A 229,950-nucleotide genomic window follows, 5' to 3' on the forward strand; every position below is an offset into this window, starting at 1 on the left:
CATCGGCTCGAACAAGTACCACGGGGTGCCCGCCAAGGGCTCCGCCGCCGACCTCATGCTCGCCAAGCTCGACGGACTCGGCCTCAACTACAACACCGCCAAGTCGGTCGACGCCCTGCACGCCGCCTATCCTGGCCTGTTCCTCTTCGAGTCCGAGTCCTCCTCGGAGACCTCGACACGCGGTGCCTACCAGGAGCCGGAGTACCTGAACACCGGCGAGAACTACGCCCCCGGCAGGCGCGACACCTCCTCGTACGACAACAACCTCGCCTCCTGGACGATGAGCGGCGAGTACGGCCACAAGAAGGACCGGGACCGGAAGTGGTTCGCGGGCCAGTTCCTGTGGTCGGGCATCGACTACATCGGGGAGCCGACGCCGTACGACGTCTTCCCGGTCAAGGCGTCCTTCTTCGGAGCGGTCGACACGGCCGGCTTCCCGAAGGACATGTACTACCTCTTCCGCAGCCAGTGGGTCGGTGAGCCCATGGTCCATCTGGTGCCGATGAGCTGGAACCACGAACCGGGCGACACGGTCGAGGTGTGGGCGTACGCCAACGTCGACACCGTCGAGCTGTTCCTCAACGGAAAGTCCCTGGGGGCAAGGGAGTTCGACACCAAGAAGACCACCGACGGCCGCACCTACCTGGAGACCACCGAGCCCACCGGAGACGACAAGACCTTCACCACCGGCCCCTACCCGGGCAGTTACACCAGCCCGAACGGCAGCGCGGGAAAACTCCACCTCACCTGGAAAGTCCCGTACGAGCCAGGTGAGTTGAAGGCAGTGGCGAGCAACGGCGGAAAGGTGGTCGCATCGGACGTGCTGCGTACAGCCGGGTCCGCACACGCCGTCCGCCTCACGGCCGACCGCAAGTCCCTTGCCGCCGACGGTCGTTCGCTGGTCTTCGTGACCGCGGAGATCATCGACGCCCGCGGTGTTGTCCTGCCCGACGCGGAGGATCTGATCGCCTTCGAGGTGAGGGGTGGGTCCCTTGCCGGTCTCGACAATGGACGCGAGGAGAGCGCCGAGCGCTACCAGGCGAGCACCCGAACCGCCTTCCACGGCAAGGCACTTGCCATCGTGCGGTCCGGTACGGCGGTGGGCTCGCTGAAGGTGACGGCGCGGGCGGAGGGGCTGCGGACCGGCACGGTGACCGTACGGACGACGCCCGTCCGGGACGGTGCCCTGACTCCGGCGCCGCGCTTCGAGACCGATTACCCTGCGCCGCTCAACTACCCGTACGCCGACGCGAGTTACTCGGGTCGACCTGACACACTCCCCGCCGCCATGCTCGACGGTGACCCGGCGACCGGCTGGTCCAACGCCTTCGCCAAGTCGGCCACGGCCCTGCTGCCGTCCTTCAGCGGAGCACGTGAGAAGGACTGGGTGTCGGTGGACTGGGGGAGGACGCGGTCCTTCGACCGGGTGGAGGTGTCGTTCACGGTGGACGGGACGCACAGTCTGCCCGCTGCGGTGACGGTCGCCGTGTGGGACGGTCGGGCGTGGGTGCCGGTGGAGGGCGCTGCCGTCGACTGGGCCATGGGCTCCGACAGCCCGACCGTCGTCACCTTCCATGCCGTGCGCGGCTCCCGGCTGCGGCTCGCGCTGACGAGCGCTCATCCCGGCGTGGCCCAAGGAGCGGTGCGCATCAGCAAGTTGGAGGCAGCGGCCGGGTAGTACGGCGTCCGCTGCGGTCCGGACGGGAATCTGGCCTGTCCGGACCGTTGACGGAGTGTCATGTCTAGAACAGCATGGCCTGCGTCCGCAGTGAATGGGAGCGCTCCCGCGTCCGTGAGGGGCTCAGACGTGAAACGACGCAGAACGACCCTGCTCGCCGCCACGGCCCTCCTCGCGGCGGCGCTCACCACGCTCCCGGCCGGCCCGGCCGGGGCCGACGAGGTCGAGCAGGTCAGGAACGGCACCTTCGACACCACCACCGAACCCTGGTGGACGACGAGCAACGTCACCGCCGGCCTGTCCGACGGACAGCTCTGCGCGGACGTGCCGGGCGGCACGACGAACCGCTGGGACGCCGCCGTCGGCCAGAACGACATCACGCTGGTGAAGGGCGAGTCGTACAAGTTCGCCTTCACGGCGTCCGGTTCGCCCGAGGGACAGGTGGCGCGGGCGATCGTCGGGTTGTCGGTGGCGCCGTACGACACCTACTACGAGGTCAGTCCCGAGCTGAGCGGGTCGGGCAACTCCTATGCGTACACGTTCACTTCGCCCGTCGACACCACGCAGGGGCAGGTCGCCTTCCAGCTCGGCGGCGGTGCCGATGCCTGGCACTTCTGCATGGACGACGTGTCATTGCTGGGTGGCGTGCCGCCGGAGGTGTACCAGCCGGACACCGGGCCGCGCGTGCGGGTGAACCAGGTCGCCTATCTGCCCGGTGGGCCGAAGAACGCGACCCTGGTGACCGCGTCCACGTCCGTGCTGCCCTGGCAGTTGAGGAACGCGGCGGGTGCGGTGGTCGCGCACGGGCGGACCGTGCCGCGCGGCACCGACGTGGCCTCCGGGCAGAACGTCCAGTCGATCGACTTCGGCTCGTACCGGGGGCGCGGTGAGGGCTTCACGCTGGTGGCGGACGGGGAGACGAGCCGCCCGTTCGACATCGGGACGGCCGCCTATGAGCAGTTGCGGCTCGACTCGCTGAAGTACTACTACACGCAGCGCAGCGGCATCGAGATACGCGACGAACTGCGCCCCGGGTACGCCCGCCCGGCCGGTCACCTGAACGTCGCCCCCAACCAGGGCGACGCGAACGTGCCGTGCCAACCCGGCCTGTGCGACTACACACTTGACGTGACCGGCGGTTGGTACGACGCGGGGGACCACGGCAAGTACGTCATCAACGGCGGTATCTCCACATGGGAGTTGCTCAGCACCTACGAGCGCTCACTGCTGGCCCGTACCGGGGAACCGGCCAAGCTGCGTGACGGGACGCTCGCCATCCCGGAGAGCGGCAACAAGGTGCCGGACGTGCTCGACGAGGCCCGCTGGGAACTGGAGTTCCTGCTGAAGATGCAGGTACCGGACGGACAACCACTGGCCGGTATGGCGCACGACAAGGTCCACGACGAACAGTGGACCGGGCTGCCCCTGCTGCCGAGCCAGGACCCCCAGAAGCGTGAACTGCACGCCCCGACCACCCAGGCGACGCTCAACCTCGCGGCGACGGCGGCCCAGGCGGCGCGCCTGTACCGGCCCTACGACCGGGAGTTCGCGGCGAAGGCGCTGAAAGCGGCGCGGAAGGCATGGGCGGCGGCGCTCGCCCACCCCACGGTCTACCCGGACCCGAACGACGGCACCGGCGGCGGGGCGTACCCCGACGACAACGCGACCGACGAGTTCTACTGGGCGGCGGCCGAGCTGTATCTGACCACGGGGGAGCGGCAGTTCGCCGACCACGTCGTCAACTCACCGCTCAACACGGCCGACATCTTCGGCAGCCTCGGCTTCGACTGGGCGCGGACGGCCGCCCTGGGCCGACTCGACCTCGCGACCGTCCCCAGCCGGCTGCCCGGCCGGGACGGGATCCGCCGCTCGGTCATCGAGGGCGCGAACACCTACCTGACCACGCTGCGCACCCAGCCCTACGGCATGCCGTACGCGCCGCCCGGCAACCTCTACGACTGGGGCTCCAACAGCCAGATCCTCAACAACGCCCATGTGATCGCCACGGCGTACGACCTCACCGGCGCCTCGAAATACCGCGACGGCGCACTCCAGAGCATGGACTACATCCTCGGCCGCAACGCCCTCAACATGTCGTACGTCACCGGCTACGGCGAGGCCAACTCCCACAACGAGCACAGCCGTTGGTACGCCCACGAACTCGACCCGAACCTGCCGAGCCCGCCGCGGGGAACCCTGGCGGGTGGCCCCAACTCGTCCATCCAGGACCCTTACGCACAGAGCAAACTCACGGGCTGCGTCGGTCAGTTCTGCTACATCGACGACATTCAGTCGTGGTCGACGAACGAGACGGCGGTGAACTGGAACGCGGCGTTGGCGTGGATGGCTTCGTTCGCGGCGGATCAGGGATGATCTCCGGATGAGCAGATTCGCCGAAGTCGTCGTGCTGGCCCTTCACGCGCACGAAGTGATGGAGCCGCTGACCCGGGATGATCCGGAGCGCACCTGGCGTGGCCGGTTCGTTCCGATCGAGAGCCAATGGGGAACGTCGTTCGGCGCGGGATGGGCCACCGAGTTCGAGCGCATGCGCCCACGGGAGGGGCTCCTGAAACATCTGGAGTCGCTCCCGTGGCCCTGGCCGGAGAGCGTCCAGGTGCTGATCCACGACGAGGACGACGAGTGCTTCGGATTGTGGATGCTGCATGACGGAAAGCTCGTGGAGATACCGCTCCCGCGCACCCGCCGCTTCCACCAACCGGCCCCGCCGACCGAGGAGTTTCCGCCCGATCCGGGCTACCTCATGCGGACGGACCAGGAGCGCGAACTGCCCGAGCAGACCCCGGAGCACCTCCGGGATCCACGGCCGGCCTGGTAGCGGGTGCTAGGGCTCACGCTCCACGAGTTCCCTCGGGCGCCTGTGCGCGGTCAGGGTGTGGAGTTCGGCCTGGTCGAGTGGCCGGTGCACCTCCACGTACTCGCCGTGCGGCAGCCGCTTGATGACACCCGTCTCGCGGCCGTGCAACACCAGTTCCGCGTCCCGGAGTTGGAGGCCCAGGCAGATGCGCCGGGTCACGACGAAGGCGAGTGCCGGTACGGCGAACACCGCCACCCGTACCGCCCACGTCACCGTGTTGATCGACAGGTGGAGGCGGGTCGCCACGATGTCGTTGCCGCCACCGGCCAGGAGGGCCAGGTAGAGGCTGATCCAGGCCACGCCGATGGCTGTGCGGGTGGGGCGGTTGCGGGGGCGGTCCAGGAGGTGGTGTTCGCGTCTGTCGCCGCCCGTCAACCGGGCCTCCAGGAACGGGTATACGCCGATGAACACCAGCAGGAGCGGGAAGACCACGATCGGGATCAGTACGCCCAGCACCAACGTGTGGCCCCACAACGTGACTTCCCAACCCGGCATGACCCGGACCAGGCCCTCCGCGAAGCCCAGGTACCAGTCCGGCTGGGCGCCCGTCGAGACCTGGTCGGCGCGGTAAGGGCCGTAGGACCAGACCGGGTTGATCGACGCCACCGCCGCGAGGAGGGTGAGGGCGCCGAAGACCAGGAAGAAGAAGCCGCCCGCCTTCGCCAGGTAGACCGGCATGAACGGGGTGCCCACCACGTTGCGTTCGGTGCGGCCGGGGCCCGCGAACTGGGTGTGCTTGTGGTGGACGACCAGGATGAGGTGCACGACCACAAGTGCCGCCATGATGCCGGGGATCAGCAGCACGTGGAGTGAGTAGAAGCGGGACACGATGTCGTGGCCGGGGTACTCGCCGCCGAACAGGAACATCGAGAGGTACGTCCCGACGATCGGGACCGACAGCAGCGCGCCGTCCACGAAGCGCATGCCCGTGCCCGACAGCAGGTCGTCCGGGAGCGAGTAGCCGAAGAGGCCCTCGAACAGGCCGAGGAACAACAGGGTCCAGCCGAACAGCCAGTTGAGCTCGCGGGGCTTGCGGAACGAACCCGTGAAGAAGTGCCGCATCATGTGCGTCAGCATCGCGGCGATGAACACCAGCGCCGCCCAGTGGTGCAACTGCCGCACCAGCAGCCCGCCCCGCACGTCGAAGCTGAGGTGCAGCGTCGAGGCGTAGGCGTCGGACATGCGGATGCCGTTCAGGGGGACGTAACTGCCGTGGTACGTCACCTCGTTCATCGACGGGTGGAAGAAGAGGGTGAGGTAGACGCCCGTCAGGATCAGCACGACGAAGCTGTACAGGCAGATCTCGCCGAGCAGGAACGACCAGTGGTCCGGGAACACCTTCCGCAGATACTGCCTGCCGAGCGAGTAGATGCCGAGGCGGCCGTCGAACCAGTCGGCGACGCGTTCGCCCCGCGAGGGGTCGGGGGTGCCGGTCACCGGTCGTCCTCCTCGTCGTCCTTGTGCACGTGCGTGAGCTTCTCGGGGTTGGTCACGATGTAGACGCCGGACACCTGGTCGCCCTCGGGCGTGAGGTCCATGACCATCACCGCGTACGGCGAGTCGCCCTCGAACAGCACGGCCGCGTCGTCGCCGTTGACGCGCCGGTAGCGCAGCTCCAGGTCCTGGGGGCCGCGGTGCCGGGTCGCGAACGAGTTGATGAGACGGACGGCCTTGTCCCGCCCGTGCACCGGGCGCAGTCCGGCCGGTTTCCGGTTGCCCCCGCTGTCGGTCCACACCGTGACGTCCGGCGCGAGGATCTCCATCAGCGCGGCGATGTCCCCGCCGATCGCGGCCCGCACGAACCGCTCGGTCGCCTCCCGCCGCACCCGGGGATGCGCTTCGTACAGCGGCCGCCGCGCGTGCACATGGGCCCGCGCCCGGTGCGCGAGCTGTCGTACGGCGGCCGGGGTGCGGTCGATGATGTCGGCGATCTCGGTGTGGGCGTACCCGAACACCTCGTTGAGGACGAAGACCGCGCGCTCCAGCGGGGTCAGCGACTCCAGGACGACCAGCATGGCCAGCGACACGGACTCGGCGCGCAGGGCGGGGTCCACGGGGTCGTCGTCTGCGGGCTGGTCGACCAACGGCTCCGGCAGCCACGGGCCTACGTACGTCTCGCGGCGGCGGGTGATCGTGGCACGGCGCTGGAGCGCGTGGTTGACGGCGATGCGGACGAGATAGGCGCGCTGGTTGGTGATGGTGTCGAGCGGGGAGCGCCGGGAGCGCGCCGTCCAGGACAACCAGGTCTCCTGGAGGACGTCGTCGGTGTCCGCGACGCTGCCCAGCATGTTGTAGACGAGACCGAACAGCAGCTCCCGATGGTCCATGAAGACAGTGGTCGCCTCAGTGGTCGCCTCATCGGTGACGGCGGACTCGGAGAACTCGGACATGTATGCGCCTCCCCAGTGGCGTGTTCACCACTGCGAGGGGTGGCGGGGGTCGGAATGTGACAGCCGACGGCCTGAATGTGACGTACGTCTCGGGAAATTCGCGCCGTGTCACATCCGTCGGCCGTGCGGCCCTCTTGAACGCGAGTCCGACGCAAGCCCTCTGCAAGGAGTCGACATCGTGTTCAAGAAGTGGCACGGCAACCCCTGGGCGATCCTCATCACGCTCTCGCTCGGGTTCTTCATGACCCTCCTCGACCTGACGATCGTGAACATCGCGATCCCCCAACTCGGCGAGGATCTCGGCGCGTCCCTGGACGAGATCCTGTGGATCGTCAACGCCTACACCCTGGCGCTGGCCGTCCTGTTGATCACCGGCGGGCGCCTCGGCGACCTGCGCGGCAAACGCAATCTGTTCGCCGCCGGAGTCGCCCTGTTCACCCTGGCCAGCCTCGCCTGCGGGCTCGCCCAGGATCCCGCCCAGCTCATCGGGTTCCGCGCGGTGCAGGGGCTGGGCGCGGCGCTGCTCATGCCGCAGACCCTGTCGATCATCGCCGAGGTGTTCCCGGCCGACCGGCGCGGGGTCGCGATGGGCATCTGGGGTGCGGTGGCGGGGGTGTCCGGCGCGCTCGGGCCGATCCTCGGCGGCGTGCTGATCACCCATCTGTCCTGGCGCTGGATCTTCTTCGTCAACCTGCCGATCGGTGCACTGGTGCTCGTGCTCACCATGGCGATCATCCCGGGCGCCCGGCGGACGGTACGGCGCCGCTTCGACACCCTGGGCGTCACCCTTGCCTCAACTGCCCTGTTCTGTCTGGCGTTTGGGCTGACCGAGGGGCAGCGGTACGACTGGAACGCCGGGATCTGGAGCCTGTTCGGTGCGGCCGTCGTGCTCTTCGCCGGCTTCCTGCTGCACGAGCGCGGGCAGCAGAGCGGTGAACCCCTGGTCCCCTTCTCGTTGTTCAAGGACCGCGACTTCAGCCTCATCAACTTCGTGGGCGTCACCGTGTCGTTCGGTGTCGTCGGGATGTTCCTGACGCTGACGATCTATCTGCAGTCCGTGCTCGGCTTCAGCGCGCAGAAGGCGGGGCTCGTGCTGCTGCCCGTCGCGCTCGGTTCGTTCGTCATGGCCGGGCCCGCGGGTGCGCTCGCGGACAAGATCGGCGGCAAGTTCATTCTGATGGGCGGGTTGCTCGCCTGGGCGGGCGGGCTTGTGTGGGTCGTGGGTGTGGCGGGCGTCGGCACGGGGTGGTCGACCGTTGCGTTCCCGCTGTTCCTCACGGGGCTGGGGGTCGGCTGCACCTTCGCGCCCATGGCCACGGAGGTCATGCGCAACGTCCCGCCCCGGCTCGCGGGTGCCGCGTCCGGTGTCACCAACGCGCTTCGGCAGGTCGGTTCGGTGCTTGCCGGTGCGGTGATCGGGGCGGTGCTCCAGGGGCAGCTCGCCTCTTCCCTGACCGAGCAGGCGCGGGCTCGGGCCGGTCAACTCCCCGCCGCCTACCGGGAGTCGTTCGTCGCCGCGTTCTCGAAGGCGGAGTCCGATGTCGGTGCGGGGCAGCAGGGGGGCGCGCCGGGTGGGGTTCCGCGTGGGGTTGCGGAGCGGATGCGGGTGCTTGGGGGTGAGGTGTTCGGGCACGGGTTTGTCCATGCGATGGGGTCCGCCGTGTATGTCGCCGTCGCTGTTCTGCTGGCCGGTGCGGTCGCGTGTCTGGCCGTACGGCGACACGGTGGGCCGTCCGCGAATCCGCATGTCTTGCCCATGTCCGAGCCGGAGTTGGAGGAAGCGGCGCGATGAACATCGGCTTGCCGCCGCCGGTGCGGGTGCTCAACCGGGTGGTTTGGTAGGGGAGTTGTCGCGGCGGAGTCTTTGGGTCGTTCGACAGGCCACGGCCGGTGGGGGCTGGTCGCGCAGTTCCCCGCGCCCCTGAAGGCGGACCCGGCTTCGCCGGTCCGCCTTCAGGGGCGCGGTCCTGCAACGGAGTTCATCAGTCGCCCTCAAGTCGCGTCGTGGAACACCAGCCCCAACGCGTGACGCCTGCCGGAGCGTACGGTGCTCACCCCGTGTCGCATCGCCCCGGTCGACCAGCCGCGCTTGGTGCGCACCGGGCGGTCGCGGGTCGTGAAGACCAGGCCGTGGCCCTGCCGTAGCGGGGTCGCCGTGGCCCGGGACTGGGCGCGGGGGCGCTGTTCGACCATCAGGAACTCGCCGCCCGTGTAGTCGGTGCCGTACTCGTCGAGGCCGACCACCACCTGGAGCGGGAAGACCAACTCGCCGAACACGTCCCGGTGCAGGGCGTTCCAGTCGCCCTCGCCGTAGCGCAGCAGGATCTGTGCCGAACGGTCCTGGCCGGCGTCATGGCAGCGAGCCAGCCACTCGTCCAGGTCGTCCGGCCAGGGGGACGGGCGGTTGAGGCGGGCCGCCCAGTCCCGGGCGATCGGCAGCAGGTGCGGGTAGAGCGCGGCGCGCAGGGCGGTGACCGGTGCGGGCAGGTCGTGGGTGAAGTAGCGGTACTCGCCGGAGCCGAAGCGGTGCCGGGACATGTCGACGGTGGTGCGGAACAGCTCCGGCTTCTCGTACAGCGCGGCCAGGTCGCGGCACTCAGCGGGTGTCAGCAGTTGTGCGGTCGGGGCGCTGCCGTACAGGTCCAACTCCTCGGCCAGAGCTGACCAGTTGGTGCCATCCATGACGAACTTCCTCCGGGTCAGCCGAGCATCGGTTGCAGTGCGCCCTCGTGGGTCAGCAGGCGCACTTTGCGGTCGACGCCGGCGGCGTAACCGCGCATCGAGCCGTCCGCGCCGATCACCCGGTGGCACGCGCGCACCAGCAGGAGTGGGTTGGCGCCGAGTGCCGCGCCCAGGGCTCGGACCTCGGCGCGCGGTACGCCCAGGCGTTCCGCGAGGGCGCCGTAGGTCGTCGTCGTGCCGTAGGGGATCTCGTCCAGGGCTCGCCATACCCGCTGCTGGAACTCCGTTCCCTCGGCGGCCAGGGGGAGTTCGAAGCGGGTGAGGTGCCCGGCGAAGTACGCGGACAGTTGGCGGGTGGCTTCGGTGAAGGCCTGGTCGTCGCGTTCCCAGTCGGCGGGGACGGTCGGCTGGTCCGGCATGGTCAGGGAGGTGAGGGTGGTGCCGGTGGGCGACTTCTCGCCGGTCAGGAGCAGCTCGCCCACGGGGCTCTCGGTGAGGGTGTAGATCGTGGTCATGGGGATGAGTCTGCTCCGGAATCGTGGTCGGGACCGGCGGGATTCGGACATGGAGCTGAGGCCTGCTCGGTACCGTCGGACGTAGCTCTTGACCTGGGGGTATTTACGGGTAAGTACCCGAGCGGTACCGTGTCGGCATGCCAGCTCTCAACGTGGAGTTCAGCGACCGCGAGCTAGAGGACCTGCGGCAGATCGCCAAGGAGCGCGGTACGTCGATGAAGGCGCTGGTGCGTGAGGCGGCCGCGGCCGACATAGCTCGCCACCGGGCGCTGCAGGAGGGCGCCGAGGCCTTCCGCCGGTTCTTCGCCACGCACGCCGACGAGTTCGCCGCCGCGTTCCCCGACGACGAACCCTCGGCCAAGGGCGAGGGGCGGGTCGCCTGAGGCATGCCCGTCACTCCGGTCATCCATATCGACGTGCCCTGGCTGCTCCAGCGTCATGAGGAAGTCCTGCCGGACCAGCCCACCATCAACGACTTCTCGGCGCTGGTCGCGGCCGTCGCCCGGCACCGCGTGGATCCGCCCCGCCTCGGCATCGACTCCGACCCGGCCTGGCGGGCCACCGCCCTGCTGCACACCCTCGCCCTGCTCAAGCCGCTGCCCTCGGCCAACGCCCGTTTCGCCTGCGCCACGGCCGTCGCCTACATGTTCGTCAGCGGCGTCGGCATCGATCCGCCCTACGGCGCCCTCGTCGACCTCGCCCGCGATCTGATCTCCGGCAAGACGGATGTGTACGGGGCGGCGGATCGGCTGCGGTCCTGGCAGATCTGACGGGCAAGTCTGATGGGTCAGCCTGATGGGCAGGTCGGACAGGCAGGTCTGTCTGTCTAGCGGTCCTCGTCGAGGCGGGCGATCTCGTCGCGCTCCAGCGGGGTTCCCCGCGACGGCGCTTCACCGGCCGTGGCCCGGGCGTCGTCCTGGTGGGAGGTTTCGTCGGACGAGGTTCGCCCGTCGCTTCGGTGGGAGGGCTCGGCGGCTGCCGCCCGCAGGCTTTCCGCTGTGGGCGCCTCGTTGGACGCGGTGCGCAGGTCGTCCTGGTGGGAGGTTTCGTCGGACGAGGTTCGCCCGTCGCCCCGATGGGAGGGCTCGGCGCCAGCCGCCCGCAGGCTTTCCGCCGAGGGCGTCTCGTCGGACGCGGCCCGTGAATCCTCCCGCCAGGGTGTCGCGCCGGACGCCGTCAAGCTGCCCAGCAGCCCCAGCAGTTCCGCGCTGCGGCTGCCCGGCTCGGCGTGGAAGACGACCACGCTCAGACCGTTCGTACCGGGGATCTCGAACTTGTTCGACCGCAGCTCGAAGTCGCCGACCAGCGGATGGGTGAGGAGACTGGTCCGGCCGAGCATGGGCCGTACCTCGTGGCGGCTCCACAGCAACCGGAAGCGGTCACTGCGCACCGACAGCTCACCCACCAGCTCCACCAGCCGGGGATCGTCGACGTCGGGCCCGATGTGACCGCGCAGGGTCGCCACGCCCTCGGCGGTCAACTCCTCCCAGTCGCGGCGGAGTTCGCGCTCGGCGGGGTCGAGGAAGACGGCCCGCAGCAGGTTCACACCCGGCGTGTAGTTCGGGGACAGCGCCCGGCACAGCGCGTTGGCGGCGAGGCAGTCCGTGAACCGGTTCTGGACGTATGCCGGGTGACCGGACCACGTGTCGAGCAGCTCGCGGACGCTCGTCGGTACCGCCTCAGGCCGCCTGGCTCGTCTGCGGGACACGGCCGGCCGCTCCGGCTGCGCGAGGCTCAGCAGATGGGCGGTCGCGGAAGCGTCCAGGCGCAGCACCCGGGCCAGCGCCTCCAGCACCTGCACGGACGGGTTGCGATCGCGGCCCTGCTCCAGCCGCAGGTAGTAGTCGGAGCTGATACCGGCCAGTAGGGCGACCTCCTCCCGGCGCAACCCCGGCACCCGGCGCAGCCCGCCACCGCTCAGGCCCACGTCCTCGGGCCGGACCCGCTCCCGGCGGGCCCGCAGAAACTCACCGAGCGCGTTCTTGCTGTCCACACCCACCACCGTAGGTCCGAATCCCGGCAGGTGAGTGTCCCTGCCACTACCAGGAACATCCGGGTACTGCCTGCCCGGCCGGTACAGGCGCAGAGTCGATGGCAGGACGCACCCCGCATCACCCACCGAAAGGCGCGCCACCATGGCAGACACCGTCTCCGGCGGCACCCTCACCCCCGCCGAGGGCCTCACCCTCACCCGCATGGGATACGGCGCCATGCAGCTGGCCGGCCCCGGTGTCTTCGGCCCGCCGAAGGACCGCACCGAAGCGGTGGCCGTCCTCCGGGAGGCCGTCGAGCGGGGCATCACCCACATCGACACCAGTGATTTCTACGGCCCCGTCGTCGTCAACGAGATCATCCGGGAGGCACTCCACCCCTACCCGGACGACCTGCACCTCGTGACCAAGGTCGGCGCCCGGCGCGGCCCCGACGGCAGCTGGATCATGTCCCGGCACCCCGAGGACCTCAAGGCCCAGGTCTACGACAACCTCCGCAACCTCGGGCTCGACGCGCTGGACGTGGTGAACCTGCGGGTCGGCTCCGATCACGGCGCCGACGAGGAGCCGATCGGGGAGGAGTTCGGTGCCCTCGCCGAACTGCAGAAGGCCGGGCTGATCCGGCACCTCGGGGTGAGCACGGTCTCCGCCGACCAGCTGACCGAGGCCCAGGCCATCGCGCCGGTCGTCACCGTGCAGAACCTGTACAACCTGGCCAACCGGGAGGACGACGCCCTCGTCGAGCGGTGCGCGGCGGAGCACATCGCGTTCGCCCCGTACTTCCCGCTCGGCGGCTTCACCCCGCTGCAGTCGCGGACCCTCACCGATGTCGCCGCCCGACTGGACGCCTCGGCCCAACAGGTCGCCCTGGCCTGGCTGTTGCAGCGCTCGGCCACCATCGCTCTGATCCCCGGCACCTCGTCCCGCGCGCATCTGCGGGACAACATCGCCGCCGCGGACCTGGTGCTGCCCGCCGACGCGATCGCCGAACTCGACACCATCGGTGGGGCCGCGGCCTGATCAGCCGTGGCTTGATGCGGGGAGGGCGGGGGTGGGCCGCCCCCGCCCTCGGGGCCGCCGACCGAGGGCGGGAGGAGCAAGGTCGGCGGCCGTTTGGCGCGGGAGAGCCGCCGTCCAGCGCGTGGCCTCCGAGAAGGGCCGAACCCAGTGGACCGCGGTGAGCCGTGCGCCGGGAGCGTGCGTGAGGCACCGGCGTGTGCGCATGGTTCACACGGGGCGCATGGCAAATCGAAAGCCGGTGCAAGTGAACCGAGTTGTCACCGCATCTGACTTTCTTTCAATGAGATGGAAGTTACCCAAGTGCCTTGTTGGGTTGGGTGGGTTGTGCAAGGGTGAAACACCCGCGCGGGGGTAATGCCCGGGGCTCATTGACCTGTTGATGAACCGAATCCGAGGAATCCACTCCGTGTCCATCCCGCCTCCTCCTCGTCCTCCTTACCCGCCGCCGGACGGCGGAGCCCCCGAGGAATCCGACGAGACCCTGGCCGCCCGGCTGCGGGGCCGTCCGGAGGGCGAGGCCGCTCATTCCGTCGCGCTGCTCATGGCGCGGCACTGGCGGCCGGTCCAGGATTACGCGGGGATCTGTCTCGCCGCGGAGGGAACCGTGCCCGCCATGGCCGCCGCGGCCGCCTTCCATCGGGTGTTCGACCGTCTGACGTTCGGCGAAGACGGTGTGGCACTGCGGCCCCGGCTGCTGCTGACCGTGCGCGACACCCTCCGCGAGTGGACCGTGGAAGAGCGAATATCCAGTGTTCTGCCGGACCTGGAGAAACCCTCCGGGGGCCGCGCCATGCGGGCCGCGAAGTCCATGACCTCCGAAAATCGCAAGCTCGCCGAGCGGTCTTTCCAGACCCTTCCGCCGTTCGCCCAGTGTCTGCTGTGGCACACCGAGGTCGAGGCCGAGTCGATAACCGTCCCCGCGGCACTGCTCGGCATGGATACCGACAACGCGTCGGCCGCTCTCCAACAGGCGCACGAAAAATTCCGCGAAGGCTGTGTACGCGCCCACCGGGAACTCGCGCCGACCCCGGACTGCCGCTTCTACAACCGTCTCCTCGACGTCCCGATTCGGCGCGGCGGCGCACTGCTGCCGGATGTCCAGCAGCATCTCGACCAGTGCCGCTACTGCCGTTTCGCCGCCGAACAACTCAGCTATTTCGAAGGCGGGTTGGGAGTCCTTCTCGCCGAGGCGGTACTCGGCTGGGGAGCCCGCCCCTACCTCGCGTCACGACCCGGCCGCGGCCGACCCGACACCCGGACCAGGGCCGCCTCCCGGCACGGCGGACACACCGGTGGCGGCACGGGGCGGCACCGGCTGCTGTCCCGGATCCCCGCACCCGGCCGCCGTGTCGTCGACGCGGCCCGGTCGCCCAGGTCGCTGTTCGTCGGCGTCGGACTGGTCGGCGCGGGCGTCGTCGCGATCGCGCTCGCCGTCGGCCTGTGGCCGGACCACGACGGCAGCGCCGGTCCGGTCGCCTCCAGCACCGCCCGCACCGGCTCCGGACCCGTGTCATCATCGGCACCCGGCACGGCCCGGCTCCCCGCCGCACCCCAGCGCACGAGACTGCGCAACGCCGCAGCCGACCTGTGCCTCGACATCCAGGGCACCGCGAAGGCCGGCGCCGGCACCAGCCTGGCCGCCTGCTCCTCGGCACAGACCCAGGAGTGGTCGTACGACACCGACGGGCTGCTGCGCAGTGTGGCGAGCCCCGGGCTGTGCCTCGACTCGCACGCGGACGCCGGTGTCGTCGTCCTCGGCACGTGTGCCGACGCGAAGGCCAAGCGCGGCAACGATGTTCGCTACGACCTCACCGTGCAGGGCGAGTTACTGCCCCGCTGGAACTCGCAGCTCGCGCTCACCTCCACCAGCGAGGACCCGGGCGCCGACATCGTCCTCAAGGTCCGCGACGGCTCCACCGCGCAGCGCTGGCTGACCGACTCGGTGACGGCCAGCCCCGGTTCGCTGTCGATCACCGGCACGGGAGCCCCGTCACCGCGCCCCGCGAAGATCGCGGACCGGCTCAACTGAACACATCGCCGGGCGACTTGCCGGTCAGGTAACCGGCGGCGTTCTGTACGGCGGCCAGCGCGATCCGGAGCACCGTCTCCCGGGTCACGCCGCCGACATGCGGCGAGAGCACCACGTTCGGGGCCTTGAGCAACCGCAGTGCCGGGGTGGGCGGTTCGGGGTCGAAGACGTCCAGTCCGGCACCCGCGAGGGCTCCGGCTTCGAGCGCGTCCGCGAGGGCGTCCTGGTCGATCAGGGCGCCCTGCGCGGTGTTGATCACGAACGCGGTCGGCTTGAGCAGCGCGAACCGCTCCGCGTCCAGGAGATGCCGGGTCTCGGCGGTGAGCGGCGCGTGCAGGGTGACGTAGTCGGAGAGGGGGAGGCAGGCGGGGGTCCGCGCGTGCGTCAGGACCGGGTGATCGACTCGGCGAGTATCCGGGCCAGTTCGCGGGGCTGGGAGAACATCGGCCAGTGGCCCGTGTCCATCCGGACCAGCTCCCAGTGCCCGCTCGCGACCAGTTCGTCCGCCGGGGTCGGCAACTCGTCACCGTCGAGCAGGCACTTGACGTAGGTGGCCGGGAGGTCGGCCAACGGATGCTCCAGGACTGCCGGTTCGGTGAGCGTTGCACCCGGGTGCGGGGTCCCTTCGGTGACCATGCGGGCGATCTGCTCGTCCGTGAGGTCCTGGTCGGCGTAGTCGGCCGGTCCTGACATCGGCCAGTAGCCGCCGTTCTCGGCGAGCGCCTTCCTGATGTGGTCGCTCGGGAAGCTGTCGAGGAACGACTCCCCGTCGACCGGCACGTTCGAGTCGACGAAAACCACCCGGGACAGCCGGTCACCTATCCGCTGAGCCGCCTGACCGATGGGGATACCGGAGTAGCTGTGCCCGACGAGGACGACCTCCCGCAGATCGAGGCGCTCGACCTCGTCGACGATGTCCCGCACATGAGTCTGCTGCCCGGCCGGAATCCCCTGCTTCTCCGCGAGCCCCGACAGGGAAAGTGCATACGCCTCGTGCCCACCCTGGCGCAGCTCGGCCACCACTTCGTCCCACGCCCACGCACCGAGCCGCGCCCCTGCCACCATCACGTATCGAGTCATGATCCCAACTTAACCGCCGGGTCTGACAACGACCTTCCCGGAACGATCAGAACGCCCGCGCCACGGCTCGTACCGGCGCCCCGTCCGCCCCTGGCAGCCGCAGTGGGAACAGGAACAACTCCACGTTCGGGAGCCCCACCACCTGATCGAGCCCCGTGAGGTTCTCGGCGATCACCCCGCCCGCGCCGCACAGCACCCGGTGCGCGGGCAGCCCCAAGTCGGCTGTCACATCGCCGGGTTCGGGCGTCGGATCGACACTCAGCGCGTCGACCGCGACCGTACGGACGCCCGCCGCGACGAGGGCCTCCGCAGCCTCCGGGGTGAGCCATGGGTGGGCGAGGTAGTGGTGGGTGCCCCAGTACGCCGACCAGCCCGTGGCGAGCAGAACGAGGGAGCCCGGCCTCAACTGCCGCAGCGCGGGCGCCAGTAGGTCCGGCGTGATCGGCGCCCGGTCCGGCAGCCCCCGTACGTCCGCCACCACCGCGTGCCCGGCGAAGCGCTCCAGGGGCAGTTCGTCGAGGCGGGGCCACGCGTCGTCCACGTGGTACGGCGCGTCGACATGCGTGCCCGACTGTGAACCCATGTGCAGCTGAAGGACGTTGACACCGTCCCGGGGTGCGCGCAACGCGGGGGAGACCTCGACGGCCGGGTCACCGGGATACACGGGCATCCCGGTGACGATGGGCACCGACAGGTCGATCCAGGTCGGCATCAGCTGCTCGCGACGGCCGGCGCGGGTGCCGCGGCCTCCGCTCCGGGGCCGGTGATCGGCGGCACCGGGACCTCGACCGTACGGGCCAGCCGCGCGCCCTCCGGCCCGTACGCGTCCCGGGGTTCGGGGAACAGCCGGAGCAGGCTCAGGAAGAGCACGGCGGCCACGGCCAGCGACAGCGGCAGGCTGATGTCGACGCCGTTGGCCAGGTCGCCGAGCGGGCCGACGAACTGCCCCGGGATGTTCGTGAACAGCACACCGACCACGGCGGCCACCCACCAGGCGGTCATGCCGCGCCAGTTCCAGCCGTGCGCGAACCAGTAACGCCCGCCGCGCTGACGGCGGTTGAAGACCTGGAGCGCGTCCGGGTCGTACCAGCCGCGCCGGGTGTAGAAGCCCAGCATCATCACGACCATCCACGGTGTCGTACAGGTGATGATCATCGTGGCGAAGGTGGAGATCGACTGGACGAGGTCGAAGCCGAACCGACCGATGAAGATGAACGAGATCGACAGCACACCGACCAGGAACGTCGCCTGCACCCGCGACAGCCGCGGGAACACCGACGAGAAGTCGAGCCCGGTGCCGTAGAGCGAGGTCGTGCCTGTCGACATGCCGCCGATCAGGGCCAGCAGACAGACCGGCAGGAAGAACCAGCTCGGTGAGATCGCGAGGAGTCCGCCCACGAAGTTCGGGGCGGCCGGGTCGACGTACTTGGGGGCCTTCGTGGCGATGATGCTCGCGGTCGCCAGGCCGAAGACGAACGGCAGGAGGGTCGCGATCTGGGAGAGGAACGCGGCGCCGATCACCTTGCGTCGCGGGGTGTTCGCCGGGATGTAGCGGGACCAGTCGCCGAGGAACGCGCCGAAGGAGACCGGGTTCGAGAGCACGATCAGGGCCGCGCCGATGAACGACGGCCAGAACAGCGACTGGGTCGCCGCGTCCGCCGAGGACGTGAAGACACCGGCGTACGACGGGTCGAAGTCACCGGCGAAGGCGATCGCGCCGAGCAGGAACAGGACCGTCGCGGACAGCACGGCGATCTTGTTGACGAACAGCATGAACCGGAAGCCGTAGACGCAGACCGCGAGGACCAGGACCGCGAACAGCGCGTACGCGACGACGTAGGAGAGCGTGCTCTGCTCCAGGCCGAACAGGCGGTGCGCGCCGCCGACCAGGGCGTCGCCGGAGCTCCACACCGAGATGGAGAAGAACGCGACCGCCGTGAGGAGGGACAGGAACGAGCCGACGACCCGGCCGTGCACGCCCAGGTGCGCGGAGGAGGCGACCGCGTTGTTCGTGCCGTTGACCGGGCCGAACACCGCCATCGGGCACAGGATCAGCGCGCCGACGACGACGCCCAGGAGCGTGGCCGCGAGGCCCTGCCAGAAGGAGAGGCCGAACAGGATCGGGAAGGCGCCCAGCACGCAGGTGGAGAAGGTGTTGGCGCCGCCGAACGCGACCCGGAACAGGTCGAGCGGCGTGGCGGTGCGGTCCGCGTCGGGGATGCGCTCGACGCCGTAGGCCTCGACCTCGGTCAGGGACTGGCTCGGCGTGGCGGGGGAGGGGGCGGCAGCGGGCTGCGAGGACAAGGGGGCTCCAGCGGGGGACGGCGGTGGAGCGCGTTGTGGCGCGGTGGCGGAGTGGACGGCCGTTCACGCGCGCGGGGTGGGCGGGGTGAGCGGATGCCGTCCTCAGGGGGTCTGCCGACGTTATGGCCGGCCGCGACACCCGCACCAGAGGACGGTTCATCCATCTTCCGTGCCGTGGGTGGAGGAATCATCCACCGCTGTTCCTATGCGCTGTCGCCCGGGGCGTCCTCCGGTTCGGCGTCGGGGCCCTGGGCGCGGACCCGCTGGACGTGTTCCAGGGAGTCGCGCAGTTCGCTGAGCCAGTCGTCGGTGTGGCGCTGGACGAGGCGGACGCACCAGGCGAGCGCGTCGCTGCGGCTGCGGGCCACGCCGGCGGCGATCAGGGTGTCGAGGACCTGGCGCTCGGGCTGGCGCAGCCGGGTCATGACGGGTGCGGAGATGTGTGTGAACAGGGACCGCTCCCCGGCGCACTCCACACCCCACGAGACCTTCCTGCGGAACCGGTGCTCGGCCTCGCGGGCGAGGGCGATCCGGGTCTCCCGGGTGCGCTCGCGGAACTCCTGGACCCGGCCCTGGACGGCCGCCTCCCGCTCGGCGTCCGAGACGCCCTCGGCGAGCTTGGGCGCGGGGATGCGGCCGATCACGGTGACCTCCTCGCGGTCGACAGTGACCTCGACCAGCTCCTCGAACAGGTCGTCGGGCAGGCGGCCGGTGAACCAGCCGCGAAGCTTCTCCTGCTGCTCTGTCGTAATCATGTAATGACGATTACTCGCGAGCAGGGCGAACGCAAGGGGCTGCGGCGGAGTGCGCCGAGAGCTGAAGCGGAATGTTTCGGGACTGTTTCAGGACGATCGGCGAGCACGGGTAAACCGGCCATCCGGCCCGATTCGACGATCAAGAACCCCATGGTTACGGGGTTCGCGCGTTCGAATTCTGTGACTTCACGCCACTGATTCAATACGCAAGGTTACTGAAACCTGTGGGTGGGATGTGAGTTTCCGTGACGGACTCGGCAGAGTGGCGCCCGCCGGTCCAGCACCGACCGAGCGGGGCCGGCACCTCCTCGAACCGATCGTCTCGTGATCGGTTCGTACCGAGCGGAAGGATGCACACAATGCGGAACACCGCGCGCTGGGCAGCGACCCTGGGTCTGACGGCCACCGCCGTCTGCGGACCCCTGACCGGGTCGGCCCTCGCCGCCCACGGAGCCGGCCCGGCCGCGCTCTACGCCCCCTCGGCCCTGGTGCTCACCATGGGCCACGGCGACGACGCCGCCCTCGCCACACCGGAACGCGCGGTGACCCTCACCTGCGCGCCCACCTCCTCCGGCACCCACCCGGCCGCCGCCGAGGCCTGCGCCGAACTGCGCGGCGTCGGGGGCGACTTCGACGCCCTCACGGCGCGGGACGACGTGCTCTGCAACAAGCTCTACCGCCCCGTCGTCGTCACCATCGACGGTGTCTGGCAGGGCAGACGCGTCTCCTACGAGCGCGTCTTCTCCAACGAGTGCGTGAAGGACTCCTACGGATACGGAGGCGTCTTCACGTTCTGAGAGACCGGGACCGCACGGTCTCCGTGAGCACCAGGGAGGGTCCGTAGCTGGGGAGTGCGTGCCCCTGTCGCGGAGTACTGCGGTCCCGCATCCAGGGGCCGGCCGGGCGATGTGGGGTCGCCCGTGCCGGCCCCTGTCATCGTTCCGGCTGCTCGTTCTGCGAAGGCAGCACACGCAGCGGCGGAAAACGGCCGAGCAACCCCGAGGCGCGCAACAGCCGGTCGATGCGCGGCCCGTCGGAGACGATCCGCAGCCGCCCGCCGCGTTCCCTGGCCCGCCGCTCGGCCCGGCACAGCACCCGCAGCCCCGAGCAGTCGAAGAACTCGACGGGCCGCAGATCCACCAGCACGTCCGGCTCCGCGACCGCCGTCGCGGCGTCCAGGTGTTCTACGACGAGGCCGGCCGTCGCCATGTCGATCTCGCCCGAGACCTCGACCACCGTGAAGGGGCCCCTGGACCGCGTACGGGCACAGGAGTTCGCCGCGGGACTGTCGCGTTCGTCCGCTTCCGCTGTCATGGCCGCTCCACCTCGGCACGGGGCGCATTCGGTCTCGGTAGTTACCCCGGAGGAGCCCCGAGCATCCCCGACACGCCGTCCGCAAGATCTGGTTCACTCGACATGGTGAACTTCGGTCGGAAAGGTTGACTTTCTGTCAGTAGGGCAGCGAAGAGGGGCCGCCGTCTCCCTGCGGACGGCGGCCCCTCGGTCTGTGCGGCTCAGGCTCGGGCGGAGCCGATCACATGTGGACGACCGGTGCGGCGTCCGCCTCCTGCTGCGGAACCCCGCGACGGTAGAGCGCCAGCGCGATCAGCGTGCCCGCGGCGAAGAAGCCCGCCGACCACCAGAACGCGGTGGTGTAGCTCTCGATCGTCGCCTGCGCCTGGACCAGCTTGCTGGACGCGTCCTTCCCGGCCAGGTAGTCGGTCGCGGCGCTCGCGGCCAGCGTGTTGAGCAGCGCCGTACCGATCGAACCGCCCACCTGCTGCATGGCGTTGACCGTCGCCGAGGCGACACCCGCGTCCTCGGCGGCCACTCCACCCGTGGCGAGCTGCATCGCGGGCGGCATCACCATGCCGAGGCCGGCGCCGATCACGATCAGCTGCGGCAGGACATGGGTCGCGTAGGACGAGCTGGTCCCGATGTCGGTCAGCCAGGCCATGCCGACCATGGCGATGGCGAAGCCCAGCGGAATGACGACCTTCGGGCCGAGCCGCGGCACGAGCATCGTGGTGCCGATCTGCGCCATGACCATCAGGGCGCCGATCATCGGCAGGAACGCGACACCGGTCTTGGTGGGGCTGAAGCCGAGGTTCAGCTGGAGGTAGTAGGTGAGGAAGAGGAACACACCGAACATGCCCGCACCGGTGATGAGCACGGCGAGGAACGAGGCGCCCCGGTTGCGGTCGAGCAGGATGCGCAGCGGCAGCAGCGGGTGCGCGGCGCGGTTCTGCCACCAGGCGAAGGCGGCGAGCAGCAGGCCGCCCGCGATCAGGAAGCCCCAGGTCTGCGGTGAACTCCAGTCGTGCGTCTCGGCGTTGGAGAAGCCGTAGACGACGGAGAACAGACCACCGGCGACCAGCACCGTGCCCGGCACGTCCAGCTTGGAGCCGGCGGCGTCGCGGTGGTTGCTGAGCAGGACCCAGCCGCCCGCGAAGGCGACGAAGGCGATGGCCACGTTCACGTAGAGCGTCCAGCGCCAGTCGAAGGCGTCGGTCAGCACACCGCCGAGCAACAGGCCCACCGCGCCACCGGCACCGGCGATGGCCCCGTAGACACTGAAGGCCCGGGCGCGCTCGCGGGCGTCGGTGAACGTCGTGTTGAGCAGGGAGAGCGCGGCCGGCGCGAGCAGCGCGCCCGCGACACCCTGGAGGGCGCGTGCGGTGACCAGCATGTCGAAGCTGGTGGCGGCGCCGCCGAGTGCGGAAGCGGCGGCGAATCCGACGACACCGGCGAGGAAGGCGGTCTTACGGCCGAACAGGTCGGCGATGCGGCCGCCGAGCAGCAGCAGGGAGGCGAACGCCAGGGCGTACGCGGTGACGATCCACTGCCGGTTGCCGTCGGAGAAGCCGAGGTCCTTCTGGGCCGACGGCAGGGCGATGTTCACGATGGTGGCGTCGAGGACCACCATCAACTGCGCGACGGCGACGATCGCGAGGATCCACCACCGCTTGGAGGAGGCCGCGGACTGCGCCTCCCCGGCACCCGACCGGGTGTCTTCGGTCAATGTCTTCTGGGACATCGGGAACCACTCCAGGGAAGTCGTTCGGGGTTTACCAAAACGTAAACGAAACGGTTTCGTACACATGGAGACTAGAGCACTTTCAGCGAAACGGCAACGTTTCGCTGAGGGCGGGGAGCAGGTATGCGCAGTGGCGTCTTCGAGGTCGATGGAGCCGGGCTGTACTACGAGGTGCGCGGCACCGGCCCGGCACTGTTGATGATCAGCGGGGCCGGGGGAGACGCCGGCTACTACGACGGCGTCGCCGAGACCCTTTCCTACGCATTCATGGTGATCTCGTACGACCGACGCGGCAACTCGCGGAGTTCCGGCAGGTCACGGGCGCCGATGGAACTCGCCGTGCAGGCCGCCGACGCCCGCGCGCTCATCGACGGCCTGGCGGGCGGCCGGGCGCTGGTCTTCGGCAACAGTGGCGGAGCGATCATCGGCCTCACGCTGGTCGCACTGCACCCGGAGGCGATGGCGGGCCTCATCGCCCATGAGCCGCCCGCCGTGCATGTCCTGCCCGACGGTGACCCCGGGCGCGGCTTCTTCGCCGAACTGGCCGCACTCTACGAGCAGGGAGGGGCACCCGCGGCCGGCCGCCGGTTCGCGGAGACGACCCGCGGCGAGGGGACGTACCGCTGGCCCGCCGACCTCTGGAAGCGGTTCCTCGGCAACCAGGACCACCTCTTCGGCACGGAGTGGCCCGGCTTCGCCGGCTTCCGGCCCGACGAGACCGCGCTCAAGTCGGCCCCGTTTCCCGTGGTGTTGGGCGCGGGCGCGGAGGACCGCGGCACGTACTACGCCCGGCCGTCGATCGAGATCGCCCGGCGGATCGGCGTACCGTGGCTCGAATTCCCCGGCATCCACATGGAGTTCCTGCGCGACCCGGACCGATTCGCGGCTGCGGTACGGGTGTTGGCGACCCAGATGCACAGCCGCGACGGTGACGTCCCAGCGCTCTGGCAGGGCACCGCTCAGTGAGAACCGAGCAGCTCCGCGACCAACACGCGCCGCAGCCACACCCGATAGGCGTCCCGCGTCCAGCCCCGGTGCCTGCGCAGGAGTTGATGCATGTGCGGTGAGGCGAGGGCGAAGAGCATGTCGGCGGCGGTGCGCGCGTCGAGACCCGGGCGAAGGGCTCCGCGCTCCTCAAGTGCCGTGGTCAGGGCCAGATGCACGCCGTACGTCGCCTCGGCACCGGCGTCCGCCGACGCCCGCATGTCCGGGTCGGCGCCCGCCGCCTCGACGGTCACCATGATCAGGTCACCGGCGCGCTCCAGCAGGTCGGTCATCTGGTCGACGGCACGGCCGATCGCGCGCTCGGGGTCGGGCTCGTCCCGGATCGCCAGGGTCTCGGGGCGCTCCGGGACGGCGACCGGCTCCTCGTCGCCGGCGATCGTGACGCCCAGGGTGTGCCCGAACAGCGCGGCCTTGGTGGGGAACGCGTCGTACAGCGTGCGCTCGCCGACACCGGCCAGCGCCGCCACCTCCTTCATCCGCGTGCCCGTGTATCCGTTCTCCGTGAAGAGGCGGGCGGCTGCTTCCCGGATGCGGGCGCGGGTCGTCGCCGCCGCCTCGGCGCGCTTGGCCGAGCGATAGGACCTCTTCTGGTTGACGGGTTCGGGCATGGGGAGGAGTCTAGAAGAAAATCGGCGCAGTCGTACTGCGGCGAAATGAGCGAGGAGCGTGAGAGCCATGCCGGAGCTCGCCGGAATCCACCACGTGAAGATGCCCGTCACCGACCTCGACCGCTCGCGCGACTGGTACGGCCGCGTGCTCGGCTTCAAGGTCACGTACGAGTTCCAGGACGCGGACGGAGTCGTGCGCGGGGTGGCGGGAGAGGTCCCGGGGCTCGGCGACTCGATGCTCTGCCTGCGCGTCAACTCCCAGGCCGCGCAAGGCTGTCAGGGCTTCGACCCGGTCAGCTTCGCGGTCCGGGACCGGACCGACGTGGAGGCGTGGGCCGCCCACCTCGACACCCTCGGCATCCCGCACTCGCCGGTGATCGAGGCCTCGATCGGCTGGCTGCTGGTGTTCAACGACCCGGACGGCCTCGATCTGCATCTGTACAGCTGGGCGGCGCACGGGGTGGATCACGGGGATGTCGCGGGGTACGGCCGCCCGGTCGCCTGAGGGAGCGTGCGCTCCGGGTCCCGGGTGCTGCATTCCTTGACGGGAATATAACTGGCGCGGCATATTGAGGTCATGCCCGACGCCTCGCTCTGGACCGCCCTCGCCGATCCCCACCGGCGGGCCATCGTCGGCCTGCTCCTGGAGCGGCCCCGGCCCGTCGGCGAGATCGTGGAGGCATGCGGTCTGAGCCAGCCCAGCACGTCGAAGCATCTACGGGTGCTGCGGGACGCGGGCCTGGTCCGGGTACGGCAGGACGCGCAGCGCCGTGTCTACGCCCTCGACCCGGCCCCGCTCGCCGAGCTCGACGCCTGGCTCGCCCCCTACCGCGAGCTGTGGAATCGCAGTCTCGATGCGCTGGGCCGCCGCCTCGACGAGACGTCGGAGGACGACACCCCGCACCCCACCCCGAAGGACTGGTCCGCCATGTCCGTCGATCTCACCGGCACGTATCTGACGCTGGACGACGGCCGCCCCGCCGTCCGTTTCAGCCGCACCTACGACCAACCCCTCGACCGCGTATGGCAGTTCGTGACCGACCCCGACGAACTCGCCCGATGGTTCCCGTCACGCGCCGAGTTCGACCTGCGCCCCGGCGGCACGGTCACCTTCAGCGGCGATCCCAACATGCCCGAGTCGACCGGCCGGGTCATTGCCGTCGACGCGCCCCGGCACCTGTCCTTCGCATGGGGCGGCGACGAACTGCACTTCGACCTGGAGGAGATCGAGGAGAAGCGCACCCGCTTCACGCTCACGAACGTTCTCGGCGCAGAGAACACCGCGTCCCGCAACGGCGCCGGCTGGGAGGTCTGCCTGGCCGCGCTGGACGCGAAGGCTCGCGGTGAGGCCGTCGAGGGACCGCACACCGGTGCGGGTGTGCCCTGGAAGGCGTTCTACGACGGCTACTTGGCGGCCGGGGTGCCCTCCGGCGCGGTCGTGCCGGGCCTGGACTGACGTACCCGGCCCAGTCGACCCGTCACGCCATCTGTCGCCGTACCAGTTCGTGCAGCCGCCCGCCCGTGTCCGCCAACAGCTGTGCGGGCGGCCCCTGTTGGGCGACCTTGCCGTCCTCCATGACGATGACACGGTCCGCATCGAGCACGGTCGACAAGCGGTGCGCGATGACGATCCGGGTGGCGTTGAGCGCCTTGGTGCTCTCGATCACCGTGCGCTGGGTCTCGTTGTCCAGGGCGCTGGTCGCCTCGTCGAAGAAGAGGATGCGCGGTCGGCGGATCAACGCCTGCGCGATCATGAGGCGTTGACGCTGGCCGCCGGACACCGCGCCGCTGCCGGAGACAATGGTGTGCAGGCCCATCGGCATCCGCTTGATGTCCTCGGCGAGCCCAGCCATCTCGGCCGCCGCCATCGCCTCCTCCGGCGTGAACGGCTCGGTGCCGCAGATGACGTCCAGGATGGAACCGGTGAACGGCTGCGCGTGCTGGAGCACCACCCCGCACTGCCGTCGTACCGCCGACTGGTCGAGGGCGCCGAGGTCCTGGCCGTCGTAGAGGACGCTGCCGGAGACCGGTTTGTCGAAGCCGATGAGGAGGCGCAGCAGGGTGGACTTGCCGCAGCCGCTGGGGCCGACGATCGCCACGAACTCGCCCGCGCGGACACCGAACGACACGTCGTCGAGGACGAGGGGGCCGTCGTCGGCGTAGCGGAAGGAGACCCGGCGGGCCTCGATCGCGCCGGACAGCCGGCCGGGGCGGGTGCTCGCGGTGCGGACCTCCGGGGCCGCGTCCAGGACCGGCCTGATCTCCTCGAAGAGGGGGAGTGCGGACACGGCGGAGACGAAGGCGCCGGTCAGGCTGGTCACGGAGGTCAGCAGCATCGTCACCGAGGTGTTGAAGCTGAGGAAGGAGGCCGCCGACATCGAGCCGCGCGCCGGGCCCGCGAGGATCATGAACATCAACAGGGTGCAGACCGGCAGATACACCGCGCCCATCACCGTGGTGAGGTTCTTGATCCGGCCGACCTTCTGCTGCAACTCACGGCTGTGCGCGAACTCGGCCGCCCAGGCCGCGTAGGCGTAGTTCTCGGCCGCCGCCACTCTCAACTTCGGTAGCCCGCGCAGAGTTTGGAACGCCTGGTTGTTCAGCTTGTTGCTGAGCACGACCAGCTTGCGCTGCCAGCGCACCTGCCACAGGCCGAGGCTCAGGAACACGGCCGCGATCACCACGAGCATGCCGATCGCCGCGAGCGCCATCGAGGGGCTGTACCAGAACAGCAGCCCCAGGTTCATCGCGCCGACCGTCACCGACTGGGCGACGACCGGGCCAACTCCCGCCAGCAGACGGCGGATCGAGCTGATGCCCATCGCCGCGCTCGCCAACTCGCCCGTCGAGCGTTCGGTGAAGAACTTCGTCGGCAGCCTCAACAGCCGGTCCCAGACCGCTGGTTGGAGGGTGGCCTCGATCCGGCCCTCCAGGCGGAGGATGGTGAGGTTCTCCAGCAGCATGAAGGCCGCGGCCACCACGCTGGTGATCATCACGGCCAGACAGACCTGGACGATCAGGTTCGTCTGCGCCTTCGGCACGAACTCGCCCAGCACCTTGCCCGTCGCGATCGGCACCAACGCCCCGATGGCGACCGTCACCAGCCCGCTGATGAGGAGGTTCGTCAGGTCGCTGCCCGTGCCCTGCATGCTGAAGCGCAACAGCCTGAACGGACTCAGACGTCGCTCGGGCAGCGGGCGGTAGAACATCACCGCGCGCGGCTCGAACTCCTCCGCGTTCGCCTTCTCGATCGGTGTCTCGCGGCCGGTCGCCGGATGGACGGCGACGTAGCCGCCGCGCCGCCAGAGCAGTGCGACCGGCGCCCCGGACAGCGCCCGATGGCCCACCAACGGGCCGACATTGTCACGCCACCAGCGCCCGTAGAGCCGTACGGCACGCACCCGGACCCGTGAAGCGAGGGCTATTCGCTCGACCGGGTCGAGGCGGTCGCTCTCGCTGCCGCTCTGGGAGGGTTCGGCGAGGGTGATCCCCGCCGCCTCGGCGACCACCTTGCAGGCCGCGTACGACGCGTCGGCGTCGGCGGCCGTCGACCGCCGGGCCGAGGACTTGCCGATCGACGCCAGCAGCGTCCGGTCGGCCTGCGCGCGCACGGCCTCACCGGCCTTGATCCCGGCGGCTGTTCGGGTCTCGTGGGTGCGCTCCAGCTGCTCGATCCACTTGTCCAGCGTGGACAGCAGCCGGTACTGCTGGTCGACCATGCCCTGCCAGACACCCGGGTCCATCAGCAGATCGGCCGCCGCCTCCGCGCCGTACATCGAGCCGTACTGCACGCTGCCCGGCGGGACTTGCATCCAGAAGACGTCGTCGTCGGTGAGCACGGCGGCCCGTTCGGAGGCCATCGGCGCCTGGAAGAGGATGGAGAGTCCGCGGCCGACGCCGAGGGCGAGGGCGTATTCGAGCGGACTCGAAGTCGGCGGCACGTACTGGGGGTTGCCGTACTCGTCGTACGACCAGGTCTGGGTGTCCGCGGCCTGGTACAGCTCGCGCAGGTTGATGCGGTGCACCACGCAGTCCCGCAACGGACGTGCCACCAGCGTGTGTTGGGGCCCGGTGACCGGGCCGAGCAGCAGCGAGCCCGCCTCCAGCCGGCCGAGGTGGTGCCAGTGGCCCTGCTGCACGGCGTCCACCGCGAACAGGTCGATGGCGCCCGACGCGACCAGCCACAGCACCTGCGGGCCTTCGAGGTCGAGGCGGTTGGATCCGGCGCAGTCGATCGGCGTGCCCAGGTTTCCCAGCGCGCCGAGCACCAGGTCGCCCTCGTGGACGGACGTCATCTCACCGCTCCTTGACCAGCGTGGCGTACGCGCCGCCGGCCGCCACCAGGGCGTCGTGCCGCCCGCGTTCCACGATCGTGCCGTGTTCGAGGACGACGATCTCGTCGCTGTCCCGCACCGTGCTGAGCCGGTGCGCGATCACCACGCAGGCGCAGCCGCGCTTGCGCAGGTTGTCCATCACGACCAGCTCGGTCTCCGCGTCCAGGGCGCTCGTCACCTCGTCCAGCACCAGGATGCTGGGGCGGCGCACCAACGCCCTTGCGATCTCCAGACGTTGACGCTGACCACCGGAGAAGTTACGGCCGTCCTGCTCGACCCGGCTGTGGATGCCGCCGGGCCGCCGCATGACCACGTCGTACAGGGCCGCGTCGCGCAGCGCGTCCGTCACGGCCTCGTCCGGGATCGACGGGTCCCACAGCGCCACGTTGTCGCGGACCGAGCCCTCGAAGAGGAACACGTCCTGGTCGACGAAGGAGACGGAGGCGGCGAGCGCGCCGCGCGGGATGTCCTCCAGCCGGTGGTTGTCGATGCGGATCACGCCCTCCCAGGGCGTGTAGAGACCCGAAATCAGCCTGGAGACCGTGGACTTGCCGCTGCCGGAGCCCCCGACCAGCGCCACCTGCTGACCCGGGCCGACCGTCAGGTCGAAACCGGTGAGCAGCGGCTTGTCGAGCGGGCTGTAGCCGAAGGTGATGTTCTCCAGCTCGACATGTCCTTGCAGTCGGCGGGTCGAATCGGCACCGCCCGCACGGGAGTAGAGGGGATCGGCCTGGAAGTTCTCGACGTCCTTGAGGCGGGCCACGTCGGCCGCGAAGTCCTGGATGCGGCCCGCGACACCGTTGAGCCGGGTGATCGGCGCGGTGAAGCGGGTGACGAGTGCCTGGAAGGCGACCAGCAGACCGACCGAGATGCCGCCCTCCACGGCTCGCATGCCGCCGATCCACAGGATCAGCGCGCTGTTGAGCGAGGCGAGCGTCGGCGCGACCACACCCAGCCAGGCGCTCGGCACACCGAGCCGCTGCTGTTCCTCCAGGGTGGTGGCGTGCTGTCCGGCCCACTTGCGGAAGTAGCCGTCCTCACCGCCGGTCGCCTTCATCGTCTCGATCAACTGGAGCCCGGTGTATGCCGTGTTGGTGAGCCGGGCGCTGTCGGCGCGCAGCTTCGCGGTACGGGTCGCCCGCAGCCGGATGACGACCCGCATCGCCACCACGTTCAGCAGGGCAACGCCTATGCCCAGGTAGGTGAGTTGGGGGTCGTACGTATAGAGGAGGAACGCGTAGAGCACCACGACCACCGCGTCCACGCCCGCCGCCGAGAGGTCGCGGGCCAGGGTCTCGGCGACGGCGTCGTTCGACTGGAGGCGCTGCACCAGGTCGGCCGGGCTGCGCTGGGAGAAGAACGTCACCGGCAGCCGCAGCAGATGGCGCAGGAAGCGGGCGCTGGAGAGTGTGGAGGAGATGATGCGGCCGTGCAGCAGGTTCGCCTGTTGCAGCCAGGTCAGCGCCAGGGTGAGCAGCACGCAGGCGCCCATCGACGTGAACAGGACGCCCAGCAGGGACGTCTGACCGCCTATCAGGAACATGTCGATGTAGGTCCGGCTGAGCGCGGGCATCGCCGCACCGACGAGCACCAACAGCAGACTCGCGAGCACGGCGGCGGGCATCGTGCCCGCGGTGCCGCGCAACCGGGCCGGCATCGCGCCGAGGACGCCCGGCTTGCGCCCGCCCTTCTCGAACCCGTCGCCCGGCTCCATGACCAGGACGACACCGGTGAAACTGGCGTCGAAGTCCTCCATGGGCACGAACCGGCGGCCTTTACCGGGGTCGTTGATGAACACCCCGCGCCGGCCGAAGCGGCGCCCCATGCCGTCGTAGACGACGTAGTGGTTGAACTCCCAGAACAGGACCGCGGGGGACCGCACTTCGGCGAGGGCGGCCGTGTCCATCTGCATGCCCTTGGCTGTCAGGCCGTAACTGCGCGCCGCTTTGAGGAGGTTGCTGGCGCGGGAGCCGTCGCGGGAGACACCGCAGGCGATGCGCAGTTCCTCCAGCGGGATGTGGCGGCCGTAGAAGCCGAGGACCATCGCGAGGGAGGCGGCGCCGCACTCGACGGCCTCCATCTGGAGGACGGTGGGTGAACGGACCGTCTTCACGCGGCCTTTGGGGACCGGGCGTTTCGGTGGCGCGGAGCGGCGTCGTGAACGGGTGTCCTGTGCGGGGCTCATGGCAGCAGCCAATCGAGGGGGCGCTGATCGGCCAGCCGGATCGAGGCCGAGGCCATGGTCATGGAGGTGAGGGCGAAGGGGGGTCCGTCCTGGGACGACCACTTGAGGCCGCTCTTCGTCCCCTTCGACTTGTCGAGCTTCACCAGCACGGCCACCGGCCTGCCCTTCTTGGTGAACTGCTCGCCCAGTTGGCTGTCCCCGAGGAACGCGGAGATCTGCTGCGCCGACTCGGCGGACCGGTCCACCGCCTTCACATGGCCGCGCAGCACGCCGTACGTCTGCGTCGGTACCGAGGAGACGGTCAGGTCGACGGCGGCGTTCGCGGGAATGGAAGCCGCGTTCTCGGCGGGCACGTACACCGTCGCGTACAGCGGGTCGGTGGCGTGCGCGACCTTCTCCACGGCGGCGACGTTCGCGCCGGTCTGGATGATCTGGCCGATGGTGGCGGCGAGCGCGGTGATGCGGCCCGCGGCGACCGTACGCACGACGGAGTCGCCGGAGCTCGAACGGACCTTGAGGACGGGCGAGTTGGCGGGGAGCCGTTCGCCTTCCTCCGCGAGGACGGCGGTGACCTGCCCGGCCACAGGGCTCTGCAGGATGTAACTGCCCTCCCCGTGCGTGAGGATGGCGGACGCGCTGACGGTCGACGCCACCGATCCGGTCACCGCCCACACGGACGCGGCGGCCACGACGAGCACCGTCACGGAGAGCACGAGCCAGCCCTGCGGACGCGCGAAGCGCACCGGAAGATCGAGCTCTTCGGGCGACTGGAGCTTGGCGAGGGCCTGTTGGCGGAACTGCACGGGACTTCCCTCACCTGTGGGAGAGATCTTTTACGGCACCCGAAATCCCGGAGCCGGGAAACGGCTCCGGGATTCGGTTAAGCAAGGTGCGGTCAGAGACCGGCGACCAGGCCCGTGACCGGGGCCACGTTCAGGCCGGTGGTGCCCTCGACCGTGCCGATGACCGAGTCGACCAGGCCGGAGACCGGGACAACGCCGTCGACCAGGTTGGTGACGGTGCCAAGGGCGTTCACGGACAGACCACCGGAGACGTTGTCGAGCTCGGCGTCGGAGATCTCGACGGTCTCAACCTGGGGGGTGGAGTTCATGGGGGAACTTCCCTTCATATGGATATTCACAAGGGGGGAGCGGCCCCCTCTGGGGACAGACGACGGCCGCGACCGCAGGCGCCGGGCGCCGTTTCCGGAGCCCGTTCGGCTCCTGCGGTGCGATGGATCAAAGCACGCTGCGGGCGGACGCAGCCAATCAAACTCCGGTCCCACCAGGGCACTTGAGCCCCAGGAGCCACGAACCGTGCAGGCGTGGGCACGAGGTGTCGGCGACTTCTTCACACACCGCGCGGCATCACTCCGCGGGAGGGCTTGCGGCGCCGAAGCGGAATCGGGCACTCCCCACCAAAGACGTTCCCGGGGGCGTGTGCATGTGCAGATCCGTGGAGACCGGTGACTTCGTTGGGTGCGCGCTGTGCAGATTCCCTGAAGCGAGGATTCCGTCGACTGTTCTCGACGGACCGTTGTCGACCGGTCGCGGTCCGTGTCGATCCGGGTGTGGATCGAGAGGGGACCGGGAGTGTGTGAACTGCCCATCCGCACGGGCAGGTTTGAGCGGCACCGATTCGATCAAGACATCCGCCCCTTCGCCGCGCGCCGGACGGACCCGGGCCAGAACGCCGTCGGCACTGGCCCGCAGCCCCTTCGTACCCCTGCCAGGTCAGGGCTTGCACATGGCCGATTCCCGGTTTCGCAAAGGAAGTTGGGAAACGGAATTGAACGCCCCACGTGACACGTGCGTATCAACGGGCATCCAGGCGCCCCCCATAAGCCGCCGCCCCGGCGGCACAGACCCCGGTCCCCAGGAGGTCGAGCAGTTTGAGTCACAAGCGAATTCCGAAGCGCAAGGCAGCGATAGCGGTTGGCGGTGTCGCGGCCCTCGGAGCGGCGGCGATCCTGCTCCCGAACGCCAACGCGTCCCAGGACAATTCGGCAGGCGCCGCCACCCCCAAGACCCTCAAGGCGACGGGCGCCTCCGACCTCTCCTCGCAGCTCGCCGGACTGCTGGGTGACGCCTTCGCCGGGTCCTACTACGACAGCGCCACCCAGCAGCTCGTCGTCAACGTGATCTCGGGCGACAACAACAACGTGGTCGTGCAGGCGGAGAAGGCCGGCGCCAAGGTGCGCGAGGTGCAGAACAGCACCGCCGAACTCACCGCCGCCGCCCAGGTGTTGAAGACCAAGGCGACCGTCCCCGGTACCGCCTGGTCGGTCGACCCGAAGACCAACAAGATCCAGGTCCTCGCCGACAGCACCGTCACGGGCACCAAGTGGGACACCGTGCTCTCGACGGTCAAGAGCCTCGGCACCGACATGGCCACCGTCAAGAAGACCGGCGGCTCCTTCAAGACGCTGGTCTCGGGCGGCGACGCCATCTTCGCCCAGACCGACCAGGGCGGCGTGCGCTGCTCGCTGGGCTTCAACGTCACCGCGAGCGACGGCACCCCCGCCTTCCTGACCGCCGGACACTGCGGCGTCGCGGCGAAGCAGTGGTCCGACTCGCAGGACGGCGCTCCGATCGCCACGGTCGACCAGGCCACGTTCCCCGTCAGCGACTTCTCCCTCGTGAAGTACGACGACCCGGCGACGCAGACCACGAGCGACGTCAACGTCGGCAACGGCCAGACCGTCCAGATCACCCAGGCCGAGGACGCCACGGTCGGCACCCAGGTCTTCCGGATGGGCTCCACCACCGGCCTGCACGACGGCACGGTCACCGGCCTCGACGCGACGGTCAACTTCCAGAGCGAGACCGACCCCAACGGTGTCGACACCGTCAACGGCCTCATCCAGACGGACGTCTGCGCCGAGGCGGGTGACAGCGGCGGTTCGCTCTTCACCCAGGACGGTGGCGCGGTCGGCCTCACCTCCGGCGGCAGCGGCGACTGCACCGCCGGCGGCGAGACCTTCTTCCAGCCGGTCACCGCCGCGCTGACGGCGACCGGGGCCACCCTCGGTGACGCCGGCGCAGGCGCGGGTGCGGGCGACGACACCGCCACGGCGGACCCGTCGGCGACCGCCGCCGACCCGTCGGCCACCGATGGCACGGGCGACGAGTCCGGCGTCGTGGACCCGAACGCGACCGACGGCACCGGTGACCAGTCCGGCGCTGTCGACCCGTCCGCGACCGACGGCACCGGCACCGGTACCGGTGAGGACCAGAGCGGCAACGGGGCCGACGACGGCTCCTCGCTGACCTCGAACCACTGATCCGACCCCTTCCACAAGGTCGGCGGTGGATCGGTCCGGCCCTCCGGCGGGAGGGCCGGACCGCCCTGCTTTCACGGCAGTTGATCCGGTCCCGGCTCCCGGGCCCGCAGCAGAAGCAGCGCCACGTCGTCGATCCGCTCCTGGGCCGCGGCACTGTGCCGCACCAGTTCGTCGGCGATCTCCTCCAGCGGCAAGTCCCCTGCCGCTGCGAGGCGTTGGCCCAGTTCCGCCAGGGCGTCCTCGATGTCCACGCCGGGTGATTCGATGAGCCCGTCGGTATAGAGGGCGAGGACGGAACCGGGCGCGAGATCGACCTCGGTCGTCGGGTACACGGCGTCGGCGTCGATGCCCAGCAGCGGTCCGCCCGCCAGGTCCAGCACCCGTACCCGCCCGTCCGGCCGGCGCAGCAACGGCGGCGGATGCCCGGCCCGCGCCATCACGGCCGTACCGCGCGCGGGATCGAGCCGTAGATACAGACAGCTCGCGAAGAGTTCGGAACCGAGGTCGATCAGCAGCCGGTTGGTGCTGCGCATGACCTCCTCCGGCGCCTGACCGACGGTCGTGTACGCGCGGACGGCGGTCCGGATCTGCCCCATCAGCCCGGCCGCGGTCACGTTGTGCCCCTGTACGTCACCGATCACCGCCGCCAGGCCCTCGGACGTCACCAGGTCGTAGAAGTCGCCGCCGATCTCCATGCCCTGGGTGGCGGGCAGATAGCGGGCGGCGGCCTCGATGCCCGGCAGCGGCGGCAGCGAGTGCGGCAGCAGCGCCTCCTGCAAGCCGTGCGCGAGCTGGTTCTTCGCGTCGTAGAGCAGCGCACGCTCCAGGGCCTGCGCGATCAGCCCGCCCAGGCTCGTCAGCACGGCCCGCTCGTCCGCGGGGAAGACATGCGGCTCGCCGTAGGCCAGCACACAGGTGCCGACCGGGCGTCCGGACGCGATCAGCGGGAGATACGCCCAGGCCGCGAAGCCGTCGGGCGTCGCGTGCCGGCTCGGATACAGCCGTTCCAGGTCCCGCCGGGAGTCGAAGAACGCGGGCACACCGCTGTTCAGGGCGGCCGTCCCCGGCGTCGACCCGTCCAGCGCCATCCCGTCGAAGCGCTCCACGACCCGCGGGTCCGGATAGCCGCGGTGTCCCAGCACATGCAGCCGCCCGCCCTGCGAACCGAGGAGCACCAGCGCCTGACTGCCCACCGCCGGGGCGACCTCGTCCGCGATCAGCTGCACCACGTCCTCCACCCCGACCGCCTCGGTGAGCGCCCCGGCCAGACTCAGCACCTGCGAGATGGTCACCAGGCGCGACGGCCCCTCGCCCGGCTCCGGTGCCGCCCGGCTCAGCTCCGTCACCGCCCGCGCGCGGCTGATCCGTACGCTCAGCCCGGTCGTGTTCGGATACAGCCGGAACGACAGCCACTCGCCCGGCGGCCGCAGCGCCACGAACGACGTGACCTGCTGACTGAGCAGCGCGGCCCGGTAACGGTCCTCGTACACCGGGTCGTTGAGCCAGGGCACCGCCGCCCACAACTGGGTGCCCAGCAGGCTGCTCACCGACCTGCCGAGCAGCTCCCCGGCCGCCGCGTTCGCGAAGCCGACCCGCCCGTGCAGATCCAGCGAACACAGCCCGTACGGCAGCCGGGCCACCATCCGCGCCGCCTCCACCGTGCCCAGCGTCCCGGCCACGCTCGACGCGGGCCCGGTGGCGAGCAGATCGTGCTCCGCGCGCAACGGCTGCCGCTCCTCGACGGCCCGTTCCAGCCGCAGGGCGAGCCGGTCGCAGGCGGTGGTCAGCTGCTCGCGGTCCCGGTCCGAGAGGACCGGCGGATGCGAACCGGGCCAGGTCACGAAGACCGAGCCGTACACCGTGGAAGCCGTGGCCACGGGCACGGCCGCCAGCGCGAAGGGGTACGGCAGCACGACCGCGATGCGCGGATAGCGGCGCGCCATGTCCTCCTCGCCGCCGACCCAGATCAGCCGCCGCTCGCGCACCGCCTCGGCCACCGGGATCGGCGCGCTCAGCCCGACCCGCTCCCAGGGCGCCGCGAAGGCGCGGGGCAGCCCGGCCATGACCGCCATCTCCAGCACCGGTTCGTCGGGCGTCAGCAGATACACCGCACCCGAGTGCGCGTGGACGCCGTCCATCATCGCGGCCAGCGCGAGAGACAGCGTCGGCCGCCCGACCGGTGTCCGCCGGGACGCCTGCGCTTCGGACACGCCGACCACCTCCTCGCCCGGCCGTACGGTCCTGGTCCCAGTGATCAGGCTCCACCCTGGGAGCCCGACGCGCACGGCGAGCGACGGCCCCGGCGGAGGGGACCATCCGGACCCCTCATCTCCACGGAACGGTCACAGGGGCTGCGCAGCCGGCGCATAAGCGCTGTAATTGCGGACGTGGTCAGTGAGGGCACTGAGGGACGCGGAGCGCGAACGCTGCGTGCCGAACTTGCCCTCAAGACGCTCACGATCGATCTCGGCTCCCGCGAACGGCTGCGCCGCGTCCTCGAACAGGCCCTCGTCTTCGCCGGTACGAGCTTCGCCGGGGTGTACACACCCGGCGACGACACCGACTTCCTGTGCCTGGTCGAGTCGGTCGGGGTGCCGCGCACGCTGTACGGGCTGCGGGACGGCTATCCGGCGTCCGGCGGATCACCGGTCGCCGAGGTACGCAGGACCGGGCACGCGGTGTGGTTCGGCCCCGCGGAACTGGCCGCGGGCTGCGACGCGCGTCGGCTTCCGTCGGGGGAGTTCCATCTGGCGGCGCTGCCCGTGCGCGGCGACCGGGGCGGCGGCTGTCTGCTCGCGGTGAGCGAACGCCCGGACGGCTTCGGCGCCGAGGACCGCGCGTGCCTCGTGCTGATCGCCGAGGCGGTCGCGATCCCGGTACCGGCCGAGTCGGTGGCGGGCGAGGATGTGGCCGCGGGCGCGTTCGACCTGGCCATGGACACCGGGCGGGTCGAGGTCGGCGGCGATGTCCTGGATCTGTTCGGGCTCGGCCCCGGCGACTTCGACGGCAAGGTGGAGACCCTGCTGGGGCTGACCGTGCCGGAGGACCTGCCCTCACTGATGTCCGTCGTCGAGGCCGACCACATGGCCATCGGCGACCGGGAGTTGGAGTTCCGGGTGTTGCAGCCCTCGGGGACACCGAAGTGGCTGCGGCTGCGCGGCCGACTCCTGCCCGGGGGCGACGGCCGCCCCGCCCGCCTCGTCGGCACTGTCGGTGCCGCCTCCCAGCTGCGCTCCGGCGTCAACGACGTGGCCCGCGTCCAGCGCCTCGCCGCCGCGCTCGCCATGGCCGGCACGGTCCGTGACGTCAGCCAGGCCGTGGTCGCCGCCCTGCGCAAACCGCTGCGCGCCGACCGGATCGCCCTCGCCGAACTGGAGGGCGACCGGCTCGTCGTCACCGTCCTCGACCCGCCCGAACCGGAGGCCTGGCCCGAGCTGTGGCGCCTGGAGTGGCGCAGCGAATGGCCCGACGCACCCGTCCGCACGATGCCCACCCTCGCCGCCGCCCTGCGCGAGGGCCGCGCCGCGATCTGGCCCGCGGGCACCGACCTGGAACCGGCCCTCGCCGAGGTCGGACCGGGCGGCCTCGCCGTCCTGCCGCTGTCCGCCGGTGGCCGGGTGTCCGGTGCCTGCCTCATCGGCTGGGACGCCCCGCACGTCTTCGGCCCCGACGAACGCGCCCTGCTCACCGCCTCCGCCGGTCTCGCGGGACAGGCCCTGATGCGCGCCCACGCCTTCGACGCCGAGCACGAACTCGTCGGCATGCTCCAGCGCCAGCTGCTGCCGCGCCGCCTGCCCGACCTGCCCGGCGCGATCGCCGTCGCCCGCTATCTGCCGACCACCGCCGGGCTTGAGGTCGGCGGCGACTGGTACGACGTGATCCCGCTGCCCGACAACCACGTCGCCCTCGTCATCGGCGACGTCCAGGGCCACAACGCGGGCGCCGCCACCCTCATGAGCCAGATGCGCACCGCGCTGCGCGCCTACGCCGTCGAGGGACACCCGCCCGACGTGGTCGTCTCGCACGCCAACCGCCTCCTCATCGACCTGGAGACCGACCTCTTCGCCACCTGCTGCTACGTCGACGTCGACCTGGAGGAGGGCTTCGCCTGGTACGTGCGGGCCGGTCACCTCCCGCCTGTCCTGCGGCACCCGGACGGCAGTACCGAGATCCCGTCCGCGGACGGCGGACCACCGCTCGGTGTCGTCACGCAGGCCGACTTCCCGATGAGCCCGCTGCGGCTCCAGCCCGGCACGGTCATCGCCCTCACCACCGACGGCCTCGTGGAGTCCAAGGAGGCCGACATCGACGAGGGCCTCGACCGGCTCGCCCACGGCCTCGCCGTCTCCGACCCCGCCCACCTCGGCCTCGTCGCCGACGCCCTGCTGGGCAACGCCCGCCGCGAGGACGACGTAGCCCTGCTCCTCATGCGCTACGACGGCCTGGCCACCCGTCCTCGCCGGGAGAACTGGACGGTGTGGCGCGTCCCCGAGGCGGCCCGGCACGCCCGCCGCTTCACCAAGCGCACCCTGCGCACCTGGGGCGTCACCGAGGAGACCGACACCATCCTGCTCGTCGTCTCCGAGCTGGTCACCAACGCCCTGGTGCACACCGACGGACCGGTCCGTCTCGACCTCACCCTCGTCAACCGGCGGTTCCGCGTCGCCGTCGCGGACTCCTCGCCGCGCACGCCCGTCAAACCGACCAGCATCGGCTGGGAGGCCACCGGCGGCCGCGGCATCCTCCTCGTCGAGGCCATGTCGGCGGCCTGGGGCACGGTGCCGGTGAGCGGCGGCAAACAGGTGTGGGCCGAGGTCGCACTCGACCGGTAGGCGACCTGATCAACCGCCGCACGGGTGCCTGCGCGGACGTATGCGGATGTATATCGGCAGGTCGGTATGGTCGCGCGCTTTTGCCGTGATGGGGTGCCTGCTTGTGGCACACACCTTTGAAGAACTGGTCGAGAAGCACCGCGCGGCCCAAGCGGCACGCGCCCGGGTCCAGGAGATGCGGGACTCGCTGGGAGCCCCCGCCCACGAATCCTGGACCGAGACCGAGACCGACATCTACGAGACCGCCTGGCGGGCCTGGCGCGACCTCGCCCGTGACATGCAGGCCGCCGCCGACGAGTACGCGAGGGACGAGGGCCTCGACCGGGCCGAGGTCGAGGCGGACGTGGCACGGGCCGCGGCTGATTTGTCCGGTCCGTCGGCAGGCTAGACACCTCATAGCCTCTTCATTGTTGGCCGGTCGTAATAAACGAACATAGGGAGGAACGATGCACGTCCGAAGATGACGCTAAGGTGAAGCGATGAAGGCTCTCGTTCTCTCCGGCGGCACTGGATCCCGCCTGAGGCCGATCACACACACATCGGCAAAACAGCTCGTCCCGGTGGCCAACAAGGCCGTCCTTTTCTACGGGATCGAATCGCTCGCCGACGCGGGAATCACCGAGGTCGGCATCATCGTCGGTGACACCGCGGCGGAGATCGAGGAGGCGGTGGGTGACGGGTCGAAGTTCGGCCTCAAGATCACCTACATCCCGCAGGACCGTCCCCTCGGACTGGCCCACGCCGTACTGATCGCGCGCGAGTACCTCGGCGACGACGACTTCGTGATGTACCTCGGTGACAACTTCATCGTCGGCGGTATCACCGGTCTCGTCGAGGGCTTCCAGGCCAACAAGCCCGACGCGCAGATCCTCCTCACCCACGTGCCCGACCCGCGCTCCTTCGGCGTCGCCGAACTCAGCGAATCCGGCCAGGTCATCGGCCTGGAGGAGAAGCCCGAGCACCCCAAAAGCGACCTGGCTCTGGTCGGTGTCTACCTCTTCACGCCCGCGATCCACGACGCCGTACGCGCCATCAAGCCGTCCTGGCGCGGCGAGTTGGAGATCACCCACGCCATCCAGCAGCTGATCGACGACGGCGCCGATGTGCGCTCCTCGGTCATCCACGGCTACTGGAAGGACACGGGCAACGTCGTCGACATGCTCGAGGTCAACCGGACCGTCCTGGAGAGCATGGACCGCCGCATCGACGGCGAGGTGGACGACGTGTCCGAGACCATCGGCCGCGTGGTGATCGAAGAGGGCGCGCGCATCGAGCGCTCGCGCATCGTCGGACCCGTCATCATCGGGGCCGGAACCGTGGTGAGCGACTCCTACGTCGGTCCCTTCACCTCGGTCGCGGAGAACTGCCGGATCACGGACAGTGAGCTGGAGTTCTCCATAGTGCTGCAGGACTCGTCCATCGCCGGGGTGGGCCGGATCGAGTCCTCGCTCATCGGCAAGCACGTCGAAGTGACCCCCGCTCCGGGGGTACCCAGCGCCCACCGCCTCGTTCTCGGAGACCACAGCAAGGTGCAGATCCGTTCATGAATCTCCTCGTCACCGGCGCCGCCGGCTTCATCGGTTCCACGTACGTCCGCACGCTCCTCGCCTCGGACGCGCCTGACGCGCCCCGCATCACGGTGCTGGACAAGCTCACGTACGCCGGCACGCTCGACAACCTCGAAATAGGCCACCCGCGCCTCGAGTTCGTCCAGGGCGACATCTGCGACGCCGAACTGGTCGACAAGCTGATGGCCGAGGCGGACCAGGTCGTCCACTTCGCGGCCGAGTCCCACGTGGACCGCTCGATCAACGGCGCCGCCGACTTCGTCCGCACCAACGTGGTGGGCACCCAGGTGCTGCTGGACGCGGCCCTGCGCTACCGCACCCCGTTCGTGCACATCTCCACCGACGAGGTCTACGGCTCCATCGAGACCGGCTCCTGGCCCGAGACCCACCCGCTGGCGCCCAACTCGCCGTACTCCGCGTCGAAGGCGTCCTCGGACCTGCTCGCCCTGGCCTACCACCGCACCCACGGCCTGGACGTGCGCGTCACCCGCTGCTCGAACAACTACGGGCCGCACCAGTTCCCCGAGAAGGTCATCCCGCTGTTCGTCAGCAACCTCCTCGACGGCAAGAACGTCCCGCTCTACGGCGAGGGCCTCAACGTCCGCGACTGGCTGCACGTCGAGGACCACTGCCAGGGCATCGAGCTCGTGCGCACCAAGGGCCGCGCCGGCGAGGTCTACAACATCGGCGGCGGCACCGAGCTCAGCAACAAGGAGCTCACCGGCCTGCTGCTCGAAGCCTGTGGCGCCGACTGGGACCGGGTCGAGCGCGTCGAGGACCGCAAGGGCCACGACCTGCGCTACTCCGTCGACTGGTCCAAGATCCACGACGAGCTCGGCTACCAGCCGCAGCACGACTTCGCGAGCGGCCTCGCCGACACCGTCGCCTGGTACCGCGACAACCGCGCTTGGTGGGAGCCCCTCAAGGCACGGGTGGAGCGCGGCTGATGAAGTGGCTGGTCACCGGTGCCGGCGGGATGCTCGGCCACGATGTGCTGGAGGAACTCGCCCGCCGCGGTGAGCAGTTCGTCGGTCTCGACCGCGCCGCCCTGGACATCACCGACCCCGCGTCGGTGGACCGGGCGTTCGCGGAACACCACCCCGACGTGGTGGTGAACTGCGCGGCGTACACCGCCGTCGACGACGCCGAGACCGACGAGGAGCGGGCCCTTCGCATCAACGGCGAGGGGCCCCGGCTCCTCGCCCGCGCCTGCGCCGCCTCGGGCGCGCGCCTGGTGCACGTCTCCACCGACTACGTCTTCGACGGCGAGGCCCGCAGCACGCCGTACCCGGAGAATCACTCCACCGCCCCGCGCACCGCGTACGGCCGGACCAAACTCGCCGGGGAGCAGGCCGTGTTGGCCGAACTGCCCGGTGCGAGCGCGGTCGTACGCACGGCTTGGCTGTACGGAGCCTGTGGGGGTAACTTCGTCCGCACAATGATCGAGCTGGAGGCACGTCGCGACACTCTCGACGTCGTCGACGACCAGCACGGTCAACCGACCTGGACCGCCGACGTCGCCGTGCGGATCGCCGATCTCGGCGAGCGCATCGGCCAAGTCGAAGGCGCGCACGGGGTGTTCCACGCGACCAGCTCCGGCGAGACCAGCTGGCACGGTCTCGCACAGGAGGTGTTCCGGCTCATCGACGCAGACCCGGAGCGTGTCCGCCCCACCACGAGCGCGGCCTTCGTCCGTCCCGCGCCCCGCCCCGCCTACAGCGCCCTCGGGCACGAGCGGTGGCGGGAGATCGGTCTGGAACCGCCGAGGGACTGGCGGTCCGCCCTGCACGAAGCACTTCCTCACATCCGCAAGGAGATTTCTTCGTGAAACGCCATGAGTTCCTGCGGGGGCTCCACAAGTCAACCGCGAACCGCAACTACCTGGAGATCGGCGTCAACGACGGCCGCAGCCTGACGCTCTCCCGGGTGCCCAGCGTTGCGATCGATCCCGCGTTCAAGGTGGTCACGGAGATCCGCTGTGACGTCCACCTGGCCAAGGCGACCAGTGACGACTTCTTCGCCCGGGACAACCCGCTGGTGCACCTGCGCGGCGGTCGTCACCCGCTGCGTCAACTGGCCCGCAACCGGAGCCCGTTGGGCTGGTGGAAGACCACCACGCTGGACCTGTCGTTCATCGACGGCATGCACCTGTTCGAGTACGCGCTGCGCGACTTCATCAACGTGGAGAAGCACTCGGACTGGGCCAGCGTCATCGTCTTCGACGACATGCTGCCGCGCAGCATCGACGAGGCGGCCCGGGACCGGCACACCGACGCCTGGACCGGTGACGTCTACAAGCTGGTCGAGATCCTCGCCCGCTACCGTCCCGACCTGGTGACGGTCCTGGTCGACACGCAGCCCACCGGGCAGCTCGTCGTCTTCGGCGCGGACCCGAGCAGCACGGTCCTCCAGGACAAGTACGACGAGATCGTCGCCGAGTTCGAGGTCCCGGACCCGCAGAAGGTGCCCGAGGCGATCCTGGAGCGCACCACCGCGGTCAAGCCCGAGGCGCTGCTCGGCGCCGGTTTCTGGGGCCCCCTCGCCAAAGCGCGGGACCGCGGGACCAAGCGGTCCCGCGGTTGGGAGCCCCTGCGCCGCTCGGTGGAGCAGCTCAGCGTCAGTCGCTGAGCCGGCCACTCCGCAGTCGCTCGTAGTAGGCGGAGCAGTCCGCGTAGGACGGAAGAAGTCCTGACTGCTCCGCCTCTGCCAGTGTCGGAGCCTCCGCGTCCTTCTCCGACAGCACCGGCTCGAAGCCCTCGGGCCAGGCGATGCCCAGCGCCGGGTCGAGCGGGTTGATCCCGTGCTCACGGCCGGGGGAGTACCCCGTCGAGCACAGGTACACCACCGTCGCGTCGTCGGTCAGAGCCATGAACGCGTGACCGAGACCCTCCGCGAGGAACACGGCGTGCTTGGTCTCGTCGTCCAGCCGGACCGCCTCCCACTGACCGAACGTGGGAGAGCCGACGCGGATGTCCACGATCACGTCGAGGACCGCGCCGCGCACGCACTTGACGTACTTGGCCTGGCTCGGCGGCACGTCGGAGAAGTGCACTCCGCGCAGCACACCGCGCCGCGAGACCGAGCAGTTGGCCTGGGACAGAGCCAGGTCGTACCCGGTGGCCTCGCGGAACTCCTCGCCCCGGTACCACTCGTGGAAACTGCCCCGGTCGTCAGGGAAGACCTTGGGTTCCAGGACCCAGGCGCCTTCAATCCCCAGTGATCGCACGTTCTTCCGTCCTCCGACTTGCTCGGGTACTACTGCTTGCTCGGGTACCGCAACTCGCGCTCGGGTACCGCTACTTGCTCAGCGCGCGCTTCAGCTTGCGCGCCACCCGGCGGGCCAGCCCGGGCTTGGGCTTGGCGGCCACCGGCTTCGGCGCCGGCTTCGGCTGGGCGGGCTTGGGGGCGGCCTTCGGGACCGCCTCGACCCGGATGCCCCCGGCGTCACCGGTCAGCTGGACCGGCAGCGCCAGGAAACGCTGTCCGGTCGCGGCCGGGGTCAGGCACACCGAGGCGTTCCACGCCGCGTCCTTCAGCTCCGCGGCCGGCACCTCGGCGGCGAGCCGTGCGCCGGAGGACTCGGGGGAGACCACACCGGGCACGTCCAGCGTCGTACCGGACGACTTGTGCGTCAGTCGCAGCAGTACGTCGGTGGTGGCCGGGACGTAGAAGGGGAGCAGGACGCCGACGCGGGCGCCGGTGACCGTGAAGTCGTCGGGCTTGAGGTCGGCGAGGCCGAGGCGCTTGCTCGCCTTGTCGATGTCCAGCGAGAAGTTGCCGTGCGGCTCCGTGTAGTACGGGAGCATGACCTGGCCGGAGACGACACCGGCGTGCCCGGCGTTCTCGCCGTGCTGCGGGACCGGGCCGAGGCGGCACTCCTTGTTCCAGGAGCCGATCACGACGCGGACGTAGGTGTCCCAGAGGCCGCTGCCCAGCGGGGCGCCGACCGCGGCGGTGGCCGGGTCGATGGTGGCCGTGGCGTGCAGCACCAGGCGGACGCCGGCGCCGTCGGCGATCGTCTCGTGCGAGATCTCCACGGGCTGGAAGTGCGAGGCGGCGCTGGTGCGTTCGCGGACGACGAGGTCGGCCGTCGCCTTCTTGAAGTTGGCGGTGGCGTCGGCCGTGAGCATGGCCGTCGCCTCGGCGAGGGTCTTCGGCTCCGGGTGCTTGGGAGCGGGGGCGCCCTTGGCCTCGAAGACGGCCGGGTTGCCGTCGATGACGAACTCGGCCTGGTAGTGGACGAGCAGCTTGCCGTCGCGCCACTCGATCTCGCCGGGGACCGCGGTCGGCTTGAGGGAGGCCTCCCACTCGGCGAGCTCGACGAGGTCGTCGTAGCGGTCGGCGGCGGCGAGGGCGGCGACGACCCGCAGCCGCGGGCCGAGACCGGCCGCGACGCCGGGGCCGAAGCGCTCGATCATGACACCGCGGATCTCCTTGAGGAGTTCACGGCGGTAGTCGTCCGGGACCTTGAGCAGCCGGCCGCCGCCGAGGCGCTCCATCATCTCCACGCGCAGCCAGCGGCGGAAGATCTTGTCGCGGGCGGCACCCGGCTCGGTGTACTTCTCGACGACGTCGAGGGCCTCGCGCAGGTTCTTGAAGTAGCCGACGGGGTCGAAGCGTTGGAAGCCGGCGTTCGCGGCGTCCTCGCGCTTGATGTGGTAGTAGCAGACGTAGTCGCTGAGCACGGCGACGTTGTCCGCGGCGAGGTAGGCCTCCGTCACGAAGACGTGGTCCTCCAGGCGCCGACGCCCTTCCGGGAACCGCAGGTTGATGCGGTCGAGGAACGCGCGGCGGAGCATCTTGTGCGGGGTGAGGCTGTCCATCAGCGGCGCGGTCTCGACCGACGCGTGCGGATAGTTCTTGCGGAACAGCTCCACGGGTACGGCGCGGCCCTTGCCGGCCATCTTGCCGACGATGACGTCGGCGCCGTTGGCCACGCCGTACTCGTACATCCGCTCCAGGGCCTCGTCACCGAGGTAGTCGTCGTTGTCGACGAACATGACGAACTCGCCCTTGGCGGCGGCGATTCCGACATTGCGGGGCTTGCCCGACCAGCCCGACGCCTCCTGGTGGATCACGTGCATGTGGGGGTGCTCGGCGGCGATCTCGTCGAGCCGCGCGGGGGTGCCGTCCGTCGAGCCGTCGTCGACGAAGATCGTCTCGTACTCGTCGTTAGGCAGCGACTGCCTGAGGAGAGAGGAGATGCAATCCTCGATATAAGGCCCTGGGTTGTACACAGGGACGACGACACTGACCTTGACCGACATCCGGCTTCTAGCCCCCTTGTTTGCGCCGCCCGTCCCCTGTTGTGGAACGGCGCGGTGGGCTGATGCTAACCCGGTCCGTCTCGATGCCGCCCATTGGGCTGGTGTTGGGCAATGGTTTACCTGACGTGGTCGGAGGTCACCTCGCGTCGCGGGTCTTGGCCAAAAGTTCCAGGATGTCGGCGGTGGTGCCCGTTTCGCCCAGCCGCGGGAAGATCCGCTCGATGCTGTGGGTGTGCGAGACGGCGTCCAGGTCGCTCATCGCGTCCGTGGCCAGGGTCACGTGATAGCCGTGCTCGTGGGCGGCGCGCGCGGTGGACTCGACGCCGATGCTGGTGGCGATGCCGGTCAGCACGATCTGCGTGATCCCGCGACGGCGCAGCTGTACGTCGAGGTCGGTGCCGTGGAAGGCACCCCAGTTCCGCTTGGTCACCTGGATGTCTCCGGGGTGCCCGGCCAGCTCGTCGACGATGACGTCCCAGCCCTCGGGGCGGGCCCCGACACCGGGCCGCTGCTGCTCGTTGCGGCCGGGCACCGCGTCCGCGCCGTCGGCGGCGAAGCTGACCCGGACCAGCACCACGGGAAGGTCGGCGGCCCGGAAGGCGTCGGCGAGTTCGACGGTACGGGCGACGACCTCGGGCCCGCTGTACGGCTGGGTCGGGGCGCCGACGATGCCGCCCTGGAGGTCGATCACGACGAGAGCGGTGCGGGGGTCGAGGGTGGTGAGTGCCATGGGAGAAGGCCTTTCAGGCGATCAGGAGACAGGAGATACGGGGGTCAGACGGTCTTGGGGGTGAGGGTGCGCAGGGAACGGTCGGGCAGGGTGATCGCCAGGAGCAGCGCCGACCCGATGCCCATGAACAGGGCGAGGCCGTGCAGTCCCGGGGTGTCGGCGCGGTGCGGGAAGAAGGCCGCGGTGGCCGCCGACGCGGCCAGCGCGCCGAGGTACATGAAGGTGCGCAGCAGTCCGGCGGCCGACGCGATGCGCGCGGGCTCGGCCTGCCGGTACAGGGCGTTCTGCCCGGCGAGACCGAGTAGGCCCTGCGGGATGCCCAGCACGGCACCGACGGCGAGCAGCGCCCAGACCGGACTGTCGGAGTTGACGAGGAACAACCCCGCACAGCCCGCGATCTGGACGACACTGCCGACGAGCAGCTTGGCGCGGACCGCCTCACGGCGCCCGGTGAGGGTGGAGACACCGAGGGCGGTGACCGACAGGGGCAGCAGCACGAGCCCGGCGGCGGAGGCGTGCAGCCCGCGCCCCTCCTCCAGCCACTGCGTAAAGCCGTAGAGGAAGGCGTACGAAGTGGTGTAGCCGAGGAACTGGCGTATGTACGTGGTCACCAGAGGCACATTGCCGCCGAGGACGCGCAGGTCCACGAAGGGTTCCGGGACGCGGAGTTCGCGTTTCGCGAAGGCGACGGCCGCTGCGGCGCTGAGGAGCGGGAGGTACCACTCGGAGAGCTTGGGGGCGGTCAGGAACATCATCAGCGAGACCAGCATGACGGCGAACAGCAGCATGCCGGCCGGGTCGACATCGCGCCGGGTGCCGGCCGTGTCCTTGTCCTTGCTCGTCCTCGGCAGTCGCAGTGCGCCGAGGACGAGACAGGCCACGGACAGCGGCACGTTGACGGTGAAGATCGCGCGCCAGCCGCCGACGCCGATGAGGAAGCCGCCGAGCGTGGGACCGATCACCGACACCGTCTGGGCGGAGACGGCCAGTGCGGTGAGGACACCGGCCGGGCTGTCCTCGCCGGTGCGTTCGGCCTCGCTGCGGGTCAGCTGCATGGCGGCCGGATACGCGGCCGAGGTGCCGAACCCGAGCAGGACCCGGGCGGCGATCAGCACGCCGAGCGACGGCGCGAGGGCGCCCATGACTCCGGCGATGCCGACCAGGGCCGTACCGATGAGATAGAGACGCCGGGGCCCGTACATGTCGACGAGCCGTCCGATGACCGGCTGCCCCACGGCCGTGGCGAGATACAGCGCCGAGACCAGCCAGACCGTCTCCGAGGGCGGGGCCCCGAAAGCGATGCCGATCGGCACCAGGGCCACGGCGATCATCGAGGAGTTGATCGGGTTGAGAACGGAGCCGAGGACCATCGGCGCGATCAGGCGCCGGTCGAAGCCCGTGGGGGCGGGGCGCGTGGCCCGTAGCGCCTGGGTGGGCTTCGCTATCACTGCTCGGACAGCCGTTCCAGCAACGTCAGCGCGTCGAGGATCGTCCGCCGTTCCGTCTCGGTGTACCGGTCCTCGAAGGCGCGCGCGAGCCACTCCTCGCGGACCTGCCGGTTGTCCTCGATCCGCGCGCGTCCGGCCTCGGTGAGCGTGACGAGTTGTCTACGGCCGTCCTCGGGATCGGGGCTGCGCCGGATCAGCCCGTGCTGGTCGAGGGCGGCGAGGGTGGCGGCCATCGACTGCGGCCTGACCCCTTCGGCGGACGCCAGGGCGCTGGCCGTGGCCGCGCCGTGCTTGCCGACTAGCGTGAGCGCCGACTCCTGCGACGGGGTCAGGTCCTCGTCCGCCGCGACCTCACGCAGTCTGCGCCGCAGCCGGCTGAACACCACCCGCAGGTCGCGCGCGGAACGGGCCGCCGAGTCGGAGATGCCCGCGGGCGCGCCGGTGAGCTGGTGATCCATACCGCCACCGTAGGACTCTCAGGTTCACCTGTCCAGTTGAAACTGAACAGGTGAACCTGAAGATCTGCGCCCCCTAGGCTGAGGCCGTGCGACTGCTGCTGATGTCCGACACCCACCTCCCCAAGCGCGCCAAGGAACTCCCCGCGCCGCTCCTCGCCGAACTCCCGCGCGCCGACGTCGTGTTCCACGCCGGCGACTGGGTCGACGCCGCCACCCTCGACCTGTTGGAGAGCCGCAGCCGTCGGCTCGTCGGCGTCCACGGCAACAACGACGGGCCCGAACTGCGCGCCAGGCTCCCCGAGTCGGCGTACGCCGAACTGGGCGGCCTGCGCTTCGGTGCCGTCCACGAGACGGGCCCCGCCCAGGGCCGCGAGGCGCGCTGCGCGGCCCGTTACCCGGACCTGGACGTGCTGGTCTTCGGGCACAGCCACATCCCCTGGGATACGACGGCTGCCGGCGGCCTGCGCCTGCTGAACCCGGGCTCCCCGACCGACCGGCGCCGCCAGCCGCACTGCACGTACATGACGGCGACGGTCATGGACGGCACGCTGACGGACCTCGTACTGCACCAACTGCCGCCGAGGTGACGGAACTTGTGCCGCACCGGCTGCCGCCGAGGTGACGGATTTCGAGCCGGACGCGCTGTCGCCACGGTGACGCGCCGATCATCCCGACGGCGCCCGATGGATCGCCCCCGCCGCCCCCGTGAGCGGAGCCCCCGTGCCGCCCCACCGCAGCGCCACGATCTCGGCTGCCACGGACACGGCCACCTCCTCCGGCGTACGCGCCCCGAGGTCGAGGCCGACCGGCGAACGCAGGCGGGCCAACTCGCCCTCCTCCAGGCCTGATTCGAGCAGGTGCCGCGTACGCTCGTCGTGCGTACGGCGGCTGCCCATCGCCCCGATGTACGCGGCCGGGCGGCGCAGCGCCTCCTCCAGGAGCGGTACGTCGAACTTCGGGTCGTGGGTCAGGACGCAGATCACCGTGCGCTCGTCGGTGTGCGTGCCGTGCAGATAGCGGTGCGGCCAGTCCACGACCACCTCCACGCCCGCCGGAAAGCGCTTCGGCGTCGCGAACACCGGGCGGGCGTCGCACACGGTGACCCGGTAGCCGAGGAAGTCGCCGATGCGGGCGACCGCTGCCGCGTAGTCGATCGCGCCGAAGACCAGCATCCGGGGCGGCGGTGCGAAGGAGTGCAGGAACACGCTGACGGAGTCCTCGCGCCGCTCACCGCGCGGGCCGTAGTGCCGCAACCCCGTTGCCCCGAGGGCGAGTTCACCGCGGGCGTCGGCGGTGACCGCGACGTCGAGGCCGGTCGAGCCGAGGGTGCCGTCCACCCTGTCGGGCCACACGGCGAGCGTGGATCCGCGCGGTGCCGGACCGTCGATCACCGTCGCCACCGTCACCGGCTCACCCGTGGCGACCGATCGCGCGACCGCCCCGAACGTGGGATCGGCCTCGGGTGTGACGGGTCGTACCAGCACGGTGATCTCGCCGCCGCAGGTGAGGCCGACCGCGAAGGCGTCCTCGTCGCTGTACCCGAAGGTCGCAAGACGCGCCTCACCGCCCGCCACAACCTCCCGCGCCAGCTCGAAGACCGCCCCCTCCACACAGCCGCCGGACACACTGCCCACGACCTCGTCGCCTGGGCCCACGGCCATCGCCGCGCCGGGATCGCGCGGCGCGCTGCGGCTGACCGCGACCACCGTGGCCAGGCCGAACGGGGCGCGCGCGGCGTACCAACCGCTCAGCACCGGGAGAAGGTCACGCATGATCGGCTCCTGTCACCACCGCCCACCGCCGGACGCCGCAAGCCTTGCATCCAGGCCCTGGCCTGCATCGGAGCGCCACGCGCCCATCTCCCGAACCCGCGGCCGGGGCGTAAATCCGTTGCCGCAGCCCCGCCGAGCCTGCTGCACTACCGGAGACGAGTCAACGACGACCGAGGAGTACTGAGATGCGCGCACCGTTCATGTCCACCCAGGAAGGAACGCCCCCCTCACCAAAGGACATGACACCAGGTGCACTTGCTCAACCTCGGGATTCTCGCGCACGTAGACGCAGGTAAGACCAGCCTGACCGAGCGCCTCCTGCACTCGGCCGGCGTGATCGACGAGATCGGCAGCGTCGACGACGGGAACACCCGCACCGACACCCTCGCGCTGGAGCGGCAGCGCGGCATCACCATCAAGTCCGCCGTCGTCTCGTTCCCGGTCGACGACGTCATCGTCAACCTCATCGACACCCCCGGCCACCCGGACTTCATCGCCGAGGTGGAGCGCGTGCTCGGCGTGCTAGACGGCGCGGTACTTGTCGTCTCCGCCGTCGAGGGTGTCCAGCCGCAGACCCGCATCCTGATGCGCACACTCCAGCGGCTGCGCATCCCGACGCTCCTCTTCGTCAACAAGATCGACCGCCGCGGAGCCCGCTACGACGACCTCCTGACGGCGCTCTCCGAACGGCTCAGAGCGGCCGTAGTGCCCATGGGCTCGGTCGAAGGAATCGGGACCCGCGCGGCCGGTTTCCGGCCGGGACTCGGCCCGGGCACACCCGCCGTCCTCGCCGAACACGACGACGAACTCCTCACCGCGTACGTCGAGAACACCGTGTCCTACGACCTCCTGCGCACCGCCCTCGCCGACCAGACCCGGCAAGCCCTCGTGCACCCGGTCTACTTCGGCTCCGCCATCACGGGCGCCGGTGTCGATGCGCTGATCACCGGCATCAAGGAACTGCTCCCCGCCGCCGAGGGCGACGCCCAAGGCCCGCTCTCCGGCACGGTGTTCAAGGTCGAGCGCGGCCTCGCGGGGGAGAAGGTCGCCTACGCGCGGATGTTCTCCGGCACCCTCCGCACCCGCGACCGGATCACCTTCGGCGACGCGGGGGAGGAGGGCAAGGTCACCTCGGTCAGCGTCTTCGACCACGGCACGGACATCGGCTCCGACTCCGTGCCGGCGGGCCGGATCGGCAGGCTGTGGGGACTCGGCGAGATCAGGATCGGAGACTCAATTGGCGTACCCAGGAAGGCGGTTGAACACTTCTTCGCGCCGCCGACCCTCGAAACCGTCGTCGTCCCTGGCCCGGACGCCGACCGGCGCGCGCTGCACCTCGCACTCACCCAACTCGCCGAACAGGACCCGTTGATCGGCCTGCGCCACGACGAGGTGCGCCAGGAAACGGCCGTCTCCCTCTACGGGGAGGTCCAGAAGGAGGTCATCCAGGCCACGCTCGCCGACGAGTTCGGGGTGCGTGTCACCTTCCGTGAGACGACCCCGCTCTGCATCGAGCGACCGGTCGGCACGGGTGCGGCGGCCGAGTTCAACAAGAAGGACGCGAACCCGTTCCTCGCCACGGTCGGCCTGCGCGTCGAACCGGGCCCGGTCGGGTCGGGAGTGAGTTTCGGTCTGGAGGTGGAGCTGGGCGCGATGCCGTACGCCTTCTTCAAGGCCGTCGAGGACACGGTGCGCGAGACGCTCGGCCAAGGGCTGCACGGCTGGCGGCTCACCGACTGCGTGGTCACGATGACGCACTCCGGCTACTCACCCCGGCAGAGCCACGCCCACCAGGGCTTCGACAAGAGCATGTCGAGCACCGGCGCCGACTTCCGCGGGCTGACCCCGCTCGTCCTCGTCGAGGCGCTGCGGCGGGCGGGGAGCCAGGTGTACGAGCCGATGCACCGGTTCCGTGTCGAGGCGCCGACCGACACGCTCGGCGCCCTGCTGCCGGTGCTGGCCGCGCTGCGTGCCGTACCGCGGACCACTGAGACGCAGGGGTCGCTCTGTGTGTTGGAAGGGGCGGTGCCGGCGGCTCAAGTACACGGGTTGGAGCGGCAGTTGCCGGGGCTGACGCGTGGGGAGGGGGAGTGGGAGAGCGCCTTCGACCACTACGCGCCCGTCGCGCACGGGATCGTTCCGGAACGGGCACGCACCGACCACAACCCGTTGACCAGGAAGGAGTATCTGTTGAACGTGACCCGTCGGGTGGCCTGAAATGTGTCAACAGGGCTTGTGGCACGCAGACTTACTCGTGAGTCAGAAGTGTTGACAGTGTCCGGAAATCACCGGACTGTAGTGGACATGACGAATATCCGGGCGCGTTTGATCGTTGTCCTGGTTGTCCTCTGCGGATTCCTGTCGGTGCTGGGCGCTGGGCCAGCAACCGCCGCCACCCCAACCGACTCCCTCTGGTTCGACGGCTCGGCGCTGACTGTCCAGAACGGCAGCTTCGTGGACAGCTACGGCCGCCAGGTCGTGCTGCGCGGCTACAACGTCTCCGGTGAGACCAAACTGGCGGAGAACGACGGTCTTCCCTTCGCCTCGGTCGCCGACGCGAAGAAGTCCGCCACCGCGCTGCGCGCCCTCGGCGGCGGCAACGCGGTCCGCTTCCTGCTCTCCTGGGCCTACGCCGAGCCCGTCCGAGGTCAGGTCGACACCACGTACCTGGCCGCCGCCACCGCGCAGATGCAGGCGTTCCTCGACGCCGGCATCCGCGTCTACCCCGACTTCCACCAGGACCTCTACTCCAAGTACCTCTTCAACAGCGGCAGTTGGTACACCGGCGACGGCGCCCCCAAGTGGGCGGTGGCGCTGGGGAGTTACCCGCAGGAGTCCTGCGGCATCTGCCTCTTCTGGGGTCAGAACATCACCCAGAACTCGGCCGTGACCAAGGCGCAGTACGACTTCTGGCACAACAACTACGGCGTCCAGGATTCGTTCCTCGTCACCGCGCAGTCGACGATGACGTACATCCAACAGCACCTCACCACCGAGGAGTTCGCGGGCGTCGTCGGCTTCGACCCGTACAACGAGCCCTTCGCGGGGACCTACGACTCGGGCCAGACCAGCCGCACTTGGGAGCAGAACCTGCTCTGGCCGTTCTACGTGAAGTTCCGGGCCCGGATGGACGCGGCCGGTTGGAGCGCCAAGCCCGCCCTCGTCGAGCCGAACCTCTTCTGGAACTCCAACATCTCCAGCCAGGTGCAGGTGGGCGGACTCCTCGACGCGGGCACACTCGGGTCGCGCTATGTCTTCAACACCCACTTCTACGACCAGAAGGCGATCTCCGGCATCCTGATGTGGGGCAACGCGGCCGACGGTCAGTACTCGACCGACTTCGGCACGGTCCGGGACCGGGCCACCGCGGCCGGCACCGCCGCCATCGTCAGCGAGTTCGGGCATCCGCTGTCCGGATCGGTCTCCGGCAAGGCGCCGACCGTGCTCAAGGCGATGTACCAGGCCCTCGACTCCCGCCTGCCGGGGGCGAGTTGGTGGTCCAACCCGGCCGGCTCCGGCCCGGTCCTGTCCGGTACGCAGTGGCAGTGGGACATCTACAACGGCCGCCACAGCGAGCTGATGAACGACAACCCCGACAAGGTGCTCACCTCCGGCGACGCCTGGAACGACGAGGACCTCTCGGCCGTCAACATGACCGACTCCGGCACGGTGACACTCCGTCAGGACGCCCGGCTGCTCGACCGGATCTACCCGAGCGCGACCGCCGGCACCACGGTCGCCTTCACCTACGAGGACCGCTCCCGCGACGGCTCCACGACCCTGACCTGGAACCCGGTCCCCAGCACCCTCCCGAACGTGTCCTCGCTCGTCGGCTCCGGCCAGTACGGCCTGCTGATGTGGCGCTCCAACAGCTCCACCGCACCGACCGAACTCCACCTCCCGGCGTCCTTCCCGGCCGCGTCCACGACCGTGGTCTCCGACCTGGGAGCGATCTCGGGCGTACCGGCCTACACGTCGTCGACCGCGATCGGCTACGCCAACGAGCCCGGCGGCACCGGCAGCCACCGCCTCCTGCTCTCGGCCACCGGCTCGGGAACCCTGCACTACGCCCTGATCACCAACGGCGCGTCGAGCCCCTCCTCGACGCTGCTGAGCGCGGCCAAGTCCGAACTGGCCACGTGGGCGGCAGCGCACAGCTGAGCATCACAGGGGCGCCGGTCTTCCTGAAGACCGGCGCCCTTCGTGTTTATGTGAAGACATTCGTACACATGCAAATTCGGAGTGAACTTGAAGGAAAGTGTGGGAGGAGTGCCCTTTTCCGGAAGACCACGGACACGACAAGATTGCCAGGTGGTCAACGAGACAGAGGTGTGACAGTGGTGGGCAGGCTCAAGACGCCGACCGGTCGTTACGGCGGCAAGTCCGCCGAACAGCGACAGGCCGAGCGGCGCGGACGCTTCCTGGACGCCGCGCTCCAGTTGTTCGGCGACACCCCCGGCTACCGCGCCACCACCGTCGCCGCGCTCAGCGAGGCCGCGGGACTGTCCACCCGGCAGTTCTACGAGGAGTTCCGCAGCCTGGAGGACGTCCTGGCCGCCCTCCACCTCCAGGTCAACGACTGGGCCGAGGAAGCCGTGCTGGTGGCGCTGAAATCGGCGGAGGGCCTGTCGCTCGCAGACCGGTCCACCGCGATCTTCCAGGCCTACGCCGCGAACGTCACCGTCGATCCGCGCCGCATCCGCATCACCTTCGTCGAGATCATCGGCGTCAGCGCCCGGCTGGAGGAACAGCGGCTGGCCCGCCGCGCCCGCTGGATCAACCTCATCTGCGCCGAGGCCAGGGCCGCCGCCCAGCGCGGGGAGGCGGCGCGCCGCGACTACCGGATCGCCGCGGCGGCCTTCATAGGCAGCGTCAACGGTCTGCTCCACGACTGGAGCGCGGGCTGGGTGGACGCGACGCTGGACGAGGTCGTGGAGGAACTGGTCCGACAGCTCCTCGGGATCATGCAGCCGCCTGGCTGGAAGCGCTAGAGCGAGTCGTCCGTGGCATGCTCGTCCAGGCGGCGAGCGAGCGCACGTACGAGATCGCGCAGGGCGGCGGGGCGTTCGATGACGAACGGGCGGTCGAGGGCGGCGAGCACCGGCGGGAGCCACTCCAGCCGCTCGGCCCGGATCCGGACGCGGACCCATCCGGCGCCTTCGCCGTCAGTTCCTGAATCGTCGGTCGGGACCGTGGACAGCGTCGCGATCTCGGCCGGGAGCTGCGTGCGGATGTGCCGCACACTGCCCTGGACGCGCAGCGACACATCGTGGGTCCAGGGTGTGCGCGCGAGGCTGTCCAGCACCGTGGCCGCCGGGTCGAACTCGGCCGGGACGGCGAACGAGCCCGGCCGCACGTCCATGGTGGTGATCCGGTCGAGTCGGAAGGTGCGCACCTCGCCGTCGGCGGGGTCCGCGCCGGTCAGATACCAGCGTCCGGCATGCGCCACGAGGCCGTACGGCAGGACGGTGCGGTCGCTGACGCGGCCCTTCCGGTCGGTGTAGCCGATCGCCACGGGCCGTCGGTGCAGCGCGGCCTCGGCGAGTTCGAGCAGCACCCCCGTCTCCGGGGCGGTGGAGGCGGCGGTATGGGGTCGCGCGGTGAAGTCGGCCGTGTCCAACAGGGCGTCCAGGCGTCGGCGCAGGGCGGCGGGCAGGACCCGCAGCAGTTTCGCCGTGGCGCTCTCACCGGCCGCGGCGGACGTGGTGACCAGCCCGGCCCTTCGCCCGGCCAGCAACCCGAGCAGCACGGCCAGGGCCTCCTCGTCCGTGAGCATCAGCGGGGGCATCCGATAGCCGGGGGCGAGCCGGTAGCCGCCGTAGCGACCACGGACCGAGTCGACCGGTACGCCCAGTTCCAGCAGGTGGCCGACGTAACGGCGGACCGTGCGTTCGTCGACGTCCAGTCGGGCGGCCAGGTCGGGGACGGTACGGAGGCCGCCGCCCTGGAGGATCTCCAGCAGGGCGAGCACGCGGGCGGTCGATGTGGTCACGCCGAAAGTCTGCCTCGGATACCGGGCGGAAGCTGTCCGGTATCGGTCCTAGCGTGGGAGACGCCTCTGCATCCGGCACCCCTTACGACCTCTGACAGGAAGCCGCCATGAACTTCGTCTCGATCCGAGTCATCACCGACGACGTCGCCCGTCTCGTCGGCTTCTACGAACAGGTCACCGGCGTGACGGCCACCTGGTCGACCCCCGACTTCGCCGAACTCGCCACGCCTGCTTGCACGTTGGCGATCGCGAGCACTCGTACGGTGGCCCTGTTCGGTACCGACTCGGCGCGACCTGCCGCCAACCGATCGGTGATCACCGAGTTCCGTGTCGCCGACGTCGATGCCGAGTTCGAGCGCCTGGCACCCCTCGACTGCGAGATCGTCCAGAAGCCGACGACGATGCCCTGGGGCAACCGCTCCCTCCTCTTCCGGGACCCCGACGGCAACCTGATCAACTTCTTCACGCCGGTCACTCCTGAGGCTGTGCGACGGCAGGACCACTGATGCGTGGATTCCAACTGCCCCTCGTGTCACAGCCGTTGACTTCGTCCTCCAGTGGCTCTACTTTCAGCGCGCCGTTTCGTTCGGCTAATCGATCCTGGTTCGAAATATCGGCAAAGGAGCCGCATGTTCCGCACCCCCTTCCTGCGCGCCCTCGCGATGGCCGCAGCGGCAGTCACCCTGCTTCTCTTCACCAGACCAGCGCCCGCGGACCCACTTCAGTCGGCCCCGGTCGCCTCGACGACCCGTCAGATGGCCGTGCCCACCGCCCCGATGGGCTGGGCCTCCTGGAACAGCTTCGCCGCGAAGATCGACTACAGCGTCATCAAGGCGCAGGTCGACGCGTTCGTCGCCGCGGGCCTCCCGGCGGCCGGCTACAAGTACATCAACATCGACGAGGGCTGGTGGCAGGGCACCCGCGACAGCGCGGGCAACATCACCGTCGACACCAGCGAGTGGCCCGGCGGGATGAGCGCCATCGCCGACTACATCCACAGCAAGGGCCTCAAGGCCGGCATCTACACGGACGCCGGTGCGAACGGCTGCGGCTACTACTACCCGACGGGCCGCCCCGCCGCCGCGAACACCGGCAGCGAGGGCCACTACGACCAGGACATGCTGCAGTTCTCCCAGTGGGGCTTCGACTTCGTGAAGGTCGACTGGTGCGGTGGTGACGCCGAGGGCCTCGACGCGGCGACGGCGTACAAGGCGCTCAGCGCCTCGGTCACCAAGGCCACCGCCAGTACGGGACGCGCGCTGGCTCTCTCGATCTGCAACTGGGGCTACCAGAACCCCTGGAACTGGGCGCCGGGCCTGGCCCCCATGTACCGCACGAGCACGGACATCATCTACTACGGCAACTCGCCGTCGACGACGAACATGCTGTCCAACTTCGACCAGGGCCTGCACCCGGCCGCCCAGCACACGGGCTACTACAACGACCCCGACATGCTGATGGTCGGCATGACCGGCCTCACCGCCGCCCAGAACCGCACCCACATGGCCCTCTGGGCGATCTCCGGCGCACCCCTCCTCGCCGGGAACGACCTGACGACCCTCACCACCGAGACCACCGGCATCCTCACCAACCCCGAGGTCGTCGCGGTCGACCAGGACGCACGCGGCCTCCAGGGCGTGAAGGTGGCCGAGGACACGACCGGACTCCAGGTCTACGGCAAGGTCCTCTCGGGCCTCGGCAACCGCGCGGTCACCCTCCTCAACCGCACCTCCGCCGCGCAGAACATCACCGTCCGCTGGTCGGACCTCGGCCTGACCACCGCGTCCGCGACCGTCCGCGACCTGTGGTCCCGCGCCAACATCGGTTCCTACGGCACGAGTTACACGGCCAGCGTCCCGGCCGGCGGCTCGGTGTTCCTGAAGATCAGCGGCGGTACCGAGGCGGCGAGCACCAACTACACGGCCACCTCCACCGGCAAGTACACCGCCGTCAGCGCGGCCGGCACCGGCCTGAACGTCGTCGACGTCACCTACACCAACACCGGCTCCAGCGCCGTCACCGGCATCCTCTCGGTCAACGGCCAGACCGCGACGACGGTGTCCTTCCCGCCGACGGGCTCCAGCGCGGGGACGATCTCGGTGCAGGCCAACCTGTCCAAGGGGTCAGCCAACTCCCTCACGCTGACCGGCAGTTCACTGCCGACCCTGGGCACGATCAACGTCCAGCCGATCCCGGGCACGAACGGTTCCCTGGTCGTCGGCACCGGGTCCGGCCGCTGCGCCGACGTCTACAACAACACCATCACCAACGGCACACAGGCCGAGATCTGGGACTGCAACGGCGGCCAGAACCAGGCCTGGACGTACACCTCACGCAAGGAACTCGTGGTCTACGGCAACAAGTGCCTGGACGCCTACAACAACGGCACCACCAACGGCACGAAGGTCGTCATCTGGGACTGCAACGGCCAGAACAACCAGAAGTGGACCGCCAACTCCAACGGCACCCTCACCAACGTCAACGCGGGCCTGTGCCTGGACGCGTCCGGCGCCGCCACGGCCAACGGGACCCTGCTGATCCTGTACACCTGCGGCACGGCGAACAACCAGAAGTGGACGCTGACGTAGCCGTACCGGCCGCTGCGCAGCACATCGTCCCGCCGGTCGTCAGGGCCGGCGGGACACGCGTCCCTAGGCGAGCGCGAGGGCGACCAGCCCCGTCGCCGCGAGCAGCGCACACCCCAACAGGCAGGCGGCGAGGAGGCGTTGGCGCAGGCGCCGGTACGTCTCCTCGTACTCGTCCCGCAACTGCCTGCCCCGCTCAGCCGTGCGCTCCCAGGAGGCACGGGTGAGGGTGAGGTACTCCGCCTCGAAGTGCCGTTCCACTTCGGCTTGTTGACCGTCGGTGAGCCAGTCGAGCCGGGCGGTGAAGCGGACGGCGGCCGTACGACCCTCCGTGCGGGCGGCCGCGATCAGCAGGTGCCCCTCGATCTCGTTGAGGAACGTCCGCCGGTCCAGGGGGAGTTCGTCCATGGCGGTCACCGGGGCGTCAACTCCCGTTCCAGGGCCGGGATCTCGGAGTGGTGGAGGTCGAACGCCGGGGATTCGCTGCGGATGCGGGGCAGAGTGAGGAAGTTGTGCCGTGGGGGCGGGCACGAGGTCGCCCACTCCAGTGAACGGCCGTAGCCCCACGGGTCGTCGACCTCGACCTTCTTGCCGTACTTCGCCGTCTTCCACACGTTGTAGAGGAACGGCAGGATCGACAGGCCGAGCAGGAAGGAGCTGATCGTCGACACCGTGTTGAGTGTCGTCAGGCCCTCCACGGCCAGGTAGTCGGGGATCCGGCGCTGCATCCCGTTCACGCCCAGCCAGTGCTGGACGAGGAAGGTGCCGTGGAAGCCGATGAACAGCGTCCAGAAGGTGATCTTGCCGAGGCGCTCGTCGAGCATCTTGCCGGTCATCTTCGGCCACCAGAAGTGGAAGCCGGAGAACATCGCGAACACGACCGTGCCGAAGACCACGTAGTGGAAGTGGGCGACGACGAAGTACGAGTCCGAGGTCGAGAAGTCGAGGGGCGGGGACGCGAGCATCACGCCGGTCAGGCCGCCGAACACGAAGGTGATGAGGAAGCCGGTGGCCCAGAGCATCGGGGTCTCGAAACTCAAGGACCCCTTCCACATCGTTCCGATCCAGTTGAAGAACTTCACGCCTGTCGGTACGGCGATGAGGAACGTCATGAAGGAGAAGAACGGGAGGAGGACTCCGCCGGTGACGTACATGTGGTGGGCCCACACGGTCACGGAGAGGCCGGCGATGGAGATGGTGGCCGCGACCAGTCCCATGTAGCCGAACATCGGCTTGCGGGAGAAGACCGGGATGACCTCGGAGATGATGCCGAAGAACGGCAGCGCGATGATGTACACCTCTGGATGGCCGAAGAACCAGAAGAGGTGTTGCCACAGCAGCGCACCGCCGTTTGCGGCGTCGAAGACATGTGCCCCGAATTTCCGATCCGCCTCCAGCGCGAAGAGCGCGGCGGCGAGGACCGGGAAGGCCAGCAGAACGAGGACGGCGGTCAGCAGCACGTTCCACACGAAGATCGGCATGCGGAACATCGTCATGCCCGGTGCGCGCATGCAGATGATCGTGGTGATGAAGTTGACCGCGCCGAGGATCGTGCCGAAGCCGGAGAAGGCCAGACCCATGATCCACATGTCGGCGCCGATACCCGGCGAGCGGACCGCGTCCGACAGCGGGCTGTAGGCGAACCAGCCGAAGTCGGCCGCGCCCTGCGGGGTGAGGAAGCCACCGACCGCGATCGTCGAGCCGAACAGGTAGAGCCAGTAGGCGAACATGTTCAGGCGGGGGAAGGCGACGTCCGGGGCGCCGATCTGCAGGGGCATGATCCAGTTGGTGAAGCCCGCGAACAGCGGCGTCGCGAACATCAGCAGCATGATCGTGCCGTGCATCGTGAACGCCTGGTTGAACTGCTCGTTGGACATGATCTGCAGGCCGGGTCTGGCAAGTTCGGCGCGCATGAGGAGCGCCATGACGCCGCCGATCAGGAAAAACGCGAACGACGTGACCAGATACAGCGTGCCGATCGTCTTGTGGTCGGTGGTCGTCAGCCACTTGATGCTCTTGAGGTCTCTCACGCCCCGCCTGTGTCCGCGCGCCGCCCGCACGTCACACTCGACGGACGCGAGGAGAATCACGAAATCGGGTGTGACGATCGCCCCGGTGCCGGACACGAACGGGACATGAGCAACGACGAGAACTTCGCCGCTGCCTATCGCGAGCACTACTGGGCGGTCAGCCGCTATGTTGCGCGGCGACTGGACGGGCGGAGCAGCGAGGTCGAGGAAGTGGTGGCGGAGGTCTTCACCGTCGCCTGGCGCCGCCGTGCGGATCTGCCGGCCGCTCCGTTGCCCTGGCTGTATGGCGTGGCCCGTAACTGCCTGGCCAATGCGGTGCGGGGGTACGGGCGTCGGCGTCGGCTTGTCGATCGGCTGGGTAATGACGATCGCGCGCATGGGCGGCAGGTTGTGGCCGGGCCCGATGTGGATGCGCCCGGGGGCTGGGTGCACGAGGCGCTCACGCGGTTGTCGTCGGCCGACCAAGAGGTACTGCGGTTGACAGCGTGGGAGGAGCTGGGGGTGGACGAGGTTGCCGTCGTCCTCGGGTGCGGGTCGCGGGCGGCGGCGATGCGGTTGCATCGGGCGCGGCGGAGGTTGAGAGCGGAGATTGATCGGCTCGCGGTGCTTGGCGGTGCGGGGCGATGAAGGTTGGAAGTGCCGCGAGGTGTTGTCAGTCGTCTGCGGCTCCGTTGTGGCTGGTCGCGCCCACGCGGCGGAGCCGCAAATCGACACCGCCCGCGCCCCTTTGGGGCGCCACAGTCACCCTGAAGGAACATCGCCATGGCTGATGAGCTTGAACTCCTGCGTAGTGCCAACCCGTTCACTGGCGACGGGTCCCTCTACGGCGACGGGCCGCTGGACCATCACGCCGAGCGTCGGCTCAACGGGCTGCTGCATGACCGGCGTTCGCGGCGGCGTCGGTTGCTGTGGAGCCTTGCGGCCACCGCCGCCGTTGCCGCGACCGTACTCACCCTCGTGCTGGGCGGGCCGAGCAGTACCCCGGCGGTGGCTGCTCCCCGTGCGCTGACGGTGCAGGCGGGTTCCACGCCCGTATCCCTGAAGCAGCTCGCCGCCCTCGCCGTGGCGACTGCCGCCGACGGAACTCCCGTTCTGCGCAGGGGAACTCACGTGCAGTCATGGAGTCTCGGCATGTCCGACGACAAGCCGCCGGTCACCGTCCCCGAGGAACGCATCGTGCGCTGGAACGCGGACGACAGTCACACGGAACGTGTCGTCGAGGACGGGCATGTCCTCAAGGACACGACGTATCCGCCGAGTTGGAGCGACGTCCCGCCCGATGCCCGGCCCCCGCACGACGTGGCAGGACTGCGGGCGTACCTCCAGGAGACGGCGTACAGCAAGACGCCGTTGACCACCCCCGAACTCCTGTCGGCCGTGGGGGAGTTGCTGGACCACTGGACGCTCGGGGCGCGTGAGTCGGCGGCGTTGGCGCGGCTGCTCGCGGGGGCGGACGGATTGCGGCCGGTGGGGGAGGTGACCGACCGGCTCGGGCGGCACGGGGAGGCGTATGTGTATCAGCGGTCCGCCAGTCGGCTGATGCTGATCATGGACCCGGCCACCGGCGCCGTACTCGGACTGGAGAGCACCTTCACGAAGGACCAGCCCGAGTACGGGGTCAAGGCGGGGGACGTCATGGAGTACAGCGCGTGGACGCGCTGATCACACCCCGAGCTGCCGGGCCGCGGCGGTCACCGTCTGTTCCAGGAGCGTGGCGATCGTCATCGGGCCGACGCCGCCCGGCACCGGCGTGATCAACGAGGCGCGTTCGGCGGCGGATTCGAAGTCGACGTCACCGATGTTGCCCGCGTTGTAGCCGGCGTCGATCACGACCGCGCCGGGCTTGATGTCCTCGCCGCGGATCAGCCGGGGGCGTCCCACGGCGGCGACCACGATGTCCGCCTCGCGCACCACCGCCGACAGGTCCCGGGTGCGCGAGTGGCAGTACGTCACCGTCGCGTCGCGGGCCAGGAGGAGCATGCCGGCCGGCTTGCCGAGGATCGCGCTGCGGCCCACGACGACGGCACGCTTCCCGGACGGGTCGACGTCGTACTCGTCGAGCAGCCGGATGATGCCGCCGGGCGTGCAGGACACGAAGCCCGGCAGGCCGAAGCTCATCGTCGCGAACGACGCGAAGGTGACGCCGTCCACGTCCTTCTCCGCCGCGATCGCCTCGAACGCGGCCCGCTCGTCGATGTGTTCACCCATCGGGTGCTGGAGCAGGATGCCGTGCACGGTCGGGTCGGCGGAGAGTTCGTCGAGGGTGCCGACCAGTTCGGCGGTGGTCGTGGCGGCGGGCAGTTCCACGTGCCGGGACTCGATGCCGGCCTTGCGGCTGCGGTTCTGCTTCATCCGGACGTACGTGACGGAGGCCGGGTCCGCGCCGACCAGAACCGTCGCCAGACAGGGCGCCGTACCGGTGCGTTCCGTGAGGTCGGCGGCCTTCTTCGCGGTGTCCTCGACGATGCGCCGGGCGAGCGCGGTGCCGTCCATGAGCCGTGCCTGAGACATGATCCACTCCTGAGCTGGTTGACCAATCGCCCAGGCGCACGGCGTCGACTCCGCGTGGGCCGCTCCACGGTGGTGCTCCACCTCAGCGCCAGTCACGACCCACGAACAGCCTAACCGAGGGTCCTACGGCCGGCCCTACGGCCTGTCGTACGGCCCTCAGGCCCCGCTGTCCGCGGGCGCTGCCGTCGGGTCGACGCCGGCGAGGAATCCCCGGGCCTGTGCCGCGAGGCGTACGGCCCCGATGGCCTCCGCCCAGCGGGCGACCTCCGTCGCGAGCGCTCTGGCCCCGGCCTCGTCGCCGGAGTCCCTGGCCAGGACGGCGAGCAGCAGTTGCTGGGAGAGGGTGCCGGGGACCGTGCCCGCGGCGGCGCCCAGTGTGGTCGCCCGGCGCCAGCGGTCCAGGGCGCGGGCGTGGTCACCGGCGTCGTGGTCGTGGTCGCCGAGGTGGCGCAGGGCCTCGCGGGCCAAGAGTGGGTCGTCGACCGACTCGGCGGCGCTCAGTGCGGACGCGTAGTGGGGCGGCGCGCCCGCCAGGTCGGCGAAGTGGTTGTCGGTGATCAGGCCGAGGTACATCTCTGCCCAGCCCCGGCGTCCCTCGTCCGGCGCGCTGTCCCGCAGTGACTCCGCCTCGCGGCGCAGGGACGTGAGGGTCTCCGGATCCTTTCCGTCGGGGCCCAACCGCAGTCCGCCGTCTACGACGAGCAGGCGGCGGTAGGTGTTGCGCAGCCGTGCGAAGTCCAGGTCCCAGTCGCCGCCCGGGAACTCCTTCCCGGCCGCCTCGATGCGTGCCGTCGCGGTGTCCGTACCGGCGAACCAGTCCTGTTCCAGGGCCACTTGAGCGGCGGCACGGGCGATCTGCGCCCGGGACTCGGGATCATCGGTCGTGCAGGTGTCCAGGAGACGGGAGGCGCTCCTCCACCGGCTCGTCACGCTCAACTCGTGCGCGGCGGCGACGAGTTCTTCGACGGGTATGACCGCGTTCGCTGTGGATGTCATGCCGGGGAAGGTAGTTAGGCGAAAAACTATCCACAAGAAAACTACTGCGGGAGGCAGACGGTGGGAGAAGCGGTGGAGGACTCGGTCGACCGGCACGTGGCGGTCTGGGTGAAGGAACTCGCCTGGATGGACCCGGTGAAGGAGGCGATCTTCTTCCGGCTGGCGATCCTCGCGCGTCATGCCGGCCGGACGCGACGGGACATGCTCGACTCCGACGGACTCAAGCAGTGGCAGTACAAGGTGCTGCTCATGCTGCGCAGGCTCGGGCCGCCGTACGAGACGAGCCCCTCGCATCTCGCCGAGCTGCTCGGACTGACCCGGGGTGCGCTGTCCGCGCGGCTGGTGACCATCGAGGAGGCGGGGCTGATCGTCCGCACCCATGAGAGGGGGGACCGGCGGCGGGTGCGGGTGCGGCTCACCGACGCCGGATACGCCGTGTTCGAGCAGCATGCGGCGGCGGAGGAAGCGGGTGAGATCGCGCTGCTCGCAGCACTGACCCCAGCAGAGCGGCGGACGCTCGCAGACCTGCTGCGGAAACTGGTGCTCGCCGCCGAGTCGTAGCCGAGCGCGCAGGTACCGTGCTCGCCGAGAAGGTCCAGGTCAGACGGGTGCTGATCCGGACCTTCGGCACCAACCTCGCTATCCGTCCCATGCCTGGATCATGGTCTGCCGGGTGATCTTGCCATCGTGCAGCAGGAGCATCGACTCGGCGAGGACCCGCGCCCCGTCCGGGTACTGACACGATTCGCTGTAGGCGACCCGGTCTCCTTCTACGACGCATTCCTCCAGCTTGTGTGTCATGTCGCGGCTGTAGACGTCGGCGAGCATCGCGCCGATCTCGTCCCGGCCGTGCAGGACCTTGGGGTGACTGGGCTGGGTCTGGTGGTCGACGACGTGGATCTCGGCGTCGTCCGCGTAGAGCGACAGCAGTGTCGCCGCTGTGTGGTCTTCGATGCCCCGGCGCAGGGCTTCGGAGTCGAAGCCGGGGCGTGCCGCGGTGCCCATGGTGACCTCCTCGGAGGGCCGCGGCCCACACAGGAGCGAGCCGCGACGGGCCTCTCCTACGAGACTCCTCCGTCGCGCCGGGGTCGGCAAACGCAGCGGCGCGCTCCGCCTCACGGGTGAGCGGCGGCCGGTACCCGTGACCGCGCGGGGACCGGCCGCGTTGCTGAGGGCATGATCTCAACACGACGTATTGCCGCCGCCGTTGGTCTCGCCGTCGGGGTCACCGGCCTCGTCGCGCCGATGGCGAACGCCGCCGACGCGCCCGCCTTCAAGGACGGCAAGGTCAGCCCCGTCGCCCTGCTGGACTCGCTCGCGGTGAGTGAGATCCCCGCCGAGCACCAGGCGGAGATCCCGAAGGTGGCCAGTCAGCTCCAGGGCATGAACCACCTGAACGACCTCCAGCAGCTGCACCAGGTCACCGACATGGCCGCGCCGGTCACGGGACTCCTCCCCAGCATCGAGCCGTGAGCCCGCAGCACTGATCCCGCTGAGCACACAGACCTTGAGGGCCGTCCGGAAACGGGCGGCCCTCAGCCGTTGTGCGAGGTCAGCCCGTCGTCGCCAGGAACTGCGTCGCCGCCAGCTCCGCGTAGAGCGGGTCGGCGGTCACCAGCTCCCGGTGCGTGCCCACCGCGCGGACGCGGCCCGCGTCCATGACCACGATCCGGTCCGCCATCGTCACCGTGGACAGCCGGTGCGCGACGACCAGGACCGTCGTCGTACGGGCCACATCGGCGACGGTATCGCGCAGGGCCGCCTCGTTCACCGCGTCGAGCTGCGAGGTCGCCTCGTCGAGGAGGAGCAGCCGGGGGTGGCGCAGGAGCGCGCGGGCGATGGCCACGCGCTGGCGTTCGCCGCCCGAGAGGCGGGTGCCGCGGTGGCCGACCAGGGTGTCGATGCCCTTCGGGAGGCGGGCGATGAGGCCGTCGAGGCGGGTCGTCTTCAGGACGCGGGTGACGGCGTCGTCGTCCGCGTCCGGGTTGCCGAGCAGCAGGTTGTCGCGCAGGGAGCCCGACAGGACCGGGGCGTCCTGCTCCACATAGCCGATGGCGGACCGGAGCCCGGACAGCTCCCACTCCGCGAGGTCCCGGCCGTCGAGGGTGATGGCGCCGGACTCGGGGTCGTAGAAACGCTCGATGAGGGAGAACACCGTGGTCTTGCCCGCGCCGGACGGGCCGACGAACGCCGTCATGCCCTGGGCCGGTACCTCGAAGGTCACGCCGTGGTGGACATAGGGGAGGTCGTCGGCGTAGCGGAAGCGGACGTCGTCGAAGGCGAGGGCCGCGGGTTCCGCGCCGGGGGAGGGCAACTGGGCCGGCAGGGACGGGGGTTCGGCCGGGAGGCGCAGCGCCTCCTGGATGCGGGAGAGGGCCGCGGTGCCCGTCTGGTACTGCGTGATCGCGCCGACGACCTGCTGGATCGGCTGCATCAGATAGAAGACGTAGAGGAGGAACGCGACCAGTGTGCCGACGTCGATCGCGCCCGTCGCCACCCGTGCGCCGCCCACCGCGAGGACGGTGATGAAGGCGACCTGCATCGACAGTGCCGCCGTATTGCCCGCGGCGGCGCTCCACTTGGCGGCCCGCACACTCTGCCGCCACGACTCCTCGGCCGCCGCGTGCAGGGTGCGTTCCTCGCGCTCCTCGGCGCCGGACGCCTTCACCGTGCGCAGCGCGCCCAGGATCCGCTCCAGCGAGGCGCCCATCACGCCGACCGCGTCCTGCGCCTGCCGGCTGGCCCGGTTGATGCGCGGCAGGATCAGGGTGAGCACGGTGCCCGCGCCCGCGATCACGGCCAGGGTGACGCCCAACAGCACCGGGTCAACGATGCCCATCATCACGACAGTTGCGACGAGCGTGAGCCCTCCGGTGCCGAGCCCGACCAGCGAGTCGGTGGTCACCTCGCGCAGCAGAGTCGTGTCCGAGGTGATGCGGGCCATCAGGTCGCCGGGCTCACTGCGGTCCACGGCGGAGATCCGCAGCCGCAGCAGATACGACGACAGCTTGCGTCGGGCACCGAGCACCACCGACTCCGCGGTACGCCGCAGAACGTATGAACCCAGCGCGCCCAGCGCCGCGTTGGCGACCACCAGCGCCGACATCGCGAGCAGCGCCCCGGTGATCGTCCGATCGTGCGACAGGTCGTCGATGAGTCCCCGCGCCACCAGCGGCAGCAGCAGCCCGGTGCCCCCGGTGACCAGCGAGAGCAACGCGCCCGCCAACAGGGCCCAGCGGTGCGGCCGTACGTAGTCGAGGAGCAGCCGCCAGGCCGGCGGGGCGCTCTGAGTCCCTGCGATGCTCACGCTGCTCCTCGGGAATCGGTCGGAGCATTCAGGCTACGTCGGTCGCCGACCGGGATGGGCGGGACGGTGGCGGTGACGGCCGTGGCGGCACGCGTGGGCCTTACCGATCAGTCACGCGTAGGGTCGTAGGCAGGGACAACGGCCGACGAAAGGGTTCAGGACCATGGCGCAGGAAGTACGCGGCGTGATCGCACCGGGCAAGAACGAACCGGTCCGGGTCGAGACGATCGTCGTGCCCGACCCCGGACCCGGAGAGGCCGTGGTGAAGGTACAGGCCTGCGGGGTCTGTCATACCGACCTGCACTACAAACAGGGCGGCATCAGCGACGACTATCCCTTCCTGCTCGGGCACGAGGCCGCGGGCGTCGTGGAGTCGGTGGGGGAGGGCGTCACCGATGTCGCCCCCGGCGACTTCGTGATCCTCAACTGGCGTGCCGTGTGCGGGAATTGCCGCGCCTGTCTGCGTGGCCGCCCCTGGTACTGCTTCAACACCCACAACGCCAAGCAGAAGATGACCCTCGCCTCGACCGGCCAGGAGCTGTCCCCTGCCCTGGGCATCGGCGCCTTCGCCGACAAGACGCTCGTGGCCGCCGGACAGTGCACCAAGGTTGATCCCGCCGTCTCTCCGGCGGTCGCCGGACTGTTGGGCTGCGGGGTCATGGCCGGGATCGGTGCGGCCATCAACACCGGCAACGTCGGGCGCGGTGACACCGTCGCGGTCATTGGGTGCGGTGGCGTCGGTGACGCGGCGATCGCCGGGTCCCGGCTCGCCGGTGCGGCGAAGATCATCGCCGTGGACATTGATGACCGCAAGCTGGAGAAGGCCCGCTCCATGGGGGCCACGCACACCGTCAACTCCAAGGCGAGCGACCCCGTCGAGACGATCCGCGAACTGACCGGCGGCTTCGGCGCCGATGTCGTCATCGAGGCGGTCGGCCGCCCGGAGACGTACAAACAGGCCTTCTACGCCCGCGACTTGGCGGGCACGGTCGTCCTCGTCGGTGTCCCGACCCCGGAGATGAAGCTCGAACTCCCGCTGCTGGACGTCTTCGGGCGCGGTGGCTCGCTCAAGTCGTCCTGGTACGGAGACTGCCTGCCCTCCCGGGACTTCCCCATGCTGATCGATCTGCATCAGCAAGGACGCCTGGACCTGGCCGCGTTCGTGACGGAGACCATCCAACTCGACGAGGTGGAGAAGGCGTTCGAGCGGATGCACGGCGGCGATGTGCTGCGTTCGGTGGTGGAGCTCTGATGGGCACTCGCATCGAACACCTCGTCACCTCGGGGCAGTTCAGCCTCGACGGCGGTACCTGGGACGTCGACAACAACGTGTGGATCGTCGGCGACGACCACGAGGTCGTCGTCATCGACGCCGCCCATGACGCCGACGCGATCCTCGCGGCGATCGGCGACCGCCGGCTGACCGCGATCATCTGCACCCACGCCCACAACGACCACATCGACGCGGCGCCCGAACTCGCCGACCGCACCGGCGCGACGATCTGGCTGCACCCCGACGACCTGCCGCTGTGGAAGCAGACCCACCCCGACCGCGACCCCGACGCGCATCTCGCCGACGGCCAGGTGATCGAGGCCGCTGGCGCCGACCTGAAGGTCCTGCACACGCCTGGGCACGCGCCCGGCGCGGTGTGCCTGTACGACCCCGGGCTCGGCACGGTCTTCACCGGCGACACCCTCTTCCACGGTGGGCCCGGGGCCACGGGACGGTCGTACTCCCACTTCCCGACGATCGTCGACTCCATCCGCGACCGGCTGCTGACCCTCCCGCCCGAGACGAAGGTGCTCACCGGGCACGGCGACTCGACGACCGTCGGGGCGGAGGCCACGCACCTGGAGGAGTGGATCGCGCGGGGCCACTGAGACACCGCCGAATACCCGACAGAAGGTGTCCGGCTTCTCCTGCACGATCGGCATGAACACAGGTCGAACGAGCACGGGAGGTCGGACATGCTGGGTCCACTGGAAGGCAAGGTCGCGCTGGTCGCGGGGGCGACGCGCGGAGCGGGGCGCGGGATCGCCGTGGAGTTGGGCGCGGCCGGCGCCACCGTCTATGTGAGCGGCCGTAGCACCCGCGCCAAGCGTTCCGAGTACGACCGGCCGGAGACCGTCGAGGACACCGCCGACCTCGTCACCGCGGCCGGCGGTCAGGGCATCGCCGTACCCACCGACCACCTGGAGCCCTCGGCCGTACGGGCCCTCGTCGACCGGATCGACGACGAACAGGGCCGCCTCGACCTCCTCGTCAACGACATCTGGGGCGGCGAGCACCTCTTCGCCTGGGACACCCCCGTCTGGGAACACGACCTCGACAAGGGGCTCCACCTCCTCCGGCTGGCGGTCGAGACGCACGCGATCACCAGCCACCACGCGCTGCCCCTGCTGCTGCGCAGGCCCGGCGGCCTGGTCGTCGAGATGACCGACGGGACCGCCGACTACAACCGCGACACCTACCGCGTCTCCTTCTTCTACGACCTCGCCAAGTCGTCCGTCCTGCGCATGGCCTTCGCCCTCGGCCACGAACTCGGCCCGCGCGGCGCCACCGCCCTCGCGCTGACCCCGGGCTGGCTGCGCTCGGAGATCATGCTCGAACAGTTCGGCGTGGGCGAGGACAACTGGCGCGACGCCCTGGAACGCGTCCCCCACTTCGCCATCTCGGAGACCCCGCGCTACGTCGGCCGCGCCGTCGCCGCCCTCGCCGCCGACCCGGAAGTGGCCCGCTGGAACGGGCAGTCACTGTCCAGCGGAGGACTCGCCCCGGTGTACGGCTTTACGGACGTGGACGGGAGTCGGCCGGACGCGTGGCGGTACCTGGTGGAAGTGCAGGACGTGGGGAAACCGGCGGATGTGACCGGGTACCGGTGAGCTGAGAGATCATTCCGGGACCGTCAACCAGCGGCCCGAGTGGCCGGGCGGCAGTGCCAGGTCGTCCCGTACGGCCGCGTAGTAGCCCTCGCGGCCGGCACGCTGACGGTCCATCAACTCCCGCCAGGCGTCCGGGTCGTGGGTCTCCGTGCGCATGAACCGCTCCATCTCCATCACCGCGGTGACCCACACCCGAGCCTGCTCCACCACCTGCGGACTCCCCAGCAGGATCAGCGCCTCACCGGAGGGATCGCGGCCCACGGTCGCCTCGGCCAGCAGTGGTTCCGCCTCTGTCAGGTTCAGCGGGTGCGGGTGCGGGTCGTTGCCGAGATGGGACGCGACCCGGTAGGTCAGGGTCACGGACTTCTTCAGCGTCCGGGCGTACTCGGCGTACACCTCCAGCCGCCGCTCCTCCCAACGGGCCGTCCGCTCACGGCGGAACCTCGCCCGATCACCCCGCACGATCGCCACGTACGAGCCGAGGGCGCCGATCACGACACCGATGAGCGCGGGCAGTTGCTGTAAGAACGCGTGCATGTCCGCACGCTATCGGCCGAGTTGATCGTTGCGGCAGTACGTTCGGGGTCATGACTGACACAACGCGCTTCCAGGGGTACGGAGTTCTCGTCACCGGTGCGGCCCGCGGTATCGGCGCTGCCATCTCCCGGCGGCTCGCGGAGGAGGGGGCGCGGGTGCTGGTGGCCGACGTCGATCTGCCCGAGGCGGAGAAGACGGCGGCGGCACTGCGCGAACTCGGTCCGGCGGCAGAGGCGTTGGGCTGTGATGTGGGGGACCGGGAGGCGGTGGAGCGGGCCGTCGCCCGGGCCGTCGAGTCCGTCGGGTCGCTCGACGTCCTGGTCAACTGCGCCGCGCACTGCACGCCCGACGTCCCGCTCTTCGAGGACGAACCGGACGACGAGTGGGCGCGTGACCTCGACATCACGCTGTCGGGAACGTTCCGCTGCTGCCGCGCCGCACTCCCGCACCTGGTCGCCTCGGGACGCGGGGCGATCGTCAGCATCGGTTCCGTCAACGGCGCCCAGGACTTCGGCAACCACGCCTACAGCGCGGCCAAGGCCGGGCTCACCTCGCTGACCCGCACGCTCGCCGGACACGCCGCCCGGCGGGGTGTGCGGGTCAACCTGGTGGTGCCGGGCACGGTCCGCACCTCCGCGTGGGAGGGGCGGGACACCGAACTGGACCTGTTGAGCGGGCTGTATCCGCTCGGCCGGGTCGGTGAGCCCGAGGACATCGCCGCGGCTGTCGCGTTTCTCGCCTCGCGCGACGCCTCCTGGATCACCGGCACCACCCTCACCGTCGACGGAGGGGTCACCGCGGTGGCAACCGGGTTCCGCAGGGCTCTGTCAGAGCAGGCGGGCGAGGGGCGGTGAGGCAAGCGTCGCCAGCACCCGGTCCGTATCGGCCTCGGACGTACGCCAGTTGCTGAACGCGGCGCGCAGTGCGGGTGTCCCGTCGTAGACCGTCGGGGTCAGGAACGCCTCGCCGGTGGTGGACACGGCCTCGGCGATCGCCGCCACCCGCTCCTGCGTGGGGTTCTCGGCGAGGGTGAAGCAGACGACGTTCAGTCGGACCGGCGCCGACAGCCGCAGGCCCGGGAGCGCGGCGATGCCCTCGCCGAGACGGTGGGCGAGGGCGACGTTGCGCTCGACGATCTCGCGGTGCCCGGCGCGGCCGTAGGCCAGGAGGGAGAACCAGGCGGGGAGGGCGCGCAGTCGGCGGGAGTTCTCGGGGGTGAGGTGCAGGAAGTCCGGGTCGCCGGTGGGCAGGCCCAGGTACGGGGACGCGTTGTGGAACACCCTGGTCTGGAGGTCACGGCGGCGGGTGAACTGGACGGCCGCGTCGTAGGGCACGTTGAGCCACTTGTGGAGGTCGACGCAGACCGAGTCGGCCGCGTCCAGGCCGTCGACGAGGTGGGCGTACGTGGGGGAGAGCGCGGCGAAGCCGCCGAACGCGGCGTCCACGTGCAGCCAGAAGTCGTGCCGTTCCTTGAGGGCCACGATCGCCCGCAGGTCGTCGAAGTCGACCGTGTTCACCGTGCCGGCGTTCGCGACGACGATCGCCGGGCGGCCGTCCAACTCGGCCAGGGCGGTGTCCAGTTGGGCCACGTCGACGGCCTCGCGGCTGCCGGCGAGTACGGGCACGTGGCGCAGCCGGTTGCGGCCGATGCCCAGCACGGACAGTGCCTTGGTGACGCTGGAGTGCGGGCTGCCGGAGAGCACGTCGACCGGGCCGAGCGCGGCGAGCCCGTCCCGGGACACGTCCACGCCCAGGCGCTCGCCGAGCCACTCGCGGGCGATCGCAAGGCCGACCGTGTTGGACATGGTCGCGCCGGTGACGAAGGCCCCGGAGTGCGCCCCGCCCAGCCCGAACAGCTCGCGCAGCCAGCCGACCGTCTCCCGCTCGAGCGCCGCCGCCCAGGAACCGGCCGCCCCGGACACGTTCTGGTCGTACGTACTGGTCAGCCAGTCCCCGGCGACCGACGCGGGCGTCGCACCACCGGTCACGAAGCCGAGGTAGCGCGGGCCCGCCGACCCGGAGAAACCGGGCGCCCACCGCTCCGCGAACCGGGTGAGAGCCGCCTCGCCACCGGCCCCCTCGACCGGCAGCGGCTCCCGGTCGGGCGCCTTGCCGAGCCGGACGACCGGCCGCTCCGCCACCCCGCCCAGCTCACGGGCGGCGATATCGCGGGCGGACTGGAGGAGCGCGGGGAGCCGGGAGAGATCGTCGGCGAGAGTGCGGTGCATGAGCGGCAGCGTAGGCGGAGGTGGCAGGTGGGGTATCGGGCCACTTTCGGGGAACTGGACTGGTGAGTGGGCAGCGGCCACCGGTGCGCACGCTGACCGTCGAGCGAGGAATGTCACCGTTTCGTCGCAGCGTGACCCGGGCTACAACCTCGACCGCCATACTCCGGTCTAGGTGGCAGAGATCGCAGTTCTTGCTGAGGGGGAGGGTTCGACATGGGGGACATACGCAGACGAGGTGCCGTGGTGCTCGGTATCACCGGGCTGGTGGCACCGCTCACGCTCGCGCTGGGCAGCGCTCCGGCGCAGGCGGCGACGAGCTGTACGACGCAGAAGGGGCCGTACCAGAAGCAGGTGGAGAAGTTCCTCGGCCGGCCGGTCGACGGGAAGCAGTCCGCCGCCGACTGCAAGGCCATCAAGGCCTTCCAGACCAAGCACGGCATCACGCCGAACATCGGCTACGCCGGGTCCGTCACCTGGGGCGTGATGGACCTCATGAACAAGCAGAAGGCCGTGGGCAACAAGCCCAACAGCGCCGGCAAGTGCCCGACCAACAAGGGCCGTATCGCCTGCGTCAACCTCACGCTCCAGATCAGCTGGATCCAGGACGGCAGCCGACTCGTCTACGGCCCGGTCCCGGTGCGCACCGGCCGCAACGGCTACGAGACCCGCACCGGTCTGAAGAAGATCTACTGGCGGGACATCGACCACGTCTCGAACATCTACAACGTGCCCATGCCGTACAGCCAGTTCTTCGACGGTGGCCAGGCCTTCCACTCGGTCAGCCTCAGCATGTGGAACCCGCCGGGCTCGCACGGCTGCGTCAACATGACCAAGACCACCGCCAAGAAGTACTGGTCGCTGCTGAAGAACGGCGACGACGTCTTCGTCTACGGCCGCAAGCCGGGGACCTGACAGTCAGTCACCCGGCTTGCGCACCAACGCCGTTACCGGGGCGCGTCTACTCTGGCGCGTCCCCGAAGTCCGGGATCTCCAGCCTCGCCCCGCCCTGCCGTGCCGAGTCGTGCGCGATGACGCCCGGCAGGGTGTAGCGGGCCGCGACCCACGCGTTCACGGTGGGCAGGGTACGGGAGTTGACCGCGGTCACGAAGTCGTCCGCCAGGAAGTGGTGGCTGCCCTCGTGGCCGTTGTGCAGGTTGTCGAACTCCCGCGGCAGCCGCGACCGGTCGTGCACCGGCGCCGAACCCGAGGTGAAGGCGGCACGGAGGTCCGGCGCGATGTGCTGAAGTGACGGATCGTCAGGAGACATGGTGGGCTTGGGCTCCAGCAGCTCGCTGATGTCCTGCACCCCCTTCTTGTCCTGCCAGAAGGCCACCGTCGCGAGCTGCTCCATGCTCGCCTCCGTACCGAAGAACCGGAAACGCGACTCCCGGATCTGCGAGGGATAGCCCACCCGCCGGAACTCGTTCGTACGGAACGAACCGCCGCCCGCCACCTCGAACAGCGCGGTGGCGTTGGAGAAGTCGTTGCCGAACTGGCTGACCTCCTTGTCGAAGACACCGTCCCCGCGCTCGTCGACGACACCGATCGCCGACACGCTCACCGCGTGCGTCTGCCACGCGCCGAGCACTCCGCCCACCGAGTGCGTCGGGTACAGCAGCGGCGGATAGCTGGCGGTGGCCTTCCAGCCCTCGCCGCCGCTGTACTGGTACGCCTCGTAGAACCCCAGATCCATGTCGTGGACGTAGTCGCCCTCGGCATAGAAGATCCGCCCGAAGGCGCCCTCCGCGATCTGGTTGCGGGCGTGCACGGTCGCCGGGTTGTACTGACTGGTCTCGCCCATCATGTACGTCAGTCCGGTCGCCTTGACCGCGTCGATGATCGCCGCGATCTCCTCGGTGCTGATCGCCATGGGGACCGCGGAGTACACGTGCTTGCCGGCGCCCAGCGCCTGGAGGACCAGGGGGCCGTGCGTCCAGCGCTGGGTGAAGATCGCGACGGCGTCGACGGCCTTCGAGTCCAGCATCGCTTCGTAGGAGGGGAAAGTGCCCGCCAGCCCTTGTTCGGCGGCCAGTTGCTCCGCCCGCTCCGGCAGGAGGTCGGTCACATAGACCTCGCTCACGCCCGGGTGGGCCTGGAACAGTCTGGCGAACTGGCCCGAGAACTGGCCTGCTCCGACGATGCCGAGGGAGAACGTCATAGGTGCGTGTCCTTCTCTGACGAGGATTTCACTGACGCGTGAGTCGTCGACCGACGCGTCACTGACCGAGGATGAAGTTGATCTGCTTGTTGGTCTTGCCCAGGGCGCTGACCGGTGCGTCATTGGCGTAGACGTCCTGCATGGCGGGGCGCATCAACGCGTACACGTCCGCCGAGTAGTTGGTGATCGGGAAGGAGAAGGTGGAGAAGTCCTTCTTGTCGGCGACCGGCCGCGTGAAGGCCGTGACGTCGATGCCCTTCTTCTTGTAGGCGGCGACGGCTGCCTTCGTGCCGTCCGGGGTCGCGGGGAAGACGATGCCGTAACTCCCCACCGTCTTCTGGCAGTTGTCCGATGACAGGTAGGTCACCCACTTTCGCGCGCCCGCCTTGTTGGGGGCGTTCTTGGTGATCGAGTCGGCCAGTCCGTTCATCATGGTCGCCCGTTTCCCGGTCGGACCGGTAGGGGTGTACGCGGTGCCGATCTTGATGCCCTTGGCCGCGGCGTACGTGGAGATCATCCAGGCGCCGTCGAAGGCGGTTGCCGCCTTGCCCCCCGCGATCTGTACGTTGGGCGGGTTGGCGCCGTCGCTGTAGTCCGTGAACGGCGCGAGATAGCCCTTCTTCGCCAGGCCGAAGTACCACTTGACCGTCGCCTGGTAGGTCTTGCTGTCGTACTGGTACTTGGTGCCCCAGCGGGTCTTGTCCGTGTAGTTCCAGCCGGCCGAGGCGGTGAAGGGACTCCACGTCGTCTGGCCGTCGGAGTCACCGGCGCCGCCGGTGGCCATGCCGTACACCTTGACGTGGTGCTTGTCGAAGCCCGGTTCGTCGCCGCGCTTGCCGTTCTTGTCGATGGTGAGGTGGGCGATGGCCTTCTCGAAGGTGCCGCCGTCCGTCGGGTTCCAGGAGAGGCTGTTGAGCTGAGCGGCGCTCAGGCCGGCCGACTTGGCCATCTTCTGGTTGTAGAAGAGGGCGACCGTGTCCCAGTCCTTGGGCGTGCCGTACTGATGTCCGTCCTGGCCCTGCCAGTTGGCGGCGAGCCCGGGCTGATAGGCGGACGCGTCGATATTGAGGTCGTCCAGCGGCTGGAGCACCTTCAGGTCGGCGAACTGGCCGAACTTCTGGATGTGGTCGGTGAACACGTCCGGCTGGGTGCCGGCGATGAAGCTCGCGGTGAGCTTGGTCCAGTAGTCGCCCCAGCCCAACTGGGTGATTTTCACCTTGAGTCCGGGGTTCTGCTGCTCGAAGCCCTTCGCGCAGGCCTGGTAGGCGGGGAGCTGGTTGGCGTCCCACAGCCAGTACGTCACCGTGTTGGAGGCCGAGCCCACGGAGTCGCCCTTCGCGCAGCCCGCCGTCAGGGACAGCGCGAGCGCCCCGGTCAATGCCATGACCGTACGAAATCGCATGCCCTGCCCCTTACTTGATTCCGGTGAAGCTGATGGAACTCACGATGCGGCGCGCGAACACCCCGAAGAGAACGAGCATCGGGAGCGCGGCGATCAGGGTCGCGGCCATCAGGCCCGACCAGTCGTAGCCGCTCTGCGGGGTCTGCGAGCGGAAGATCGCCAGCGCCACCGACAGCACGCGGGAGCTGTCGCTGTAGGACACCATCAGCGGCCAGAAGTAGTCGTTCCAGGACGTGATGTACGTCAGCACACCCAGGGTGAGGACCGGCGTGGACGCCATCGGCAGCAGGACCCGGAAGAAGACGCGGATCTTGCCCGCGCCGTCGAGCAGGGCGGCCTCCTCGACCTCGCGCGGGATGTTCATGAAGAACTGCTTGAGGAAGAACACCGCGAACGGCGTCATGAACATCGTCGGCAGCGCGATCCCCAACAGGGTGTCCACGAGACCGAGTTGCTTGATGAGGACGAAGTTCGGCAGCAGGGTGAAGATCGCCGGCACCATCAGCCCGGCCAGGAAAAGACCGAACATCCGGTCCCGGCCGCGCCAGCGGAGCCGGGCGAAGGCATAGGCGGCCATCGCGGAGAAGAACACCTGGCAGACGGTGACCAGGGTCGAGACGACCACCGAGTTGAGCAGATAGCGCCAGAACTTCAGCCCGCCGCCCGAACCGCCCTGTGCGATCGCCTCCTTGGTCGACTGGAGACCGAGTGCCCGCTCGAAACCGCCGGTGGTGAAGTCGACCGGCAGCGGGTCCGAGGGGTGGGCGGCGAGCCCGGCGTTGGTGGAGAGCGCGGTGCGCAGGATCCAGTAGAAGGGCAGCAGCGTGATCAGCATGATCGCGGCCATCGCGACCCAAGCGGCGACCTTGCCGACGGAGGGCCGGGGCCGGGGCGGCCGTACGATCTCCTGCTTTGCCGTAGGCGCAGGGGTGTTGGGGACATTGGGCGTGGTGGTCAGGGTGGCCATGTCGACTCCTTCCGGTCAGCCGAGGTCGGTCTGGCCGGCGCGGGTGAGCCGGTACTGGAGGAACGTGATCGCGCTCAGCACGATCAGCAGGGCCACGGACATCGCGGACGCGTAGCCGAACTGGAAGCGCCCGAAGGCGGAGCCGTAGATGTAGTACTGGAGGACGTTCGTCGCGTTCGCCGGGCCGCCCGCGGTGGTCACCGCGACGGTGTCGAACACCTGGAACGAACCGATCACCGTCATGATCAGCACGACCGCGAGCACCGGGCGCAGCAGCGGCATCGTGATCCGCCAGAACATGCGCCACTCGCTCGCGCCGTCCACCTTCGCCGCCTCGTACATGTCGCCCGGGATGGCCTGCAGCCCCGCGAACAGCAGCAGCGCGGTGTAGCCGACATGCCGCCACACGTTGATCAGGGCGATCGTCGGGATCGCCCAGGTCTTGTCGGCGAGGAAGGGGATGTGGTCGAAGCCGAGCCCGCCGATGATCTCGTTGCCGATGCCGAGCTGGGTGTCGAGGATCCACAGCCAGACGATGCCCGCGACGACGTTCGACATCAGGTACGGCGTCAGCACGATCCCGCGCAACAGGGCGGACTGGGTGAGCCGTTGGAGCAGAACGGCGACGGCGAGGGCCGTGACCGTCTGGATGCCGATGTTGATGAGCACGTACTCGACGGTGACCTTCAACGACGACCAGAAGATGGGGTCGTGGACCATCCGGTCGTAGTTGTCGAGGCCCACCCACTTCGCCGGCGTCAGCAGGTTGAAGCGGGTGAAGCTCAGATAGATGCCGCGCAGGGTCGGCCAGAGCAGGAAGACCAGGAAGCCCAGCAGGGCCGGGGCGATGAAGACCGCCGCGAGCCGTCCGTCGCCGCCGTCTTCACGGGCCCGCGGCCTGCGGGTCGGGGGACTGCTTGAGGCGATGGTCATCTGGAGACTCCCTTGTCTACGACGGCTCGTCCTCGGGCCACTTACTTTCGTCACGAAAGAATCCAGGCGTCAATAGCTATGCACAGGTCTTTTCTGTGCCGGATCTCGGCCGTAGAGTGGTCGTGTTACTTCCATGATGGAAGAAAGAGACCTGTGGGAGTGTGACCCTCATGACCACACGTGCCGCCAGCTGGCAGCCGCTGAGCCCCGGTGAACGCTCGGTGGCGATCGAGGTGCTCGTCCATGGCCCGCTGTCGCGCACCGACCTCACGCGCCGGCTCGATCTCTCGGCGGGCAGCCTCACCCGCCTCACCAAGCCGCTGATCGAATCAGGCCTGCTGGTCGAGGTCCCCGACGGCGGCGGCCCAGCCGAGGTCCGCCAGGGCCGCCCCTCCCAACCCCTCGACGTGGTCGCCGAGTCCCGCACCTTCCTCGGCTTCAAGGTCACCGAGGACATGGTCTACGGCGTCGTCACCACCCTCCGCAGCGAGATCGTCGCCCGCCTCGACCGGCCGCTCACCACTCACGACCCCGCTCAAGTGGCCGATCTGCTGGGCGAGATGACCGGTGAGATCACCGCCCGGTTCCGCACGCTCACCGGTATCGGTATCGGCGTCGGCGGACTCGTCCAGGACCGTGCCGTGGTGGGGGAGTCGCCCTTCCTGCAGTGGAGCGACGTCCCGCTGGCCCAACTCGTCGAGGAGCGCACCGGGTTGCCGGTCGTCGTCGAGAACGACGTGGCCGCCCTCGTCGAGGCCGAGACCTGGTTCGGCGCCGGGCGCGGCCTCGACCGCTTCGTCGTCCTCACCATCGGCGCGGGCATCGGCTACGGCCTCGTCCTCGGCGGCAAGCGCGTGCCGTACGCGGAGGAGGACCGCGGGTTCGGCCGCCACTGGATCCTGAACCCCAACGGCCCGATCACCCCGGCCGGTCAACGCGGCAGCGCCGTCTCGCTGTTGACCATTCCCAGCATCCGCTACCAGATCCGGGCCGCCACCGGACTCGACCTCACCTACGAGGAGATCCTCGCCCGCGCCGCCGCCGGTGAGTCCATGCCCGCCCGTGTCATCGACGAAGCGGCCCGCGCGCTGGGCACGTTGGTCGCCCAGATCGCCAACTTCGTGCTCCCGCAGAAGATCCTGCTCGCCGGTGAGGGCGTCGGTCTGATCGACGTGGCCGGCAAGACGGTGGACGACACGCTCCGCGCCCACCGGCATCCACTGGCCGCCCCGCTCGACGTGGAGACGAAGGTGTCCGACTTCCACGACTGGGCGCGTGGCGCAGCGGTGTTGGCGATCCAGGTGCTGGTGCTGGGTGTGGCCGAAGTGTGAATTGCGTTACGGGGCTTGACAGATGACGTGATCAGCAACACGGTCCGATATGTCCGGTTCGCTCGCGATTACTCACATCGCCTTCACCTTGGGCGACGTATGCTTCACACCATGTCCACCAGCGTTGAATCAGCCACCGAGCGATCGGCAGCCGAGGTCAACGAGGAGATCAGGGCCCTGTGGCACCGATCGGGCGGGACACTGAGCGTCGAACAGCGCGAGGAGTACCGACGGCTTGTGATGGAGTGGGCCGCCGCGGCTCCCCAGTCGGCCGAGGCGGCCTGAGCGTCACCGCTGTCGACCGACGCAGGTGTCGTTGTCGGTATCCCGCCGCCCGGCCTTCCTCGTGACCCCGGTCCAGCCGGTCGAGCCCCTGTCGACCCGACCGAACCGACCCCCGATCACCCCGACGAACTTCCTTGAGTGATCAGCCCCACATCGCCGAGTAGTGCCGCTGGAACGCCTTGCGGTCCTGCTCCGCGCGGATCCAGCGCGTCGCCACCAGCGCGATCAGGCTTCCCGCGATCACCAGCAGACCGGGACCCACGTTCTTCGGGTCCGTGAGCCGGGCCGCCAGTGTCGTCGACTCCCCCGCCGTGGTGTTCGTCGCCGGCGCGGAGGTCCCGGGCGTGACCGAGCCGGCGGCGGCCGCGCCGGCAGCGGCCGAGGCGGACGGCGCCGGGGAGGCAGCCGTCTTCGGCGCCACCAGCAGCTTCACGTTCAGCGCGGCCAGCGCCTTGGTCAGCGGCTGGAAGAACGTCGTACCGCCCGCCGTGCAGTCGCCGCTGCCGCCCGACGTCACGCCCAGCGCGATGCCGTTGGCGAACAACGGGCCGCCGCTGTCGCCCGGTTCGGCACACACCGTGGTCTGGATGAGACCGGTGACCGTGCCCTCCGGGTAGTTCACCGTCGCGTTGAGCGCGGTCACCTCGCCGTCGTGCAGCCCGCTGGTGCTGCCGCTGCGGAACACCTTCTCGCCCACGGCCGCGTCGGCCAGGCCCGTGATCGTCACCCCGCTGCCGTTGCCGATCGCGACGACGTCCGCGCCGTCGCCCGCCGAACCGCTCGCGTACTGCACCAGGGAGAAGTCACTGCCGGGGAAGTTGTCGGAGACCGTCTTGCCCAACTGCTGATCGCCCTGGTTGTTGGCGAACCAGATGGACCCGACCGGCCCGCAGTGCCCGGCCGTGAGGATGAAGTCGTTCGTCCCGTCGGTCACGTTGAAGCCCGCCGAGCAGCGCCCGCCGGTCGACAGGATCGGCTGCGCGCCGTTGATCCGGGTCGTGAACTTGCCCTGCGTGCGCTGCATCTGGACCGAGGCGCCGATGGCTTTGGCGACCTTCGTCATCGCCGTCCAGGCGGTGGTGGAGACGCTGCTGTCGGCCTCGACCAGCACCCGGTTGTTCCGGTAGTCCATCGCCCACGCGGTGCCCGGCACCTTGGGCGCCGAACTCAGCGTGCCGGCGGCCGAGTTCAGCTCGTTCATGCTGTACCGCACGACCTTCGCCTCGGCGCCCGTCTTCGTCACCTCGGCCGCGGTTTTCGCATCGGTCACCGCGACGACCGTACGGCCGCCGGTGTCGACCCAACTGCCCGCCGTACGGGCCGAACCGAGCTTCGCCGCCAGAGCGGAACCCTTGTCCGCGGGTGTCTGTGGCGCGCTGAGCGTGGCGGCGGACGTGCCGGAAGAGTCGCTGGCCATGGCCGCCTGGGTGACCATGGCACCTCCCAGCAGGAGTCCGCCGACGGCCGCCAACCGTGTAACTCGCCGGATGACCCGTCGTCGTGCGTGCCTCATGCCTGGCTCCCGAACCCCGATCGTGCGGTGCCGAACACCGCGGGGCGCTCCGGTCGTTGAGTGCCCTTCCTCCATACGTGGCCCGGCGCTGTCGCGTTCACCGGAGGGCGGATCGGATAGGGGATCGGGCAGAGGATCGGATGGGGAATCAGGTGGCGGATCGGTTTCGGGTCCCGTGTCCAACGGGCGGTCTACACCGCCGAGTTGGCCTCGGCCGTGCCCAGCCGGAGCCCGCTGCCCTCGTCGCCCCAGACGGAATCCGTGCCGACGTACGGGCGGAGCAGCGCGGTGAGGGCCGGGTCGCCGCGACCGTTCAGCTCGTCCGAGGCGAGCTTGCGGGTGATACCGGCGAGGAAGTCGGCCAGTTGCACCCGTGCGTCGGACCGGGCGGCGACGAGTTGTACGTTGCTCAGTGGGGCCGCCTCCATGATCCAGGCGATCCGCTCAGGGGTGAGCATGTTCTGCCGGTCGTGCACCAGACGGACGGGCCGGCCTTCGGCGAGCCAGTACCGGGCCGTGCTGACGATCGCGGGGAGCAGGGGATTGAGGACGGGGAAGAGCACGGGGGAGTCCCGCATCCGCTCCCGGTAGGACTCCGCGCGCGACCGGGACCGGGCCGCCGCGAGCCGCCCGACGATCACGCCCGCGGTCGTACCGGAGTACTCGTCGCGCAGGGCGTCGACCGTACGGAAGAAGACGTCGGTGGGGACGGTCGCCGCGGCGTCGTTCCTGACGCGGAGGAGTTGGTTGGAGGCGGTGAGGAAGTCCCGCCAGTCGCGCTCGCCGAAGGTCCGGGGTCCTTCCCGGAACAGGGTGATCGCCTCGGGGCCGTCCCTGTCCCTGTCCCTGTCCCCGTCCCCGCCTTCGCCGAGCAGCAGGTCGACGGCGCGGTTCACGACGAAGAACGTCTTCTCGATCAGATGCACATGGGCGTTACCGTCGCGCAGTGGTCCGGCGGGGTCGAGGAATGACTCCAGCACCGCCCGGTGCTTGTCCCGCAGCAGATGGTTCGCCTTGTACTCCGTTGCCGGCGAGCGGATCCGGTGCCGTATCTCCTGCACGTACGCGGCGGCAGTCTCCACGGGGAGCCGCACGCTCGCGTGGGCGAAGACGTCGGTGTTCCCGCCCGTGAGGTTCTCGCCGTCCGAGCCGGACTCGTCGCAGGCGATCTCCATCAGGGCGCCGTTCTCAGGATTCCCGGTCATCGCACATCCCCCTATCTTGAGCCTCATGACCAGCATCCCGCAGGACACGTCCGGTGAACCGAATCCCCTGCGCGCCCTCACGCTCGATCGCCTGCGCCGTCGTACGAGCATGAAGTGGCGCACGTATCCGGAGGACGTGCTGCCCGTGTGGGTGGCCGAGATGGACGTACCGCTCGCGGAACCGGTGGTCCGCGCGGTCACGGACGCGCTGGCGCTCGGCGACACGGGCTATCCCGCCGGTACGGCGTACGCGGAGGCGCTGGCCGGGTTCGCGGAGAAGCGGTGGGGCTGGGACGGGCTCGCCGTGGAACGCACGCGGATCGTGCCGGACGTCATGCTGGGGGTCGTCGAGATGCTCCGGCTGGTGACCGGTGCCGGTGACGCAGTGGTGGTGAACCCGCCCGTGTATCCGCCGTTCTTCCAGTTTGTGGAGCACATGGACCGGCGGGTGGTGGAGGCGCCGCTGGGGGCGGATCTGCGGATCGACCTCGGCGCGCTGGAGGACGCGTTCCGGCGGGCGGTCGCGGGCGGGCGACGGGCCGCGTATCTGCTGTGCAGCCCGCACAACCCGACCGGTACGGTGCACACCGCCGACGAGTTGGCCGCCGTCGCCGCCCTCGCCGAGCGGTACGGCGTGCGGGTGGTGGCCGACGAGATCCACGCGCCGGTCGTCGCCGCGGGCGCGAACTTCGTGCCGTATCTGAGCGTGCCGGGCGCGGAGAGCGGTCTGTCGCTGATGTCGGCGTCCAAGGCGTGGAACCTGGCCGGACTCAAGGCGGCCCTCGCGGTCGCGGGCCCCGAGTCGGCCGCCGACCTGGCCCGCCTTCCGGAGGAGGTCGGCCATGGCCCGAGTCACGTCGGGGTGATCGCCCATACGGCTGCGCTGCGCGACGGTACGGGGTGGCTGGACGCACTGCTGGCCGGCCTCGACGACAATCGACGGCTCCTCGCGGACCTGCTCGCGGAACATCTGCCGACGATCGGCTACCGCCCTGCCGAGGCTACGTACCTCGCTTGGTTGGACTGCCGTGCGCTCGGCCTCGGTGATGATCCGGCGGGGGTCTTTCTGGAGCGGGGGCGGGTGGCGGTGAGCCCGGGGATCGACTTCGGGACGGGGGGAGTTGGGCATGTACGGCTGAATTTGGCGACGTCGCCGGAGGTGATTGCGGAGGCGGTGCGGCGGATGGGGATGGGTTCCGAGGACATGTGACACTTGGGTCCCTGACTGTCACATGTCAGCGCAGGAGGTGTGCCGGGTGGCCGTGCTGTCATGGACACCCACCCCGGCTGCCATGATGACCCCATGCGCGTGCTGATGCCGGTCCCCGACCGGGACTTCGACGTCACCGAGGTCGCCGTGCCCTGGCGGCTGCTCACCGATGCCGGGCACGAGGTCGTGTTCGCCACCGAGCGGGCCGGGACCCTGCCCGCCGCGGATCCCCGGCTGTTGACCGGCGTTCTCTTCGGGCAGCTCGGTGCCGAGGACGAACCCAAGCGGTTCTACCAACAGCTCACCGCCGCACCGGAGTTCAGCGCCACTGTCGCGTGGGCGGACCTGGACGTGACCCGCTTCGACGGACTGCTGCTGCCGGGTGGACACGCGCCCGGTATGCGCCAGTACCTGGGGTCGCCTGCACTACAGTCCGCAGTCGGGGAGTTCTGGAAGTCGGGTCGGCCTGTCGGCGCCATCTGTCACGGCGTTCTCGTGCTGGCCCGTACCCGCGACGCGGACACCGACCGCAGCGTCATCGCCGGACGCCGTACGACCTGTCTCCCCAAGTACATGGAACGTACTGCCTACTTGACCACCGCCTGGCGCCTCGGCCGCTACTACCGCACCTACCCCGCCTACGTGGAGGACGAGGTGCGGGCCGCCCTCGGCGACCCGGGCGCACAGTTCGAGCGCGGGCCCAAGGAGCTCACCCGGCGCGGCACCGCGAGCGACGACGCCCACGCGTTCGTCGTACGGGACGGCACCTATCTGTCGGCGCGCTGGCCCGGCGATGCGTACCTGTTCGCCCGCCGGTATCTCGATCTCCTTCGAGAAGCGTCGGGTGCTTAGACTGCCGACCATGGACGAGACCCCGCTGGACCGGCTCGGCGCAGGCCAGTACCTGCTGATCACCAGTTACCGCAAGAACGGCTCCCCGGTCGCCACCCCGGTGTGGGTGGTGCGCGACGGCGAGACACTCGGAGTGTGGACGGTCGCCGACTCCTGGAAGGTCAAGCGCATCCGGGCCCGCGCCGATGTCCTCGTCGGCCCCTGCGACCTGCGCGGCAACCCGACCGGCAACCAGGTCCCCGGCACCGCCGAGATCTGCGATGCCGAGACCACCGCACGCTACCGCAAGCTGATCACCCGCAAGTACGGTCTCACCGGGCGCATCACGCTCCTCGGCAGCCGGCTGCGCCGTGGGCTCGACGGCACCATCGGCATCCGCGTGACCCTCGTACCCTGACGACCTTCCCCTCGACCACCGAACCCAGGGAGCCTCCGTGGACCCGCTGAACCCGGCCGAGCTGCCGCTGCGGCAGGAGCGGGTCGTCTTCGCGCGGATGCGCGGTACCCAGGACCGGGTCGCCGACGCGATCACCGCGTTCGCCGGCACCATGCTCTTCGTCTACCTCCACGCGCTGTGGTTCGCCGTCTGGATCGCCCTCAACGAAGGGCTCCTCGGGCGGGCCGGGATCTTCGACCCGTACCCGTACGGGCTGCTCACGATGATCGTCAGCCTGGAGGCCATCTTCCTGTCGACCTTCGTCATGGTGAGCCAGAACCGCCAGGCGGCCCGCGAGAACGTCCGCGCCGACCTCGACTTCGAGACCAACCTCCGCTCCGAGGTCTGGTCGGCCCACATCGGCGCCGCGCTCGGCCTCGACCCCCGTGAGGTCGAACAACGCGTCCAGGAACTCCTCACCGAGAACCGCGCCAAGATGAACAGCGGGACACAGAAGCCGAGTTGAGCACCCGCGCGATGTCGTCAGTCGCACGAAGCAGACGCATGAGGAAGGGGCCGCAGCTTTCGCGCTGCGGCCCCTTCGCTTCGTGCGACGTTCCCTTACGACATTCGGCTACGGCTTTCCGCTACGACGCGTCGAGCACCGTGCCGGTCAGTTCCGGTCCGCCGCTCTGCGGGTCGCCGTTCTCGTCCACGCCCAGGAACCGTACGGACTCGGGCTGTTCCGTCACCTGGTCGGTGATCGTCGGCACGCTGATCTCCCCGCTGAGCTGCCCCGCCGGGACGGACGTCCAGAGGAACAGGCTCAGCACCTTGGACAGCGGGCGCTCCGGCGCGGCTTCCTCACCGGAGTTCTCACTGAGCCACTGCGGGTTGACGTCCAGGGTCGACAACTCCGGGCCCGTGGCGAGCGGTTGGACGAGGAACGACGGGTTCAGCTCCACGTCGGCGGCCGCGGACAGCGTCACCTTCCACTTGAGGGGCTGTCCCTCGGTGACCCGGTCGGCGATCGGCGTCACGGTGAACGTCGGCATCGGGTCGTCGTTCTCGGTGGTCACCCCACCGCGATGGGCGCCGACCACCGCACCGTGCACCGCCTTCACGAAGATGTCGTGCCGGACGCCGTAGTCGAAGCGGGTGTTGCCCTCCACCTTCACCGGTACGTCGATGGAGTTGGCGCCGGGCCGTACCGTCACCAGCCGTGAGGTGTCGTGGCCGGTGGCCGGGTTGTCGACGTAGAGCCGCACCTGGCCGCTGCCCCGGCCGGAGACCTGGACGGGGACGCGGTACGTCCTGACACCCGAGTTGCCTTCCTTGACGGCGAGGCGGCCGATGTCGACGCGGGGGAGCGGGGCCGATGTGGCAGCCGGAGTGCCCGGGCGCCATGCCCAGGCGTCCATCAGCCAGGCCTGGCCGGAGCGTGAACGCGGGGTCAGGTCAAGGGACTTGATGCGGTGCAGGTCGAGTCCGGCGTGCGACGCGGCGGCCAACGGCACGCGGACCTCGCGGGCCCAGTAGGAGGCGGTGCGCTGGGTGCCGGGGAGGCCGTCGACGCGGACCCGGCCGAGGGTCGCGCGGTGGCCGGCGGTGTCCGTCAGGGACACGTCGAGCTGGGTGCCGGTGGTGTTGGGCGGCACGATCACCCGCAGGGCGAGGCTCTTGGCGCCACTGACGGAGACCGGCTTGTTCGGGCGGACCGCCACCGTCGAACCGGCCGCGGACCAGCGCAGCGCGACGGCGCGGCGGCCGACCTCCTTCGTGGCCTCCCACTGCGCGAAGTGCGGCGAGATGCCCTTGGAGTCGTCGCTCAGGCAGGCTACGGCCGGGTCGGGGTCCACCGCGGCACACAACTTGCCGCCGGAGACGGTGACTTGACCGTCGGGCAGGAACCCGGCACCACGGTTCGCGCCCACCGCGTGGGTGAGGACGCGTGCGGGGTCGGCGGAGGGCGCCCGGCGGCCGGAACCGTCGAGCAGCTCGCGGGCCCGGTCGTCACCGGCGATGAACAGCCGTGCCGCCGTGGCGATGTAGGTGGAACCGGCCTTGTGCTGCTGGTCGGCGGTCAGCCGGGTCGCGGCGCCCGGTGAACACGCCGCGTCCCGCTGGTCGGGGTCGTCGTAGAAGTCGTCGGACGCGGGCGCCTCGGCCTGGCCCGGAGTCCACTCGGTGTTGAAGAAGTTGTGGTCGGCGCCCTCGACGTAGACCGCGCTGTGCAGGGCGATTCCCTTGCTGACCCCGCGGGTGCCGTCGACGTAGACCTCGCCCTGGAGGTCGGAGACGTCACCGTCGCAGCCGGGGAGGAGCGTCACCGACGGCACGTCGGCCACCGGGTTCTGGCCGAAGATCGTCGGGCCGATGAGGACGGTGCCGCGGATCTTCCAGCGGACCGGGCCGCGGTAGCCGTCCTGGGCGGCCGGCGGCGGGTAGAGGCTGTCCATCGCCGCGCGGTTGACGCCCTCGCCACCGCGCGAGTGGCCGATCAGCAGGACGCGGGAGAGGTCGGCCCGGGGCGCGTTCCGCACGACCGGCGGTGCCGTCTGCGGGTGGGCGGACCAGTCGGCCCAGTGGGCCAGGTGGAGCCGGACCAGCGAGGAACGGGCCTGCGCACCGGCGTCCTCGGCATCGGCGTCCTGGGCGTTGATGCCGTTCGCGGAGATCGACACCGTGACATAGCCCTGGGAGGCGAGGAGTTGCTGGTCGCGCAGGTAACCCCGGTAGCTCGGAACCGACTTCAGGCCGGTGGGGCAGGGCCAGTCGCCGGTGATGTCCTCGGTGCCGGGCTTGTAGCAGGTGTAGTGACGGCCGTGCAGGAAGAGCGCGAGCGGGCGCTTGCCGGTGGCGCCCTTCGGCGTGACCACGACGGCCTGCATCTCGATCGGCTGCGGATACCCGGGCAGACGCACCGAGTTGAGCTTGTACTCGCCGGTCGTCGTACGGTACGTGCCCGGCTTGCCGGGGTCGATCGCACCGGCCGGGAGCGGGGCGGTGGGCTGCGCGGCGGCTCCTGAACGTCCTTCGGTGGAACCGCTGTTGTCACCGGTGGTGTCCAACCGCCGCCCTGCGGCCAGTACTTGAAGGTCCGTCAGCTTCTGGGGTGCGACGGCACCGAGGCCGAGCCGGAACGTCCGCCCGTCCTTCGCCGGTCTCGGCACACCGAGGAGTTGGCCCCCGGCGTGGAACTCGACGCGCGCGTCCCCCATGGGCACCCGCGTACCCGAGCGCCAGACCAACTGCTGTGCGGAACCCTTCCCCGTGATCCGCCAACCCGGCGGGAGAGTACCGTCGTTGGCCGCCGCCGTCGCCGTGAACGGTCCGGTGTCCGACGGTGGCGCGGCCTGCGCCGACCCGGACATCCCTCCCGCCACCGCGAGCACCGTCGCGGCCGTGACCCATATTCGCCGGGCACGGAACAATGTGTTCTCCTCCTCGAACCCCAGGCTCAGGCGCCCCGTTGGTCACGGGAGCCTCTCGCGCCCCGGAGGATGAGAAGCAGAGCCTGTGGGTTGCCTGTGGAGGAGGATTCGGCCGATCTTCGTCGGGCGGGCTCGAACCCGGGCGCGCTACGGCCGTTCGGGAACCGCCCGCCGATCGAGGCCGGTCGGTGCCCAACTGGTCAGCCGCTGCGGCCGGTTCGGGGCAGTCAGTGCCAGGCGCGGTACGGCTCGTCGAGGAGTTGGAAGACGGGCTCGCCGCGCACCGGGTCCTTGGCCGTGGAGAGCCGGACGCGGTCGCCGCTGTGGATGCCGATGGGCGGGCCGATGACCCGGCCGCGCACCACGAAGCCCTCGGCCATCTCGATCAGCGACACATTGCGCGCGGCGGGGGTGTTGCGGTGCACGACCGTGGAGTGCCGGACCGTGCCGGTGCCCTCGCTGCGCTCCGTGCGCAGGTCGCCCCCCTGGCAGACCGGACACAGCAGCCGGTGGTACATGGCGGTGCCGCACCAGGTGCAGCGCTGGAAGAGGATGGTGGCGCCGTCCGCGGCGGGCGGATCGAGCACACCCGCGAGGGAGCCGACTACCGGACGGGTCGCGAATCCTGAGTGGTGGTACACGCTGTCAACTCCCTGCGCTCGGCCGGAATCCCGCGCGCCCGGCCAGGTCGGGCACGCATGTGCGCGGCTCGCCGTGCCACCGTGCACGGCCACAGCGTATGGCACTCAGTGCCAGCCGTAAAGATACTGCGTACCCTCGACTTTTCTGTCTTTCCGGTTCAGTCGCGGCCGAACGCGGCTTCGATCTCCTGGACGACGCGCCACATCGGGGCCCCGCGTCGGGAGACGACCACCACGACGTCCTCGGGGCGCTGCTCCTGGAGTTCGCCGACGGGCCGCACCGGAGGGTGTCCGAAGGCGGACTGCACATACCCCAGGGCGTGGTCGACCTCGGCGCCCGCGTCGCGCTGCCCGTCCGAACGCAGCCAGGAACGCAGGGCGTTGTTGTGCGCCGCGACCACGGCGGCCGCGATCACGTCCGCCTGGAGGGTGCCGTCCGGCCGGCCCGCGAAGCGCCCGCGCAGATAGTCGGCGAGGGCGCGCTCGTAGCGCCACACCACCGACAGTTCGTACGCGCGCAGCCCCGGCACCTTCTTGGTGAGGCGGTAACGCTGCACGGAGAAGGTCGGGTTCTCGTTGTACATGCGCAGGACGAGCCGGGCCGCGTCGCAGACCCGCCGCACGGGCTCGTGTTCGTCGCCGCCGGAGGAGAGGAAGGCCGTCATGTCGGCCAGACAGCGTTCGTGGTCGGGGAAGACCACGTCCTCCTTGGACGGGAAGTAGCGGAAGAACGACCGCCGCCCGACCCCGGCCAGTGCCACGATGTCGTCGATGGTGGTCTGTTCGTAGCCCCGCTCCAGGAACAACTGGAACGCGGCCGCCACCAGGGCGTCCCGCATGGGCGGCTTGGAGCTCATGGACGGGAACGTAGCACCAGGCCTGCCCGGATGGCACTCAGTGCGCTCCAAGGAGGGAACTGAGTCCCCTCGCGGATCTGGAGTGATCGATATGATCAAAACGATCGATACGATCCGCCGCATAGAGTGACCGCGACCAGTTTCACCTTCAGGGGGACCCATGCGACCGCACGTCGACCAGCGCCATGAGCGGGTGCTCGAACTCGTCCGCGAGCGCGGCAGCCTGCGGGTCGCCGACCTCGCGGCCGAACTCGGCGTCTCCGCCGTCACCTTGAGGCGTGACGTGGAGGCGCTGGCCGGCCAGGGCCGGGTGCACCGGCTGCACGGCGCGGTGGTGTGGCCGGGCGGCGTGAGCACCGTAGGACTGCGGACGCGACAGGAGCCGGCCGAGCTCACCGCATCCACCGCATCCACCGGATCCGCCGCGTCCGCCGCGTCCGCCGAGGGCGTCGTGATCGGAATGATCGTGCCGACCACAGCCTCGCTCTTCGCCGACATAGTGCGCGGCGCCCGCGAGGCCGTGGGAGCGCAGGGCGGCCGACTGGTGCTCGGGGTGTCCGGATACGTCGACACGGAGGACGCCGTCCAGGCCGGGCACCTCCTCGCGGGCGGCGCGCAAGGGCTGCTCGTGGCGCCCAGTTGGTCGGGCGGTGTTCCCGTCGGCGGCCAGGAACAGTGGCTCCTCGACCGAGGAGTACCCACCGTCCTGGTCGAACGCTCAGCCCCGCCCGGCAACCCCGCCGCGGCCCTGGACCGGGTGCGCACCGACCGCGCTCACGGAGCAGCGGTCGCCGTCGGCCACTTCGCCGCCCTCGGCCACCACCGGATCACCGCGGTACTCCAGGAAGGCCCGCACGCCGCGCAGATCAGCGCGGGCTACGACTCGGCCGTACGCTCCCTCGGCCTCGACGACGCCCGAGGTGCCCCGTCCGTCCGCGAACACGGCGACTACGACTCAAGCGTGGACTACCTGGTCGACGCCGTCCGCGAGCGCGGAGTCACCGCCGCCCTCGTGCACAGCGACGAGGACGCGATCGTGCTGGTGCCCCGACTCCAGGCCCGCGGCATCCGCGTCCCGGACGACCTGGCGCTCATCGCCTACGACGACGAGGTCGCCCCGCTCGCCGACGTCCCGCTCACCGCCGTGGCCCCGCCGAATCGAGCGGTGGGGGAGTCGGCCGCGAAACTCCTCCTGCAACGGCTCGCCGAGCGCGGCAGCGGACGCCGACCCGCTCCGCGTCAACACGTCGAACTCCTCCCCGAGTTGAGGATCCGCTCGTCCTGCGGAGCCAAAACGCTCGCCCGGTGACCACGGGCCGACCGTTTTGATCATTCCGCGCGAACGCTCTCGGCGGACGCCATCGGTGAACGCCCTCGCCCAAGGAGAACCGGCATGCCCTCCATACCCCTCGCCCGCCCCCGCATCCTCTACGTCACCGACCTGACGTACCCCGCACGCGGGCGCCGCTACTGCGACGAGGACATCGACCTGACCTCCCGGCTGCGCGAGGACTTCGACCTGGCGCTGTGCCATCCGCTGGACGCGGCCGCGCTGATGGACGGCTTCGACGCGGTCGTGGTCCGCAACAGCGGTCCCGTCCTCGGATACCAGGCCGAGTACGACGCGTTCCGCGAGCGCGCGCTCCGCACCGGGGCCCGGGTCTACAACCAGCTGTCGGGCCGGGCGGACATGGCGGGCAAGCAGTACCTCCTCGACCTGAGCGCCGCCGGGTTCCCGGTCATCCCGACCGTCGACCGCGTCGAGAACCTGGACCGGCTGCCCCGCACGGACCGCTATGTGGTCAAGCCCAAACTCGGCGCCGACTCCATCGGCCTGGAGATCGTCGCGGCCGACCGGCTGCCCGCTCTGGCCGACGGGAGCGTCCTGGTCCAGCCGTGCGTCGACTTCTCGTACGAGGTGTCCTTCTACTTCGTCGACCACGACTTCCAGTACGCCCTCTACGCCCCGGACACCGAGAAGCGCTGGCAGCTGGAACCGTACGAACCCGCGCCCGCAGACCTGGAGTTCGCGCAGCGGTTCATCGACTGGAACGGCATCGACCACGGCATCCAGCGCGTCGACGCCTGCCGCGCCCCGGACGGCCGGCTGCTCCTGGTCGAGCTGGAGGACCTGAACCCGTACCTCTCCTTGGAGGCCCTCGACGACACGCGGGGGGACGCTTTCGTCGCCGCGCTGAAGGCGTCCCTGCACCGGTTCGTGCGAGCGTGAGCTTGAGCTGAACTCCGGTGGCCGTGCGCGCGTATCACTCCAGGGGATGGCGGACATCCGTGCGCGCGGAACGGAAGGAGAGCAGTGTGTCTACACCGTCCGAACCGGGATCGTCGCCAGGCGGCCCGGTCCTTGAGCCTGCCCGAGTCCTGCGCCGCCGCCGCTCCGACAATCTCGCGGCGCTGATGCGGGAGCCCCGCCGGGACTCCTCCGTCTTCGAGTCCGTGCCGGTGCCCAGGCCGATCTTCGGCTCCGAGGCCGAGACACAGGAACTGCCGCCCGTACCGGGCGAGTTGCGCCCGCTGCCGACCACCACAGGTTTCTTCGGGCCCGGTCTGCGCCGGGCCGCGATCGTGGTCGGGGTGAGCGCCGCCGCGCTGGTCGGCTTCGCCTGCGCCCTGCTGCTGCCGGGCAGGGGAGAGGCCAGCACGGCCCAGCCGATCGCCACACCCACCCCGGTGGCGTCCGCCACGGTCAGCGCGACCGCCGACCCGGACGGCGCCGGCACCCTCCGCGAGGGCGACAGCGGTGCCGAGGTGAAGGAGCTGGAGCAGCGACTCCTGCGCATCCCCAACGTCTACGAGAACGGCTCCACCAGCGGCCAGTACGACGCGACCCTCACGGCCGCGGTCGCCCGCTTCCAGCTCTGGTACGGCATCCGGGGCGACGAGAACGGCGTGTACGGCGACGACACCCGCAAGGACCTGGAGTCACGCACGACGCTCGACGACGGCCAGTAGGCGACCGGAGTTTCGAACACGTGGCAAGACCTGCGGAAAGTCGGTGGTGGTGGGGCCGTAGAGCCTCATCATGGACAGCGCGGCGCCGCAGGTCGGCGGTGTCGTGCCCGCTGCGAACCGAAGGCCACGCCGATGAGCGGCTCCCGCGTTCCTGGTCTGATCCTGCCCGGAGTCCTTCTGCTGGCCCTCGTCGTGGGCGCGTTCTGGTACTGGCGGCACCGCGACGACGACTGAACTCCACCGGCGGCGAGGTCAGCGTCCCGTGCTGTGCCCGACCAGCGCCTCCGTCACCGCGCGGACGCTGCGCGCGATGTGCTGGAGCTGGAGGACCTCGGCGGCGTACAGCTTGATGGTGTGCTCGATGACCGACTCGGGCAGTCCGATGCCGGGCAGATCGGCCCGCGCGGTCTGCAGGGCGGTCCGGGCCACCCGGATCTCGTGCTGGACCTGGATCTGCGCATGGCGGGCGAGCAGCACGGGGTGGCGGATGAACGCGGGATAGCTGGCGTAGCGGGCCGGCACCAGCTCGCGCAGCCATTTGGCGGCCGAGCGCTCCCAGTCGTAGCTGCCGGGTGTCTTGACCTGACAGGGCCAGTCCTGGCTGATGCGCGTGGTGGTGAGTTGCATGTCATCGCTTCCCGGTGTGCGGCGTCGCGGGGGTGGGTCGACGGTGGGTGGCGGCCCCGGCCCAGGGGATGACCGGGGCCGCCCTGGGCGCTCGCGGAGGCGATGCCCGACCGAACACGTCCGGCGCCGACGCGGGTAGGAGACGGCGGCTGGGCGTGCCCGTGAGAGGGCCCCGGGGAGCAGGTGTCGCCGGCGCGGCGGGTCGAGCGGAGGTGCGCATGGGCGGACCGGGCTTTCTCGGGGCGGGTGCGATCCGTGAGCAGTATTTATATATGCCGTCTGCTTTGCAAGGCGTATGAAAACATTCATACGCGAAATGGGCGGAATCATCCCAGTTCAAGTTCGTATGAGGGGGGAGTGGCGGGTCAGTCCCGCATGAAGAACTGGTGCTGCTCGGCGATCTGCTCGTAGTCCTCCAGGCGGGCCTGGGTGCGTTCGGGATCGGCGTCCGTCATGGCCTGGAGCAGGGCGGAGGCCATCACGCCGGGCGCGGCGTACGAGTCGAAGACCAGGCGGGAGCCGGTGCCGGTGGCGAAGGTGACGTCGGCCTCGTCGGCCAGCGCGCCGAGCGCCAGATCGGTCACGAGGGCTACCTTGAGCCCGGCGCTGCGCGCCACCCGGAGCGTGGTGAGCGTCTCGTGCGCGTGCCGGGGCATGTCGAAGGCGAGCAGCCAGGTGCCGCCCGCCTCGCGGGACTGGAGGATCGCGTCGTAGGCGACGCTGCCGCCGCGCGTCACCAGCCGTACATCGGGGTGGATCCGGCGGGCCGCGTACGCGAAGTACTCGGCCAGCGAGACGGAGATGCGCAGGCCGAGGACGGTCAGCGGGGTGGACGCGGACAGCTCGCGGCCGACCTCGATCAGCCGGTCGGGGTCGGCGAAGTCCCGGCGCAGGTTCTCCAGGTTCGCGATCTCGGCGTCGACCGCGGCCTGCAGTTCATTGCTCCGGTTCTCCTCGGCCGCCGGGCCGCCCGCGAGGGTGCGCAGGGCGATCGCCTGCAGCCGTTCCCGTAGCGCCGGGTAACCGCTGAAACCCACCGCCGCGGCGAACCGGGTCACCGAGGGCTGGCTGACGCCGACGCGCTCGGCGAGGTCGGTGATGGAGAGGAACGCCGCTTCGGTGATGTGCTCGATCAGGTACTGGGCGATGCGCCGCTGGCCCGGCGACAGGCGTGGCCCGTCGAAGAGTTCTCGGAGTTGGGACGTCGGCGCCGCGCCGACTTCCGGGTCGGTTTTTCCCGAGGTGATCACGGATGCCTGGGCGCGTGCCTGCTGCGGCGATGGCACCGGTGCGCTTCCTTTGTCTCCCACAGCCACTGAACATAGCTCACGGAGCGTTGTGACCAGAGGGTGATCAGCGCCGGTAGATCGTGATCGAATGACCGACTTGATCGATCGGACGACTGCTGTCGATCAACTCGGCCAGTTTTCCCCGCGCCTTGTCGATCGAAGTGTCCGAGACGACCAACAGCCCGTGCACCTCGCGCACCCCTACCTTGCGTGGATCGGACGAGTCGATGCCGTAGTACGACGGCACACCACTGCCCTTGTAGACGAGCCAGACCCGCTCGCCCGCGTACCGCTCGCGCAGCCGGTCGGCGAGGCGGCCGAGGTCCTGCCCCCAGTCCACGTTGGAGTCGTGCAGCCGCAGATAGGTCTTCGACGGACCGCCGAACGCCTCGTTGGAGTACGGCAGATAGTAGGGGAACGTCCGCAGCGAACTGACCGCGACGAACGCCACCAGCAGTCCCGTCGACAGCGGAGCCCACCGCCACCACGACCGCAGCGCCGGCACACAGGCCGCCGCGACCGCCAGGAACATCGGCACGAAGATCGCGTACCGCGTGCCGAAGTCCCGCGAGCCGTCCATCGCCGTGGCCAGCAACACGGCCGTGGGCACCAGGAGATACGGCGCCGCGGGCCGCAGTCGCCGTACCGCCACGACCGCGACGGCACCCGCCGCCCACAGCGCGATCATGCCGAGCGGGGTCTTCACCAGCAGCGCCACCGGCAGGTAGTACCAGTGCGACCCCGTGTAGAGGTGCCCGAACAGGAAGCCCTGCCACGGGTAGTCCTCCATGCCGAACTGGATGAGCATCCCGTCCCGGAACGCGCGCGGGAACGGCATCAGCGGGACCAACTGCCCGCGCAGCCCATGGATCACGGGGACCGGTTCCGTGGACGTGAACCGCAGCTGCGGATCGACCACGAGATACGACGCCCATACGACGGCGACCGTCACCACCGCGACCACGGCCGCGCCCGCGACCCCGAGGGCCAACGCCCGTCGCCTGGAGTCGCGATCGCCAGGGCGGCGGGCGGACCACACCGACACGACGGCCAGGAGCATCAGCACCGGTACGGCGGGCAGCGCGCTCATCTTCGTCGCCACGGCGGCACCCAGCGCCGCCCCCGCGAGCGGGACGTACAGCCGCGGTCGCCGCCTGGCCCGCCACAGCAGCCACACCGCCGTCAGAAGGAAGCCGGCCTGCGGTACGTCGAGCGTCGCCAGCGAGCCGTGTGCGACGACATCGGGCGAGAACGCGTACAGGGCGAGCGCCACCAACCCCCGTGCCGGGCCCACGAGTTCACGGGCGAACGCGAACACGACCAGCCCGAACAACAAGGTCAGTACGATCACCGGCAACCGGGCCCAGAACATCAGCCGCCAGGGGTCGTTGCCCGACTCGTACAGCAGATGGCGGCCCAACTCGCCTTGGTCGCCCTTGTAGTTGGTGTCGAAGTGCGGGTCGGCGATCGCGATCCCGGCGGCGATCACCAGCTTCCCGAGCGGCGGGTGCTCGGGGTTGTAGTCGAGGCTGTGCTCGCGGAGATAGACGGTGGCCGTGGCCACGTACACCGGCTCGTCGATGGTCGGTGTCTGCTGTACCGCCGTAGTGATCATCACGGCGGCCATCTGCGCGAGCAGCGCCACCACGAGGAGCGGCAACAGCCACCGCTTACGGCGCCGCAGCCCGGCGTAGAGGCGTGCCGACCGGCCGACCGTGGCGCGCGGCAGCGGCTGCCCACCGCCGTCGTCGAGCGTGTCGGGGTCGAGGACCGAGTGCTGTTCGCGCGCCATCATCCGCCCTGCGGTGAGGCCGGCCACGGGGTGGCGGGAGCGAGGCGGAGCCGGGTCATGGCCCTACTGTCGCATCGCTCCCGCCACCAGGGGCGTCACCGCTTCAGGAGTCGTACCGACAGACCTTCCGCCGTATACACCGGTACGGCCCGCAGCTTGTCCGAGTTCAGCGTGATGCTGTCGAACTGGCCGCGCAGCGAGGTCGCGCTCAGGACCCGCACCGTGGAGCCCGCGACCGGCGAGTGCTCGGCGTCGAACCGCAGGGACAGCGTGCTGCCCTTGCCGAGCGTCGCGCGCCGGGTGACCTCGACTGCGGGCTGGTGACCCGAGCGGAGCGTGACCTCAAGGGTGGCGGACTGCTGGGCGTACGCGCCGTGGATCTGCACGGACTCCGAGACCCGCAGCGCACCGCCGAGCACACTCACGTCACCGTGGCCCAGCGCGTGCGCCGAACCGGCCACCAGCGCACCGGACTTGAGCACGGTCCCGCCGGTGTACGCGTTGTGCCCGGTCAGGGTGAGCGTGCCGGTGCCCTGCTTGGTCAGACCGCCGCAGCCGTCGATGTCGTTGCGCCAGGCGTCGGCCGCGCCGAAGCCGCCGGCCGCCGCGTCGAGGGAGACGACGACGTCGGACTCGAAGGAGCCGTAACCGTCCGCCGCCGCGAAGAGGTTGAGGCGGCCCCACTGCTCGAAACCGTCGAGCAGGACGTATCCGGACGGCAGCGCGGTCGTGCGCAGCACCTCACGCCGCTGGGCCGCGTCGAGGTACGGCAGCCGGGTCTCCAGCAGCACCTCCGCGCCCTTCGGCACGGTCAGCGGCTTGTCACGGCCGCTGCGGGTCAGCACATAGGTGAACTTGGGCTTCACCAGACGGGAGTTGGCGCTCCGGTCCGCGTACGGGTCGGTCGCGGTGGTCGCCGAGTGGGCGTAGGCGTACAGGGTGTCCGCCGTCGTGCCGGTCTTCGCCTCGAAGTAGGCGAGGGCCTGGGCGCGTGCCGCGGCCTTGAGCGTGGCGTTGGCGGGGTCGGCGAGCGTGGCGGCGGCCAGCGCGGTGGCCATGATGCGACCGCCCATGACGTCCACCGTCGAGTGCATGCCGGCCATGATCCGGGTGTGGCTCAACTGGAAGGTGCGGGTGACCAGTTCCTGGAAGCGCTCCGGTACGGCGTACGCGTAGGCGAGGCCCGCCAGATGGAAGGCGTTGGTGTGGCCGCTGGGGAAGCCGCCGTCGTCCACCGGTGAAGTGCTGCGCTGGCGCAGGAGTTGGGGCGCGACGACCACCTTCGAGTCGTAGACCGGGAAGCCGAGCACGTCGACCGTGCCGGTGTCGACGACCTCGCTCTTCTCGTTCATGCGGTACGGACGCGGGTACTGGTAGGCGTACTTGCCCGGGTTGCCCGACGCGTAGTTGCCGCGCAGGGTGTCGACCAGTTCGGCGACCTTGCCGAGCGCGGAGTCGTGCGAGCCGGCGCCGAGCGCGGAACCGGCGGGCGCGTCGGCGGGGACGGCGTCGTCGATCTTGGTGGCGGGCGTGCCGTCCGGGGCGCTGGTGATCGAAGTGACCGCCAGGGCACCGGACTTGTACAGGTCGGCCAGCGGACCCAGGCCCGCGATCATCGCGTAGCTCTGGTGCTGGCGGTCGTAGAGGAACGCCTCCTTGGCCTGGGCCTCGGTGCGGTGCGTGGTGAGGTCGACGCAGTACCGCACGTTGGCGCGCAGGATCTCGGGTCGCAGCGGCGTGCCGGTGTTCCAGGCGGCGCCGGTCTTCCATATCTGCGCCATGCCGCCGAGGACCCGGACCACGGCGTTGGTCTCGGGCGTCAGGTTCGCGATGACGTTCGTCTTGTAGTCGTCGACGAACGCGAGCGGGACCGTGGTGGCCTTGGCGTCCGCGGCGGCCAGCCAGCTGACCAGCGTGGGCGCGGCGACCACGGCGGCCGAGGCGCCGAGCGAGGTCTTGAGGAAACCACGTCTGTTCACGGCGGGTCGAACGGCGTTCGTGCGCTGCCCGGCGGGTGACGGCATGGGTGAGCCTCTCTTGAGTTCTACGGCCGATGAGGCCGACGAGGTCGTGCGACCAGGGAGGAGGGTGGTGCGATCGGCTGTGGTTCGGGGTGCACCGTACGACGTGGGAAAGCGCATACGTCAACTGGTGCGTACGTGCGAAGATTTACGGTGAGCCGTGTCCCGGTGGAGAGGGTTCGGCGGCCACGACATGACCCCCGGGTGAACGGGGGCCGTGCGGTTCACAGGATCGATCGGGCCAGTGCCACCGCGCCCTCGACGGGCGGCACTTGGATGGGCCACGGCCGTGCCCCGGGTACCTGTTCGGCGAGCGCGCTGGTGAGCGCGTCGTACAGGAGGGGCTGGTTGAGGACGGTGCCGCCCGAGACCACGACGTCGTCGACGGGGACGCCGCGTTCGGCGAGCCGTACGACGAGTGCGGCGAGGGACCGGCCGGCCTCGGCTATCACCTCGCGCGCGAGGAGCGAGCCCGCGTCGGCCGCGGTGAAGACGACCCGGGCGTGACGGCCCCAGTCGGCGGAGACGTCGGAAGCGCTTTCCAACGCGGCGCCCAGCGCGGGAACTTCGGCCACCCCGAACGCCTCGACGAGTCCCAGGGCCAGTTGGTCCGGAGCCTCGCCCCGGTCGTGCGCGGCCCAGGCGGCGCGGGCCGCCTCGCGGACGAGTCCGGCGGCTCCGCCCTCGTCACCCAACACCGCGCCCCAGCCGCCCACTTGGAGTCGGCCGCCGTCGGCGAGCAGGCCCACCGCGACCGAACCGGTGCCGGCGACCAGGCCGACCCCCTTGTCCAACCCGGCGGCGGGGACGAGCAGTTCGGCGTCCCCGACGACCAGTGCGGGCACCTTGAGACGTTCCTCCAGCGCGGCACGGATCTCGGCGCACTGGCGGGGGGTCTCACAGGCGTGCCCGCCCACGGCGACCGCGGACGGGCACGTGCGGGCGGGCAGGGCGTCGTGGATCAGCGCGGTGAGCCAGTCGGCGGCGGCCACGGTGTCGTGCGGCCGCCAGCCGCTGCTCGCACGGATGTGGTCGGCGACTACATCCGGGCCCGCGCACGCGCGCAGATGTGTCTTGGTGCCACCCACGTCGATGCCGACCACGAGGGGCGTGAAGTCCTGCACGGAACCTCTTTCGTCGTTGCGCTGTGCTGCGACGGTTGGGCGAACCGTGTCCGGGGGAACGGTGGTTGAAGCACTAGGGAAGCCCCGGGACGGGCTTCTGACGGACCACGGCAGGCGAGTACCGTGACGTTCGTTAGGAAGTTAACTAACGAAGTACAGTGCGTCAAGAGTCATCGCGCACTCGGCCACAGAGACCACTGTCCGGGCCCGCGTGACGTCAGGACATCCCGTCGCCGCATCCCACGGAACCCTTCCGGGAACGCGGCCTGTGAACTGGGGGAAGTGTGGAACACGTCGTGGCGCAGGCGTCTCGGCTGACCGAGAGCGCGAGTGCGGTGTTCGCGGTGCTGGCGAGAGCCGGCAGCGCGACCCGGCCGCAGCTCGCGACCCTTGCGGGCCTGTCCAAGCCGACGGTCTCCTCCGCCGTGGTGGAGCTGGAGAACGTCCGGCTGGCCGCCCACTCCGGCACCGCCTCCGGCGGCACGGGACGCAACGCCGCCGTATACCGTCTCGGCCCGGCCGCCGGTGCCGTACTCGCCGTCGACCTCGGCCCCGCCCTCACCCGGGTGCGCGGCTGCGCCCTGGACGGCACCCTGCTGGCCGAGGCCAGCAGATCCCGGGAGGACGCCGCCGGCGCCGTGCGCGAGGCCCTTGCCGCGCTGCCCGTCGGTATCCCACTGCGCTCGGTCGTCGTCGCCGTCGGTGACGTCCTGGCGCGGAACCAGGCGGGCGCCGGGATGCGCCCCGCGACCGCCAAGGCGGGCCCGGTGTTCGACGCCATGACGGTCGCCCTGCCGCCGGGTGTGCCGGTCCACCTGGAGAACAACGTCAACTGCGCCGCCCTCGCCGAACTGCACGAGGGTGCCGCCCGGGGCCGTCACACCTTCGGCTATCTGCGGATCGGTGTCGGTATCGGCCTCGGCATCGTCGTCGGCGGCCATGTGCTGCGCGGTGCGAACGGCGCGGCCGGTGAGCTCGCCCGGCTGCCCTACCCCTGGGACGACGCCGTGGTGCCGCGCCGTGAGGCCCTGGAGGAGTACGTGGGCGCCCGCTCGCTGCTGCGCCGGGCGGCGGCCGTCTGGCCCGACACCGGCGAACCGTGCCCCGGCAGCGCGGACCGGCTCTTCGCCCTCGCCCGGCAGGGACACGACACGGCGAGCGCCCTGGTCGGCCGGCACGCCGCCGACGTAGGCAGACTCGCCGCCGCCGTGGCCGCCGTACTGGACCCGGGACTGATCGTCCTCGGGGGCAGCACGGGCACGGACCCGCAGCTCCTGCCCGGTGTGCGGGCCGAGCTGGGGCGGCTGAGCTGGCCCACCGAGGTGGTCAGCAGCACGGTGGGTGATCTCGGCACCGTGGTGGGCGCCGCCCGGCTCGCGGTCGCCAGAGGAGTCCAAACCGTGACCGATGGTGCGGGGGCGAAGGATTGACGGCCTCCGACTTGGTCTGCCAATGTCCGGACAAGCGCTTTCTAAGTCGGCCGGGACGCCGACTTGGGGTGAGTCTTCCCAGCCCGTACGTGACGTACGGCAACCGCACGAGGGTGTGCTTGTGCGGTGACGGCCATGACGGCCGGGGATCTCGCCCCGCGTGGACGACGCGGCCGGGCGAGGCCGTGCCCCCGGAAAGCGACCTTTCCTGCAAAATGCACCCGTGCCGCATCGGTCGGCGCCGTGCTCCGTCTCCTACGACGAAAAAGGGATCGAAGATGACCACTGTGGGTGTGCGGCGCTCCAGCCGACTCGGCCGCGGCGGCATGCGCCGCCTTGTTCCCCTCGCTGCCGCGACCGCGGCAGGAGCCCTGTTGCTCTCCGCCTGTGGGTCGGGCTCCGGCTCCGGCGGCAACGCCAAGTCGCTGACGTTCTGGATCTCCACGGTTCCGGGCCAGGACGCGGGCTGGAAGAAGCTGATCACGCAGTACAAGAAGGAAACCGGCGTCAACGTCAAGCTCGTCAACATCCCCTACGACGGGTACACGACGAAGCTGCACAACGCCGCGCAGGCGAACTCGCTGCCCGACGTGGCGGACGTGCCCGCGCTGGACCCGATCTGGTCGAGCAAGCTGATCGACCTCAAGTCCATCGCGAACAACAAGAGCTACAACATCAACTCGAACTTCCTCGCGAAGGACTCGTCCGGGAAGGTGCTGGCCATCCCCTCGGACGTCACCGCGTCCGGCCTGTTCATCAACAAGTCGCTGTTCGAGAAGGCCGGCGTCGCCGTCCCCGCCTCGCCGGCGAAGACCTGGACCTGGACCGAGTTCATCGCGGCGGCCAACAAGGTGCGCGAGAAGACCGGCGCCAAGTACTCCCTGACGTTCGACCAGTCTCCGTCCCGGCTGCGCGCCATGGTGTACGAGATGGGCGGGAAGTACGTCCACGCGGACTCCTCCGGCAAGTTCTCGGTGGACGCCGCGACCAAGAAGGCCGTGAACTACTTCGTCGGACTGAACGACGACAAGGTCATGCCGAAGTCGGTGTGGACCAGCGGCGCCGACCCGTCCGCCATGTTCCAGAGCGGTGACGTGGTCGCCTACTGGTCCGGCGTGTGGCAGGTGCCGGCCTTCGCGGACAGCATCAAGAAGTTCGAGTGGGCGAGCGTCCCGACCCCCGCCCAGCCGGTGCAGGCCAGTGACGTCAACAGCGGCGGCATGATGGTCGGCTTCAACAACAACGGGGCCGCGGCCACCGCCGCGCAGAAGTTCATGTCCTGGGTGTACGAGCCCAAGAACTACACCGAGCTGGTCGAGACCTCCGGGTTCCTCCCCGTCGAGAGCGGTCTGAGCCCGAAGTACCCCTTCAAGTCGGCGGCGGCGCAGGCGGCGTTCAAGCTGTACAACGAGGAGATCCCGCTCTACGCCCCCATCTCGGGCTACTTCAACGGCGCGCAGACGAACTGGGTGCTGAAGGGCAAGAGCCTCACCGAGGACCCGACCAAGACGGAGCTCGGCAAGGCGATCAACGGCCAGCAGTCCGCTGACAAGGCCCTGCAGAACATCGTGGACGGCTACAACACGGCGGTCGGCGGCTGATCGTGGGCCAGAGGGCCGGGCGGCGGGGTCGAGACGCCGCCGCCCGCCCTGGTCACCCCCGTGATGCCGGGCTCATGACGTGAGCCGACAGCGATCCATTCCACCAGCACGGAAGTCAGGAAGATGACAAAAAGCGCCGCGGACGTGTCCGTGAGGCCGCCCAGGAAACGACGAAGCACCTACACCCTCGCGCCGCTCGTCCTCATCGCGGCCAACGTCGTGCTCTTCGCGTTGTTCTTCGTGTGGCCGGCGGTGATCGGGCTCGTCTACTCGTTCACGAACTACACCGGTGTGGGGGCGTTCCAGTTCATCGGACTGGACAACTACCAGAACCTGTTCGGGGACTCCACGTTCTACGACGCGCTGTTCCGGACGCTGCTGTACGCCGTGCTCGTCGTCCCGCTGAACTTCGTGCTCTCGCTGTTCATCGCCAACCTGGTGGTGAGCAAGCAGGCCAAGGGCGCGTCGGTCGCCCGAGTCGTCTTCTTCATCCCGTGGCTCATCTCGCCCATCGTCGTGGGTGTCCTGTGGCGGTGGCTGTTCGGTGAGAACTTCGGACTGATCAACTACGTCATCGAGAAGCTCGGCGGGCACGCGATCGCGTGGCAGTCGAACGCGGACCTGTCGCTGGGCGTCGTGGTGATGGCCGGTGCCTGGTGGGGCACGGCCTTCTCGATGCTGCTGTTCATCGCGGCGATCAAGAACGTGCCGGTGTCGTACTACGAGGCGGCCTCGCTCGACGGTGCCGGCCCCTGGCGCCAGTTCAGGAGCATCACGCTGCCGAGCATCGCGCCCACCTCCTTCATCGTCATCCTGCTCAACACGATCAACGCGATGAAGGAATACCCGCTGTTCGTCTCCCTCAACAACGGCGGACCGGGTACCTCGAACAACCTGCTTGTCCAGTACATCTACCAAACCGGCTTCAACCGGGGCCAGATCGGCTACGCGAGCGCCGCGTCGTTCGTGCTCATGCTCATCCTGATGGCCGTCGCGATCATCCAGCTGATCGTCAACCGGCGGGTGGAGAACCGATGACAACCACAGACACGCCGCGTCCGGTCGAGGGCAATTCCGGCCGGACCCTTTCCAAGAGGCAGCGACGCAACGTGCGCGACGGTGGGCTCCGGCGCGCGGTACCCGCGACGACACTGCTGTGGATCCTGGCGGCCCTCTACGGGCTGCCGGTCGTGTGGTTCGTCCTCAGCTCCTTCAAGCCGGCGGGAGACCTGTTCTCCCTTCCGCTGACGGTGCTTCCGCACAACCCCACTGTGTCGGGCTACAAGGCGGCGTGGGACAGCGCCAACTTCTCCCAGTACTTCATCAACACGGCCCTCGTGTGCGTGATCACGACGATCCTCACGGTGGGCGTCAGTTGCTGCACCGGGTACGCGCTGGCCAAGTACAACAACAAGTGGCTGAAGTTCTTCTTCCTCTGCATCCTGGCCACCACGATGCTGCCGTCCGAGGTCATGCTCGCCCCGGAGTTCCTGGTGGTCCGCAACCTGGGCCTCTACAACTCGTTCGCCGGCATCATCCTCCCGGCCGTGCTCACCGCGACCGGCTGCTTCATGTTCCGCCAGTTCTTCCTGACGGTCCCCGACGAGCTCGTCGAGGCCGCCCGCATCGACGGCGCGCGTGAGCTGTCGATCTTCCTGCGGATCATGGTGCCGATCTCCCGGCCCATCATGCTGACCCTCGCCATCCTGTCCTTCCAGTGGCGGTGGAACGACTACATCTGGCCGCTGCTGATGCTGAACGACCCCAACAAGTTCACCGTGCAGATCGGCATCCAGAGCCTCGTCGGGGCGCAGAACATCAACTGGTCGGTGCTGCTCGGCGGTTCGGTCATCTCGATGATCCCGCTGATCCTCATCTTCCTGGTCTTCCAGCGCTACGTCATGAGCGCCGACATCAACGCCGGACTGAAGGACTGACCGTGCCCGCCCCGCTCGACCACGATTTCGTCCGCGCGGCGGCCGGCGCCGCCGACCGGGCGGCCGCCCCGCTGGCGGCCGGCCCCGACGAGCAACCCGCCGGTGTGCCGCACCGTGGTCTGGCGCGCCGGGTGAAGACCCTGATCGCGGCCTACCGGTCCCCGGACTCGGCACTGCACGGCAGCGGGCAGGCGGTCGCCGCCGCGACGACCCACCTCCGCGCCCTGCGGGCCGTGCAGACGCCCTCCGGTCTCTTCGCGGGCGGAGACAACGTCCAGTCACCGCCCGACTCCGCGTTCACCGTCAACGACGTGTGCGACGCGTACGTCCTCGCCGCCGACGCGGGACCGGAACTGTGCGAGGTGACGGCCGGGCTCGCCGAGATCGCCCGCGCCGCCACCGCCGGTCTCCTGACCGGCGGGGTGCACACCCCGAACCACCGCTGGGAGCTGTCCGCGGCGCTCGCCCGTCTGCACCGCTCGTTCCCCGACGACCGGCTGCTCGACCGCGCCGAGCAGTGGCTCGCCGAGAGCGTCGACATCGACACGGAGGGCCTGTACTCGGAACGCAGCGCCGTCTACGCGTCCATCGTGACCAACCCGGCGCTGCTGTTGCTGGCCGAGGTGCTCGCGCGTACCGACCTGCTGGACGCCGTCGAACGCAACCTCGCCGCGACCCTGGACCTGATCAGACCGGACGGCACGGTGGAGACCGTCCACTCGCGCCGCCAGGACCAGAAGCTCTCGTTCGCGCTGTGGCCCTACCTGCCGCACTACCGGCTGCTCGCGATCCGCACCGGCCGGGGCGACTTCGCCCGCGCGGCCCGCCTGGCGGCCGCCGACGGCATCGACGACCCCGACCTGCTCGCCCAGACCCTCCTCACCCCGGATCTGTGCCGCGCCCTGCCGGCCCCGGACGCGGAGAAGCTCCCACGCGACCGGTACCTCCCCACCGCACGCCTCGCCGCACACGTCTCGGCCACCGCGCACACCGTGGTGTACGGCGGCTCCGACGTGCCCGAGCACCGGCGCATCCGCTCGGGCCTCGCCTGCAACCCCACCTTCCTGCGCCTGTTCGCCGGTGCCGCCGTCCTCGACGCGGTCCGCCTCTCGCGGGTGTTCTTCGACCTGGGCCCGTTCCGCGCCGTCGACATGGAACAGCTCGCCGACAACCGGTACCGGCTCACCCAAACCCTCACCACCGCCTACTACCAGCCGCTCCCGAAGGACCGGCGGCGCGACGACGGCGCCTACCGCCTGGTGGACGAGGGCCGCTTCTCCGCGGCGATGGCCTTCCCCGACCGCCCTCAGGACGAGGTCTCCCACACGACCCGGGTCGAGGTCGACCTGCGCGACGACGGAGCCGACCTGCGGATCGACATCAGTGGCCCATCGGTGCCCTGGGCCCTCGAACTGACCTTCCGGGCAGGGGGAGTCGCAGAGGGCGCGGTCCCGATCGGCGACGGACGCTGGTGCCTGACCACCGGCCCGCTGACCTACCGCGTCGGTGACGACGAGATCCGCGTCGAGGCCGCCGTCGAGGCGGGCGAACCCCTCGCCGGACCGGACCGGAGCGACGTACTACGGTACGACCCGGGCCAGGACTACACCGTGGCCGGCGGCACCGACGCGACGACCGGCGACCGCGTCTACCTCGGTGGATTCGGCCCGCAGACACTGACCGTCGCCCTGCGCGCCCGCCGCACCACACCCGCCCGCTGACCCCGACGACCCACACCATGGCCACCTCAGGCATGAAGGGCTGAACCACCCGTGCACCTCCTCCACCAGCGCGGCCCGCTGCACGACCTCCCGGACACCCAGGAGGCCTACGACGCGGTCCTTGCCGACGTCGTCGAGCAGGCCCTGCGCCGCATCACGCCGGACGGCAACCTCGAACACCCCGACTGCCACGACGACATCGGGGACACTTCGCTCGGGATCACGTCCCTGCTGGCCTTCGCCTGGCAGCGCGGCAAGGACCCACGGTTGCCGGAGGCGGTACGGCGCAGCCTCGCCTTCCATCTCCGCGAGCGCGTCTACACGGCGGACAACCCCGGCTACCCCAACCTTCAGGTGCGCAACTCCGGCCTCCCGTACGCGCGTTACGTCCTGGAGGCGGGCGCGCACCCCATCGGTGACTGGCCGAGCACGGCGTGGGCGCTGCTCCAGGCGGTCAACGTCCTGGACGCGGCGGACGGACTCGTCGACGACGAACAGCGCACCACGCTCGTCGAGTTGGCGCACGGCTACTGGCGCTGGCTCACCGAGGCGACCTTCTTCAACCCGCAGGAAGCGGGCAACCAGGCCATCGGCTGTGTCGTCGGCGGCCTGATGCTGGCCCGCCATCTCCCTTCAGGGGAAGGGGAGTTGGTCCGCACGCGCGCACTCCGTGTCTACGGCGACGAGATCCGTGCCCACAGCGTGAGCGACCGCGGCGCCCTCCTCCCGCCCGAGCACGGCGGAGCGTACGACAACAACTACGGGCCGATCTCCCTCTCCTTCCTCGCACAGGCCCACATCGTCAGCGGCGAGGACGTCTTCGCCGAGGACGGCGAGGCGCTGGCCCGCTACATCGACGCACGCCTCACCAACGGCGGCTTCGACAACGGCGGCCCGCGCTACAGCGAGCAGCACTCCGCCTTCGAATCGGTCCTCGGCCTGCGCTACTTCGGCAGCCGTATCGGCTCGGACATCGGCCGCTACCGGGGCGACAGCCGCTGGGCCCGGCACGCGGTCAAGCCCGACGGGGGAGTGGACGGGCACTTCGCGTGGATGCTGGTCTGGCAGATCCAGGACACCACGCCCTGGCACCGCACACCGTCGCCGGAGGCGGCCCGCCATCAACTCCGGGCCGGGACAGTGTCGGTGGCCTTCGACGACAGGATGACCCCGTCACTTGTCGAGGCGGACGGCACGTACTACCTGCCCGCCGCCGTGAACCGCCAGCACGGGTTCGGCCCGGTGCTCGACGGCTTCCTGTTCTGCCGCCCGATGGGCGAGGTGCGCGTCCGGGACGTCCGCGCAGAGGGCCTGACCGCCAAGCTGGTCACCAAGCCGGTCGTCGGCCGCGACCACGTCCTGCGGCACATCCGGTCCCTGTACGTCACCGACGGCACGCGCCTGTGGACGACGGTGGCCGTCCAACGGCTCGACGGAGCACCGTACTTGCTGGCCGGGCTGCCGTACGCGGCCGACGACGGTGACCGCGTGCGCAGGACGGCCGAGGGTGACGTCACCTCCGCGGGCACCCTGCGTCTCACCCACCCGACCGGCGAGGGCGCCGACCACTTCGACGCCCGCTCCGAACTCTCCCAGCAGGAGGCGGCGTTCGCCCTCGCGGCCGACCCGCGCGGTTACGGCAACCCCGACGAGGGCTGGGGTCACCTGGTCACCTCCACGGCACTGGAGGCCGAACCGGCACCGGGCGCGCCGGAGGACCTGCACGTGTTCGCCGTCCGGTACGGGCCCGGCGCCGGGGAGTTCGCGCCCGCCTTCGAGACCGGCGAGGACGGTCTGACTCTCACTGTCCGCACGGAGGCGTTCACCGCGGTGATCGGCGACCCGGCGGGCAATGCCGACGGCGAGCCGGAGCTCACCCTGCGGGCCTGAGGGTCACTCAACTGCCTGCCTGCGCCGCCGAGTTCTGCTCCGGCGCGGGCAGTGCGCCGCCCGGCACGACCAGGTCCGCCCGGTCCCGGGTCGTCGCCACCAGGTCGGCGTTGCGCTGGTCCGTGCCCAACACCCAGGCCAGGGCGGTCTCGTGGTCCTTGCCGAACTCCTCGTGCCGGGTGACGAGTCGCCGTACGCGTTCGTCCTCGTCGGTCTCGCAGAACCACACCTCGTCCAGGCACGGTCGTACCCGCGCCCATGAACCCGCCTCCAGCAGCAGGTAGTTGCCCTCCGTCACCACCAGGCGGGCCGTCGGCAGTACCGGGATCGCACCGGCGATCGGCTGCTCCAGGACGCGCTCGAAGCCCGGTGCGTACACGACGTCGTCGGTCTTCTCGCGCACGCGCCGCAGCAGCGCCGCGTAACCGGCCGCGTCGAAGGTGTCGGGCGCGCCCTTGCGAGCGCGGCGGCCGAGGCGGTCCAGTTCGACGTCGGCGAGGTGGAAGCCGTCCATGGGGACGTGGGCGACCCATGGTTCGCCGGTGCCGTTCAACGCGCGCACCAGGTGCTCGGCGAGGGTCGTCTTGCCCGCGCCCGGGCTGCCGGTGACACCGAGGACGGCGCGGCGGCCGGGGGTGGCGAGGGCGGTGGCACGGGTGAGGAGGTCGTCGAAAGTCAGCGGCACACGGAGAGTGTGCCATCCGTCTCGGTTGCCCGGCCGGGCAGATGATGTGCGGAAGATCGGGGAGTCGAGCCGACAGAGAGACCATGGAGTGGGGGACAGGAACAGGAGCCGTCCATGACCGACGACGCGACACAGATCCGCACCTTGATCACCGACTGGGCCGCGGCCGTCCACCGCGGTGACCTCGACGGCGTCATGGCCGACCACACCGAGGACCTCGTCATGTACGACGTCCCGCCGCCCCACGCGGGCATCCACGGCCTCGCCGCCTACCGCGCCAGCTGGCCGCCGTTCTTCGAGTGGCAGGCCCAGGGCGCCGGCTTCGACATCGACTCACTCGACATCACGGCGGGCACCGACGTCGCGTACGCCCACGCGCTGCTCCGGTGCGGCACCCCCGAGGAGTTCGCCGCCTGCCCGAGCCTGCGGCTACGGCTCACCTTCGGCCTGCGCAAGGAGAAGGGCCGGTGGCTGGTCGCGCATGAGCACCACTCGTTTCCGCACGACTGACGTGGAGAGGGCGCTCAACCCGCCTTGTTGATCAGCTCGTCGGCGACCCAGTGCGCGACGTCGGCGGGGTAGGGCGAGGAGAGTCCGAGCACGATGTGGTGGAAGCCCGCGTCGATCGCCTCGCGGATCGCGGCCCGGGTGGCCTCGGGACTGTCGTAGGAGGCGGAGAGGTGGATGGAGCGGGTGATCGTGGCGGGGTCGCGGCCGATCTCGGCGCAGTAGCGGTCGAGGAGCGCGCTGCGGTGGGTGGCGTCCTCGATGTCGCCACCGGGGATGTTCCACAGGTCGGCGTGCTCGGCGACCACGCGCAGGGTCGCCGCCGAGCGTCCGCCGATGAGGATCGGCGGGTGGGGGCGCTGGACGGGCTTGGGGTTGCCGAACGCCCCGGTGAGGTGGTGGTGGGTGCAGTGGAAGTCGAAGGGCTTCTCCTCGGTCCACAGCCGCCGGATCACCGTGCAGGCCTCGGCGAGGCTCGCCACGGCGTGCGCGGAGTCGTGGAAGGGGAGGCCGTGCGCCTCGTACTCGCGCCGGGCCAGCGGATGGTCCGGGCGTGAGCCGACGCCGATGCCGAAGTCGAGCCGTCCACCGGAGACGAGGTCGACGGTCGTGGCGATCTTGGCCAGCAGTGCGGGCGGCCGGAAGCGGTTGCTGGTCACCATCACGCCGAGCCGCAGTCGGCCGGTCTGCGCGGCGAGGGCGGAGAGCAGGGTCCAGCCCTCGAAGGCCGGTCCGTCCGGGTCGCCGCCGATCGGCATGAGGTGGTCGAACAGCCAGGCGTGCTCGATCTCCGGGACGGTGTCGGCTTCCTGCCAGACACGGAGGAGGTCGGGGTACTCGACCTGCATGGGGGCGGTCATGATTCCGAAGCTGGTTCGGGATGTGCGGGGCATGGCGCCTTCCGTCCTTCGGTAGCGCGTGGTGGCAGGCATGGCTTGGCCGTCCGGCTGCCGCTCTGGCATCATGGGCAATCGGAACAGTGTTCCGGAAAACGATACGGAACAGTGTTCCGTATATCAAGTTCTAGCGGTGGAGGAACTGCGCGGTGGGCGACAACGAGGCGGAAGCGGGCGGCGCGGTCCCGTCCAAGAGGGCCGACGCGCGGCGCAACAAGGAGACCCTCCTCGATGCCGCCGCCAAGGTCTTCGTCGCGTCGGGTGTCGATGCTCCGGTACGCGACATCGCGCGCGAGGCCGGTGTCGGACTCGGCACGATCTACCGGCACTTCCCGACGCGCGCGGATCTCGTCATCGCCGTCTACCGGCACCAGGTCGAGGCCTGCGCCGAAGCAGGTCCGGCGCTGCTCGCCGGCAGTGCCACGCCGTACGCCGCGCTGCGAGAGTGGATCAATCTGTTTGTCGACTTCCTGGTCACCAAGCACGGACTCGCCGCGGTGCTGCGGTCGGACACCGCCGGTTTCGAGGCGCTGCACGGCTATTTCCTGAACCGCTTGTTGCCCGTGTGTGCCGAGTTGTTCGACGCGGCCGTCGCCGCCGGTGAGGTCCGGTCGGACCTGACGTCCTACGAGATCATGCGCGGCGTCGGCAACCTCTGCGTCGGCGCGGAGGGCGACGACCGCTACGACGCGCTCCGGCTTGTCGATGTCTTCGTCGCGGGCATGCGTTTGTCCCGCTGACCGGGTTGCCGCCGTCTCGTTCATGCGTAGGTAGCCAGCGCGTCACTTGTTGCTCATCCCGTGCTGAGACGTTCCCTCTGTCGGAAAAGTTGGCTATACAACTTTGAGAGGGAGTGATGGTCATGTCACCGTCCGTAGAAGATCTCGCAGGGAACCGTATGGAGGACCTGTCGCTCACCTGGCTGCGGGACAACTGTCCCTGCCCCCGGTGCCGCGACCCGCGCAACGGGCAGAAGCTGTTCCAGATCACCGAGTTGCCCACCGGCCTCGCGCTGGACGCCGTGCGGCGGACCGCCGACGGCGTCGAGGTCGACTGGGCGCCGGACGGACACCGGTCCGCGTACTCCGCGCAGTGGCTGACCGCCAACCGGCCCGCCGCCGGGGACGGTTCCGGGGACCGGCGCGGCGAGAACGGCAAGACCCTGTGGACCGCCGCCGACCTGAACGGCCGTCTCCCCGATGCGAGTTGGACGGAGTACCTGGGCGACCCCGCGGTCAAGGCGCGGGTGCTGGAGGCAGTCCTCGGGCTCGGCTTCGCCCTGTTGCGTGACGTGCCGTGCCGCGAGGGGCAGGTGCTGGAGGTGGCGGAGACCTTCGGGTACGTCCGTGAGACCAACTACGGGCGGCTCTTCGACGTTCGGGTCGAACCCGACCCCAACAACCTCGCCTTCACCGGCGCCCGGATCACCCCCCACACCGACAACCCGTATCGCGACCCGGTGCCCACGCTCCAACTCCTGCACTGCCTGTCCAACGCGGCGGTCGGTGGTGACTCCGGACTGGTGGACGGGTTCAAGGCCGCCGCGCTGCTTCGTGCCGAGGACCCGGAGGCGTTCGCCGTACTGACCCGCACCCCCGTGCCGTTCCGCTTCAGCGACGCGCGCACCGAACTGGCCGCCGACCGCCCGCTGATCGACGTGGACGGCCGGGGCCGGATCCGCGAGGTGCGCTTCAACAACCGTTCCATCGGCACCCTGTTGCTGCCCGCCGACGAACTGGAGGCCTTCTACCGGGCCTACCGCACCTTCGCCGAGATCACCCTGCGCCCCGAACTCCAGCTGGAGTTCCGGCTGTTGCCCGGCGACTGCCTGATCTTCGACAACGTACGGCTGCTGCACGCGCGCACGGCCTTCGAGGAGAGCGGCGCCCGTCACCTCCAGGGCACCTACGCCGACCTCGACGCACTGGCCGGCACGTTGGCCGTACTGCGTCGCGAACGAGCCGTAGCGGGTGCGGAGTTCGTGGACGAGCTGGCCGAACTCTTCGTGGGCGAGGGCGCGAGCGCCTACCTGGGGGAGGAGGTCACGATGGCGCAGCACATGTTGCAGGCGGCGGCCCGGGCCGAAGAGGCGGGGGCGCCCGAGCCACTGGTCGCCGCCGCGCTGCTGCACGACCTCGGGCACTTTCACGGGCCGGTCAGCGGTGCGGAGTTGATGGAGGGCACCGACAACCGGCACAGCCACACCGGGGCGGACCGGCTGGCCGAGTGGTTCGGTCCCGAGGTCACCGAGCCGATCCGGCTGCACGTGGCGGCGAAGCGGTATCTGTGCGCGGTCGAGCCGGGCTACTTCGGCCGGCTCTCACAGGCGTCGGTGTACACGCTGGAGGTGCAGGGTGGTCCGATGTCTCCGGCCGAGGTCGCCGCGTACGAGGCGAATCCCTATGCGGCGGACGGGGTCGCGGTGCGCCGCTGGGACGACGAGGGCAAGGATCCCGAGGCGCCGACCCCGGACTTCGCGCACTTCCGGCCGCTGCTCATGGCCTTGCTGCGGAAGGACTGACCCTCTTGCCGCGGAAGCCGCAGAGGGACTGACTCAGGCGTCGTCGGCCGGGCGGCGGGCCAGCGAGCCGGATGCGGCCGAGCTGTGCACGGTGAAGGCCACGGTCTCCGGAAGGTACCGGTCCTCGGACCATTCGACCGGTGTGCCTGCCGGATCCGTACTGCACCGGCGTTCGCGCAACAGCGGATCGCCGGGTCGGCAGCCGAGCAGCCGGGCGTCCTCCTCGTCGGCCCGGCACAGGTCGATGGTGTGCTGGGCGTCTGCGATCAGCACGCCCGCATCCTCCAGGGCCACGGTGTGCGACACGGTGTCGGGCGGCAGCTCGGCGATCAACTCGCCCACGGCGGACGGGTATACGGTCCGCTCGATCATCACGGGTCGTCCCGCGAGAGTGCGCAGCCGCCGTACCTCGTAGATCTCCGCCCCTGCGGGCAGGCGCAGTTGGTCCCGCTCGGTCGGGTCGGCGGGGCGGGTCTCCACGGTGACGGTCCGGCCGCCGGGTTCCTCGCCGGTCGAGCGGGCCCAGCGGGTGAAGCTGAGGAGTTCGCCGAAGCTCTGCGGGCGGGGCGAGCCGATCACGACCCGGCGGGTGCCGCGCCGGGAGGCGATCAGTCCCTCGGTGCGCAGGAGGGCCATCGCCTGGCGGACCGTGCCCCGGGAGACGCCGTACCGCTCGGCGAGTTCGCCCTCGGCGGGCAGCCGCCCGCCGGAGCCGTAGCGGCCCTCGCCGATCTCGCGGCCGAGGTCGGCCGCGACCTTGCGGTACATCGCCGGGGGTTTTCCCGTGCTGGCCGGGCCGTCCGTCACCGTGCGCCTCTCCCTGGGTACCGAGGCCGTCAGTCGTTGTCGGCGCTCTCGGCGCTCTTCTTGTTCTTGATCCGCTCGGCTTCCTTGCGGACCTCGGCCTGGGTGGCGCGCTCCTTCTCCAGCCACTCCGGGCCGTCCTTCTTCAGCGCCTCGATCTGCTCGGTGGTGAGGGCTTCGGTGACCCCGCCGCGCGCGAGACCGGCGATGGAGACGCCGAGCCTGGCCGCGACGACCGGGCGCGGGTGCGGGCCGTTGGCGCGCAGCTCGCGCAGCCACTCGGGCGGACTGGCCTGCAACTCGTTCAGCTCGGCGCGGGAGACCTCGCCCTTCTGGAACTCGGCGGGGGTGGCCTCTAGGTACACACCCAGCTTCTTCGCCGCCGTGGCGGGCTTCATGGTCTGGGTGGTCTGGTGCGACTTCATACCGTCAAGAGTATCGACCGCGTTCGAGACCTCCGACCACGGCGGGTAACCTTGCGGGGTGACAGGCTCGGAAGCATCCCCCACGTTCCGGCTCGCGTACGTCCCCGGGGTGACGCCCGCCAAGTGGGTGCGGATCTGGAACGAGCGCCTGCCCGACGTCCCCCTCGTCCTCGTACCGGTCCCGGCCGCCGAGGTGTCCGATGTGCTGCGGCGCGGTGAGGCCGACGCCGGACTCGTACGGCTGCCGGTCGACCGTGAGGTCTTCAGCGCGATCGCCCTCTACACCGAGGCGACCGTGGTCGTAGCCCCGAAGGACCATGTCGTGACGGCGGCCGAGGAGGTGTCCCTCGACGAACTCGCCGACGAGGTGGTCCTCCACCCCCTCGACGACGTCCTCGACTGGCAACAGCCGCCGGGGGAGCCCGCGTTCGAGCGTCCCGCCACCACCGAGGACGCCATCGAGCACGTGGCGTCCGGCATCGGCATCCTCTACGTCCCCCAGTCCCTGGCCCGGCTGCACCACCGCAGGGACCTCACCTACCGGACCGTCCTCGACGCCCCCCAGTCGGACGTCGCCCTGTCCTGGCCCGAGGACAAGACCACCGAACTGGTCGAGGACTTCATCGGCATCGTCCGCGGCCGCACGGTCAACAGCACCCGGGGCCGTACGCCGACGCCCGCCGAGCCGAAGACGAAGGCGAAGCGCGCCGAGGCTCCCGCGCGCCGCAAGCCCGCCGCCGGAAAGACGACGGGCAAGGCCGGCAGGTCCGGGAACACCGGCAAGAACCCTCGCGGCGCTTCCGGCGGCGCCAAGGGAACCAAGCGCGGCAAGCCCCGAGGCCGCTGACAGCCGACGAGGTCGCTCCCCCTGCGGTCGCTGAGAACCGACGCGATCCGCTCAGGCTGACTTCACTGTCGTAGAACCCCGCACCACGAGACGCGGCGGCAGCACGACCTCGCGGGCCGTCGTCCGCCCCTCGTCGAGCCGTTCCACCGCCGCGGTCACCGCGTGCCGCGCCTGTGCCTCGGCGGTCTGACTGACGGTGGTCAGGCTGAAGCAGCTCAGCCGGGAGAGCGCGTCGTCGTCGTAGCCGGCGACGGACACCGCGCCGGGTACGGCGACCCCGGCCCGGGTGAGGGCGGCGAGGACACCGATCGCCGACTGGTCGTTGAACGCCACGACGGCGGTGGGGAGTCGACCCCCGTCGAGGAGCTGGCGGGCGGCCCGCTCGCCGGCCGCCTCGGTGTGGTCGCCGTGCAGCACCCTGATCTGCTCGTCGAGGCCGTGGCGGCGCATGGCCGTGCGGTAGCCGCGGCGGCGGTCGGTGGCGATCACGCCCTTGCCGCCGTCGACGTAGGCGATCGACCGATGGCCGAGGCCCACCAGATGGTCGACGATCTGGCCCACTCCGTCGTCGTCCGCGGTGCGTACGACATCCAGTTCGGTGCCGGTCATCCGGCGGCCGACCACGACCACGGGCGCCTTGCGGTGCAGGGCCATGAGGGTGTCGGCGGGGGCGAGCGGGCCGAGCAGGATCAGGGCCTCGCTGCGGAAGGCGAGCAGGGTCTCCACGGCGGTGTGCTCGTCGCGGCTGCGGGTCTGGGTGCTGAGCACCAGGTCGTAGCCCACCTCCTCGGCGGCCGTGTGGAGGTGCTCCACCAGGTCGGCGTGGAAGGGGCTGTGCACGTCGACCATCACGCCCAGCAGCCGGCTGCGTCTGCTGGCCAGCAGGCTCGCGTTGCGGTCGGCCTGGTAGCCGAGGTCGGCGGCGGCCTTGAGGACGCGCTGCCGGGTGCGCTCGCTGGGGCCGGGAGCACCGCGCAGGACCAGGGACACCGACGCCGTGGACAGTCCGACCCGCGCCGCCACGTCCTCAAGGCGGGGGCGGGAACCTGCATCGGCCACTGATCCTCCGGTCGGATTCTCCTGCTGCAACACCCTTGACACGCCTGCGAAACCGGACTGCCGACCGCGCCCGCCGCCTACTCGTCCGTCTACCGTTCGACCAGGAACGCGACCGTGGAACGTACGGGTGGCAGGAGCGGGTCGGCCTCGAACCTCATCCCGCGCCCCCGGCCAACAGATCGCGCAGCGCCCTCTCCTCCTCGGGGCGCAGACCGGTCACGAACCGCTGCAGCGCGCCGATCGGATCCGGCCCCCGGTCCAGCGCTGCGCGCATCGCCTCGGCGGTCGACTCGGCCGCGTTCTTCGCCGGCCGGTAGGCGCCGCGCCGCCCGTCCGCGTCACGCAGGACGAGCCCCTTGTCGTAGAGCCGCTTGAGGATGGTGTGCACGGTGTTGTAGGCGAGCGGGCCCGCGATATCGGCCTGGATCTCGGCCGGTGTCCGGGGGCGGTCGGTCGCCCACAATGCGGCGAGGACCTCGCTCTCCAGCTCACCGGCGCTGCGCCGCTCCGCCCGGACCTGCGGGTCTCTGCCAGCCATGGCGGTCACCTTACAGCGTGTAGGGCGCGACTTGCCTACCGTTGGCGCTCTGACCAGGCTCTTTTGCGCGGTGGCTTTGCCCCTGAAGTCTGGATCCGTCCTCTGTGTGCGCGGCTCGTGGCGGGAGTGGCCGCTGTCGGCGGCACCGGCTTCGGAGTAGCAGCGGGTGCCGCTCGCCGCCCTGGTTTCACCACCCCCCGCATTCCTGAAAACGCCCTGCAACCGCGCTGAATGCGCCGTCGGTCACGCTCTGCGGCATGACGACGACGGCCCCGCCAGGGGCAGCGGACGGGGAGGGGATCACCATGAACGGCCTGCGACTGATCCGTCGGCACGCGGTGGGCTTCGGGCGTTTCGCCGGGCTGGGCTGTGGGGTCACCCTGGCGGCCTCGGGAGCCATGGTCCTGCTGTCGCGGTGGATCCCGTGGATGGCGGCGAACGCCCTGACCACCGTCGTTTCCACCGTGGTTGCCACTGAGCTGCATGCCCGCGTCTCGTTCGGCCACGGACGGCCCGGTCTGGCCGGTCATCTGAAGAGCGCGGCCACCATGGCCCTCGGTTGGCTCGTGACGTCAGCCGCCGTTGGCGCGCTGGCCGCGCTGCGTCCCGGTGCAGGGCTCGTCGTGCAACAGACGGTGTACCTGTCGGCCACCGCGCTCGTCGGCATCGGCCGCTATCTCGTGCTGCGGCTGGCTGTGTTCGCGGAGCGCGCTCCGGGGCTTCGAACCGACGGCGACGTCCGGTTGCGGGTCGTGTACGACGCGGCGGCGTGAGGTCCGGCGGGGCAGGTGCCGTGGACCGGAGCCGGGGTACCAACCCTGCCAGGTTCGTGCGGCACACGAAGCGTCAGTGGCTGGTGTTGTCGTTGCCGGTCGTGACCTTCCGCAGGCCGTAGAGGGCGGCCCCGAGGACGAGGACTGCGGTGCCGGAGACGACGGTGCTCGCGGGCAGGGCGAAGGCGAGGGCCGCGCAACCGACCAGGCCGACGACGGGGACGAGGCGGTTCGGGCGGCCCTCTTCCTCGGTGAGGGTCCGGGCGGAGGCGTTGGCGATGGCGTAGTAGGCCAGGACGCCGAAGGAGGAGAAGCCGATCGCGCCGCGCACGTCCGTGGTCGCGGCGAGGACGGTGACCACCGCGCCGACCGCGAGTTCGGCGCGGTGGGGAACACCGAAGCGGGGGTGAACGGCGGCCAGGGCGTGCGGCAGGTGCCGGTCCCGGGCCATGGCGAGGGCGGTGCGGGAGACCCCGAGGATCAGCGCGAGCAGGGAGCCGAGCGCGGCGACGGCGCCGCCGATGCGGACGGCCGCCACCAGCCAGTCGGCGCCCGCGGCGCGCGCGGCGTCCGACAGCGGGGCGGTGGCGTCCGCCAGCCCGCGCGGGCCCAGCAGCGTCAGGGTGGCGACGGCGACGAGGGCGTAGACGGCGAGGGTGATCCCGAGCGCGATCGGAATCGCGCGCGGGATGGTGCGGGCGGGGTCGCGGACCTCCTCGCCGAGGGTGGCGATACGGGCGTAGCCGGCGAAGGCGAAGAAGAGCAGGCCCGCGGCCTGGAGCAGCCCCGCGACGGTGGTGTCCTGGCCGATGTGCAGCCGTGCGGCCTCCGCGTGGGCGGAGGTCAGGGCGGTGACGACCACGGCGGCGAGCACGGCCAGGACGACCGCGACGACGGCGCGGGTGAGGAGGACGGACTTCTGCACCCCGGTGTAGTTCACCGCGGTCAGCGCCACTACGGCGGCCACGGCCACCGCGTGGGTCTGGCCGGGCCAGAGATAGGCGCCGACCGTGAGGGCCATGGCCGCGCAGGAGGCCGTCTTGCCGACGACGAACGCCCAGCCGGCCAGGTAGCCCCAGAAGTCGCCCAGGCGTTCGCGGCCGTAGACGTAGGTGCCACCGGACCGGGGATAGTGGGCGGCCAGCCGAGCCGAGGACGTCGCATTGCAGTAGGCCACGACGGCGGCCAGGGCCAGCGCGAGCAGCAGTCCGGAACCGGCGGCGTCGGCCGCCGGGCCGAGAGCCGCGAAGATGCCGGCTCCGATCATCGACCCCAGACCGATCACCACGGCATCGGACACGTCCAGACGCCGTTTCATCCCACCCGTGCCCGCCGGGGCTCTCTCCGCGTTCATCGCCCGCTCCTCCTCGTGCGTACTCGGCGCACGGTAGCCGAGGAGGAGCGGGCTGCCGCCGGAGAGGCATGGTCGTACTGCGCCGCGTGCCGGGCGTCAGCTGGTCTTGCGACCCCAACTCGGCCCCACCAGGTTCCACTCCGTGCCCCAGGAGTCGATACGGCGCCGGTCCAGCCGGTAGCGGGCGACGGCCCCGGTGCCGAACGCCACACCGGCGAAGGCGAGCGCGGCGGTCAGGCCCAGGACGGCGGATTCGAGAGTCGCCTCCTTCGAACTCGGCGGCTCGATGGTGAAGTCGCCTGCGGAGTCCACCCAGACCACGACCTTGGATCCGGCCTTCTGCCCCGTGTCGACCAGCGTGCTGCCCGTACGGAGGATGCCGTCAGGGGTCGTCCAGCGAACCTTCGCCTTGATCAGATCGCGCGCCCCGCCGGGCGTCGAACTCGCGGGCGGGGTGTCCGTGAGGAGCACCGCCCGCACGGAGTGGCGCTCCGTGCGCTGCGCGGCGAACACCTCGGCGGCGGCGTGGAACGTCACCAGGCCGGCGAGTGCGCCGCCCACCGCGACGATCGCCCACACGACCAGGACGATCCAGGCCTCGACGATGTCGTCGTGTCGGCGCAACGGGTTGCTCCGCAACCGCCACAGCCGCTTCTTCATATGCCTGTTCCTGCCCATGAGTCCGCACCTCGTCGTCGGGGTCGCCATGTCGAAGGTCTCAGTCGGGAACGCGGCGGCGCTTGGGCCGAACAGGGGCTGCGGGGTGCCCCATCGGCACCGTGTCCCGGGCCCTGATGGGCCGTTCAGCCCGCTGTGGCGGTGGCGCCGCCGGACTCCGGCCTGGCGGCCAGGGCGTTCGACAGCCGTGCGTGGATCTCGAAGACACCACCGAGCTGGGCGTGGCGCAGGATCCGCAGGAAGCCGGTGTCCCCGGTGACGAACCGGAGCCGTCCGCCCCGGACCGCCGTCCGGTTCCGTGCCCGGCACAGCACACTCAGCCCGGCACAGTCGATGAACGTCACGGAGCGCAGGTCCAGGACGAGATCGGGGCGGGGACCGGCGGTCAGCATGTCCAGGCGGGCCGAAAGCGGCTGCGCCGTCAGGAGGTCCATCTCGCCGGACAGCGCCACGACGGTCGTCCCGGCGATCACGCGAGCCGAGGAGCGCAGGGCGGCGATGGTGTGGATCTCGGTCATGGTGCCAGCCAACCGGCCGGGTGGTCCCGCACGGTAGGGCCGACCAGCCCCGTGCACCTGTTCGACCTGGGCCGTTCGGCCCAGCGCGCGGCCGCCCGTTCGCAACGAGCCCGTCCGGCCGGCCGATGAGGGCCGACCGGCCCAAGCCAGGCCCCCCGGACCCGGACACGCTGGACTCGCGGGGGCAGCCGACCGAATGGGGAAGGAACGTCATGAAGGGCTTCGTCTTCCACGGCCCGGGAGATTCCTCCTGGGACACCGTCCCGGATCCCGGCATCAAGGACGCCACCGACGTGATCGTGCGCGTCGACGCCGTCACCATCTGCGGAACCGATCTGCACATCCTCAAAGGCGACGTGCCCGAGGTGCGCCCCGGCACCGTCCTCGGCCACGAGGCCGTCGGCGAGGTCGTGGAAGCGGGCTCCGACGTGCGGACCGTACGGCCCGGGGACCGGGTCCTGGTCTCCTGCATCACCGCCTGCGGGCGCTGCGCCTACTGCCGCAAGGCCATGTACGGCCAGTGCCGCGGTGGCGGAGGCTGGATCCTCGGTCACCTCATCGACGGCACCCAGGCCGAGTACGTGCGCGTCCCGCACGCCGACCTCTCCGTCCACCCGCTGCCCAGCACGCTGGACGCCAAGGACGCCGTCCTGCTGGCCGACATCTTCCCCACCGGATACGAGGTGGGCGTGCTCAACGGACAGGTGCGCCCCGGAGACACCGTCGCCGTCGTCGGCGCCGGTCCGGTCGGACTGGCGGCGATCGCCACCGCCCGGCTGTTCTCGCCCGAGCGCGTCGTCGCCGTGGACCTGGCCCCCGCCCGACTCGACGCGGCGAAGCGGTTCGGTGCCGATGCCGTCGTGGACGCCCGCGAAACCCCCGAGCAACTGATCGCCGACCTCACCGACGGGCTCGGCGCCGACGTCGTCATCGAGGCGGTCGGCGTGCCCGAGACCTTCGAACTGTGCACCCGCATGGTGCGCCCCGGCGGCCACGTCGCCAACGTCGGCGTGCACGGCAAGCCCGCGACCCTGCACCTCGAAGACCTGTGGATCAAGAACATCACCATCACCACCGGCCTGGTCGACACCCACTCCACCCCCACCCTGCTGCGCATGGCGGCGGCCGGCCGGCTGCCCACCGGCGCGCTGGTCACCCACACCTTCCCGCTGGACCAGATGGAGGAGGCGTACGACGTCTTCGCCAAGGCGGCCGACACCGGCGCCCTCAAGGTCGTGCTCGGCGGGACCCGGCACGAGGAAGCCGCCGTCCAGGCGGCAGGACGAAAGGACGTGACGAGCCATGCCTGACTCGTTCCCGCTGAACGTGGCAGAGGGCTCACCCACGGGTGACCTCGGACGCCGGATCGCCGTACGCCGCACGGCACTTGACCTCTCCCGGGAGGAGACGGCGGCCCAGGCGGGCGTAGCGGCGAGCTACCTCCAGTACCTGGAGGAGTTTCCCGGTTCCGCGCCGGGCCGGGGCGTCCTGCTCAGGCTCGCCGAGGTCCTGCACACCACCGTGACCGACCTCGCCGGAGGCGACAGCGACCTGACGCCCGGCGCCGGGCGGGCCGGCTCCGACCCCGCGTTCACCGAGCTGACCGTCCAGGAGTGCCGCGAGCTGCTGTCGACGCACGGGGTGGGCAGGATCGCGATACCCACCGTTTCGGGACCCGTCATCGTCCCCGTCAACTACAGCGTGGTCGACGGCGCGATCGTGTACCGGACCGCTCCCGGTGCGATGCCGTCCCGGGCGGCGGGCTGCCAGGTGACCTTCGAGATCGACCGTATCGACGAGGCGTTCGCTGAAGGCTGGAGTGTGCTGGCGCTCGGCCGGGCGCGGACCGTGACCGACCCGGACGACGTACGGCGGCTGACGGAACACGCGTTCAGCACGCCGTGGGCCGGCGGCCCACGCGAGGAGTGGATCCGTATCGACACGCTGAGCCTCACCGGACGTCGGATCACCACGCGTCAAGGGACGCTCTCCGATGTGAGCGGGACTGATGGCCCCTCACCCGCCGACCCCGCGGGGCGAAACATGGAGTGACACCCACCCATAGAGCTTGCAGACCCGCGCACAGGGCGAGAGACGGACCGGCTGATGTACTCCAACGACGGATTCCGCGAACTGGAACGACACGAATGCCTGCGCCGACTGGGGCAGGCACCCGTCGGCCGCATCGTCCACACCCGCCAGGCCCTGCCCGCCGTACTGCCCGTGAACTTCTCCCTGGACCACGACGGGGCGGTGCTGCTGTGTGCCTCCGCGGCCTCGGAGCTGGTGCGCGCGATCGACGGCTCGGTGGTCGCCTTCGAGGCCGACGAGGTCGACGCCGTCACGCACTCCGGCTGGAGCGTCGTCGTCACCGGATCGGCCACCGTGGTGACCGACCCGGCCGAACACGAACGCCTGACCCGAACCGGCCCGTCCTCCTGGGTGCCCTCGCCCCAGGAGGTCTTCGTGCGCGTCGAGCCCGAGCTGGTGACGGGACGTGAACTCGTCGGCGGGCGCTCGATGTACGGGGTGGATCTCAACCGCTGAACACACCTGGACCGTTCGGCCCCACAAGAAGGGGCCGTCCGGCGTGTCAGCAGGTTCTCGCGGCCCCTGACCCGACCCGTCCGCGCAGGACGAGCCTCGTCACCGGAGCCGTTGTGCGTCATGGCGGCTCCTTCCCGCCGAACACCGTGAGCACGCAACAGTCAGAAGGGAAACGGGACATGACTCTCCATCATGTGGTCGTCGGAGTGGACGGTTCGCTGGTCTCCGTCCGGGCGCTGGACTGGGCCGCGGACGAATCCGCGCGCCGTGGCGCCGAACTGAGGGTCGTGTACGCCGTGCCCGACAGCGACGAGTCCGGGCCGGTCCTGGCGTCGGCGGTGACACGCCTCACCGCACGTCACCCGGAACTGTCAGTGGTGACCAGGGGTGCGGTCGGCGGTCCGGTGCGCACGCTCGTGCGGGAGAGCGAGGGCGCGGACCTCACTGTCGTGGGGACCCGGGGGATGGGCGGCATCGCCGGCCTGCTGTTCGGCTCGGTGAGCCTGCGGCTGGCCGTGCAGGTGCACAGCCCGTTTCTCGTCGTCCGCGGCGACCATCGCTGTGACGACGGCCGGCCCGTGCTGCTCGGCCTGGAGGGCGACAGCGACGAGGACACGGCGCTCTACGCCTTCCAGGAGGCCGAGCGCCGCGGTGTCCCGCTGCACGTCCTGCACTCCTGGACCCACCGGCACGTCACCCCCGAACTGCCCTCACCGGTCCCGGCCACGAGCCCGGGCCAGGAGCAACTCGCCCGGCAGGCAAGGGCGGAGGACTCCGTACCGCGCTTCAGCCTGTCCCGGCTGAGCGAACGGCACCCCGGCATCCAGGTCGAGAGCCGCACGGTCCGCACCGGGCCGGCGCACGCGCTGCTGGAGGCCACGCGCGACTGTGCCGTCGTGGTCGTCGGTGCCCACCACCGCACCCAGCGGTTCGGCCCGCGACTCGGTCCGGTGGCGCACACCCTGCTGCACCGCTCCCACTGCCCCGTCGTGGTGGTGCCGACCGCCAAGTGACCCGGCAGACAGGGCCGTTCGGGCCCTCGACCGGGGACCTGCAGCCCCTCTTCCGCCGGCGCCCGCCGCGAGACATTGAGGGCGCAACGAGAGTCGTCGAATCCCAAGCATCGTTCCCTCGAAAGGGATGAGCATCATGGCAGTCCAAAACCACCCCCAGCACCACCCGCGATTCCGCTTCCCGTCCTTCCACCGGACCGGAACGGCACAGGCCGCCACCGCCACGACGACGGCGACCACTGCGACGCGTGCCTATGCGTTCGCGTCTCTGCGTCTGCTGACGGGGTTTGTGTTCCTGTGGGCGTTCCTGGACAAGACGTTCGGGTTCGGTTATGCGACGCCGTCCGGCAAGGGCTGGATCGACGGTGGTTCGCCGACGAAGGGTTTTCTGAGCAGTGTGGCGGCGGGTCCGATGGAGTCGACGTTCCATGACTGGGCGGGTGCGGGCTGGGCGAACTGGCTGTTCATGCTCGGTCTGCTGGGCGTCGGTGTCGCGCTGATCTCCGGTGTGGCGCTGCGGCTGGCCGCTGTGGCGGGTACGGCGATGATGGCGTTGATGTGGATCGCCGAGTGGCCGCCCGCGAAGCACCTGTCGGACGGCACGCTGAGTATGTCGTCCAACCCGTTCGTCGACTACCACCTGATCTACGCCGTGGTCCTGATCGCCCTCGCGGTGGCGGGTGCCGGTGTCACGTGGGGTCTCGGCAAGGTCTGGGCCACGCTCCCGATCGTCCGCGACCACAACTGGCTTAAGTAGACAGCCGGTTACCCGTCGCGACCGGGGCGCCACCGTCAATTGGCGGTGGCGCCCCGGTCGTTCGTGTGCCGTCACCGTCGGCGTGGACAACTCGACCGGAAGCCTTGCCGCTGTGGACCGGTCCACGCAGACGACGCGTGAGATCGAGGTGGCCCTGTCTCGTCGTTACCCCGGTCTGCGGATCACGGCAGACCAACTCGCCCCGCGCCGCACGGGAGTCGGAGCTGCCGGAGCCAGGGGTGCAGAGGCACAGGGACTGGGCCGGGCCGCCGGACGTGTGCTCGGCTCCGTGGCGCCGGCTGTACCGGGCAGGGCCGACCGTCCCGTCGCCCTCGTGCAGGCCGGCGCGAATACCGGGGACCCGCGTGACACGGAGACATCTCCGACGCCGCCCGCGAGACGGCCTCGTGCCGTGACGTCGCACTCGGCCGGGGCGAACTCCACGACGCCGCAACCGAGTTCGCCTTCGAGGCGGGCCGAGCGCGGCGGGACACGTTCCCCGGTGTCGAGGTGATCGGGGAGGTCGTGGTCGGCCAGGCCGGTTCGCATTGGCGGACGCCTCGCTGCTCGCCATCGGCCACGAAGCACCGGTCGGCCCGCTCGGCGCGCTCATCGGTCCGGCGACTCACGCGGTGCTGCGTGACGCCGTAGCGCGCGGAGCGGTGGTTCTCCACGGCCGACACGTACGTCGTCGTGGCGGCAGACGGTCGGCGCACATGACCTCGCACCCGTCCGTGTGAGAGACGGACGGGCACGGGAAGGTCGAGTGTCAGGCTTCGGCCGGCTGGTCGACCGGGACGAGCAGGAGCCCGGTGACCAGGTCCGGGTGGATGCGGACCGCGTAGTCCATCGGCTGCCGCACCCAGGGGCGCAACAGCGCCTGATAGCGGGCGAGTTCGCGGGTGTCGGTGACCAGGTGGGCGTATCCCGTGACCACCACGCTCCAGCCGAGGTGCGTGGCGGGGTCGATGGCGTCGGCTTCGTAGGCCACGACGACTCCCGGGCCGTCGGCCTGGAGGGTGCGTGAGGTCAGGGCCGCGCCCTCGTGCGTGCGGATGACGATGTTCCCGTCGTCCACGATGTGGTTCACGGGGCGGATGGTCGGCAGCGCTCGCCGGGTGAAGGCGATCCTCCCCATCGGCACGCTGCCCAGCAGCCGCAGGGCCTCCGCGTCGTCGATCTCGACGGTCCGGCGCGGCGGCTCCGCGGCGACCGGCTGCTCTCGGGCCGGGGCCTCGGGAGGTCTCGTGACAGGTTCTTCGCTCACGGCTCGATGTCTCCGGCCTGCGGCCCACCGGAGCACCCGGGTGGCGGCCGATGGGTGGGGCGTCTGAGGTTGATCAGGCCATTCGAGCCGCTCCGGTGCTGGTCGGGCTAGGGCCGTTCGGCCCCGGGACGTGTCCGACCGGCCCTTTGCCCCGGAGCCTGCCGTGCCGGTGGCGGCCCGTCGTCGACGCGGTGGGTGAGGCCGTTGACCATTCCGGCGACGCCCTCCAACCGCCACACCGCCCGAATCGCCTTCGGGACGTCGCTACGGCGTTCCAACGGGCCGGTCAGGGTGACCAGACCCTCGCGGACCACCACGGTGACGGTGTCGGGGGCCAGGCCGAGGGCGCCGACCAGGACGTCGTCGATCACCTCACGGCGGATGTCGCCGTCCGTGCGGAGGAAAACCCGCAGCAGGTCGCGGCGGGTGGCGATGCCGATCAGGCGGTCCTCCTCGTCCACCACGGGCAGCCGCTCGATGCCACGGCGTTCCATCACCCGCGCCGCGTCCGGGACGGGCTGCTCCGGGTGCACGGTGACCGCGGGCGTCGACATCAGCTGCCCCGCCGTGGCGATGCACCCCGCCTCGGCACGGGCCCGGCGTGCCTGCTCGCGCACCAGATCGGTCCCGGAGATCACCCCCAGCACCTTGTCGTCGTGGTCGACGACGGGCACTCCACTGATCCGGTGCCGCTCCAGCAGCCGGACCACTTCCCTGAACGGTGTCGTCGGATGCGCCCGGACGACGTCGCTGGTCATCACTTCACCGACGGTGTGGGTCTTCACGGCACGTTCCTCCTCGCCTGCGCCGGAGGGGAACGGCCGTCCAACTGCCTTGCCGGGAGCGGCCGTTCCCCTCGTGCCGGGCGACGGGCCGTCGCCCGGAACATGCCTCACGGATCCTGCCGGCCGTCCGCCGGGCCGCCGCGCCACGGGGGCGGGGTGGCCGACCTGCGGGCCGTGTCCTCGCGGTGCACGACCCGGTCCAGGCGGGTGCGCAGCCGGTCCTGCAACCGGTCCGCGAGCTCGTGCGCGCTCGCTTCCCGCGCATGGACGACGAGGAGTTCGCTCCCCACCCGGATCTCGGCCCCGGCCGACCACGGCTGCTCGGCGTGATGCGCCGCGGCCCGGGCGATCCGCACCTCGCCGCCGACGGGAGCGAGCCCCGGGCGGTCGAGGACCGCGCTCAACTTGGCCCGCAGGTAGGCGAGTGCTTCCTTGTCCACGTCCCCCTCGGTCCGTACCTGTACGGCGGCGGGCGACGGGGTCTGGCTGCCGGTGTCCTTGAGCGTCATCTGCTCCACTCCTTCGATCGTTCGTCAGCAGTTCCAGACTGGCCCTTGTGCCGCGGGCGCATACAGGGCCGCCCGGCCCTGTACGCGGGCCAGTGGGTCCCCTTTCCGTGTCGTCGAACCAACTGGTCAAGGACGGCATCGAGCGGCGCGGTCAGGCGGGCGTCGCCGCTCAGGACTGTGCCGCCCGGAGAGGAGGGCCACTGATCGAGCCCTCGGGTTCCGGAACATCTCTCCAGGCGCTTGATCCCCGTATCCTCACCGGCTCGGGGCGGATACCGTGGCACATGACCGGAGCGGTCGGCCGGCGGTGTGATGAGGGGATCTGGAGGATCACCGGTGGGAAGCCCTGAGGAGTCCCGGGTGGCCAGGGTCCGGCTGCCGCAGCTGAAGATGGACGAGCTGCTGGAGGAGCTGCAGGCCCGTCTGGACACGGCTCGGGGTACGCGTGACCGCGTGCACAGTCTGCTGGAGGCAGTGCTCTCGGTCGGCCGCGAGCTGAACCTGGAGCAGGCTCTGTACAGCATCGTGGAGGCGGCGGCGGTCCTGGTCGACGCCGAGTACGCCGCGCTCGGTGTGATCACCCCGGACGGGAAGGCGCTGTCGGCCTTCCACACGGTCGGTGTCACCGAGGAGCAGATCGCCGAGATCGGCCCCTATCCACAGGGCCACGGCATTCTGGGCGAGCTGATCCGCCACCCGGAGCCGCTGCGACTGACGAAGATCTCCCAGCACTCCGCCTCGTACGGCTTCCCGGCCAATCACCCGCCGATGAACAGCTTCCTCGGGGTCCCGATCCGGGTGCGCGACCAGGTCTTCGGCAACCTGTACCTGACCGAGAAGCGCGGTGGTGTGCAGTTCGACGAGGACGACGAGTCGGTGCTGTCGACGCTGGCCGTCGCGGCCGGTGTCGCGATCGACAACGCCCGCCTCTACGAGGAGTCGCGGCTGCGCGAGCGCTGGCTTCAGGCGAACGCCGAGGTCACCCATGGGCTGATGTCCGCTGGTGCGCGTACCGACGTCCTCGCCTTGATCGCCGAGCGGGCCGGCGAGATCACGGGATCGGCCCTCGCGGCGGTGGCTTTGCCGATGGAGGGCACCGGATCGCTCGCCGTGGAGATCGCCGTCGGGATGGACTCCGAGGTGCACCAGGGGCTCGTCCTGTCCCTGGACCGCAGCCTGATGGGGCTGGCTTTCGCTCGAGCCGCCCCCGTCACCAGCGCGGACGTGGGCAACGACGGTCGCATCTCGCTGGATCCACCGCGGTTCGGGGGACTCGGCCCCGCCGTGGCCGTGCCCATCGGCACGGGCGCGGCGGGTGTACGCGGCGTGGTCCTGCTGGCGCGGGAGGCCGGGCGGCCGCCCTTCTCGGCGACGGAGACCGAGACCCTTCAGGCCTTCGCCGCCCAGGCGGCCGTAGCGATGGAACTGGCCGACCACCGTCGGGACGCGGCGGAGATCGCTGTTCTTCAGGACCGCGACCGCATCGCCCGCGACCTGCACGACCTGGCCATCCAACGGCTGTTCGCCACGGGCATGACGTTGCAGAGCGCCGGCCGTTTCATCGAGCACGAGGAGGCCGCCGAACGCGTGGTGCGGGCGGTGGACGACCTGGACGAGACGATCAAGATCATCAGGTCGACGATCTTCGGCCTGCGGGCGCGTGACGGCGGCGCCGGGACGGGACTGCGGGCCCGTGTCGTGCGCGCGGCCGGCGAGGCCGCTCCCGTGCTCGGCTTCGCACCCAGCGTCCGGATGGAGGGCCTGGTCGACACCGACGTGCCGCGGGAGACCGCCGACCACGTGATCGCCGTGCTCTCCGAGGCGCTGACCAACATCGCCCGGCACGCTCAGGCCGGCCGCGCCGATGTCGCCCTGGTGACCGACGGCCGGGAGGTGTGCCTGACGGTCACCGACAACGGGGTCGGCATCCCGGCCGAGGGCCGGCGCAGCGGGCTGTGGAACATGGAGGAGCGGGCCCGGCAACTGGGCGGAGACCTGGAGTGGACCACTCCCCAGGGCGGCGGCACCACGCTCGTGTGGAAGGTACCGGTGGCCGGTAAGTAGGCGCCGCTCCGCCACCGTGGATCTCCCCGCCCAAGTCCTGGCCGGATCACGCGCAGCGGACGTCATCCAGCTGCTGCTTCCCCGTGTTCGGCGTACCGGCGACCGCCCGGTGCGGTTTTCCGCCGGTCCGCCCTCGCGTAGGCCCGAGGGGCCCGGCCGCCGGGGCCGTTCGGCCTCCGCACCCCGGCCCGACATACGGCTGAGGTCGGTGTGACGGATCCGGAGAAGGCACGTGGGAGGCGCGATGGAAGCCCCCGTCACCACCTCGGTTCATGTTCTGCGCACGGCACACGAGCAGTTCGTGACCACGCCCGGAGCGTTGCCGCAGGTACGAGACCTGATCGCCGACTCGTGCCGACGCACGCATCCGCCGGCCGCGGCCCTACCCCTTTTCCGAGAACTACTGGGGGACGGTGCCGCCGACGACGGACACGTCTTCGCGGTCGCCGACACCGACGGGACCCTGCTGTGGGTCGAGGGCGACACCGCGACGATCGAACGCGGTGAGCGGATGCACTTCGCTGAGGGAGCTGTCTGGTCCGAGGCCCGGGCGGGAACCAACGCCCCAGGTACCGCACTGGAGTTGGGGCACCCCGTCCAGATCGTGACCGGCGAGCACTGCAACTCTGCGGCCCACGCCTGGTCCTGCGCCGCAGCCCCGGTACGCGACCCGTCCACCGGATGCGTGCTCGGCGTGATCGACCTCTCCGGCGGCGGCACCATCGCGGCGGAGGCCCTGCGGAACCGTATCGACCAGTCCCTGGGCTGGACGGCCGTCGTGCCGTGCTCGGGGGAGCGGGTCCTCGTCCGGTGACAGGACGCGCCCGCCCATGTGTCAGTACGGGAGGTGCCGCCCGGACGGGGTGCGCGGGTCGAGCGGCGCGGGCCGACGCGGAATCGAGGGGCGCTTGGTCTCCTGTACGCGCTTCATGACCGCCGCATCCTGGACTTCCGTGGACCGGGTGCTTCTCACCCGGCGACCGCGTATGCAGTCAGCCTTGTCCGTGACCGCGCGTACGACGATGGGGCCTTGGACCCCGGTCCGTGAGCCACAGCGACCACGCGCCGGAGCCGACCGGCCCCACCTCCTCGTTCCCCGGATGGCACGCCCCTTACCCCGCGCTAGGAGGCGCGACTCCCGGCCAGTGAAGAGGAACTGACAGCTTCCGGCGGCTTCAGGGACCGGTCTGCGACCGGCACGGTCACCACGGGAACCGTCGCGTGCCGCAGGCACTCGCGGCCCACCGGGCCGACCGAGGGGAGTCCGAAGTTCCCGTGCGCCTTCCGTCCCAGGGCCAACAGCATTGCGCCGCGGGCCTGTTGGAGCAGTACACGTGCGGGTGGTCCCTCCACCACGATGCGAAGAACGGCATCGCCGGTCCGGGGTCCCAAGGCCTCGCGCACGGTGGCGGCGAGGACCTGCGCGGCCCGTTCGCGCTCCTGGGCGGGCGTCGGGCCGGTGGGCACCGGAGCGTAGGGCGCGTATCCGTTCGCGGCCGGTTCCCAGGCGTGCACGGCGACGAGGTCCGTGTGCAGGACGGTTGCCTGCTCGGCTGCCCAGCGCAGCGCCGCCATCGAGGGCTCGGATCCGTCGACGCCCACCACGATGCCGGTGCCGTCGGTGTGTTCGGTCATGGCAGCCTCCCTGGTCGGTCTCCTGTCATCACAGTGGCCCGGACACAGCGGCCGTGGCGTGGGCCGACGGGGCCGTGTCCGGGCCCAACAGGCCCTTGCCGTCCGGGCCTTGAGGGCCTGGCCCAGGTCGGGTGCCGTGCTCAGGACGCGGCTCCGGGTTCGTCGCCTCCCTGGTCGAGCCGGAACGGCGGGTAGGTGTCGGTGAGGAGCGCCGCGTAGGCGACCACGCGCAGCACCCACCGGTTGAGCCCGATCACCAGGTCGAACAGGCCGCGCGGGTAGCGTCCGGTGGCGGCCAGCGAGACCCCGGCGAACACGGCGAGCAGGGCGATGAGGCCGCCCGAGGCCCAGGGCACCTTCAGCCCGCCGAGCAGGAACGCCAGGATCAGATAGTGCGGAACGGCCAGGAGCCACCACTTCACCAGGACGAGACCGCGGGACAGCTGCTCCGGGTACGCCACATCCCAGTGCGTGGGGTAGTCGGGCACGTCGGCGAGGGTGAAGGGCGGGTAGCGATCGGTGCCCAGGGCGCCGTACGCGTAGTACGCCACACGCCAACTCCAGCGCAGTACACCGGTGTTGAAGTCGAACAGCGGGCGCGGGTAGCGGCCGGTGAACAGGATCGAGAAGAAGGCCACCACGCTCGTTCCCACGAACGCCACCCACAGGAAGAACAGGACGACGTAGTGGGGGAGGGCGAGCAGCCACTTCACCAGCCACAGCCAGCGCGACAGGGACGGATCGAGGCCCGCGGTCAACCGGGCGGGGTGGACCGTGGGCATCGCTTCATTCATGGTGAACGATCCTTTCGGGGGCTGGTGCGGTCAACTCCGGTAGTTCCGGTGGTCGTCGTGGTTGCCGATGTAGTGCCGTTCCTCGATGACGGCCTCGCGTTCACCCGGCCGCAGGACGACACCCCGGGTGCTCATGAACGTGATGAGCCCGATGACTCCCGCCGCCATCAGCAGGAAGCCGACGACGAGCGAGCTGTAGCCGAACACCAGGCAGCCGCCCAGTACGGTCGCTCCTTCACTTGGACGCGCGGCGCTCGGGATGTCGCCTCGACAGGGAGCCGGCGGCATCCTTCATCCGGCATCAGCGCCAGCGTCTCGCTCCGATCTCCGGCGCCCCAGGGGCTGAGTGGGCAGGCGGCCGGGCCGAGTGGCACTCGTCCTGCCCGGACATCGGGGCGTGCGGCCGCGGCTGACCCATGAGCAGGGAAGGGAAGCCGTACCGGCCCAGGCTCGTGAACTGACCGTCGATGAAGGGGAGATGGGGGCCGGTTGGTCCTCCGTGGGGGCCTGGCGGCCTCTTTCACCCCCGGCGATGGAGGAACGACGCTGGCATCGAGGAACACACCGAGAAAGGGGAGGTGCGGATCATGCTTGCGTCCGGCATGGCCGGAGTGGACAGATCTGCGGAGCGCCTGGCCGCCGCCATGGGGTACCGCCCACGCCTTTCGGGCAGTGGGGGAGGGCGGCCAGGGAAGAGCTGCGCCGCGGCCTGCTGTTGCGGCTCGTGCACGCCTGGGACCGGCATCCGCGCCCGGCGGAGGAAGAGTCCGAGAGCGCGGTTCAACGGCATCCGGCGCGGAGTTCTCTGCGACAGGCGCAGGACCGGGTCCGGGCGGTGTGCCCGGACGTGCGCCCGGTCGACGAGCTGGTGGAGGGTCCCGCGATCGCGGAGCTGCTGAAGGCGGCCGAGGACGCCGAGCTGCTGGTGCCGGGCTCGCGCGGCGTGAGCGGGTTCGCCGGATTCCTGGTGGGTTCGGTCGGGGAGGGCGTGGTGGCCTGTGCCACCCGCCTGGAAGACGCCGGTCCTGGGGCTCGGTCCCGGCGAGGTCGACCTGCTCAACGACCCGCACCGGGCCGAGGAATGGCAGAACCTCCTGAACGGCGCGACAAGTACCCCGACGTCGAGGTCGTCGCGGCGGTGACCAAGGACCGGCCCCGTGACCCACGCCGTCGTCCAGCACGTCGACTGCCCGGTCGCCGTGGTCTCGCACGTCTGAGGAGTGACCCCCGTGATGATGTATGGGAACTACCACGACATGAGCGGCTGGGACTGGTTCGCGATGTCGAGCGGCTCGGTCCTGCTGTGGGCCGTGCTCCTGACCGTCGCCGTCCTGCTCATCCGCAACCTGACCCGCACCTCCCAGCGTCCGAACACCCTCGCCGCGCCCTCGCCCGAGCAGGTGCTCGCCGACCGGTTCGCCCGTGGGGAGATCGACGAGGAGGAGTACCGCAACCGCCTGGCCGTCCTGCGTACGGACGGTTCCGGGCTCACCGAACACTGAAGCCGAAGGGTGGGGCGACGAGCGACGGCAGCGGCCCGTCCGTCGCCCCACCCCCGTGTGTCTTCGAGGGTGCCGAGGCCCCGATCACCCGGGACTCGGCGGGCCCAACGGGTCTGCGGGCGGGGACCGGTTGGTGTGTCGATGGGTCCGTCCGGCCCCTGTGGGAGTGCCGGGGGTCGCACGAGGCTGGAGTCCAGTGGAGCGCCTCTTCCGTCCGGGGAGGGTGCCTGGAGAGGGGTGGACTGTGATGAGTGGCCCGGTGGTCGTGGGAGTGGATGGTTCGCGGTCGAGTCTGGCGGTGGTGGAAGTCGCCGCACAGCAGGCCGAGCGGCTCGGGGTCGGCCTGGAGCTGATGGAGGTCATCGGTTGGCCGTCCGGAGGCGTACGGTCGGGAGTTGCCTCGTGGGACGCGGTCAGGACCGGTGCTCTGGCCGAGGCCGAGCGACGTGCGCTCAGCGCCGCACCGGGCGTGCGGATCTTGCGCGAAGTCCTTGTCGGAGAACCCGGGAACCTGCTGGCGGCGGAGTCGCACCGCGCGTCCCTGACCGTCGTCGGAAGCAACGGCACACGAGGGCACAGCACCCTGCGCGACAACTCGCTCGCCGGGTGCCTGACCGCACGCGCGTCGGGTCCGCTGCTGGTGGTGCGTGGCAGGCCGGACCCGGCCGGCCCTGTGCTGCTCGCCGTCCACGGCACGTCGACACTCCGTGAAGCCGCCGAATTCGCCTTCGCCGAGGCCTCGTTGCGGGCTGCCGACCTGGTGGCTCTGCATCTGCGGCACGCCGTCGCCACGAGGCCGTACGGAGGGTCCGGTACCGCTGGGCCGGAGGAGGACGAGGACTTCGCACTCGCCGAGACCTTGTCCGAGCTGCGCAAGCGGTACCCGGACGTCACCCTGCGCTGCCGTCGGCCGCAGGGCCGATCCCGCCGGGTCCTCGTCGAGGCCAGCGGTGACAGCCAGCTCCTCGTGGTTGGGGTACGTGGCCGGTCCCGGTTCGGAGGCGGCCTGCTGGATCCGGTCGGGCGGACCGCCTTGCGCGAGGCCGACTGCCCCGTCGTCGTGGTTGCCTGCTAGTCCCCCGAGGGACGGCCGCACCAGAGGGTGGCCGGTGGAACACCGTCTGGTGTTCCACCGGCCACTCGCACGTGCGGCGGACGACCGGATCCACGGCATGGTCTCGGGCGACGGTCGTTCAACGAGGGGTCACACCCGGCGTGGCGGCCGGCGGTGCGCCCTGCTCCCATGACTGACGTGCCGTACGGCGTGGTGAGGCGGGCCCCTGCGGGCCGTAGCCGAGGCGGAGCACCATCTGGGTGAACTCCCGTCGGCTGTCCGTGAGTTGCTCGCGCAGGTCGGGCCACTCCAGTGCCTGGTGCAGGAGGGAGGCGCGCACGCCGTGGATGGTGGCCACCAGCAGGACGCGTTCGAGTGCCTCGCCGGCGCGCAGCCAGTCCGTGCGGCGGTCGTGGAGGGTGGACAGTACGGCGATGGAGGGCCGTTTCTCGAAGGGGCGGGCGGCGAGCGCCGTCGGGTGCCGGTGGGCGCCGAAATCCCGGACGGGTATCCGCTCCCGGGAGTCCTGCGGACCGATCGCCTCCGGAGGTATGCCGAGGGATTCGCCATGGGGCGGGTGGACCCAGCGGCGGCTCTCCACGGCCCGGCTTGCGTCGGCGGTGTTGCGCTGCTCCGCCTCCCACGTCAGCCGTAGCAGACGGTCGGTCTGCGTGGGTCCCGGCAGGTCCAGCACAGCGCCTTCCGCGTGGGCGGCCTCGGTCAGTTCGGTCAGTACAGATACCGGCACCGGCCGGTCGGAGAACGGGAAACGGCTGCTGTGCCGGCGCCACAGGGCGTCGTAGAGATGCGGCGCCATGGGCGGGCGGGTGGTTCCGGCGAGCCGTACGGTGGCCAGCAGGTCGGGTTCGTCGGGCCGGGGGAGACGTCGGGTCACGGGCTCCCAGCCGCAGTGGGCGACCGCGACGCGCAGGTTGAACAGCGCGCAGCCGACCGAGATGTGCAGGGCACGCCCCGTCGGGTCGGTGTGCCGCAGGCCGCGTTCCGCGACGGCCCGGATCTCCAGCGTGACGGTGTCCGGGTCGAGCCGGAAGCGCCAGGGCTGGGTGTTGTGGATCGAGGGCGCGGCGACGGACGCCGCGATCAGCGTTTCCAGGGTCGGGACGTCGAGAACCGTGCTGGACATGGGGTCTCCTCCCCGCCCCGCGCCCGAAGAGCGGCAGGGCTGTTCGCTGTTCCTGTCCAGCGTGGTGGCGCGGGAAGGGCCGGAGGGAGGGGCCGTACGGCCTCAGGTCGCGCCGGACGGCCCGGCGCGACCGCTCAGCCGCCCGAACGGTCCCCGGACTCGGACTGCTCCAGGTGCGAGGCGAGGACGGCGGCCTGTACCCGGCGCTGGACGCCGAGCTTGGCGAGGAGCCGGGAGATGTGGTTCTTCACGGTCTTCTCCGACAGGTACAGCCGCTTGCCGATCTCGCGGTTGGTGAGCCCGTCCCCGATCAGCGCGAGGATCTCCCGTTCGCGCGGCGACAGACTTGCCAACTCCGGTGCCATCTCGGGGACTTGGGCCGGTTCGGCGCGCAGCGAGCGCATCAGACGGGCCGTCGTCGCGGGGTCGAGCATCGACTGGCCGGAGGCGACCGTCCGTACCGCCGAGACCAGGTCGGAGCCCTTGATCTGCTTGAGTACATAGCCCGAGGCTCCGGCCATGATGGCGTCGAGCAGGGCGTCCTCGTCGTCGAACGAGGTGAGCATCAGTACCGCCAACTCCGGCATCTGGTCGCGGAGTTCGCGGCAGACGGTGATGCCGTCGCCGTCGGGGAGGCGTACGTCCAGCACGGCGACGTGCGGGCGCACCGCGGGGGCTCGTACGAGGGCGTGCTCCACGTTCTCCGCGTCGCCGACCACCGAGATGTCCTCCTCGGCGTCCAGCAGGTCGGACAGACCGCGCCGGACGACTTCGTGGTCGTCCAGCAGGAAGACGCGGATCGGGTCCTGTGCGGTGAAGGTGTGTGCCTCGGCCATCTCGACGCCTCGTTCCCCGGAGTGTGAACGGACTGCGGGCCGTCCGTGACCTCGATCATCACGCGCCCGGCCCGGCAGCACTAGGGCCGACCGGCCCAACCGGCCCCTCGAGACGTGTCCCGACCGGCCCCCACACGCTGGTCCGGCGGCCCCTCCCGGCGTCGGTCACCCGGTGAGACCTTCCTGTTTGTTCTCGTCTCCATGATGCCCGTGAGGGGGTGTGACCGATGCGGAAGACCAAGCGCGTGAAGGTCCTGGGGTGGCGCTGGCGGCGCAACGAACTGCGCCGGCCCAGCGACGCGGTCGAGGCGTGGATCGTCCTGGCCGCCTGGGCGTTCGCGACAGCCGGGGGAGCCGTCGCAGGGGTTGCGGGCGCCCAGGCCGTCGAGGCCGCGCAGGCGAGGAGCGGAGCGGAACATCGGCCGGCCACGGCCGTGCTGCTCGGCACCGTGCCGCGCGGTGCACACGCCCCGGCCACCTATAACCGGGTGCGGGCGAACGTGCGCTGGACCGACGCGCAGGGCACCGTCCGCACCGCCACGGCGGACGTGCGGGTCGCAACGGCTGTCGGCAGTTCGGTACCGGTGTGGACGGACGGGCGCGGCCACCTGGTGGACGAGCCCGCGAGCCCGGCCGTAGCCACGGCCCGCGTAGGGCTGGCTGGTAGCGGGGTCGGATTGGCCGGTGGGCTGTTCGTGCTCGCGGGCGGACGGCTGATCCGGCTGCGGGTGGAGCGACGGGCCACCGAGCGGTGGGGCGAGGAGTGGGAGCTGACCGGGGCGCGCTGGGGGCGCAGGACCGGCTGAGACGCCGTTGCTCCGCCGGTCGTCGGTGGCCGGCGGGGCAACGGCTTGTGGGCTCACGGCCCTTTTGGCGCTCTCGCTACGCCGAGCGGTCGTCGGGCCCGTCGAGTCCGAACTCCACGTCCACGACCCCTTCGACGGCTCGCACCAACCGTGCGGCCACCGGGACCAGGGACGTATCCCGTACCCGGCCGCCGAGCCGTACGACACCGTCCCGGACCTCGACCCGCACCACGGACGCCGGGCCGGGGAACAGGTGGGCGACCACCTCGCGCCGTATCTCCTCCGCGATCTCCTCGTCCTCCCGGAGGAACACCTTCAGCAGGTCGGCCCGGCTGACGACGCCCTCCAGCCGGCCCGCGTGGTCGACGACGGGCAGCCGCTTGACCTTGGCCCGGGCCATGGTCCGCGCGGCCTGCGCGAGGGTCGCGCCCGGGCCCACGGTCAGGGCCGGCGCGGTCATCAGCTCGCCCGCCGTCACCGAACCGGCCTTCGCGAGGTCGGACAGTCGGCGCAACTGGGTGTGCCGGTCGGGGTCGTCGTCGCGGAACTCCTCCTTGGGCAGCAGATCCGCCTCCGAGACGATCCCGATCACCCGCTCCGCCGCGTCGAGCACGGGCAGGGCACTGACCTTCCGCTCCTGCATCGTGCGCACGATGTCCTTGAAGGCGGTCCCTCGGACGACGGTGGCGACGGTACGGGTCATCACGTCGCTCACGATGTGCGGTGATCCACGCATGGTCACTCCTCCCTCGTCACGGTCCGTCGGCGCGGTCACCTCATGCCGCCGCTGCCGTACGGGGCGTACAGGTCCAGCAGCCGGGTGCGGGCCGAGCGGAGCCGGTGGGCCACGATGTCGCCCACCCACTGGAAGACGTGCACGCCGAACGCGGGATCGTCCTCGCACAGCGCGCGTACTGCCGTGGCCTCGAACTCCCAGGCCCGCACCGGTGTCGTCGCCTCGGCGCCCAGGTGCCAGGTGTGCGGGCCGAACAGCCAGGACCAGCCGACGAGTTCGTTGTGACCCAGCGACTCGATGACGGCGGCCTGACGGCCCGGCACGTGCATGTCGAGGGCGATCGTCCCGGTGCGGATGATCCAGAACCGGTCGGCGCGGGCGCCCTCCTGGAAGAGCCGGGCGCCCTGCGGGACCGACACCTCGCGGGCGAGCTTCATCAGCTGTTCGCGGTGCTCCGGGGGCAGGGCCCGCGGCATGCTCATGGTCGGGGAAGCGTTCATGACGTACCTCCGCAGAGCGCATGTATCTACCACTTCCAGGGTCCGCCCGTGCGTCCCGACAGGCCATGGGCCACCCGGCCCGAGGACCGGGCCGACCGGTGCCCCGGAAGAGCCTTACGGCACCCTGTGCCACCGAGGTGCCGGCGGTTCGATGAGACCGAGAGAGGTACTCGACCGGCATGAACACGAGGGGGTGGACACCGTGGGTACGACCTTGACACCGGAGTTCTGGAGGCAGTTCGCCGTCCTGCTGGTGATCGCGACCGTGGTCACCGCCGTGGTCAGCGCCGCACTCGACGCGCTGGTGCTGCGGATGCGCGTCCGCCGGACACCGCAACGGCCGCCGGCCACACAGATCGTCCGCACGCATCGGCCGACCCGGGGGACTCCCGTCCATCACTGACACACCGTGTATGAAGAGCCGGCCCACAGGGCACCGACGGAATGCGGTGCCCTGTGGGTCTGCCGCCTCCGGGAAGCAGGGGTGCCGTCGGCGTCCCGGAGATGGGTTCGTACGATCGGACAGTGATCAAGCAGACCACGGTGCGCACGGGGCGGAAACAGGTCTTCGGGACCATCCTCTGCGGAGTGATCGCCCTTTCCCTCTTCGGCGGCGCCGTCTACATGGCCGTCGCGGCCGTCGGACGCCTGGGGCTGGTCGGGCAGCAGCTGACCATGCGGGTCACGGACTGCGAGGCGTCCGCGCCGGCGACGACGTCCCGGGGCGGCGGTCATCCCGACCTCGACTGCAAGGGGTTCGTGGATCCGGCGCAGGCCCCCGGCCGCGGGACACGCCGGATCACGGCGACCGGCTTCTCCTCGGAGCCCGTCTTCGGCGCGCCCGTGAAGGTGGCAAAGGAGCCGTGGGGATCCTGGGTGCCGGTGGATCAGGGCGACTGGAACCGGCTGGGCCGCGCTCTCTCCCCGCTGATCCCGCTCGCCTTCGCCGTGCTGTTCGCCAAGGTGCCGGTGGCCGCTTACCGCCGCTGGAGGAACTCCGGGCGGTTGCCCGCGGGGGTCTCGGCGTAGAACTCGGCGTGTACGGTGCCGCGTTCCCGGCGCAGGGCTCATTGCGCGGGGCGACGTCCAGAGCGACGTACTCCGCTGCCGGGGAGCCCTGATTCGTCGGTCGTCCACCCGCACGCGCGCGTCGTCGCGCCTCGGCGGCAACGCCCTCCCGCCCTCGGGCGCCGCGCGACCTGCCCTTGAGCCGACGGCCGCCGGAGTCGCCGTGCGCCGACACGAGCTCGATGCCGCGAACTCGGCGGAGCCGGTCAACAGCCGAAGGGTGATGCCGCACATGGAGCCCCGCCCAGCGGGAACCGGCAGCGTGGCTCAGGGTCCGAATGCCTGCCCGGCCGTTCCAGGTGCTCGCCCATCTCCGCATACCGGCTGAACCACCCTGCGCCGACCGGCCGTTCAGGGCTGGGACGTACCGACCGGAGCCCGAGGTCGGTCTCCTCACTGATCTTCAGCACCCTGCTCTTTCGCCGTGGAGACCGCTCCGGTGCGAGGCCCAACCGGCCCTGCCGAAGGGGCCGTTCAGCCCGGCGCCGACGGACCAACGGCATCAGGTGGCGGACGGCCCGGCGCACCAGAGTCAGAGGTGCAACGAACGACCTGACACCTCGAAAGGACCACGATCATGGCCGTGCACGAGCACCCGCACCGCACTTCCGGCTTCCACCTGCCCATGTCCCGCAGGAACGGCTCGGCGTCGGACGGCGCCGTGACGGCAACCGCCACGACGACCACCGGGACCCGTGCCTATGCGTTCGCGTCTCTGCGTCTGCTGACCGGGTTCGTGTTCTTGTGGGCGTTCCTGGACAAGACCTTCGGCCTTGGCTACGCGACCCCCTCCGGCAAGGGCTGGATCGACGGTGGTTCGCCGACGAAGGGTTTCCTGAGCAGTGTGGCGGCGGGTCCGATGGAGTCGACGTTCCATGACTGGGCGGGTGCGGGCTGGGCGAACTGGTTGTTCATGCTCGGTCTGCTCGGTGTCGGTGTCGCACTGGTCTCCGGTGTCGCGCTGCGGCTGGCCGCTGTTGCCGGTACGGCGATGATGGCGCTGATGTGGATCGCTGAGTGGCCGCCGGCGAAGCACCTGTCCGACGGCACGGTGAGCATGTCGTCCAACCCCTTCGTCGACTACCACCTCATTTACGCGGTCGTTCTGATCGCCCTCGCGGCGGCGGGCGCCGGCGCCACGTGGGGTCTCGGCAGGGCCTGGGCCAAGCTGCCCATCGTCCGCGACCACAACTGGCTGCGCTGACCGCAGGAGAAACGGTGGGCCCCTCGCGAGGGGCCCACCCTGTGTCTGCCCATTGGGCCGATCGGCCCCTGCCGGGGACCTGCGGCCCCTGCCGCGGGAACCCCTACGCCACGAAGCTGGAATCAGACATCCGTTCAGGAGGAAGAACCATGGTCCGCACTGTTGTCGCAGGTCTCGACGGTTCCCCCGAGAGCCGCGCCGCCGCCGAATGGGCGGCCCGCGAGGCGGAGTTGCGCGGCCTGCCGCTGAAGATCATCCATGTCTGGGTGCCCGCCCCGGACCCCTTGGCCCAGGCGCCGCTGATGGGCGCGGAGACGCAGCAGCAGTGGAGCGAGCGGATTCCGCGTGAGGCGGGCGAGGGCCTGCGCCTGCGCCACCCCGACCTGGACGTGACCGAGGACCAGCTGACCGGTCCGACCGCGGACGCGCTGGTGGACGCGGCGAAGGACGCCGAGCTGCTGGTTCTCGGCTCGCGTGGACTGAGTGGTGTCGGTGGGTTCCTCGTCGGTTCCGTCGGCCTCTCCGTCGTGGCGCGCGCGGAACTGCCCGTGGTCCTGGTCCGGGCCGGCGAACAGGTCACCGACGAGGACGGGACGAACCCGCCGTCCGCCACGCCGTCCCGGCCCGTGGTCCTGGGCATCGACGCCGGCGCCCCCGCCGACGCGGTGATCGAGTTCGCGTTCGCCGAGGCCGCCCGGCGCGACACCATACTGCGGGTCGTCCACGGCTGGAGCCTGCCGCCGTACTACGCCTACGGCCTCGGGATGGACGCGGGCCTGAACGACGAGCTGTTCCGCGAGGAGGCCGCGGCTCTCACCGAGGCGCTGCGCCCCTGGCAGCTGAAGCACCCCGCCGTCGAGGTCGCCCTGGAGTCCCGCGTGGGCAGCGCCGCCGATCACCTGGTGGACGCCTCCCGTGAGGCCTGTCTGGTCGTCATCGGCCGCCGGATCCGCCGCGGCGCGCTCGGCGCCCATATCGGCCCGGTCGCGCACGGTGTCCTGCACCACTCCATCGCCCCCGTGGCCGTCGTCTCGCACGACTGACCCACACCGATCCGCTTGAGGAGTAGCAGTCATGAAGGCAGCAGTTGTACGAGCGTTCGGTGAACCCCTGGTCATCGAGGACCGCCCCGATCCCGAGCCCGGCCCCGGCCAGGTCCGGGTCCGTGTCGAGGCGTCCGGGCTGTGCCACACCGACATCCACGCCGCCCACGGCGACTGGCCGGTCAAGCCCAGCCCGCCGTTCGTGCCCGGGCACGAGGGCGTCGGCCTGGTCGAGAAGCTCGGCGACGGCGTCACCCACCTGGCCGTCGGCCAGCGGGTCGCGGTGCCGTGGCTCGGCCGGGCCTGCGGGCGGTGCGAGCACTGCCTGTCCGGCTGGGAGACGCTCTGCGAGCAGCAGATCAACACCGGCTACGGCTGCGACGGCGGATACGCCGAGAAGATGCTGGCCTGGGCCGACTTCGCCCAGCCGGTGCCCGACGGCGTGAGCGCGATCGACGCCGCCCCGCTGACCTGCGCGGGCGTCACGACGTACAAGGCGCTCAAGGTCGCCGGCGTGCGGCCCTCCCAGCTTGTCGCGATCTCCGGTGTCGGCGGGCTGGGTCACCTGGCGGTGCAGTACGCGAAGATCGCCGGGGCGACTGTGGCCGCGATCGACGTCACCGACGAGAAGCTCGAACTCGCCACCGAACTCGGCGCCGACATTGTCATCGACGCCCGCAAGGACGACGTCGGCCAGGTCCTCAAGCAGCACGGCGGAGCACACGCGGCGATCGCGCTCGCGGTGAACGAGGGCGCGTTCGCCGCGGTCAACTCCGGTCTGCGGCGCGGCGGAAGGCTCGTCATGGTCGCGCTGCCCGCGCACGGCAGCATCCAGGTCCCGATCTTCGACACCGTGCTGAACGGGACCTCGGTGATCGGCTCGATCGTCGGCACCCGGCAGGACCTCACCGAGGTGTTCCAGCTGCACGCCGCCGGACGGACCAAGGTCATCTGCGAGACCCGCCCGCTGGCCTCCGTCAACGAGTCCATCGACGAGGTGCTGCGCGGCAGCGTCAAGGCCCGGATCGTGTTCGACCTCCTCGGTTCGGGGCGGTGACGGTGATGACGAAGGCCCTGCCGATCGTGGTCGGTGTCGACGGTTCCGAGCCCAGCCTGCGGGCCGTCGACTGGGCGGCCGACGAGGCCGCGTTGCGCGGGGTTCCGCTGCGGCTGGTGTATGCGTCGCTGTGGGAGCGGTACGAGGGCACCTCGCTCGCCGAGGACCTCGCCAAGCCCGACGAGCAGGTGCGGGCCGAGGACATCGTCGACAACGCCGCACGCCGGGCACGCCGCCGCCAGCCCGAACTCGACGTGCGCGTCGAGGTGTTGGCGGAGGAACCCGAGTACGCGTTGGTACGGGAGAGCCGCCACGCCTCGGTGCTGGTGACGGGCACCCGTGGCCGCAGCGGTCTCGCCGAGGCGCTGCTGGGTTCCGTGAGCCTGATCGTGGCCGGGCACGCGCAGTGCCCGATGATCGTCGTCCGCGGCAACCACGACAACCAGGCCGCCACCGGCACGCACGGCCGCATCGTCGTGGGTGTCGGAGCGAAGCCGGCGGGCTCGGCGGCGGTGCGCTTCGCCTTCGAGGAGGCACGGCGACGCGGAACGACGGTGGACGTCGTACGGGCCTGGCGCTGGCCCGCGCACGAGACCACCGACCATCCCCTGATGTCCGGCGAACCCGCCCGACTGCACGAACAGCAGGCGGTCGAGGCGCTGGAAACGGCCCTCCAGGACATACCCGCCGACGTCGTATCGCACCGCCGTGTCGTCGAGGGCCCCACCCGGACGGTGCTCGTGGACGCCTCGCGCGACGCCGACCTCCTGATCGTCGGAGCCAAGCGCCGCCCCGGGCACTACGGACTCCAACTGGGCCGCGTGGCCCACGGAGTGCTGCACCACTCCGCCTGCCCGGTGGCCATCGTGCCCGAAAAGGGATGAGCGCGATCGTCCCCAACTCCAGCCGCTGACGCGGTAGTTCCGCCGCTGCCGCCCGTTGACCGATATCGATGACTTCCGGAGCTTCCGATGCCCAAGACCGCAAACCTGGACGCGACCGCCCTGTCCGAACTCTCCGCACTTTCCGACGAGGAACTGCGCACCCTGGACGCCCATTGGCGGGCCGCCAACTACCTTGCCGCGGGCCAGATCTACCTGATGGAGAACGCGCGGCTCACCGAGCCCCTGAAGCCGGAGCACATCAAGCCGCGGCTGCTCGGGCACTGGGGGACCTCGCCCGGTCTCAACCTCGTGTACACCCACCTCAACCGGGTGATCAAGGCACGTGACCTGGACGCGTTGTGCGTGTGGGGTCCCGGCCACGGCGGCCCGTCCGTGCTCGCCAACTCCTGGCTGGAGGGCAGCTACAGCGACACCTACCCGGACATCTCGCGCGACGGGGCCGGCATGGAGCGGCTGTTCAAGCAGTTCTCCTTCCCGGGCGGGGTGCCCAGCCATGTGGCGCCGGAGACCCCCGGCTCGATCCACGAGGGCGGTGAGCTCGGCTACTCCCTCGCGCATGCCTACGGCGCCGCCTTCGACCACCCGGACCTCCTGGTCGCGTGCGTGATCGGTGACGGCGAGGCGGAGACCGGCCCGCTGGCCGCGGCCTGGCACTCCAACAAGTTCCTCGACCCGGTCCACGACGGCGCGGTCCTGCCGATCCTGCATCTCAACGGCTACAAGATCGCCAACCCGACCGTCCTCTCCCGCCTGCCCGAGTCGGAACTCGACGAACTGCTGCGCGGCTACGGCCACGACCCGATCCATGTGACGGGCGATGACCCGCTGAAGGTGCACCGTGCGATGGCCGCCGCGTTCGACGACGCGCTGGACCGCATCGCCGTGATGCAGCAGTCCGCCCGTGAGGACGGCGTGGCCGAGCGGGTGCACTGGCCGATGATCGTGCTGCGCACCCCGAAGGGCTGGACCGGTCCGGCCGAGGTGGACGGTGTCCCGGTCGAGGGCACCTGGCGCGCGCACCAGGTCCCGCTGTCCGAGGTGCGCGAAAACCCGGAGCACCTGCGGCAGTTGGAGGCGTGGCTGCGCTCCTACCACCCGGAGCAGCTCTTCGACGCCGGCGGCCGGCCCGTCGCGGACGTCCTCGCCTGCGTCCCCGAAGGCACCAAGCGTCTCGGCTCCAGCCCGTACGCCAACGGCGGCCTCCTCGTCCGCGACCTGCCGATCCCCTCCCTGGACCGTTTCGCCGTCCCGGTCGAGAAGCCGGGCAGCACCCTGCACGAGCCGACCCGGATCCTGGGCGATCTCCTGGAACAGGTCATGCACGACACCGCGGCGAGCCGCGACTTCCGCCTAGTAGGCCCGGACGAGACCGCCTCGAACCGTCTCCAGGCCGTCTTCAACGCCAGTGGCAAGGCCTGGCAGGCGGGGTTCCTGCCGGTCGACGAGCACCTGGACCGGCATGGCCGGGTGATGGAGATCCTCTCCGAACACACCTGCCAGGGCTGGCTGGAGGGCTATCTGCTGACCGGGCGGCACGGACTGTTCTCCTGCTACGAGGCCTTCGTCCACATCGTCGACTCGATGGTCAACCAGCACATCAAGTGGCTGAAGACATCGAGGGAGTTGGCGTGGCGGGCGCCGATCGCCTCCCTCAACTACCTTCTGACGTCACATGTTTGGCGCCAGGACCACAACGGCTTCTCCCACCAGGACCCCGGCTTCGTCGACCACGTCCTCAACAAGAGCCCCGAAGTCGTGCGGGTCTACCTCCCGCCGGACGCCAACACCCTTCTCTCCGTGGCCGATCACGTCCTGCGCAGCCGCGACTACGTCAACGTGGTCGTCGCCGGCAAGCAGCCCTGCTTCGACTGGCTCTCCATCGACCAGGCCCGTGCCCACTGCGCGCGCGGCGCCGGGATCTGGGAGTGGGCGGGCACCGAGAACGGCGGCGAACCCGATGTCGTCCTCGCCTGCGCCGGTGACGTCCCCACCCTGGAGGTCCTGGCCGCCGCCCAGCTGCTGCGCCGCCACCTGCCCGACCTCGCCGTCCGCGTCGTCAACGTCGTCGACATGACGCGGCTCATGCCCCGCGACGAACACCCGCACGGCATGGCCGACTTCGAGTACGACGGCCTGTTCACCACGGACAAGCCGGTCATCTTCGCCTACCACGGTTACCCGTGGCTCATCCACCGCCTCGCCTACCGCCGCACCGGCCACGCCAACCTGCACGTACGCGGCTACAAGGAGTCCGGCACCACGACCACCCCGTTCGACATGGTCGTCCGCAACGACCTCGACCGCTACCGCCTCGTCATGGACGTCATCGACCGCGTCCCCGGCCTCGCGGTACGCGCCGCCGCCGTACGCCAGACCATGGCCGACGCCCGCACCCGCCACCACGCCTGGATCCGCGAACACGGCACCGACCTCCCCGAGGTCGCCGACTGGACCTGGAACGCCTGATATCCCCGACCCCGCAACATCCCTGCGCCGTAAAGGAGTTCACCGCCATGACCGTACGCGTCGGCATCAACGGCTTCGGCCGGATAGGCCGCACCTATCTGCGCGCGGCACTCGACCGCGCCGAGGCGGGCACCCAGGACGTCGAGGTGGTCGCGATCAACGACATCACCTCGCCCGCCACCCTCGCCCATCTCCTGGAGTACGACTCGACGTTCGGCCGCATCGGACGCGAGGTCAGCCACGACGACAGCTCGATCACCGTCGACGGCACGCGGATCGCCGTCAGCGCCGAACGCGACCCGGCGGCCCTGCACTGGTCCGACTACGGCGCGAGCGTCGTCATCGAGTCCACCGGCCGCTTCCGCGACCGCGACTCCGCCGCCCTGCACCTGAAGGCCGGCGCCCACACCGTGCTGCTGTCCGCGCCCGGCAAGAACGCGGACGCCACCATCGTCATGGGCGTCAACGACACGACGTACGACCGGCACCGCGACCGGATCGTCTCGGCCGCCTCCTGCACCACCAACTGCGTCGCCCCGATGGTCAAGGTGCTGCACGACGCCTTCGGCATCGAGCGCGGCATGATGACCACCATCCACGGCTACACCAACGACCAGTCCCTCCTCGATGCCCCGCACAAGGACCTGCGCCGGGCCCGCTCGGCCGCCCTGAGCATCATCCCGACCAGCACCGGCGCCGCGCGTGCCGTCGGCCTGGTACTGCCCGAGCTGGCGGGAGCCCTGGACGGCATCGCCGTACGCGTGCCCGTCGAGGACGGCTCGCTCACCGACCTCGCGGTGGTGCTGCGCCGTGAGGTGACGGCCGAGGAGGTCAACGCCGTCTTCGACGAGGCCGCCGAGGGCCCGCTCAACGGCATCCTCCGCGTGACGAAGGCCCCGATCGTCTCCCGCGACGTCATCGGCGACCCCTCCTCCTGCATCTTCGACCCCGCCCTCACCCAGGCGCACGGCACCCTGGTCAAGGTCTTCGGCTGGTACGACAACGAGTGGGGCTACAGCAACCGCCTCCTCGACCTGACGGCACTGGTCGCCGACGACTGAGCACGACTGCGAGAGGCCCCGTGTGGTGGGCCCGTGCGGCGGGTTCCTGAGGGCCGATCGGCCCCATGGTCCGCCCCCGGGCAGCCCATGGGGCCTCTCTCCGTTCTGCGGGACGCTCGAAGTGTCGAAGAAACTCCGAGGAGACCCGTGATGACGGACGACGTGCTCAGCCGACCCACCGTCCATGCCCTGCTCGCGGACGGCACCACTGTGTGCATCCGTCCGGTCGTGGCGGGCGACCATGACCAACTGGAGGGACTCTACGAGGAGATGTCCCCGGAGAACCTGCGGCTGCGGTTCTTCGGATTGAGCCGCCGGTCCGCCGAGCCGGCGGCCGACCGGGCCTGCCGCCCGCACCCCGGGTACCGTGCGCTGCTGGCTGAGGCCAAGGGCCAGGTGATCGGGCTCGCCGAGTACGACAACGGCGGCACCGGTACAGCGGCCGACATCTCCATCGCGGTCGCCGACGGACTGCACCACCGGGGCGTCGGCACCCTCCTCGTCGAGCACCTGGTCTCCGCCGCTCGCGCCGAGGGCATCACCACGTTCACGGCCGACGCGCTCAGCGAGAACCACGAGATCCTGCGGCTCTTCGCCGACCTAGGCCTGCGCACCGCCCGCCGCTTCGAGGGCCCCGAGATGCGCTGCACCATCGAACTCGACGAGGACGAGCACTACTTGTCGGCCACGGACGCACGCGGCCGTGCCGCCGACGTCGCCAGTCTCGTACCGCTGCTGCGCCCCGACGCGGTCGCCGTCGTCGGTGCGGGGCGCACCGCCGGTTCCGTGGGTCGGGCGATCCTGCACCACCTGAAGGCCGGCGGCTTCACCCGCCGCCTCTTCGCGGTGAACCCCGCGGCCACCTCGATCCTCGGCGTGCCGAGCTACCCGTCCGTGAGCGCCCTGCCCAGGACGCCCGACCTCGTCGTCGTGGCCGTACCGGCTGCATCCGTCCCGGCCGTCGCCCAGGAGTGCGGCAAGGCGGGCGTACGCGCGCTCCTCGTCATCACCGCGGGACTCGACCCGGCGCAGGCCAAGGCGCTCACGGCGACCTGCCGGACGTACGGCATGCGGCTGGTGGGCCCCAACTGCCTCGGTGTCTCCAACACCGAACCGGCACTGAGGCTCGACGCGACCTTCGCCGCCGACCACCCCCGCCCCGGCGTCGCAGGTGTCGCCGTGCAGTCCGGCGGCGTCGGCATCGCCCTGCTCGACGGGCTGTCCCGACTCGGCATCGGAGTCTCGACCTTCGTCTCCCTGGGCGACAAGTTCGACGTCAGCGGAAACGACATGCTCCAGTGGTGGGAGAGCGACAGCCACACCGACCTCGCTCTGCTGCACCTGGAGTCCTTCGGCAACCCGCGGGCGTTCTCCCGCACCGCGCGCCGCGTGACCCGCCGGATGCCCGTCCTGACCGTCGACGCGGGCCGCACCGACGCCGGCCGCCGTGCCGCCGCCTCGCACACCGCGGCGGCCGCCACCCGCACCATGACGCGCGGAGCGCTGTTCACCCAGGCCGGCATCACCGCCACCCGCTCCGTCGGCGAACTCCTCGAAGCCGCCGCCCTGTTGCACTCCCAACCGCTGCCGACCGGATCCCGCGTCCTGATCGTCACCAACGCCGGGGGAACCGGGGTCCTCGCGGCCGACGCCTGCGCCGAGGCCGGGCTCAGCCTGCCGACGCCCACCCCCGAACTCGTCGACGACCTGCTCGCCGTACTGCCCGAGGGTGCCGCGATCGGCAACCCGGTCGACGCCACTGCGGCCGTCTCGGAGGAGCAGCTCAAGGACTGCGTGGACCGTGTCATGCGGCACGCCGGCGTCGACGCCGTCCTCGTGGCCCTGGTTCCCACGGCGGTCGCCGAGGCGACCGGCGACGACCTCGTCCGGGCGTTGACCCGGGCAACGGGCCGCAGGTCCAAGCCGATTGCTGTGGTACGGCTCGAACAGGCCCTGCCCGTCGAGCTGTTGCCCACCACCGACCTGCGTACCGTCCCCGCCTACGCCGAACCCCAGGCGGCGGCACGGGCGTTGGCCCACGCCGCCCACCGCGCGGCCTGGCTCGCCCGGCCCGCCGGCACCGTCCCCGACCTCGACGGAGTCGAGACGGCGCGCGCCCACACCGTCGTCGAGACCTACCTCGACGCGCACCCGGACGGCGGCTGGCTCGGCCCGCGCGAGTGCGCCGAACTCCTCGGCTGCTACGGCATTCCCCAGCAGGCCTGGGCCTGGGCGGAGACCGAGGACCAGGCAGTCCTCGCCGCCGACCGGATGCGCGGCGCCGACGGACGGGTGGTCATGAAGGCTCACTGGCCGGGCCTGCTGCACAAGAGCGAACAGCACGCCGTCCACCTCGACCTGCGCGGCGACGCCCAAGTACGCGCAGCCTTCCGGGACTTGGAGACCCGGTTCGCCGGACTGCTGACGGGCGTGGTCGTGCAGCCGCTCGCCGAGCGCGGTACCGAGCTGTTCGCCGGCGTCGTCCAGGACCAGGTCTTCGGACCGCTCGTCCTCTTCGGCCTCGGCGGTGCCGCGACCGAGCTCCTCGCCGACCACACGGCCCGGCTCGCCCCGCTCACCGACCACGACGTGCACGACCTGATCACGGCCCCGCGCTGCGCCCCGCTCCTGTTCGGCGCGCACGGCAGCCGGCCTGTCGACCTCGAAGGTCTCGAACAACTCCTGTTGCGGCTCTCCCGGATGGCGAGCGACCTGCCGCAGCTGGCCGAGGCCGACTTCAACCCCGTACTCGCGGCGCCGGGCGGCGTCTCCGTCCTCGATGCGCGCGTCCGCCTGCTGCCCAACCGGCCGCAGGACCCGTATCTGCGCCGACTTCGCTGAGGAGGGAACACCATGAAGCACAACAAGGTCGGCTCCGTGATGACCACGGAGGTCGTCCGGGCCACGTACGGAACGCCGTTCAAAGAGGTGGCACGCCTGCTCGGAGAGCACCGCATCAGCGGCCTGCCCGTGGTCGACGAGAACGACCAGGTCGTCGGAGTCGTCTCCGAGACGGATCTGATGGCCCACCAGGCCGAGGCACCCGACCGGTACGAGCCGAAGAAGCGGTTCCGGTTCGCCGATCTGACACGCAGCGGCAAGCGGCGGGCCGCGAAGGCCACGGCCCGCACCGCCGGCCGGCTGATGACCGCGCCGCCCGTCACCGTGCACGCCGAGGACACCATCGTCGAGGCCGCCCGGACCATGGCCCAGCACCGCGTGGAGCGGCTGCCCGTCCTCGACGAGGAGAACCGGCTCGTCGGCATCGTCACCCGCCGCGACGTGCTCCAGGTCTTCCTGCGGTCCGACGCGGACATCCGCGAGGAGGTCGTCGCCGAGGTGCTGGTCCGTGCCCTGTGGCTGGCGCCGAGCAGCGTCGACGTCTCCGTGGCGGACGGTGTCGTCACGCTCTCCGGCCACATGGAACGCAGGAGCGAGACGGAGATCGCCCTCTCCATGACCCGTCAGATCGACGGCGTCGTCGCGGTCGTCGACAAGCTCTCCTACCGAACGGACGACTCCCGCATCCAGCCGGAGGACCAGCAGTACCACGGCGTCTCCGAGACCTGGCTGCGCCACCTGTGAAGTGAGAGGAGTGTGGAGCGCCATGCCCACCAGTGTGCTGGTCGCCTACGGGACGACCAACGGATCCACCGCGCAGATCGCCGAGGCCGTCGCCGAGGTCCTGCGCAAGGCGGGGCTCGTCCCCGACCTGCTGCCCGCTCGGTCCGTCGTGGACGTCACGCCGTACAGCGCCGTGGTGGTCGGCGGCGGGCTGTACGCCGGCCGCTGGCACCGTGACGCCCGCCGGTTCGTGAACCGGCACGGGCGTCAACTGGCCGAGCGCCCGCTGTGGTTCTTCAGCAGCGGACCGCTCGACGCCTCCGTCTCGGAGCGGGACATCCCGCCCGTGCACGGCGTACGGCGGGCCATGGCCCGGCTCGACGCGAGGGGCCACGTCACCTTCGGCGGCTGCCTGGAGGAAGGAGCCAAGGGACGTATCGCCCAGTCGATCGTGCGCAACGGGAAGGGCGGAGACTTCCGCGACTTCGGCGCGATCGAGGGATGGGCGACACGGATCGCGGACGAGTTGCTGAAGGAGCGGGAGGAGGACTGAAGTTGCCGCATCTCTCCAGGGCGTGGAGCAGCCCCGGCGCGAAACCGAAGCGCCGGGGCTGCTCCACGCCCTGGACCGGTGTCAGCCCCGACGCCCCGGCCCTCGCCGGCCAGCACGGGCACGGCACTGACCTTCCACTGGCCGAGCAGCTCGACGATCTGTTTGAAGGCCGCCTCGCTTCCTACGGCGACGGGGTGCGGGTCATCACATCGCTCACGGTGTAGGGAGGTTCAGGCATCACGTTCCTCCCTCTCACGCGTCGTGCGCAGGCCGACCAGCAGGGCGCGGGCGGCGTTCAACCGGTGGGCCAGCACCCGGCCGACCCAGTGCTCGACGGTCCGGCCGAACTCGGCGTCGTCCAGGCACAGCAGACGGACGGCGACCGCGTCGAACTCATAGGCCTGCACCTGGGTCACCGTCGCTGCGCTCAGCTGCCAGGCGTACGGCTCGTACAGCCAGGACCAGCCGACGAGATCACCGACTCCGAGGGTCTCGACGACCGGTGGTCGACGGTCGGGTACCTGCATGTCGAGGGCGACGGTGCCGTGCTGGATGATCCAGAACCGGTCGGCGTGCCCGCCTTCCTCGAACAGCCAGGTGTCCGGCGCGAAGCGCACCTCGCGGCCGAAGTGGAGCAGCCGTTCGCGATGCACCTGGGGCAGTGCATGGTTCACACGGAGTGCCATCGAAGGGGGCATCAGTCTGTCTCCGTTCCCTGTTCGGCCTCCGGTACGGCGGCCGGCGGGCGGTCGTCGTACCGGAGGCGGTGCCGCACGTACGCGGCCTCGTACCTGCACCGTGCGCCACGACGGCCCCGTCCCACAGGTGCCGAAGGACCCATCGGCCGGGGTCGACCCTCCCCGCTTCCGCCTACGACGGAACGACGGCGACCGGGCAGCGGGCGTGCTCCAGGAGGGCCAGGGCGGTGGAGCCCGGGGCGGTGTGCCGTCCGACCACCACCAGCCCGGACGTCTCGGAGGTATGGGCCAGTGCCTCGGCCGGGGGGAACAGCAGCACGTCCTCCCGGACTTCGACGTCCGGGTACTTACTCCGCCACGGACGCAGCGCGTCGGACAGCAGATCCTCTTCGTGGTCCTCCCAGGTGGCCCGGTCCGTCTCCGAGACCGGGACGGGCGACGCGGCGGCGCGCGTCGGCAGCGCCCAGGCGTGCACCGCGTGCAGCCGGACGCGGTGCAGCCGGGCGGCCTCGAAGGCGAAGCCGAGCGCCCCGCCCGCCGGGTCACGGGCGTCGACACCCACGGTCACGGCGTCCGTGTGACCCGGCACATCGAGCCCCGCGAGGGTCCCGGGCACGAGCACCAGGGGCCCGGCGCACCCAGTGGCGAGGGCCGCCGCGGTCGAGCCCAGGGGCATCCGGGCGTGCTGACCCTCGCCGCGCAGGCCGAGCACGACCAGTTCCGCCTGCGCGCTCGCCGCCCGCAGCTCGGGGACGGGCGCACCGGTTCGGCTCACCGCCCGGACCGTCAACGACGGGTGCCGTGCAGTGAGTTCGGCGACCACGTGATCCGCCACGGTGTCCGGGCGGTAGGGCCACTGCTCCACGGGGTCCAGGTTCTCGGGCGGTGCCACGTGCGCCACCCGCAGGGGCAGCCCGCGCCGCAGCGCCTCGCGCGCCGCCCAGTCCGCGGCGACGCGACTGCGCGCCGACCGGTCGACGCCGGTGATGATCACTCGTTCCATGGCGTGCCGCCCTCCAGGTCCGTTGCCTTACCACCCTGACCCTGCGGGGCGGGCTCGCGCTGGGGCCGAACGGACCCCGGTTGGAGACCTGGCGGCCCATACCTGCCCGTAGGCCGCAGGACGACGCTGGAAGGAAGGAGCAGACCGAGCGCAGGAGGTGCGGATCATGCTGCCGCCCGTCATCGCCGGAGTCGACGGTTCCGCCGAGAGTCTCGCCGCCGCCGACTGGGCCGCCCGCGAGGCGGCACGCCGCGACCGGCCGTTGCGGCTCGTGCACGTCTGGAACTGGCACCCCCGCCAGGAGGACGGCGAGCCTGTCACGGCCGCCCAGCGGCATCAGGCGCGCCACGTCCTGCGACAGGCCAAGGAGCGGGTCCGTGCCGTTGCCCCGAACGTCCGCCCGTACGAAGAGCAGGTGGAGGGTCCCGCGACCGCCGCCCTGCTGGCGGCGGCCGAGGAGTCAGAGCTGGTGGTACTCGGCTCACGAGGTCTGAGCGGGGTCACCGGGTTCCTGGTGGGCTCGGTCGCGCAGGGCGTGGTGGCCCGAGCCACCCGCCCCGTGGTCCTCGTCCGGGCCGGCGAGGAAGCCACCGACGAACACTTTCCGGCGCCCGCCGGCCGCCCCTCCATCCTGACCGGCTACCGGGACGTGGTCCTGGGCGTCGACCTGGGCGACCCCTGCGACGCGGTGATCGAGTTCGCCTTCGAGGCGGCCCGGCTGCGTGACGCGCGGCTCCGCGTGGTCCACGCCTGGCAGTCTCCGTCCCCGCTGGGGCTCGGCCCCGGCGAGATCGGCCTGGTGAGCGGAGTGCGGCGGGCCGAGGAATGGCTCGGCTTCCTGTCCGCCGTACTCCAGGTGTGGCGCGACAAGTACCCCGGCGTCGAGGTCGCCGAGACCGTCGCGGAGGGCCGGGCCCGGTCCGCGCTGCTCCGGTCCGCCTCCGGCGCGGGCCTCCTCGTGGTCGGCCGCCACCTCACCGACCGTCCGGCGGGCCCGCGCATCGGCCCCGTCACCCACGCCGCCATCCATCACGTCGGCTGTCCCGTGGCCGTCGTACCCCACGAGTGAGAGGCCCGAGTCCTCATGACCGCACCGACCAAGTACGTGTACGAATTCGCCGAAGGCAGCCGGGAGATGGCCGCCCTGCTGGGCGGCAAGGGCGCCGGCCTGGCCGAGATGACGCGGCTCGGGCTGCCCGTGCCGCCCGGATTCACCGTCACCACCGAGGCCTGCAAGGCCTACCTGAAGACGGGGGAGGAGCCGCCCGAGCTGGCCGTCGAGGCGGCCCGCGCGCTCGCCGGACTGGAACGGACCATGGGCCGCACCCTCGGCGCCCCCGACGATCCACTGCTCGTGTCCGTCCGCTCGGGCGCCCGCTTCTCCATGCCCGGGATGATGGACACCATCCTCGACATCGGCCTCAACGACCGTTCTGTCACGGGGCTTGCCGAGGCGTCCGGACAGGAGCGCTTCGCGTGGGACTCCTACCGGCGGCTCATCCAGATGTTCGGGCACACCGTGATGGGCGTGGAGGGCGACCTGTTCGAGCAGGCCATCGCCACGCACAAGGCACAGCGTGAGGTGAGCGGTGACCACGACCTCGACACGGCCGAACTCGCCCTGATCACCGAGGAGTTCAAGGCCATCATCCGCAAGGAGACCGGTGAGGACTTCCCGCAGGACCCGGCCGAGCAGCTGACCAGTGCCATCCGCGCGGTCTTCGACTCCTGGAACGGCGAACGCGCCCACATCTACCGTCACCGCGAACACATCTCCGAGGATCTCGGCACCGCCGTCAACGTCCAGGCGATGGTCTTCGGCAACCTCCGCTCCCCTGTGACATTCGAAGGCAGCGGTACCGGCGTCACCTTCACCCGCGATCCCGCCACCGGCGAACGCGGCATGTACGGCGACTACCTGCCCGACGCCCAGGGCGAGGACGTCGTCGCGGGCGTCCGCGACGCACTGCCCCTGAGCGAACTGAAGCGGCTCAACCCGCGCGTCTACATCCAACTCGCCGATCACCTGCGCACGTTGGAGCACCACTACCGCGACCTGTGCGACGTCGAGTTCACCGTCGAGCGCGGCAGGCTGTGGATCCTCCAGACCCGCGTCGGCAAGCGCACCGCCGAGGCCGCCTTCCGTATCGCCCACGACCTGCGCGAGGAGGGCACGATCGACTCGGACGAGGCCCTGGTCCGCGTCGACGGCGCCGAACTGACCCGCCTGATGTTCCCCCGCTTCGACACCACCCCGGCCGACGTGCCCCTCGCCCAGGGCGTCCCCGCCTCCCCGGGCGCGGCCGTCGGTGTCGTGGTCTTCGACTCCGCCGAGGCGGTACGACGCGCCGCGGCCGGCGAGGCCACGGTCCTCGTCCGTCGGGAGACCACCCCCGACGACCTACCCGGAATGATCGCCGCACAGGCCGTCCTGACCAGCCGCGGCGGCAAGACCAGCCACGCCGCCGTCGTCGCCCGCGGCATGGGCAAGGTCTGCGTCTGCGGCGCCGAAGCCCTCATCGTCGACCCGGTGGCTCGCCAATTCACCACGGAATCAGGCGTGTTGGTGCACGAGGGCGACACCGTCTCCGTCGACGGCACCGCCGGCACCGTCCACCTCGGCGCACTCCCACTGACCGCGTCCGACGTCGGCCGCGCACTGGAGACCGGCACCGCGAGCGGCCCGCTCACCGAGGCGGTCCTGGGTGCCCTCACCCACGCCGATTCCGTACGACGCCTCGAAGTCCGGGCCAACGCCGACACCCCCGAGGACGCCGTACGAGCCCGCAGCCTGGGCGCGCAGGGCATCGGCCTGTGCCGCACCGAGCACATGTTCCTCGGCGAACGCAGGGCACTGGTCGAGGCGATGATCCTGGCCCGTGACGACAGCGCCCGCCAGAAGGCCCTCGCCGCCCTGCTGCCCCTGCAACGCGAGGACTTCACCGGAATCCTGACCGCGATGGACGGACTGCCGGTGACCATCCGGCTCATCGACCCGCCGCTGCACGAATTCCTGCCGGACCGCACGGAGTTGGCCGTACGCCTGGCCCGCACCGAGCACCCGGACCCGCACGACCGCGAACTCCTCGCCGCCGTGGAGCGCATGCACGAGCAGAACCCCATGCTCGGACTGCGCGGTGTCCGACTCGGCCTGGCCGTGCCCGGTCTGATGGCCATGCAGGTGCGGGCGATAGCCGAGGCCGTGGTCGCGCGATTGCGGGCCGGTGGCCGACCGCGCGCCGAGATCATGATCCCGCTCGTCGACACGGTCGAGGAACTGCGCCTGGCGCGCACCGAGGCGGAGGCCGTCCTCGCCGAGGTCGAGGCAGAGACCGGCACGACCCTCGACTGCCCGATCGGCACGATGATCGAGCTGCCGCGCGCCGCGCTCACCGCGGGACGTATCGCCGAGTCCGCCGACTTCTTCTCCTTCGGCACCAACGACCTGACCCAGACCACCTGGGGCCTGTCCCGCGACGACGCCGAGGCCTCCTTCTTCCCGCTGTACCTGGAGAAGGGCGTCTTCACCGTGTCGCCGTTCGAGACGATCGACCAGGAGGGCGTGGGCCGGCTCGTGGAGATCGCCGTCGAGGCGGGCCGAGCCGTCAACTCCCGCCTGGAGACCGGGGTCTGCGGCGAACATGGCGGCGACCCCGAGTCCATCCACTTCTTCCACCGGGTGGGACTCGACTACGTCTCCTGCTCGCCCTTCCGCATACCGGCGGCACGGCTGGAGGCGGGGCGGGCGGCTCTCATGGACATCACTGGGGGTAGCGACAGCAGGTAGGAAGAGCGCCGTGGGCGGCGGATGCGGGATCCTTGAAGGCCGTGCACCCGCCGCCTCGGCGTCTCAGAACAGTGCTCCGGCAGTTGCATGTGTTCCGGTTCAGTCGAAGAGGACGCCGGGGTTGAGGATTCCGTCCGGATCGAAGGCTCGCTTGATACCGCGCGTCAGCTCCACCTTCGTGGGGTCTTCCAGCTCCAGGAAGTAGCGCTTCTTCGCCGTACCGATGCCGTGCTCGCCCCAGACGGCACCACCGAGGTCAACTCCCGCGCGGAACAGCCGCCGTAGGATTTCGCGTTCTGCCGCCCGGGTTGTACGGGCGGCCGACAGTGTTCAGGGCCCATGCCACCAAGCCAACTCGCGGGCTGATCGCGGAGGCAGGGGCCGAAGGTCCCCGCTCACCTGCCGATCGCCCCTGGCCGGGCGGTGAGCCCTCCGGCCCCGGCTGCGACCGCCTCGCCCACGCGTGCACCGGTCCGCATAGTCTCGGTACCTGTGGATCACTCCTGATGGACGGAGTCAATGGACGGAGTCAGCCGACCGACGGACTCGGCGAGAGCGTGCTGTTCGCCGACGCAGTGAGAACGACCTGCGGCTGTGTCGCGACCGGGGGCGGCGGGGTCATGTCCTGGGCCGGGAGCGTGGGCGCGGTGGTCTCCTGGACGAGGACCTGGTCGAAGTCGACCAGGCCGGTCTTCTCCAGGACCGTGAGGTGGTCCAGGTCCGTGTCGTTGGCCTGGTCGGCCAGGGCGCGGACCAGCGAGTTCCTCGTGGTGGTGCGGACGCTCGCGATCGTGGAGAGGGCCTGGCCGTCTGTCGCGCGCAGGAGGGTGGCCATGGCGGTGTCGAACCGCTTGCCGCTGTCCGCCTTCAATGTGGCCACGAAGCCCTGCTGTTGTGGCGACGGCCGATTGGGCAGGGTGATGTTCAACCGTTCGGCGACTCTGCGGCAGGCGGCGTCCAGCGAGGCACGCCCGTCGACCAGATGCTCCCCTGCGATCCTGACGGCTTTCGTCGTGCCCTTCCTCGACGCCGTCTGACCGACGGGGTACTCCCACAGTCCGGCGGAGCGCACCTCGACCACGAAATCCCGGTCGGCTTCCGTCAGCGGTCCGGTGGCCGGGGTGGCGATGACCCGCTCGGGCGCGCTGCCGACCTTCTGGACTCCGAGCACGGCGGGGTAGAGGAGCGACCCGAGAGTGAGGCTGAGCGCACCACCCACGAAGAGAGTTCCCGCCGCTTTGCGTGAAACGCGCACCATGTCTCCTGTCCGGTTCGGAAACCGCACGTACAGAAGTACGGATGCGGGGGTCCCGTGGAACCTTTCGGGCTCGCAACGGGTTCGTAAAGCCGATCGGCGTTCGGCACCCCGGCTGAAGGACGCGCGGAACCTGTCCCCCTCGGCCTTGCGCCCGCCGGTGCCGCGGACGTCACCGAGGTGTGGGCAGCGGTTGCTCCGGGGTGTCCGCCTGCTGGAGTTCGGCGAGGATCTGGTTCTGTCCGGTGAGGAGTTCGGTGAGGATGCGGCGCGCGGCGCGCAGGAGTTCGGCGACGTCTCCGCCGGCGAGCGCGTAGCGGACCGTGGAACCCTCCCGGATGGACACGACGATGCCGGAGCGGCGCAGGACGGCCAGTTGCTGCGACAGGCTGGACGGCTCGATCTCGATGTCGGCGAGCAGGTCCCGCACGGACACCGGCCCGTGCTGGAGGAGTTCCAGCACCCTGATGCGCACAGGGTGCCCGAGCATGCGGAAGAAGTCCGCCTTGACCTGGTAGAGGGGGACCTGCATGGATGCTCGCTCCTTGCCGGGTGGGTGGGAATGCGGCTCGCGGGGTGTGGCGGCTTCCGAGGGCGGCGTCACACCACAGGCCGCCCTCGGAAGCCGATCCTTCACGCCCCTGGCCCTGCACGGGCGCACCTTGTGACCATGCTGATGTGATGAGTTGAAGAAGTCTTCACATCAAGGGCAGGCGTGATCCCTGCACGTCGGGTCGGGCTAGATCTCGATCGCCTCCTCCACGCGCTTGAGTTGGTGGCGGGCCATCGCCAGGTTCGAGCGACCCTTGTCGAGCACGAGATACAGGAACAGGCCGTTGCCGTTGCGGCCGGTGACCAGGCGGATCAGGTGGTACTGGCTGTCCAGCGTGATCAGGATGTCCTCGATCTGACCCTTGAGGCCCAGTTGCTCCATGGTGCGCACCTTGGACCGGATCACATCCGTGTTCCCGGCGGCGGCGACCGTCAGGTCCAGGCTCTTGCTGCCACCCAGCGTGCCCAGCGCCATCCCGCTGGTGTAGTCGACGACCGCGGCCCCCAACGCCCCCTCGATCCCGGCCGTCATTTCCTTCAGCGACACTTCCACATTCGCCACTGGGCCTCCCCTTGTGTTCTGTCGGCTACGGCGGACCGGTGCCGATCCGCCTCGGTGCCGGGACCGTACGCAAGTGGCTCGCGCTTCCGGGGAGTCTCTTCGGGACTGATCCATGACGACCGGACAACGCCACGACGGGACCTGTTGATGGTCCACAACTGGTCCGACCGGTACGGAAGTTGACGCCTGGTCCGGTGCGAGCGGCACACCGGTCCAACATTCCGGGGCCCGTCCACGAGGCACGTCGGTGGGCCGTTCGGGACCTGACGGCCGGGACCAATGGTCCCGGGCGGGGATATTCGGCCACTGACCACGATCACCGCCGCCGAGAAGGATCGTGCACAGATCGGATTCCCCGCAGCCACGCGCACAAGGAGCACCACGATGCCCAGGACCCCAGGAAACAGTGAAGGGGCGGTTCCCAAGGCGGCACTCGGCCTCTCCGGTGCGACCGCGCTCGTGGTCGGCACCATCATCGGGACCGGGGTGTTCGCACTCCCCTCGGCTCTGGCGCCGTACGGGCCGATCGCGCTGGTGGCGTTCGGGGTCGTCACCCTGGGCGCCCTCGCGCTGGCGGTGACCTTCGGGGCGCTGTCGAAGCGCGTTCCGGGGAGCGGCGGACCGTACGTCTACGCCCGTGAGGCCTTCGGTGAGTTCGCCGGATTCCTCAACGCCTGGTCGTACTGGATCACCGCCTGGGCGGGGAACGCCGCGATCGTGGTGGCCTGGGTCGGCTATGTCGAGGTGTTCGTCAACACCGGCCACAAGACGGCGATTTCGATAGGTATCGCGCTGATCGGGCTCTGGACACCCGCCGCGATCAACCTCACCGGCGTACGGAACATGGGCGCGTTCCAGGTGTTCACCACCGTGCTGAAGTTCGTCCCGCTGCTCTTCATGGCCACCATCGGGCTGCTGTTCATCGACCCGCACAACTTCGGTCCGTTCAACGCCAGTGGCCAGTCGGCGATGGGCGCGATCTCGGCCGCCGCGCCGATCGCCCTGTTCAGCTACATCGGCCTGGAGGCCGCCTCGGTGGTCGCCGGACGCGTCCGCGAGCCGGGCCGCAACGTGCCGCGCGCCACCATCTACGGCACCCTCGCCTGCGCCGTCATCTACATCCTGGGCACCCTCGCCGTCTTCGGCACCGTCTCGCACGGTCAACTCGGCGTGTCCACCGCCCCGTTCACCGACGCCGCCAACAACATCCTCGGCGGCACCTGGGCCGGCGACACGGTCGCCGTCGCCGCGATCGTCTCCGGCATCGGCGCGCTGAACGGCTGGACCATGCTCTGCGCCGAGATGCCGTACGCCGCCGCCCGCGACGGACTCTTCCCCGGCGCCTTCGCCAAGCTGCGCGGCGAGAACGGCGTCCCCGTCTTCGGGATCATCGCCTCGACCGTCCTGGCCTCCCTGATCACGATCTTCAGCTACACCCGCTTCGACGACGTCTTCACCAAGATCGTGCTGCTGAGCGTGTTCACGGCCGTGATCCCGTACCTGTTCTCCGCCGCCGCCCAGCTGTACTGGCTGCTGGTGCGCGGACGCGAGAGCATCGCCGGCCGACGGCTGGCCCGCGACATCACCGTCTCCGTCCTGGCGATGGTCTTCTCGTACTGGGCGATCCAGGGCAGCGGCTACCAGACCGTCTACTACGGCCTGTTCGTCCTGCTGCTCGGCATCCCGGTGTACGTGTGGCTGAAGCGGGGCCAGGGCGTCTACGGCGAGGAGCCGACCCCCGAGCCCGTCGGCAGGGAGAGGACCCCCGAGATCGCCGCCCCACCGGTCAAGCGGATCTCCCGCGCACTTCCCACCAGCCGCGCCGGGGCCTTCCTACGGAACCGCCGCCGCAACCACCGCTGACCGTGCCCCGCCTCAGCCCTCGCACCCGTACGACCAGAGGAGCAGCCCCGCCATGAACGCCACCGCCTTCCACGTCGACTCCGAGGTCGGCCGCCTCCGCCAGGTGATCCTGCACCGCCCCGGCCTGGAACTCTCCCGGCTGACCCCGCGCAACGTCGACGCCCTGCTCTTCGACGACATCCTGTGGGCCAAGCGCGCCCGCGAGGAGCACGACGCCTTCGCCCAGGTCCTGCGTGACCACGGCGCCCGTGTCCACTACTTCGCCGACCTGCTGGCCGAGACCCTCGCAGATCCCGAGGCCCGGGACTGGCTGCTGGAGCGGGTCGTCACCCCGGCCGCTGTCGGCCCGGCACTGATCGACCCCCTGCGCGAGCTGTGCATCGACCTCGACGGGGAGACGCTCACCGGCCACCTCATCGGCGGCATCCTCAAGAGCGACCTGACGCTCCCCACCCCGCACAGCCTGGTCTGGAACACCCTCGACGCCGAGGACTTCGCGCTCACGCCGCTCCCCAACCACCTCTTCCCGCGCGACAACTCCTGCTGGACGTACGACCGTCTGTCGGTCAACCCGATGGCCAAGCTCGCCCGGCGCCGCGAGAGCCTGCACGCCGAGGCCATCTACCGCTTCCACCCGATGTTCGCCGGCACCGTCACGACTCCACTCCTCGACGGCGAGGTCGGCACCCTGGAGGGCGGCGACGTCCACGTCCTCGGCAACGGTGCCGTCATGGTCGGCATGGGGGAGCGCACCACCGCCCAGGCCGTGGAGAACCTGGCCGCCCGGCTCTTCGCCACCGGCACGGCGAACCGCCTGCTCGCCGTCCAACTCCCCGCCGCCCGGGCCTACATGCACCTCGACACCGTGCTCACCATGGTCGACCGGGACGCCTTCACCATCTACCCGGGCCTCGCGGACTCCCTGCGCTCGTGGACCCTCACGCCCAGCGACGCCCGCGAGACCGGCTTCGAGGTCACCCCGAACTCCGACCTGGCCGGCGCCCTGGCCGAGGCCCTCGACCGGGACAAGGTCCGGATGCTGTCCGCGCCGCAGGACATCCGCAGCGCCGAGCGCGAACAGTGGGACGACGGCAGCAACTTCCTCGCCGTAGCCCCCGGTGTCGTCGTCGGCTACGAGCGCAACGTCACCACCAACACCTACCTCCGCAAGCAGGGCATCGAGATCGTCACCATCGCCGGCGCCGAACTCGGCCGCGGCCGGGGCGGACCGCGCTGCATGAGCTGCCCCATCGAACGCGACCCGGCCGCCTGACCCGAGAACGAGGGACTTCACCATGACCGTCGACCTACGAGGCCGCTCCTACCTGAGCGAACTCGACTTCACCGCCCCCGAGATCCACCACCTCCTCGACCTCGCCGCCGACCTCAAGACCGCCAAGCGCAACGGCACCGAACAGCCCCGACTGACCGGCCGCAACCTCGCGCTGATCTTCGAGAAGACCTCCACGCGCACCCGTTGCGCCTTCGAGGTCGCCGCCGCCGACCAGGGCGCCCACACCACCTACCTCGGCCCCGGCGACACCCACGTCGGCAGCAAGGAGTCCATCGCCGACACCGCCCGGGTGCTGGGCCGGATGTTCGACGGCATCGAGTACCGCGGCTCCGCCCAGTCGATCGTCACCGAACTCGCCGCCCGCTCCGGGGTTCCCGTCTACAACGGCCTGACCGACACCGCCCACCCCACCCAGAGCCTGTGCGACGTCCTCACCATGCACGAGCACAGCCCGAAACCCCTGCCGGACATCAGCTACTGCTACCTCGGCGACGCCCGCAACAACATGGGCAACTCGCTGCTGTCCATGGGCGCCCTGCTCGGCATGGACGTACGGATCGGCGCCCCGAAGGCGCTGTGGCCGACGGCCGAACTCGTCGCCGCCTGCCGGGTGTTGGGCGAGAACAGCGGAGCCCGCATCACTCTCACCGAGGACGTCGACACCGCCGTACAGGGGGCCGACTTCCTCCACACCGACGTATGGGTCTCCATGGGCGAGTCGGCCGACTCCTGGCGGAAGCGGATCGAACTGCTCCTCCCGTACCAGGTGAACGACAAGACGCTGGCCGCCACCGGCAACCCGGACGTCAAGTTCATGCACTGCCTGCCGGCCCTGCACGATCGCCGCACCCACCTCGGCCAGGACCTCTTCGACACCTACGGCCTGGACGGCCTGGAGGTCACCGACGACGTGTTCTCGTCCCCCGCCTCGATCGTCTTCGACCAGGCGGAGAACCGACTGCACACCATCAAGGCCGTACTCGTCGCCACCCTGGAGGTCTGAGTCATGCGCATCGTCATCGCGCTCGGCGGCAACGCCCTGCTGCACCGCGGCGAACGCCCCGACGCGGTCGTCCAGGAGGCGAACATCGACCGGGTGACCACCGCGATCGCCGCCCTCGCCCACGACCACGAGATCGTCATCACCCACGGCAACGGCCCCCAGATCGGCCTGCTCGCCATGGAGAGCGCCGCCGACCCCGCCCTCAGCGCCCCCTACCCCCTCGACCTGCTCGGTGCCCAGACCCAGGGCATGATCGGTTCCTTGCTGGCGCGCACCCTGCACGATGCGCTGCCCGGCCGCCGTATCGCCGCGATCGTGACCCACACCCTCGTCCGGGCCGACGATCCGGCCTTCGAGCACCCCACGAAGTTCGTCGGCCAGGTGTACTCCCACGACGTGGCGTCCGCGCTCGCCCGCGAACGCGGCTGGCACATCGCCGCTGACACCACCGGCTGGCGTCGCGTGGTTCCCTCCCCGGCACCCGAGCGGATCCTGGAGACCGACACCATCCACGACCTGCTGGGCAGCGGCACGCTCGTCATCTGCGCCGGCGGCGGAGGCATCCCCGTCACCGCGGACGACGACACCGGCGCGCTCTCCGGGGCGGAGGCCGTCGTGGACAAGGACTTCACGGCAGCCCTGCTCGCCGAGCACCTGAAGGCCGACTTCCTGCTCATCCTCACGGACGTGCCCTGCGTCTACTCCGGCTACGGCACCCCCGACCAGCAGCCCGTCCTCGGTGCAACCCCCGCCGATCTGCGCCGGGGCGGCTTCCCCGAGGGCTCGATGGGCCCCAAGGTCGAGGCCGCCGCCCGGTTCGTCGAACGCACCGGGGGGCTGGCCGCGATCGGTGCCCTGGACGCGGCGTACGAGATCGTCCACGGCCGGTCGGGCACCCTCGTCCGCCCCGACCTGCCCGTCGTGTGAGCGTCCGCAGCGGGGAGGGCCGTTCGGCCCTCCCTGTGGGTCGGACGGCCAAGGTCAGGGCCCTGACCGGCCCTCCCGGCGACCGGAGCATCGGACCAGCATGGAGTCAGGGAGACATTCCCGTGCGGAGCAAGGGAGAGAACCGGCGATGACAACGACAGCGGTAGTCGGAACACGCGCAACCGAGGCCTGGCGGGAGTTCGCGGGAACCGGCTGGCGCGAGCACGTTGACGTGCGCGACTTCATCCAGGCCAACTACACCCCGTACGAAGGCGACGCCGGCTTCCTGACCGGCCCCACCGACCGCACGCGAGCCGTCTGGGACAAGGTCAGCGCCCTGTTCCCGGAGGAGCGGCGCAAAGGCATCCTCGACGTCGACGCGACGACCCCCTCCACGATCACCTCGCACGCCCCCGGATACATCGACCGCGCACGGGAGTTGATCGTCGGCCTGCAGACCGACGCTCCGCTGAAGCGCGCGATCATGCCCAACGGCGGCCTGCGCATGGTCGAGAACAGCCTGAAGGCCTACGGCTACGAGCCCGACCCCTTCGTCACACGCGTCTTCGGCACCTACCGCAAGACCCACAACGACGGTGTCTTCGACGCCTACACGCCCGACATGCGCGCCGCCCGCAAGGCGGGCATCATCACCGGACTGCCCGACGCCTACGGCCGCGGCCGGATCATCGGCGACTACCGGCGCGTGGCCCTGTACGGCACGGACCGCCTGATCGAGGCCAAGAAGGTCGAGCGGGCCCTGCTCGACGCCTGTGCGTCCAGTACCGAGGTCATCCGGGACCGGGAGGAACTCGCCGAACAAACACGGGCGTTGGGCGAGCTGACGCGGATGGCGGCCACCTACGGCTGTGACGTCTCCCGCCCCGCCGCGACCGCCCGCGAGGCGGTGCAGTGGCTCTACCTCGGCTACCTCGCCGCCGTGAAGGAGCAGAACGGCGCCGCGATGTCGCTGGGCCGCACCTCCACCTTCCTCGACGTCTACCTCCAACGCGACCTGGACGAGGGCGTGTTGGACGAGTCCGGTGCCCAGGAGCTGATCGACGACTTCGTGATCAAGCTGCGGATCGTACGGTTCCTGCGCACCCCCGAGTACGACGCCCTGTTCTCCGGCGACCCGACCTGGGTGACCGAGTCCATCGGCGGCATGGGCGAGGACGGACGCACCCTCGTCACCCGCACCTCCTACCGCTTCCTCCAGACCCTCTACAACCTCGGCCCCGCACCCGAACCCAACCTGACCGTCCTGTGGTCACCTCAACTCCCCTTCGCGTTCCGGGAGTTCTGCGCCCAGGTCTCCATCGACACCAGCGCCGTCCAGTACGAGTCCGACGAACTGCTGCGCCCGTGCACCGGCGACGACACCGCGATCGCCTGCTGCGTGTCGGCGATGCAGGTCGGCCGCCAGATGCAGTTCTTCGGCGCCCGCGTCAACCTCGCCAAGGCACTCCTGTACGCGGTCAACGGCGGCCGCGACGAGATGACCGGCGACCAGATCTCACCCGAAGCACCTCCGCTGACCGGCGAGTACCTCGACTACGACGAGCTGTCGGCGGCCTATGACCACGTCCTGGACTGGCTGGCGCGGACGTACGTCAACGCTCTCAACGTCATCCACTACATGCACGACAAGTACGCCTACGAACGCATCGAGATGGCCCTGCACGACTACCCCGTGCACCGCTTCATGGCCTGCGGCATCGCCGGCCTCTCCGTCGCCGCCGACAGCCTCTCCGCCGTCAAGTACGCCCGGGTGAAGGTGTTCCGCGACGCCACCGGCCTCGCCGTCGACTTCCGCACCGAGGGTGACTTCCCGGCCTACGGCAACAACGACGACCGCGCCGACAGCATCGCCGTAGGACTCGTCGAGTCCTTCATGGAGAAGGTGCGCCAGTACCCCACCCACCGGGGCGCCGAGCACACCCAGTCGGTGCTGACGATCACCTCGAACGTCGTCTACGGCAAACACACCGGCACCACCCCCGACGGCCGCCTCGCCGGGCAGCCCTTCGCCCCCGGCGCCAACCCGATGAACGGCCGCGACCGGCACGGAGTCGCCGCCTCCGCCCTCTCGGTCGCCAAGCTGCCCTACGAACAGGCCCGGGACGGGATCTCGCTGACGACGACGATCACGCCCGAGGGGCTGGGCCACGCGCCCGACGAGCGTGCCGGACACCTGGTGGGCATCCTCGACGCCTACACGTCCGCAGGCGGCTTCCACATGAACGTCAACGTCCTCGACCGCACGACGCTGGAGGACGCGATGCAACACCCGGAGAACTACCCCGACTTGACCATCCGGGTGTCCGGCTACGCGGTCAACTTCGTCCGGCTGACCCGCGAGCAGCAGCTCGACGTGATCAGCCGTACCTTCCACGGATCGCTGTGAGTACGGTGCGCACCGCTACCACCGGCCGGATCCACTCCTGGGACCTGTCCACCGGCGTGGACGGTCCCGGGACCCGGTTCGTCCTCTTCGTCTCCGGCTGCCCGCTGCGCTGCCTGTACTGCGCCAACCCCGACACCTGGCACATGCGGGACGGCCAGGAGATGAGCGTCGACGCGGTGATGGCGGAGATCGGGAAGTTCCAGGGCTTCGTCACCACGGCCGGCGGCGGGGTCACCCTCACCGGCGGCGAGCCACTGCTCCAGCCCGCGTTCACCGCGGAAGTCCTGCGCCGATGCAAGGAGGCGGGCCTGCACACCGCGCTCGACACCTCCGGCTTCCTCGGCGCCCGCGCCTCCGACGAACTCCTCGCCGACACCGACCTGGTGCTCCTGGACATCAAGTCCTTCGACGTCAACACCTACCGGAAACTGACCGGCGGCGAGCTCGCCCCCACCCTGAACTTCTCGACCCGCCTCGACCGGCTCGGCATCCCGATGTGGATCCGGTACGTCCTGGTCCCCGGCTGGACCGACGACCCGGAGTCCGTGGACGCCCTGGCCGGTTTCGTCGCGGGACTCGACGCGGTCCAGCGGGTCGACGTGCTGCCCTTCCACAAACTCGGCGCCGCGAAGTACGAAGCCCTGGGCATCCCCTTCCCGCTGCTCGACGATCCGGTGCCCGACCCCGACCTGGTCGAGAGCGTCCGCGAACGCTTCAGGGGGCGTGGAGTTCCGGCCTACTGAGTGCCGAGGGGCCCGCGCTCCCGCCTACGACGGCTTCTCCTGCGGCTTGGCCTCGATGGCTCGCCCCACCGTGAGGGCTTCGCGCAGTCCCGGCTCCAGGTCCTGAAACGCGGCGTCGGGTTCCGTACCCGTGGCATCGAGCACCTTGGAGAAGAAGCACCGTGCCCCGGCGGCGAGTGTCACGTCGAAGATCTCCTCATCGCTCAGACCGTGCGCCCGCAGCTCGTCGACGTCCCCCTGTGTCACCTGGTCGGCCGCCAACGCCACTTTCTCGGCGAAGGCCACCACGGCACGCTCGGCGGCATCCAGCGGCGCGCTCTCGCGGTCCGTCAGAAACTGGATCACGCCCTCGGAACCCATGACCTGCTCCGCGAGCATCCGTCCATGCGCCAGCGTGCAGTAGCTCGACCGCAGAGCGCCGGCCGCCGCCACGGTCGCCAGCTCGTACCGGCGCAGGTCCATGGACGACTTGATCGCCGCGTTGAGCCGCTGCCAGGCGCGATAGACGTCAGGGCGATGCGCGAACGTCTTCGTGAAGTTGGGAACGTACCCCCAGGACTTCTCGTCCCCCTCATAGATCTCGGCAACCGCGGCGTCCGCGGATTCGACGGGCACCGTACGTATAAAGGCCATCGGACTCTTCCCCCCACGCAGATCCACCGGGCCGCCCGTTCGGACGTCGGCCTCTCCCTTGTGATACGCCCCCCGACCGCCCCCGTCCATGGAGGTCCCCGCACCTACGCCAATAGCGCCAATTCGAGAACGGCCGGAAAGACGGGCCGCGCAGGCCGCAGCCCTCGTACCGCGTACTGACCGTCGCCGTTCGGCTGTCGTCCGCCGCTTGGCTGAATCACAGGCCGCAGTCCCGTCTGTCGCGCGGTAGTTTGTCCATGTTTTCCCTCGCTCCGGCCTTACAGGACCACTGGCTGTAGGGTGCAGGAGACCCTACAAACTGTAGGGGGAGGGGTGGGCAATGTCCGGCAGCGCGTACGCCACACTCGCCGGGACCCGACGGCTCGGAACGCCGACCGCGTCCCGCCGCGCGGAGTACCCGCTCGCGGCCGTGGCGGGGGCCTTCACCCTGGCCCAACTGGTCTTCGTACGCCCCGGGTTGGGCCTCGGCTGGGACGAGACCGTGTACGTCAGCCAGCTCAGCGCGCACGCCCCCGCCGCCTTCTTCAGCGCGCCCCGGGCCCGCGGCATCTCTCTCTTGGTCGCCCCCGTCACCTCCTGGTCCTCGTCCACCGTCCTGCTCCGCGTCTACCTCGCCGCACTCTCCGGCCTGGCCCTCTTCCTCGCCCTCCGCGCCTGGCGCGGCCTGTTCCCCACCCGCGTCCTCGCCCTGGCGGGCGCCCTGTTCGCCTCCCTCTGGGTGACCCTCCTCTACGGCCTGCAGGCCATGCCCAACTACTGGGTCGCCGTGGGCGCCCTCGCCGCGGCGGGCTGCTGCCTGCGCGCCTGGACCGACCGCTCGGACCGGGCCGCGCTGTGGGGCCTGGCGGCGAGCGCGTCCCTGTTGGCGTGGATGCGCCCGACCGACGCGGTCTGGGTGACGCTGCCCCTGCTTGTCCTCGTGGTGGCCGTCCGCCGCCGGCGCCTGCTCGTCGCCCTCCTCGCCGGGCTCGCGTCCGGCGCCGCGGAGTGGGTGATCGAGGCGTACGTCAGTTACGGCGGCCTGACGCAGCGGCTGCACGAGGCCTCGGCGATCGAGGGCGGACTGGGCTGGAATGTCGCGGTCCTCGACCAGTTGCGCAGCCTGGGCGGACGCGCGCTGTGCCGCCCGTGCACGGCGGAGATGCCCAACCCGGTGGTCGACGTGTGGTGGCTCCTGCTGCCCCTGTTCGCCGTCGTCGGCCTGGTCGTCGCGGTCCGCGCGCGCCGCACCGCGACCACCCTCGTTCCGCTCGCCTGCGCCGCGACGGCCGCCTTCCCGTACCTGTTCATGATCGGATACGCGGCCCCGCGCTTCCTGCTGCCCGCCTACGCGCTGGTGGCGATCCCGGTCGCCGACGGACTGATCCACCTGGTCACCAGACCGACCGGAGCCTGGCGGCGGGCGGCCGTGACCCTGCTCGCGATCGGTCTCGCCGGCCATCTCGCGATCCAACTCGCTGTCCTGGAACGGACGGTGGACCGTACGAACACCCAGCACCGCGACTGGTCCCGCATCGCCGCCGAACTCCACCGCCTCGGCGTACGCGAACCCTGCCTGCTCACCGGCCAGGACGCCATCCCGATCGCCTTCTACGCGGGCTGTGCGTCCGCCGCGATCGGCGGCCACAACGCCAACACGTCCCTGACGACCCTCGATCGGACGGCCCGCCGTATGCCCGTCGCCGACATCAGGCCGACCGGCGGCCGCCCACCCGCGTACGCCCGCGACTGGCCCGCCCACCGCTACGGCACGCTGGAACTACGTGTCGCGCCGAGCGCGGAGAAGGGCGGCGGCGGATGACGGCACCGCCCGCTCCCACCCCGACGACGACCCGCACCCCCACCACCCGCCGCCGACACGCCTACTGGCAGGCCGGGTTGACCCTCGCTGTCCTGGTCGCCGTGGTTTGTATGGTGCGGCGGCACTGGCCCGTGCTGGAGAGCGGGGCCGGGCGGCTTGCCGTCGCTGATCAGGGGTGGTTGGCGGTGGCGGGGACGGCCGCGCTCGGGACGTGGGTGTCCTCGGCGCTCGCCCAGCAGGGTGCCGTACCCCAACGGCTGCCCGGGAAAAGGCTGGTGGCCTCACAGCTCGCCGCGTCCGCCGCCAACCATGTGCTGCCCGCCGGGCTCGGCGCCGGTGCCGTCAATCTGCGGTTCCTGATGCGCTGCGGGCTGCCGGTCGGCCGCTCGGCCAGCGCTCTCGCCGTGAAGGCGACCGCAGGCGTGGTCGTCCGGGTCGTGCTCATCGGCGTCCTCGCCACGGTCTGTCCGGGGGTGCTGCGCGTCCCGGACATCTCCCTGGGCGCGGTGGGTGTCGTCCTCGCGGTCGTCGTGCTCGTGACCGTACTTCTCAACTGCCCACTGTGGCCCCGGTGTCGGCGGGCTCTCGGCACGGTGCTGACCGACATCCGGGCCGTGCATGTCCGGCCGCACCGGGCGGCTGCCCTGTGGGGCGGCTCGCTGGCCTTCGCCGCGCTGAACTGCCTGGTCCTGATCTGTGTCACCCAGGCCGTCGAACTGCCCTTGTCCCCGGCCCGGGTCGCACTGCTGTACCTCGCCGCCAGCAGCGCCGCCGCCCTGCTGCCGACCCCGGGCGGCATCGGTTCCCTCGACGCCGCCCTGGTCTTCGCGCTCACCGCCTCCGGAACCACGGCGTCGGCCGCCGCCTCCGTCGTCCTCGGCTACCGGCTGCTCACGGTGTGGCTGCCCCTGATCCCGGGCCTGTTGGTGCTCGGGGTGCTGGTCCGGCGCAAGGCACTCTGACCCCAACCGCGTTTCCAGCCCGGCCGGTTCAGGTAGGACTCCGATATCTGTCCGTGGGCGAGGGGGAGTTGTATGGCGGAGCATGAGACGAGTGGCCGGTTGGCGGACGAGTTCTTCACTCCCGGGACCTCGTCCTTCACCGAGTTCCTCGCGGCACACCGGCCCGCACTGCTGCCCACCCGCCGTCCCTTCCCGGCGGGCGTACGCGCCGGCGCCGACCAATTCCCTCACGGCACCACGGTGTTGGCCCTCTCCTACCGCGACGGCGTGCTGATCGCCGGCGACCGCAGGGCCACCATGGGCAACGTGATCGCGCAGCGCGACCTGGAGAAGGTGCACCCCGCGGACGACTACACCGCGGTCGCCTTCGCCGGTACGGTCGGGCTCGCCGTCGACATGGTGAAGTTGTACCAGGTCGAGCTGACCCACTTCGAGAAGATCGAGGGCACCCCGATGACCCTCAATGCCAAGGCCACCCGCCTCGCCGGACTGATCCGGCAGAACCTCGGCCAGGCCATGCAGGGCCTCGCCGTCGTCCCGCTCCTCGTCGGCTACGACCCCGCCGCCGCCGAAGGCGCCAAGGGCCGTATCTTCACCTTCGACGTCGTCGGCGGCACCTACGAGAAGCCGGACTTCCACGCCGAGGGCTCCGGCTCCCCGTACGCCAGAGGCTCTCTCAAGAAGCTGTTCCACAAGGGCATGTCCCGGCGTGACGCGGCCCTCACCGCACTTCAGGCCCTGTACGACGCGGCCGACGACGACTCGGCCACCGGCGGCCCCGACCTCAACCGCCGTATCTTCCCCATCGTTTCGGTGATCACCGAGGACGGTTTCGAACGGCTCCCGGAGCCGGAGACCGAGGCCCTGACCCGCGAGATGGTCGAACAACGCCACAGCCACCCGGACGGTCCGAGAGTCGCGCCCTGAGCGACACGGGCGGCTGTGGCATCCGTCAGAGGGCGGCGGCCGGGTTGCCGTAGTAGGCGTCGGGGCCGTGCTTGCGGGTGTAGTGGCGGGCCAGTAGATGCGGGGGTGGTGGGGCCGTCGGGGACAGGGCCAGCGTGTGGGTCGCCATTTGCGCTACGGCCTCGCAGATGATCGCGTGTTCCAGGGACTTGCGGGCGGTGGCGCCCCAGGTGAAGGGGCCGTGGTTGGCGACGAGGGCGGCCGGGACCTCGGTCGCCCGTAGGTCGTCGCCTTTCAGCATGTCGACGATGACGCGGCCGGTGTTGTACTCGTAGTCCTTCGCGCACTGGTCGGCCGTGAGGTCCGGGGTGCACGGGACGGGCCCGTTGAAGGTGTCGGCGTGAGTGGTGCCCAGCACCGGTATGTCACGGCGGGCCTGCGCGAAGGCCACCGCGTGGGTGGAGTGGGTGTGGGTGACACCGCCGATGGACGGGAACGCCAGGTAGAGACAGCGGTGGGTCTCGGTGTCGGTGGAGGGGCGCAGGTCGCCGTCGACCACCTTGCCGTCGGACAGCCGGACCGTCACCAGGTGGTCGAGGGCGAGATCCTCGTAGGGCACCCCCGAGGGCTTGATGACGAACACCCCCGCCGCACGGTCGACACCGCTCACATTGCCCCAGGTCAGCGTCGCCAGACCGACCCGGGGGATGGTCAGGTTGGCGTCCAGTACCTCTTGCCGCAGGCCGTCACGGACTCGCGCGGTCATCGGTGTTCTCCTTGCAGATCGATCAGGATCACGGGTGTCACAGGGCCTGGGCGAGCCGGTGGTAGGCGGCGTTCCAGCGGATCTCCTTGGTGAACTGCCCGGTGCTGGTGGTCTCGTCGATGGTCAGCAGCTCCACGCCGGCCATGGCCGCGTAGTCGGTCAGGGTCTCGGTGTCGACGGCCGAGCTGAGCACGGTGTGGTGCGGGGCGCCGGCCAGCAGCCAGCTCTCCGCGGACTCCGCGAGCGAGGGGCGCGGCTTCCACACGGCCCGGGCCACCGGGAGGCGGCGCAGGGGCTCGCTCGGGGTGACCACGTCGACCGTGTTCGCGGTCAGTCGGAAGCGGTCGCCGAGGTCGGACAGGCCGACGACCACGGCGGGGCCGGGGGCCGCGTTGAAGACGAGGCGGACCGGGTCCTCACGGCCGCCGATGGACAGGGGGTGGATCTCGCAGCTGGGGCGGCCGTCGGCGATCGAGGGGCAGACCTCCAGCATGTGGGCGCCGAGGACGCGCGGGGTGCCCGGGCCGAGGTGGTAGGTGTAGTCCTCCATGAAGCTGGTGCCACCGGGCCGTCCCGCGCCCATGACCTTCAGCGTGCGCAGCAGCGCCGAGGTCTTCCAGTCGCCCTCACCGCCGAAGCCGTAGCCGTCGGCCATCAGGCGCTGGACGGCGAGACCGGGCAACTGGCGCAGCCCGCCCAGGTCTTCGAAGTTGGTGGTGAACGCGGTGAATCCGCCCTCGGCGAGGAAGGTGCGCAGGCCGATCTCCTGGCGGGCCGCGTACAGCAGCGAGTCGTGGCGGATGCCGCCGGGGCGCAGCGCCGGGACGACGTCGTACAACTCGACGTACTCGGCGGCGAGTTGGGCGGCCTCCTTGTCCTCGACCTCGTCGACCACGGCCACCAGGTCGTTGACCGCGTACGTGTTCACCGAGTAACCGAACCGCAGTTGGGCCTCCACCTTGTCGCCCTCGGTCACGGCGACGTCGCGCATGTTGTCGCCGAAGCGGGCCAGCTTCAGGGTGCGTGAGGCGTGGCGGCCGACGGCGGCCCGGGCCCATGCAGCCACCCGTCGGACGACCCTGGGGTCGGTGGCGTGACCGGCGACGACCTTGCGGTCGATGCCGAGTCGGGACTCGATGTGCCCGAACTCCCGGTCGCCGTGGGCCGCTTGGTTGAGGTTCATGAAGTCCATGTCGATGCTGGGCCAGGGCAGCGACAGGTTGTACTGGGTGTGCAGATGCAGCAACGGCCGGTCCAGGGCGCTGAGTCCGGCGATCCACATCTTGGCCGGCGAGAACGTGTGCATCCACACGATCACGCCCACACAGGTGTCGGAGGCGCTCGCCTCCTGGCACAGCCGGCGGATCGCGTCGGCGTCGGTGAGGACCGGCTTCCACACGATCCTGACCGGGATCTTCCCCGGGCCGCCGAGGATCTCGGAGATGCTCCGGGACTGTTCGGCGACCTGGTGCAGGATGTCGTCGCCGTACAGACCCTGGCTGCCGGTGAGAAACCAGATCTCCTGGTCGGGGTAGGGCGTGGCGTTGGTGTCCATGAAGGTTCCTTTCAAAGGGAGTTGACCGCTGAACGGGGGAGGGGTGCCGCTCAGGCGGAGGCCTCGGCGCGGAGGTGACGCAGACGGTGCATGACCTCGTTGGCGCCGCGGCCGAAGTAGTCGTGCAGGAGCCGGTATTCGGCGTAGAGGCGGTCGTACGCGGCGGCCCGCTCGGGGTCCGGTTCGTACACGGCCGGGCGGGCCTTGGCCATGGCGTGGGCGGCGGCCCGGATGTCCGGGTACACACCGGCCGCGACCGCCGCGTGCATCGCCGAGCCCAGCGCGGGACCCTGCGTCGAGTCGATGACACCGAGGGGGAGCCGGGTCACGTCGGCGTAGATCTGCATCAGCAGCGGGTTCTTCATCAGGCCGCCCGCGACGATCAGTTCGCGCACGGGAACGCCGGACGTCTCGAACGCCTCGATGATGGTGCGGGTGCCGAAGGCGGTGGCCTCCAGCAACGCCCGGTAGATCTCCTCGGGGCGGGTGGACAGCGTCAGACCCACCACGGCACCGCTGAGGTCGTGGTCGACGAGGACGCTGCGGTTGCCGCTCTGCCAGTCCAGGGCGATCAACCCGTGCTGGCCCACCCGCTGTTCGGCGGCGAGGGCGGTGAGGTGTTCGTGCGGGTCGCGGCCGAGCGCGGCGGCCTCCTCGGCGTACGACGCGGGGAACCCGGTGCGCACGAACCAGCCGAAGATGTCGCCGACGCCGCTCTGTCCGGCTTCGTATCCCCACAGTCCTGGCAGGATGCCGCCCTCGACCACCCCGCACATGCCCGGTACTTCGGCCCACTGGTCGCTGCTCATCACATGGCAGGTGGAGGTGCCCATGATGGCGACCATCCGGCCCGGTTCGACGGCGGTGGCCGCAGGCGCTGTTACGTGTGCGTCGATGTTCCCGACACACACGGCGATGCCCTCGGGCAGGCCCGTCCAGGCCGCCGCCTCCGCCGTCAACCCACCGGCGCGGTCGCCGAGTTGGCCGATCGGCTGGTCGAGCTTGTCGCTCACGAAGCCGGCGAAGTCGGGGTTGAGCGCGGCCAGGTAGTCGGGGGAGGGGTAACTGCCGTCCTGGAGCTGGCCCTTGTAACCGGCGGTGCAGGCATTGCGGACGTAGGTGCCGCTGAGCCGCCAGACGATCCAGTCGGCGGCCTCGATCCAGCGCTCGGTCAACTCGTAGAGCTCGGGGTCCTCTTCGAGGAGTTGCAGGGCCTTGGCGAACTCCCACTCCGAGGAGATCTTCCCGCCGTACCGCTGGAGCCAGGGCTCCTTGCGTGCGGCGGCGAGTGCGGTGATGCGGTCGGCCTGGGCCTGTGCGGCGTGGTGGCGCCAGAGCTTGACGTAGGCGTGCGGGCGGCCGGCGAGGTCCGGGAGTTCACACAGGGGCGTGCCGTCGGCGAGGACCGGGAGGACCGTGCAGGCGGTGAAGTCGGTGCCGATACCGACGACTTGGTCCGGTCGGACGCCGGAGCGGGCCAGCGCCTCGGGTACGGCGACGCGCAGGACGTCGATGTAGTCGGAGGGGACCTGGAGCGCCCAGTCGGGTGGCAGCGGGGTGCCGTCGGGGAGGGCGCGGTCGAGGACGGCGTGGGTGTACGGGTGCTCGGCGGCGGCCAGTTCGGCGCCGTCGGCGACACGGACCACCACGGCCCGTCCGGAGAGCGTCCCGTAGTCGACTCCGATGACGTAGGTGTCGGGATGGATGTGTTCGCTGTTCTCGGCGTTCACCACCGGGCCGCCCTTCTGTTCGATATCTCAGGCATTGTTCGGCATGTCGAATGTAGTGGAGAGTGAATCTCTGGGATGGAACCCCCGGTCGGGGCCCGGCACAAGTGCCCGGGCCCCGACCGGAGTCGACGGTCAGCCGGAGACCGGCGCGACCGTGATGCGGTCGATGTTGGGTGCGTAGGCGCTCGCGTTGGCGAAGCTGATGGTGTTGGTGCCGGCGGTGAGCGTCACCGGGACGGGCAGGTCCCAGTAGCTGGACCAGCTGTAGTTGTTGCGGAACATGACGGTCTGCGCGGTGCCGCCGTTGACGGAGATCTGGGCCGCCCGGGAGACGACGTTGGTGTTGTAGTTCCCGGAGCCGGAGACCTGGTCGTTGGCGTAGCGGACGTTCATGACGTACCGCCCGGCACTGGCCGCGGTCACCTGGAAGGTGAGCGTGTTGGCCGAGCCGTTGCCGACATAGCCGACGTACTTGCCGCCCGAGGCCCAGCTGTCCGAGGTGGCGACGGCGGTTCCCGCGAGGGTCGCGCTCTCCGCCTCGTACGCGGAGACGCCCGTGGTGTCGGCGCTCGCGGACACGCGCAGATCGCGCACGGTCAGCGTGGTGGAGCCCGAAGTGGCCGCCGTGATGCGGTTGTTGCCCGCCGACAGGTACAGCCGCGAACTCTTGTCCGTGAGCGTGCCGCTCGTGGAGGCCAGGGTGACGGCGGTCGCGCCGTCCAGGGTGAGGGTGCCGGACCCGTTGGAGGAGTAGTCGGTGTGCACGGTGTAGTAGCCGTCGGTCGGCGCGTAGACGTCGAAGGCGGCCGAGGTGCCCGAGGTCAGGGCGAGCGCACCGGCACCCGTCGTACCGGACGCGGTGTAGTTGTAGGTCGGCGAGCCGGTGATGTCCGCGTACGTGGCCGGGTAGGAAGTGTCCGCCGTGGAGGCCGCGGTGAGGTCGATCTTGTCGAGGGTGACCTCGTTCGTGCCCTTGGCCAGGGTGATCGTGTGCGTGCCCGCCGTCAGGGAGACGGAGGCGCTCGCCGTGGAGCGGTAGAGCCAGTTCAGAGTCGGCGAGTAGGTGACCGTCTGGGACGAGCCGCCGTCGACCGTGAGGGTCTGGGTCGCCGGGCCGCCGGACTGGTTGCCGTAGAAGACGTTCAGGTTGTACGTGCCCGTGGTCGGGGCAGTGACGGTGAAGGCGACCTTGCTGTCCGTCTGGTTCAGGGCGCCGACGTCCTTGGTGCCCGAAGTGGCGTACCCGTAGGCGTTGGTGACGCTGCCCTGGGTGTAGACGGTGCCGTCGGTGATGGTCGCGTTCTCGGCCTCGTACGACGCCGTCGCCGGGGTGCTCGCGGCGGTGGGCGTGCCGGTGCCGGCCGGGTTGACGACGATGCGGTAGGCCGACATCGGGTCGAGGCTGGTCAGCGGGACGGTGATGCTGCCGTCGGAGGCGACCGTGTAGGTGCTACGGGCGAGCACTGCGGGCGCCGGGCCCGCACCCTCGTAGCCGCTCCAAGCGGTGCGCTCCACCGAGACGTTGACGGTGCTGCCGAACGACGACGGTATGTTCTTGATGACCGTGTTCGCCGAGCCGGAGGTACCGCCGCCGAGGAGGACCTGGGCCTGCTTGCGGCCGGTGTCGAGGGACGCGATGCCCTGCAACGTGTCGATCACGTTGGCCTGCGGCGGCGTCACCTTGGTGGTCTGGCCGGTCAGGCCCGCGTACCAACGCAGCAGCCACCAGTCGCCGTTGGGGATGTTGGTCTGGCTGACGTTGCCGTCCAGGTTCCCCGCGATGTCCCAGTACGCCTGGTCGGCGTAGACCTTGTTCCGCTCGAACATGGACATCCACTGGACCATCTGGCCCGGCACGGAGAGGTCGCGGCGGTCGCCGTACTCGTTGATGTTGACCGGGCGGGGGCTGATGCCCGCGTTGGTCTCGATGGTGCGGTACGCGGCGAGGTTGCCCTCGAAGTTGGAGAGGGAGGTCGGGTCCAGCTCGTGCCAAGTGGTCATGTCCGGAAGGACGTTGTTGGCCTTGGCCCACGGGTAGAAGTCGCCCATGAGGCGGGCGTCGTAGTGCGTCTCGTTGGGGCCGGCGATGCGCGCGTTCGGGATGATCGAGCGGATCTTGTTGTAGACCGTCGTCCAGTCGCTCTCGAAGCTGGCGAGCGCGCTGTTGTACGTGGACGTGGTCGAACTGCCAAGCCCCGTATACCAGTTGCCGTCCGGCTCGTTGAACGGCACCCATACGAACGTGCTCGCGTCGGAGCGGGCCGCGACCTTGGTGACCATCGTGGTGACCTTGGTGAGGTAGTCGCTCAGCCCGAGGTTCTCGTACGGCCACGAGGCGTAGATGTCCTGCATGTAGATGAGGTTGTCGCCGCCGCCACCGCGGGCGAACTCCGGCTGGACGACCAGCGCGTCACCGTTCGGGTGCTGGGTGCCGTCGGGTGCCTTCTGCGCAATTGACGTCATGTGCAGGGGAGTTACGAGGTTGTCGCCCGGAACTCCGTCGTCGCTGAGGCCGTACAGGGCGCCGTTGGCTCCGTGCATGACCGCGCCGGTGGTGGTGCCGAGGTCGACGCTCAGCGTCGGGGTGGCCGCCTGCGCGGCGGGGACGGTCAGCGCCGTGCCCAGGAGGGCGGCGGTCACTACGGTCACGCCCATGAGGGCGCGAACGGAACGGGATCTACGGGGTGTTCGAGGCATGGCTGTCCTCCTCCTCCCGCGGCGTTGCGGGAGGCTGTCGGTACTTCAGGGGTGACCGGGGCGGCTCAACTGGCCTGGCCCCGGGGCTGCTTGGCCTACTTGACGGCGCCGCTCGTGATGCCGGAGACGATGCGGCGCTGCGCTATGACGAAGACGAGGACCATGGGGAGGCTCATCATCACGACGTAGGCGAAGATCAGGTGCCAGTTGTTGAGGTACAGCTGGGCGTTGGCGACCTGGTAGAGGTTGAGCGGGAGGGTGGCCTTGTCGCCGCCGCCGAGGACGAAGAAGGCGTAGAAGATGTCGCTCCAGGCGTAGAGCATCACCATGATCGTCGCGGTGGCGATGACCGGGCGCAGGAGCGGCAGGATGATGCGGAAGAAGACCCGGATCGGGCCCGCGCCGTCCATGCGGGCGGCCTCTTCCAGCTCCTCGGGGAGGGCGCGGATGAACCCGGTCATGAAGAAGATCGACGTGGACAGGTACATCCCGGCGTAGACGCCGATCATGCCGGGTCGGGTGCCGGCCAGGCCGAGTTGGCGCAGTTCCATGACGATGGTGATTACCGCGGGAGGGAGCAGGAGCCCGCTGATGCTCAGCGCGTACAGGGTGTTGACCAGGCGGCCCTTGCGGCGGGCGAACACCCAGGCGGCGCCCGCTCCGAGGAGCAGCACGAGCACGACGGACGGGGCGACGACCAGGAGGCTGTTGACGAAGCCCTGGACGATCTTGCCCTCGTCGAAGCTCTGCTTGTAGTTCGCGGCGGCCTGGACGTGGTGGGGCAGGGACAGGTTGGGCTTGATCGCCTCGGCCTGTGGTTTGAACGAGGTGACCGCGACCAGCCAGAGCGGGATGCCGATGGTGACGCCGGCGACGATCAGGACGACGAGCGGCTGGATCCAGCGCAGCGGGCGCCGGTGTGCGGGGGCGAACGCGGTAACGGTGGTCACTGGTTGTTCTCCCTGCGGCGCAGGCCGACGATGACGGGCACGGCGAGGACGACGACGATGAGGAAGAGCACCAGGCTCATCGCGGACGCCTGTGCGTACAGGCCCTGGCCGAAGATGCGGAACATGTAGATGTTGAAGACCTCGGTCTCGCCGCCGGGACCGCCTCCGGTGGTCGCCTGCACGATGTCGAAGGTGTTCATGGAGCCGATCAGCGCGGTCGTCACATTGAAGGTGACGGCGGGTGCGAGCAGCGGGAACCTGACCGACCAGAAGGTGCGCCACCAGCCGGCCCCGTCGATCCGGGCGGCCTCAAGGACGTCACCGGGCATGCTCTTCAGGCCCGCCAGATAGATCAGCATGGCCAGGCCCATCCACTTCCAGCCGTGGATGAGGGTCACCACGACCAGGGTCCAGGTGGTCGAGCCGAGCCAGGGGGTGTCGACATGGTGTCCGGCGAGCGAGGACAGCACGCTGTTGAGCGCGCCGTCCTGGGCGAGCAGGGCGCGGAAGATGTAGCCGACGGCGAGCGCGGAGATCAGTACCGGGAGGAAGAACACCGCGCGGAAGAAGCGGTTGAAGCGGGTGTCGCGCTCCAGCAGCAGGGCGAGGGCGAGACCGAAGCCGTTCTGGAAGACGGCCACGAGGACCGCGTACTCCAGGGTGATGCGGATGTCACGGGCCATCGACCCGTCGTGCAGGATGGTGCTGAAGTTCGACAGTCCCACGAAGCCGATCTGCGAGTGGAACGCCGACCAGTCGGTGAACGGGTAGACGAAGTTCAGCAGATTCGGCAGCAGGAAGAACACGCCGAACACGGCGAGCGCGGGCAGAGCGAACCACCACGGCTGGTTGGCCTTGCCGCGGAGCCGGTCGCGCCGGGACGGCCGGACCTGAGCTTCGTCCTGTTCCCGGCTCTTCGCGCGCGTGGCGTCGAGAGCGTCCATCGTGGCGGTGTCCACCACTTTCTTACCTCCGGTACGGGCCCCGGGCACACCGCCGACGGGCGGCCCGGGGGGTCGGGCTGGCGAAGAGGCGCCGGTCAGTGGGTCAGAAACCGGTGACGCCGCGCGCCTTGAGGACCTGCTTGAACTGGTCCTCGGCAGCCTGGGCGACCTGGAGCGGGGTCTTCTTGCCGTAGATCATGTCGGCGAGCGCGAGGTGCATGTCCGGGGCGGTGAGCGCCTTGACCTGGAAGACGCCCTGGGCGCTGGACAGGGCCTTGGCCTGGGCGATCGCGGTCTGCGGCAGGCCGTCGGGGTTGGCCACCGAAGGCTCCACCGACACCAGCTTGTTGGCCTTGATGTAGGCCGGGTAGTCCGGGCCGAGCCAGAAGGACATGAACTGCCGGGCCGCGTTCTGCCGCTTGGTGTCACCGGTGTTGAAGGCGACGACGCCGTTCGTCTGGTCCGGCGAGTACTCGGCCTTCGCGGAGCTGTTGGCGATGGGGAACCAGCCGAGCTTCTTGTCCATCTCCGCCGTGCTGGAGGTGGCCTGGATCTCGGACTGGAGCGCGGTGACGTTGACGGCCATGGCGGCGCTGCCGTCCATGATCGCCTTGCCCTGGTCGACGAACGTGGCCGTCTTGTAGTTCTTCTGCGCCAGGCCGCCGTCGAGGACCTTCGTCTTGTACTTGGTGATCGCGTCGACGATGGTCTTGTTGGTCCAACTGTCCTTGTTCTTGTTGAGGTTGTCCCAGAAGGACTGCGGCAGATCCGTCATCTGGGCCTGCACCTGCCACTGCAACGGCCACTTGTCGCCGCCGACCTCGAAGAACGGGGCGACGCCCGAGACCTTCGACTTGATCTTCGCGGCGTCGGCGAGCAGCTCGTCGTAGCTGGTCGGCATGGTGGTGATGCCGGCCTTCGCGAAGACGTCCTTGTTGTAGTAGACGCCGAGGACCGCGGGGCTGGTGACGATGGCCGCGTAGCGGTGACCGTCGACCTGGCCGAGGGTCTTCTCCGTGGTGCCGAGCTTGGAGACCCAGTCCTCGTTGTCGAGGGTCAGCAGGTTCTTCGCCGGCTGGACGAACGGCAGGGTGCTGCCCGTGGGCTGCCAGAACATCAGGTCCGGCTTGACGCCCGAGGCGAGCTTGGTCGGGACGTTCGACTCGTACGGGTCCGGTATGACCTCGGTGCTGATCTTGGCGCCGGTGGCCTTCTCGAACGCCTCGATGGCCTGCTTGGGCTCCGAGACGCTGTTCTGGGCGACCCACATGGTGAGCTTGACGCCCTTGAGGGAAGCGGTCGGGTTGACCGAACCCTCGGGCGCGGCGGCCGTGGTGGCACCCGTGCTGTCACTGCACGCGGTGGCGGTCAGCCCGAGGACACAGGCGGTGGCAAGGACGGAGACGGCTCTTCTCATGGCGGATCCTTGTTCGTACGCGGAAGGGAAGAAGGCAGGGCGGCGCTGCGGAGATGTGCGACGGCTGAGGGGAGGGCGGCTGACGGATACGGCGAGCGCGGCGGACGTAACGGATGGGGCGATGGCGGACGTCCGGTCCGGCTCACGCGTCCCGTGGCCCCGAGCTCTCCCGGAGAATGAGGGTGGGTTCGGCCGGTACCGGCGCCGATTCCTGCTGATCGGTGTCGAGTTGGGCGCGCAGCAGCCCGAACGCGGCGCGGCCAAGACCGTGGAAGTCCATGCGGACGGTGGTGAGGGACGGGGTGACGAAACCGGAGTGCGGGGCGTCGTCGAAGCCGATGACGCTGACGTCCTCCGGTACCCGCCGGCCCGCGTGATGCAGGGCCCGCAGCACACCCAGCGCCAGGTCGTCGTTGCCGCACAGGATCGCGGTGACGTCCTTGTTCCGGGCGAGCTTCTTCCCCGCCTCGTAGCCGGCCTGGGCGTCCCAGCCCTTGCCCGACGTCGGGGGAGGGGTGACTCCGGCCGCTTCCAGGGCCTGGCGCCAGCCCTCGGCGCGGGGGCCCGCCAGCCGCCGGGTTCCGGTCGAGGCGGGGATGGCGACGTAGTGGACGGTCTCGTGCCCGAGTGACAGCAGGTGCTCGGTGGCGGCCCGGGCCGCCTCACGGTCGTCGGCCCACACCGCGGGACGGCCGGGTGTCCGGCCCGGCGGTGGTGCTTCCACCAGCGCCGCGCACGGTACATGGGCGGGTACGCGGTCCAGGGCGGCGGCACCGATGCGGTCGTAGCCGATGACCACCAGGCCGCCACCGGTGTCGGCGGCCGCGGCGATCGTGCGGTCCAGGTCGTCCTCCGGGGTGACGACCCGTACGCCGAGCGCGTATCCGGCGGCGCGGGACGCCTCCTCCAGGCCTTGCAGGGTGGCCGCATAGCCGTAGAGGACGGTGTTCGACGTGATGACCGTGACCGATCGGGTCACTCCGCTGGCCAGGGCGAACGCGGTGGCGTTGCGCCGGAAGCCGAGGGTCTGGATGGCGGCGTCGACGCGCTTTCGGGTCTCCTCCTTGACGTTCGGGTGGCCGTTGATGACCCGCGAGACGGTCTGGTAGGAGACGCCTGCCGCAGCCGCGACGTCGCGGATACTGGCGGCTTTCTGCGGCCCCTGAGGGGGGTCGCCGTGGCCGCCGAAGCTTGTGTGACCGGTCACATCCATGCGAGGATTGTGAGCGGTCACAACGTGGGCGTCAAGAGACCGTAACTGGGGATTTACCTTCCGAACACGCCGACCGGAGCGGGGAGATCCCGCCCGGCGAGTAAGAAGCCCCAGTTCAGCGCCTGTACGAGAGCCGCAGGACCGAACTGTCCCAGAAGGGGAAATTGTGTTGACCGGTGTCGTCGAAACAGCCGAGAGGTCCCGTATCTGGTCGCACCCGGAGCTCGGGTTGCACGCCGTCCTGGACGCCAACGGGTCGGTGAGACTGGGGAGTCCCGGCCAGGACTGGGACCGCCTGGTCCCCCTCGTCGAGGTCACCGCGACCGGTCACGGGCGCCTGTGGTCGGGGGAGCGCTTCATCGAGACGGCCATCGGCGAGCGCCTGGCCTACCGCAGCCATGACACGCAGACCCTGCGGGACGGCGGCCTGGAGCGTACGACGATCCGGCTCGCGGACCCGGTGACCGGACTGGCCGCCGAGGTCACTCTGGAGGCGAGCCCCGGTGCGACCTTCCTGCGCTCACGGGTGCGGCTGGTCAACGAGGGCGTCGATCCCCTCCGGTTGGAGAGCGTGACGACCCTGACCCTCGGCGGGATCACTTCCTCTGTTGCCGAATCCTCTGTTGCCGAGGACGGCCTCGACGGACTGACGTTGCACTGGGCGGACAACGACTGGCTCGCCGAATGCCGTTGGCACCGGACCGAACTCCGGGACGAGGTCGTGCCGTTGAGCCGGTTCGCCCACGGGCGCGAGGGGCGCGGCTGCTTCGAGCGCTACTCGCAGGGGAGTTGGTCCACCGGCCGGCATCTCCCGGTCGCCGCCCTCACCGACGGGGAGGGCAACGCCTGGCTGTGGCAGATCGAGTCGAGCGCGGGCTGGCGCTTCGAGACCGGCGAGCGCGAGGGCGCGGCCTACGTCGCCCTGTTCGGCCCCGACGACGCCCATCACCAGTGGCATCAACTCCTCGCCCCCGGCGAGGACTTCCGCACCGTTCCCGCCGTCCTCGTCCGCGCGGAGACCGGCGGCCTGGACGCCGCCTTCGGCACCCTCACGGACTACCGCCGGGGCATCCGCCGCGACCACCCCGACCATCACACCCTTCCGGTGATCTACAACGACTACATGAACACCCTGAACGGGGACCCCACCACCGAACGGCTCCTGCCGCTCATCGAGTCGGCGGCGGAAGCGGGTGCCGAGGTCTTCGTCATCGACGCGGGCTGGTACGACGACGACGCCCAGGGCTGGTGGGACTCCGTCGGCGCGTGGGAGCCCGCGCCCAACCGTTTCCCGGGCGGCATACAGGAAGTCCTCGACGCCATCACGAAGCGCGGCATGACCTCGGGCCTCTGGCTGGAACCCGAAGTCGTGGGCGTACGCAGCCCGTTGGCCCAGACCCTGCCGCCCGAGGCGTTCTTCCGGCGCGGCGGTGTGCGCGTCACGGAACACGGCCGGCACCACCTGGACCTGCGCCACCCGGCCGCCCGCGCCCACCTCGACGAGGTCGTGGACCGGCTGGTGGGGGAGTGGGGCGTCGGCTATCTGAAGCTGGACTACAACATCAACATCGGCCCGGGCACGGAGAACGGGACCGAGAGCGCGGGCGCCGGACTGCTCGGGCACCACCGCGCCCACCTCGACTGGATGGCCGGACTTCTCGACCGGCATCCTCACCTCGTCCTGGAGAACTGCGGATCGGGCGGCCTGCGCATGGACTACGCCCAACTGGCCGTCGCCCAGCTCCAGTCCACCAGCGACCAGCAGGACCCGCTGCGCTACCCGCCCATCACCGCGGCCTCCGCCACCGCCGCGACGCCGGAGCAGGCCGCGGTGTGGGCGTACCCCCAGCCGGACCAGACCTTCGACGAGATCGCCTTCACCCTCACCGGCCCGCTGCTCAGTCGTATCCATCTCTCCGGCTTCATCAACCTCATGGACGACGAGCAGTTCGACCTCGTCCGCTCGGCGGTCTCCGTCTACAAGGAGGTCCGGGGCGAGATCGGCACGGCGCATCCGTTCTGGCCGCTGGGCCTTCCCGGTTGGGAGGACGGGTGGATCGCGCACGGGCTGCGGGGGGCGGAGTCGACGTACGTGATGGTGTGGAGACGGAAGTCGGACGACACCGGCCGCGCTCTCACGGTCCCGCATCTGCGCGGTGCCTCGGTGCGCGCGACCGTGCTGTATCCGGGGACCTCGGACGCGGGTGTGGAATGGGACGCGGCCGAGGGGCGGTTGACGGTGTCGCTGCCTCGCACCGACACCGCTGTTCTCGTGCGATTGAGCGCCGGCTGAGCCGTACGGTCGCTGGAGTCCTTCCGCCCCGTGGAGTCCTCCCGTCCGCCGGGCCGGAGGACTCCACCGCTGTCGTTGCACGGCTGATCCACCGGTGATCGTCATGCGACGGATTTCGCGCAGGTTCCGTCAGGAAAGCGCCTTCAAGTGGCAATGCCGGGCTGTGGATGCTTCGTCCGCTTCCCGCCCCTAGAGTTCTTGAAGTCCACTTTCGGAGGCGGGACCGATTGTGCAGGTATCCGTGACAAGGCAGTACACCGGCCAACCCGTCAGGACGTCGAGCTTCGTCGGCCGGCGTCAGGAGACCGCCGAGGTCAAGCGTCTGGTGGCCGCCCACCGGCTGGTGAGTCTGACCGGGACGGGCGGTGTCGGCAAGACCAGGCTGGCGCTGCACGCCGTGCCCCGGCTGGCGCGGGCCTTCGCCGACGGGGTGCACATCGTCCAGCTGGCCGGTGTGCGGGACGCGTCGCTGGTGCCCCTCGCGCTGATCGAGGCGCTCAACATCCGTGATGTGTCGGGCCGTTCGCCGGTGCGGGTTCTCATCGACCAGCTCCAGGAACGGGAGTTGCTGCTCGTCCTCGACAACTGCGAACACCTGGCGGACGCGTGCGCGCGGCTCGTCGAGACGCTGCTCGCGGAGACCGCGGCGGTGCGGGTGCTGGCCACCAGCAGACATCCGCTGGACGTGGCCGCCCAACACGTCCTGGAAGTACAGCCGTTGGCGACTCCGACATCGGGCGAGCCGTTGCCGCCCAGGCCCGCGCTGGAGTACCCGGCGCTGGCCCTGTTCGCCGATCGCGCCGCCACCGTACTGCCGGGGTTCGCCCTCACCGCGGCCAACCAGGACGCGGTCGCCGCCCTGTGCCGTCGGCTGGACGGGCTGCCGCTCGCCATCGAACTGGCGGCGGTACGGATGCGCGCCCTCGGCGTGCAGCAGCTGCTCGAACGCCTCGACCGCCGCTACCGGTTGCTGGCCGACAGCGGGGACACCGGGGGCCGTGAGGACGCGCTGCCCCGGCACCGCACCCTGCGCGCGGCCGTCGACTGGAGCCACGACCTGTGCACGCCCGAGGAACAGACGGTGTGGGCGCGGGCCTCCGTCTTCGCCGGGAGCTTCGACCTGGGCGCGGCCGAGGAGGTCTGCGCCGGGCCCGGCCTCGACCGCGACGAGATGGTGGATGCCGTGGCCGGTCTGGTCGACAAGTCGCTGCTGGTCCGGGACGGCGACGCCGTCCACGCCCGGTACCGGATGCTGGAGTCGATCCGGCAGTACGGCCTCGACCGGCTCCGTGAGGACGGCGCCCACGCGGAGGAGGCGGCCCGGCGCCGGGTGCGGGACTGGTGCCTGGACTTCGTCGAGGAGTGCGAGCGGCGCTGGTTCGGCCCCGACCAGCCGGATTTGGTCCGCCGGCTGCACGCGGAGTCGGACCTCATCCGCTCGGCGTTCGAGTTCTGCCTGAACACACCGGGGGAACTGCGGGCCGGGCTCAAGCTGGCCGGGCACCTCTGGTTCTTCTGGTTCGCGACCGGCGCCCTGGTCGAGGGCAGGTACTGGCTGGAGCGGCTGCTCGCCGCCGCCCCCGAGCCGTCCGTCGCACGGGCCCGGTGCCTGTGGGTCCTGGCCCTGATGCTGCTGAGCCAGGGCAACGCGGTCCGGGCCGCACCCCTCGTCGAGGAGGCCCGCGAACTGGCCCTGCGGCTGGGCGACGAGGCCGAGGTCGCACACACCTTCTTCGGCCGCGGCGGCGCCTACCTGATCAGCGGCGACTACGACCGGGCGCGGGCCGTCTACGAGGAGGCGCTCGCCCTCCCGCCGCGCGAGGGCGAGTCGATGAGCCTGGTCGGCTTCAAGTACGTGGAACTGGCCCATGTCCTCGCCATCCAGGGCGAGTACGACCGCGCGATGGCCCTGTGCGAGGAGTTCCGCCAGGTCTGCCTGACCTACGGCGAACAGTGGATCCACTCCTACCTCCTGCGCATCCTCGCCTTCGCCGAGTGGGCCAAGGGCGACCGGGCGGCGGCCAGGATCCACGCCCGGGAGTGCCTACGGCTCAAGCGGGCGGTCGGCGATGTGTTCGGCACCGGCATGACGCTGGAACTGCTCGCCGCGGTCCACGTGCGTGACGGCGAGGGCCGCTCCGCCGCCGTCCTGCTGGGCGCCGCCAAACGGATCTGGCAGGACGCCCACGTCGCACTGGACCGCACCCCGTCCCACGGTCCGGTGCGCACCGAGGCCGAGGAAGGCGCCCGCGCGCTGCTGGGCGACGGATTCAAGAGCGCCTACCGCGAGGGCCTCGAACTCACCTCGGACCACGCGGTGGCCTACGCGCTGGGCGAGCGGGAGTCCGCGGCCCGGCCGGTGCTCGACAGCCCGCTCACCCGCCGGGAGGCGGAGGTCGCCGAGCTGATCGCGGAGGGGCTGACCAACCAGCAGATCGCCGACCGGCTGGTCGTCGCGCTGCGCACGGCGGAGGGCCATGTGGAGCGCATCCTCAGCAAGTTGGGCTTCACCTCGCGCAGCCAGGTGGCCGTCTGGGCCGAGGGACGTCGGGCCACCCGCCCGTGACGCCGTACGGCCGCGAACGGAACGAAGACGTACGGCCGTGAACCGACCGACAAGGAAGGCAGACCGATGGAACACGGAGAACCCGCCCCGCCTGTCCCCCTCGTGAAGCACCACGCCGGTATCCACTCGTCCGACGAGGAGTTCCTGGCGGTGGTGGTGCCGTTCCTCAGGGACGGCATCGTCGCCGAGGACGAACCGGACCCGGTGGTCATCACCACCCCGCGCAAACTGGACCTGCTGCGGGACGCGCTCGGCCCCGACGCCCGCCAGGTCGACTTCCGCGACTCCGCCCGCTGGTACCGCGGCAGCCCCGCGAACAGCATGGCCACCGCCCTCGACTACTACGTCACGCACGCGAGCCCCGAGGGCCTGCTCCACATGACGGGCGAGCCGGTCTGGGACGGCCGCACAGCACGCCAGATCCCCGAGTGGAAACGCTACGAGGCACTGGCCACCGAACTCTTCACCGGCGCCCCGCCCGACCTGATGTGCCTGTACGACACCCGGACCGCCCCGCCCGACGTCGTCGACGCGGCCCGGCACACCCACCCGACGGAGCTCAACCGGCAAGGCGTTCGGCCCAGTTCGCTCTTCACGGAGCCCGCCGTCTACGCGACCCAGGGCCTCGGCCCGCTGCCCGCGCCGCCGCAGGACGCGGTCGGCGTCGGTCTCGACGGGGACCTGACCGCCGGTCACCGGTTCGCGGCGGACCAGGCACGGGCCCGCGGCATGGCCCCCGAGGCGGCGGCCCGTTTCGGGCAGGCCGTGTCCGGCGCCACGCGCTACGCCGCGGCCCAGGGCTGCGACCGCGCGCACCTGCGGCTGTGGTCGACCCGGCAGCGCATCATCTGCGAGCTGCGCACCCCGCGCGGCCGTATCACCGACCCGTTCCTCGGCTTCCGGCCGCCGGGTGCCGAAGCGCGGCCGGAGGACGGGCTCTGGCACACCCGCCAGGTCTGCGAGTTCGTGGACATGCGGTCCGGCGACGAGACGTGGGAAGGCTGGACCATCCGGATGGAGACGGCCCTCGTCACGGCAGGTTGACGAACCGGCCCGCGGATCCGGGTAGTTCCCCCCGTGCCTCGAAGGGCACGGCGGACGCATGGTGGATACGAGGCCGGGTCTGTTGGCGGACCCGGCCTCGCCGTACGGACCGAACGCCCCAGGGGCCGAAGGGAAACGACCATGCCGAACGACCGTCGACGCGGCCTCCCGACCGTGGGCGATGGCTGCACCACGATCCTGGGCCCGGGAAAGTCCTCGGTCCGCCAGGCCAGGGAACTCGTCCGCAAACGGCTCGCCGAATACGGCCTCCAGGACCTGGTGGACATCGCCGAACTGCTGGTCAGCGAACTCGCCACCAACGCCGTCGTGCACGCGGGCGGCCGCTACCGGCTCACTCTGACCCTGGGCGTCGGCACACTGCGCTGCGAGGTGGCGGACGAGCGGCGCCACCTTCCCCGACCGCCGCACCGGCACGCCGAACGCGACGACCACCTCGACGTCGACCCCGACAGCGAGAACGGCCGCGGGCTGTTCCTGGTCGACGCACTCGCCCACCGCTGGGGCAGCCGCCTCGTCGAGGAGGGCAAGGAGGTCTGGTTCGAGCTGGAGACCGAGGCAGCGGACAGCACGGGCGACGGCGCGGCGGAGACGGACGTACACCTCCCGGCACCGGCCCGGCCACGGGCTCAAGAGCCGCACGGCTGCGCCGAGTTGGATCACGAGCGGGCGGATCACCACTACAGCCCTGACGGCGACCACGCCGAGGATCTCGGGCTGCTCGGCCAGTACCGCTCACGGCGTCCGGTGCCGGGAACGGTGTCGCGGGCGTCCCACGGTTCGGTGTCGGCCGCCGTCTCCGCTTGAGCACGTCCACCGGTGAGCACGTCTATGGGCGGGTCCGCTCACGCGGTGGTCCCGTGCCGGGCGCAGCCGGATCCACCCCGTCGGCCATCAGCCGCGTCGGCAACCACCAAGCCGCCGCGCACACGCACACCCCGAGCCAGCCGACGGCGAACAGCCAGCCACCGACGACATCCGTGAACCAGTGCACGCCCAGATACACCCGGGTCAGTCCGACCAGCGCGCCCCAGCAGCCGACGGCCAGGCACAGCGGGGTTCTCCCGTGCGGGGCGCGCACGGATATCGCGAGGATCACCAGCCCGGCGGTGAGCGCCGCCGTGGTGGTGTGGCCGGAGGGGAAGGACCAACCCGAGGCGTTTCCGGCCCAGTTGCCCATCGCCGGGCGGGGTCGCGAGACCAGTTCCAGCACGCCGTAGCGCAGGCCCTGGCCGGCGGCGAGGCAGGCTGTGGCCAGGGTCGCGGCGAGCAGGCGTCCGCGTGCGGTGCGGCCGGTGAGGAGTCCGGCGAGGACGACGAGGGCGTACGGGATGACGCCCGTGCCGGTCGCGGTCAGGCCACGGGCCACCGCCAGCGCCATGTCCGGGCGGTGCGCGACCGACCAGGACAGCGCGTCCTCGTCCGTGAACAGCGGAGCGCCCTCGTGCCCGATCACGACCACGCTCAGCACGCCGAACGCGGTCCAGGCGCCGAGGCTCACGCTGCCCGCCAGTTCGGCGACGTCCTCGCGGTTCATGACACCAGCAGGGGTCGCAGCCGGGTGGCCGTGATCCGCCGGGTCAGGGAGTCCGGCCGCCGCTTCAGCAGGGTCATCGCGCCGAGCGCCAGGAGCGAGCCGACGGCCACGCCCGCCACGACGTCGTGCGGATAGTGGACTCCGACCCAGACCCGGGAGGCCGCCATAGCGAGCGCGGCCACGGCGGCGACCGCACCGAGTCGGCGCGAGACGAAGAACAGGGCGACCGCTGCCGCCGCGGCGACGGTCGCGTGGTTGCTCGGGAAGGACCAGTCGCCCTGCGCCGGACACGCCTCCAGCGTGACCACCCGCAGGGTCCGACACGGCCGGTTCTCCCGCACCACCGCCTTGAGCAGCGAGTCGATGCCGTACGCGGCGACCACGACCACCGGCACGGCCAGGGCCGTCACCGCCGCCTCGGCACCGACCCGGCGGGCCCGCCACCAGCCCACGACCATCAGCACGGCGAACACCACAAGCCCGTACGTCGACCACACGGAGACCGCACTGTCCAGCCACGTGGGCGCGTGCTGCGCGGAGTCGACGACATCCGTGTAGGCCTCGCCATCGATGGACGCCCCCTGGAACGCGACGAGGATCATCCGTGCACCTCCCGGGCGAACATCACCACACCGACCTCCATCGCTGACTACAAATCTGTAGACGGTCTACTCAACTGTAGACGATCGTGGCGCACGGGAAGTTCCGCCCTTTTGCCCGGTCATTGCCGCTTCATGACTGACTGACTACACGTATGTAGTCATGATGGTCCGCGAAGTAAGGCATGCCTTCACTAACCCAGGAGGGGTCGCACCCAATGTGGGACGACGCGTTTCCGAGCTTTCTGATCGGGCTGAGGGAGGGACTGGAGGCCGGGCTCATCGTCTCGATCCTGGTCGCCACCCTCGTCCGCGCCGACGCCAGGTCCCGGCTGCCCCAGGTGTGGACGGGCGTCCTGGCGGCGATCGCCCTGGCGATGAGCTTCGGCGCGGTACTCACCTTCACCGCGGCGAACCTCTCCGCCACGGCCCAGGAAGCGTTCGGCGGCGTCCTCAGCGTGGTCGCCGTCGCGTTCGTCACCGCGATGGTGTTCTGGATGCGCCGCTCGGCCCGTACCTTCTCCGGCGAGATCAGGGAGAAGGTGACCGGCGCGCTCGGCATGGGCGCGGGCGTGCTGATGCTCACCTCGTTCCTCGCGGTGGGCCGCGAGGGCCTGGAGACGGCCCTGTTCCTGTGGACCACCGCCCGCGCGGCCGGCGAGTCGGCCGGCCCTCTGACCGGCGCCGGTATCGGACTGGTCCTCGCGGCGGCCCTGTGCTGGGGCCTGTACCGCCGGGTCCTCAGGATCAACCTGACGAAGTTCTTCACCGCCACCGGTGTCGTCCTCATCGTCATCGCGGCCGGTGTCCTCGGCTACGGTCTGCGCGACCTCCAGGAGGGCGGTGTCCTCCCCGGCCTGACCACCTATGCCTTCGACCTCGGCGGCAGCGTCGACGCCGGGTCCTGGTACAGCACCCTCATCCAGGGCGTGTTCAACCTGATGCCCACGATGACCTGGCTTCAAGTGGTGGGCTACGTCGGCTATTTGGCGGTGGTGATGCCCCTGTTCGTGCGTGGGGTGAAGACGAGGACGCCCGAACCCGCGCCCACGACAGGCCAGTTGAGCGAGTCGCCCCCGTCACCGCGTCGCCGCCCCGTCTGGGTCGTCCCGGTCGCGGTGGTCGCCGTACCCGCGGTCGTCGCCGGTCTCGTCGTCGCCTTCTCCGGCCCCAAGCCCGCGAGTTCGGAGACCGTGGCCGTCTCCGAGACGGAGTGCGGCAAGGGCTTCACCGCGCCCGACACCGGACGGCAGACCTTCCAGATGCACAACACCGGCGACAAGACCGCCGAGGTGTACCTGATCGACCCGGCGAGCAACGCGGTCTACGGCGAGGTCGAGGGCCTCGCTCCCGGCACCACCCGGGACCTGGTCGCCACCGTCGCGGGCGGCTCGTACGCCTGGCGCTGCGTACCCACCGGCGCGAAGGCCGTCACCTCCGCCACGGTCCATGTCAACGGCGGGGGAGGCTCGGTGAAGGCGGTCGTCCCCGTCTCCGAGAACGACCTCGCCGCGCCCCTGAAGGCCTACAAGGTGTACGTCGACCAGGGCCTGGCCACCCTCGAAACCCAGACCCGGCAGCTCAGCACCGACATCGCGGGCAACCACCTCGCCGAGGCACGCGTCGACTGGCTGACCGCGCACCGCACTTACTCCTCCCTCGGCGCCGCCTACGGAACCTTCGAGGACTTCGACCAGAAGATCAACGGCCGGGCCGACGGACTGGCCGGGGGAGTCGACAACAAGGACTTCGCGGGCTTCCACCGCATCGAGTACGGGCTCTGGCACGGGCAGTCGGCGAGCGAGTTGAAGGTCCCGGCACAGCAACTCGCCGCCGCGGTCGTGGGGTTGCGGAAGGCGTTCCCGACCCAGGACTTCGACCCCGGTGACCTGCCGCTGCGGGCCCACGAAATCCTGGAGAACGCCCTGCAGTTCGAGCTGACCGGCGACACCGACGAGGGCAGCGGCACCAACCTCGCCACCGTCGACAGCAACCTCGCCGGGACGCGTGAGCTGCTCACCGTACTCAAACCGCTGCTGACCAAGGAGTCCCCGAAGTTGCTTCCCGGCGTCGACGCCGACATCGCCCGGCTGCAGAAGCTGCTCGACTCGGCGCACCAGGGCGCCAGTTGGACCCCCGTCGAGCAGCTGGACGAGACGGCGAAGGCCCGACTCGACGGCGCCACCGGTCAGTTGCTGGAGGACCTGGCACCGGTGCCGGACCTGCTGGAGATCAGGAAGTCCGCCTGATGAGCACCGGGAACGCGAGCGGTGCCGAGAACACCGGCAGTACTCAGAACAGCCGCAGCACCCAGAACAGCCGTAACGAGGGGACCCGTCCGATGCCGTCTGCTGAAACCCAGGGCTGCCCGGCCGGAGCCGGTCGCCGTTCCTTCGTGCGGACGGCGCTCGGTGCCGGGGCCGCCGGAGCGGTGCTGGCCGGCGGGGCGTTCGCGCTCGCCGAGACGGGCGGTACGACTCAGGCGCAGGCCGCCGACACCACGAACGGCGCCAAGGTGCCCTTCCACGGCACCCACCAGGCCGGCATCCTCACCCCCACCCCGGCCGCCGCGACTTTCGTGTCCCTCGACGTGATCGCCGACAACCGCGCCGAACTGACCGACCTGTTGCGCACGATCACCGAACGGGCCCGCTTCCTCACCTCCGGCGGCACCCCCGCCGACCTGGGCGTCGGCGCGCCGCCCGCCGACAACGGCATCCTCGGACCGGAGGTCCCCGCCGACGCCCTCACAGTCACCGTCGGTGTGGGCGCGTCCCTCTTCGACGACCGTTACGGACTGGCCAAGGCCAAGCCACGCCGACTGACCCCGATGAAGACGTTCCCGAACGACAACCTGCGCGCCGCCGAGTGTCACGGCGACCTGTCGCTCCAGGTGTGCGGCGCCCGCCAGGACGCCGTGCTGCACGCGCTGCGCGACATCGCCCGGCACACCCGGGGTGGCATGCAGATCAAGTGGCGCATCGACGGCTTCCAGAACACTCCGCGCCCCACCGGTACCCAGCGCAACCTGCTCGGCTTCAAGGACGGCATAGCCAACCCGGACGTGAAGTCCACCCGCGAGACCGACCGGCTGATCTGGGTCGGTGACGGACAGGGCGAACCGGCGTGGGCGAGCGGCGGCAGCTACCAGGTGATCCGGATCATCCGCATGCTCGTCGAGTTCTGGGACCGGGTCTCGCTCAGCGAGCAGGAGCTGATGTTCGGCCGCCGCAAGGACACCGGCGCCCCGCTGGACGGCGCCAAGGAGACGGACATCCCGCACTACGCCAAGGACCCCAAGGGCGCGGCGATCCCGCTCGACGCCCACATCCGCCTCGCCAACCCGCGCACCGCCGCCACCGACACCTCGCGCATCCTGCGCCGCGGCTACAACTACGACCGGGGCATCGACGCCGTCGGCAACCTCGACATGGGCCTGGTCTTCTGCTGCTACCAACAGGACGTGAAGCGCCAGTTCGAGGCGACCCAGACCCGGCTGATCGACGAACCCCTCGTCGACTACATTTCTCCGACCGGCGGCGGTTACTTCTACGCTCTGCCTGGTGCGAAGGACGCCAAGGACTGGCTGGGCAGGGGTTTGATGGCGGCCTGACCAGGGATTTTCCCTCCCATTGGGCAAGACCTGCCGTGGTCTTTGCCGACCGTTACTGCGAATGGGTTGCAGGTACGGGAGGATGGCACGAGGTTGCTCACGGCAACCGCACAGCCATGCTCGCACCCGCACCCGTACCTGTACCCGGCAGAAAGACCCTCCTCGATGACGGCCGCCCCCGAGTCCACTCCGACCCTCCCCGTCACGGCCGCGGCTTCGCGGCCGACGCTCTGGTACCGCGTCCGTACGTCGATGACGCGGCAGGAGTGGACCCGGGTCGGCGGGATGGCCGCGTTCGTGCTGGGGCTGCACGTGATCGGCTGGTTCACGCTCGTGTGGATCGTCGCGCCGGGGCACTACAGCGTCGGCGAGAAGTCCTTCGGTATCGGCATGGGCGTGACCGCGTACACGCTCGGTATGCGGCACGCGTTCGACGCGGACCACATCGCGGCGATCGACAACACGACCCGCAAGCTGATGAGCGAGGGACAGCGACCGCTGTCGGTGGGCTTCTGGTTCTCGCTCGGCCACTCCAGCATCGTCTTCGGCCTGACCCTCCTGCTCTCCCTCGGCGTCAAGGCCCTGGCCAACCCGGTCCGCGACGACAACTCCCAACTCCACGACGTCACCGGTCTGATCGGTACGACGGTCTCGGGCACGTTCCTCTACGTCATCGCCGGCATCAACCTCGTCATCATGGCCGGCATCTGGAAGGTGTTCCGCCAGATGCGCTCGGGCCACTACGACGAGGCCGCGCTGGAGGAGCAGCTGAACAACCGCGGCTTCATGAACCGCATCCTCGGCCGCTTCATGAAGTCGATCACCAAGTCCTGGCAGATGTACCCGCTGGGCCTGCTGTTCGGCCTCGGCTTCGACACGGCGACGGAGATCGCGCTGCTGGTGCTCGCCGGTTCGGGCGCCGCGTCCGGCCTGCCCTGGTACGCGATCCTGTGCCTGCCGATCCTCTTCGCGGCGGGCATGTCGCTGCTCGACACGATCGACGGCACGTTCATGAACTTCGCCTACGGCTGGGCGTTCTCCAAGCCGGTCCGCAAGGTCTACTACAACCTCACGATCACCGGCCTGTCCGTCGCCGTCGCCCTCATCATCGGCACGGTCGAACTCCTGGGCCTGTTCGCCGAGAAGCTGGACCTCCACGGCTTCTTCTGGGACTGGGTAGCGGGCCTCGATCTCAACATCGTCGGCTTCCTCATCGTCGGCCTGTTCTTCGCGACGTGGGTGGTGGCCCTGCTGGTGTGGAAGTTCGGCCGCATCGAGGAAAAGTGGACAGCGAGTCTGGCTCAACCGGCCCAACAGCCTGCCGAATAGCCGCTATTGGGCAGAGTGACGAACCGGACCACTCACGGCCGCACCCCCAACTCCTTCCGCCACTTGACGATCTGCTTCTCCGCATCCCCGGTGTACGACCACGGAGTCGTCGTCGCCCGGCGGCCCATCATGGCCAGGATCGGCGTCGAGATGTCCTTCGTGCCGGCGTAACAGGCCGCGTGGGCGAGGTAGTTGAGGTCGCGGAGTTCGCCGGGTGGGAAGGGGCCGTCCTCGCGGGCGGTGATCCAGCGCTGCCAGGTGCGGCGGACATCGCTGACGGCGCCGTCGTGGGTCCAGTGCTGGCCCAGGCCCACCGCCGCCTGCTGACCCTGCGCGGCGTCGAGGGCGTAGCGGTACTCCTCGACGCGGGCGTACTGCACCAGGACCGGCAGGGTGCAGCCGGGCGGTGCGACGCCCGCCGCGTCGCGGGCGAAGTCGTACATCAGGCCGTGGCTGCCGTGCCAGCGGGAGGAGTAGTAGTGGAGGACCTGGAGGTGGCCCTCGACGCTGTAGGGGTCGCGGCGGTGCAATTCGTCCCACCAGCGGGCGAGTTCCTGGCGTCGTACGCCTGAGGGATAGAGGCGGGCCACGGAGATCAGGGAGATCCAGGGGGTGGGATCGTCCGGGTACGCCTCCGCGGCCTGGAGGCAGGCCATGACCGCGGCGTCGATACGGTTCCGGTCGATCGGCACGCCCCGGCCCGCCGCGATGGCGATGTTGAACGCCCTGGCCGTCTCCGTCGCTGCGCGCAGCGTGAGCGCGTCGCCGCTGTGCGGCTCGGCGGCCAGCCATGACTCGACCGTCGAACTGCTCGCGCAGGCCTGTGCGAGCGTCCGGATCCGGTGGCCCCGGCCGAGCCAGTGCGCGCCGGTGTTCCGCAGCAGGTCGCGCAGGCCCTGCCAGCGGCCGATGACGATGTCCTGGCGGGCCGAACTGAGGGGAGCGTCCCCGCAGTCGGGGTCGAAGTCGGGGGTGTAGCGGTCTCGCGCCATCGGGGTGCCCCTCAGAAGTCGGTCGGGAGACCCTGATGGACCCGGGACTGTTCGGGCACGAAGTCGTCCGGGACGTAGTCCGTCTCGACGGTGTGCGTCGCGTCGAGGCGCGAGGGGCGGTAGTAGTCGCTGCCCTGCTTCCAGTACCAGAACATCGGGACCAGCCCCACGGCCAGGCCGCCCACGCCGATGGTGATCGCCGCGTTGCTCAGGCTGCTCAGCGACTCGACGAAGATCCAGAACATGAACAGCGCGCCGAACAGCGGCCAGAGCCCGCCGAAGAGGAAGTTCGCCGCCGACTTGAACAGCATCTTGCGGTACGCGACGACCACCGCGAGGCCCGCCAGGCCGTAGTACACGGCGATCTGCAGACCGATCGCCGAGATCGCGTCGGAGAGGATCTCGCCCACCGAACCGAGCGCGTTCGAGGCGATGAACATCACCAGTGCCACCCCGCCGACCACGGTGATGGCGACCCACGGGGTGTTCCAGGTGCGGTGCACCTTGCCCAGCGCGGCCGGCATCGTACGGTCGCGGCCCATCGCGAACAGCGAGCGCGTGACCTGGATGAGGGTGGTCTCCAGGGTGGCGATGGTCGACAGCATCACCGACACGATCAGCAACTTGCCGCCCCAGCCCGGCCACAGCTCGTCGCCGAGCACCGCCAGCACGTTGGCGTCGTTGCTCTCGATCTGCCGCGAGGTCAGGATGATGTTCACCGCGATGGTGAACACCTCGAAGAGCAGGAAGACGATGCCGACGCCGATCAGGCCCGCGAGTCCGGTCGTACGACGGCTGTTGCGGGTCTCCTCGCTGAGGTTGCTGGTGACGTCCCAGCCCCAGTAGTAGAACGCGGCGATGAGCGCGCCCGACGCGAAGCCGGACACCCCGTCGAAGTGGCTGAAGCCCAGCCAGGACCAGTCGAAGGCACGGGCGTTGTCGGTGTGGACGAGGGCGAACACCGCGAACAGTGCCAGGATGCCCAACTCGATACCGGACATGAGGAGTTGGGCTCGGACCGTGAGCCGGGCCCCGCCGAGCACCACGAGCAGCATGATCACGAACCAGGCCGCGCCCACCACCGTCGACAACGCCGTGTTGTCCGCGAGGTCTTGATCGAAGAGGGACAGCGTCATCGACCCGGCGGGCAGTGACCCGGCGACCATGAAGATGGTCGCGGAGACCACCAGGGCCCAGCCGCTGATGAAGCCGAGAAAGGGGTGGAGGGTGCGGCCCACCCAGGAGTAACTGGCCCCCGCGTTCACGTCGATACGGCCGAGGTAGCTGAACGCCAGCGCGATGCCCAGCATCGGTATCGCGCAGTAGAGAAGGGCCGCCGGACTGGCCAGCCCCACCGCGCCGACCAGGACCGCCGTGGTCGCGGCCAGCGAGTAGGCCGGGGCGCTGCCCGCCACGGCCATCACCACCGTGTCGAACGTACCGAGGGCATTGGCCTGTAGCCCTCTGCCCCTGTTGTTGCTCATGGATGCGCTGCTTTCCGTCTTGCACGACGTGGGGGGTTGCGCGGACCGGCCCCGGACCCGGAGATGGGGTGGCCTCGGGTCAGTGGCCGGTCGGAACAACAAATAGGGGATGGTGGATACCCGTTGAACCGCTGCGTCGGCGGACGGTCACACCGTGTGTGGGTGTGATGATAGCCGTACCTCTTGACCTTTCAAGATTGACCAGCGAGTAATCTCCTGTGAACGGTCAGTCGCCGAGTCGGTCGATCTGCCGCAGTTTGTTGGTTGCGTCGAGGGCGGCGACCTTGTAGGACTCGGCGAGGGTCGGGTAGTTGAAGACCGCGTCCACGAGATAGTCGACCGTGCCGCCGCAGCCCATCACCGACTGGCCGATGTGAATGAGTTCCGTCGCGCCGGTACCGAAGCAGTGCACGCCGAGCAGGGTGCGGTCCGTGGGGGAGACCAGCAGCTTGAGCATGCCGTGCGAGTCGCCGATGATCTGGCCGCGCGCGAGTTCGCGGTAACGGGAGATCCCGACCTCGAACGGCACGCACTCCTCGGTGAGTTGGTCCTCGGTCTTCCCGATGAAACTGATCTCCGGGATGGTGTAGATGCCGATCGGCTGCCGGTCGTCGATCCGGTGCACCGGCTCACCGCAGGCGTGGTACGCCGCCGTACGGCCCTGTTCCATCGAGGTCGCCGCGAGGGCCGGGAAGCCGATGACGTCGCCCACGGCGTAGATGTGCGGCACGGCGGTGCGGAAGTTCTCGTCGACGTCGATCCGGCCGCGCCGGTCGGCGGACAACCCGGCCTTGTCCAGGTCGAGTTCGTCGGTCAGGCCCTGCCGGCCGGCGGAGTACATCACGGCGTCGGCCGGGATCTTCTTGCCGCTCTCCAGGACGGTCAGCGTGCCGTTGGTGTGCCGCTCGACGGCGGCGACGGTCTCCCCGAAGCGGAAGGTCACGGCGAGGTCCCGCAGGTGGTACTTGAGCGACTCGATGACCTCCAGGTCACAGAAGTCGAGCATCCCGGCGCGCTTCTCCACCACGGTGATCTTGCTGCCGAGCGCGGCGAACATCGAGGCGTACTCCATGCCGATGACACCGGCACCCACAATGACCATGGACCGCGGGACCTTGGGCAGGTCGAGGACGTTGTCCGAGTCCATGATGGTCCGCCCGTCGAACTCGACGGTGTCCGGCCGCGCGGGGCGGGTCCCGGTGGCGATGACGATGTGCTCCGCGGTCAACAGCCGTTCGTGGCCGGTGATTTCGGTCAGCGCGACGGTGTGCGGGTCGACGAAGCGGCCCGTGCCGGCGAACAGGGAGACCTGGTTGCGGGACAACTGGTTGCGGATGACGTCCACTTCACGACTGACCACGTGCTGCGTGCGCGCGGTGAGGTCGCCGACGGTGATGTCGTCCTTCAGGCGATAGCTCTGCCCGTACAGATCGCGCTGGGTGAGACCGGTGAGATACAGCACCGCCTCGCGCAGCGTCTTGGAGGGGATGGTCCCGGTGTGGATGGAGACCCCACCGACCATGTCGGGGCGGTCTACGACGGCGACCCGGCGGCCGAGCTTGGCCGCGGCGATGGCGGCCTTCTGGCCACCCGGTCCTGAACCGATGACAAGCATGTCGAAGTCGGGCACCTCCGGAGTCTGTCAGCCGGAGCGCCTTCTCCGAAAGGGTGAACGGGTAACCAGGTGCCGACAAGACGCCTGGGGCCTGTCCTAAGGGAGCAGTTTGTCCAGCGCCGCCGCCCCCTCCGCCTCGATCTTCCGCCGGGCCCACTCCAGATTCTCCGGAGTCACGTCCCGGCCGGCCGCGAGTACGACATCCTCCGGGGCCACCTCCGTACCGGTGCGGGCGTGCAGGAGGGCGTCCGGTGTGGCGCGGGCGGTGCCTTCATCGGGTTGCGCTGTCGACATGGTGCTTCCTCCCTGGGACCGGGCACGTGCCGTGGGTCCCACTCCCACGATTCCCCGCCCGACTCCAGTGTGCATCCGGAAGAGTGGCCGAACGAGAACCTGAACCTAAGCTGGGAACCGGCCCCCGCGGGCCCGAACCAGGGAGGCTGCCGCGATGGTCGAGACCCCGCCCCACCAGGACACCCCCACCGGACCCGGATATCTGCCCATCGCCGAGCACGGACTGATCGGCGATCTGCGGAGCGTGGCCCTGGTGGGCACCAACGGCACGATCGACTGGTACTGCTGCCCGTCCTTCGACGCCCCCAGCGTCTTCGCCGCGATCCTGGACGCGGAGCGCGGCGGCTCCTTCGAACTCGCGGCCTCCGTCCCCGCGCGCACGAAGCAGTTCTACTTCCCCGACACCAACGTCCTGATCACCCGGTTCTTCACCGAGGACGGCGTCGGCGAGGTCCAGGACTTCATGCCGGTGACCAGTGAAACGGACGAGTCCGCCCGGCACCGCCTGATCCGCCGCGTGCTGTGCGTGCGCGGCTCGGTCCCGTTCCGGACGCGCGTCGCCCCGAGGTTTGACTACGGCGCCTCCCCGCACACCGCGCGGATGGTCGGCGACGTGGCTCTCTTCGAGTCCGTCGACAAGTCCCTCGCGCTGACCGCGACCGTGCCGCTGGAGTGCGACGGCGTCGACGTGTGGGCCGACTTCAAGCTCGACGAGGGCGAATCCGAGGTGTTCGCGCTCGACCAGGTCGACGGCGAGGTGACCTCCCGACCCTGCGCACGACAGGAGGCCGAGGACGAGTTCGCCTCGACGGTCGCCTACTGGCGGCGCTGGCTCTCCCAGTCGCGCTACCGCGGCCGCTGGCGCGAGATGGTCCACCGCTCCGCCCTCACCCTCAAGCTGCTGACCTACGCCCCCACCGGCGCCATCGTCGCCGCCCCCACCACCAGCCTCCCCGAACAGATCGGCGGCGAGCGCAACTGGGACTACCGCTACGTCTGGATCCGTGACGCCGCCTTCTGCGTCTACGCGCTGCTGCGCCTCGGCTTCACCGGCGAGGCCAAGGCCTTCATGCAGTTCGTGACCCGGTACATCAGCCCCGGCGACGGCAACCCGTCGGGCCCGCTCCAGATCATGTACGGCATCGACGGCCGCACCGAACTCACCGAGCGCGAACTCCCGCACCTCGAAGGCCACCAGAAATCCGCCCCGGTCCGCATCGGCAACGCGGCGTCCGACCAGCTCCAACTCGACATCTACGGCGCCCTGATCGACTCCATCTACCTCTACGACAAGTGGGCCGAGCCCATCTCCAGCGCCCAGTGGGACGACGTGTGCGCCCTCGTCGACTGGGTCTGCGAGAACTGGGACCAGCCCGACGAAGGCGTCTGGGAGACCCGCGGCGGCCGCAAGAACTTCCTCTACTCACGGCTGATGTGCTGGGTCGCGATCGAGCGCGCGATCCGCCTCGCCAACCGCCGCGGACTGCCCGCCGACCTCCCGCACTGGCTCCAGTGCCGTGACACCATCTATCGCCGCATCATGGACCGCGGCTGGTCGGCCAAGCGCCAGGCCTTCGTCCAGTACGAGGGCAGCGACGTGCTCGACGCGGCCCTGTTGATGATGCCGCTGGCGAAGTTCATCGCGCCCACCGACCCCAAGTGGCTGTCCACACTGGACGCGTTGACCGAGGAGCTGGTCTCCGACTCCCTCGTCTACCGCTACAACCCGCAGGCCAGCCCGGACGGCCTGCGCGGCGACGAGGGCACGTTCTCCATCTGCTCCTTCTGGTACGTCGAGGCCATGGTCCGCGCGGGCCGCGTCGACGAGGCCCGCCTCGCCTTCGAGAAGATGCTCACCTACGCCAACCATCTCGGCCTGTACGCCGAGGAGATCGGCCGCACCGGCGAGCAACAGGGCAACTTCCCCCAGGCGTTCACCCATCTCGCCCTGATCAGCGCCGCGTTCAACCTGGACAAGGCGCTCGGCTGAGTTCGTCTGTGTCGCGCAACAAGTGTCACCGAGGTGTCACAGCACTCCGGGGCACCACAACTACCGTGGCATGTCTCGTGTCGAACCCGTTGACCGCAACACAATTGATCCACGGGGGAACACATCATGACGAACGTGTCACGCAAGAAGGTCTCCGCCGCCGTCGCGTCCGCGGCCTTCCTGCTCCTGGCCGGCGCCGGCATCGTCGCCGCCCCGGCCAGCTACGCGGGCGTCCCCGGCGGCACCAGCGCCGTCGACCGCAACAGCGACTTCAACGGGGACGGCTACGACGACGTCCTGATCGGCGCCCCGGACGGCACCGTCGACGGCAAGCAGGGCGCCGGCTACGTCACTGTCCAGTACGGCGCCCCGAACGGCATCGCCACCAACAACACGGTCCCCAAGGGCCACACGGCCGTCATCAGCCAGTCCACGCCCGGTGTCCCCGGCACCTCGGAGACCTACGACTCCTTCGGCCGGGCGATCGCCACCGGTGACGTGAACGGCGACGGCTACGACGACGCGCTGATCGGCGCGCCCGGCGAGGACGAGGGCAGCCTGGAGAACGCCGGCCGGGTCACCGTCCTCTACGGCTCCAAGGCCGGCCTGGGCGCCGAGGCGAACACCTCCTTCACCTCCACCAAGCCCGCAGCGGGTGCCCGGTTCGGGCAGTCCGTGACGGCAGCCCGCTTCACCGGGGCCACCGACGCCGACGAGATGGCCGTCCTCGACGACAACGGCGCCCAGATCTTCGCCTACCACACCGACATCCTGCACCTGATGGGCACCCTGAACACGACCACCGCCCCCGGCGGCCACCGTATCCAGCCCGCCTACCTCACCACCGGCGACTACGACAACAACGGCTTCGCCGACCTGGTCGTCTCCGGCTACAGCCCCGACGACGACTACCAGCAGGGCTGGTCGGCCCTCTACGCGGGCGGCGACACCGAGTTGACGTACCGTCAGGACCTGAACGGCGGCCTGGGCACGGCCTCCGGCGACATCAACAACGACGGCTACGACGACCTGGTGGTCGGCCAGCTCAGCAGCGCCGACGACAAGGCCGAGGGGGACGACGGCGGCAAGATCGCTGTCTACCTCGGCAGTTCGGAGGGCGTCGGCGGCGAGGAGGGGCCCGGCATCCCCGCGCAGTGGTGGTCGCAGAACTCCCCGGGCGTGCCCGGCACTTCGGAGCACGGCGACGCCTGGGGCAACGACCTCTCCGTCGGCGACGTGAACGGCGACGGCTACGCGGACGTGGCGATCGGCGCGCCCGGTGAGGACATCGGCACGGTCCAGGACGCGGGCGCCGTATGGCTGTTGCGCGGTTCGAGCAACGGTGTGACCGCGACCGGCGCCCAGTCCTTCGACCAAAACACCGCGAACATCCCCGGCACCGCCGAGGCCGACGACGCCTGGGGCTCCCAGGTCCGGCTCGCCGACACGGACGCGGACGGCCGCAGCGAACTGGTCGCCTCCGCGCCCGGCGAGAACTCCGGTGACGGCTATGTGTGGTTGCTCCCGGCCGGCCCCAACGGCCTGCTCGCCGAGGGCTCTTCGCTGTACAGCGCGGCGGACCTCGGCGGCGCTGCGAAGGGGGCGGGCTTCGGGTCGGCGATCGACGAGTAAGCCTTCGGCGACTGAGGGGAAGCAGCGTGACAGCGCCCGTACCGGCTCGGTGGCCGGTGCGGGCGTTGCCCGTGAACAGGGTTGATCACAGGGCCTGTTCGGCCCAGATGACCTTGCCCGCCGGGGTGTACCGGGTGCCCCAGCGTTCGGAGAGCTGGGCCACCAGGAACAGGCCCCGTCCGCCCTCGTCCGTCATCGCCGCGTACCGCAGGTGTGGTGACGTGGTGCTGCCGTCGTAGACCTCGCAGATCAGGGTGCGGTCGCGCAACAGGCGTACGCGGACGGGGTCGTTGCCGTAGCGGATCGCGTTGGTGACCAGTTCGCTGAGGATGAGTTCGGTGGTGAACGTCAGCTCGTCCAGGCCCCAGTGGGTGAGCTGACGGGTGACCGAGGCGCGCATGTCGGAGACGGCCGCCGGGTCGGACGGGACGCGCCACTCGGCGATCCGGTCGGCGCCGAGGGCTCGGGTGCGGGCGACGATCAGGGCGATGTCGTCGCTCGGGCGTACCGACAACTCCGAGTCGAGGACGGCCCGGCAGGTGTCCTCGGGGGAGTCGCCGGAGTCGGTGAGCGCGGTGCGCAGCATCTCCAGGCCGACGTCGATGTCCCGTTCCCTGTCCTCGACCAGGCCGTCGGTGTACAGGACCAGTCGGCTGCCTTCGGCCAGCTCCAACTCGGCTGTCTCGAACGGGAGTCCGCCGAGGCCGAGCGGGGGCCCTGCGGGGACCTCGGGGAACTCGACGGTGCCGTCCGGGAGGATCAGGGCCGGTGGCGGGTGGCCGGCGCGGGCGACGGTGCAGCGCAGGGTCACCGGGTCGTAGATCGCGTACAGGCAGGTGGCGCCGGTGACCGGGGCGTTGCTGTCCTCGGTCGTCTCGTCCTGGTCGATCCGGCCCACCAACTCGTCGAGCAGGCCGAGGAGTTCGTCGGGCGGGAGGTCCAGCGCGGAGAAGTTGTGCACGGCGGTGCGCAGTCGTCCCATGGTGGCCGCCGCGTGCAGGCCGTGTCCTACGACATCGCCCACGACCAGTGCGACCCGGGCGCCGGACAACGGCAGGACGTCGAACCAGTCGCCGCCGACCCCGGCCTTCGCCGGCAGATAGCGGTAGGCGACGTCGAGCGCGGTCTGCTCGGGCAGCCGGCGGGGCAGCAGGCTGCGCTGGAGGGTCACCGCCATGCCGTGCTCGCGGGTGTAGCGGCGGGAGTTGTCTATGGACACGGCGGCGCGGGCGACCAGTTCCTCGGCGAGGGCCAGCTCCTCCTCGTCGAAGGGCTCGGGCTTGTCGGAGCGCCAGAAGTTGACCACGCCGAGGATGAGGGCCCCGGCCCGCAGCGGCACCGTGATCAGCGAGTGGATGCCGTACTCGACGACCTGCGCGGTGCGTTCGGGATCCTGGGTGAGCCAGCCGGGCGCGTCGCCCAGCCGCGGTTCGACGACGGCCTCACCGGTGTCGAGACTGCGTGCCTGCGGGGAGGAGGCGATGAACTGGATCTGCTTGCCGACCGGGTAGAGCGGGGCGTCGTCCCGGACCCCGCTGTACGCCGTGCGGCGCAGCTCGGTGCCGGGCTGCGGTTCCTCGCCGCTCAGGACGGCGTCGTAGAGGTCGACGGTGACGAAGTCCGCGAAGCGCGGGACGGCCAGTTCGGCGAGTTCCTCGGCGGTGCGGGTCACGTCCAGGCTGGTGCCGATGCCCACTCCGGCGTCGTAGAGCATGTTGAGGCGTTCGCGGGCGACCTCGGCGCGGCCGGAGAGAGCGCGCAGTTCCGTGGAGTCGCGGAGCGTGGTGACGCTGCCGGGCGGGCCGCCCTCCAGGTCGGTGGGGCGTTGGTTGACGGCGAGGAGCCGGCCGCCGACCCGGTGCACCTCGTCCGTCGCGACCCGTCCGGAGGCCAGCAGCGCGGTCATGTCGGCATCGAGCCCGAGGTCGAGGACCAGGCGCCCCTCGGCGTTCTCAGGCAGGTCGAGCAGGTGGCGTGCCTCGTCGTTGGCGAGCAGCAGCCGGCCCTCGCCGCCGACGATGATCACGCCCTCCCGTACGGCGTGCAGCACCGCGTCGTGGTGCTCGTACATCCGGGTCATCTCGTGCGGGCCCAGCCCATGGGTCTGGTGCTGGAGGCGTCTGCTGACCAGGCCGGTGCCCCCGAGGGCGAGGACGAGTGCCACGCCCGCGGCGATCATCAGGAGCGGCAGCTGCTGGTCGGCGGCGCCGCCGACGTTCGCCTTCGTCACCCCGGCCGACACCAGGCCCACGACGGTGCCGCCGGGGCCCCGGATCGGGACCACGGCCTGCACCAGCGGTCCGATGGTGCCGGTGAGCTCCTCGGTGACGACGTGCCCGGCGAGCGCGGGGGCGATGTCCCCGACGAACTTCTTGCCGATGCGGTCCGGCTTGGGGTGGGTGTAGCGGATCCCGTCGGTGTTCATCACGACGATGAAGTCGACCTTGGACGTCTTGCGGGCGGCCTCGGCGCTCGGCTGGAGGATCGCCGTGGGATCGGCGCTCTTCAGGGCCGCGACCGTGCCCGGCGCGTTGGCGAAGGTCTCGGCGACGGCCACCGACCGGTTGCGGGCCTCCTGCGTGCTGTCGTGCCGCACCTGGAGGACCTGTGCCACCACGGCCGACACGACCAGCAGCAGCACGATCACCACCTGCAGCACGAACACCTGCCAGGCGACGCTGCGGTTCCCGCCGAGGGGGGTCCGCCGGTGTGCGCGCGCCCTTCGGGCACGGTCGTACGAGCGCTGCGCGCGCAGACCGTCGGGGCGGTGGGTCGACCGGGCCCCGGGCCGACCCGTCAGGCGGACCATGTGCCCATGTCTACACTGCCCGACCTCAGGAGGCGAGGGGCGTCACAGGCGGTGACAGGCCGTGGCCTGCCGGGGGTCACGGGTGCCGTCCTGGCTTGGCGCGCCGGGCGGCGAGCAGCAGCGCGATGTCGTCGGGGCGGTCGGCCGCGTGCCGGGCCGTCGCGGTGAGCCGGTCGGCGACACCGCCCAGGCCACCCCCGCCCGGCCGCGCGGCGGGCCCGCCCGCCTTCGCGAGGGCGACACGCAGGGCGGCGATGCCGTCGTCGATGTCGACACCGGGCCGCTCGACCAGGCCGTCCGTGTAGAGCGCGAGGATGGAGTCGGGCTCCAGTTGCAGCTCCGCGACCGGGTACTGGGCGTGCGGGTCCACCCCGAGTACTACGCCTCCGGGTATGTCCCAGACGCGGGTGCGCCCGTCCGGGGTTCGGATCAGCGGCGGCGGATGCCCCGCCCGGGCGACCCGGACCAGCCCGCTCGCCGGGTCCAGCCGGAGATAGCAGCAGCTCGCGAACTGGCCCGGGTCGAGGTCGATGAGGAGATGATTCGTGCCGCTCATCACCTCGTCGGGCGGCCGGTCACCGAGCGCGAACGCCCTTACCGCACTGCGGAGTTGACCCATGGTGGCAGCCGCCTGGACACCGTGCCCCTGGACGTCGCCGATCACCAGGGCCAGACCGTCGCCGGCCTCGACGACGTCGTACCAGTCGCCGCCCACCTCCATGCCCTGGGTGCCGGGCAGATAGCGCCCCGCGGTCTCCACCTGCGGGTGGGCGGAGAGCCGACGGGGGAGGAGAGCCTGCTGGAGGCCGCGGGCGAGGGCGGCCTCCGAGTCGTAGCGCTGGGCCTTCTCCATCGCGTGGGCGATCAGGCCGGCGAGGGCGGTGAGCACCGCGCGCTCCTCGGAGCTGAAGTCGCGGGACCGGTCGAAGCCCAGGATGGCCGAGCCGACCGGGCGCCCGGACGCGATCAGCGGCAGGAAGGCGCGGGCGCCCACCTCCGCGTCCAGCGGGATGCCCGGATAGGCGTCCGCCAGCTGTTGCATGGAGTCGAAGAAGAGCGGGCGTCCCGTGGTGAGGGTCTCGACCCCGGGCAGCCGGGCGTCCAGACCGACGCCGTCGAACGGGGCGAGGAAACCCTGCGGGAAGCCGGTCTCCCAGGCCAGGTACAGATGCCGTTCCTGCAGCAGATAGATCGCGAGCCGCCGACCGCCGAACGCGGGCAGCAGCTCCTTCATGACCACCGCGGACACCTGGCGGGCGGTGACCGCCTCCGTCAGCGCGATGGCGAGCACGATCGGCCGGTACAGCGGAGCGAGCGAGGTGACACCGTTCGCCGGGCCGCCGTCCCCGTCGGCGTGCACCGGCACGAGCGGCAGCGGCGGCCCCGCCACCCGGGTCGACGGGGCGACCGTGCACGTCAGGCCGTCCCGGCCCGGATGGACGGCCATCGCCAGCCAGTCGCTCGCGTACGACTCCTGCGCCTGCCCCTCGCTCCGCGCTTCGCGCTGCTCCTGCTCCGGCTCGTCCGGGCGCCGGACGTGGAAGTGCACCGGCCCCAGCGACAGCAGGGCGCCGCGCAGCTGGTCCTCGCAGCCGATCTGGTTCAGCCAGGGCACGCCCTCCCACAGCGGGCGGCCCAGCAGCTCCTCGCGCGGTCGGCCCAGCAGCTGGGCGGCGCGCGGATTGGCGTAGGTGACCAGGCCCAGCCGGTCCAGGCAGAACACGCCGTCCGGGAGCAGATCGGCCGCGCTGTCGCCCTCCGACGCGGGGCCCGGCTCGATGACGACACCGCTGACCGGGTATCCGCCGTCCGGCGGGAGCGGCCCTGTGGCGGGCGTCCACAGGTCCAGCAGCCGGACCGAGCCGTCCGGCGTCCGCACCCGCAGGGGGAGCGGCGGGGGCTTGCCGGCGGCCGTGGCCCGCAGCGCGGCCATGACCTGGTAGGCGTCGCCCGGCGCCACGACGTCTGCGAGCGCCTGCGCGGTGCCGGGGAACTCCGCGGGTTCCACCCCGAGCAGCGCGTGCAGGGACTTGTCCCCGGTCACGAGAGCTGTCGCCGGATCCCAGGCGAACCGCGCCATACGGCGCTCGGGGCGGTATGTGGCCGCCGCCTGGACGCACACGGCCTCGCCGTCCCAGGCGACGTACGGACCGTCCTCGTCCTTGTGCTCGTCCTCCAGGTCCGCCAGCGCCCCGCCCAGCTCCTCGGCCAGCCGGGTCATCCGGTCCAGCCCGCACAGCACCTCGGTGGCGTCCGAGGCGGAGGGCCGCAGCACGGTCAGCACGCCGTACGTCGTCGACCTGCCGATGACGGGGACGTACAGGGACCCGAACTGGAACGGCAGACTCGCGGCGAACTGGGGATAGCGGCGCATGGTCTCGGTGGCGTTCGGCAGGACCACGTGGACGCCGAGCCGGTAGGCGTCGGCGACGGGGAACTTGCTGTCGGCGTGCAGCCGCCCCCAGGGCCGGAACAGTGGCCCGGGCAGCCCCGCCAGTACGGCCAGCCGCAGCAGCCCGGGCGTACTCGACCGCAGGTAGACGCCCCCGGAGTGGCCGCCGGCCGCGTCGACCGCCTCCGTCGAGGCGTCGATGAGCAGCTCGGCGAGCCGTCCGGGCGTCCCCTTCTCGCGCTCGGCACTGCCAGTCATCGGGGCTCTACCTCGTCCTTGTGGCGCCGGGTGGGTGACACAGCAAGAATGCGCCAGGACGCGGCCGGGGTCACCTGGGCGGACGGGATGGGCTGGAGAGGCACGGGTATCGCCGGTCCGTCGGTGTCTTCTGATGAAGTGATCAAGAGTGACTCAAGTGTCGGTGTCGGGTGTGGGCCGCTGGGTGCGGTGGTGGACGGGGTGCGGTGTCGTCGGGGGTGGCGGCGGTGCCGTCGGCCTATGACGAAGGCCCCTCGGCGCGGGTGCCGAGGGGCGTCGGGTGGGTCAGGCGGCGTGGGTGCGAGGACCGGTGGTGTGGTTGCCGGGTCTTTGCGTGTGGGGTGCCTGAGGGCTGTGAGTTACCTGCGGTACGTGGAGTACGTCGAGGTCGGCGGCCCCCACGGAGTCGGGGCGGCGCCCGGGGTCGGTCGTCGGGAGCCCTGCGGACTGGGGTGTGGCCATGGGGCTGAGCCCTTTCGGATCGACGCGGATCGACTTGGATCGATGCGCCAAATAAGCAGGCGGGACAGAGAAGTAAGCAGGCAGGGCAAGGGAGTTGAGGCCCGACCCGCGTCAGCGATCGGTCCTCGACCCATGGCGTTCAGGATGGCGCAAACTACGCCTCGCGCGGGGCGAATTCGATCTGTTGCCCTAGCAGGTAGTGACCGGTAGGCCTCCGACTCGCCAGTCACGCACTGCGGATCAGCGCCCACACCAGCAGCCCGGCCACCATCGGAGCACCGAACAGCGTTGTGCGCGGTGTTAATGGTTTGCCGCGTCGTTCGGCGATGGGAAGACTTCCGCTCATGCCCTCGAACGCACGTGACCTGACGCTTGAACACTTCCGGTGGATCGGTGGTCACGCGGATGTATGGGCGATCTTTCGGGATGCCAAGGCACTGGCCGCGGTGGTCGCCGCTCTGGTTGAACCGTTCCGGGACGAGCAGATCACGGCAGTCTGCGGGATCGAGTCGCGGGGATTCCTTCTGGGCGGTGCCGGGGCCGTCGAGCTCGGGGTCGGTTTCGTTCCCGTCCGCAAGGGCGATGGTCTCTTCCCGGGCGACAAGGTCGTGCGTCAGTCGTCTGCGGACTACCGACGCCTTCGTCACACGCTGCGGCTCCAGCGGTCCTCGCTGGGGCCGGGTGACCGTGTTCTGCTGGTTGACGACTGGATCGAGACCGGAAGCCAGGCTGCGGCCGTCAGAAGCATGGTCGAGGAGTGCGGCTCCACCTGGGTGGGATGCAGCGTCATCGTTGACCAGCTCACCGGTGCGTCGAAGAGCGCCCCCGGCACCGTTCGAGGGCTGTTGACCGCGCAGGAACTCCCACCGTCCGCTGTCTGATGTTGTCCGGCGAGGACCGCCGTCCCGCACCCCCCTGCGTGGACGCTCTTCGTTGGCCTGCCCTGCCCTGCTAAAATGGTGCTCGTCACGCGAGCCTTCTCGGTGCGGATTTCGATCCGCCGGGGAGGCTTTTTTCATGCCCGGGAGCCGCCTGCCCCGGCACTGGTGGGCCCACTTCGATGTGCTCGCCCCGTCGGCTTCCGTTCCCCACCGCAAGAGGAGATCCCACCATGAGTCCACGGACGAACACCGCGACAGCCGCGGGAACTTGGCGACTGGGCGACCTGACCGTCAACCGCGTCGGGTTCGGCGCGATGCGCCTGACGGGTGCCGCGCCCTTCGACAACGGCCTGCCGCGTGACCGTGATCGGTCGATCGCCGTGCTCCGGCGGGCGATCGAGCTCGGCGTGAACCACATCGACACCGCCGCGTTCTACTTCTCGGCGACGCGCTCCGCCAACGAGCTGATCAACCGGGCGCTGGCGCCGTACCCGGAGGAACTGGTCATCACCACCAAGGTCTGGCCGGGCCGCGATCCCGCGGGCGCGTGGTGGTGGGCCGCGCCGGAGCAGTTGCGCGGCCAGGTCGAGGAGAACCTCCGCCAACTCGGCCGCGATCACCTGGACGTGGTGAACCTCCGCGTGCCACCGAGCTGCCGGACCGGCTCGATCGGCGAGCACTTCGGAGCGCTGGCCGAGCTGCGCGACGCCGGGCTGATCCGCCACCTCGGCGTCTCCAACGTCACCTCCGAGCAACTGGCCGAGGCCCGGGCCATCGCCCCGGTCGTCTGCGTGCAGAACCCCTACGGGATCGGCGCGTCGAGCGAGGACCGGGCACTCCTACGGCTCTGCGGCGAACTCGGCCTCGCCTTCGTCCCGTTCTTCGCGATCGCCGGTCCCGGGCGCGAGGCAGGCCCGGCTGCCCGCGACCGCGAGGCGGTGTGCGCCGTCGCCCAGGCGCACGGTGTGTCCGTCGCGCAGATCCGGCTGGCCTGGACCTTGCAGCAAGGGCCGCACGTGCTCGCGATCCCGGGGACAGGAGATCCGGACCACCTCGAGCAGAACGTGGCGGCAGGCGCGCTACGGCTCTCGGAAGAGGAGCTGGCGCGCCTCACCTCGCTGCGGCCCGTCGGCGCGTAGCGAGCGTCGGCACGCGTGCGTCGGCCACCGGCGGCAGGCGGCGGGTGCTCGCCGTAGGGCGACCACCTCGCCCGGCCGCGTCCCCGGCGAGGGAACTACGGTGACTCCGCCCGCCGTCTCGGCGTGATCAGCCGTGCGCCACAGCCCCCGCACGGATACCGCGCCGACCCCGCCCCCGCCCAGCCCGCCGCGCGATTGTTAGCCTCGGCCATGGCCAGATTCCCCCTGCCCCGTCAAGGATCGCGATGAGTACGGTCGCCGCCGCCTCCTTCCCGCTCGGTGCCGGGACCACGCTCGCCGAACTCACCCATGACCCGCACTCACGGCTGGCGCGGCTCCGCGAGAGCGAACCCGTGTCCTGGCTCCCCGAGTTGGACGGTTGGCTGGTGACCCGGCGGGACCTCGCGCTGAGCGTGATGCGGGACGCGGCGACCTTCACCGTGGACGACCCGCGCTTCTCCACCGCCCAGGTAGTCGGCCCGAGCATGCTGTCCCTCGACGGGGAACGGCACGCCCGTCACCGCGAACCCTTCACCGCGCCCTTCCGCCCGCGCGAAGTACGGGACGGCTTCGCCTCGTTCATCGAGCGCGAGACCGACCGGCTCGTCACGGCACTGCGACCGGCCGGTGCCGGCGAACTGCGACGCGCCTTCGCGGGTCCGCTCGCGGTCGCCGTCGTCACCGAGGCACTCGGCCTGACCGGCACCACCCCGGACACGGTTCTCTCCTGGTACGACGCGATCGTGCGGTCGGTCTCGGACATCACGGCAGGCCACGAGGCGGGAGCCGCGGGCACCAAGGCGTACGCGGAGCTGCGCGCCTCCGTCGAAGCCACCCTCGCCGACCAGGGCGGAGCCTCACTCCTCGGCGCCGCCGCCGGACAACTGACACTGCCCGAAGTGGCCTCCAACGCCGCCGTGTTGATGTTCGGCGGCATCGAGACCACCGAGGCGATGATCACCAACGCGCTGCTGCATCTCCTGCGCCACCCCGACCAACTCGCCCTGGTCCAGGCCGACATGGGCCTCCTTGACGGTGCGATCGAGGAATCGCTGCGCCTCGAACCCGGCGCCGCCGTCGTGGACCGCTACGCCACCCGGGACACCGTCCTCGGCCCGGCCACGATCCGCGAGGGCGACCTGGTCACCGTCTCCCTCACCGGCGCCAACCGCGACCCGGCCGTCTTCCCCGACCCCGACCGCTTCGACGTCCGCCGGGAGAACGCCCGCCTCCAACTCGCCTTCGCCCACGGCCCGCACTACTGCCTCGCCGCACACCTCGCCCGCCTGGAGACCCGTATCGCCCTCCAGCACCTCCTCGAACGCCTCCCCGCTCTGCGTCTCGACCCGGACCACCCGACCGCCCCGCACGGCCTGGTCTTCCGCAAGCCGCCGACGCTGCATGTGCTGTGGGTCGACGCCACGACCTGACACACCGGCGCGTGACGGTCCGTCAGGCACCGGTGTATGGCGGTCCGTCAGGACTCCTTCATCCGCTGCCTACTCGACGCTCCATTACCTCCACCAGGCGCCCCAGCGCCTTCAGTACCTGGTCCCGGTCCTCGCCCAAGCCCGCCAACAGGTCCACCTCGGTGGCGAGTTGGCGGGGGAAGAGGTCGTCCACGGCCTTGGCGCCCGCCGGTGTGATGGTCACCAGGGCGGCTCGCCGGTCGGCCGGGTTCGGGGTGCGGGCGATGAAGCCGCGCTTCTCCAGCTTGCCCAGGGCCTTGCTGACGCCCGCGCGGGACAGGCCGAGCCATTCGGCGAGGCGACGGGCGATCACCGGGTCGGTGGCGTGCCGCAGGGGGATCAGCATGTCGACCTCGGGAGCGGTGAGCGCGGCGCCCGCGTAGAGGGGTTCCACTGCTCGGTTCAGGAGCCCGGTGGCGTGCTTGAGCAGGCCGATCAGCTCCATGGGGGAGGTGTCGAGGCCCGGGTTGTGCTCGGTCCACTGGGTGCGGACGGCGAGGGGGGAGGGTGACATGCGGCTCGTCTTCTCACTTCCTGGATCGGGCCGTCGAAGGCGGTCGAGGGCCTTCGGCAGCCTTCCATGACCTTCGATGGCTTTCGAGAACCCGTGAGGACCTTCACCGATCCATCATTGTTAACCGGTGAACCATCGGTTACTGTTATGGTCATGGTATCGCCGTCCCCCTCCAGTTCCGCCGCCGCGCGCACCACCGCGCCGGCCGACCCCACCGATCCCTCGCGGCGCACCGCCGTCGCCTTGGTCGCCGTCCTCGCCGCGCTGACCGCGGTCGCCCCGCTCGCGACCGACATGTACGTCCCCGGTTTCCCCGCGATGGGGGACACGCTCGGGGCGAGCAGCTCGGCCGTACAGCTGACCATGACCGCGTTCCTGGCCGGACTCGTCGTCGGCCAGCTGCTGATCGGCCCGCTGAGCGACAGTCTCGGCCGCCGCGGACTGCTGCTGTACGGAACCGCCGCGTTCACGGTCTTCTCCGTCGCCTGCGCCCTCGCACCCAACGTCGAGGTCCTCACCGGAGCCCGGTTCCTCCAGGGCGTGTCGGGCGCGGCGGGCATGGTGCTGGCCCGCGCCGTCCTGACCGACCGCTTCCAAGGGGCCGAACTCCCGCGCTACTTCGCGGTCCTCTCGCAGATCATGGGAGTCGCGCCGGTCGCCGCGCCGGTGCTCGGTGGGGCGGTCCTCGCCGTGTCGACCTGGCGCGCGGTGTTCGTCGTACTGACCGTGATGGGCGGCCTGTTGCTGTTCGGTGTGGTCCGCAAGGTCCCGGAGACGCTGCCGCCGGAGCGCCGGCACCCCGGCGGGATCACGAACACCTTCCACGCGATGGGGGAGTTGCTCGGCCGGCGCACGTTCATGGGATACGTCCTCGTCCTCGCGTTCATCTCGGCGGCGCTGTTCGCCTACATCAGCGGGTCCAGCTTCGTCTTCGAGAACCTGCACGGGGTGTCGGCCACGACGTACTCCCTGATCTTCGCGAGCAACGCCGTAGCGATGCTCATCGCAGGTGCGGCCTTCTCCCAACTCGCCGGACGGGTACGGCTGAACAACCTCCTCGTGGGCGCGGTCGCCGTCGCCGGGGTGGGCGCGCTGGGCCAGGTGCTGCTGGTGCTGACCGTGGGGGAGACCCTCGCCGGCACCTGGATCACCCTGTTCGTCACGGCCGGTGGCATCGGCATGGTCTTCCCGACCACCCTGAGCATCGGCCAGGCCCTCGGCCGCAACGCCCCGGGCGCGGCCTCCGCCCTTCTCGGCGGCTTGCAGTTCCTGTTCGGCGCGCTCGCGGCGCCGCTGGTGGGGGTGTTCGGGGAGGACAGTTCCCTGCCGATGGCGGTGATCATGCTGATCGCCGTGGCGGCGGCGGGAGTTGCGCTGGTGGTGCTGGCCAGGCCTTGGGAGGGGCGAGGGGAACCGACGGAGTCGTAGCGGGTCGTGGAGGGGGAGGGGGTGTGATCGGTTGGGTCCGTCGGGTCACGGGTCTGTCCCAACGGACGGTGGCCGAGAACGGGCGCGCGGCGGTGGCGGAAAACGCGGAAAGCGCTGTCGCGGCTGGCCGGTGGCGGGTCCGGGCGTGGTGCTCCCGGCGGTGGTGCGCGGTGTGTCTCGCGGTGCGTGTAACAGGAATGTCCTATGCGGTGGTTGTGCGGAACGGTCGACCCGGCCGGGCCGCTCTTGATGATCAGAAACGCCCGCTCGTACCGACCCGTACCGAGCGCCCGGCACTGACTCCACCGATACCGAGGATGAAACGATGCGCGTTCACCAGCTCACCTTCGCCGCCCTGGCCGTTGCCGCCGGTCTCTCCCTGACGGCCTGCCAGAACGGCGATGCCGACGCGGGCAAGAGCGACTCGTCGTCCGCGTCCACGGCGTTGTCCGGGTCCAACACCTCGTCCACGGGCGGCAGTTCGGACCAGAGTGGCACGAAGGCATCCGCGGGAACGAACTCCGGCGCTTCGAATTCCGGTGGGTCGAGCTCCGGCGGCACGGGTACCGCTGCCGGTGCCGGCTCCGACGCGAACGCCAAGGTCGGCAAGTGCCGTACCGACGAGCTGGAGTTCACGGCGAAGGACAACACCATCGACGGCGACCCGGACGGCACCGTCGTGGTCGAGCTGACGAACGGCGGCGGCCGGGACTGCGCGATCGCCGGGTACGCGGGTGTCGACCTGAAGACCAACGCGGGAACGGTGTCCGCAAAGCGCACCGGCCAGCAGGCCACGTCGACCATCCTCAAGAACGGCAAGTCCATCGACTTCCCCATCAACTACCCGTTCAACAAGTCGGGCGGCTCCGGCGTCCGCATCACCGGTCTGGTGGTGACCCCGCCGAACGAGACGAAGTCGGTCACCCTCACCTGGCCCGGTGCCGCCACGCTGCCCGTCACGGACGGCTCCGGCTCCCCGGTGAAGGTCGGCCCGGTCGGAAGCGCCGGCCAGGGCGGCTGACCCGCACGGCAGGTCGGCGTGCGTGGCGAGGGGGTCGAGATCGAGTAGGCGGCCCGCCGGACGCGTAGGTCACGTTCGTTGACGAACCGGTTCAACGCTGTTGCGACTGCCTCGACAACCAGGGCAACCCCTACGACAAGGCGGTCGCCGTTGTCCGCCTCGACCCCACCACCCACACCGACGAGCTGACAGCCCACAGGGGCGAGCGCACCCGACTCCGGTCGATCTCGATCCCGTTGCGGATAGCCCTGCACAAGACCAACTCGCCCGCGTCCAGGGCAAGATCGGGATCACATCGGTCGCTGCCGCAGCACAGGAGTCCCCCCATGCCGAACCTCGAAGTCGACGGCGCAGTGCTCGTGTACGACGACGAGGGCCCCCGTGACGGAGACGGCGGTGCGCCGCTCGTGTTCATTCACGGGTGGACGGCCAACCGGCACCGGTGGGACGACCAGTTCGCGCACTTCGCGGGTGGCCGGAGGGTGATACGGCTCGACCTGCGCGGGCACGGGGAGAGCACCGGCGCGGGAGCGCGGACCCTTGACGAACTCGCCGCGGATGTCGTCGCGTTGCTCGACCATCTGGAGGTCGACCGGTGCGTGCCGGTCGGGCACTCCATGGGCGGGATGATCGCCCAGACCCTTGTCCTTGACCATCCCGAGCGGGTCGAACGCGTCGTGCTGGTCGACTCGATCAGCCGCATGACGTACAGCTGGGCACGCGGGCTGCTGCTTGCGGTGTCCACGCTGCTGCCGTTCAAGCTGTTCGTCGCCGTCAACATCCAGCGCGCCTTCGCCCCCGGCTACCCCAAGGAGAAGATCCGCGAGTACATCGACGCCTCCGCCGCCACACCGCGCGAGGTCGTCATGACCTGCTACGGCGCGATGCGGGCCTTCGATGTGCTGGACCGCGTCGGCGGGATCAGCGCGCCCACGCTCATCGCGCACGGGTACCACGACATCCAGTTGCCCCTCTCGCAGATGCTGCGGATGGCCAACGCCTACCCGGACGCGATCGTGCGGATCATCGACGCCGGGCACGAACTGCCTGTGGAGAAACCGGCCGAACTCACCACGGTGATCGGACAGTTCGTGACCGTGCCGAGCCTCTGAAGGAAGAACTCAAGCCGGCCGTACCAGGCCCGCGTCGTACGCGAAGATGACCGCCTGGACGCGATCCCGGGCGCCGACCTTCGCGAGGATGCGGCTGACGTGGGACTTGACCGTGGACTCGGCCAGGCACAGGCGTTCGGCGATCTCGGTGTTGCTCCAGCCGGCCGCCATGACGGTGAGCACCTCGCGTTCGCGGTCGGTGAGGGCGTCGAGGCGGCGGTCCTGTTCGGGGGTGCGGCCCGGCATCCGGTCGGCGAAGGCGTCGATGAGCTTGCGGGTCAGACCGGGGGAGATGACGGCGTCCCCGGCGGCCACCGCCCGGATGCCCGCGACGAGTTCCTCGGGCAGTGCGTCCTTGAGGAGGAAGCCGCTGGCCCCGGCGCGCAACGCGGCGTACGCGTACTCGTCGAGGTCGAAGGTGGTCAGCACCAGGACGCGGGAGCGGCCGCCCGACTGCACGATCCGGCGGGTGGCCTCGATGCCGTCCATGCCGGGCATGCGGACGTCCATCAGGACGACGTCGGGGCGCAGTTCGGCCACCAGCCGGACCGCCTCGACGCCGTGCGTGGCCTCGCCGACGGTGCTCAGGTCGGGGTACTGCTCGATGAGCATGCTGAAGCCGAGCCGTTGCAGGGCCTGGTCGTCGACGATGAGGACGGTGGTCATGCCGGGTGCTTCTCCGTGAGGTCGGGGGCGGTTGGGGTGGGGACCAGGAGGGCGCGGACGGTCCAGCCGCCACGGGAGTTGGGGCCCGCGGCGACCTGACCGCCGTAGAGCGCGGCCCGTTCGCGCATGCCGACCAGGCCCTTGCCGTGTTCGTCGCTGCCGGATGCCTTGTGCGGGCCGGTGTCCTCGGCGGTGAGGATCACCGCCTCCGGAGTGGCCGTCACCGTGACCTCGACCGTCGTGTTCGGTGCCGCGTGCTTGAGGGTGTTGGTGAGGGCTTCCTGCACGATGCGGTAGACGGCGAGCTGAAGTCCCTGGGGGAGATTGGTGAGTTCGCCCTTGAGGTGCAGGGTGGCGGCGGGGCCCGCGGCCCTCACCCGCTCCATCAGGGCGTTCAGGTCGGCCAGTCCGGGCTGGGGTGCGAGCGGGGTGTCGTCGGGGCCGTCGTCGTGGATGACGGCGAGCAGCCTGCGCAGTTCGGCCAGCGCGCCGCGCCCGCTCTCGGCGATGATCCGCAGGGTGTCCGCACCCCGCTTCGGCTTGGTCTCGGCAAGCCCGGCGGCACCGCCCGCGAGGCCGACGATCACGGCGAGGGTGTGGCCGAGGATGTCGTGCATCTCCCGTGCCACACGGGCGCGTTCGGTGGCCGCGGCCAACTGGGCGCGTTGGTCGCGCTCCTTCTCCAGCCGCACGGCGTGCTCCTGGAGGGCCTCGATGTAGGCGTTCACCAGTTTTCCGGCCAGCCCCAGCGCGGCCATCGACAGGATGGCGACCACGGCCAGGAACGCCAGCACCGGGGTGGTGGTCCCTTGGTCCGACCCCTTGAGGCCGTTGAAGAAGGCGATCGACACGAAAGTCTGCAGGAGGTTGTACACGACGCCGACGGCCAGCTGGCCGGGAGGCCCGAAGCGCCCCAGGTTGAGCAGCGCCACCAGCTGGGTGGCGCTCGAACCCGAGTCCACCCTCAGGAACAGGCACGCCTCGGAGAGGACGACCAGGAGGGTGAAGACCAGCGCGGGCCGCTGCCTCCGCCACAGCAACGGCACCGTGTACCCCGCCGTGACCGCCAGCATCAGCACGAAGGCGGGGCCGGAGTCCTGGGCCGCCCGCACCAGGGCCGGAACGCCGCCGAGGGCGTAAAAGGCGGGCACCCCCCACAGCCTGACCCGCGGATGCGCCACATCGGCAGCCCGCACCCGCCCCAGCCAGTTGAGCAGCCGGACGACCGACCGGTACTCGGAGTCGCCCAGCCTGGTCCGTCCGATCAGGTTCTCGGGCTTGAGCGGCCGGTCCGTCGTCGGCGGTGCGGTCACGGGATACACCCTCCATGGTGCAGGCGGGCCGCCCACCGGTCCCGGGGGGAAGGGGACCGGCGGGCGGGGACGGTGTGGTCGACAGGGGCGGCAGCCGTACGGCCGTAACAGGCGTCCTGGTGTGGATCGTACGGCCGCCGCCTCAGCTCTTGCCGGTGCCGACGGGCGACACGGGCGCCCGGTCCGGGCCGGTGGAGCCGTGGTCCGGGGTCTCGGCCAGCAGGTGGCGCAGCTGTTCGCCCTCGACGTCCACGTTGGGCAGCTTCCGGTCGAGCCAGCCGGGCAGCGTCCAGGCGCGGCGGCCGAGCAGGGTCATGATCGCGGGCACGAGCGTCATGCGGACCACGAAGGCGTCGAAGAGGACGGCGGCGGCGAGGCCCAGGCCGATCGACTTGATCAGCGCGACATCGTCGAGCAGGAAGCCGGCGAACACGGAGATCATGATGACCGCGGCGGCCGTGACCACCCGGGCGCTGTGCCGGAAGCCCGCGATCACGGCCTCCGTGGGGTCGGCCCCGTGGACGTACGCCTCCCGCATCCGGGTCACCAGGAACACCTCGTAGTCCATGGCGAGCCCGAACACCACGCCGATCATGAAGATCGGCAGGACGCTCACGATCGGCGAGGTCTGGTTGACGCCGAACAGGTCCGCCAGCCAGCCCCACTGGAACACCGCGACCACCACACCGAGCGTGGCGAGCACGCTGAGCAGGAAGCCGAGGGCCGCCTTGAGCGGGACCAGGATCGAGCGGAAGACGAGGAGCAGCAGGACCAGGGCCAGGCCGACGACCACACCCAGATAGGGGATCAGGGCGCCGCTGAGCTTGTTGGACGCGTCGATGTTCAGCGCGGTGGTGCCGGTGACCAGCAGTTCTGCGCCGGTGTCGGCCTTCAGCGCGGGGCCGCGGTCGCGGATCTGGGAGACCAGGTCGACGGTGTCCGCACTGGTGGGCGAGCTCTTCGGCACGACGGAGATCAGCGCCACCTTGCCGCTCTGGTTGAACACCGCGGGGCGTACGGCGGCGACGTCGGACAGCTTGCCGAGCTGGGCGACCGCGTCCTGTGCGGCGGTCTTGGCGGCGCCGCCGCTCTGGCCGTCGACGACCACGGTCAGCGGGCCGTTGTAACCGTCGCCGAAGCCCTTGGTGATCGTGTCGTAGGCGATGCGCTCGCTGGTGCCGGGTGCGGATGTGCTGTCGTCGGGCAGGGCCAGGCGCATCGACAGTGCGGGGATGGCGAGGATGCCGAGCCCGACGACGGAGACGACCAGCATCTTCACCGGGTTGCGGGTCACGAACCGGGCCCAGCGCACGCCCGTCGTCTCCCCCTTGCCGCCCGCTTGCAGGGCGCGCATGCGGCGGCTGGTGAACCGGTCGCCCATGATCCGCATCCCGGCGAAGCCCAGCACCGCGGGCAGCAGGGTCAATGCGATCAGTACGGCGACGACGACCGCGAAGGCGGCGCCCAGGCCCATAGTAGTCAGCATGCTGATGCCGATGATGCTCAGGCCGGCCAGGGCGATGACGACGGTGAGACCGGCGAACACCACCGCGGAACCGGCGGTGCCCAGGGCGCGGCCCGCGGCCTCCTCCGGTTCGTGGCCGTCGCGGAGCTCGCTGCGGTACCGGGAGACGATGAACAGGGCGTAGTCGATGGCCACCGCCAGGCCCAGCATCAGCGCCAGCGTCGTGGCGGACGAGCTGAGGTTGAAGACCGAGCTCGCGAGCGTGATGGCGGCGACCGCCGTCCCGACCCCGAAGATCGCCGTCAGCAGCGGCAGCCCGGCCGCGAGCATCGACCCGAACGTGATGACGAGTGCCACGGCCGCGATCAGCAGACCGATCAGCTCGGTGCCGCTGCTGCCCGCCTTCTCCTGTACGGCGTTGCCGCCCAGGCTGACCGCGAGGCCGGCCTTCTCGCCCTTGTCGGCCACGGAGTGCAGCGCGTCGCGCGCGGCGTCGGTGATGTCGGGCTGGGTCACCTTGTAGGTGACCTGGGCGTAGGTGATGGTGCCGGACTTGCTGATCAGGCCGCTCTGGTACGGGTCGGAGACGTTCGCGACCTGGGGCGCCTTCTTGAGGTCGGCGATCAGCGACCGGACCTCGGTCCGGTCGGCGCCGGAGGCCAGCGTGTGCCCCTTGGGCGCTTCGAACACCACGCGGGCGGTGGCGCCGGAGGCGGATGCCTGCGGGAACTCCTTCTCCAGCAGGTCGATCGCCTTCTGCGACTGGGTGCCGGGGAGGCTGAAACTGTCGGACGTACTCGTCGTGGCGTTCATGGCACCGATGCCGACGACCGCCAGGACGGCGATCCACAGCATCAGGACGAGCCGTCGGCGCCGGAACGAGAACCGGCCCAGCCGGTAGAGGAAGGTGGCCATGGGGTACTCCCACCAGGTTCGATAGAAAGTGGAGGGCCTGCGCGACCCACGGCTTCACGCTATGAGCTGCTTTCCTCCCACGCGCAGCACCGGGGAAGTGAAAACGGCCGGGGTGACTAGTACCGGGGTACTAGGCCTTCTCCACCCTCCAGTCGAGGCGCGCGACTCTCCCTTCGACGGCGGGCGCCGTGATCCGCCCCACAGGGCCCGCGACAAGAGCCGGTTATGGTGATCAGGCGAATCGAACGTGGACAGAACCGGCGGAGGACACCGTGTCGGACGAAGGGCGTCGCATCGCCGGGCGCTACACGCTGACCGAGCAGATCGGCCGGGGCGGCATGGGCACCGTCTGGCGGGCCGACGACGAGGTGCTCGGCCGCCAGGTCGCGATCAAACGGCTGCACGCCCGCCCGGAACTCTCCGCCGACGAACTCGCCACCCTCTTCGAGCGCACCCGCCGCGAGGCCCGCAGCGCCGCCCGCATCGCGCACCCGAACGTGATCGTCGTCCATGACGTCGTGGACGACGACGGCCGCCCCTGCATCGTCATGGAGTACGTCCCAGGCTCCACGCTCGCCGATCTCCTCCAGGACGGCCGGACCCTCCCGTACCAGGAGGCGGCCCGGATCGGCCTGGACATGGTCGCCGCCCTGCGCGCGGCCCACGCCGCCGGTGTGCTGCACCGCGACGTCAAGCCGGGCAACGTCCTGCTCGGCGCCGGCGACCGGATCGTCCTCACCGACTTCGGCATCGCCGTGACGGACGGGACGTCGACGCTGACCAAGACCGGCGAGATGGTCGGCTCCATCCACTACATGGCGCCGGAGCGGATCCGCGGGCTCACCCCCGGAACCGCCTCCGACCTGTGGGCCCTGGGCGCCACGCTCTACCAGGCCGTCGAGGGACGCCCGCCGTTCCGCCGGGTCACCGCGATGGAGACCGCGTACGCCATCGCCACGGACCCGATGGAACCCATGAAGCAGGCCGGCCCGCTGGAGCCGCTCATCGAGGCGCTCCTGATCAAGGAGCCCGACGAGCGGCCGACGGCGGCACAGGCGGAGCGGGCCCTTCAGGCCGCTTGGTGGGGAGACTCGACGGCCGAACTACCCCCGCCCGCCGCCGAGTTGGCCGTCCCGCGACCGGAGCCGAAACCGGTGGGAGACTCCGGCCGCGGACGGCGGCGGAACCGTAAGGGGCTCCTCCTCGGAGGGATCGCCGTCGCCGTGGCCGCGGCTGTCGCGGCTACGGCGTTCGTGCTGCACACCACGTCCAATTCCGCGCCCGGGCAAGCGACTTCGCGGCCCACGACCACGGCTTCCGCATCACCCGTGCCGGAGGGCTATCACCTCGTACGGGACCCCCAACTCGGCGTCTCCTTCCCGGTACCGGACGGCTGGAAGGCCGGCGAGCGGACGGCGGAAGGGGTCACCTACACCGACGAGACGGGCCTGGCCGGGCTCACCATCGGGATCGTCGACCCGGCGGGCCCCGACCCGAGCACACACTTCGCGGACATCGAGGCCAACACCAAGCTCAACTACCCCACGTACCGCAGGCTCCGCATGCAGCAGACCACCTTCCGGCAACAGCCCGCCGCGATCTGGGAGTTCACCTTCCAGGGCCGGGCCCGGGTGTTCCGCGCCATCGACCTCGGCTTCGGCCGGGAGGGCGACCGCGAGTACGACATCTACCTCTCGGCCCCGGACGCGAAGTGGGACACCTACCGTCCCGTCTTCGACACGGCCAGGGACGGCTTCGTGACGAGCGCGTCGTAACTCGTCTGCTCACGCCGGGTGTTCGGCGCACAGACAGCCGACTCCCTTCTCGATCCAGTCCCGTTCGGCCCACTCCGGATGCCGCTCGATCATGAGCGCCCGGACCTCCTCGACGATCGTCTCCTCACTCATCGCGGAGTCGCGGCGGACCCACGTCTCGTCCCGCAGCAGCCGCAGATAGTCACGGACGTCCGCGAGCAACTCGGGCCCACCGACAGCCCCGTGGCCCGGTACGACGACCCGCGCCCCTTCACCCGCGAGCCGCTCCATCACCGCGAGCCAACGAGTGCCGGAGACATCCGTGTCGTACGGCGGGAACCACGGGAAGATGGCGAACTGCCCCGCCTCCACCAGGTCTCCCGTGAACAGCACGCCCGCGTCCGGCACTCGCACCACCTGGTCGCCCCTGCTGTGTGCCCGCCCTGTGGCTCTCAACTGCACGGTCCGGCCGCCGAGTTCGAGGTCGTACGCCTCGTCGTAGACGAGATCGGGCTCCGGCAGTACGAACCCTTCGAGCTGCCGGGCGACCGGCTCGCCGAGCCCGCGGAACATGTCGAGGCAGCCCGCGCCCTTCACCTTCAGGTCCTCGGCCTGCGCACGGTTCACGAGGAACGTCGCCTCGCCCGCGAACATCTGCGCCCCGAAGGCGTGTTCAGGGTGGAAGTGGGTCGTCGTGAGGTACAGCCTGCGGCCCCTGGCGTACTCGGTCGCGAACTCCAGCACCTTCTCGGCGTTGCGCGGTCCCAGGCCCGTCTCCACGACGAGCACCGCGTCCCGGCCCCCGATGACACCGATGTTGGGCACCAACGGCACCCGCCCGTCGGGTACGACCACCAAGTCGCGGTCCAGTTCCCGGACTTCGGCGATGTGTACGACGGGGTCCGGCAACACACGGTCGGCCATGGTGACTCCTCAGCAGTACGGCGGTCTCGTTCGCCCACCACTCCACCGCCGGACCCTCGACGGTGTCCAAGACCGATCCTGTACGGCCGATACCGCCTCGGTATCATCGCCGGTCATGGAGGTACGCACGCTGCGCTACTTCGTGGCGGTCGCCGAGGAACTCCACTTCGGCCGGGCCGCCGCGCGGCTGCGGATGACCCAGCCGCCGCTGAGCCGGGCGATCAAACAGCTGGAGACCGAGCTCGGCTGTGTCCTGCTGCTCCGCTCGCCGACCGGGGTGGCGCTCACCCCGGCCGGTGTCCTGCTCCACGAAGAGGCGTGCGCGCTGCTGGCGCAGGCCGAGCGGGTGCGGGCCCGGGTGACCGAGCTGGGCGGACCGGTCACCCTGACGGTGGGCACGCTCGCGGACAGCGCGGAACGGTTCGGGACGCGGCTCGCCGCCGCCTATCGGGAGCACCATCCCGCCGCCCGCATCCTCATCCGTGAGTCGGACCTCACCGATCCGACCGCGGGACTACGGGCCGGGCTCGTCGACGTGGCGCTGACCAGGGCACCCTTCGACGACACCGGCATCGCCACCCGCACCCTGCGCTCGGAACAGGTCGGCGTGGTCCTGCGTAGGGACGACCCGCTCGCCCGCCGTGAGAGCCTGCGCCTGGCCGACCTCGACGAGCGCCGCTGGTTCCGGTTCCCGGACGGCACGGACCCGGTGTGGCAGGCCTACTGGACGGGGGCGGCGGGCGACGGCCGACGCCGTGACGGGACCGTCGTACGGACGGCTCATGAGTGCCTGCAATCTGTCCTGTGGAACGGCACCGTGGGTCTGATGCCGCTCGGGCACGCCCTGCCGGAGGGGCTGGCCGTGGTGCCGCTGACCGACCTGGCGCCCAGCAGGTTCGTCATCGCCTGGCGGGCCGACGGCACCACTGAGCTGATCCGGTCCTTCGTGCGGATCGCCGAGACCGTGCAGCGCTCTGCCGATGCGGCCGGCGTGGAATGAGGGCCGCGCGTTCCCCGCAGGCCGAACCGTGTGAGAGGGGCGTGCACCGGTCTTGCCCCCACACCCCGCGTCCCGTTACGTTGCGGCAAAGTTACTGGCCAGGTACGCGGTGCGGTCCGGCGCATCGGTGTTCGGCGAGCGGAACGGGCATCGGGTGACAGGTCGCGGCAAGGGACAACTGGAGGCGCAGTACGGCCTCTTGACGAGCATCGCCACGGAGGCGGGTGTCTCGCTCAGCACGGTGTCCAAGGTGGTGCACCGGCGCCGCGACGTCGGCGCGCGGACGCGCGAGCGGGTCGAGGAACTCCTCGCCCGGCACGGCTTCGTACGGCCCTGGGAGCGCGATCCCGCGACACCCCGGCAGATCATCGCGGTGTTCCGGGACCTGTCCGGGCCGTACACGCTGGAGGTGGTCCGCGGCATCGTGGACGCGGCCGGCGCGCTCGGCATCGACGTGGTCACCGGGACGACGAGCCAGCGGTCGATCTCCGGGTGGCTGGAGCAGTGCGTGGCGCTCGGCGCGGCCGGGATCGTCATCGTGATCTCGATGCTCTCCGAGGAGGACCAGCGCCGTATCGTCGAACAGCGGCTCCCGGTGGTGCTGATCGACCCGCTCAGCGCGCCCTCCGAGGACATCCCCAGCATCGGCGTCACGAACTGGAGCGGCGCCCGCGACGCCGTACAGCATCTGCTGGGGCTCGGGCACACCCGGATCGGCATGGTCGCGGGCCGCTCCCACTCCCTGGCCGGGGCGGCGCGCGTGCACGGTTACCGGGCCGCGCTGGAGGAGGCCGGGATCGCCTACGATCCGGCGATCGTCCGCTCGACCGACTTCGACTACGCCGAGGCCCTCGCCACCGCCGGTCAGATCCTGCGCGCCGACGACCCGCCGACGGCCGTCTTCGCGGCCAGTGACGCACAGGCGCTCGGCGTGCTGGAGGCGGCGCGGCAGCAGGGGCTCGCGGTGCCGGACGACCTGGCGGTCATGTCCTTCGACGACACACTCGTCGCGGCGATGGCCTGCCCGCCGCTGAGCGCGGTGCGCCAGCCCTTCGAGGAGTTGGGGCGCGAGGCGACCCGGGTGCTCCTCGAACTCGCCCAGGGGCGGCCGCCGGTGTCGCCGCGCATCGAGCTGGCCACGGAACTCGTCCTGCGGACCTCGACCTCCGTGCGCCGTCCCGTCGAGCACGTCAATACCGCGTAACTCCCCATCCTGCGAAACACTTTCGACATGTGCCGGTGACATCGCGGTGTCGCATCCGAATACTGGCTTCCTGCTCCGCACCCCCATTCCATCCCCCTGGGACCTCCGGAACTCCGGCACCCCTGGAACGTGGTGCGCGCCTTCCCCCGGTGAAAGGAACGCCGTTGACCAGATCTTGGGCGCGAAAGGCTTTCGCTGCGGCGACCGCCTTCGGCATGGGCGTGGCATTCGCCATCGCCTCCACGACGACTGCCTCGGCCTATCAGCCGAGTCCCGCGAATCTGTATACGGCGACCAACACCGCCGCGTGCAGCAAGAGTCCGTGTGTTCTCTACCCGAAGTCGGCCCAGCTGGCGGACGGCCGGATCGTGGCCACCTTCGAGAACGATCAGACCGCTCCGGTCGGTCAGACCCTGCCCGTGTACAAGAGCGACGACGACGGCACGACCTGGGCGAAACTGTCCGACGTCAAAGCCCCCGCCTATCTCTCCAGCGACTCCAAGTACGCCAAATACACGAGCAATTGGACCAACCCGTATCTCTACGTCCTCCCGCAGAACGTCGGCAGCCTGAGCGCCGGCACCCTGCTGCTCGCGAGCATCGTCTCCGGCGACGACTACTACTACCAGGAGCAGAAAGCCGCCAACTCCAGCTGGACGCCCACCAGTGACGGCGACCGTAAGGACGTGGCACTCGCCCTGTACTCCAGCACCGACGACGGCGCGACCTGGACCATCCAGAACATCATCGCCGCCGGCGGCTGGCAGGGCGGCAGTGCGGGCAGCGTCGGCCGGGTCTCCACGGCCAACACCTACGCGCAGGTCGACCCCGTCTGGGAACCCCATCTCCTCGCCCACAACGGCACGTTGATCGCCTACTACTCCGACGAGGACGACTACACCGGCTACAACACCACCACCGGCGCCCCGACCCTCGACCCGGACAACGCCACGGCGACGGACTCCGGAGGCCAGGTCCTCCTGCACCGCACCTGGGACGGCGGCAGCACAACGTCCTGGAGTTCTCCGGTAGTTGACGTCCCGGGCTCCACGGTGAGCATGGGCAACGGCAAGACCGAGATCGGCGGCGGTCGGCCCGGCATGACGACCATCGCCCCGACGACCGACGGCAAGTGGCTTCTCACGTACGAGTATTGGGGCGGCGGAACCAACGTCCGTTACCGGATATCCGACGACCCGACGAAGTTCTTCTCGGCCACGGACGCCGCGATCACCGCACTGCCCGTGCCCTCGGGTGGCGCCGCCCTCTCCACCGGCGGCAGCCCGGTCCTGCTCCCCATGCCGGACGGCCGGATCGTCTACAACGCCGCGGGCAGCGGAGACGTCTGGGTGAACGAGTCCGGGCTGTCCACCGGCACCTGGAAGGAGTACAAGACGTCGATCGCGGCCGGGTACAGCCGCATGCTCCAGTACGTCGACGGCACAGGACGCGTCCTCGTCCTCCAGGCGTCCTGGAGCGGCACCAGCGTCGGCCCCGTGAAGTACGCCGAGGTCGACCTCGGCCGCTCCGACGGCGCCTACTACAGCCTCGTCAACCGGCTCACCGGCCAGGTGCTCAGCACCGCGTCCGGCAAGACCCAGGACGCGAACCTCACCGGGAACACCCCCGACCTTGTCCTGAGCGCCGCCAACTCCACTGACGCCACCCAGCGTTGGCACCTCACCGTGAAGGGCGGCAACGTCACGCTGCTCAACAAGGCCGGGGGCCGTTCGGCCGCCATCTGGACCGGCACGGCGACGGCCGGGCAGAAGCTGGCCCAGTGGGTCGACGACGGAGCCACCGACAAGCAGTGGACCCAGGTCGCTTCCTCGACCAGCGGGTACTACAAGCTCCGCTCGGTCCTCAACACCAGCCTCTACATGACCGGTTCGACCGCGGGCGGCTCCGTCACCGTGGCGGCGGCCACCACCGACGGCTCCCAGGACTGGCAACTGGTCCAGGACCCGCTCCCCACCGTCTCCACCTTCACCCTGAAGGGCACGTACTCCAGCCGCTGCCTCGACGTCCCGAACGGCGCGACGGGCGTCCAGGTCCAGATCTACGATTGCTCGGGCAACGCCTACCAGACCATCACGCAGACCGCGGCCGGTGAACTCCGCGTCAACGGCAGCTGCTTGGCCGCGAACGGTGACGGCACCACCGCGGGCACCACGCTCATCCTCTGGGCCTGCAACGGAAAGAACAGCCAGAAGTGGGCCTTCCGCGTGGACGGCACCATCGTCAACCGCTCCAACGGTCTCGTCATCGACGTGACCAACTGGGGTACGGCCAACGGCTCGAAGGTCGAGCTGTGGACCGGGCTGGGCAACGCGACCCAGCAGTGGACCCGCGCCTAGGCACATGACGGAAGCGGCGCCACCGTGTCCGACGGTGGCGCCGCTTCGTGTAAGTGCCTCTGCTTTTGCTCCCGTTCGACGCTCACCGGCACCGCGCGCTGCCGCAGCACTGTCGCGTCCCGCACCGGTGTGTCCAGGCTGGAGGAACTCGCCTCCAGCAGGATCTCGCCGGGCTCGACGATGCGTCTGCCGCCCGGACCGGTGAAGGCCAGCGCCGGGCACACCATTGCCTTCGAGGCTCAGTGGAACTCGTGCACCACCCGGATCTCGCCGACGATGTGGGCGTTGAACTCGTCCAGCTCCTCGGCCGGCACCCACAGCTCCAGAATCGTCTCCCCGCCCGCCTGCTGGACGGGGTACCGGGTCAGGAACTCCGAGTCCACGTCGAAGCGCGTCACGAAGCCGGCGCCGTCGTGCTTGACGTTCCAGTCCCGCGCGATCCGGATCGCGTAGTCCTCGTTGAGGACCGGGTAGAAGATCGGCTGCTCGGGCAGTCGGGGCGGCCAGGCGCGCCAGTCGAGCGCCCTGACCAGCTCCAGCTCCATGGGGCCGGTGGGGCGCCAGAGGGTCGTGGTTGGTCGCTGGTTCGTCATCGGAGGCGCTCTCTGCGTCGGTGATCAAGGGGTGGGAGGCGACGATATCGGCGGCTCGGACGGCACGGCCAGGGAGTTTCGCCCCGGCGACCGGAGCCTCTTCCCACGACCCGATCCCACCGCACAACGGGTCGCTACCGTCCGAACGCCCGCGCGGGTGTTGGGATGGGGGCGGCAGAAAGGGGCCGCGGTGGACGGCGACGGGGTTGGCGGGTCGGAGGCGGGCGCGACGGATCGGTTCGCGCTCGCGGAGCGGGCCGTGTCCGCGATCGGGTCGACGCTCGACGAGCGCAGGACGGCGGCGGAGTGCGCGGGGTTCCTCGTCGACGGGCTGTGCGACGCGGCGGCCGTGGACCTGTTCGCACAGGACGAGGCGCGCCCGGCACCGCACGGCATGCTGCACCCGATGGCGGCCGAGGGCCGCAAGGAACTGCTGGACAGCCTGCGCACCGCGCCACGTGAGGACGTCATGGTCCGTGCCCTGGACGCCGGCCACCCGATCACCACGTCCTTCACCACGAGCGACCACGGTGTACTCGCGGCTCTCTCCGTGCCGCTGACGGCCTGGGGCAAGGCCTACGGCGCGCTCCTCGCGATCCGCGAGGGACGGTCGTTCGGCGACG

The 229,950-nt window shown here is 70.4% G+C and carries 201 protein-coding genes, 4 pseudogenes and 1 riboswitch (2 of these 206 running past the window's edge); of the genes and pseudogenes, 110 read left to right on the forward strand and 95 right to left on the reverse strand.

Annotation, left to right across the window (positions count from 1 at the left end):
• The 3 genes from OG588_RS45700 to OG588_RS45710 all read left to right on the forward strand — a co-directional run.
• A protein-coding gene (locus tag OG588_RS45700) for a glycoside hydrolase family 2 TIM barrel-domain containing protein (RefSeq protein ID WP_405952434.1) crosses the window boundary here: on the forward strand, positions 1-1,678 show its 3' portion. Its footprint begins 1,415 nt before the window's first position; the window shows 1,678 of its 3,093 coding nt (coding positions 1,416-3,093); its start codon lies beyond the left edge, outside the window; the stop codon is at positions 1,676-1,678.
• Between the two features lie 129 nt (positions 1,679-1,807).
• On the forward strand, positions 1,808-4,051 hold the full coding sequence (locus OG588_RS45705) for a glycoside hydrolase family 9 protein (RefSeq protein ID WP_405952435.1): 2,244 nt from the start codon (positions 1,808-1,810) through the stop codon (positions 4,049-4,051).
• A gap of 7 nt (positions 4,052-4,058) precedes the next feature.
• The gene (locus OG588_RS45710) at positions 4,059-4,514 is read left to right on the forward strand and encodes a hypothetical protein (protein WP_405952436.1); all 456 of its coding nucleotides are present in this window, start codon (positions 4,059-4,061) and stop codon (positions 4,512-4,514) included.
• A gap of 6 nt (positions 4,515-4,520) precedes the next feature.
• Here the strand turns inward: OG588_RS45710 and OG588_RS45715 are convergent, their stop codons facing one another.
• Together OG588_RS45715 and sigJ are read right to left on the reverse strand one after the other, a co-directional pair.
• On the reverse strand, positions 4,521-5,990 hold the full coding sequence (locus OG588_RS45715; RefSeq protein ID WP_405952437.1) for a cytochrome bc complex cytochrome b subunit: 1,470 nt from the start codon (positions 5,988-5,990) through the stop codon (positions 4,521-4,523).
• Positions 5,987-6,943 (reverse strand): RNA polymerase sigma factor SigJ, encoded by a 957-nt coding sequence (sigJ, locus tag OG588_RS45720; RefSeq protein ID WP_405952438.1) that lies wholly within the window; start codon positions 6,941-6,943, stop codon positions 5,987-5,989. The genes OG588_RS45715 and sigJ overlap by 4 nt, the downstream gene beginning before the upstream one ends.
• Positions 6,944-7,121: 178 nt before the next feature.
• Here sigJ and OG588_RS45725 point away from each other — a divergent pair, with 178 nt between their 5' ends.
• Complete coding sequence (locus tag OG588_RS45725) at positions 7,122-8,735, forward strand: DHA2 family efflux MFS transporter permease subunit (protein WP_405952439.1); 1,614 nt, start codon at positions 7,122-7,124, stop codon at positions 8,733-8,735.
• Between the two features lie 200 nt (positions 8,736-8,935).
• Here OG588_RS45725 and OG588_RS45730 read toward each other — a convergent pair whose 3' ends face one another.
• Together OG588_RS45730 and OG588_RS45735 are read right to left on the reverse strand one after the other, a co-directional pair.
• Positions 8,936-9,625, reverse strand: a complete 690-nt coding sequence (locus OG588_RS45730) for a 2OG-Fe(II) oxygenase (protein ID WP_405952440.1) — start codon at positions 9,623-9,625, stop codon at positions 8,936-8,938.
• Positions 9,626-9,642: 17 nt separating this feature from the next.
• Positions 9,643-10,140 carry a methylated-DNA--[protein]-cysteine S-methyltransferase gene (locus OG588_RS45735; protein WP_405952441.1) on the reverse strand — a complete coding sequence of 166 codons (498 nt, stop codon included), beginning with the start codon at positions 10,138-10,140 and terminating at the stop codon, positions 9,643-9,645.
• Between the two features lie 137 nt (positions 10,141-10,277).
• On the opposite strand from OG588_RS45735, the gene OG588_RS45740 reads away from it, so the two are divergent.
• Positions 10,278-10,523, forward strand: coding sequence for a hypothetical protein (locus OG588_RS45740; protein WP_019057811.1), 246 nt, complete (start codon positions 10,278-10,280; stop codon positions 10,521-10,523).
• Between the two features lie 3 nt (positions 10,524-10,526).
• Positions 10,527-10,910, forward strand: a complete 384-nt coding sequence (locus OG588_RS45745; protein ID WP_266865812.1) for a toxin Doc — start codon at positions 10,527-10,529, stop codon at positions 10,908-10,910.
• Between the two features lie 356 nt (positions 10,911-11,266).
• Here OG588_RS45745 and OG588_RS45750 read toward each other — a convergent pair.
• Positions 11,267-12,133: pseudogene (locus OG588_RS45750) on the reverse strand (helix-turn-helix domain-containing protein); the annotation flags it as partial.
• A 142-nt stretch (positions 12,134-12,275) separates the two neighbouring features.
• Here OG588_RS45750 and OG588_RS45755 point away from each other — a divergent pair.
• Together OG588_RS45755 and OG588_RS45760 are read left to right on the forward strand one after the other, a co-directional pair.
• Positions 12,276-13,151: an oxidoreductase gene (locus tag OG588_RS45755; protein WP_405952442.1), complete on the forward strand. Its 876-nt coding sequence runs from the start codon at positions 12,276-12,278 to the stop codon at positions 13,149-13,151.
• Between the two features lie 406 nt (positions 13,152-13,557).
• Entirely contained in the window at positions 13,558-15,180 is a 1,623-nt protein-coding gene (locus tag OG588_RS45760) for an RICIN domain-containing protein (RefSeq protein ID WP_405952443.1), read from the forward strand.
• Here the strand turns inward: OG588_RS45760 and OG588_RS45765 are convergent.
• The 5 genes and pseudogenes from OG588_RS45765 to OG588_RS45785 all read right to left on the reverse strand — a co-directional run.
• Positions 15,173-15,541 (reverse strand): annotated as a pseudogene (locus tag OG588_RS45765) (NAD(P)-dependent oxidoreductase); the annotation flags it as partial. The gene OG588_RS45760 and the pseudogene OG588_RS45765 sit on opposite strands and share 8 nt — an antisense overlap.
• A 23-nt stretch (positions 15,542-15,564) precedes the next feature.
• On the reverse strand, positions 15,565-16,260 hold the full coding sequence (locus tag OG588_RS45770) for an alpha/beta fold hydrolase (RefSeq protein ID WP_405952444.1): 696 nt from the start codon (positions 16,258-16,260) through the stop codon (positions 15,565-15,567).
• 46 nt (positions 16,261-16,306) lie between these two features.
• Positions 16,307-16,972, reverse strand: a complete 666-nt coding sequence (locus OG588_RS45775; protein ID WP_405952445.1) for a cyclase family protein — start codon at positions 16,970-16,972, stop codon at positions 16,307-16,309.
• Positions 16,972-18,564 (reverse strand): purine-cytosine permease family protein, encoded by a 1,593-nt coding sequence (locus OG588_RS45780; protein WP_405952446.1) that lies wholly within the window; start codon positions 18,562-18,564, stop codon positions 16,972-16,974. The genes OG588_RS45775 and OG588_RS45780 overlap by 1 nt, the downstream gene beginning before the upstream one ends.
• A 203-nt stretch (positions 18,565-18,767) precedes the next feature.
• Positions 18,768-19,319 (reverse strand): hypothetical protein, encoded by a 552-nt coding sequence (locus OG588_RS45785; protein ID WP_405952447.1) that lies wholly within the window; start codon positions 19,317-19,319, stop codon positions 18,768-18,770.
• 359 nt (positions 19,320-19,678) lie between these two features.
• Here OG588_RS45785 and OG588_RS45790 point away from each other — a divergent pair, with 359 nt between their 5' ends.
• Complete coding sequence (locus tag OG588_RS45790; RefSeq protein WP_033278852.1) at positions 19,679-20,116, forward strand: protease inhibitor; 438 nt, start codon at positions 19,679-19,681, stop codon at positions 20,114-20,116.
• Between the two features lie 136 nt (positions 20,117-20,252).
• On the opposite strand, the gene OG588_RS45795 is transcribed toward OG588_RS45790, so the two are convergent.
• Together OG588_RS45795 and OG588_RS45800 are read right to left on the reverse strand one after the other, a co-directional pair.
• The gene (locus OG588_RS45795) at positions 20,253-20,633 is read right to left on the reverse strand and encodes an STAS domain-containing protein (RefSeq protein WP_405952448.1); all 381 of its coding nucleotides are present in this window, start codon (positions 20,631-20,633) and stop codon (positions 20,253-20,255) included.
• Between the two features lie 220 nt (positions 20,634-20,853).
• Positions 20,854-22,356 carry an MFS transporter gene (locus OG588_RS45800; RefSeq protein ID WP_405952449.1) on the reverse strand — a complete coding sequence of 501 codons (1,503 nt, stop codon included), beginning with the start codon at positions 22,354-22,356 and terminating at the stop codon, positions 20,854-20,856.
• 123 nt (positions 22,357-22,479) lie between these two features.
• Between OG588_RS45800 and OG588_RS45805 the strand changes: the two genes are divergently transcribed.
• The gene (locus tag OG588_RS45805; protein WP_405952450.1) at positions 22,480-23,322 is read left to right on the forward strand and encodes an alpha/beta fold hydrolase; all 843 of its coding nucleotides are present in this window, start codon (positions 22,480-22,482) and stop codon (positions 23,320-23,322) included.
• Here the strand turns inward: OG588_RS45805 and OG588_RS45810 are convergent.
• A complete protein-coding gene (locus OG588_RS45810; RefSeq protein ID WP_405952451.1) occupies positions 23,316-23,969 on the reverse strand; it encodes a TetR/AcrR family transcriptional regulator in 654 nt (217 codons plus the stop codon). The two genes, OG588_RS45805 and OG588_RS45810, sit on opposite strands and share 7 nt — an antisense overlap.
• A gap of 67 nt (positions 23,970-24,036) precedes the next feature.
• Here OG588_RS45810 and OG588_RS45815 point away from each other — a divergent pair, with 67 nt between their 5' ends.
• From OG588_RS45815 to OG588_RS45825, 3 genes and pseudogenes are all read left to right on the forward strand, one after another.
• Positions 24,037-24,474 carry a VOC family protein gene (locus OG588_RS45815; RefSeq protein ID WP_405952452.1) on the forward strand — a complete coding sequence of 146 codons (438 nt, stop codon included), beginning with the start codon at positions 24,037-24,039 and terminating at the stop codon, positions 24,472-24,474.
• A gap of 72 nt (positions 24,475-24,546) precedes the next feature.
• Positions 24,547-24,885: pseudogene (locus tag OG588_RS45820) on the forward strand (ArsR/SmtB family transcription factor); the annotation flags it as partial.
• Between the two features lie 12 nt (positions 24,886-24,897).
• Positions 24,898-25,425 carry an SRPBCC family protein gene (locus tag OG588_RS45825; protein WP_405953383.1) on the forward strand — a complete coding sequence of 176 codons (528 nt, stop codon included), beginning with the start codon at positions 24,898-24,900 and terminating at the stop codon, positions 25,423-25,425.
• Positions 25,426-25,447: 22 nt separating this feature from the next.
• Here OG588_RS45825 and OG588_RS45830 read toward each other — a convergent pair whose 3' ends face one another.
• The 4 genes from OG588_RS45830 to OG588_RS45845 all read right to left on the reverse strand — a co-directional run bounded on the left by OG588_RS45830 (position 25,448) and on the right by OG588_RS45845 (position 31,599).
• A complete protein-coding gene (locus OG588_RS45830) occupies positions 25,448-28,264 on the reverse strand; it encodes an NHLP bacteriocin export ABC transporter permease/ATPase subunit (RefSeq protein WP_405952453.1) in 2,817 nt (938 codons plus the stop codon).
• Between the two features lies 1 nt (position 28,265).
• Complete coding sequence (locus OG588_RS45835; protein WP_405952454.1) at positions 28,266-30,488, reverse strand: NHLP family bacteriocin export ABC transporter peptidase/permease/ATPase subunit; 2,223 nt, start codon at positions 30,486-30,488, stop codon at positions 28,266-28,268.
• Entirely contained in the window at positions 30,485-31,291 is an 807-nt protein-coding gene (locus tag OG588_RS45840) for an HlyD family efflux transporter periplasmic adaptor subunit (RefSeq protein WP_405952455.1), read from the reverse strand. Before OG588_RS45840 ends, OG588_RS45835 begins: the two co-directional genes overlap by 4 nt.
• A 92-nt stretch (positions 31,292-31,383) precedes the next feature.
• Complete coding sequence (locus OG588_RS45845; protein WP_405952456.1) at positions 31,384-31,599, reverse strand: type A2 lantipeptide; 216 nt, start codon at positions 31,597-31,599, stop codon at positions 31,384-31,386.
• Between the two features lie 780 nt (positions 31,600-32,379).
• On the opposite strand from OG588_RS45845, the gene OG588_RS45850 reads away from it, so the two are divergent.
• Positions 32,380-33,771, forward strand: a complete 1,392-nt coding sequence (locus OG588_RS45850) for a S1 family peptidase (RefSeq protein WP_405952457.1) — start codon at positions 32,380-32,382, stop codon at positions 33,769-33,771.
• Between the two features lie 71 nt (positions 33,772-33,842).
• Here the strand turns inward: OG588_RS45850 and OG588_RS45855 are convergent, their stop codons facing one another.
• On the reverse strand, positions 33,843-35,990 hold the full coding sequence (locus tag OG588_RS45855; RefSeq protein ID WP_405952458.1) for a SpoIIE family protein phosphatase: 2,148 nt from the start codon (positions 35,988-35,990) through the stop codon (positions 33,843-33,845).
• A 168-nt stretch (positions 35,991-36,158) separates the two neighbouring features.
• Between OG588_RS45855 and OG588_RS45860 the strand changes: the two genes are divergently transcribed.
• The 6 genes from OG588_RS45860 to OG588_RS45885 all read left to right on the forward strand — a co-directional run bounded on the left by OG588_RS45860 (position 36,159) and on the right by OG588_RS45885 (position 42,799).
• On the forward strand, positions 36,159-38,603 hold the full coding sequence (locus OG588_RS45860; RefSeq protein WP_405952459.1) for a SpoIIE family protein phosphatase: 2,445 nt from the start codon (positions 36,159-36,161) through the stop codon (positions 38,601-38,603).
• Positions 38,604-38,706: 103 nt separating this feature from the next.
• On the forward strand, positions 38,707-38,991 hold the full coding sequence (locus OG588_RS45865) for a hypothetical protein (RefSeq protein WP_405952460.1): 285 nt from the start codon (positions 38,707-38,709) through the stop codon (positions 38,989-38,991).
• Positions 38,992-39,082: 91 nt separating this feature from the next.
• Positions 39,083-40,150 (forward strand): glucose-1-phosphate thymidylyltransferase, encoded by a 1,068-nt coding sequence (locus tag OG588_RS45870; RefSeq protein ID WP_019057836.1) that lies wholly within the window; start codon positions 39,083-39,085, stop codon positions 40,148-40,150.
• The gene (gene rfbB, locus OG588_RS45875) at positions 40,147-41,118 is read left to right on the forward strand and encodes a dTDP-glucose 4,6-dehydratase (protein ID WP_366093701.1); all 972 of its coding nucleotides are present in this window, start codon (positions 40,147-40,149) and stop codon (positions 41,116-41,118) included. Before OG588_RS45870 ends, rfbB begins: the two co-directional genes overlap by 4 nt.
• Positions 41,118-41,999: a dTDP-4-dehydrorhamnose reductase gene (rfbD, locus tag OG588_RS45880; protein ID WP_405952461.1), complete on the forward strand. Its 882-nt coding sequence runs from the start codon at positions 41,118-41,120 to the stop codon at positions 41,997-41,999. The genes rfbB and rfbD overlap by 1 nt, the downstream gene beginning before the upstream one ends.
• Positions 41,996-42,799, forward strand: coding sequence for a class I SAM-dependent methyltransferase (locus tag OG588_RS45885; protein ID WP_363093767.1), 804 nt, complete (start codon positions 41,996-41,998; stop codon positions 42,797-42,799). The genes rfbD and OG588_RS45885 overlap by 4 nt, the downstream gene beginning before the upstream one ends.
• Here the strand turns inward: OG588_RS45885 and rfbC are convergent.
• The 5 genes from rfbC to OG588_RS45910 all read right to left on the reverse strand — a co-directional run bounded on the left by rfbC (position 42,789) and on the right by OG588_RS45910 (position 48,074).
• Entirely contained in the window at positions 42,789-43,397 is a 609-nt protein-coding gene (gene rfbC / locus OG588_RS45890; RefSeq protein WP_405952462.1) for a dTDP-4-dehydrorhamnose 3,5-epimerase, read from the reverse strand. The two genes, OG588_RS45885 and rfbC, sit on opposite strands and share 11 nt — an antisense overlap.
• 70 nt (positions 43,398-43,467) lie before the next feature.
• A complete protein-coding gene (locus OG588_RS45895) occupies positions 43,468-45,438 on the reverse strand; it encodes a glycosyltransferase family 2 protein (RefSeq protein WP_405952463.1) in 1,971 nt (656 codons plus the stop codon).
• Positions 45,439-45,574: 136 nt separating this feature from the next.
• Complete coding sequence (locus OG588_RS45900; RefSeq protein ID WP_405952464.1) at positions 45,575-46,168, reverse strand: hydrolase; 594 nt, start codon at positions 46,166-46,168, stop codon at positions 45,575-45,577.
• A 44-nt stretch (positions 46,169-46,212) separates the two neighbouring features.
• Positions 46,213-47,616 (reverse strand): MFS transporter, encoded by a 1,404-nt coding sequence (locus OG588_RS45905; RefSeq protein ID WP_405952465.1) that lies wholly within the window; start codon positions 47,614-47,616, stop codon positions 46,213-46,215.
• On the reverse strand, positions 47,613-48,074 hold the full coding sequence (locus OG588_RS45910) for a MarR family winged helix-turn-helix transcriptional regulator (RefSeq protein WP_266865866.1): 462 nt from the start codon (positions 48,072-48,074) through the stop codon (positions 47,613-47,615). Before OG588_RS45910 ends, OG588_RS45905 begins: the two co-directional genes overlap by 4 nt.
• Before the next feature lie 86 nt (positions 48,075-48,160).
• On the opposite strand from OG588_RS45910, the gene OG588_RS45915 reads away from it, so the two are divergent.
• On the forward strand, positions 48,161-48,661 hold the full coding sequence (locus OG588_RS45915; protein ID WP_405952466.1) for a metallophosphoesterase family protein: 501 nt from the start codon (positions 48,161-48,163) through the stop codon (positions 48,659-48,661).
• 78 nt (positions 48,662-48,739) lie between these two features.
• Here OG588_RS45915 and OG588_RS45920 read toward each other — a convergent pair whose 3' ends face one another.
• Positions 48,740-49,846: an XdhC family protein gene (locus tag OG588_RS45920; protein ID WP_405952467.1), complete on the reverse strand. Its 1,107-nt coding sequence runs from the start codon at positions 49,844-49,846 to the stop codon at positions 48,740-48,742.
• Between the two features lie 249 nt (positions 49,847-50,095).
• On the opposite strand from OG588_RS45920, the gene OG588_RS45925 reads away from it, so the two are divergent.
• The 3 genes from OG588_RS45925 (at position 50,096) to OG588_RS45935 (ending at position 54,837) form a co-directional block, all read left to right on the forward strand.
• Entirely contained in the window at positions 50,096-52,063 is a 1,968-nt protein-coding gene (locus tag OG588_RS45925) for a GTP-binding protein (protein ID WP_405952468.1), read from the forward strand.
• A gap of 87 nt (positions 52,064-52,150) precedes the next feature.
• Complete coding sequence (locus OG588_RS45930) at positions 52,151-54,007, forward strand: cellulase family glycosylhydrolase (protein WP_405952469.1); 1,857 nt, start codon at positions 52,151-52,153, stop codon at positions 54,005-54,007.
• A 176-nt stretch (positions 54,008-54,183) separates the two neighbouring features.
• Entirely contained in the window at positions 54,184-54,837 is a 654-nt protein-coding gene (locus tag OG588_RS45935) for a TetR/AcrR family transcriptional regulator (RefSeq protein ID WP_405952470.1), read from the forward strand.
• On the opposite strand, the gene OG588_RS45940 is transcribed toward OG588_RS45935, so the two are convergent.
• Positions 54,834-55,838 carry a helix-turn-helix transcriptional regulator gene (locus OG588_RS45940; RefSeq protein ID WP_405952471.1) on the reverse strand — a complete coding sequence of 335 codons (1,005 nt, stop codon included), beginning with the start codon at positions 55,836-55,838 and terminating at the stop codon, positions 54,834-54,836. The genes OG588_RS45935 and OG588_RS45940 overlap by 4 nt on opposite strands.
• 107 nt (positions 55,839-55,945) lie before the next feature.
• On the opposite strand from OG588_RS45940, the gene OG588_RS45945 reads away from it, so the two are divergent.
• Both OG588_RS45945 and OG588_RS45950 read left to right on the forward strand, forming a co-directional pair.
• Entirely contained in the window at positions 55,946-56,344 is a 399-nt protein-coding gene (locus tag OG588_RS45945; protein ID WP_405952472.1) for a VOC family protein, read from the forward strand.
• Positions 56,345-56,467: 123 nt separating this feature from the next.
• Positions 56,468-58,426 carry a ricin-type beta-trefoil lectin domain protein gene (locus OG588_RS45950; RefSeq protein ID WP_405952473.1) on the forward strand — a complete coding sequence of 653 codons (1,959 nt, stop codon included), beginning with the start codon at positions 56,468-56,470 and terminating at the stop codon, positions 58,424-58,426.
• 63 nt (positions 58,427-58,489) lie between these two features.
• Here the strand turns inward: OG588_RS45950 and OG588_RS45955 are convergent, their stop codons facing one another.
• Together OG588_RS45955 and ctaD are read right to left on the reverse strand one after the other, a co-directional pair.
• A complete protein-coding gene (locus OG588_RS45955) occupies positions 58,490-58,831 on the reverse strand; it encodes a hypothetical protein (protein WP_405953384.1) in 342 nt (113 codons plus the stop codon).
• Positions 58,832-58,836: 5 nt separating this feature from the next.
• Positions 58,837-60,453 (reverse strand): cytochrome c oxidase subunit I, encoded by a 1,617-nt coding sequence (ctaD, locus tag OG588_RS45960; RefSeq protein WP_405952474.1) that lies wholly within the window; start codon positions 60,451-60,453, stop codon positions 58,837-58,839.
• 105 nt (positions 60,454-60,558) lie between these two features.
• Between ctaD and OG588_RS45965 the strand changes: the two genes are divergently transcribed.
• Both OG588_RS45965 and OG588_RS45970 read left to right on the forward strand, forming a co-directional pair.
• Entirely contained in the window at positions 60,559-61,080 is a 522-nt protein-coding gene (locus OG588_RS45965; RefSeq protein WP_405952475.1) for an RNA polymerase sigma factor, read from the forward strand.
• A 135-nt stretch (positions 61,081-61,215) separates the two neighbouring features.
• Positions 61,216-62,115 carry a CU044_5270 family protein gene (locus OG588_RS45970; RefSeq protein ID WP_405952476.1) on the forward strand — a complete coding sequence of 300 codons (900 nt, stop codon included), beginning with the start codon at positions 61,216-61,218 and terminating at the stop codon, positions 62,113-62,115.
• Here the strand turns inward: OG588_RS45970 and OG588_RS45975 are convergent, their stop codons facing one another.
• On the reverse strand, positions 62,116-62,964 hold the full coding sequence (locus OG588_RS45975) for a bifunctional 5,10-methylenetetrahydrofolate dehydrogenase/5,10-methenyltetrahydrofolate cyclohydrolase (protein WP_405952477.1): 849 nt from the start codon (positions 62,962-62,964) through the stop codon (positions 62,116-62,118).
• 21 nt (positions 62,965-62,985) lie between these two features.
• A riboswitch (ZMP/ZTP riboswitch) is annotated at positions 62,986-63,070 on the reverse strand.
• Between the two features lie 50 nt (positions 63,071-63,120).
• A complete protein-coding gene (locus OG588_RS45980) occupies positions 63,121-63,960 on the reverse strand; it encodes a hypothetical protein (RefSeq protein ID WP_405952478.1) in 840 nt (279 codons plus the stop codon).
• A 60-nt stretch (positions 63,961-64,020) separates the two neighbouring features.
• Between OG588_RS45980 and OG588_RS45985 the strand changes: the two genes are divergently transcribed.
• Complete coding sequence (locus OG588_RS45985) at positions 64,021-64,521, forward strand: MarR family winged helix-turn-helix transcriptional regulator (protein WP_405952479.1); 501 nt, start codon at positions 64,021-64,023, stop codon at positions 64,519-64,521.
• A 78-nt stretch (positions 64,522-64,599) separates the two neighbouring features.
• On the opposite strand, the gene OG588_RS45990 is transcribed toward OG588_RS45985, so the two are convergent.
• Positions 64,600-64,965, reverse strand: coding sequence for a nuclear transport factor 2 family protein (locus tag OG588_RS45990; RefSeq protein WP_393038023.1), 366 nt, complete (start codon positions 64,963-64,965; stop codon positions 64,600-64,602).
• Positions 64,966-65,136: 171 nt separating this feature from the next.
• On the opposite strand from OG588_RS45990, the gene OG588_RS45995 reads away from it, so the two are divergent.
• Positions 65,137-65,433: a hypothetical protein gene (locus OG588_RS45995; RefSeq protein WP_328675735.1), complete on the forward strand. Its 297-nt coding sequence runs from the start codon at positions 65,137-65,139 to the stop codon at positions 65,431-65,433.
• Positions 65,434-65,512: 79 nt separating this feature from the next.
• On the opposite strand, the gene OG588_RS46000 is transcribed toward OG588_RS45995, so the two are convergent.
• On the reverse strand, positions 65,513-67,267 hold the full coding sequence (locus OG588_RS46000) for an ABC transporter ATP-binding protein (protein ID WP_405952480.1): 1,755 nt from the start codon (positions 67,265-67,267) through the stop codon (positions 65,513-65,515).
• A 163-nt stretch (positions 67,268-67,430) separates the two neighbouring features.
• On the opposite strand from OG588_RS46000, the gene OG588_RS46005 reads away from it, so the two are divergent.
• The 3 genes from OG588_RS46005 (at position 67,431) to OG588_RS46015 (ending at position 70,150) form a co-directional block, all read left to right on the forward strand.
• The gene (locus OG588_RS46005) at positions 67,431-68,519 is read left to right on the forward strand and encodes an S-(hydroxymethyl)mycothiol dehydrogenase (RefSeq protein WP_405952481.1); all 1,089 of its coding nucleotides are present in this window, start codon (positions 67,431-67,433) and stop codon (positions 68,517-68,519) included.
• Positions 68,519-69,148 carry an MBL fold metallo-hydrolase gene (locus OG588_RS46010; protein WP_405952482.1) on the forward strand — a complete coding sequence of 210 codons (630 nt, stop codon included), beginning with the start codon at positions 68,519-68,521 and terminating at the stop codon, positions 69,146-69,148. Before OG588_RS46005 ends, OG588_RS46010 begins: the two co-directional genes overlap by 1 nt.
• 87 nt (positions 69,149-69,235) lie before the next feature.
• Positions 69,236-70,150 (forward strand): SDR family oxidoreductase, encoded by a 915-nt coding sequence (locus OG588_RS46015; protein WP_405952483.1) that lies wholly within the window; start codon positions 69,236-69,238, stop codon positions 70,148-70,150.
• Positions 70,151-70,159: 9 nt separating this feature from the next.
• Here the strand turns inward: OG588_RS46015 and OG588_RS46020 are convergent, their stop codons facing one another.
• Complete coding sequence (locus OG588_RS46020; protein WP_405952484.1) at positions 70,160-70,687, reverse strand: hypothetical protein; 528 nt, start codon at positions 70,685-70,687, stop codon at positions 70,160-70,162.
• A gap of 50 nt (positions 70,688-70,737) precedes the next feature.
• Between OG588_RS46020 and OG588_RS46025 the strand changes: the two genes are divergently transcribed.
• Positions 70,738-71,541 carry an SDR family NAD(P)-dependent oxidoreductase gene (locus OG588_RS46025; RefSeq protein WP_405952485.1) on the forward strand — a complete coding sequence of 268 codons (804 nt, stop codon included), beginning with the start codon at positions 70,738-70,740 and terminating at the stop codon, positions 71,539-71,541.
• On the opposite strand, the gene OG588_RS46030 is transcribed toward OG588_RS46025, so the two are convergent.
• Positions 71,515-72,915 (reverse strand): pyridoxal phosphate-dependent decarboxylase family protein, encoded by a 1,401-nt coding sequence (locus OG588_RS46030; RefSeq protein WP_405952486.1) that lies wholly within the window; start codon positions 72,913-72,915, stop codon positions 71,515-71,517. The genes OG588_RS46025 and OG588_RS46030 overlap by 27 nt on opposite strands.
• A 213-nt stretch (positions 72,916-73,128) precedes the next feature.
• On the opposite strand from OG588_RS46030, the gene OG588_RS46035 reads away from it, so the two are divergent.
• Positions 73,129-73,827, forward strand: coding sequence for a L,D-transpeptidase family protein (locus tag OG588_RS46035; RefSeq protein WP_405952487.1), 699 nt, complete (start codon positions 73,129-73,131; stop codon positions 73,825-73,827).
• A gap of 46 nt (positions 73,828-73,873) precedes the next feature.
• Here OG588_RS46035 and OG588_RS46040 read toward each other — a convergent pair whose 3' ends face one another.
• From OG588_RS46040 to OG588_RS46055, 4 genes are read right to left on the reverse strand one after another with little or no spacing between them, the layout of a single operon-like run.
• Positions 73,874-75,073, reverse strand: a complete 1,200-nt coding sequence (locus OG588_RS46040; RefSeq protein ID WP_405952488.1) for a Gfo/Idh/MocA family protein — start codon at positions 75,071-75,073, stop codon at positions 73,874-73,876.
• Positions 75,074-75,131: 58 nt separating this feature from the next.
• Positions 75,132-76,475 (reverse strand): ABC transporter substrate-binding protein, encoded by a 1,344-nt coding sequence (locus tag OG588_RS46045; protein ID WP_405952489.1) that lies wholly within the window; start codon positions 76,473-76,475, stop codon positions 75,132-75,134.
• A gap of 10 nt (positions 76,476-76,485) precedes the next feature.
• Positions 76,486-77,442, reverse strand: a complete 957-nt coding sequence (locus OG588_RS46050) for a carbohydrate ABC transporter permease (RefSeq protein WP_405952490.1) — start codon at positions 77,440-77,442, stop codon at positions 76,486-76,488.
• Positions 77,443-77,457: 15 nt separating this feature from the next.
• Positions 77,458-78,375, reverse strand: coding sequence for a carbohydrate ABC transporter permease (locus tag OG588_RS46055; RefSeq protein WP_019064401.1), 918 nt, complete (start codon positions 78,373-78,375; stop codon positions 77,458-77,460).
• Positions 78,376-78,545: 170 nt separating this feature from the next.
• Between OG588_RS46055 and OG588_RS46060 the strand changes: the two genes are divergently transcribed.
• Both OG588_RS46060 and OG588_RS46065 read left to right on the forward strand, forming a co-directional pair.
• The gene (locus OG588_RS46060; protein WP_405952491.1) at positions 78,546-79,706 is read left to right on the forward strand and encodes an ROK family protein; all 1,161 of its coding nucleotides are present in this window, start codon (positions 78,546-78,548) and stop codon (positions 79,704-79,706) included.
• Positions 79,707-79,805: 99 nt separating this feature from the next.
• Positions 79,806-79,991, forward strand: coding sequence for a hypothetical protein (locus tag OG588_RS46065; RefSeq protein WP_019064403.1), 186 nt, complete (start codon positions 79,806-79,808; stop codon positions 79,989-79,991).
• 142 nt (positions 79,992-80,133) lie between these two features.
• On the opposite strand, the gene OG588_RS46070 is transcribed toward OG588_RS46065, so the two are convergent.
• Positions 80,134-81,504, reverse strand: coding sequence for a S1 family peptidase (locus OG588_RS46070; protein ID WP_405952492.1), 1,371 nt, complete (start codon positions 81,502-81,504; stop codon positions 80,134-80,136).
• Positions 81,505-81,695: 191 nt separating this feature from the next.
• Complete coding sequence (locus tag OG588_RS46075) at positions 81,696-82,709, reverse strand: hypothetical protein (RefSeq protein WP_405952493.1); 1,014 nt, start codon at positions 82,707-82,709, stop codon at positions 81,696-81,698.
• Between the two features lie 25 nt (positions 82,710-82,734).
• Between OG588_RS46075 and OG588_RS46080 the strand changes: the two genes are divergently transcribed.
• The 4 genes from OG588_RS46080 to OG588_RS46095 all read left to right on the forward strand — a co-directional run bounded on the left by OG588_RS46080 (position 82,735) and on the right by OG588_RS46095 (position 85,673).
• A complete protein-coding gene (locus OG588_RS46080) occupies positions 82,735-83,919 on the forward strand; it encodes a MalY/PatB family protein (RefSeq protein WP_405952494.1) in 1,185 nt (394 codons plus the stop codon).
• A 93-nt stretch (positions 83,920-84,012) separates the two neighbouring features.
• Entirely contained in the window at positions 84,013-84,771 is a 759-nt protein-coding gene (locus OG588_RS46085; RefSeq protein WP_405952495.1) for a type 1 glutamine amidotransferase domain-containing protein, read from the forward strand.
• A gap of 10 nt (positions 84,772-84,781) precedes the next feature.
• A complete protein-coding gene (locus tag OG588_RS46090; protein ID WP_405952496.1) occupies positions 84,782-85,168 on the forward strand; it encodes a PPOX class F420-dependent oxidoreductase in 387 nt (128 codons plus the stop codon).
• A gap of 37 nt (positions 85,169-85,205) precedes the next feature.
• On the forward strand, positions 85,206-85,673 hold the full coding sequence (locus tag OG588_RS46095; RefSeq protein WP_405952497.1) for a DUF1003 domain-containing protein: 468 nt from the start codon (positions 85,206-85,208) through the stop codon (positions 85,671-85,673).
• 121 nt (positions 85,674-85,794) lie between these two features.
• On the opposite strand, the gene OG588_RS46100 is transcribed toward OG588_RS46095, so the two are convergent.
• From OG588_RS46100 to OG588_RS46110, 3 genes are all read right to left on the reverse strand, one after another.
• The gene (locus OG588_RS46100) at positions 85,795-88,581 is read right to left on the reverse strand and encodes an alpha/beta hydrolase family protein (protein WP_405952498.1); all 2,787 of its coding nucleotides are present in this window, start codon (positions 88,579-88,581) and stop codon (positions 85,795-85,797) included.
• Positions 88,582-88,808: 227 nt separating this feature from the next.
• Positions 88,809-89,222, reverse strand: a complete 414-nt coding sequence (locus OG588_RS46105; RefSeq protein ID WP_266865940.1) for a Zn-ribbon domain-containing OB-fold protein — start codon at positions 89,220-89,222, stop codon at positions 88,809-88,811.
• A gap of 158 nt (positions 89,223-89,380) precedes the next feature.
• On the reverse strand, positions 89,381-90,061 hold the full coding sequence (locus OG588_RS46110; protein WP_019064412.1) for a TetR family transcriptional regulator: 681 nt from the start codon (positions 90,059-90,061) through the stop codon (positions 89,381-89,383).
• A gap of 178 nt (positions 90,062-90,239) precedes the next feature.
• Here OG588_RS46110 and OG588_RS46115 point away from each other — a divergent pair, with 178 nt between their 5' ends.
• The 3 genes from OG588_RS46115 (at position 90,240) to OG588_RS46125 (ending at position 93,049) form a co-directional block, all read left to right on the forward strand.
• A complete protein-coding gene (locus OG588_RS46115) occupies positions 90,240-91,388 on the forward strand; it encodes a substrate-binding domain-containing protein (RefSeq protein ID WP_405952499.1) in 1,149 nt (382 codons plus the stop codon).
• A gap of 93 nt (positions 91,389-91,481) precedes the next feature.
• On the forward strand, positions 91,482-92,309 hold the full coding sequence (locus tag OG588_RS46120) for a hypothetical protein (protein ID WP_405953385.1): 828 nt from the start codon (positions 91,482-91,484) through the stop codon (positions 92,307-92,309).
• 86 nt (positions 92,310-92,395) lie between these two features.
• On the forward strand, positions 92,396-93,049 hold the full coding sequence (locus OG588_RS46125; RefSeq protein WP_405952500.1) for a peptidoglycan-binding protein: 654 nt from the start codon (positions 92,396-92,398) through the stop codon (positions 93,047-93,049).
• Positions 93,050-93,301: 252 nt separating this feature from the next.
• Here OG588_RS46125 and OG588_RS46130 read toward each other — a convergent pair whose 3' ends face one another.
• The 5 genes from OG588_RS46130 to OG588_RS46150 all read right to left on the reverse strand — a co-directional run bounded on the left by OG588_RS46130 (position 93,302) and on the right by OG588_RS46150 (position 99,902).
• Entirely contained in the window at positions 93,302-93,676 is a 375-nt protein-coding gene (locus tag OG588_RS46130) for a hypothetical protein (protein ID WP_019064417.1), read from the reverse strand.
• A gap of 365 nt (positions 93,677-94,041) precedes the next feature.
• A complete protein-coding gene (locus OG588_RS46135; protein WP_019064418.1) occupies positions 94,042-94,962 on the reverse strand; it encodes a MurR/RpiR family transcriptional regulator in 921 nt (306 codons plus the stop codon).
• Between the two features lie 67 nt (positions 94,963-95,029).
• Positions 95,030-96,760: an ArnT family glycosyltransferase gene (locus tag OG588_RS46140; RefSeq protein ID WP_405953386.1), complete on the reverse strand. Its 1,731-nt coding sequence runs from the start codon at positions 96,758-96,760 to the stop codon at positions 95,030-95,032.
• Between the two features lie 92 nt (positions 96,761-96,852).
• A complete protein-coding gene (locus OG588_RS46145; protein WP_405952501.1) occupies positions 96,853-98,781 on the reverse strand; it encodes a phosphatase PAP2 family protein in 1,929 nt (642 codons plus the stop codon).
• 221 nt (positions 98,782-99,002) lie between these two features.
• Entirely contained in the window at positions 99,003-99,902 is a 900-nt protein-coding gene (locus OG588_RS46150; protein WP_405952502.1) for an N-acetylglucosamine kinase, read from the reverse strand.
• A 296-nt stretch (positions 99,903-100,198) separates the two neighbouring features.
• Here OG588_RS46150 and OG588_RS46155 point away from each other — a divergent pair, with 296 nt between their 5' ends.
• The 6 genes from OG588_RS46155 to OG588_RS46180 all read left to right on the forward strand — a co-directional run bounded on the left by OG588_RS46155 (position 100,199) and on the right by OG588_RS46180 (position 108,481).
• The gene (locus OG588_RS46155; RefSeq protein ID WP_405952503.1) at positions 100,199-101,332 is read left to right on the forward strand and encodes an ROK family protein; all 1,134 of its coding nucleotides are present in this window, start codon (positions 100,199-100,201) and stop codon (positions 101,330-101,332) included.
• A 278-nt stretch (positions 101,333-101,610) separates the two neighbouring features.
• A complete protein-coding gene (locus OG588_RS46160; RefSeq protein WP_405952504.1) occupies positions 101,611-102,933 on the forward strand; it encodes an extracellular solute-binding protein in 1,323 nt (440 codons plus the stop codon).
• A 123-nt stretch (positions 102,934-103,056) separates the two neighbouring features.
• Positions 103,057-103,971, forward strand: coding sequence for a sugar ABC transporter permease (locus OG588_RS46165; protein ID WP_317769705.1), 915 nt, complete (start codon positions 103,057-103,059; stop codon positions 103,969-103,971).
• Positions 103,968-104,870 carry a carbohydrate ABC transporter permease gene (locus OG588_RS46170; RefSeq protein WP_405952505.1) on the forward strand — a complete coding sequence of 301 codons (903 nt, stop codon included), beginning with the start codon at positions 103,968-103,970 and terminating at the stop codon, positions 104,868-104,870. The genes OG588_RS46165 and OG588_RS46170 overlap by 4 nt, the downstream gene beginning before the upstream one ends.
• Positions 104,871-104,872: 2 nt before the next feature.
• Positions 104,873-106,591 carry a hypothetical protein gene (locus OG588_RS46175; protein WP_405952506.1) on the forward strand — a complete coding sequence of 573 codons (1,719 nt, stop codon included), beginning with the start codon at positions 104,873-104,875 and terminating at the stop codon, positions 106,589-106,591.
• Between the two features lie 51 nt (positions 106,592-106,642).
• Positions 106,643-108,481: a hypothetical protein gene (locus OG588_RS46180; protein ID WP_405952507.1), complete on the forward strand. Its 1,839-nt coding sequence runs from the start codon at positions 106,643-106,645 to the stop codon at positions 108,479-108,481.
• A gap of 7 nt (positions 108,482-108,488) precedes the next feature.
• Here OG588_RS46180 and OG588_RS46185 read toward each other — a convergent pair whose 3' ends face one another.
• Positions 108,489-109,166 carry a nucleoside/nucleotide kinase family protein gene (locus tag OG588_RS46185; protein ID WP_405952508.1) on the reverse strand — a complete coding sequence of 226 codons (678 nt, stop codon included), beginning with the start codon at positions 109,164-109,166 and terminating at the stop codon, positions 108,489-108,491.
• Positions 109,167-109,280: 114 nt separating this feature from the next.
• Between OG588_RS46185 and OG588_RS46190 the strand changes: the two genes are divergently transcribed.
• Positions 109,281-109,676, forward strand: coding sequence for a YybH family protein (locus OG588_RS46190; RefSeq protein ID WP_405952509.1), 396 nt, complete (start codon positions 109,281-109,283; stop codon positions 109,674-109,676).
• 14 nt (positions 109,677-109,690) lie between these two features.
• On the opposite strand, the gene OG588_RS46195 is transcribed toward OG588_RS46190, so the two are convergent.
• Positions 109,691-110,566, reverse strand: a complete 876-nt coding sequence (locus OG588_RS46195; protein WP_405952510.1) for an LLM class flavin-dependent oxidoreductase — start codon at positions 110,564-110,566, stop codon at positions 109,691-109,693.
• Positions 110,567-110,718: 152 nt separating this feature from the next.
• On the opposite strand from OG588_RS46195, the gene OG588_RS46200 reads away from it, so the two are divergent.
• The gene (locus tag OG588_RS46200) at positions 110,719-111,309 is read left to right on the forward strand and encodes a TetR/AcrR family transcriptional regulator (protein WP_405952511.1); all 591 of its coding nucleotides are present in this window, start codon (positions 110,719-110,721) and stop codon (positions 111,307-111,309) included.
• A 122-nt stretch (positions 111,310-111,431) separates the two neighbouring features.
• Positions 111,432-113,090 carry a TauD/TfdA family dioxygenase gene (locus OG588_RS46205; RefSeq protein ID WP_405952512.1) on the forward strand — a complete coding sequence of 553 codons (1,659 nt, stop codon included), beginning with the start codon at positions 111,432-111,434 and terminating at the stop codon, positions 113,088-113,090.
• Positions 113,091-113,123: 33 nt separating this feature from the next.
• Here the strand turns inward: OG588_RS46205 and OG588_RS46210 are convergent, their stop codons facing one another.
• Positions 113,124-113,897 (reverse strand): GntR family transcriptional regulator, encoded by a 774-nt coding sequence (locus tag OG588_RS46210; RefSeq protein ID WP_405952513.1) that lies wholly within the window; start codon positions 113,895-113,897, stop codon positions 113,124-113,126.
• A gap of 29 nt (positions 113,898-113,926) precedes the next feature.
• Entirely contained in the window at positions 113,927-114,319 is a 393-nt protein-coding gene (locus OG588_RS46215; RefSeq protein ID WP_405952514.1) for a DUF5997 family protein, read from the reverse strand.
• Between the two features lie 58 nt (positions 114,320-114,377).
• Here OG588_RS46215 and OG588_RS46220 point away from each other — a divergent pair, with 58 nt between their 5' ends.
• On the forward strand, positions 114,378-115,166 hold the full coding sequence (locus tag OG588_RS46220; protein ID WP_405952515.1) for a LysR family transcriptional regulator substrate-binding protein: 789 nt from the start codon (positions 114,378-114,380) through the stop codon (positions 115,164-115,166).
• A 51-nt stretch (positions 115,167-115,217) separates the two neighbouring features.
• Here OG588_RS46220 and OG588_RS46225 read toward each other — a convergent pair whose 3' ends face one another.
• Positions 115,218-116,225, reverse strand: a complete 1,008-nt coding sequence (locus OG588_RS46225) for a LacI family DNA-binding transcriptional regulator (RefSeq protein WP_405952516.1) — start codon at positions 116,223-116,225, stop codon at positions 115,218-115,220.
• A 154-nt stretch (positions 116,226-116,379) separates the two neighbouring features.
• Complete coding sequence (locus tag OG588_RS46230) at positions 116,380-116,763, reverse strand: BlaI/MecI/CopY family transcriptional regulator (protein ID WP_405952517.1); 384 nt, start codon at positions 116,761-116,763, stop codon at positions 116,380-116,382.
• Positions 116,764-117,020: 257 nt separating this feature from the next.
• On the opposite strand from OG588_RS46230, the gene OG588_RS46235 reads away from it, so the two are divergent.
• Positions 117,021-117,536, forward strand: a complete 516-nt coding sequence (locus tag OG588_RS46235; RefSeq protein ID WP_405952518.1) for a hypothetical protein — start codon at positions 117,021-117,023, stop codon at positions 117,534-117,536.
• A 73-nt stretch (positions 117,537-117,609) separates the two neighbouring features.
• Here OG588_RS46235 and OG588_RS46240 read toward each other — a convergent pair whose 3' ends face one another.
• The 3 genes from OG588_RS46240 to OG588_RS46250 all read right to left on the reverse strand — a co-directional run bounded on the left by OG588_RS46240 (position 117,610) and on the right by OG588_RS46250 (position 120,086).
• Positions 117,610-118,890, reverse strand: coding sequence for an APC family permease (locus OG588_RS46240; protein WP_405952519.1), 1,281 nt, complete (start codon positions 118,888-118,890; stop codon positions 117,610-117,612).
• A 96-nt stretch (positions 118,891-118,986) separates the two neighbouring features.
• Positions 118,987-119,568 (reverse strand): hypothetical protein, encoded by a 582-nt coding sequence (locus OG588_RS46245; RefSeq protein ID WP_405952520.1) that lies wholly within the window; start codon positions 119,566-119,568, stop codon positions 118,987-118,989.
• Positions 119,569-119,693: 125 nt separating this feature from the next.
• Positions 119,694-120,086, reverse strand: a complete 393-nt coding sequence (locus OG588_RS46250) for an STAS domain-containing protein (protein ID WP_405952521.1) — start codon at positions 120,084-120,086, stop codon at positions 119,694-119,696.
• A gap of 212 nt (positions 120,087-120,298) precedes the next feature.
• On the opposite strand from OG588_RS46250, the gene OG588_RS46255 reads away from it, so the two are divergent.
• The 5 genes from OG588_RS46255 to OG588_RS46275 all read left to right on the forward strand — a co-directional run bounded on the left by OG588_RS46255 (position 120,299) and on the right by OG588_RS46275 (position 124,403).
• Positions 120,299-121,396 (forward strand): zinc-dependent alcohol dehydrogenase family protein, encoded by a 1,098-nt coding sequence (locus tag OG588_RS46255; RefSeq protein ID WP_405952522.1) that lies wholly within the window; start codon positions 120,299-120,301, stop codon positions 121,394-121,396.
• Positions 121,389-122,138, forward strand: coding sequence for a helix-turn-helix domain-containing protein (locus OG588_RS46260; RefSeq protein ID WP_405952523.1), 750 nt, complete (start codon positions 121,389-121,391; stop codon positions 122,136-122,138). Before OG588_RS46255 ends, OG588_RS46260 begins: the two co-directional genes overlap by 8 nt.
• A 54-nt stretch (positions 122,139-122,192) precedes the next feature.
• Positions 122,193-122,633, forward strand: a complete 441-nt coding sequence (locus tag OG588_RS46265) for a pyridoxamine 5'-phosphate oxidase family protein (protein ID WP_405952524.1) — start codon at positions 122,193-122,195, stop codon at positions 122,631-122,633.
• Between the two features lie 179 nt (positions 122,634-122,812).
• Positions 122,813-123,646, forward strand: coding sequence for a universal stress protein (locus tag OG588_RS46270; RefSeq protein ID WP_405952525.1), 834 nt, complete (start codon positions 122,813-122,815; stop codon positions 123,644-123,646).
• 136 nt (positions 123,647-123,782) lie between these two features.
• A complete protein-coding gene (locus OG588_RS46275; protein WP_405952526.1) occupies positions 123,783-124,403 on the forward strand; it encodes a DoxX family protein in 621 nt (206 codons plus the stop codon).
• 769 nt (positions 124,404-125,172) lie between these two features.
• On the opposite strand, the gene OG588_RS46280 is transcribed toward OG588_RS46275, so the two are convergent.
• The 3 genes from OG588_RS46280 to OG588_RS46290 all read right to left on the reverse strand — a co-directional run bounded on the left by OG588_RS46280 (position 125,173) and on the right by OG588_RS46290 (position 126,964).
• The gene (locus OG588_RS46280) at positions 125,173-125,670 is read right to left on the reverse strand and encodes a pyridoxamine 5'-phosphate oxidase family protein (protein WP_405952527.1); all 498 of its coding nucleotides are present in this window, start codon (positions 125,668-125,670) and stop codon (positions 125,173-125,175) included.
• A gap of 107 nt (positions 125,671-125,777) precedes the next feature.
• Positions 125,778-126,455 (reverse strand): CBS domain-containing protein, encoded by a 678-nt coding sequence (locus OG588_RS46285; protein WP_405952528.1) that lies wholly within the window; start codon positions 126,453-126,455, stop codon positions 125,778-125,780.
• A 107-nt stretch (positions 126,456-126,562) separates the two neighbouring features.
• Positions 126,563-126,964: a hypothetical protein gene (locus tag OG588_RS46290; RefSeq protein ID WP_405952529.1), complete on the reverse strand. Its 402-nt coding sequence runs from the start codon at positions 126,962-126,964 to the stop codon at positions 126,563-126,565.
• A gap of 312 nt (positions 126,965-127,276) precedes the next feature.
• On the opposite strand from OG588_RS46290, the gene OG588_RS46295 reads away from it, so the two are divergent.
• Positions 127,277-129,028 carry a GAF domain-containing protein gene (locus OG588_RS46295; RefSeq protein ID WP_405952530.1) on the forward strand — a complete coding sequence of 584 codons (1,752 nt, stop codon included), beginning with the start codon at positions 127,277-127,279 and terminating at the stop codon, positions 129,026-129,028.
• A 244-nt stretch (positions 129,029-129,272) separates the two neighbouring features.
• A complete protein-coding gene (locus tag OG588_RS46300; RefSeq protein WP_405952531.1) occupies positions 129,273-129,842 on the forward strand; it encodes a hypothetical protein in 570 nt (189 codons plus the stop codon).
• A gap of 308 nt (positions 129,843-130,150) precedes the next feature.
• On the opposite strand, the gene OG588_RS46305 is transcribed toward OG588_RS46300, so the two are convergent.
• The 3 genes from OG588_RS46305 to OG588_RS46315 all read right to left on the reverse strand — a co-directional run bounded on the left by OG588_RS46305 (position 130,151) and on the right by OG588_RS46315 (position 131,745).
• Positions 130,151-130,663: a universal stress protein gene (locus tag OG588_RS46305; RefSeq protein ID WP_405952532.1), complete on the reverse strand. Its 513-nt coding sequence runs from the start codon at positions 130,661-130,663 to the stop codon at positions 130,151-130,153.
• 140 nt (positions 130,664-130,803) lie between these two features.
• A complete protein-coding gene (locus OG588_RS46310) occupies positions 130,804-131,457 on the reverse strand; it encodes a DUF4389 domain-containing protein (protein ID WP_405952533.1) in 654 nt (217 codons plus the stop codon).
• 30 nt (positions 131,458-131,487) lie between these two features.
• Positions 131,488-131,745, reverse strand: a complete 258-nt coding sequence (locus OG588_RS46315) for a hypothetical protein (RefSeq protein ID WP_405952534.1) — start codon at positions 131,743-131,745, stop codon at positions 131,488-131,490.
• Between the two features lie 244 nt (positions 131,746-131,989).
• On the opposite strand from OG588_RS46315, the pseudogene OG588_RS46320 reads away from it, so the two are divergent.
• The 4 genes and pseudogenes from OG588_RS46320 to OG588_RS46335 form a co-directional block, all read left to right on the forward strand.
• Positions 131,990-132,394: pseudogene (locus OG588_RS46320) on the forward strand (hypothetical protein); the annotation flags it as partial.
• 61 nt (positions 132,395-132,455) lie between these two features.
• Positions 132,456-132,599, forward strand: a complete 144-nt coding sequence (locus OG588_RS46325) for a hypothetical protein (RefSeq protein WP_405952535.1) — start codon at positions 132,456-132,458, stop codon at positions 132,597-132,599.
• Between the two features lie 90 nt (positions 132,600-132,689).
• Positions 132,690-132,959, forward strand: a complete 270-nt coding sequence (locus OG588_RS46330) for an SHOCT domain-containing protein (RefSeq protein WP_405953387.1) — start codon at positions 132,690-132,692, stop codon at positions 132,957-132,959.
• A 247-nt stretch (positions 132,960-133,206) separates the two neighbouring features.
• Positions 133,207-134,034 (forward strand): universal stress protein, encoded by an 828-nt coding sequence (locus OG588_RS46335; RefSeq protein WP_405952536.1) that lies wholly within the window; start codon positions 133,207-133,209, stop codon positions 134,032-134,034.
• 118 nt (positions 134,035-134,152) lie between these two features.
• On the opposite strand, the gene OG588_RS46340 is transcribed toward OG588_RS46335, so the two are convergent.
• A complete protein-coding gene (locus OG588_RS46340) occupies positions 134,153-135,157 on the reverse strand; it encodes an Acg family FMN-binding oxidoreductase (protein ID WP_405952537.1) in 1,005 nt (334 codons plus the stop codon).
• 134 nt (positions 135,158-135,291) lie between these two features.
• Entirely contained in the window at positions 135,292-135,993 is a 702-nt protein-coding gene (locus OG588_RS46345; RefSeq protein WP_405952538.1) for a response regulator, read from the reverse strand.
• A gap of 227 nt (positions 135,994-136,220) precedes the next feature.
• On the opposite strand from OG588_RS46345, the gene OG588_RS46350 reads away from it, so the two are divergent.
• Entirely contained in the window at positions 136,221-136,799 is a 579-nt protein-coding gene (locus OG588_RS46350) for a hypothetical protein (RefSeq protein WP_405952539.1), read from the forward strand.
• A 76-nt stretch (positions 136,800-136,875) separates the two neighbouring features.
• On the opposite strand, the gene OG588_RS46355 is transcribed toward OG588_RS46350, so the two are convergent.
• A complete protein-coding gene (locus OG588_RS46355; protein WP_405952540.1) occupies positions 136,876-137,535 on the reverse strand; it encodes a CBS domain-containing protein in 660 nt (219 codons plus the stop codon).
• 35 nt (positions 137,536-137,570) lie between these two features.
• Positions 137,571-138,035, reverse strand: a complete 465-nt coding sequence (locus OG588_RS46360) for a cyclic nucleotide-binding domain-containing protein (protein WP_405952541.1) — start codon at positions 138,033-138,035, stop codon at positions 137,571-137,573.
• A gap of 151 nt (positions 138,036-138,186) precedes the next feature.
• Here OG588_RS46360 and OG588_RS46365 point away from each other — a divergent pair, with 151 nt between their 5' ends.
• The 12 genes from OG588_RS46365 (at position 138,187) to OG588_RS46420 (ending at position 151,180) form a co-directional block, all read left to right on the forward strand.
• Positions 138,187-138,438, forward strand: coding sequence for a hypothetical protein (locus OG588_RS46365; RefSeq protein ID WP_405952542.1), 252 nt, complete (start codon positions 138,187-138,189; stop codon positions 138,436-138,438).
• Positions 138,439-138,560: 122 nt separating this feature from the next.
• A complete protein-coding gene (locus tag OG588_RS46370; protein WP_405952543.1) occupies positions 138,561-139,064 on the forward strand; it encodes a hypothetical protein in 504 nt (167 codons plus the stop codon).
• Between the two features lie 616 nt (positions 139,065-139,680).
• Complete coding sequence (locus OG588_RS46375; protein ID WP_405952544.1) at positions 139,681-140,307, forward strand: hypothetical protein; 627 nt, start codon at positions 139,681-139,683, stop codon at positions 140,305-140,307.
• Between the two features lie 149 nt (positions 140,308-140,456).
• Positions 140,457-141,350: a universal stress protein gene (locus OG588_RS46380; RefSeq protein WP_405952545.1), complete on the forward strand. Its 894-nt coding sequence runs from the start codon at positions 140,457-140,459 to the stop codon at positions 141,348-141,350.
• Between the two features lie 31 nt (positions 141,351-141,381).
• Complete coding sequence (gene adhP / locus OG588_RS46385) at positions 141,382-142,407, forward strand: alcohol dehydrogenase AdhP (protein ID WP_405952546.1); 1,026 nt, start codon at positions 141,382-141,384, stop codon at positions 142,405-142,407.
• A 5-nt stretch (positions 142,408-142,412) separates the two neighbouring features.
• Positions 142,413-143,291: a universal stress protein gene (locus OG588_RS46390; protein WP_405952547.1), complete on the forward strand. Its 879-nt coding sequence runs from the start codon at positions 142,413-142,415 to the stop codon at positions 143,289-143,291.
• Between the two features lie 87 nt (positions 143,292-143,378).
• Positions 143,379-145,778, forward strand: coding sequence for a phosphoketolase (locus OG588_RS46395; protein WP_405952548.1), 2,400 nt, complete (start codon positions 143,379-143,381; stop codon positions 145,776-145,778).
• Between the two features lie 47 nt (positions 145,779-145,825).
• On the forward strand, positions 145,826-146,839 hold the full coding sequence (gap, locus tag OG588_RS46400; protein WP_405952549.1) for a type I glyceraldehyde-3-phosphate dehydrogenase: 1,014 nt from the start codon (positions 145,826-145,828) through the stop codon (positions 146,837-146,839).
• 150 nt (positions 146,840-146,989) lie between these two features.
• Positions 146,990-149,680, forward strand: a complete 2,691-nt coding sequence (locus OG588_RS46405; protein WP_405952550.1) for a GNAT family N-acetyltransferase — start codon at positions 146,990-146,992, stop codon at positions 149,678-149,680.
• 12 nt (positions 149,681-149,692) lie between these two features.
• Positions 149,693-150,424, forward strand: coding sequence for a CBS domain-containing protein (locus OG588_RS46410; RefSeq protein ID WP_405952551.1), 732 nt, complete (start codon positions 149,693-149,695; stop codon positions 150,422-150,424).
• A 22-nt stretch (positions 150,425-150,446) separates the two neighbouring features.
• Positions 150,447-150,956, forward strand: a complete 510-nt coding sequence (locus OG588_RS46415; RefSeq protein ID WP_405952552.1) for a flavodoxin domain-containing protein — start codon at positions 150,447-150,449, stop codon at positions 150,954-150,956.
• A gap of 2 nt (positions 150,957-150,958) precedes the next feature.
• The gene (locus tag OG588_RS46420) at positions 150,959-151,180 is read left to right on the forward strand and encodes a hypothetical protein (protein ID WP_405952553.1); all 222 of its coding nucleotides are present in this window, start codon (positions 150,959-150,961) and stop codon (positions 151,178-151,180) included.
• Positions 151,181-151,186: 6 nt separating this feature from the next.
• Here the strand turns inward: OG588_RS46420 and OG588_RS46425 are convergent, their stop codons facing one another.
• Positions 151,187-151,654 (reverse strand): Crp/Fnr family transcriptional regulator, encoded by a 468-nt coding sequence (locus OG588_RS46425; protein ID WP_405952554.1) that lies wholly within the window; start codon positions 151,652-151,654, stop codon positions 151,187-151,189.
• Positions 151,655-151,826: 172 nt separating this feature from the next.
• Positions 151,827-152,657: a universal stress protein gene (locus OG588_RS46430; RefSeq protein ID WP_405952555.1), complete on the reverse strand. Its 831-nt coding sequence runs from the start codon at positions 152,655-152,657 to the stop codon at positions 151,827-151,829.
• A gap of 166 nt (positions 152,658-152,823) precedes the next feature.
• Here OG588_RS46430 and OG588_RS46435 point away from each other — a divergent pair, with 166 nt between their 5' ends.
• Together OG588_RS46435 and ppdK are read left to right on the forward strand one after the other, a co-directional pair.
• Positions 152,824-153,726: a universal stress protein gene (locus OG588_RS46435; RefSeq protein WP_405952556.1), complete on the forward strand. Its 903-nt coding sequence runs from the start codon at positions 152,824-152,826 to the stop codon at positions 153,724-153,726.
• A 15-nt stretch (positions 153,727-153,741) separates the two neighbouring features.
• A complete protein-coding gene (gene ppdK, locus OG588_RS46440; protein ID WP_405952557.1) occupies positions 153,742-156,444 on the forward strand; it encodes a pyruvate, phosphate dikinase in 2,703 nt (900 codons plus the stop codon).
• A gap of 99 nt (positions 156,445-156,543) precedes the next feature.
• On the opposite strand, the gene OG588_RS46445 is transcribed toward ppdK, so the two are convergent.
• From OG588_RS46445 to OG588_RS46460, 4 genes are all read right to left on the reverse strand, one after another.
• Complete coding sequence (locus tag OG588_RS46445; RefSeq protein ID WP_405953388.1) at positions 156,544-156,771, reverse strand: FAD-binding oxidoreductase; 228 nt, start codon at positions 156,769-156,771, stop codon at positions 156,544-156,546.
• 202 nt (positions 156,772-156,973) lie between these two features.
• Positions 156,974-157,663, reverse strand: a complete 690-nt coding sequence (locus OG588_RS46450) for a DUF4142 domain-containing protein (RefSeq protein WP_405953389.1) — start codon at positions 157,661-157,663, stop codon at positions 156,974-156,976.
• A 208-nt stretch (positions 157,664-157,871) separates the two neighbouring features.
• A complete protein-coding gene (locus OG588_RS46455) occupies positions 157,872-158,231 on the reverse strand; it encodes an ArsR/SmtB family transcription factor (protein ID WP_405952558.1) in 360 nt (119 codons plus the stop codon).
• Positions 158,232-158,438: 207 nt separating this feature from the next.
• Positions 158,439-158,813: a hypothetical protein gene (locus tag OG588_RS46460; protein ID WP_405952559.1), complete on the reverse strand. Its 375-nt coding sequence runs from the start codon at positions 158,811-158,813 to the stop codon at positions 158,439-158,441.
• 459 nt (positions 158,814-159,272) lie between these two features.
• Between OG588_RS46460 and OG588_RS46465 the strand changes: the two genes are divergently transcribed.
• The 6 genes from OG588_RS46465 to pflA all read left to right on the forward strand — a co-directional run bounded on the left by OG588_RS46465 (position 159,273) and on the right by pflA (position 167,050).
• The gene (locus tag OG588_RS46465) at positions 159,273-160,676 is read left to right on the forward strand and encodes an APC family permease (protein ID WP_405953390.1); all 1,404 of its coding nucleotides are present in this window, start codon (positions 159,273-159,275) and stop codon (positions 160,674-160,676) included.
• Between the two features lie 52 nt (positions 160,677-160,728).
• The gene (locus OG588_RS46470) at positions 160,729-161,949 is read left to right on the forward strand and encodes an arginine deiminase (protein ID WP_405952560.1); all 1,221 of its coding nucleotides are present in this window, start codon (positions 160,729-160,731) and stop codon (positions 161,947-161,949) included.
• A 22-nt stretch (positions 161,950-161,971) separates the two neighbouring features.
• Positions 161,972-162,973 carry an ornithine carbamoyltransferase gene (gene argF / locus OG588_RS46475; protein WP_405952561.1) on the forward strand — a complete coding sequence of 334 codons (1,002 nt, stop codon included), beginning with the start codon at positions 161,972-161,974 and terminating at the stop codon, positions 162,971-162,973.
• Between the two features lie 3 nt (positions 162,974-162,976).
• Positions 162,977-163,900 carry a carbamate kinase gene (locus OG588_RS46480; protein ID WP_405952562.1) on the forward strand — a complete coding sequence of 308 codons (924 nt, stop codon included), beginning with the start codon at positions 162,977-162,979 and terminating at the stop codon, positions 163,898-163,900.
• 148 nt (positions 163,901-164,048) lie between these two features.
• Positions 164,049-166,307, forward strand: a complete 2,259-nt coding sequence (pflB, locus tag OG588_RS46485; protein ID WP_405952563.1) for a formate C-acetyltransferase — start codon at positions 164,049-164,051, stop codon at positions 166,305-166,307.
• Entirely contained in the window at positions 166,304-167,050 is a 747-nt protein-coding gene (pflA, locus tag OG588_RS46490) for a pyruvate formate-lyase-activating protein (protein WP_405952564.1), read from the forward strand. The genes pflB and pflA overlap by 4 nt, the downstream gene beginning before the upstream one ends.
• 24 nt (positions 167,051-167,074) lie before the next feature.
• Here the strand turns inward: pflA and OG588_RS46495 are convergent, their stop codons facing one another.
• The gene (locus OG588_RS46495) at positions 167,075-167,683 is read right to left on the reverse strand and encodes a carboxymuconolactone decarboxylase family protein (protein WP_405952565.1); all 609 of its coding nucleotides are present in this window, start codon (positions 167,681-167,683) and stop codon (positions 167,075-167,077) included.
• A gap of 340 nt (positions 167,684-168,023) precedes the next feature.
• Here OG588_RS46495 and OG588_RS46500 point away from each other — a divergent pair, with 340 nt between their 5' ends.
• The 3 genes from OG588_RS46500 (at position 168,024) to prcB (ending at position 171,394) form a co-directional block, all read left to right on the forward strand.
• Positions 168,024-169,505 carry a hypothetical protein gene (locus OG588_RS46500; RefSeq protein WP_405952566.1) on the forward strand — a complete coding sequence of 494 codons (1,482 nt, stop codon included), beginning with the start codon at positions 168,024-168,026 and terminating at the stop codon, positions 169,503-169,505.
• Positions 169,502-170,467, forward strand: a complete 966-nt coding sequence (locus OG588_RS46505) for a YbhN family protein (protein WP_405952567.1) — start codon at positions 169,502-169,504, stop codon at positions 170,465-170,467. Before OG588_RS46500 ends, OG588_RS46505 begins: the two co-directional genes overlap by 4 nt.
• Before the next feature lie 72 nt (positions 170,468-170,539).
• Positions 170,540-171,394 (forward strand): proteasome subunit beta, encoded by an 855-nt coding sequence (gene prcB, locus OG588_RS46510; protein ID WP_405952568.1) that lies wholly within the window; start codon positions 170,540-170,542, stop codon positions 171,392-171,394.
• Positions 171,395-171,419: 25 nt separating this feature from the next.
• On the opposite strand, the gene araD is transcribed toward prcB, so the two are convergent.
• The 8 genes from araD to OG588_RS46550 form a co-directional block, all read right to left on the reverse strand.
• The gene (gene araD, locus OG588_RS46515; protein WP_405952569.1) at positions 171,420-172,139 is read right to left on the reverse strand and encodes an L-ribulose-5-phosphate 4-epimerase AraD; all 720 of its coding nucleotides are present in this window, start codon (positions 172,137-172,139) and stop codon (positions 171,420-171,422) included.
• Between the two features lie 37 nt (positions 172,140-172,176).
• A complete protein-coding gene (gene araA / locus OG588_RS46520; protein ID WP_405952570.1) occupies positions 172,177-173,694 on the reverse strand; it encodes an L-arabinose isomerase in 1,518 nt (505 codons plus the stop codon).
• 50 nt (positions 173,695-173,744) lie between these two features.
• Complete coding sequence (gene araB / locus OG588_RS46525) at positions 173,745-175,427, reverse strand: ribulokinase (RefSeq protein WP_405952571.1); 1,683 nt, start codon at positions 175,425-175,427, stop codon at positions 173,745-173,747.
• 129 nt (positions 175,428-175,556) lie between these two features.
• Positions 175,557-178,079 carry a CBM35 domain-containing protein gene (locus OG588_RS46530; protein ID WP_405953391.1) on the reverse strand — a complete coding sequence of 841 codons (2,523 nt, stop codon included), beginning with the start codon at positions 178,077-178,079 and terminating at the stop codon, positions 175,557-175,559.
• Positions 178,080-178,216: 137 nt separating this feature from the next.
• Complete coding sequence (locus tag OG588_RS46535; protein WP_405952572.1) at positions 178,217-179,071, reverse strand: carbohydrate ABC transporter permease; 855 nt, start codon at positions 179,069-179,071, stop codon at positions 178,217-178,219.
• Positions 179,068-180,033: a carbohydrate ABC transporter permease gene (locus OG588_RS46540; RefSeq protein ID WP_405952573.1), complete on the reverse strand. Its 966-nt coding sequence runs from the start codon at positions 180,031-180,033 to the stop codon at positions 179,068-179,070. The genes OG588_RS46535 and OG588_RS46540 overlap by 4 nt, the downstream gene beginning before the upstream one ends.
• 85 nt (positions 180,034-180,118) lie before the next feature.
• On the reverse strand, positions 180,119-181,432 hold the full coding sequence (locus OG588_RS46545) for an ABC transporter substrate-binding protein (protein WP_405952574.1): 1,314 nt from the start codon (positions 181,430-181,432) through the stop codon (positions 180,119-180,121).
• Positions 181,433-181,574: 142 nt separating this feature from the next.
• Positions 181,575-182,645, reverse strand: a complete 1,071-nt coding sequence (locus OG588_RS46550) for a LacI family DNA-binding transcriptional regulator (protein WP_405952575.1) — start codon at positions 182,643-182,645, stop codon at positions 181,575-181,577.
• A gap of 169 nt (positions 182,646-182,814) precedes the next feature.
• Here OG588_RS46550 and OG588_RS46555 point away from each other — a divergent pair, with 169 nt between their 5' ends.
• The 4 genes from OG588_RS46555 (at position 182,815) to OG588_RS46570 (ending at position 189,373) form a co-directional block, all read left to right on the forward strand.
• Complete coding sequence (locus OG588_RS46555; protein ID WP_405952576.1) at positions 182,815-184,938, forward strand: alpha-galactosidase; 2,124 nt, start codon at positions 182,815-182,817, stop codon at positions 184,936-184,938.
• 241 nt (positions 184,939-185,179) lie between these two features.
• Complete coding sequence (locus tag OG588_RS46560) at positions 185,180-187,504, forward strand: ATP-binding protein (protein ID WP_405952577.1); 2,325 nt, start codon at positions 185,180-185,182, stop codon at positions 187,502-187,504.
• 66 nt (positions 187,505-187,570) lie between these two features.
• Entirely contained in the window at positions 187,571-188,548 is a 978-nt protein-coding gene (locus OG588_RS46565; protein WP_405952578.1) for an anti-sigma factor RsbA family regulatory protein, read from the forward strand.
• 141 nt (positions 188,549-188,689) lie between these two features.
• Positions 188,690-189,373 carry an ATP-binding protein gene (locus OG588_RS46570; RefSeq protein WP_405952579.1) on the forward strand — a complete coding sequence of 228 codons (684 nt, stop codon included), beginning with the start codon at positions 188,690-188,692 and terminating at the stop codon, positions 189,371-189,373.
• A gap of 22 nt (positions 189,374-189,395) precedes the next feature.
• On the opposite strand, the gene OG588_RS46575 is transcribed toward OG588_RS46570, so the two are convergent.
• On the reverse strand, positions 189,396-190,103 hold the full coding sequence (locus OG588_RS46575; RefSeq protein ID WP_405952580.1) for a phosphatase PAP2 family protein: 708 nt from the start codon (positions 190,101-190,103) through the stop codon (positions 189,396-189,398).
• The gene (locus OG588_RS46580; protein ID WP_405952581.1) at positions 190,100-190,705 is read right to left on the reverse strand and encodes a phosphatase PAP2 family protein; all 606 of its coding nucleotides are present in this window, start codon (positions 190,703-190,705) and stop codon (positions 190,100-190,102) included. The genes OG588_RS46575 and OG588_RS46580 overlap by 4 nt, the downstream gene beginning before the upstream one ends.
• A 215-nt stretch (positions 190,706-190,920) precedes the next feature.
• On the opposite strand from OG588_RS46580, the gene efeU reads away from it, so the two are divergent.
• From efeU to OG588_RS46595, 3 genes are all read left to right on the forward strand, one after another.
• On the forward strand, positions 190,921-192,951 hold the full coding sequence (efeU, locus tag OG588_RS46585) for an iron uptake transporter permease EfeU (RefSeq protein ID WP_405952582.1): 2,031 nt from the start codon (positions 190,921-190,923) through the stop codon (positions 192,949-192,951).
• A gap of 92 nt (positions 192,952-193,043) precedes the next feature.
• Positions 193,044-194,315: an iron uptake transporter deferrochelatase/peroxidase subunit gene (gene efeB, locus OG588_RS46590; protein ID WP_405953392.1), complete on the forward strand. Its 1,272-nt coding sequence runs from the start codon at positions 193,044-193,046 to the stop codon at positions 194,313-194,315.
• 165 nt (positions 194,316-194,480) lie between these two features.
• On the forward strand, positions 194,481-195,644 hold the full coding sequence (locus OG588_RS46595) for a HoxN/HupN/NixA family nickel/cobalt transporter (protein WP_405952583.1): 1,164 nt from the start codon (positions 194,481-194,483) through the stop codon (positions 195,642-195,644).
• A gap of 32 nt (positions 195,645-195,676) precedes the next feature.
• Here OG588_RS46595 and OG588_RS46600 read toward each other — a convergent pair whose 3' ends face one another.
• The 4 genes from OG588_RS46600 to OG588_RS46615 form a co-directional block, all read right to left on the reverse strand.
• Positions 195,677-196,636: a hypothetical protein gene (locus tag OG588_RS46600; protein ID WP_398843424.1), complete on the reverse strand. Its 960-nt coding sequence runs from the start codon at positions 196,634-196,636 to the stop codon at positions 195,677-195,679.
• Positions 196,637-196,647: 11 nt separating this feature from the next.
• Positions 196,648-198,120 (reverse strand): APC family permease, encoded by a 1,473-nt coding sequence (locus OG588_RS46605; protein WP_405952584.1) that lies wholly within the window; start codon positions 198,118-198,120, stop codon positions 196,648-196,650.
• Between the two features lie 226 nt (positions 198,121-198,346).
• Positions 198,347-199,750, reverse strand: coding sequence for a Si-specific NAD(P)(+) transhydrogenase (gene sthA, locus OG588_RS46610; protein ID WP_328675653.1), 1,404 nt, complete (start codon positions 199,748-199,750; stop codon positions 198,347-198,349).
• Positions 199,751-199,831: 81 nt separating this feature from the next.
• On the reverse strand, positions 199,832-200,029 hold the full coding sequence (locus OG588_RS46615; RefSeq protein ID WP_019055972.1) for a hypothetical protein: 198 nt from the start codon (positions 200,027-200,029) through the stop codon (positions 199,832-199,834).
• Between the two features lie 154 nt (positions 200,030-200,183).
• Here OG588_RS46615 and OG588_RS46620 point away from each other — a divergent pair, with 154 nt between their 5' ends.
• Both OG588_RS46620 and OG588_RS46625 read left to right on the forward strand, forming a co-directional pair.
• Positions 200,184-202,019, forward strand: a complete 1,836-nt coding sequence (locus OG588_RS46620; RefSeq protein WP_405952585.1) for a glycoside hydrolase family 15 protein — start codon at positions 200,184-200,186, stop codon at positions 202,017-202,019.
• A gap of 126 nt (positions 202,020-202,145) precedes the next feature.
• Positions 202,146-203,651: an esterase gene (locus OG588_RS46625; RefSeq protein WP_405952586.1), complete on the forward strand. Its 1,506-nt coding sequence runs from the start codon at positions 202,146-202,148 to the stop codon at positions 203,649-203,651.
• 85 nt (positions 203,652-203,736) lie between these two features.
• Here the strand turns inward: OG588_RS46625 and OG588_RS46630 are convergent, their stop codons facing one another.
• Both OG588_RS46630 and OG588_RS46635 read right to left on the reverse strand, forming a co-directional pair.
• A complete protein-coding gene (locus tag OG588_RS46630) occupies positions 203,737-206,460 on the reverse strand; it encodes a SpoIIE family protein phosphatase (protein ID WP_405952587.1) in 2,724 nt (907 codons plus the stop codon).
• A gap of 76 nt (positions 206,461-206,536) precedes the next feature.
• Entirely contained in the window at positions 206,537-209,110 is a 2,574-nt protein-coding gene (locus OG588_RS46635; protein WP_405952588.1) for a SpoIIE family protein phosphatase, read from the reverse strand.
• Between the two features lie 806 nt (positions 209,111-209,916).
• Between OG588_RS46635 and OG588_RS46640 the strand changes: the two genes are divergently transcribed.
• From OG588_RS46640 to OG588_RS46650, 3 genes are all read left to right on the forward strand, one after another.
• A complete protein-coding gene (locus OG588_RS46640) occupies positions 209,917-210,453 on the forward strand; it encodes a phosphoribosyltransferase family protein (RefSeq protein WP_405952589.1) in 537 nt (178 codons plus the stop codon).
• Positions 210,454-210,683: 230 nt separating this feature from the next.
• Positions 210,684-211,592 (forward strand): aldo/keto reductase, encoded by a 909-nt coding sequence (locus OG588_RS46645; protein WP_405952590.1) that lies wholly within the window; start codon positions 210,684-210,686, stop codon positions 211,590-211,592.
• 245 nt (positions 211,593-211,837) lie between these two features.
• Complete coding sequence (locus OG588_RS46650; RefSeq protein WP_405952591.1) at positions 211,838-213,022, forward strand: cytochrome P450; 1,185 nt, start codon at positions 211,838-211,840, stop codon at positions 213,020-213,022.
• A 58-nt stretch (positions 213,023-213,080) separates the two neighbouring features.
• On the opposite strand, the gene OG588_RS46655 is transcribed toward OG588_RS46650, so the two are convergent.
• Entirely contained in the window at positions 213,081-213,575 is a 495-nt protein-coding gene (locus tag OG588_RS46655) for a MarR family winged helix-turn-helix transcriptional regulator (protein ID WP_405952592.1), read from the reverse strand.
• 153 nt (positions 213,576-213,728) lie between these two features.
• Here OG588_RS46655 and OG588_RS46660 point away from each other — a divergent pair, with 153 nt between their 5' ends.
• The 3 genes from OG588_RS46660 to OG588_RS46670 all read left to right on the forward strand — a co-directional run bounded on the left by OG588_RS46660 (position 213,729) and on the right by OG588_RS46670 (position 217,136).
• Positions 213,729-215,003, forward strand: a complete 1,275-nt coding sequence (locus OG588_RS46660) for a multidrug effflux MFS transporter (protein WP_405952593.1) — start codon at positions 213,729-213,731, stop codon at positions 215,001-215,003.
• Positions 215,004-215,328: 325 nt separating this feature from the next.
• A complete protein-coding gene (locus OG588_RS46665; protein ID WP_405952594.1) occupies positions 215,329-216,024 on the forward strand; it encodes a DUF4232 domain-containing protein in 696 nt (231 codons plus the stop codon).
• 326 nt (positions 216,025-216,350) lie between these two features.
• On the forward strand, positions 216,351-217,136 hold the full coding sequence (locus OG588_RS46670; protein ID WP_405952595.1) for an alpha/beta fold hydrolase: 786 nt from the start codon (positions 216,351-216,353) through the stop codon (positions 217,134-217,136).
• Between the two features lie 9 nt (positions 217,137-217,145).
• On the opposite strand, the gene OG588_RS46675 is transcribed toward OG588_RS46670, so the two are convergent.
• The 3 genes from OG588_RS46675 to OG588_RS46685 form a co-directional block, all read right to left on the reverse strand.
• Positions 217,146-217,802 carry a response regulator transcription factor gene (locus OG588_RS46675; protein WP_366093851.1) on the reverse strand — a complete coding sequence of 219 codons (657 nt, stop codon included), beginning with the start codon at positions 217,800-217,802 and terminating at the stop codon, positions 217,146-217,148.
• Positions 217,799-219,115, reverse strand: a complete 1,317-nt coding sequence (locus OG588_RS46680; protein WP_405952596.1) for a sensor histidine kinase — start codon at positions 219,113-219,115, stop codon at positions 217,799-217,801. Before OG588_RS46680 ends, OG588_RS46675 begins: the two co-directional genes overlap by 4 nt.
• Positions 219,116-219,257: 142 nt before the next feature.
• On the reverse strand, positions 219,258-221,495 hold the full coding sequence (locus OG588_RS46685) for an MMPL family transporter (protein WP_405952597.1): 2,238 nt from the start codon (positions 221,493-221,495) through the stop codon (positions 219,258-219,260).
• A gap of 272 nt (positions 221,496-221,767) precedes the next feature.
• On the opposite strand from OG588_RS46685, the gene OG588_RS46690 reads away from it, so the two are divergent.
• Positions 221,768-223,270 carry a protein kinase domain-containing protein gene (locus tag OG588_RS46690; protein ID WP_405952598.1) on the forward strand — a complete coding sequence of 501 codons (1,503 nt, stop codon included), beginning with the start codon at positions 221,768-221,770 and terminating at the stop codon, positions 223,268-223,270.
• A gap of 9 nt (positions 223,271-223,279) precedes the next feature.
• Here the strand turns inward: OG588_RS46690 and OG588_RS46695 are convergent, their stop codons facing one another.
• On the reverse strand, positions 223,280-224,173 hold the full coding sequence (locus OG588_RS46695) for an MBL fold metallo-hydrolase (protein ID WP_405952599.1): 894 nt from the start codon (positions 224,171-224,173) through the stop codon (positions 223,280-223,282).
• Positions 224,174-224,288: 115 nt separating this feature from the next.
• Here OG588_RS46695 and OG588_RS46700 point away from each other — a divergent pair, with 115 nt between their 5' ends.
• The 3 genes from OG588_RS46700 to OG588_RS46710 all read left to right on the forward strand — a co-directional run bounded on the left by OG588_RS46700 (position 224,289) and on the right by OG588_RS46710 (position 228,734).
• Positions 224,289-225,173, forward strand: coding sequence for a LysR substrate-binding domain-containing protein (locus tag OG588_RS46700; protein WP_405952600.1), 885 nt, complete (start codon positions 224,289-224,291; stop codon positions 225,171-225,173).
• 109 nt (positions 225,174-225,282) lie between these two features.
• Positions 225,283-226,377: a substrate-binding domain-containing protein gene (locus OG588_RS46705; protein ID WP_405952601.1), complete on the forward strand. Its 1,095-nt coding sequence runs from the start codon at positions 225,283-225,285 to the stop codon at positions 226,375-226,377.
• A gap of 215 nt (positions 226,378-226,592) precedes the next feature.
• On the forward strand, positions 226,593-228,734 hold the full coding sequence (locus OG588_RS46710; protein WP_405953393.1) for an RICIN domain-containing protein: 2,142 nt from the start codon (positions 226,593-226,595) through the stop codon (positions 228,732-228,734).
• A gap of 239 nt (positions 228,735-228,973) precedes the next feature.
• Here OG588_RS46710 and OG588_RS46715 read toward each other — a convergent pair whose 3' ends face one another.
• Positions 228,974-229,327 carry a hypothetical protein gene (locus OG588_RS46715; RefSeq protein ID WP_405952602.1) on the reverse strand — a complete coding sequence of 118 codons (354 nt, stop codon included), beginning with the start codon at positions 229,325-229,327 and terminating at the stop codon, positions 228,974-228,976.
• A gap of 190 nt (positions 229,328-229,517) precedes the next feature.
• Between OG588_RS46715 and OG588_RS46720 the strand changes: the two genes are divergently transcribed.
• On the forward strand, positions 229,518-229,950 hold the 5' portion of the coding sequence (locus OG588_RS46720) for a PP2C family protein-serine/threonine phosphatase (protein WP_405952603.1). The gene runs 791 nt beyond the window's last position; the window shows 433 of its 1,224 coding nt (coding positions 1-433); its start codon is at positions 229,518-229,520; its stop codon lies beyond the right edge, outside the window.

The sequence above is a fragment of the Streptomyces prunicolor genome, assembly GCF_045162825.1.
GTDB lineage: Bacteria > Actinomycetota > Actinomycetes > Streptomycetales > Streptomycetaceae > Streptomyces > Streptomyces prunicolor.

Bases quoted from the DNA above. Each gene is read 5' to 3' on its own strand.
- OG588_RS45710 (WP_405952436.1), top strand. From the start codon at position 4,059: ATGAGCAGATTCGCCGAAGTCGTCGTGCTGGCCCTTCACGCGCACGAA.
- sigJ (WP_405952438.1), bottom strand. From the start codon at position 6,943: ATGTCCGAGTTCTCCGAGTCCGCCGTCACCGATGAGGCGACCACTGAG.
- OG588_RS45730 (WP_405952440.1), bottom strand. From the start codon at position 9,625: ATGGATGGCACCAACTGGTCAGCTCTGGCCGAGGAGTTGGACCTGTAC.
- OG588_RS45735 (WP_405952441.1), bottom strand. From the start codon at position 10,140: ATGACCACGATCTACACCCTCACCGAGAGCCCCGTGGGCGAGCTGCTC.
- OG588_RS45740 (WP_019057811.1), top strand. From the start codon at position 10,278: ATGCCAGCTCTCAACGTGGAGTTCAGCGACCGCGAGCTAGAGGACCTG.
- OG588_RS45745 (WP_266865812.1), top strand. From the start codon at position 10,527: ATGCCCGTCACTCCGGTCATCCATATCGACGTGCCCTGGCTGCTCCAG.
- OG588_RS45755 (WP_405952442.1), top strand. From the start codon at position 12,276: ATGGCAGACACCGTCTCCGGCGGCACCCTCACCCCCGCCGAGGGCCTC.
- OG588_RS45770 (WP_405952444.1), bottom strand. From the start codon at position 16,260: ATGACTCGATACGTGATGGTGGCAGGGGCGCGGCTCGGTGCGTGGGCG.
- OG588_RS45775 (WP_405952445.1), bottom strand. From the start codon at position 16,972: ATGCCGACCTGGATCGACCTGTCGGTGCCCATCGTCACCGGGATGCCC.
- OG588_RS45785 (WP_405952447.1), bottom strand. From the start codon at position 19,319: ATGATTACGACAGAGCAGCAGGAGAAGCTTCGCGGCTGGTTCACCGGC.
- OG588_RS45790 (WP_033278852.1), top strand. From the start codon at position 19,679: ATGCGGAACACCGCGCGCTGGGCAGCGACCCTGGGTCTGACGGCCACC.
- OG588_RS45795 (WP_405952448.1), bottom strand. From the start codon at position 20,633: ATGACAGCGGAAGCGGACGAACGCGACAGTCCCGCGGCGAACTCCTGT.
- OG588_RS45800 (WP_405952449.1), bottom strand. From the start codon at position 22,356: ATGTCCCAGAAGACATTGACCGAAGACACCCGGTCGGGTGCCGGGGAG.
- OG588_RS45805 (WP_405952450.1), top strand. From the start codon at position 22,480: ATGCGCAGTGGCGTCTTCGAGGTCGATGGAGCCGGGCTGTACTACGAG.
- OG588_RS45810 (WP_405952451.1), bottom strand. From the start codon at position 23,969: ATGCCCGAACCCGTCAACCAGAAGAGGTCCTATCGCTCGGCCAAGCGC.
- OG588_RS45815 (WP_405952452.1), top strand. From the start codon at position 24,037: ATGCCGGAGCTCGCCGGAATCCACCACGTGAAGATGCCCGTCACCGAC.
- OG588_RS45825 (WP_405953383.1), top strand. From the start codon at position 24,898: ATGTCCGTCGATCTCACCGGCACGTATCTGACGCTGGACGACGGCCGC.
- OG588_RS45830 (WP_405952453.1), bottom strand. From the start codon at position 28,264: ATGACGTCCGTCCACGAGGGCGACCTGGTGCTCGGCGCGCTGGGAAAC.
- OG588_RS45835 (WP_405952454.1), bottom strand. From the start codon at position 30,488: ATGAGCCCCGCACAGGACACCCGTTCACGACGCCGCTCCGCGCCACCG.
- OG588_RS45845 (WP_405952456.1), bottom strand. From the start codon at position 31,599: ATGAACTCCACCCCCCAGGTTGAGACCGTCGAGATCTCCGACGCCGAG.
- OG588_RS45870 (WP_019057836.1), top strand. From the start codon at position 39,083: ATGAAGGCTCTCGTTCTCTCCGGCGGCACTGGATCCCGCCTGAGGCCG.
- rfbB (WP_366093701.1), top strand. From the start codon at position 40,147: ATGAATCTCCTCGTCACCGGCGCCGCCGGCTTCATCGGTTCCACGTAC.
- rfbD (WP_405952461.1), top strand. From the start codon at position 41,118: ATGAAGTGGCTGGTCACCGGTGCCGGCGGGATGCTCGGCCACGATGTG.
- OG588_RS45895 (WP_405952463.1), bottom strand. From the start codon at position 45,438: ATGTCGGTCAAGGTCAGTGTCGTCGTCCCTGTGTACAACCCAGGGCCT.
- OG588_RS45900 (WP_405952464.1), bottom strand. From the start codon at position 46,168: ATGGCACTCACCACCCTCGACCCCCGCACCGCTCTCGTCGTGATCGAC.
- OG588_RS45910 (WP_266865866.1), bottom strand. From the start codon at position 48,074: ATGGATCACCAGCTCACCGGCGCGCCCGCGGGCATCTCCGACTCGGCG.
- OG588_RS45920 (WP_405952467.1), bottom strand. From the start codon at position 49,846: ATGCGTGACCTTCTCCCGGTGCTGAGCGGTTGGTACGCCGCGCGCGCC.
- OG588_RS45930 (WP_405952469.1), top strand. From the start codon at position 52,151: ATGACGAATATCCGGGCGCGTTTGATCGTTGTCCTGGTTGTCCTCTGC.
- OG588_RS45945 (WP_405952472.1), top strand. From the start codon at position 55,946: ATGAACTTCGTCTCGATCCGAGTCATCACCGACGACGTCGCCCGTCTC.
- OG588_RS45950 (WP_405952473.1), top strand. From the start codon at position 56,468: ATGTTCCGCACCCCCTTCCTGCGCGCCCTCGCGATGGCCGCAGCGGCA.
- OG588_RS45955 (WP_405953384.1), bottom strand. From the start codon at position 58,831: ATGGACGAACTCCCCCTGGACCGGCGGACGTTCCTCAACGAGATCGAG.
- OG588_RS45965 (WP_405952475.1), top strand. From the start codon at position 60,559: ATGAGCAACGACGAGAACTTCGCCGCTGCCTATCGCGAGCACTACTGG.
- OG588_RS45970 (WP_405952476.1), top strand. From the start codon at position 61,216: ATGGCTGATGAGCTTGAACTCCTGCGTAGTGCCAACCCGTTCACTGGC.
- OG588_RS45975 (WP_405952477.1), bottom strand. From the start codon at position 62,964: ATGTCTCAGGCACGGCTCATGGACGGCACCGCGCTCGCCCGGCGCATC.
- OG588_RS45980 (WP_405952478.1), bottom strand. From the start codon at position 63,960: ATGACATCCACAGCGAACGCGGTCATACCCGTCGAAGAACTCGTCGCC.
- OG588_RS45990 (WP_393038023.1), bottom strand. From the start codon at position 64,965: ATGGGCACCGCGGCACGCCCCGGCTTCGACTCCGAAGCCCTGCGCCGG.
- OG588_RS45995 (WP_328675735.1), top strand. From the start codon at position 65,137: ATGATCTCAACACGACGTATTGCCGCCGCCGTTGGTCTCGCCGTCGGG.
- OG588_RS46005 (WP_405952481.1), top strand. From the start codon at position 67,431: ATGGCGCAGGAAGTACGCGGCGTGATCGCACCGGGCAAGAACGAACCG.
- OG588_RS46010 (WP_405952482.1), top strand. From the start codon at position 68,519: ATGGGCACTCGCATCGAACACCTCGTCACCTCGGGGCAGTTCAGCCTC.
- OG588_RS46015 (WP_405952483.1), top strand. From the start codon at position 69,236: ATGCTGGGTCCACTGGAAGGCAAGGTCGCGCTGGTCGCGGGGGCGACG.
- OG588_RS46020 (WP_405952484.1), bottom strand. From the start codon at position 70,687: ATGCACGCGTTCTTACAGCAACTGCCCGCGCTCATCGGTGTCGTGATC.
- OG588_RS46025 (WP_405952485.1), top strand. From the start codon at position 70,738: ATGACTGACACAACGCGCTTCCAGGGGTACGGAGTTCTCGTCACCGGT.
- OG588_RS46030 (WP_405952486.1), bottom strand. From the start codon at position 72,915: ATGCACCGCACTCTCGCCGACGATCTCTCCCGGCTCCCCGCGCTCCTC.
- OG588_RS46035 (WP_405952487.1), top strand. From the start codon at position 73,129: ATGGGGGACATACGCAGACGAGGTGCCGTGGTGCTCGGTATCACCGGG.
- OG588_RS46040 (WP_405952488.1), bottom strand. From the start codon at position 75,073: ATGACGTTCTCCCTCGGCATCGTCGGAGCAGGCCAGTTCTCGGGCCAG.
- OG588_RS46045 (WP_405952489.1), bottom strand. From the start codon at position 76,475: ATGCGATTTCGTACGGTCATGGCATTGACCGGGGCGCTCGCGCTGTCC.
- OG588_RS46050 (WP_405952490.1), bottom strand. From the start codon at position 77,442: ATGGCCACCCTGACCACCACGCCCAATGTCCCCAACACCCCTGCGCCT.
- OG588_RS46055 (WP_019064401.1), bottom strand. From the start codon at position 78,375: ATGACCATCGCCTCAAGCAGTCCCCCGACCCGCAGGCCGCGGGCCCGT.
- OG588_RS46060 (WP_405952491.1), top strand. From the start codon at position 78,546: ATGACCACACGTGCCGCCAGCTGGCAGCCGCTGAGCCCCGGTGAACGC.
- OG588_RS46065 (WP_019064403.1), top strand. From the start codon at position 79,806: ATGCTTCACACCATGTCCACCAGCGTTGAATCAGCCACCGAGCGATCG.
- OG588_RS46070 (WP_405952492.1), bottom strand. From the start codon at position 81,504: ATGAGGCACGCACGACGACGGGTCATCCGGCGAGTTACACGGTTGGCG.
- OG588_RS46075 (WP_405952493.1), bottom strand. From the start codon at position 82,709: ATGACCGGGAATCCTGAGAACGGCGCCCTGATGGAGATCGCCTGCGAC.
- OG588_RS46080 (WP_405952494.1), top strand. From the start codon at position 82,735: ATGACCAGCATCCCGCAGGACACGTCCGGTGAACCGAATCCCCTGCGC.
- OG588_RS46085 (WP_405952495.1), top strand. From the start codon at position 84,013: ATGCGCGTGCTGATGCCGGTCCCCGACCGGGACTTCGACGTCACCGAG.
- OG588_RS46090 (WP_405952496.1), top strand. From the start codon at position 84,782: ATGGACGAGACCCCGCTGGACCGGCTCGGCGCAGGCCAGTACCTGCTG.
- OG588_RS46110 (WP_019064412.1), bottom strand. From the start codon at position 90,061: ATGCGGGACGCCCTGGTGGCGGCCGCGTTCCAGTTGTTCCTGGAGCGG.
- OG588_RS46115 (WP_405952499.1), top strand. From the start codon at position 90,240: ATGCGACCGCACGTCGACCAGCGCCATGAGCGGGTGCTCGAACTCGTC.
- OG588_RS46130 (WP_019064417.1), bottom strand. From the start codon at position 93,676: ATGCAACTCACCACCACGCGCATCAGCCAGGACTGGCCCTGTCAGGTC.
- OG588_RS46140 (WP_405953386.1), bottom strand. From the start codon at position 96,760: ATGATGGCGCGCGAACAGCACTCGGTCCTCGACCCCGACACGCTCGAC.
- OG588_RS46145 (WP_405952501.1), bottom strand. From the start codon at position 98,781: ATGCCGTCACCCGCCGGGCAGCGCACGAACGCCGTTCGACCCGCCGTG.
- OG588_RS46160 (WP_405952504.1), top strand. From the start codon at position 101,611: ATGACCACTGTGGGTGTGCGGCGCTCCAGCCGACTCGGCCGCGGCGGC.
- OG588_RS46165 (WP_317769705.1), top strand. From the start codon at position 103,057: ATGACAAAAAGCGCCGCGGACGTGTCCGTGAGGCCGCCCAGGAAACGA.
- OG588_RS46170 (WP_405952505.1), top strand. From the start codon at position 103,968: ATGACAACCACAGACACGCCGCGTCCGGTCGAGGGCAATTCCGGCCGG.
- OG588_RS46190 (WP_405952509.1), top strand. From the start codon at position 109,281: ATGACCGACGACGCGACACAGATCCGCACCTTGATCACCGACTGGGCC.
- OG588_RS46195 (WP_405952510.1), bottom strand. From the start codon at position 110,566: ATGCCCCGCACATCCCGAACCAGCTTCGGAATCATGACCGCCCCCATG.
- OG588_RS46205 (WP_405952512.1), top strand. From the start codon at position 111,432: ATGTCACCGTCCGTAGAAGATCTCGCAGGGAACCGTATGGAGGACCTG.
- OG588_RS46215 (WP_405952514.1), bottom strand. From the start codon at position 114,319: ATGAAGTCGCACCAGACCACCCAGACCATGAAGCCCGCCACGGCGGCG.
- OG588_RS46230 (WP_405952517.1), bottom strand. From the start codon at position 116,763: ATGGCTGGCAGAGACCCGCAGGTCCGGGCGGAGCGGCGCAGCGCCGGT.
- OG588_RS46235 (WP_405952518.1), top strand. From the start codon at position 117,021: ATGACGACGACGGCCCCGCCAGGGGCAGCGGACGGGGAGGGGATCACC.
- OG588_RS46240 (WP_405952519.1), bottom strand. From the start codon at position 118,890: ATGAACGCGGAGAGAGCCCCGGCGGGCACGGGTGGGATGAAACGGCGT.
- OG588_RS46245 (WP_405952520.1), bottom strand. From the start codon at position 119,568: ATGGGCAGGAACAGGCATATGAAGAAGCGGCTGTGGCGGTTGCGGAGC.
- OG588_RS46250 (WP_405952521.1), bottom strand. From the start codon at position 120,086: ATGACCGAGATCCACACCATCGCCGCCCTGCGCTCCTCGGCTCGCGTG.
- OG588_RS46255 (WP_405952522.1), top strand. From the start codon at position 120,299: ATGAAGGGCTTCGTCTTCCACGGCCCGGGAGATTCCTCCTGGGACACC.
- OG588_RS46260 (WP_405952523.1), top strand. From the start codon at position 121,389: ATGCCTGACTCGTTCCCGCTGAACGTGGCAGAGGGCTCACCCACGGGT.
- OG588_RS46265 (WP_405952524.1), top strand. From the start codon at position 122,193: ATGTACTCCAACGACGGATTCCGCGAACTGGAACGACACGAATGCCTG.
- OG588_RS46270 (WP_405952525.1), top strand. From the start codon at position 122,813: ATGACTCTCCATCATGTGGTCGTCGGAGTGGACGGTTCGCTGGTCTCC.
- OG588_RS46275 (WP_405952526.1), top strand. From the start codon at position 123,783: ATGGCAGTCCAAAACCACCCCCAGCACCACCCGCGATTCCGCTTCCCG.
- OG588_RS46290 (WP_405952529.1), bottom strand. From the start codon at position 126,964: ATGACGCTCAAGGACACCGGCAGCCAGACCCCGTCGCCCGCCGCCGTA.
- OG588_RS46295 (WP_405952530.1), top strand. From the start codon at position 127,277: ATGAGGGGATCTGGAGGATCACCGGTGGGAAGCCCTGAGGAGTCCCGG.
- OG588_RS46300 (WP_405952531.1), top strand. From the start codon at position 129,273: ATGGAAGCCCCCGTCACCACCTCGGTTCATGTTCTGCGCACGGCACAC.
- OG588_RS46305 (WP_405952532.1), bottom strand. From the start codon at position 130,663: ATGACCGAACACACCGACGGCACCGGCATCGTGGTGGGCGTCGACGGA.
- OG588_RS46310 (WP_405952533.1), bottom strand. From the start codon at position 131,457: ATGAATGAAGCGATGCCCACGGTCCACCCCGCCCGGTTGACCGCGGGC.
- OG588_RS46315 (WP_405952534.1), bottom strand. From the start codon at position 131,745: ATGCCGCCGGCTCCCTGTCGAGGCGACATCCCGAGCGCCGCGCGTCCA.
- OG588_RS46330 (WP_405953387.1), top strand. From the start codon at position 132,690: ATGATGTATGGGAACTACCACGACATGAGCGGCTGGGACTGGTTCGCG.
- OG588_RS46335 (WP_405952536.1), top strand. From the start codon at position 133,207: ATGAGTGGCCCGGTGGTCGTGGGAGTGGATGGTTCGCGGTCGAGTCTG.
- OG588_RS46340 (WP_405952537.1), bottom strand. From the start codon at position 135,157: ATGTCCAGCACGGTTCTCGACGTCCCGACCCTGGAAACGCTGATCGCG.
- OG588_RS46345 (WP_405952538.1), bottom strand. From the start codon at position 135,993: ATGGCCGAGGCACACACCTTCACCGCACAGGACCCGATCCGCGTCTTC.
- OG588_RS46350 (WP_405952539.1), top strand. From the start codon at position 136,221: ATGCGGAAGACCAAGCGCGTGAAGGTCCTGGGGTGGCGCTGGCGGCGC.
- OG588_RS46355 (WP_405952540.1), bottom strand. From the start codon at position 137,535: ATGCGTGGATCACCGCACATCGTGAGCGACGTGATGACCCGTACCGTC.
- OG588_RS46360 (WP_405952541.1), bottom strand. From the start codon at position 138,035: ATGAACGCTTCCCCGACCATGAGCATGCCGCGGGCCCTGCCCCCGGAG.
- OG588_RS46365 (WP_405952542.1), top strand. From the start codon at position 138,187: ATGAGACCGAGAGAGGTACTCGACCGGCATGAACACGAGGGGGTGGAC.
- OG588_RS46375 (WP_405952544.1), top strand. From the start codon at position 139,681: ATGGCCGTGCACGAGCACCCGCACCGCACTTCCGGCTTCCACCTGCCC.
- OG588_RS46380 (WP_405952545.1), top strand. From the start codon at position 140,457: ATGGTCCGCACTGTTGTCGCAGGTCTCGACGGTTCCCCCGAGAGCCGC.
- adhP (WP_405952546.1), top strand. From the start codon at position 141,382: ATGAAGGCAGCAGTTGTACGAGCGTTCGGTGAACCCCTGGTCATCGAG.
- OG588_RS46390 (WP_405952547.1), top strand. From the start codon at position 142,413: ATGACGAAGGCCCTGCCGATCGTGGTCGGTGTCGACGGTTCCGAGCCC.
- OG588_RS46395 (WP_405952548.1), top strand. From the start codon at position 143,379: ATGCCCAAGACCGCAAACCTGGACGCGACCGCCCTGTCCGAACTCTCC.
- gap (WP_405952549.1), top strand. From the start codon at position 145,826: ATGACCGTACGCGTCGGCATCAACGGCTTCGGCCGGATAGGCCGCACC.
- OG588_RS46405 (WP_405952550.1), top strand. From the start codon at position 146,990: ATGACGGACGACGTGCTCAGCCGACCCACCGTCCATGCCCTGCTCGCG.
- OG588_RS46410 (WP_405952551.1), top strand. From the start codon at position 149,693: ATGAAGCACAACAAGGTCGGCTCCGTGATGACCACGGAGGTCGTCCGG.
- OG588_RS46415 (WP_405952552.1), top strand. From the start codon at position 150,447: ATGCCCACCAGTGTGCTGGTCGCCTACGGGACGACCAACGGATCCACC.
- OG588_RS46425 (WP_405952554.1), bottom strand. From the start codon at position 151,654: ATGCCCCCTTCGATGGCACTCCGTGTGAACCATGCACTGCCCCAGGTG.
- OG588_RS46430 (WP_405952555.1), bottom strand. From the start codon at position 152,657: ATGGAACGAGTGATCATCACCGGCGTCGACCGGTCGGCGCGCAGTCGC.
- OG588_RS46435 (WP_405952556.1), top strand. From the start codon at position 152,824: ATGCTGCCGCCCGTCATCGCCGGAGTCGACGGTTCCGCCGAGAGTCTC.
- ppdK (WP_405952557.1), top strand. From the start codon at position 153,742: ATGACCGCACCGACCAAGTACGTGTACGAATTCGCCGAAGGCAGCCGG.
- OG588_RS46455 (WP_405952558.1), bottom strand. From the start codon at position 158,231: ATGCAGGTCCCCCTCTACCAGGTCAAGGCGGACTTCTTCCGCATGCTC.
- OG588_RS46470 (WP_405952560.1), top strand. From the start codon at position 160,729: ATGAACGCCACCGCCTTCCACGTCGACTCCGAGGTCGGCCGCCTCCGC.
- argF (WP_405952561.1), top strand. From the start codon at position 161,972: ATGACCGTCGACCTACGAGGCCGCTCCTACCTGAGCGAACTCGACTTC.
- OG588_RS46480 (WP_405952562.1), top strand. From the start codon at position 162,977: ATGCGCATCGTCATCGCGCTCGGCGGCAACGCCCTGCTGCACCGCGGC.
- pflB (WP_405952563.1), top strand. From the start codon at position 164,049: ATGACAACGACAGCGGTAGTCGGAACACGCGCAACCGAGGCCTGGCGG.
- OG588_RS46495 (WP_405952565.1), bottom strand. From the start codon at position 167,683: ATGGCCTTTATACGTACGGTGCCCGTCGAATCCGCGGACGCCGCGGTT.
- OG588_RS46500 (WP_405952566.1), top strand. From the start codon at position 168,024: ATGTCCGGCAGCGCGTACGCCACACTCGCCGGGACCCGACGGCTCGGA.
- OG588_RS46505 (WP_405952567.1), top strand. From the start codon at position 169,502: ATGACGGCACCGCCCGCTCCCACCCCGACGACGACCCGCACCCCCACC.
- prcB (WP_405952568.1), top strand. From the start codon at position 170,540: ATGGCGGAGCATGAGACGAGTGGCCGGTTGGCGGACGAGTTCTTCACT.
- araD (WP_405952569.1), bottom strand. From the start codon at position 172,139: ATGACCGCGCGAGTCCGTGACGGCCTGCGGCAAGAGGTACTGGACGCC.
- araA (WP_405952570.1), bottom strand. From the start codon at position 173,694: ATGGACACCAACGCCACGCCCTACCCCGACCAGGAGATCTGGTTTCTC.
- OG588_RS46530 (WP_405953391.1), bottom strand. From the start codon at position 178,079: ATGGGCGTGACCGTAGTGACCGCCGCCCTCCTGGGCACGGCGCTGACC.
- OG588_RS46545 (WP_405952574.1), bottom strand. From the start codon at position 181,432: ATGAGAAGAGCCGTCTCCGTCCTTGCCACCGCCTGTGTCCTCGGGCTG.
- OG588_RS46550 (WP_405952575.1), bottom strand. From the start codon at position 182,645: ATGGATGTGACCGGTCACACAAGCTTCGGCGGCCACGGCGACCCCCCT.
- OG588_RS46565 (WP_405952578.1), top strand. From the start codon at position 187,571: ATGGAACACGGAGAACCCGCCCCGCCTGTCCCCCTCGTGAAGCACCAC.
- OG588_RS46570 (WP_405952579.1), top strand. From the start codon at position 188,690: ATGCCGAACGACCGTCGACGCGGCCTCCCGACCGTGGGCGATGGCTGC.
- OG588_RS46575 (WP_405952580.1), bottom strand. From the start codon at position 190,103: ATGAACCGCGAGGACGTCGCCGAACTGGCGGGCAGCGTGAGCCTCGGC.
- OG588_RS46580 (WP_405952581.1), bottom strand. From the start codon at position 190,705: ATGATCCTCGTCGCGTTCCAGGGGGCGTCCATCGATGGCGAGGCCTAC.
- efeU (WP_405952582.1), top strand. From the start codon at position 190,921: ATGTGGGACGACGCGTTTCCGAGCTTTCTGATCGGGCTGAGGGAGGGA.
- efeB (WP_405953392.1), top strand. From the start codon at position 193,044: ATGCCGTCTGCTGAAACCCAGGGCTGCCCGGCCGGAGCCGGTCGCCGT.
- OG588_RS46595 (WP_405952583.1), top strand. From the start codon at position 194,481: ATGACGGCCGCCCCCGAGTCCACTCCGACCCTCCCCGTCACGGCCGCG.
- OG588_RS46600 (WP_398843424.1), bottom strand. From the start codon at position 196,636: ATGGCGCGAGACCGCTACACCCCCGACTTCGACCCCGACTGCGGGGAC.
- OG588_RS46605 (WP_405952584.1), bottom strand. From the start codon at position 198,120: ATGAGCAACAACAGGGGCAGAGGGCTACAGGCCAATGCCCTCGGTACG.
- OG588_RS46615 (WP_019055972.1), bottom strand. From the start codon at position 200,029: ATGTCGACAGCGCAACCCGATGAAGGCACCGCCCGCGCCACACCGGAC.
- OG588_RS46620 (WP_405952585.1), top strand. From the start codon at position 200,184: ATGGTCGAGACCCCGCCCCACCAGGACACCCCCACCGGACCCGGATAT.
- OG588_RS46625 (WP_405952586.1), top strand. From the start codon at position 202,146: ATGACGAACGTGTCACGCAAGAAGGTCTCCGCCGCCGTCGCGTCCGCG.
- OG588_RS46630 (WP_405952587.1), bottom strand. From the start codon at position 206,460: ATGGTCCGCCTGACGGGTCGGCCCGGGGCCCGGTCGACCCACCGCCCC.
- OG588_RS46635 (WP_405952588.1), bottom strand. From the start codon at position 209,110: ATGACTGGCAGTGCCGAGCGCGAGAAGGGGACGCCCGGACGGCTCGCC.
- OG588_RS46640 (WP_405952589.1), top strand. From the start codon at position 209,917: ATGCCCTCGAACGCACGTGACCTGACGCTTGAACACTTCCGGTGGATC.
- OG588_RS46645 (WP_405952590.1), top strand. From the start codon at position 210,684: ATGAGTCCACGGACGAACACCGCGACAGCCGCGGGAACTTGGCGACTG.
- OG588_RS46650 (WP_405952591.1), top strand. From the start codon at position 211,838: ATGAGTACGGTCGCCGCCGCCTCCTTCCCGCTCGGTGCCGGGACCACG.
- OG588_RS46655 (WP_405952592.1), bottom strand. From the start codon at position 213,575: ATGTCACCCTCCCCCCTCGCCGTCCGCACCCAGTGGACCGAGCACAAC.
- OG588_RS46660 (WP_405952593.1), top strand. From the start codon at position 213,729: ATGGTATCGCCGTCCCCCTCCAGTTCCGCCGCCGCGCGCACCACCGCG.
- OG588_RS46665 (WP_405952594.1), top strand. From the start codon at position 215,329: ATGCGCGTTCACCAGCTCACCTTCGCCGCCCTGGCCGTTGCCGCCGGT.
- OG588_RS46670 (WP_405952595.1), top strand. From the start codon at position 216,351: ATGCCGAACCTCGAAGTCGACGGCGCAGTGCTCGTGTACGACGACGAG.
- OG588_RS46675 (WP_366093851.1), bottom strand. From the start codon at position 217,802: ATGACCACCGTCCTCATCGTCGACGACCAGGCCCTGCAACGGCTCGGC.
- OG588_RS46685 (WP_405952597.1), bottom strand. From the start codon at position 221,495: ATGGCCACCTTCCTCTACCGGCTGGGCCGGTTCTCGTTCCGGCGCCGA.
- OG588_RS46695 (WP_405952599.1), bottom strand. From the start codon at position 224,173: ATGGCCGACCGTGTGTTGCCGGACCCCGTCGTACACATCGCCGAAGTC.
- OG588_RS46700 (WP_405952600.1), top strand. From the start codon at position 224,289: ATGGAGGTACGCACGCTGCGCTACTTCGTGGCGGTCGCCGAGGAACTC.
- OG588_RS46710 (WP_405953393.1), top strand. From the start codon at position 226,593: ATGGGCGTGGCATTCGCCATCGCCTCCACGACGACTGCCTCGGCCTAT.
- OG588_RS46715 (WP_405952602.1), bottom strand. From the start codon at position 229,327: ATGACGAACCAGCGACCAACCACGACCCTCTGGCGCCCCACCGGCCCC.